General features: G+C 72.0%; 188 protein-coding genes, 2 tRNA genes, 1 other RNA gene and 3 pseudogenes (2 of these 194 running past the window's edge). 123 read left to right on the plus strand and 71 right to left on the minus strand.

Features of this window, described 5'->3' with window-relative positions:
* From KIT14_15950 to KIT14_15965, 4 genes are all read right to left on the minus strand, one after another.
* Positions 1-17, minus strand: the beginning of a protein-coding gene (locus KIT14_15950) for a cytochrome P450 (GenBank protein ID MCW5892018.1). Its footprint begins 1,198 nt before the window's first position; only the first 17 of its 1,215 coding nucleotides appear in the window; it begins with the start codon at positions 15-17; its stop codon lies off the left edge, out of view.
* Positions 18-93: 76 nt separating this feature from the next.
* Complete coding sequence (locus KIT14_15955; GenBank protein MCW5892019.1) at positions 94-483, minus strand: hypothetical protein; 390 nt, start codon at positions 481-483, stop codon at positions 94-96.
* Between the two features lie 82 nt (positions 484-565).
* On the minus strand, positions 566-1,744 hold the full coding sequence (locus KIT14_15960) for an endo-1,4-beta-xylanase (protein MCW5892020.1): 1,179 nt from the start codon (positions 1,742-1,744) through the stop codon (positions 566-568).
* A gap of 328 nt (positions 1,745-2,072) precedes the next feature.
* The gene (locus KIT14_15965; GenBank protein ID MCW5892021.1) at positions 2,073-2,354 is read right to left on the minus strand and encodes a hypothetical protein; all 282 of its coding nucleotides are present in this window, start codon (positions 2,352-2,354) and stop codon (positions 2,073-2,075) included.
* A 226-nt stretch (positions 2,355-2,580) separates the two neighbouring features.
* Here KIT14_15965 and KIT14_15970 point away from each other — a divergent pair, with 226 nt between their 5' ends.
* On the plus strand, positions 2,581-3,936 hold the full coding sequence (locus KIT14_15970; GenBank protein MCW5892022.1) for an outer membrane protein transport protein: 1,356 nt from the start codon (positions 2,581-2,583) through the stop codon (positions 3,934-3,936).
* A gap of 976 nt (positions 3,937-4,912) precedes the next feature.
* Here the strand turns inward: KIT14_15970 and KIT14_15975 are convergent.
* From KIT14_15975 to KIT14_15985, 3 genes and pseudogenes are all read right to left on the minus strand, one after another.
* Positions 4,913-7,738 (minus strand): annotated as a pseudogene (locus KIT14_15975) (hypothetical protein).
* A 522-nt stretch (positions 7,739-8,260) separates the two neighbouring features.
* The gene (locus tag KIT14_15980) at positions 8,261-9,697 is read right to left on the minus strand and encodes a coniferyl aldehyde dehydrogenase (protein ID MCW5892023.1); all 1,437 of its coding nucleotides are present in this window, start codon (positions 9,695-9,697) and stop codon (positions 8,261-8,263) included.
* 164 nt (positions 9,698-9,861) lie between these two features.
* On the minus strand, positions 9,862-11,034 hold the full coding sequence (locus KIT14_15985; protein ID MCW5892024.1) for a membrane dipeptidase: 1,173 nt from the start codon (positions 11,032-11,034) through the stop codon (positions 9,862-9,864).
* Positions 11,035-11,165: 131 nt separating this feature from the next.
* Here KIT14_15985 and KIT14_15990 point away from each other — a divergent pair, with 131 nt between their 5' ends.
* Positions 11,166-12,227, plus strand: a complete 1,062-nt coding sequence (locus KIT14_15990; GenBank protein ID MCW5892025.1) for a fatty acid desaturase — start codon at positions 11,166-11,168, stop codon at positions 12,225-12,227.
* Positions 12,228-12,249: 22 nt separating this feature from the next.
* Here the strand turns inward: KIT14_15990 and KIT14_15995 are convergent, their stop codons facing one another.
* Entirely contained in the window at positions 12,250-12,636 is a 387-nt protein-coding gene (locus KIT14_15995; protein MCW5892026.1) for a VOC family protein, read from the minus strand.
* 131 nt (positions 12,637-12,767) lie between these two features.
* Here KIT14_15995 and KIT14_16000 point away from each other — a divergent pair, with 131 nt between their 5' ends.
* Positions 12,768-13,376, plus strand: coding sequence for a hypothetical protein (locus KIT14_16000; GenBank protein MCW5892027.1), 609 nt, complete (start codon positions 12,768-12,770; stop codon positions 13,374-13,376).
* Between the two features lie 31 nt (positions 13,377-13,407).
* On the opposite strand, the gene KIT14_16005 is transcribed toward KIT14_16000, so the two are convergent.
* From KIT14_16005 to KIT14_16035, 7 genes are all read right to left on the minus strand, one after another.
* Positions 13,408-14,697 carry an aromatic ring-hydroxylating dioxygenase subunit alpha gene (locus KIT14_16005; GenBank protein ID MCW5892028.1) on the minus strand — a complete coding sequence of 430 codons (1,290 nt, stop codon included), beginning with the start codon at positions 14,695-14,697 and terminating at the stop codon, positions 13,408-13,410.
* A gap of 116 nt (positions 14,698-14,813) precedes the next feature.
* On the minus strand, positions 14,814-17,825 hold the full coding sequence (locus tag KIT14_16010) for a hypothetical protein (protein MCW5892029.1): 3,012 nt from the start codon (positions 17,823-17,825) through the stop codon (positions 14,814-14,816).
* A 188-nt stretch (positions 17,826-18,013) separates the two neighbouring features.
* Entirely contained in the window at positions 18,014-19,318 is a 1,305-nt protein-coding gene (locus tag KIT14_16015) for a hypothetical protein (protein MCW5892030.1), read from the minus strand.
* 140 nt (positions 19,319-19,458) lie between these two features.
* Positions 19,459-20,688, minus strand: coding sequence for a hypothetical protein (locus KIT14_16020; protein MCW5892031.1), 1,230 nt, complete (start codon positions 20,686-20,688; stop codon positions 19,459-19,461).
* Positions 20,689-20,854: 166 nt separating this feature from the next.
* Positions 20,855-23,251 carry a tetratricopeptide repeat protein gene (locus KIT14_16025; GenBank protein MCW5892032.1) on the minus strand — a complete coding sequence of 799 codons (2,397 nt, stop codon included), beginning with the start codon at positions 23,249-23,251 and terminating at the stop codon, positions 20,855-20,857.
* A gap of 10 nt (positions 23,252-23,261) precedes the next feature.
* On the minus strand, positions 23,262-24,440 hold the full coding sequence (locus KIT14_16030; GenBank protein ID MCW5892033.1) for a hypothetical protein: 1,179 nt from the start codon (positions 24,438-24,440) through the stop codon (positions 23,262-23,264).
* A 57-nt stretch (positions 24,441-24,497) separates the two neighbouring features.
* Positions 24,498-25,622: a right-handed parallel beta-helix repeat-containing protein gene (locus tag KIT14_16035; GenBank protein MCW5892034.1), complete on the minus strand. Its 1,125-nt coding sequence runs from the start codon at positions 25,620-25,622 to the stop codon at positions 24,498-24,500.
* Between the two features lie 425 nt (positions 25,623-26,047).
* Here KIT14_16035 and KIT14_16040 point away from each other — a divergent pair, with 425 nt between their 5' ends.
* The 3 genes from KIT14_16040 (at position 26,048) to KIT14_16050 (ending at position 29,425) form a co-directional block, all read left to right on the plus strand.
* Complete coding sequence (locus KIT14_16040; protein ID MCW5892035.1) at positions 26,048-26,371, plus strand: hypothetical protein; 324 nt, start codon at positions 26,048-26,050, stop codon at positions 26,369-26,371.
* A gap of 264 nt (positions 26,372-26,635) precedes the next feature.
* A complete protein-coding gene (gene katG / locus KIT14_16045; protein MCW5892036.1) occupies positions 26,636-28,819 on the plus strand; it encodes a catalase/peroxidase HPI in 2,184 nt (727 codons plus the stop codon).
* 429 nt (positions 28,820-29,248) lie between these two features.
* Positions 29,249-29,425, plus strand: a complete 177-nt coding sequence (locus KIT14_16050) for a hypothetical protein (GenBank protein ID MCW5892037.1) — start codon at positions 29,249-29,251, stop codon at positions 29,423-29,425.
* Between the two features lie 23 nt (positions 29,426-29,448).
* Here KIT14_16050 and KIT14_16055 read toward each other — a convergent pair whose 3' ends face one another.
* Positions 29,449-30,954, minus strand: coding sequence for a sulfatase (locus tag KIT14_16055; GenBank protein ID MCW5892038.1), 1,506 nt, complete (start codon positions 30,952-30,954; stop codon positions 29,449-29,451).
* Positions 30,955-31,042: 88 nt separating this feature from the next.
* Here KIT14_16055 and KIT14_16060 point away from each other — a divergent pair, with 88 nt between their 5' ends.
* The 4 genes from KIT14_16060 (at position 31,043) to KIT14_16075 (ending at position 38,999) form a co-directional block, all read left to right on the plus strand.
* Positions 31,043-32,788, plus strand: coding sequence for an arylsulfatase (locus KIT14_16060; GenBank protein ID MCW5892039.1), 1,746 nt, complete (start codon positions 31,043-31,045; stop codon positions 32,786-32,788).
* A 177-nt stretch (positions 32,789-32,965) separates the two neighbouring features.
* Positions 32,966-34,447: a sigma-54-dependent Fis family transcriptional regulator gene (locus tag KIT14_16065; GenBank protein MCW5892040.1), complete on the plus strand. Its 1,482-nt coding sequence runs from the start codon at positions 32,966-32,968 to the stop codon at positions 34,445-34,447.
* A gap of 13 nt (positions 34,448-34,460) precedes the next feature.
* Entirely contained in the window at positions 34,461-35,459 is a 999-nt protein-coding gene (locus tag KIT14_16070) for a S8 family serine peptidase (GenBank protein MCW5892041.1), read from the plus strand.
* Between the two features lie 21 nt (positions 35,460-35,480).
* Positions 35,481-38,999 carry a protein kinase gene (locus KIT14_16075; protein MCW5892042.1) on the plus strand — a complete coding sequence of 1,173 codons (3,519 nt, stop codon included), beginning with the start codon at positions 35,481-35,483 and terminating at the stop codon, positions 38,997-38,999.
* Here the strand turns inward: KIT14_16075 and KIT14_16080 are convergent.
* The 3 genes from KIT14_16080 to KIT14_16090 are packed head-to-tail and all read right to left on the minus strand — an operon-like array spanning position 38,983 to position 41,640.
* On the minus strand, positions 38,983-39,978 hold the full coding sequence (locus KIT14_16080; protein MCW5892043.1) for a hypothetical protein: 996 nt from the start codon (positions 39,976-39,978) through the stop codon (positions 38,983-38,985). The two genes, KIT14_16075 and KIT14_16080, sit on opposite strands and share 17 nt — an antisense overlap.
* Positions 39,979-39,985: 7 nt before the next feature.
* Positions 39,986-40,501: a hypothetical protein gene (locus KIT14_16085; protein ID MCW5892044.1), complete on the minus strand. Its 516-nt coding sequence runs from the start codon at positions 40,499-40,501 to the stop codon at positions 39,986-39,988.
* Between the two features lie 20 nt (positions 40,502-40,521).
* Complete coding sequence (locus KIT14_16090; protein ID MCW5892045.1) at positions 40,522-41,640, minus strand: FAD-dependent monooxygenase; 1,119 nt, start codon at positions 41,638-41,640, stop codon at positions 40,522-40,524.
* A gap of 200 nt (positions 41,641-41,840) precedes the next feature.
* Here KIT14_16090 and KIT14_16095 point away from each other — a divergent pair, with 200 nt between their 5' ends.
* Positions 41,841-43,970 (plus strand): sulfatase-like hydrolase/transferase, encoded by a 2,130-nt coding sequence (locus KIT14_16095; GenBank protein MCW5892046.1) that lies wholly within the window; start codon positions 41,841-41,843, stop codon positions 43,968-43,970.
* 3 nt (positions 43,971-43,973) lie between these two features.
* On the opposite strand, the gene KIT14_16100 is transcribed toward KIT14_16095, so the two are convergent.
* The gene (locus KIT14_16100) at positions 43,974-44,876 is read right to left on the minus strand and encodes a DUF2236 domain-containing protein (protein ID MCW5892047.1); all 903 of its coding nucleotides are present in this window, start codon (positions 44,874-44,876) and stop codon (positions 43,974-43,976) included.
* Positions 44,877-45,502: 626 nt separating this feature from the next.
* Between KIT14_16100 and KIT14_16105 the strand changes: the two genes are divergently transcribed.
* The 4 genes from KIT14_16105 (at position 45,503) to KIT14_16120 (ending at position 48,466) form a co-directional block, all read left to right on the plus strand.
* Positions 45,503-46,222: a transposase gene (locus tag KIT14_16105; GenBank protein MCW5892048.1), complete on the plus strand. Its 720-nt coding sequence runs from the start codon at positions 45,503-45,505 to the stop codon at positions 46,220-46,222.
* Between the two features lie 182 nt (positions 46,223-46,404).
* On the plus strand, positions 46,405-46,569 hold the full coding sequence (locus KIT14_16110) for a hypothetical protein (GenBank protein MCW5892049.1): 165 nt from the start codon (positions 46,405-46,407) through the stop codon (positions 46,567-46,569).
* A 284-nt stretch (positions 46,570-46,853) separates the two neighbouring features.
* Positions 46,854-48,092 carry an AAA family ATPase gene (locus KIT14_16115; protein ID MCW5892050.1) on the plus strand — a complete coding sequence of 413 codons (1,239 nt, stop codon included), beginning with the start codon at positions 46,854-46,856 and terminating at the stop codon, positions 48,090-48,092.
* 137 nt (positions 48,093-48,229) lie between these two features.
* On the plus strand, positions 48,230-48,466 hold the full coding sequence (locus KIT14_16120) for a helix-turn-helix domain-containing protein (protein MCW5892051.1): 237 nt from the start codon (positions 48,230-48,232) through the stop codon (positions 48,464-48,466).
* A gap of 1,758 nt (positions 48,467-50,224) precedes the next feature.
* Here the strand turns inward: KIT14_16120 and KIT14_16125 are convergent.
* Genes KIT14_16125 through KIT14_16135 form a run of 3 tightly spaced genes read right to left on the minus strand, consistent with a single transcriptional unit; the run spans position 50,225 to position 54,275 of the window.
* Positions 50,225-50,950, minus strand: coding sequence for a DUF3883 domain-containing protein (locus KIT14_16125; protein ID MCW5892052.1), 726 nt, complete (start codon positions 50,948-50,950; stop codon positions 50,225-50,227).
* Between the two features lie 40 nt (positions 50,951-50,990).
* On the minus strand, positions 50,991-52,871 hold the full coding sequence (locus KIT14_16130; GenBank protein MCW5892053.1) for a DEAD/DEAH box helicase: 1,881 nt from the start codon (positions 52,869-52,871) through the stop codon (positions 50,991-50,993).
* 6 nt (positions 52,872-52,877) lie between these two features.
* Positions 52,878-54,275 (minus strand): hypothetical protein, encoded by a 1,398-nt coding sequence (locus tag KIT14_16135; protein MCW5892054.1) that lies wholly within the window; start codon positions 54,273-54,275, stop codon positions 52,878-52,880.
* Positions 54,276-54,868: 593 nt separating this feature from the next.
* On the opposite strand from KIT14_16135, the gene KIT14_16140 reads away from it, so the two are divergent.
* The gene (locus KIT14_16140) at positions 54,869-56,137 is read left to right on the plus strand and encodes an IS256 family transposase (protein MCW5892055.1); all 1,269 of its coding nucleotides are present in this window, start codon (positions 54,869-54,871) and stop codon (positions 56,135-56,137) included.
* Positions 56,138-56,785: 648 nt separating this feature from the next.
* Here KIT14_16140 and KIT14_16145 read toward each other — a convergent pair.
* Positions 56,786-57,028, minus strand: a complete 243-nt coding sequence (locus tag KIT14_16145; protein MCW5892056.1) for a hypothetical protein — start codon at positions 57,026-57,028, stop codon at positions 56,786-56,788.
* Entirely contained in the window at positions 56,997-57,290 is a 294-nt protein-coding gene (locus KIT14_16150) for an AbrB/MazE/SpoVT family DNA-binding domain-containing protein (GenBank protein ID MCW5892057.1), read from the minus strand. The genes KIT14_16145 and KIT14_16150 overlap by 32 nt, the downstream gene beginning before the upstream one ends.
* 60 nt (positions 57,291-57,350) lie before the next feature.
* On the opposite strand from KIT14_16150, the gene KIT14_16155 reads away from it, so the two are divergent.
* The gene (locus KIT14_16155) at positions 57,351-58,016 is read left to right on the plus strand and encodes a hypothetical protein (protein ID MCW5892058.1); all 666 of its coding nucleotides are present in this window, start codon (positions 57,351-57,353) and stop codon (positions 58,014-58,016) included.
* 348 nt (positions 58,017-58,364) lie between these two features.
* Entirely contained in the window at positions 58,365-58,520 is a 156-nt protein-coding gene (locus KIT14_16160) for a hypothetical protein (GenBank protein MCW5892059.1), read from the plus strand.
* 44 nt (positions 58,521-58,564) lie between these two features.
* Here the strand turns inward: KIT14_16160 and KIT14_16165 are convergent, their stop codons facing one another.
* Positions 58,565-58,723 carry a hypothetical protein gene (locus KIT14_16165; protein ID MCW5892060.1) on the minus strand — a complete coding sequence of 53 codons (159 nt, stop codon included), beginning with the start codon at positions 58,721-58,723 and terminating at the stop codon, positions 58,565-58,567.
* Positions 58,724-58,917: 194 nt separating this feature from the next.
* Here KIT14_16165 and KIT14_16170 point away from each other — a divergent pair, with 194 nt between their 5' ends.
* The 6 genes from KIT14_16170 to KIT14_16195 all read left to right on the plus strand — a co-directional run bounded on the left by KIT14_16170 (position 58,918) and on the right by KIT14_16195 (position 69,152).
* Entirely contained in the window at positions 58,918-61,809 is a 2,892-nt protein-coding gene (locus KIT14_16170) for an AAA family ATPase (protein ID MCW5892061.1), read from the plus strand.
* A gap of 155 nt (positions 61,810-61,964) precedes the next feature.
* A complete protein-coding gene (locus tag KIT14_16175; protein MCW5892062.1) occupies positions 61,965-64,814 on the plus strand; it encodes a DUF1566 domain-containing protein in 2,850 nt (949 codons plus the stop codon).
* 44 nt (positions 64,815-64,858) lie between these two features.
* On the plus strand, positions 64,859-65,668 hold the full coding sequence (locus KIT14_16180) for a hypothetical protein (GenBank protein ID MCW5892063.1): 810 nt from the start codon (positions 64,859-64,861) through the stop codon (positions 65,666-65,668).
* 216 nt (positions 65,669-65,884) lie between these two features.
* Positions 65,885-66,142: a hypothetical protein gene (locus KIT14_16185; GenBank protein MCW5892064.1), complete on the plus strand. Its 258-nt coding sequence runs from the start codon at positions 65,885-65,887 to the stop codon at positions 66,140-66,142.
* 349 nt (positions 66,143-66,491) lie between these two features.
* Positions 66,492-68,423 carry an alpha/beta hydrolase gene (locus KIT14_16190; GenBank protein MCW5892065.1) on the plus strand — a complete coding sequence of 644 codons (1,932 nt, stop codon included), beginning with the start codon at positions 66,492-66,494 and terminating at the stop codon, positions 68,421-68,423.
* Between the two features lie 369 nt (positions 68,424-68,792).
* Complete coding sequence (locus KIT14_16195; protein ID MCW5892066.1) at positions 68,793-69,152, plus strand: DUF1428 domain-containing protein; 360 nt, start codon at positions 68,793-68,795, stop codon at positions 69,150-69,152.
* Positions 69,153-69,164: 12 nt separating this feature from the next.
* Here KIT14_16195 and KIT14_16200 read toward each other — a convergent pair whose 3' ends face one another.
* The 5 genes and pseudogenes from KIT14_16200 to KIT14_16220 all read right to left on the minus strand — a co-directional run bounded on the left by KIT14_16200 (position 69,165) and on the right by KIT14_16220 (position 72,209).
* Complete coding sequence (locus KIT14_16200; GenBank protein MCW5892067.1) at positions 69,165-69,386, minus strand: hypothetical protein; 222 nt, start codon at positions 69,384-69,386, stop codon at positions 69,165-69,167.
* A 224-nt stretch (positions 69,387-69,610) separates the two neighbouring features.
* A pseudogene (locus tag KIT14_16205) lies at positions 69,611-70,446 on the minus strand (enoyl-CoA hydratase/isomerase family protein).
* Positions 70,447-70,455: 9 nt separating this feature from the next.
* Complete coding sequence (locus KIT14_16210) at positions 70,456-71,250, minus strand: SDR family oxidoreductase (GenBank protein MCW5892068.1); 795 nt, start codon at positions 71,248-71,250, stop codon at positions 70,456-70,458.
* Positions 71,250-71,630 (minus strand): hypothetical protein, encoded by a 381-nt coding sequence (locus KIT14_16215; protein ID MCW5892069.1) that lies wholly within the window; start codon positions 71,628-71,630, stop codon positions 71,250-71,252. Before KIT14_16215 ends, KIT14_16210 begins: the two co-directional genes overlap by 1 nt.
* Before the next feature lie 45 nt (positions 71,631-71,675).
* Positions 71,676-72,209 carry a dienelactone hydrolase family protein gene (locus tag KIT14_16220; protein MCW5892070.1) on the minus strand — a complete coding sequence of 178 codons (534 nt, stop codon included), beginning with the start codon at positions 72,207-72,209 and terminating at the stop codon, positions 71,676-71,678.
* Between the two features lie 898 nt (positions 72,210-73,107).
* Here KIT14_16220 and KIT14_16225 point away from each other — a divergent pair.
* The 3 genes from KIT14_16225 to KIT14_16235 all read left to right on the plus strand — a co-directional run bounded on the left by KIT14_16225 (position 73,108) and on the right by KIT14_16235 (position 75,099).
* On the plus strand, positions 73,108-73,686 hold the full coding sequence (locus KIT14_16225; protein ID MCW5892071.1) for a TetR/AcrR family transcriptional regulator: 579 nt from the start codon (positions 73,108-73,110) through the stop codon (positions 73,684-73,686).
* 446 nt (positions 73,687-74,132) lie between these two features.
* Positions 74,133-74,603, plus strand: coding sequence for a hypothetical protein (locus KIT14_16230; GenBank protein MCW5892072.1), 471 nt, complete (start codon positions 74,133-74,135; stop codon positions 74,601-74,603).
* Between the two features lie 94 nt (positions 74,604-74,697).
* Positions 74,698-75,099 carry an SgcJ/EcaC family oxidoreductase gene (locus tag KIT14_16235; protein MCW5892073.1) on the plus strand — a complete coding sequence of 134 codons (402 nt, stop codon included), beginning with the start codon at positions 74,698-74,700 and terminating at the stop codon, positions 75,097-75,099.
* A gap of 266 nt (positions 75,100-75,365) precedes the next feature.
* On the opposite strand, the gene KIT14_16240 is transcribed toward KIT14_16235, so the two are convergent.
* Entirely contained in the window at positions 75,366-76,856 is a 1,491-nt protein-coding gene (locus KIT14_16240; protein MCW5892074.1) for a metallophosphoesterase family protein, read from the minus strand.
* Between the two features lie 690 nt (positions 76,857-77,546).
* On the opposite strand from KIT14_16240, the gene KIT14_16245 reads away from it, so the two are divergent.
* The gene (locus KIT14_16245) at positions 77,547-77,906 is read left to right on the plus strand and encodes a hypothetical protein (GenBank protein MCW5892075.1); all 360 of its coding nucleotides are present in this window, start codon (positions 77,547-77,549) and stop codon (positions 77,904-77,906) included.
* Positions 77,907-77,982: 76 nt separating this feature from the next.
* Here KIT14_16245 and KIT14_16250 read toward each other — a convergent pair whose 3' ends face one another.
* The 4 genes from KIT14_16250 to KIT14_16265 all read right to left on the minus strand — a co-directional run bounded on the left by KIT14_16250 (position 77,983) and on the right by KIT14_16265 (position 84,940).
* On the minus strand, positions 77,983-81,132 hold the full coding sequence (locus KIT14_16250; GenBank protein ID MCW5892076.1) for a multidrug efflux RND transporter permease subunit: 3,150 nt from the start codon (positions 81,130-81,132) through the stop codon (positions 77,983-77,985).
* Positions 81,129-82,289 (minus strand): efflux RND transporter periplasmic adaptor subunit, encoded by a 1,161-nt coding sequence (locus KIT14_16255; protein ID MCW5892077.1) that lies wholly within the window; start codon positions 82,287-82,289, stop codon positions 81,129-81,131. The genes KIT14_16250 and KIT14_16255 overlap by 4 nt, the downstream gene beginning before the upstream one ends.
* Positions 82,274-83,851, minus strand: a complete 1,578-nt coding sequence (locus tag KIT14_16260; protein MCW5892078.1) for an efflux transporter outer membrane subunit — start codon at positions 83,849-83,851, stop codon at positions 82,274-82,276. Before KIT14_16260 ends, KIT14_16255 begins: the two co-directional genes overlap by 16 nt.
* Before the next feature lie 78 nt (positions 83,852-83,929).
* On the minus strand, positions 83,930-84,940 hold the full coding sequence (locus tag KIT14_16265) for a sulfotransferase (protein ID MCW5892079.1): 1,011 nt from the start codon (positions 84,938-84,940) through the stop codon (positions 83,930-83,932).
* Here KIT14_16265 and KIT14_16270 point away from each other — a divergent pair.
* The 8 genes from KIT14_16270 to KIT14_16305 all read left to right on the plus strand — a co-directional run bounded on the left by KIT14_16270 (position 84,939) and on the right by KIT14_16305 (position 91,216).
* Positions 84,939-85,532, plus strand: coding sequence for a hypothetical protein (locus KIT14_16270; protein MCW5892080.1), 594 nt, complete (start codon positions 84,939-84,941; stop codon positions 85,530-85,532). The genes KIT14_16265 and KIT14_16270 overlap by 2 nt on opposite strands.
* Positions 85,533-85,537: 5 nt before the next feature.
* Positions 85,538-86,053 (plus strand): right-handed parallel beta-helix repeat-containing protein, encoded by a 516-nt coding sequence (locus KIT14_16275; GenBank protein ID MCW5892081.1) that lies wholly within the window; start codon positions 85,538-85,540, stop codon positions 86,051-86,053.
* Positions 86,017-86,781, plus strand: coding sequence for a hypothetical protein (locus tag KIT14_16280; GenBank protein ID MCW5892082.1), 765 nt, complete (start codon positions 86,017-86,019; stop codon positions 86,779-86,781). The genes KIT14_16275 and KIT14_16280 overlap by 37 nt, the downstream gene beginning before the upstream one ends.
* Entirely contained in the window at positions 86,778-87,731 is a 954-nt protein-coding gene (locus tag KIT14_16285) for an SDR family NAD(P)-dependent oxidoreductase (GenBank protein MCW5892083.1), read from the plus strand. The genes KIT14_16280 and KIT14_16285 overlap by 4 nt, the downstream gene beginning before the upstream one ends.
* Positions 87,732-87,736: 5 nt before the next feature.
* Complete coding sequence (locus tag KIT14_16290; protein ID MCW5892084.1) at positions 87,737-88,252, plus strand: VOC family protein; 516 nt, start codon at positions 87,737-87,739, stop codon at positions 88,250-88,252.
* Between the two features lie 93 nt (positions 88,253-88,345).
* Entirely contained in the window at positions 88,346-89,056 is a 711-nt protein-coding gene (locus KIT14_16295) for a prolipoprotein diacylglyceryl transferase (protein MCW5892085.1), read from the plus strand.
* A 251-nt stretch (positions 89,057-89,307) separates the two neighbouring features.
* Positions 89,308-90,666 carry a HAMP domain-containing histidine kinase gene (locus KIT14_16300; protein ID MCW5892086.1) on the plus strand — a complete coding sequence of 453 codons (1,359 nt, stop codon included), beginning with the start codon at positions 89,308-89,310 and terminating at the stop codon, positions 90,664-90,666.
* The gene (locus KIT14_16305; protein ID MCW5892087.1) at positions 90,656-91,216 is read left to right on the plus strand and encodes a response regulator; all 561 of its coding nucleotides are present in this window, start codon (positions 90,656-90,658) and stop codon (positions 91,214-91,216) included. The genes KIT14_16300 and KIT14_16305 overlap by 11 nt, the downstream gene beginning before the upstream one ends.
* Before the next feature lie 7 nt (positions 91,217-91,223).
* Here the strand turns inward: KIT14_16305 and KIT14_16310 are convergent, their stop codons facing one another.
* The gene (locus tag KIT14_16310) at positions 91,224-92,324 is read right to left on the minus strand and encodes a hypothetical protein (protein MCW5892088.1); all 1,101 of its coding nucleotides are present in this window, start codon (positions 92,322-92,324) and stop codon (positions 91,224-91,226) included.
* A 44-nt stretch (positions 92,325-92,368) separates the two neighbouring features.
* On the opposite strand from KIT14_16310, the gene KIT14_16315 reads away from it, so the two are divergent.
* From KIT14_16315 to KIT14_16345, 7 genes are all read left to right on the plus strand, one after another.
* A complete protein-coding gene (locus KIT14_16315; GenBank protein ID MCW5892089.1) occupies positions 92,369-93,580 on the plus strand; it encodes a hypothetical protein in 1,212 nt (403 codons plus the stop codon).
* A gap of 6 nt (positions 93,581-93,586) precedes the next feature.
* Positions 93,587-94,561: a hypothetical protein gene (locus tag KIT14_16320; GenBank protein ID MCW5892090.1), complete on the plus strand. Its 975-nt coding sequence runs from the start codon at positions 93,587-93,589 to the stop codon at positions 94,559-94,561.
* 48 nt (positions 94,562-94,609) lie between these two features.
* Complete coding sequence (locus KIT14_16325) at positions 94,610-95,170, plus strand: hypothetical protein (protein MCW5892091.1); 561 nt, start codon at positions 94,610-94,612, stop codon at positions 95,168-95,170.
* A gap of 100 nt (positions 95,171-95,270) precedes the next feature.
* Positions 95,271-95,921: a TetR/AcrR family transcriptional regulator gene (locus KIT14_16330; GenBank protein ID MCW5892092.1), complete on the plus strand. Its 651-nt coding sequence runs from the start codon at positions 95,271-95,273 to the stop codon at positions 95,919-95,921.
* Positions 95,918-99,427 (plus strand): hypothetical protein, encoded by a 3,510-nt coding sequence (locus KIT14_16335; protein MCW5892093.1) that lies wholly within the window; start codon positions 95,918-95,920, stop codon positions 99,425-99,427. The genes KIT14_16330 and KIT14_16335 overlap by 4 nt, the downstream gene beginning before the upstream one ends.
* Positions 99,427-100,476, plus strand: coding sequence for a hypothetical protein (locus KIT14_16340; GenBank protein ID MCW5892094.1), 1,050 nt, complete (start codon positions 99,427-99,429; stop codon positions 100,474-100,476). The genes KIT14_16335 and KIT14_16340 overlap by 1 nt, the downstream gene beginning before the upstream one ends.
* 136 nt (positions 100,477-100,612) lie before the next feature.
* Positions 100,613-100,685: transfer RNA gene (locus tag KIT14_16345), tRNA-Phe, on the plus strand.
* A gap of 73 nt (positions 100,686-100,758) precedes the next feature.
* Here the strand turns inward: KIT14_16345 and KIT14_16350 are convergent.
* The gene (locus KIT14_16350; protein MCW5892095.1) at positions 100,759-101,526 is read right to left on the minus strand and encodes a glucose 1-dehydrogenase; all 768 of its coding nucleotides are present in this window, start codon (positions 101,524-101,526) and stop codon (positions 100,759-100,761) included.
* Between the two features lie 166 nt (positions 101,527-101,692).
* Here KIT14_16350 and KIT14_16355 point away from each other — a divergent pair, with 166 nt between their 5' ends.
* The 3 genes from KIT14_16355 to KIT14_16365 all read left to right on the plus strand — a co-directional run bounded on the left by KIT14_16355 (position 101,693) and on the right by KIT14_16365 (position 104,109).
* The gene (locus KIT14_16355; protein MCW5892096.1) at positions 101,693-102,058 is read left to right on the plus strand and encodes a helix-turn-helix domain-containing protein; all 366 of its coding nucleotides are present in this window, start codon (positions 101,693-101,695) and stop codon (positions 102,056-102,058) included.
* A 166-nt stretch (positions 102,059-102,224) separates the two neighbouring features.
* On the plus strand, positions 102,225-103,721 hold the full coding sequence (locus tag KIT14_16360; GenBank protein MCW5892097.1) for a hypothetical protein: 1,497 nt from the start codon (positions 102,225-102,227) through the stop codon (positions 103,719-103,721).
* 247 nt (positions 103,722-103,968) lie between these two features.
* The gene (locus KIT14_16365) at positions 103,969-104,109 is read left to right on the plus strand and encodes a hypothetical protein (GenBank protein ID MCW5892098.1); all 141 of its coding nucleotides are present in this window, start codon (positions 103,969-103,971) and stop codon (positions 104,107-104,109) included.
* A 19-nt stretch (positions 104,110-104,128) separates the two neighbouring features.
* Here KIT14_16365 and gshB read toward each other — a convergent pair whose 3' ends face one another.
* The 3 genes from gshB to KIT14_16380 are packed head-to-tail and all read right to left on the minus strand — an operon-like array spanning position 104,129 to position 106,760.
* Positions 104,129-105,097 (minus strand): glutathione synthase, encoded by a 969-nt coding sequence (gene gshB / locus KIT14_16370; protein ID MCW5892099.1) that lies wholly within the window; start codon positions 105,095-105,097, stop codon positions 104,129-104,131.
* Between the two features lie 47 nt (positions 105,098-105,144).
* Positions 105,145-105,849, minus strand: a complete 705-nt coding sequence (locus KIT14_16375) for a 16S rRNA (uracil(1498)-N(3))-methyltransferase (protein ID MCW5892100.1) — start codon at positions 105,847-105,849, stop codon at positions 105,145-105,147.
* Positions 105,849-106,760: a 50S ribosomal protein L11 methyltransferase gene (locus tag KIT14_16380; GenBank protein MCW5892101.1), complete on the minus strand. Its 912-nt coding sequence runs from the start codon at positions 106,758-106,760 to the stop codon at positions 105,849-105,851. The genes KIT14_16375 and KIT14_16380 overlap by 1 nt, the downstream gene beginning before the upstream one ends.
* 103 nt (positions 106,761-106,863) lie before the next feature.
* On the opposite strand from KIT14_16380, the gene KIT14_16385 reads away from it, so the two are divergent.
* The 23 genes and pseudogenes from KIT14_16385 to ftsZ all read left to right on the plus strand — a co-directional run bounded on the left by KIT14_16385 (position 106,864) and on the right by ftsZ (position 130,729).
* Positions 106,864-107,577: a glycerophosphodiester phosphodiesterase gene (locus tag KIT14_16385; GenBank protein ID MCW5892102.1), complete on the plus strand. Its 714-nt coding sequence runs from the start codon at positions 106,864-106,866 to the stop codon at positions 107,575-107,577.
* A 102-nt stretch (positions 107,578-107,679) separates the two neighbouring features.
* The gene (rpsU, locus tag KIT14_16390) at positions 107,680-107,880 is read left to right on the plus strand and encodes a 30S ribosomal protein S21 (GenBank protein MCW5892103.1); all 201 of its coding nucleotides are present in this window, start codon (positions 107,680-107,682) and stop codon (positions 107,878-107,880) included.
* Positions 107,881-107,925: 45 nt separating this feature from the next.
* Positions 107,926-108,426: a CvpA family protein gene (locus KIT14_16395; protein ID MCW5892104.1), complete on the plus strand. Its 501-nt coding sequence runs from the start codon at positions 107,926-107,928 to the stop codon at positions 108,424-108,426.
* Between the two features lie 7 nt (positions 108,427-108,433).
* Positions 108,434-111,814 carry a DNA primase gene (gene dnaG / locus KIT14_16400; GenBank protein ID MCW5892105.1) on the plus strand — a complete coding sequence of 1,127 codons (3,381 nt, stop codon included), beginning with the start codon at positions 108,434-108,436 and terminating at the stop codon, positions 111,812-111,814.
* 54 nt (positions 111,815-111,868) lie between these two features.
* A tRNA-Ile gene (locus KIT14_16405) sits at positions 111,869-111,945 on the plus strand.
* 42 nt (positions 111,946-111,987) lie between these two features.
* Complete coding sequence (locus tag KIT14_16410; protein MCW5892106.1) at positions 111,988-112,722, plus strand: hypothetical protein; 735 nt, start codon at positions 111,988-111,990, stop codon at positions 112,720-112,722.
* Between the two features lie 19 nt (positions 112,723-112,741).
* An RNA gene (gene rnpB / locus KIT14_16415) (RNase P RNA component class A) lies at positions 112,742-113,125 on the plus strand.
* A gap of 209 nt (positions 113,126-113,334) precedes the next feature.
* Complete coding sequence (gene mraZ, locus KIT14_16420) at positions 113,335-113,787, plus strand: division/cell wall cluster transcriptional repressor MraZ (GenBank protein MCW5892107.1); 453 nt, start codon at positions 113,335-113,337, stop codon at positions 113,785-113,787.
* A 106-nt stretch (positions 113,788-113,893) separates the two neighbouring features.
* A complete protein-coding gene (gene rsmH / locus KIT14_16425; protein MCW5892108.1) occupies positions 113,894-114,868 on the plus strand; it encodes a 16S rRNA (cytosine(1402)-N(4))-methyltransferase RsmH in 975 nt (324 codons plus the stop codon).
* Positions 114,865-115,239 (plus strand): cell division protein FtsL, encoded by a 375-nt coding sequence (locus KIT14_16430; GenBank protein MCW5892109.1) that lies wholly within the window; start codon positions 114,865-114,867, stop codon positions 115,237-115,239. Before rsmH ends, KIT14_16430 begins: the two co-directional genes overlap by 4 nt.
* The gene (locus KIT14_16435; GenBank protein MCW5892110.1) at positions 115,236-117,260 is read left to right on the plus strand and encodes a penicillin-binding protein; all 2,025 of its coding nucleotides are present in this window, start codon (positions 115,236-115,238) and stop codon (positions 117,258-117,260) included. The genes KIT14_16430 and KIT14_16435 overlap by 4 nt, the downstream gene beginning before the upstream one ends.
* Positions 117,260-118,768, plus strand: coding sequence for a UDP-N-acetylmuramoyl-L-alanyl-D-glutamate--2,6-diaminopimelate ligase (locus KIT14_16440; GenBank protein ID MCW5892111.1), 1,509 nt, complete (start codon positions 117,260-117,262; stop codon positions 118,766-118,768). Before KIT14_16435 ends, KIT14_16440 begins: the two co-directional genes overlap by 1 nt.
* Before the next feature lie 40 nt (positions 118,769-118,808).
* On the plus strand, positions 118,809-120,197 hold the full coding sequence (locus KIT14_16445) for a UDP-N-acetylmuramoyl-tripeptide--D-alanyl-D-alanine ligase (GenBank protein MCW5892112.1): 1,389 nt from the start codon (positions 118,809-118,811) through the stop codon (positions 120,195-120,197).
* Complete coding sequence (mraY, locus tag KIT14_16450; GenBank protein MCW5892113.1) at positions 120,197-121,273, plus strand: phospho-N-acetylmuramoyl-pentapeptide-transferase; 1,077 nt, start codon at positions 120,197-120,199, stop codon at positions 121,271-121,273. The genes KIT14_16445 and mraY overlap by 1 nt, the downstream gene beginning before the upstream one ends.
* A 2-nt stretch (positions 121,274-121,275) precedes the next feature.
* Positions 121,276-122,610, plus strand: a complete 1,335-nt coding sequence (gene murD, locus KIT14_16455; protein MCW5892114.1) for a UDP-N-acetylmuramoyl-L-alanine--D-glutamate ligase — start codon at positions 121,276-121,278, stop codon at positions 122,608-122,610.
* Positions 122,607-123,830 (plus strand): putative lipid II flippase FtsW, encoded by a 1,224-nt coding sequence (gene ftsW / locus KIT14_16460; GenBank protein MCW5892115.1) that lies wholly within the window; start codon positions 122,607-122,609, stop codon positions 123,828-123,830. The genes murD and ftsW overlap by 4 nt, the downstream gene beginning before the upstream one ends.
* Positions 123,716-124,000 (plus strand): annotated as a pseudogene (locus tag KIT14_16465) (glycosyltransferase). Before ftsW ends, KIT14_16465 begins: the two are co-directional and overlap by 115 nt.
* An 11-nt stretch (positions 124,001-124,011) precedes the next feature.
* On the plus strand, positions 124,012-124,926 hold the full coding sequence (locus KIT14_16470) for a UDP-N-acetylglucosamine--N-acetylmuramyl-(pentapeptide) pyrophosphoryl-undecaprenol N-acetylglucosamine transferase (protein MCW5892116.1): 915 nt from the start codon (positions 124,012-124,014) through the stop codon (positions 124,924-124,926).
* A gap of 93 nt (positions 124,927-125,019) precedes the next feature.
* A complete protein-coding gene (locus tag KIT14_16475) occupies positions 125,020-126,420 on the plus strand; it encodes a UDP-N-acetylmuramate--L-alanine ligase (GenBank protein ID MCW5892117.1) in 1,401 nt (466 codons plus the stop codon).
* Between the two features lie 2 nt (positions 126,421-126,422).
* The gene (murB, locus tag KIT14_16480) at positions 126,423-127,325 is read left to right on the plus strand and encodes a UDP-N-acetylmuramate dehydrogenase (GenBank protein ID MCW5892118.1); all 903 of its coding nucleotides are present in this window, start codon (positions 126,423-126,425) and stop codon (positions 127,323-127,325) included.
* On the plus strand, positions 127,322-128,194 hold the full coding sequence (locus KIT14_16485) for an FtsQ-type POTRA domain-containing protein (GenBank protein ID MCW5892119.1): 873 nt from the start codon (positions 127,322-127,324) through the stop codon (positions 128,192-128,194). Before murB ends, KIT14_16485 begins: the two co-directional genes overlap by 4 nt.
* Before the next feature lies 1 nt (position 128,195).
* The gene (gene ftsA / locus KIT14_16490) at positions 128,196-129,428 is read left to right on the plus strand and encodes a cell division protein FtsA (protein MCW5892120.1); all 1,233 of its coding nucleotides are present in this window, start codon (positions 128,196-128,198) and stop codon (positions 129,426-129,428) included.
* Between the two features lie 44 nt (positions 129,429-129,472).
* Positions 129,473-130,729, plus strand: coding sequence for a cell division protein FtsZ (gene ftsZ, locus KIT14_16495; GenBank protein ID MCW5892121.1), 1,257 nt, complete (start codon positions 129,473-129,475; stop codon positions 130,727-130,729).
* On the opposite strand, the gene KIT14_16500 is transcribed toward ftsZ, so the two are convergent.
* The gene (locus tag KIT14_16500; GenBank protein ID MCW5892122.1) at positions 130,730-131,329 is read right to left on the minus strand and encodes a Uma2 family endonuclease; all 600 of its coding nucleotides are present in this window, start codon (positions 131,327-131,329) and stop codon (positions 130,730-130,732) included.
* 140 nt (positions 131,330-131,469) lie between these two features.
* Here KIT14_16500 and KIT14_16505 point away from each other — a divergent pair, with 140 nt between their 5' ends.
* From KIT14_16505 to KIT14_16520, 4 genes are read left to right on the plus strand one after another with little or no spacing between them, the layout of a single operon-like run.
* Positions 131,470-133,197 carry a radical SAM protein gene (locus tag KIT14_16505; protein MCW5892123.1) on the plus strand — a complete coding sequence of 576 codons (1,728 nt, stop codon included), beginning with the start codon at positions 131,470-131,472 and terminating at the stop codon, positions 133,195-133,197.
* 59 nt (positions 133,198-133,256) lie between these two features.
* Entirely contained in the window at positions 133,257-134,240 is a 984-nt protein-coding gene (locus tag KIT14_16510; protein ID MCW5892124.1) for a fatty acid desaturase, read from the plus strand.
* A 49-nt stretch (positions 134,241-134,289) separates the two neighbouring features.
* The gene (locus tag KIT14_16515; GenBank protein ID MCW5892125.1) at positions 134,290-135,168 is read left to right on the plus strand and encodes a class I SAM-dependent methyltransferase; all 879 of its coding nucleotides are present in this window, start codon (positions 134,290-134,292) and stop codon (positions 135,166-135,168) included.
* Between the two features lie 12 nt (positions 135,169-135,180).
* The gene (locus KIT14_16520; GenBank protein ID MCW5892126.1) at positions 135,181-135,645 is read left to right on the plus strand and encodes a holo-ACP synthase; all 465 of its coding nucleotides are present in this window, start codon (positions 135,181-135,183) and stop codon (positions 135,643-135,645) included.
* Here the strand turns inward: KIT14_16520 and KIT14_16525 are convergent.
* A complete protein-coding gene (locus tag KIT14_16525) occupies positions 135,563-135,811 on the minus strand; it encodes a hypothetical protein (GenBank protein ID MCW5892127.1) in 249 nt (82 codons plus the stop codon). The genes KIT14_16520 and KIT14_16525 overlap by 83 nt on opposite strands.
* Positions 135,812-135,847: 36 nt before the next feature.
* Here KIT14_16525 and KIT14_16530 point away from each other — a divergent pair, with 36 nt between their 5' ends.
* The gene (locus tag KIT14_16530) at positions 135,848-136,165 is read left to right on the plus strand and encodes a hypothetical protein (protein MCW5892128.1); all 318 of its coding nucleotides are present in this window, start codon (positions 135,848-135,850) and stop codon (positions 136,163-136,165) included.
* 7 nt (positions 136,166-136,172) lie between these two features.
* On the opposite strand, the gene KIT14_16535 is transcribed toward KIT14_16530, so the two are convergent.
* Entirely contained in the window at positions 136,173-138,227 is a 2,055-nt protein-coding gene (locus KIT14_16535; GenBank protein MCW5892129.1) for an AAA family ATPase, read from the minus strand.
* A 92-nt stretch (positions 138,228-138,319) separates the two neighbouring features.
* Here KIT14_16535 and KIT14_16540 point away from each other — a divergent pair, with 92 nt between their 5' ends.
* On the plus strand, positions 138,320-139,201 hold the full coding sequence (locus KIT14_16540; GenBank protein MCW5892130.1) for a MoxR family ATPase: 882 nt from the start codon (positions 138,320-138,322) through the stop codon (positions 139,199-139,201).
* A gap of 17 nt (positions 139,202-139,218) precedes the next feature.
* The gene (locus KIT14_16545) at positions 139,219-140,409 is read left to right on the plus strand and encodes a VWA domain-containing protein (GenBank protein ID MCW5892131.1); all 1,191 of its coding nucleotides are present in this window, start codon (positions 139,219-139,221) and stop codon (positions 140,407-140,409) included.
* A gap of 13 nt (positions 140,410-140,422) precedes the next feature.
* Here KIT14_16545 and KIT14_16550 read toward each other — a convergent pair whose 3' ends face one another.
* A complete protein-coding gene (locus KIT14_16550) occupies positions 140,423-141,640 on the minus strand; it encodes a DUF362 domain-containing protein (GenBank protein MCW5892132.1) in 1,218 nt (405 codons plus the stop codon).
* Between the two features lie 224 nt (positions 141,641-141,864).
* Between KIT14_16550 and KIT14_16555 the strand changes: the two genes are divergently transcribed.
* On the plus strand, positions 141,865-146,703 hold the full coding sequence (locus tag KIT14_16555; protein MCW5892133.1) for an Ig-like domain-containing protein: 4,839 nt from the start codon (positions 141,865-141,867) through the stop codon (positions 146,701-146,703).
* Positions 146,704-147,302: 599 nt separating this feature from the next.
* Positions 147,303-148,631 carry an outer membrane beta-barrel protein gene (locus tag KIT14_16560; GenBank protein ID MCW5892134.1) on the plus strand — a complete coding sequence of 443 codons (1,329 nt, stop codon included), beginning with the start codon at positions 147,303-147,305 and terminating at the stop codon, positions 148,629-148,631.
* 580 nt (positions 148,632-149,211) lie between these two features.
* Here KIT14_16560 and KIT14_16565 read toward each other — a convergent pair.
* The 7 genes from KIT14_16565 to KIT14_16595 all read right to left on the minus strand — a co-directional run bounded on the left by KIT14_16565 (position 149,212) and on the right by KIT14_16595 (position 159,410).
* On the minus strand, positions 149,212-150,000 hold the full coding sequence (locus tag KIT14_16565; protein MCW5892135.1) for a glycosyltransferase family 2 protein: 789 nt from the start codon (positions 149,998-150,000) through the stop codon (positions 149,212-149,214).
* A complete protein-coding gene (locus tag KIT14_16570; GenBank protein MCW5892136.1) occupies positions 149,997-151,619 on the minus strand; it encodes a glycosyltransferase family 39 protein in 1,623 nt (540 codons plus the stop codon). Before KIT14_16570 ends, KIT14_16565 begins: the two co-directional genes overlap by 4 nt.
* A gap of 67 nt (positions 151,620-151,686) precedes the next feature.
* The gene (locus tag KIT14_16575) at positions 151,687-154,779 is read right to left on the minus strand and encodes an efflux RND transporter permease subunit (protein MCW5892137.1); all 3,093 of its coding nucleotides are present in this window, start codon (positions 154,777-154,779) and stop codon (positions 151,687-151,689) included.
* 10 nt (positions 154,780-154,789) lie between these two features.
* Positions 154,790-155,821, minus strand: coding sequence for a membrane fusion protein MtrC (locus KIT14_16580; protein ID MCW5892138.1), 1,032 nt, complete (start codon positions 155,819-155,821; stop codon positions 154,790-154,792).
* On the minus strand, positions 155,808-157,094 hold the full coding sequence (locus KIT14_16585) for a TolC family protein (protein MCW5892139.1): 1,287 nt from the start codon (positions 157,092-157,094) through the stop codon (positions 155,808-155,810). The genes KIT14_16580 and KIT14_16585 overlap by 14 nt, the downstream gene beginning before the upstream one ends.
* 277 nt (positions 157,095-157,371) lie before the next feature.
* On the minus strand, positions 157,372-158,736 hold the full coding sequence (locus KIT14_16590) for a hypothetical protein (protein MCW5892140.1): 1,365 nt from the start codon (positions 158,734-158,736) through the stop codon (positions 157,372-157,374).
* Complete coding sequence (locus KIT14_16595) at positions 158,730-159,410, minus strand: response regulator transcription factor (protein ID MCW5892141.1); 681 nt, start codon at positions 159,408-159,410, stop codon at positions 158,730-158,732. The genes KIT14_16590 and KIT14_16595 overlap by 7 nt, the downstream gene beginning before the upstream one ends.
* Positions 159,411-159,508: 98 nt before the next feature.
* Here KIT14_16595 and KIT14_16600 point away from each other — a divergent pair, with 98 nt between their 5' ends.
* Together KIT14_16600 and KIT14_16605 are read left to right on the plus strand one after the other, a co-directional pair.
* Positions 159,509-161,185, plus strand: a complete 1,677-nt coding sequence (locus KIT14_16600; GenBank protein MCW5892142.1) for a glycosyltransferase family 39 protein — start codon at positions 159,509-159,511, stop codon at positions 161,183-161,185.
* Positions 161,186-161,658: 473 nt separating this feature from the next.
* On the plus strand, positions 161,659-162,123 hold the full coding sequence (locus KIT14_16605; protein MCW5892143.1) for an SRPBCC family protein: 465 nt from the start codon (positions 161,659-161,661) through the stop codon (positions 162,121-162,123).
* 35 nt (positions 162,124-162,158) lie between these two features.
* On the opposite strand, the gene KIT14_16610 is transcribed toward KIT14_16605, so the two are convergent.
* Together KIT14_16610 and KIT14_16615 are read right to left on the minus strand one after the other, a co-directional pair.
* Complete coding sequence (locus KIT14_16610; GenBank protein MCW5892144.1) at positions 162,159-162,497, minus strand: cupin domain-containing protein; 339 nt, start codon at positions 162,495-162,497, stop codon at positions 162,159-162,161.
* Between the two features lie 88 nt (positions 162,498-162,585).
* Positions 162,586-164,781 (minus strand): hypothetical protein, encoded by a 2,196-nt coding sequence (locus KIT14_16615; GenBank protein MCW5892145.1) that lies wholly within the window; start codon positions 164,779-164,781, stop codon positions 162,586-162,588.
* Positions 164,782-164,910: 129 nt separating this feature from the next.
* On the opposite strand from KIT14_16615, the gene KIT14_16620 reads away from it, so the two are divergent.
* Complete coding sequence (locus KIT14_16620) at positions 164,911-167,013, plus strand: PQQ-binding-like beta-propeller repeat protein (GenBank protein ID MCW5892146.1); 2,103 nt, start codon at positions 164,911-164,913, stop codon at positions 167,011-167,013.
* Positions 167,014-167,073: 60 nt separating this feature from the next.
* Here KIT14_16620 and KIT14_16625 read toward each other — a convergent pair whose 3' ends face one another.
* Positions 167,074-168,492, minus strand: a complete 1,419-nt coding sequence (locus KIT14_16625) for a cellulase family glycosylhydrolase (GenBank protein MCW5892147.1) — start codon at positions 168,490-168,492, stop codon at positions 167,074-167,076.
* A gap of 211 nt (positions 168,493-168,703) precedes the next feature.
* Positions 168,704-169,432 carry a DUF4410 domain-containing protein gene (locus KIT14_16630; protein ID MCW5892148.1) on the minus strand — a complete coding sequence of 243 codons (729 nt, stop codon included), beginning with the start codon at positions 169,430-169,432 and terminating at the stop codon, positions 168,704-168,706.
* An 82-nt stretch (positions 169,433-169,514) separates the two neighbouring features.
* Here KIT14_16630 and aspS point away from each other — a divergent pair, with 82 nt between their 5' ends.
* The 3 genes from aspS to KIT14_16645 are packed head-to-tail and all read left to right on the plus strand — an operon-like array spanning position 169,515 to position 172,942.
* Positions 169,515-171,305, plus strand: coding sequence for an aspartate--tRNA ligase (gene aspS, locus KIT14_16635; protein MCW5892149.1), 1,791 nt, complete (start codon positions 169,515-169,517; stop codon positions 171,303-171,305).
* Between the two features lie 21 nt (positions 171,306-171,326).
* A complete protein-coding gene (locus KIT14_16640; GenBank protein ID MCW5892150.1) occupies positions 171,327-171,962 on the plus strand; it encodes a nitroreductase family protein in 636 nt (211 codons plus the stop codon).
* A complete protein-coding gene (locus tag KIT14_16645; GenBank protein ID MCW5892151.1) occupies positions 171,959-172,942 on the plus strand; it encodes a YqcC family protein in 984 nt (327 codons plus the stop codon). Before KIT14_16640 ends, KIT14_16645 begins: the two co-directional genes overlap by 4 nt.
* Here the strand turns inward: KIT14_16645 and KIT14_16650 are convergent.
* Both KIT14_16650 and KIT14_16655 read right to left on the minus strand, forming a co-directional pair.
* A complete protein-coding gene (locus tag KIT14_16650) occupies positions 172,939-174,333 on the minus strand; it encodes an MFS transporter (GenBank protein ID MCW5892152.1) in 1,395 nt (464 codons plus the stop codon). The genes KIT14_16645 and KIT14_16650 overlap by 4 nt on opposite strands.
* Positions 174,312-176,867, minus strand: coding sequence for a hypothetical protein (locus KIT14_16655; GenBank protein ID MCW5892153.1), 2,556 nt, complete (start codon positions 176,865-176,867; stop codon positions 174,312-174,314). Before KIT14_16655 ends, KIT14_16650 begins: the two co-directional genes overlap by 22 nt.
* A 143-nt stretch (positions 176,868-177,010) precedes the next feature.
* Here KIT14_16655 and KIT14_16660 point away from each other — a divergent pair, with 143 nt between their 5' ends.
* Genes KIT14_16660 through KIT14_16670 form a run of 3 tightly spaced genes read left to right on the plus strand, consistent with a single transcriptional unit; the run spans position 177,011 to position 180,950 of the window.
* Complete coding sequence (locus KIT14_16660; GenBank protein ID MCW5892154.1) at positions 177,011-178,495, plus strand: hypothetical protein; 1,485 nt, start codon at positions 177,011-177,013, stop codon at positions 178,493-178,495.
* Positions 178,492-179,715 (plus strand): DegT/DnrJ/EryC1/StrS family aminotransferase, encoded by a 1,224-nt coding sequence (locus KIT14_16665; GenBank protein MCW5892155.1) that lies wholly within the window; start codon positions 178,492-178,494, stop codon positions 179,713-179,715. The genes KIT14_16660 and KIT14_16665 overlap by 4 nt, the downstream gene beginning before the upstream one ends.
* Entirely contained in the window at positions 179,712-180,950 is a 1,239-nt protein-coding gene (locus tag KIT14_16670) for a glycosyltransferase (protein MCW5892156.1), read from the plus strand. The genes KIT14_16665 and KIT14_16670 overlap by 4 nt, the downstream gene beginning before the upstream one ends.
* 159 nt (positions 180,951-181,109) lie before the next feature.
* Here KIT14_16670 and KIT14_16675 read toward each other — a convergent pair whose 3' ends face one another.
* Positions 181,110-183,338, minus strand: a complete 2,229-nt coding sequence (locus KIT14_16675) for an MMPL family transporter (GenBank protein MCW5892157.1) — start codon at positions 183,336-183,338, stop codon at positions 181,110-181,112.
* Positions 183,339-183,675: 337 nt separating this feature from the next.
* Here KIT14_16675 and KIT14_16680 point away from each other — a divergent pair, with 337 nt between their 5' ends.
* Entirely contained in the window at positions 183,676-184,194 is a 519-nt protein-coding gene (locus KIT14_16680; protein ID MCW5892158.1) for a hypothetical protein, read from the plus strand.
* A 56-nt stretch (positions 184,195-184,250) separates the two neighbouring features.
* Here KIT14_16680 and KIT14_16685 read toward each other — a convergent pair whose 3' ends face one another.
* The 3 genes from KIT14_16685 to KIT14_16695 form a co-directional block, all read right to left on the minus strand.
* The gene (locus KIT14_16685; GenBank protein MCW5892159.1) at positions 184,251-185,297 is read right to left on the minus strand and encodes an NAD-dependent epimerase/dehydratase family protein; all 1,047 of its coding nucleotides are present in this window, start codon (positions 185,295-185,297) and stop codon (positions 184,251-184,253) included.
* A 13-nt stretch (positions 185,298-185,310) separates the two neighbouring features.
* The gene (locus KIT14_16690) at positions 185,311-186,297 is read right to left on the minus strand and encodes an aldo/keto reductase (protein ID MCW5892160.1); all 987 of its coding nucleotides are present in this window, start codon (positions 186,295-186,297) and stop codon (positions 185,311-185,313) included.
* Between the two features lie 213 nt (positions 186,298-186,510).
* Positions 186,511-187,650, minus strand: coding sequence for a class I SAM-dependent RNA methyltransferase (locus KIT14_16695; GenBank protein ID MCW5892161.1), 1,140 nt, complete (start codon positions 187,648-187,650; stop codon positions 186,511-186,513).
* Positions 187,651-187,737: 87 nt separating this feature from the next.
* On the opposite strand from KIT14_16695, the gene KIT14_16700 reads away from it, so the two are divergent.
* Genes KIT14_16700 through KIT14_16710 form a run of 3 tightly spaced genes read left to right on the plus strand, consistent with a single transcriptional unit; the run spans position 187,738 to position 191,057 of the window.
* Complete coding sequence (locus KIT14_16700; protein ID MCW5892162.1) at positions 187,738-188,724, plus strand: hypothetical protein; 987 nt, start codon at positions 187,738-187,740, stop codon at positions 188,722-188,724.
* A gap of 3 nt (positions 188,725-188,727) precedes the next feature.
* Positions 188,728-190,218: a glycerol kinase GlpK gene (gene glpK / locus KIT14_16705; GenBank protein MCW5892163.1), complete on the plus strand. Its 1,491-nt coding sequence runs from the start codon at positions 188,728-188,730 to the stop codon at positions 190,216-190,218.
* Positions 190,215-191,057, plus strand: coding sequence for a lysophospholipase (locus KIT14_16710; protein ID MCW5892164.1), 843 nt, complete (start codon positions 190,215-190,217; stop codon positions 191,055-191,057). The genes glpK and KIT14_16710 overlap by 4 nt, the downstream gene beginning before the upstream one ends.
* Before the next feature lie 220 nt (positions 191,058-191,277).
* Here KIT14_16710 and KIT14_16715 read toward each other — a convergent pair whose 3' ends face one another.
* The 3 genes from KIT14_16715 to KIT14_16725 form a co-directional block, all read right to left on the minus strand.
* Complete coding sequence (locus KIT14_16715) at positions 191,278-193,083, minus strand: hypothetical protein (protein MCW5892165.1); 1,806 nt, start codon at positions 193,081-193,083, stop codon at positions 191,278-191,280.
* A 165-nt stretch (positions 193,084-193,248) separates the two neighbouring features.
* Entirely contained in the window at positions 193,249-193,632 is a 384-nt protein-coding gene (locus KIT14_16720) for a hypothetical protein (GenBank protein MCW5892166.1), read from the minus strand.
* Positions 193,632-194,162, minus strand: a complete 531-nt coding sequence (locus KIT14_16725) for a cysteine dioxygenase family protein (GenBank protein MCW5892167.1) — start codon at positions 194,160-194,162, stop codon at positions 193,632-193,634. Before KIT14_16725 ends, KIT14_16720 begins: the two co-directional genes overlap by 1 nt.
* 327 nt (positions 194,163-194,489) lie before the next feature.
* Here KIT14_16725 and rpmE point away from each other — a divergent pair, with 327 nt between their 5' ends.
* The 11 genes from rpmE (at position 194,490) to KIT14_16780 (ending at position 203,438) form a co-directional block, all read left to right on the plus strand.
* On the plus strand, positions 194,490-194,723 hold the full coding sequence (gene rpmE, locus KIT14_16730; GenBank protein MCW5892168.1) for a 50S ribosomal protein L31: 234 nt from the start codon (positions 194,490-194,492) through the stop codon (positions 194,721-194,723).
* 64 nt (positions 194,724-194,787) lie between these two features.
* Positions 194,788-195,852 carry a peptide chain release factor 1 gene (gene prfA, locus KIT14_16735; protein ID MCW5892169.1) on the plus strand — a complete coding sequence of 355 codons (1,065 nt, stop codon included), beginning with the start codon at positions 194,788-194,790 and terminating at the stop codon, positions 195,850-195,852.
* Between the two features lie 64 nt (positions 195,853-195,916).
* On the plus strand, positions 195,917-196,741 hold the full coding sequence (prmC, locus tag KIT14_16740) for a peptide chain release factor N(5)-glutamine methyltransferase (protein ID MCW5892170.1): 825 nt from the start codon (positions 195,917-195,919) through the stop codon (positions 196,739-196,741).
* A complete protein-coding gene (gene murA / locus KIT14_16745) occupies positions 196,726-197,997 on the plus strand; it encodes a UDP-N-acetylglucosamine 1-carboxyvinyltransferase (protein ID MCW5892171.1) in 1,272 nt (423 codons plus the stop codon). Before prmC ends, murA begins: the two co-directional genes overlap by 16 nt.
* Positions 197,994-199,313 carry a histidinol dehydrogenase gene (gene hisD, locus KIT14_16750; GenBank protein MCW5892172.1) on the plus strand — a complete coding sequence of 440 codons (1,320 nt, stop codon included), beginning with the start codon at positions 197,994-197,996 and terminating at the stop codon, positions 199,311-199,313. Before murA ends, hisD begins: the two co-directional genes overlap by 4 nt.
* Positions 199,313-199,942, plus strand: a complete 630-nt coding sequence (gene hisB, locus KIT14_16755) for an imidazoleglycerol-phosphate dehydratase HisB (protein MCW5892173.1) — start codon at positions 199,313-199,315, stop codon at positions 199,940-199,942. The genes hisD and hisB overlap by 1 nt, the downstream gene beginning before the upstream one ends.
* Positions 199,939-200,568: an imidazole glycerol phosphate synthase subunit HisH gene (hisH, locus tag KIT14_16760; protein MCW5892174.1), complete on the plus strand. Its 630-nt coding sequence runs from the start codon at positions 199,939-199,941 to the stop codon at positions 200,566-200,568. The genes hisB and hisH overlap by 4 nt, the downstream gene beginning before the upstream one ends.
* On the plus strand, positions 200,565-201,296 hold the full coding sequence (gene hisA, locus KIT14_16765) for a 1-(5-phosphoribosyl)-5-[(5-phosphoribosylamino)methylideneamino]imidazole-4-carboxamide isomerase (protein MCW5892175.1): 732 nt from the start codon (positions 200,565-200,567) through the stop codon (positions 201,294-201,296). The genes hisH and hisA overlap by 4 nt, the downstream gene beginning before the upstream one ends.
* On the plus strand, positions 201,296-202,075 hold the full coding sequence (hisF, locus tag KIT14_16770; protein ID MCW5892176.1) for an imidazole glycerol phosphate synthase subunit HisF: 780 nt from the start codon (positions 201,296-201,298) through the stop codon (positions 202,073-202,075). Before hisA ends, hisF begins: the two co-directional genes overlap by 1 nt.
* The gene (locus tag KIT14_16775; GenBank protein ID MCW5892177.1) at positions 202,072-202,770 is read left to right on the plus strand and encodes a hypothetical protein; all 699 of its coding nucleotides are present in this window, start codon (positions 202,072-202,074) and stop codon (positions 202,768-202,770) included. The genes hisF and KIT14_16775 overlap by 4 nt, the downstream gene beginning before the upstream one ends.
* Before the next feature lie 38 nt (positions 202,771-202,808).
* Positions 202,809-203,438 (plus strand): hypothetical protein, encoded by a 630-nt coding sequence (locus KIT14_16780; GenBank protein ID MCW5892178.1) that lies wholly within the window; start codon positions 202,809-202,811, stop codon positions 203,436-203,438.
* Positions 203,439-203,453: 15 nt separating this feature from the next.
* Here the strand turns inward: KIT14_16780 and trxB are convergent, their stop codons facing one another.
* The gene (gene trxB / locus KIT14_16785) at positions 203,454-204,416 is read right to left on the minus strand and encodes a thioredoxin-disulfide reductase (GenBank protein ID MCW5892179.1); all 963 of its coding nucleotides are present in this window, start codon (positions 204,414-204,416) and stop codon (positions 203,454-203,456) included.
* Positions 204,417-204,538: 122 nt separating this feature from the next.
* Between trxB and moaC the strand changes: the two genes are divergently transcribed.
* Together moaC and KIT14_16795 are read left to right on the plus strand one after the other, a co-directional pair.
* Entirely contained in the window at positions 204,539-205,030 is a 492-nt protein-coding gene (gene moaC / locus KIT14_16790; GenBank protein ID MCW5892180.1) for a cyclic pyranopterin monophosphate synthase MoaC, read from the plus strand.
* Positions 205,030-206,208 (plus strand): class I SAM-dependent rRNA methyltransferase, encoded by a 1,179-nt coding sequence (locus KIT14_16795; protein ID MCW5892181.1) that lies wholly within the window; start codon positions 205,030-205,032, stop codon positions 206,206-206,208. The genes moaC and KIT14_16795 overlap by 1 nt, the downstream gene beginning before the upstream one ends.
* 32 nt (positions 206,209-206,240) lie before the next feature.
* Here KIT14_16795 and KIT14_16800 read toward each other — a convergent pair whose 3' ends face one another.
* A complete protein-coding gene (locus tag KIT14_16800; GenBank protein MCW5892182.1) occupies positions 206,241-207,110 on the minus strand; it encodes a TIGR03620 family F420-dependent LLM class oxidoreductase in 870 nt (289 codons plus the stop codon).
* 103 nt (positions 207,111-207,213) lie between these two features.
* Between KIT14_16800 and radC the strand changes: the two genes are divergently transcribed.
* Positions 207,214-207,867, plus strand: a complete 654-nt coding sequence (gene radC / locus KIT14_16805) for a DNA repair protein RadC (protein MCW5892183.1) — start codon at positions 207,214-207,216, stop codon at positions 207,865-207,867.
* Between the two features lie 34 nt (positions 207,868-207,901).
* Here the strand turns inward: radC and KIT14_16810 are convergent, their stop codons facing one another.
* Positions 207,902-208,324, minus strand: a complete 423-nt coding sequence (locus tag KIT14_16810) for a single-stranded DNA-binding protein (protein MCW5892184.1) — start codon at positions 208,322-208,324, stop codon at positions 207,902-207,904.
* 186 nt (positions 208,325-208,510) lie between these two features.
* Between KIT14_16810 and KIT14_16815 the strand changes: the two genes are divergently transcribed.
* The 9 genes from KIT14_16815 to KIT14_16855 all read left to right on the plus strand — a co-directional run bounded on the left by KIT14_16815 (position 208,511) and on the right by KIT14_16855 (position 218,897).
* Complete coding sequence (locus KIT14_16815; protein MCW5892185.1) at positions 208,511-210,163, plus strand: ribonuclease J; 1,653 nt, start codon at positions 208,511-208,513, stop codon at positions 210,161-210,163.
* A 36-nt stretch (positions 210,164-210,199) separates the two neighbouring features.
* On the plus strand, positions 210,200-211,000 hold the full coding sequence (locus KIT14_16820; GenBank protein ID MCW5892186.1) for an undecaprenyl-diphosphate phosphatase: 801 nt from the start codon (positions 210,200-210,202) through the stop codon (positions 210,998-211,000).
* Positions 211,000-213,372 carry a DNA translocase FtsK 4TM domain-containing protein gene (locus tag KIT14_16825; GenBank protein ID MCW5892187.1) on the plus strand — a complete coding sequence of 791 codons (2,373 nt, stop codon included), beginning with the start codon at positions 211,000-211,002 and terminating at the stop codon, positions 213,370-213,372. The genes KIT14_16820 and KIT14_16825 overlap by 1 nt, the downstream gene beginning before the upstream one ends.
* Before the next feature lie 68 nt (positions 213,373-213,440).
* Positions 213,441-214,664, plus strand: a complete 1,224-nt coding sequence (locus KIT14_16830) for an MFS transporter (protein MCW5892188.1) — start codon at positions 213,441-213,443, stop codon at positions 214,662-214,664.
* 756 nt (positions 214,665-215,420) lie between these two features.
* Positions 215,421-215,888: a hypothetical protein gene (locus tag KIT14_16835; protein ID MCW5892189.1), complete on the plus strand. Its 468-nt coding sequence runs from the start codon at positions 215,421-215,423 to the stop codon at positions 215,886-215,888.
* A gap of 40 nt (positions 215,889-215,928) precedes the next feature.
* The gene (lolA, locus tag KIT14_16840) at positions 215,929-216,576 is read left to right on the plus strand and encodes an outer membrane lipoprotein chaperone LolA (GenBank protein ID MCW5892190.1); all 648 of its coding nucleotides are present in this window, start codon (positions 215,929-215,931) and stop codon (positions 216,574-216,576) included.
* A 12-nt stretch (positions 216,577-216,588) separates the two neighbouring features.
* The gene (locus KIT14_16845) at positions 216,589-217,074 is read left to right on the plus strand and encodes a YajQ family cyclic di-GMP-binding protein (GenBank protein MCW5892191.1); all 486 of its coding nucleotides are present in this window, start codon (positions 216,589-216,591) and stop codon (positions 217,072-217,074) included.
* Positions 217,075-217,077: 3 nt separating this feature from the next.
* Positions 217,078-218,442, plus strand: coding sequence for a 30S ribosomal protein S12 methylthiotransferase RimO (gene rimO, locus KIT14_16850; protein ID MCW5892192.1), 1,365 nt, complete (start codon positions 217,078-217,080; stop codon positions 218,440-218,442).
* A 23-nt stretch (positions 218,443-218,465) separates the two neighbouring features.
* Positions 218,466-218,897, plus strand: coding sequence for a TraR/DksA family transcriptional regulator (locus tag KIT14_16855; protein ID MCW5892193.1), 432 nt, complete (start codon positions 218,466-218,468; stop codon positions 218,895-218,897).
* A 41-nt stretch (positions 218,898-218,938) separates the two neighbouring features.
* Here the strand turns inward: KIT14_16855 and KIT14_16860 are convergent, their stop codons facing one another.
* Positions 218,939-219,457 carry a YIP1 family protein gene (locus KIT14_16860; protein ID MCW5892194.1) on the minus strand — a complete coding sequence of 173 codons (519 nt, stop codon included), beginning with the start codon at positions 219,455-219,457 and terminating at the stop codon, positions 218,939-218,941.
* Between the two features lie 116 nt (positions 219,458-219,573).
* Here KIT14_16860 and KIT14_16865 point away from each other — a divergent pair, with 116 nt between their 5' ends.
* The 6 genes from KIT14_16865 (at position 219,574) to KIT14_16890 (ending at position 224,123) form a co-directional block, all read left to right on the plus strand.
* Positions 219,574-220,302 carry a 7-carboxy-7-deazaguanine synthase QueE gene (locus KIT14_16865; GenBank protein MCW5892195.1) on the plus strand — a complete coding sequence of 243 codons (729 nt, stop codon included), beginning with the start codon at positions 219,574-219,576 and terminating at the stop codon, positions 220,300-220,302.
* Positions 220,245-220,979, plus strand: a complete 735-nt coding sequence (nth, locus tag KIT14_16870) for an endonuclease III (protein MCW5892196.1) — start codon at positions 220,245-220,247, stop codon at positions 220,977-220,979. The genes KIT14_16865 and nth overlap by 58 nt, the downstream gene beginning before the upstream one ends.
* Before the next feature lie 136 nt (positions 220,980-221,115).
* Complete coding sequence (locus tag KIT14_16875; protein MCW5892197.1) at positions 221,116-222,159, plus strand: homoserine kinase; 1,044 nt, start codon at positions 221,116-221,118, stop codon at positions 222,157-222,159.
* Positions 222,160-222,189: 30 nt separating this feature from the next.
* Positions 222,190-223,065 (plus strand): methylenetetrahydrofolate reductase, encoded by an 876-nt coding sequence (locus tag KIT14_16880; GenBank protein MCW5892198.1) that lies wholly within the window; start codon positions 222,190-222,192, stop codon positions 223,063-223,065.
* Between the two features lie 44 nt (positions 223,066-223,109).
* Complete coding sequence (folE, locus tag KIT14_16885) at positions 223,110-223,673, plus strand: GTP cyclohydrolase I FolE (protein ID MCW5892199.1); 564 nt, start codon at positions 223,110-223,112, stop codon at positions 223,671-223,673.
* A gap of 6 nt (positions 223,674-223,679) precedes the next feature.
* Positions 223,680-224,123, plus strand: coding sequence for a hypothetical protein (locus KIT14_16890; protein ID MCW5892200.1), 444 nt, complete (start codon positions 223,680-223,682; stop codon positions 224,121-224,123).
* A 1-nt stretch (position 224,124) separates the two neighbouring features.
* Here KIT14_16890 and KIT14_16895 read toward each other — a convergent pair whose 3' ends face one another.
* The gene (locus tag KIT14_16895) at positions 224,125-225,906 is read right to left on the minus strand and encodes a TolC family protein (GenBank protein MCW5892201.1); all 1,782 of its coding nucleotides are present in this window, start codon (positions 225,904-225,906) and stop codon (positions 224,125-224,127) included.
* A 132-nt stretch (positions 225,907-226,038) separates the two neighbouring features.
* Between KIT14_16895 and KIT14_16900 the strand changes: the two genes are divergently transcribed.
* The 3 genes from KIT14_16900 to KIT14_16910 all read left to right on the plus strand — a co-directional run bounded on the left by KIT14_16900 (position 226,039) and on the right by KIT14_16910 (position 230,228).
* Positions 226,039-226,965, plus strand: a complete 927-nt coding sequence (locus tag KIT14_16900; protein ID MCW5892202.1) for a hypothetical protein — start codon at positions 226,039-226,041, stop codon at positions 226,963-226,965.
* A 369-nt stretch (positions 226,966-227,334) separates the two neighbouring features.
* Complete coding sequence (gene serA / locus KIT14_16905; protein MCW5892203.1) at positions 227,335-228,939, plus strand: phosphoglycerate dehydrogenase; 1,605 nt, start codon at positions 227,335-227,337, stop codon at positions 228,937-228,939.
* A complete protein-coding gene (locus tag KIT14_16910; GenBank protein ID MCW5892204.1) occupies positions 228,939-230,228 on the plus strand; it encodes an adenylosuccinate synthase in 1,290 nt (429 codons plus the stop codon). Before serA ends, KIT14_16910 begins: the two co-directional genes overlap by 1 nt.
* Before the next feature lie 15 nt (positions 230,229-230,243).
* Here KIT14_16910 and ggt read toward each other — a convergent pair whose 3' ends face one another.
* A protein-coding gene (ggt, locus tag KIT14_16915) for a gamma-glutamyltransferase (GenBank protein ID MCW5892205.1) crosses the window boundary here: on the minus strand, positions 230,244-230,686 show its end. It continues 1,261 nt past the right edge of the window; only the last 443 of its 1,704 coding nucleotides appear in the window; the start codon falls outside the window, past its right edge; the stop codon is at positions 230,244-230,246.

The raw sequence follows: 230,686 nt of genomic DNA on the forward strand, positions 1-230,686 counted from the left end.
GCCGTGGGGTTCCGCATGGGGCCCGTCTCACCACGGCCGTCCGGCCCTCACAAGCATGGGCCCGGCCGTTCTCGGCCGGCCGGGCCCGTGCATTCAGGCGGCGTTGCGGCCGTCGGCCTGCGGCTCGGGGGCCGGTGCCGGGGTCGTCTTCTCGATACGCGGCGCCAGACGCCGCGCGCGGCTGCGCAGCCAGTCGCCGTCGATGCCCAGCTGGTTCGTGACCCAGCGGAACGAGAACGGCGACTCCGCGTCCGAGGCGATCCAGGCGCGCGCCTCGTCACGCTCGGCGTCGCGGCTGCGGCCGGAGGCGTCGAGCAGGGCGCGCTCGAGCACCGCCAGCACCAGGCGGCGGCACGGGTCGTCCGGCGGGGCGGCGCCTGCCATCTGGCTCGGGAGAAGCAGGTCGGGCTGGAAAACCGTGCCGGTGGGGTCGGTGGGGAGGGACCGATCGATCTCCTTCGTGGGCTCGTCGTGGTGTTGCACGCGGGCGAGGTAATCATTCCGGCGCGCTATGGCCAGCCCGCGTCTGCGCAGAAGGCGCTCGCAGCGGCCTCCGGCACGCCGATCAGGGTGCCGGCAGCGCCGCGACCACGGCCGTTCCCGGGCCCTTCTCCACGCGGAAGCGCATGTGCACCGGCTGCCCCTGCACCTCCCAGGAGGCGACGTAGTCGCCGAGCGTCGCACGCAGCTCGACCACGCCGGTGGCGTCGGCGGTGAGGCTCGCGCGCGTGCGCCAGCGGTCGTTCAGCAGCGACGCCACCGCGGCGCCGTGGCGGGTGAGGGAGCCGTCGTCGTCCCACAGCCCGTGGTGGAGGTGATTGCGGGCGTTCACCGCGTTCCACAGGCCCCAGAACACGATCTGGTCCACCGCCGGATGGCCCCACCAGACGCGCATCAGCGCCTCGGCCTGCGCCGCGCGCAGCTCGGGCGCGTCGGGGGCGACGAAGTTCACCTCGGTCATGTGGATCGGTAGGCCCGTCTCGGCGAGCGTCTCGAGCGCCGCCGCGTAGTCGTCGATGCGCGTGCGCCGTGAGAGGTCGGCGGTCCCGCCGGCGTAGACGATGCCCGGGACGAAATGGGCCTGTTGGCCGATGGCATGGATCGGCACGCCGGCCGCGCGCAGGGTGCGCACGCGATCGCGCACGTCGGCGGCGCTCGGACCCGGAAGGCCGGTGAAGACCTCGGTGATCCACTCGTTGAAGACGAGCTGGCAGCCGGGGTCGATGGCGTGCACCCAGGCGTAGATCTCGGGCAGGATCTCGACGCCGAGCCGGTCCATCAGGAACGGCGTGAACAGATTCAGGGTCTCGTTGGTGACGTCCCAGACGTCGATGCGGCCGCGGTAGCGGGAGACGGTCGCCTCGACGTACGCCTTCAGGTAGCCGCGCAGCTCCGCGCGCTGTGCGAGCGTCAGGGTCGGGTTCGGGAAGCGCTCGCGGATCCACACCGGCACGCCGGAGCCGCTCGAGAACGGCGGGACGTTGCCCCAGAAGAGCGTATGCCCCTTCACGGGGAACGCCTGTCCCGCGGCCCAGGTGATCTCGGAGTCGGCGAGCTCGAACGCGAAGCGATCCGGCGTCGGCTGCGCCGTCCGCCACTTCATGCCGGTCTCCATGACGACGAAGTTCGCGTGCTTCTGGGCGAGGTCGGTGTAGAACGCGAGCTCGCCGGGCGCGTTCACGAACTCGCGCAGGTCGATGGGGAAGCCGAAGGCGAAGCCGTGACGCGTCTGCGTGACGGTCACGGTCGCGCCCGGTGCGCCGACCCACAGCCGCAGCGGGCGCGAGCGCAGCGTCGCGGCGCGCGCGTCCGCGGCGGCGACGACGGCCTGCTCGGCGCCGTCGAGCAGCAGCGCGAGATCGGCCGGCTCGCCGGCCGGCAGGTCGGGCAGGGTCGCCGTCCCCGTCTCGGCGTGCGCGACGGCGTAGCCGCACGACGCTTCGCCGGCGGCGCGGGCGCGCTCGCAGCCGAGGGAGCAGTGGAGGTCCCTGCGGTCGCAGCGGGCGCGGCATCCCTGGTACGCGGCGCGGGCGGCGCTGCGGCAGCCGCGAGTCGTTGCCGCACAGCTGGCGTCAGCCGCGGCGCAGGCGACGGCGCAGGCGTCGACGGCGCGGCAGTCGGCCTTTCGCGGTCGTGCGCGCCGCGCGGCATGCCGCGCGACAGGTCGCGATCACGGGACGCTCCCCGAGCCGCGTGCAGTTGCCGTCGCAGGCGCGCGCCGCCCAGGCCGCGGCGGCGCCGCAGGCGCTGCGCACGGCGCGGCAGGTGGGGCCGGCCGCCGACGCCGACGAGGACGGCGCGGCGACGAGCAGGGCGACGACGAGGGTGAGGACGGACATCTGCGGCAGGTTCACGCGGCACAGCGAACCACGCGCGCCTCCGGGCGCGCAACGAAAGACCGCCGTCGCCGGCGACGGCCGTGGCGGCGCGGTGCCGTTCGGGGGAGCCTTCGGGCGTCGATCGGGGCGTCGCTCGCTCGCCGTGAGGGGGGAGCGCCGTCGAGGCGTTCGGCCGCGACCCCCCTCGACAGGACCCACGATCGGCGCATGGTGGCCCCACCGACGCTCGCGGGAGGGGCTCATGCGGACCGTTCGGGGACTTCGCGCCATCACCGCCGTGGTGGTGTGTCTCGTGCCGGGACTGGCCAGGGCGAGCGGCTTCGCGCTGACGGAGCACGGGGGGCGCGGGCTCGGCAGCGCCTGGGCCGGCGAGGCGGCCGTCGCCGAGGACGCCCGCACCATCTACTTCAACCCGGCGGGCATGACGCTGCTGCGCGGCACGAACCTCGTCGGCGGCATGGCGGGCATCCGTACCTGGGGCACGTTCGACGACGAGGGCTCGCATCTGAACCCGATCGCCGGCGGCGGCCGGCTGCGCGGCAGCGACGGCGGCAACGGCGGCGCGCTCGGTGCCGTGCCGTCGTTATACGTCTCGCACCAGCTGCTCGACCGCCTCTGGATCGGGCTCGGCGTCGACGCCCCGTTCGGGCTCCGCACCGCCTGGGAGCCCGAGTGGGTCGGCCGCTACAACGCCGTCGTCTCGGACCTCAAATCCGTCAACGTCAACCCGAGCCTCGCCGTGCGCGTGCTGGATCGGCTCTCCCTGGGCGCCGGCCTCAACGTGCAGTACGCGCACGCGAAGCTCACCAACTTCCTCGACCTGGGGACGCTCTGCATCGAGCAGGGGCTGACGCCGGAGCTGTGCACCGCCGCCGGGGTGCCGCCGCAGGGGGCGGACGCGTTCGTGAAGATCGTCGGCAGCAGCTGGGGCGTGGGCTGGAATCTGGGTGCCATGTGGGAGCCGCGCAGCGGCACCCGCGTCGGCCTCACCTATCGGTCCCGCGTCCAGCACGTGCTCGAGGGCGACGCCGACTTCAGCGTGCCGCCGCAGGCGCGCGCGCTGGTGCGGCCGACCGGGCAGCTGCGCGACACCACCGGCAAGGCGCCGGTCGAGTTCCCGGACTCGGCCTCGCTGGCGGCGTTCCAGCAGATCACGAAGCGGCTCGCGGTCATGGGTGACGTCACCTGGACGCACTGGGACCGCTTCCAGACGCTCTACGTGAACTTCGCCAACCCGAAGCAGACCGACTTCAGCGCGCCCGAGCACTGGCGCGACAGCTTCCGCGTCGCGCTCGGCATGCGCTACGACGCCACCGAGCGCTGGAGCCTGCGCGCCGGCTTCGCGTGGGACGAGACGGTGATCTCGAGCCCGCGCTTCCGCGACCCGCGCATCCCGGACAACGACCGCTACTGGCTCGCCTTCGGCGCCGGCTACCAGGTGACGCCGGCGTTCCGCCTCGACGCCGGATACGCCCACATCTTCATCCCCGACGCCTCGACCCGGAACCGCGATGCGGTGACGGGCAACGTGCTGAAGGGCGAGTTCTCGGCGATGGCCGATCTCGTCGCCTTCCAGGCGACGCTGACCTTCGACTGACGGGCGGCCCGGAAGCCGCCCGCTGGTCGAAGGGACGTCCGCTCAGGATTCCTTTAGGGCTTCCTCACGGCCTCTTGGCGTTGAACTCGGTGGCCGAGTTGCGGCGCACGTTGGGCAGCACGGCCTCGAAGCAGCCGCCGTCGTTGCGGATCACCTGCACGGTGGCCTGGCTGCCGCCCGCCAGCGCGGCGGCGATGCCGGTCGGCATCGCGGTCTGACCCTTCGCCGCCTTGTTGGCGGCCTTCAGGGTGATGCTGCCCTTGCCGGGCGTGCCGCCCTTCAGGATGAGGTTGCCGACGCCGTGGGCGGCGGCCGCCCGATCCTTGTAGCGATAGCCGGTCGTGCCGTTGGCCCCCCAGCAGGGCTTCGTGCCGCAGAGCGCGCCCGGACGATCGACCGTCAGGTTCGCGACCAGCGCGCCGGACTGATCGTGGATGCAGAGGGCGTACTCGGTCGGCCCGCTCACGGGGTTGCCGAAGCTGGCCGCCGTGAGGTTCGGGAAGAGCCGCTGGAGCACCAGCTTCACCTTCTCGTTGCCGGCGACCTTTTCGTTGACCGCCAGCGACGCGCCGCTGCCCGACGCGCAGCCCGCCCGCGGCGTCGCCGTGCAGGTGACGGGGCCGGGGAGGGTGGTGGTCGTCGTGCTGGTCGAGGTGGTCGTCGTGGTGCTGGTGGTGGTGCTGCTCGTGGACGTGGTGGACGTCGACGTGGTCGTCGTCGTGCTGGACGTCGTCGTGGTAGTGGACGTCGACGTGGTGGTGCTGGTCGTGGTCGGCACCGTCGTGGTGGTGGACGTCGTGGTCGTGGTCGTGGTCGGCACCGTGGTGGTGGTGGTCGTCGTCGTCGTGGTCGTCGTGGTCGTCGTGGTCGTGGTGGCGAGCGTCGTCGTGGTCGTCGGCTCGTCGGTGTCGCAGGCGTCGCCGATGCCGTCGCCGTCGCCGTCGGCCTGATCGGGGTTGTAGACGGCGGGGCAGTTGTCGTCGCCGTCGAGCACGGTGTCGCGGTCGCGGTCGATGCCGACGCGCACGCCCGAGCCGGGCGGGACGGCGGTGTAGGTCAGCTCCTGCCCGGGCACGGCGGCGAGCGCCCGCAGCGCGGCGTCGCTCAGCACGGGATCGGCCGCCTTGTCGCTGCGGAACGTCCCGCCGGCCTGGCGGACCCAGCCGCGCGGCTCGCCCGCGAGCGTGCCCTTCACGACGAGGTCGCTCTCGGTGACGGCACCGCCGAGGATCTTCGAGGTGAACGGCGCCGCCGCCCGCTGCACGAGGAGGTTGATGCGCGGGTTCGCCACCGCCGCGTTCGTCGACGACAGCGTGATCTGCTGCCCGACGATCGGGGCGAGGTCGGTGTCGAAGGCGAGGACGAACTGCTCCATCTGCCGGCGTTTCGTGTCGCCGTTGTTCGCGCCGTCGAAGCCGACGCCGTTGGCGTTGTTGAACACGGTCGCCTGGAAGAAGCGGAAGACGGTGTCGATGCTGCCGTCGTGCAGGAAGCCGAAGCCGCGGACCTGCTCGCCCTGGAAGCCGTTGTTGCCGGCGTTGAGGAACGGGATCGCCGGCAGGCCGAACATGCCGACCTTCTGGTAGAGGTTGCGCAGGTGCGCGATCTTCACGATCTGCGTTTCGTTCTCGAAGCTCGCGTCGCCGTTGGTGCCGAAGAAGCCCTGGCTCGCATCGAGCGTGTGGCAGCCGTTGCAGTTGAAGCCGAGGTTCGGGATCGGGAAGCCGTCGGAGAACCGGCTGCCGTTGTAGAAGTCACGGCCGGCCTGCTGGTCGGCGTTGAGCGCGTTGTTGAGCGCCCGGATCGGGTTCGGCGGCAGCGTGATGCGCAGCGCGAAGTCCGTGAACGCCTGCATCTCCGCGACGGTGACGTCCTCCTCGCGGCCGAGCAGGCCCGAGAAGGCGACGATGAAGTTGTCGAACGACAGGGCCTCGTCGGTGCCGATGCCGAACTCGCCGTTGGCGCGATCGCCGCGCCAGTGCATCGGGCCGCTGTTCACGAGCCCGCGCAGCGTCTGCGTCGTCATCGGGCCCTTCATCGGGTGGAACTGGTTGACGTTCGCGCCGCCGTTCACCTCGGAGCCTGCGCCGATGCTGAGCTTGATGGTCATCGGGTTGCTGGTGACGACGTCGTCGGGGTTGCCGAGGTCCCACGCCAGGTCGTCCATGTCGCCGAAGATGTGGCAGCTGGCGCACGACGCTTCGCCGTTCGCCGACGTATGGAACGCGTCGTAGAGGAACGGCCGGCCGAGCACGACCTCGAGCGGCTCGGGATTGTGCAGCGGCAGCCGCGACTCCTCGACACCGGTGCCGAGGTGGATCACCGACACCGTGTTGTCGAAGCGCGTGAGGACGTAGAGCTTGCCGTTCGTCTCGTCGAGTGCGAGGCCGGCGGGGCCGCCGCCGCTCACGGCGAGGTAGCTCGCGCTCGTCGTCGTGGGGTCGAACGTGTCGGCCGCGAGGGCAGCGGTGGAGAACACGCCGATCTTCTGGGAGCCGAAGGCGGCCACGTAGAGTGTCGTGCCCGTGCTGTCGATCACGAGGTCGACGGGCGTGGAGAGGCTGTGGTTCTTGGCCGTCGCGTCGAAGCCGACGTCGTGTGCGAGCAGGTCGTAGTCGAGGTGCTTGTTCAGGTGGCGCGGCTTGATGTTGACGCCGGAGACGTTGGTCGTGTTCGGCGCGTCGATCACCGTGATGCGCGACTCGGCGAGGTGGCCCTGTACGGTCGAGCCGCCGACGATGCCCGGGCCTTCGAAGCGCACCTCGTTGATCGCCTCCGTGTTGCTGACGAAGAGCGCGCCGGTGGCGGGGTTGACGGCCATGTTGAAGAGCGTCGTGCCGACCGACGCGTGCGTCGCAACCTGCGCGAGGCTCGTCGCGTTGATGGCGAAGACGTCGCGGTCGGGCAGGGTGAAGCGGACGCCGTTGTTCCAGTTACGGCCGAGCTCGTCCTCGAAGCGCGCCGTCGCCTTGTTCCACTTGACGATGAGGCCGACCTCGGGCGCCGCGACGCCCTGCACGTTGTTCGTCGGGCCGGGGTTGCCGCCCGGCATCTGCCCGCCGGCGAGGCCGCCGGGCACGGTGACGCCGTCACCGGCGCAGGGGCCGGCGCCTGCGAAGCCGTTGCAGACGCGGCCCTCGCTGACCGTCGTCGTCTGGTTGCCGGAGTGGAAGCCGGCGGCGTAGACGGTGCTGCCGTCGGCGCTCACGGCCAGCGCGCGCGGCGTGTCGGTGAAGAGGTTGACGATGCGCAGCGGCGTGCCGCCCATGGTGGCGCCGAGGCTGGTCGCGTCGAAGACCCACACGTCGGCACGGCCGACGCCGGCCGTCGTCAGCTGCGGATCGCCCGCGCCGGGCACGGCCGCGATCGAGGCGTCGGTGCGCTGCTGGCCGCGGTGCGCGGTGGTGATGAAGGCGCGGGTGCGGCCCGGGCCGGCGAAGACGATGTCGCGCGGCTCGTCGCCGACGAGCAGGGTGCGCACGACGCGCGCGGGGCTCGAGGACAGGTCGACGATCGAGACGCTGTCCGAGAGGTGGTTCACCACCCAGACCTCGGTGTTGGTCCGCGCGGCGACGGCGACCGGCTCGAGCCCGACCGGGATCGCGGCGAGGTGCGTCAGGCCGGCCGGGCTCACGCCGAAGACCTCGAGCCGGTTGTCCGGCGTGTTCACCGCGAGCAGCGTGCTGCCGTCCGGCGTCAACGCCAGCGGCCGCACGGGTCCCGATTCGAAGGTCACGAACGACGTCTGCGCCGCCGCGGGCACCGCCGCGAGCGCCACCACCGCGACGAAGACCGCCCCCATGCCACCATGCGCCAGCCGGCGCGTTCCTCGAACGATCATCGCATGGACCCCCCTCTATGGATCGCGGTGGTCGCTCTACCCGGATGCAACGGCGGGCGTCCAGCGTTTTCCACGTCGCCGCTCGCCGTGCGGCGCGGGTACGGTCCCCGCACGCGGACCCGCCGCGCCGTCGTCTCGCCGTGTTGCTGCTGTGCGCCGTGCGGGGCGGAGCCGCGGAACGCTGCGCGAGCCCCGTCCATGCGGCCGGCCTCGGCGTCGACGGGTGGCAGCAGACTATCTGTGATCCTCTGCTCCCAGAACGCTGTATGTTGCCATTCCCCAACGACTTCTTCGCGGCGAAGGACCCGCCCGCCGGCGCCCCGGAGGGCGGATCGCGGCGACGGTCGCAGCCCGCCCGAAGAAGGTCGCCGGCACCCCGATCGGCGCCGTCGCGCCGAGCCGCGACGACGGCTTCGGCCCCGGGGGCGGCCCTCCTGCCGTGGATGCCCGGCGTCGACCTCGTCCTCGGCGCGCGCCGGGCGCTCAGCGCTTGAATCTGATGAGGAGGCCGAGGAGCTGCCGCGTCCGTGCCGAGTAGGGCGGGTAGAACATATGCAGCAGCGAGAGGCGCGGGTTCTTGAAGACGGGGCGCAGCTTCGAGAACTCGAGGAAGCCCTCGTGTGCGTGGTAGTGGCCCATGCCGCTGGCGCCGATGCCGCCGAACGGCATGTCGTGCTGGGCCACGTGCAGCATGCAGTTGTTCACCGTGACGCCGCCCGAGATGGTCGAGTAGACGAGCCGGTCCTGCACGGCCTGGTCGTTCGTGAAGACGTAGAAGCCGAGCGGGCGGTCACGGCCGTTCACGTAGGCGATGACCTCGTCGAGGCTCTGGTAGGTCTTCACCGGGAGGAGCGGCCCGAAGATCTCCTCCTGCATGATGGTCATCTCGTCGCTGACGCCGAGGACCATGTGCGGCGGGATCTTCCGCAGCTGGTCGTTGAACGTCATGCCGGGCACCAGCGAGACGACCTCGGCGCCCTTCGCGGCCGCGTCGTCGAGCGTCGCGCGCAGGCGGCGGTACGACTTCTCGTCGATGACCGACGTGTAGCTCTGCTGGTTCGTGTCCGGATAGCGCTGCGGCACGATGCGCTTCGCGGCGGCGACGAAGGCGTCGCGCTTGCTCTCGGGCACGAAGAGGTAGTCGGGCGCGAGGCAGGTCTGCCCGGCGTTCAGGTACTTCGCGTAGAGGATGCGCGACGCGGCCTCCTCCACGTCGAAGTCGTCGCAGACGATCGTCGGCGACTTGCCGCCCAGCTCGAGCGTCACCGGGGTGAGCGTCTCCGCCGCCGAGCGCATGACCGTGCGGCCGGCGTCGGCCGAGCCGGTGAAGATGATGTGGTCGTAGGGCAGGGTGGAGAAGTCCTGCGCGCGCACGCCGGGCAGGATCGCGAGCGTCTCCTCGGGGAAGACGGCGCGCACCCTGTCGGCGAGCAGGCGGCAGAGGTGCTGCGAGTTGCTCGCCATCTTCACCATCGCGCGGTTGCCCGCGGCGAGGATGCTGGTGAGGGGCCCGATGGTGAGGAAGAGCGGGTAGTTCCAGGGGGAGACGACGCCGACGACGCCCTTCGGCATCGGGATGACCGTGTTCGACCCGGTCGCAAAGAGGACGGAGACGTGGCGGCGCTGGGGGCGCATCCACTTCTTCAGCTTCTTGCGCGTGTCGCGGATGCCGTCGACGCTGGTGAACAGCTCGGCCATCAGCGACTCCTCGACCGAGCGGTGCCCGAAGTCGGCGTTGATGGCCTCGGCGATCGCGGTCGCGTTGTCGACGAGTATGCGCTCGAGCTTGCGCAGGTTCTCGTCGCGCTCCTCGCGCGAGGGATACGGATGCTTCAGGTACGCCTGCCGTTGGAGGGCGAAGACCCGCTGGGCCTCGTTCTCGGCGACGTCGATGCGGCGGAGCTGCGCGGTCTGGGCCATGAGCTGTCCCCCTGGGATGGTGTCGGGGGGATACTCACCGGAGCGGGGGCGTCGAGGCAACCCCTGCGGCCGCGGCCGCGCGCCCGCCGGCGAAGGGGCCGAATCGACCCCCACGCGGATCGGGCCGCGAGCGATCTCGCCGGGTCGTGGCCGGCGGTGCGGGCTCAGCGCGGCGGCAGGTTGCGGGCGAGGAAGGCGAGCACGCTCTCGCCCATGATGCGGGCGACGGCAGGCTCGTCGAAGCCTTCGGCGAGCAGGGCGTCGATGACGTGGGCGAGGCCGGTGGTGTCGAACGGGGTCGCGACGGAGCCGTCGAAGTCGGAGCCGAGGCCGACGTGGTCCACGCCCGCGACGTCGACCGCGTGGCGGATCGCCCGAGCGACGGCGCGCGCGCCGCGGCCGCAGATCGCCGTCTCCCAGTAGCCGATGCCGACGAGGCCGCCGGTCGCGGCGATCGCTCGCAGCTGATCGTCGGAGAGGTTGCGGTTGTTGTCGCAGGTGGCGCGGATCCCCGTGTGGGACACGACGACGGGCCGGCCGAGGGCCAGCACGTCGTCGATCGTGTGCGCCGAGGCGTGCGCGAGGTCGACGATCATGCTGCGCGCGTGCATCGCCGCGATCACCTCGCGCCCGAGGGGGGTGAGCCCGCCCTTGGTCGCGCCGTGCGCGGAGCCGCCCACCTCCGTATCGAAGAAGTGCGCCGGCGCCATCATGCGGACGCCCGCCGCGAACAGCATGTCGACGCTGGCGAGGTCGTGCTCGACGACGTGCGCGCCCTCGATGCCGAGGACCGCACCCGTGCGCGACGGGTCGGTCGTGCGCGCGGCGAGCAGCGCCTCCAGGTCGGCGGCCGAGCGCAGGACCGTGAGCGCGCCGCCCGAGCGCGCCGCGACGTCGTCCAGCAGCCGGGCCTGGTGCAGCGCCCGCGCGCGGTAGCTGCCCCAGGTGGCGCGCGGCCAGCCCTGGAACAGGGCGAAGAGCGTGATCGCGTCGGCGGCGCCGTCCTCGTTGCGCTCGATGTCGAGGACGAGGGGCGCGCGCGTGACGATGCCGAAGCCCTGGACGGCGACGTTCCCGGCCTGGAGCCGCGGCAGGTCGACGTGGCCGCGGCCGTGGCGGACGGTGAGGTCACGGCCCCACAGGAGCGCGTCGGCATGGAGGTCGGCGAGCCGCAGCCGTCCGGCGAGGGCCACCGCCGCCGGGCTCGGCGCGCCGGGCTCGTCCGTGACGATGGCGTTCTTCCAGCGGTCGACGAGCGGCGGCAGCCCGGCGACGAGACCGAGCCCCACGACGGCCAGGAGGGCGGCCAGGCCGCCCAGCACCCGCGTCGCCTTCATCGAGCGGGAACCCGGGTTCCCGTGTCGGTTCCCTGGGAACGTGCGTTCCGGCGGCGTGCCGTCGCGAGCGCGCAGGCATCGGCCGGCGGCGGGGGCACGGCGCTTGCTGTGTCGTCGGCAGCGAGGTCACCATGGACGTCACCATCGAGACCGGACCGGCTCCCACCCCAGCCCCTGCCCGGCGCGCCGACGCCGCCCCGTTTCGGCGTCCCCGCCTTCCCGCCCAGCTGGTCGCGCCGAGCTTCCCGCTCGCGCTGGCGGTGGTCGGGACGTCGGTCGGCGTCTTCGTCGCCGGCGGCGTGCTCGCCACCTGGGCGTCCGGCGCCGCGCTTCCGCTCGCCCTGCGCGTCGTGCTGGTGGCGGCGGGGGTCCTCGTCGCCGCGCACGGGGCGCACCTCTGCGGCTTCGTCGGCCACGAGGGCATCCATCTCAACCTGCATCCGAACCGCTGGGTGAGCGTCGTGCTCGGGACGTTCGTCTCGGCGATGACGTCGTTCAGCGCGATCGGCTACGGCATCGCGCACTGGAACCACCACCGCTTCACGAACCAGGGCTCCGATCCGGACGCGCAGCTCTACGCACCGCTGCGCACGTTCTGGAGCCGCTTTCTGCGGGCGCGGGTGAACGGCAACCGCTCGCATCAGCGGAACATGATCCGCATGGCGCTCGGGAAGCCGCTCGCGCTCGGATACAAGCTTCCGTTCAGCGCCCGCGCGCAGCGCCGGCTCGCGTGGATGAACGTCGCGATGCTGGCGCTCTGGCTCGCGACGTACGCCGCGATCGCCGTCGTCGCGCCGCGCTTCGTGATCTTCGGCGTCGTCCTCCCCATCCTCGTCCTCGTCCCGATGTCGGGCCTTCGCGGCTACCTCGAGCACGCGGGCACGCGCGTCGGCCCGTTCCGCGATACCCGCAGCTACGCGGCGCCCTTCTACACTGCTCTCTTCCTCGGCAACAACTTCCATCTGGAGCATCACCTATATCCGGGCGTGCCCTGCTACCGGCTGCCGGCGGTCCATCGCTTCCTGCGCGCGGAGGGCTGGTTCGCCCACTGGCAGTCGCCGATCGAGACGACGGTCTGGGGCGCGCTCCGCCACACGACCGCCGCCTCGCAGTACCCCGACGCCAAGGCGCCCGACTCCGCCGACGACCCGTTCCTCGCCACGGCGCGCGAGCGCGTGTCGGCCGCGGCCTGACGCGCGCCCGTCCGGCGGCGATTCAGGTCTTCTGGTAGAGCTGGATCAGGTTGCCGCAGGTGTCGGCGAAGACCGCCACCACCACCGGCCCCATCGGCGTGGGCTCCATCGTGAACGCCACGCCCTTCGCCTTCAGGCGGTCCACCTCGGCGGCGATGTCGTCGGTGGCGAAGGCCGTGGCCGGGATGCCCTGCGCCAGCAGCGCTTCCTGATAGGCCCTGGTCGCGGGGTTGACGTTCGGCTCGAGCACGAGCTCGACGTCGCCATGCCCTTGCGGCGAGACGACGCTGATCCAACGGAACGCGCCGGCGGGAATGTCCCGGGCTTTCCGGAAGCCGAGCCCGTCCGTGTAGAAGCGGAGCACCTTCTCCTGATCGTCGACGTGGAGGGCGCAGAGCTCGATCCTCATGGAGAGCACGCTACCCCATGGCGCCGGCGGCCGCTGCTCGTGCCGTTCCGTGCGAGGGGCGCGCCGGGACCGCTCGTCATGTGCGCCCCGCTTGCGCCCGTGTTACGAGCGAGGCGTTGGGGAGGAGGGGCATGCGGATGCGGGCAGGGACATGGGTGGTGCTGACGGTCGCGTTCTCGATGGCGTTCGGGATGCGCGCGAGCCAGGGCGCGGTGCTCTGCAAGAAGAAATCCGGGGTGGTCGTGGTTCGCGACGATGCCTGCCGGAAGAAGGAGACGGCCGTCGCGCTCGCCGAGCTCGGCGCGCTCGGCCCGAAGGGTGACCCGGGAGAGCCCGGTCCGCGCGGTCCGAGCACGGGCTACGTGACCAAGCTCCAGACCTTCGTCGACATTCCCGATTCCAGCGCGGTCACGCTGCTGTCCCTCGACGTGCCCGAGGGGAGCTACGTCGTGACGGCGCGCCTGCACGGCGTCACGATCACCGACCCGGACGGGCCGCCGGCGAACTCCTATCGCTACGACTGCTACCTCACCGCCGGAGACACGACGCTGGACGATCTCTGGCCGCGGGTCGGCACCCAGGCGCAGATCGAGTCGTACCTCACCTACGTCGGTGCATTCACCGGTGCAGGCCCGATCGTGCTCGCGTGCTCGGCGGGCAACGGGCACCCGCTGCGCGCGATCAGCGGCATCATGACCGCGGTCGCGGTGGACGCCGTCGAGATCCAGCTGCCGCAGTGACGAGCCGCGGCGGCGCACGGCGCGCGGGCGCTCACGCCCGGGACAGGTAGCGCTCGAGCACGGCGTGGAAGTTCACCACCGCGGCTTCCTGCACCGGGTTCAGGATGCCGCCGCGGAACCCCCGCGACTTCATGCCGCGGCTCACCGCCTCGAGGTTGGCGAAGTCCTCCTCGAGGAACTCGCACTGGCCGCGGAGCGCCTCGAAGCCGTGGAACAGCTCCTGCTGCACGACGGGCTCCCGACCGGCAGCGAAGCGACCGAGGGACCAGATGTCGACGACGCTGCGGTCGGGGTCGTCACCGTGCGGTCGCATGCGGTACCAGAGCGCGCCGTCGAAGGTCGGCAGCACGATGCTGTTCGGGAAGATGTGCCAATCGAGCCCGGCCGCCGCCCACGCCTCCAGCGTCAGCGTCTCGGGCCAGGCGATGCCGCGCGCCTCCATCTCCTCGCGGTGGAAGTCGAAGAGCTTCGTCATCACCACGTCGACCGGCGTGTCGTCGGGCAGCACCCGCAGCCGCGCGAACGCCGCCATGCCCGGCGCCAGCGTCATCGCGCCGATGGTGCGGCCGAGGTGGGTGAAGTTGGCCCACATGTTCTCCTGGAGCGACGTCGGCGTCACCCAGCGGCCGTCCTCGGCCTTGTACTCCGTGAACGGCCCGGGCTCGCCGTACAGCATGGCGTGGTCGCCGAGGGCCAGACCGGGCACGCGGGCGCTGCGGTAGTTGATGCCCGACACGTGCGTGGCGCCGCTGTGGTAGGCCTCGATGAAGGCGCCGACGAGGATCTTCCAGTTGGCCGGCGCGAGGATCGTCTTCCACCAGAGTGGCCGCATGGCGGCGGGCGCGAACGGGTCGAGGAAGCGCGGGACCTCGCCGAGGAAGTCCGCGAGCGGCACGGCGTCGGGGTCCTGGTTGATCCAGATCCATCCGCCCCAGCGTGCGAGCGCGACCCGCGGGAGGCCGAGCTGCGCCGTGTCGAACGCGGCGCAGCCGCGCCAGTCCTCCTCGAAGTGCACGTGAGTGAGCCCGCCCGAGCGATCGTACTGCCAGCCGTGGAAGCGGCAGCGGAACGCCTTGCCGACGTGCCCGCGCGGCTCGTCGACGAGCCGGCGACCGCGATGCTGGCAGACGTTGTACATCGCCGCGAGGTCGTCCGCGCCCGGGCCCGTGCGCACGACGAGGATCGAGTCGTCGAGGATGTCGTAGACGACGAAGTCGCCCGGCGCGGCGAGCTCGGCCTCGCGGCAGGCCATCTGCCAGACCCGCGGCCACAGCCGCTCCCGCTCGAGGTGGCCGGCGGCGCGCGCGGAATCGTGGACCATGCGTCCCCCTCCTCCCGCGAGCCCGCTCCGGGAGTCAATCGCGGCGGCGGAGACGGCGACGGCCAGGTCGGCGAACGGCTTTCTCGACATCCTTCCGATCGGACGTGTGCTGCCGCTCAGCGCAGCCCCTCGACCCGCGCCGCGGCTTCGGCATAGCGCTGCGACAGCGCCGCACGACAGGCGTCGGACACCTTGCGCGTCACGGCGCGTTTGCCGAGCGCCTTCGACGCGGTCCGGAGCGCCTTGCCCGCCCGCGTGAGCAGCTTGGGACGCTTGCGCGCGTTGGCCATGCCCTTGCCCTTCAGCAGGCGGCACGCCTTCGCCGTCGCTTTCACGAGCGGCCGCGGCAGCTTCGGCGCGTCGCACGCGGCGGGACGCGGGCGGTCGCAGGTGCAAGTGGCGGCGGCGTGCCCGTCGACGGGGCGGTTGCGGCACATCCCTTCGACGCACGCGCGCGGCACGCAGGGGTCGTCGCTCGGGCACTCGGCGTCGCCGGCGCACGCGGTCGGACGCTCGCACGCGACGCCGATGCCGCTCGCCGCCAGGAGCGTCGGGCAGCCCGCGTCCAGGTCGACGTCGACGCCGGTCGTGCGGCCGGCCGTGATCGGGACGTCGAGCCAGCCGCCCCACACGACGCCGTCGGTGCCGAGCACGGCGACGTCCATCGTGCCGCTCTCGATGGCGGGGAGCTCGAGACGGAACTGCCGTCCGGGCGGTACGTCGAGGTACCAGCCGCGGCCACCGTCGGTCTCGCGGACGGGGGTGAAGGCCGTCGAGAACTCGCCTGCGAAGTCGTTCACGTAGCTCGCCGGATCGGGGCTCGTGAAGCCGAAGCGGCGGCCGTCCGGCTGGGTGACGAGGAACTGCACCGGCGAGCCGACCAGCACCGTCGCGTGGTCGGTGTCGCCGGCGGGGATGGACTGTTGCGCGGATCCGCTGAAGCCGTGGCGCTGGCACCAGCCCACGCGCTTCGGCGGCGTTTGCAGCCCCGGGATGCGCAGGCAGGCGTCGAAGCGTGCCGCGATCGGCAGCGACGCGTTCTCCTCGAAGTACGGATAGCGGCCGCCCGCGGCCGGGTAGTAGGGCGGGACGAAGTTGCCGGCGCCGCACTGGACGACGCATGCGCCGGGATTGAGCGGATCCTGGCGGACGTCCGGCACGACGTTGCCGCCGCTGCGGTCGAGGAAGGTCGCCCACTCCTCCCACGAGTAGTAGGCGATCGTCTGCGGCAGCCACGGGTCGAGGATGATCGCGCGCGCGTGGTCGAAGCGGAGCCCGTGCGGATAGAAGCCGACGAAGTGATGGTCGGTGTCGACCGTCTGGAGCGGCGAGTAGTCGAGACCGTTCAGGAGCCAGCCGTCGTCGGAGTGGCGGATGTCGTTCAGAAAGGTGAGCGCGCGCGCCTGGTACGTGTTGCAGAGGACCGACCCGGCGCCGGTGTTGCCGGGCTGGAAGAGCGCCGACAGCGCCGCGCCGGGAAGGCTCGTGATCGGGTCGACCGGCGGCAGGAAGGCGTCGCGCCAGCCGGAGCGCGCGCCGTCGGGGAAGTAGTCCGTCGCCGCGCGGTAGCGGTCGAGAATGGTCTTGCGGTTGTCCTCGACCGGAATCGTCCGCTTCTCGACGACGCTCTGCCACCGGGCGGTCACCTCGAAACCGGTGGCGTTGGGCTCGCCGTCGGCGACGTTGCGGTAGAGCTCCTCCACGTGCAGGTAGACCGTCGCCTCGCCGCTGGGGCCGGTGCTCACCGTCATCTCCTCGGGTCCGCTCTCGTCGTCCGGGGCGAGGGAGAGGCCCAGGTGGGACGTGTGCACCCCGGCGCCCACGCTCTCGACCGAGATGGTGACGGTCGCGTTCGGCAGCAGCTGGGCCCCGTCGTCCTCGTCCGACACCGAGACCACGATCGGCACGGCGGTGCGGCCGTAGGCCGTGACCAGCGCGGGATCCCGGCGGAACTCGTGCTCCTCCTCGCCGCGATGGTCGGGAATCGTCATGCGCGCGGCCGCGAAGCGGAGCTTCAGCTGCGACGGCGGCGGGCCGATGCGCCATCCCGTCGGGTAGGGCCAGGCCGGGGGAAGGCCCACGCCCGCGATCGTGGAGCCGTCGCGCGACATCGCGGTGGCGGCCATGAGGTTCCACCCTTTCAGGTCGACGCCGACCTCCAGCTCCATCATGTCCTGGAGGTCGCGAACCCCGCCGTCCGCGGTCCAGACGACGGCACGGCGTGCGAGCATGCCGTCGAGGTAGCCGCCGACGATCACCTGGCCGTCGCCAGAAACGCTGGTGGCGGTGGCCGTGCCTGCGGTCCCGCCGAACGGGACCGGGAGCTCGACCAGCCCGCCTGCCGCGGTCCAACGCCACGCCGTGAAGAAGAAGACGTCGTCGCCGAGGATGCTGAAGCCGACGATCGCCGAGCCGTCGGTGGAGATGTCGGTCGGGAACATGTCGGCGCCGGCCGGCAGGGTGCCGATGTCCTGCATCGATCCCTGCCAGCGCGCAGTACGGAAGTGCAGGTGATCCTCCGTCGGGTCGGGGGAGGGCAGGTAGTTGATGATCGCCGCCACCGAGCCGTCGGAGGAGATGGCGCGGATCTCGCTGCCCTGGTCGCCGGGCAGGAAGCCGAGGCGCTGGGCGCCGGCGCTGGTGACACGGACGGCTTCGCCGTAGGTGAAGCAGACCCCCGGTGCGCAGGGGGGCGTGTAGAGCGCGGTCGTGAACGCGACCTGCCCGTCGCCCGACACCATCGTCGGCGGGCTGTAGCCGTCCGACGGGTTCAGCGCCAGATTCACCGGCGCGCCGTCGACCAGCAGTACGGGATCGTCCGACGCGTCGAGGCAGGTGCCCGCGAGCGTCCGCCCGTCGTTGCTGACGGTGTAGGGGACGCACGGCAGCTTCGTCATGAGGCCGTCGTCGCTCCAGCGGAAGCCGAAGCTCTCCCGCATCTCGCTCGGGTCGGTCTCCAGCTGGTTGGACACGTAGCCGACGACCACGCGGCCGTCGGCCGAGACGTCGGTCGGGAAGCTGCCGATGCCGCCGTCGAGCGGCAGGTGACCGAGCGGGGTGAAGATCCTGGCAGCCGCCGCGGGCGTCGCCAAGAGGAGCAGGAGCAGAAGGACCAGGCAGGCGGGCATGGCTCCGTGGTCACGAACGGAGCCCGGTCGGAGGACGGGCATCGAGCGACCCTAACACGAGTCGTCGTACCTGCCCGCGGGAAAACGTCCCCGTCGGCCCGCAGCGCCGCTCGGGCCGGCGCGCGGCGTGCGGTGCGGGCTCCCGCCGACACCTCGCTGGAGACGCCGCCGGCGCGAGGGCGCGTTTGCTACCCGGTCAGCCAGCGCAGCCAACCTGGCCCCTGCCAGGCCACGGGACGCCAGATCCATCCGGATTCCACCACGGCGCGCTGCAGCGGCAGGCGCATCTCGTCGAGGTCGAAGGTCCAGGCCTTCGACAGCGCGCCGGTGGGGAGCCCTCGCTCGTCGAGCTGCGCGCCCAGCACGCGCTCCCGCTCGACCCGAAAGAACGTCACGCCGCGGGCGGCGTGCCAGGCGGCGTGGGCGCCGCCGCGGCCCGCCGACCAGTCCCAGGCGCTCCAGTACTCGCGCACGCGGACCACGTGCGCGGCCTCGTCGAGCGCGAGCACGAATCGGTGCGTGCGGCGCACGCCGCGGGCGCGTGCGAGGTCGATCCAGCGCGCGTCCGCCCAGCACCACGTGGCCTGGACTTCGCCGTCGCCCGGCCCCGGCGTGACGCCGAAGGGGACGTCGGCGCGGCCGAGCGCCAGCAGGCGCTGCGAGAGCGCCGCCGCCGGCTGCGGCGCGGCGGTCGTGGGGCGCGCCTCGGTCGCCCAGGTGAGGCCCTTGAAGAACCAGAGGACGACGAGGAGGACGTTCAGCCCCGCGCCGGCGAGGATCCAGCGCAGCGGCGGCGGGGCCGGCGCACCGGGCGCGGGCGCAGCGGGGCCGATGCGCACCGCCGAGATGGAGGCGAGGCGGCGGTCGAGCGTCGCGTCGTCGGCCGCGGTCCAGGCGAAGAGCGTGCGGCCGGCGACGGCGACGCGGGCGCGGTCGCCGACGGGGCGCGTCCGCGTCGCCACGTCGACGCGGATGCGGGGGATGCCCATGGTCATGAGCCAGACGTCGCGGGCCTGGCGGGCGGCGTCGGGGGTCGCGAGGCGCGCCACCAGCATCGTCTCGCCGGTCACGTAGGACGCGTGCTGCGCGATCTCCGCGGCGTCGAGGAAGCGGCCGAGGAGGAGACGCGAGTCGCGCACGAGGTGGCGGTCGACGTCGGGGCCGAAGACGCGCTCGGGGGTGCGGAAGCTGGTGCCGTCGTGGGCGAGATCGGCCTCGACCACCGTCGCGGCGAGCGGCGTGTCGTCGCGCGGCAGGTCGCCCGCGGGCGTCCAGGTCGGGAGATCCGCGACCCAGCCCGCTGCGACGGCGCCGTGCCACGCCGCCTGCGGGCCGACGATGAGCGCGAAGAAGACCGCGAACCAGATCACCGGGCGCGGCGACAGGCCGCGTCGCTGCATCATGACCGTGACCAGCCCGAGGACGACGGTCGCGATCAGCAGGAGGAGCCCCATCGCGAGGAGGGCCGGGTGGGATTCGGCGAGATCGCGCACGGCGCTGGTTCGTCTGCCAGCTGGGCTCCGGGGCGTCCAGCGGAGGGTGTGCCGCTCCGTCCGTGGCCCCGAAGCGGCGACGGCCGCCGCATCCCCACAGGACGCGGCGGCCGCCGTGGCCGGATCGCGGCGTCAGGTGGTCACGGCCCGACGGCGCTGAAGAGGAAGCCGTCGGCCTTCTTCACCTTGGTGAGGGTCATGCCGACGCAGATACCGTCGCTGGCGACGACCTGCGCCGTCGCACTGGTCTGGCTCTGCATCGCCAGCGCGACGCCCGTCGGCATCGCCCCGGTGTTCTTGCCGCCGACGATCACCTTGCCCTTCAGGGCCGCGCCGCCGCTGAGCGACATCTTGAGGATGCCGTCGGCCGCCGACGCCTTGTCGTTGTACTTGTAGCCCTTGTTCGAGACCGTCGCCCAGCAGGGCTTGCCGTTGCTGCACGTGCCGCCCGCACGGGCGACGGTGTACTGGCCGCGGAGCTGGTTGGCGGCGTCGTACACGCAGACGTTGTACTTCGTGCTGCCGCTCACCGGGTTGCCGAACTGGCTCGGCGCCACCGCCGCCTGCAGCTTCGTGAAGACGACCTTGAGCTTCTCCTTGCCGGCGCTCTTCTCGTTCACGAGCAGGACGCCCTTGCTCGGGGTGACGCAGCCCCCGGTCGGTGCGGGCGCGCACTCGAACGACGGGAGCGTGGTGGTGGTCGTCGTCGTGGGCGCCGCGCAGTTGGGGTCGTTCGGGAAGTCGCGCAGCCCGTTGCCGTCGTTGTCGAGGCCGAGCAGGTCGGCGTCGAACGGCATGTCCTCCTCGGCGCTCGAGCACGGGTCGCGCAGGACCGAGAACTCGGCCGCGTAGTAGGGCGGCGGGAAGCTCTCCGGGTAGAGCGCGGGGAAGGGATCGGGCGAGCCGAGCGCGCCCTGCGCGTGGCAGCCGCTGGTGCCGCACTGGGTGAGACCGGCGTTCACGTGCACCTGGCGCAGGCCGTACGACGTCGCCTTCGGCAGACCGCTGTTCGGCGAGGTCTCGCCGTAGAGCTGGCCGTGGCAGCCCGAGCAGCCGAAGCCGCCGCTCGTGAGCGGGCCGATTGGACCGCTGGTGTAGGTCAGTACGGGCGTCGTGCCGCCCCCGTTCGGGTGGCAGACGTTGCAGCGGGCCAGCTGCTCGGCCGGGGTGCCGAGCAGCGAGCGGTGTTGCGCGTGCAGCGCGCCGTTGCCGCCGAGGAAGGCGGGGTGGCAGGTGACGCATCCCTGCGTCTGATCGCCGAAGCGGTCGTACCACTGGTACGCCTGGACGTCGGTGGCGCCGATCGTGAGCGCGATCGCGACGACGGCGCCGCCGACCAGCGCGATGGCTCTCTGCGGAACTCGGATCACCTACAGCCCCCTTCTGTGCGCTTCTTCGCTGTCGCCGTGGAGGCCGTCTGCGACGGCCACCACGGCTCACGACCGGCGGACTCTCCCGCCCGGGCGCAAGCGCGCGGAGTGTCCCGGAAGGGGTCGATCACTGTCAAGACATAATCCCGCGCGAGCTGTATGCGCTTCACCCACCAGCCGCGAGGGCGCGGCCCTTCTGGAACTGCCGGTTGGCCTCGTCCATGCGACCCAGCTTCTTCAGCACGACGCCGAGCGCGTTGTGGGCGCCGGCGGTGGGACGCTGCGCGAGCGACGTCTCGTAGGCCCTGGCGGCTTCCTCGAGCTGTCCCTGGCGGGACAGAGACTCGCCGAGGTTGTTCCACGCAGGGGTGAACTTCTCGTCGATCGCGATCGCCTCGCGGAACTCCGTGATCGCCTCGGCGTCGTGGCCCTGGCGGGCCAGGACGTAGCCGAGCCCGTTGTGGGTCTCGGCGGTGCCCCGTCCGGGCAGGGCCTTGCGATAGTGCGCCTCCGCCTCGTCGAGCGCGCCGCTCTGGACCGCGGTGACGGCCATGTTGAAGTGCGCCGAGGGACAGTCGGGGTCGAGGGCCAGCGCCTTGGCGTACTCGGCCTGGGCCTCGTCCCCCTTGCCCTGGCGCGCGAGGACGAAGCCGAGGTCGCTGTGGATCTCCGCCTTGGGCTCGATCGCGAGCGACGTGCGGAAGTGCGCCGCCGCCTCGTCCAGGCGGCCGAGCTCGACCAGGGCGAGCGCGACGTTGTTGTGGGCCTTCGCCTGCTTCGGGTCGAGCTCGATGGCGCGCAGGTACTCGGGCACCGCTTCGGCCGGGCGGCCGTCCTGGAAGAGCGTCCATCCGAGCGAGTTGTGCAGCTCGGCGTTGTCGGGCGCGATCGCGAGACCGCGCCGGAACGCGCGCTCTGCGCCCTTGTGGTCGCCGGTGCGCTCGTTCGCCATGCCCGCGCGCAGGAACGAGTAGGCGTCGAGGAACTGCTCCTTGATCTCGGCGATGGCGTCGCCCGGCCGACGCACGAACTCGGGGATGTTGGCGGCGCGATCGGACGAGGTGAAGCGCTCGAGCAGGACGGGCGGGCTGTCGTTCCCGTCGTCGTCGATGTGGGTGAGGAAGAGCTGCGTGTAGGGCCCGTTCACCTTCGACGAGAACACCAGCCAGCGGCCGTTCGACGACCAGCTGTGCCACGAGTTCATGCGCGGCGTGTTGTGGCGGAGGCGGCGCGCCTCGCCGCCCCTGGCCGGCATGATCCACAGCTCGCTGTCGAGCTGCAGCAGCATGTAGCTGTTGGCTTTGCAGAAGACGATCCACTTTCCGTCGGGCGAGTACTTCGGGAAGTAGTTGCTCTTGCCGTCGCCGGACGCGCCGGGGATCGGCTCGGCCGTGCCGCCGTTCCCGTCGTTGAAGGGGATGCGGTACAGGTCGTAGCGGAACGGCTTCTTGTCGACGGTGAACTCGGGGACGTCCTTCTCGTCGAGCAGCGCGTTGTTCTGCTGGATCAGCGCGTCGGCGGCGTAGGCGGTCGTACGGGCGAAGACGATCTCCTTCCCGTCGGGGCTCCACACCGGGTTGCTCTGCACGTACCGGGGATCGTCGGCGCCGGGCAGCTCCCTGAACGTCTTCGTCTCGCGGTCATAGACGACGAGGATGCCTTTGATGGGGAAGAAGAGCTGCGACATCATCAGGTCGGGCAGCGCGACGAAGACCGAGCGGTCCTTCACCGTGCTGACGACGAAGCGCCCCGTCGGCGAGACGCGCGACAGGAGGCCGAACGTCAGCTCGCCGTCCTCCCGCTTGAAGTCGGCCCAGGTGATGATCTTGGCGTCGTCCAGCACCATGTGCTTGGCGACGTCCATGATGGCGTACGCGCCCTTGTCGTTGCCGTAGTCGACGTCGAGGCCGAGCGTGCTGCCGTTGTCGGCGAAGGAGTGGCAGTTGCCGCAGACCGGCAGGTTCTGGAGCACGATCGGCGGGCCTTCCTCCAGATCGACGGTGCCGTAGCGCCAGCGGATGCGGGACGGGTCCTGCACCGCCTCGAGGAACGGCAGCGGCACCTCGCGGTAGAAGAGCGCGTCGTTCACCGGGTCCTTCGAGGTGCGGATGCGGATGCGCGCCGACGAGAGGATCGTGCCCGGCCGCGCCTGGCTGACGCCCGCGACCACGACCTCGGCGTCGCGCTCGCGGCTCGCCGCCTTGATCCGCCGCCAGTCGTCCTCGGAGGGCCGGAAGCGACGGCCCTCGGCCGCGGCGCGCAGCAGCTCGGCGCCGGCGTCGTCGCGGACGACGACCCACCAGCGGTCGACGTGCTCCGTCGCGTCCTGCCAGACGAGCGTCGGGGCCACGATCTCGGGCGGGAAGAGCGTGCCGTCCTGCGGATAGCCGATCTGGAGCTTGCCGGTGCCGGTGGCGTCGCCGGCCGGCACGGCGGCGACGGCGGCATCGGTGCCGGGCTCGCGCTCGCAGCCGGTGAGGAGCGGTACTACGAGGAGCAGCACGAGGCCGAGCCCGAGCGGCGCCAGCGCGACGCGCAGGGCCCGATGGTGAAGGGGCGACATCGGGCGGATGCTACGCCGTCGGCGACGCGACCGGAAGAACGCAGACGGCCTCGGTCTCGCAGAGCAGCTCCGGCCGGCAGAGCGGGCCCTCGACGACGGAGCAGGGGAAACCCCGAAAACCGCGGCGGGCGAACACCGCGCGCACCGCGTCGGCGTCGGCGGGACGTTTCACGTACGTGATGGCCGACATGACGTCTGCGAACCCCGCGCCCTGACCCGCGAGCAGGGTCGCGATGTTGTGCAGCATGCGCTCGGCCTGCGCGCCGACGTCGCCGTGGTGCACGCTGCGGCCGGCCTCGTCGATGCTGGCCGTGCCCGAGACGTGGACCGTGACCTGGTTCGCGTCGACCAGACGCAGGCCGCGCGAGAAGTCGGCGCCGTAGCTCCAGGCCTCGTTGAGCGTCGGCGTGGAGACGACCGACGCCTCGACCGGACGCATGGCCGTCAGCCGCAGCGAGACGTGGTGCCCGTCCGGGAACGGGATGCCCTGGATGCCGGTGCTGGCGGGACGGCGCACGACCCCGCGGTCGTGGAAGAACTCGCGGCGCGCGCGGTTGAGGGCGTCGTAGTCGCGGTCGATGTCGCGCAGGTGGATCCAGGTCCGCACGACGTCGCGGACGTCGAGCCCGTGTTGCCGCAGGAGCTGCTCCGCGGTGCGGAACGCGTCCTGCGTCTGTGCATACGCATCGGCCCCGCGGCCGTAGACGTTCGTCGAGTGCAGCCAGGTGCGGTCGCCCAGGTGCACGAGGCGGGCGCCGGTACGGACGCAGCCGTCGCAGCCGCAGGGTACCGGCGCGGACACGTCGAGCACGGACCAGGCGTCGCGCCGGTGCGGCACGACGGCGGTCGCGAGGAGGTGGAAGGGCAGGCCGTCGCCGGCCGGCGCCTGTCCGATGAAGCTCGGACGCGGGGCGACGTCCGCCTGCTCCAGCTCCGCGAGCACGCGGCGACGCGCCTCGAGCAGGACGGGCAGCTCGCGGCCGACGTCCCGGACGAGGATCGTCTCGGTGGTGAGGTCGCGGAAGGACGCCCCGTGGGCGGCGAGCTGACGAGCCAGCTCTCGCCAGGGTGCCTCGACCCCGGGGGCCGCCGCGGTGGACGGCCCCCCGGGGAGGCAGAGAACGGTCAGGTCGTCGGCCAGCGGGCCGACGAACCGCCGGACGGTGGCCGGAGCGGCGCTCGAGGTCATCACGTGGGCGTCACGCGATGCCGCGAGCTGCCGATCCGACCGCCGCCCGGGCGGTCTTCAGCACGCAGGCGGAAGAGGGAAGAGCCCAGGATTCCCGATGGTGTTGGCCTTGACGCAGTTGCCGGTGCCGCCGAGGAGCAGGGTGTCGCTGCCCGGAAGCGGATAGGACGGCGACGGGCTGGCGCCGTTGTTGGTGACCACGTTGGCGATGAAGGTGTTGTTGTCCGGCGCCGTGTCGGTCACCACCGGCGGGTTGGTCGTGCAGTCGACGCCGAAGCACCAGTCGATCATGCCGATGCCGACCGAGTTGTTGTTCTGGACGGTGTTCTTCTTCACCGTCACGCGGTCGACGCCGAGCATCAGCACGCCGACGCCCGCGGGCAGCTGCGCCGACATCGAGCCCGGCGGGGCGGTGTTCGGGGCGTTGTTCGAGTAGATGCGGTTCCCGATCAGCAGCCAGTCGCCGTACTGCGTGTACGGCGGGATGGCCGGCAGGCCGGCCGCCGAGGGGTGGTAGAGGCCCACGCCGACGGTGTTGTCGCGCACGACGTTCTTCACCATCTTCACCTTCTTCGAGATGGTGACCTCGAGACCCGTCGGGCTGTCGTACAGCTCGTTCTGGATCACGCGGACGTTCTCGGAGGCCTCGACCCACAGCGCGGCGTCCTCGGAGCCGTAGGCGACGTTCTTCTTCACCAGGCCGTTGGCCGAGAGCGTCGGCCAGATGCCGTTCTCGAGGTTGTTGATCGAGGTGTTCTTCTCGATCTTGTAGCCGTTCACGTAGCGCAGCCAGATGCCGTTCTTGGGAAAGCCCTCGACCGTGAAGCCGCGGATCTTGACGCCCTTCACGTCGGGATCGACGCCCGGGTTCTGCGGCTCGACCATGATGCCGTGGCGGTTCCCGGGACCGGGCAGGAGGCGCACCGGTGCGCCCGGCTTGCCCTTCGCGAAGAGCTTGAGGCTCTTCGTGATCCGGACCGCGGAGGTGCCACCGTGCGTCTCGGTGTAGTCACCGGGCATGACGATCACGGTGTCGTTCGGGTTGGCCGCGTCGACCGCCGCCTGGATGGACTCGCCGGGGTTGACGACGTGCGCGGCGGCGAGAGCCGCGACGGGCGCGCAGAGCGTGGCGGCGCCGAGCGTGAGAGCGCCCACGGTGGCGCGCGATCTGGACCAATTCATCGAGGATCTCCCCCTTTTTGCCTGGAAGGCGTTGCAGCTGCCGGGCGAGACGTACCCGCCGCGACGGAACCGAGTCAAGACAAGAACGCGCCTCGAGCGCAGGAAATGCCTCGTGCAGGCGGCAGCGCCTGCGGTGGGAGGTGACGATGCGCGACGGCCTGCCGGCGAGGCGCATCGTCACCGCGCATGCGCCGTGGCGTCGGCGTGGCCCGCGGCGGCTCGATCGGTGGTGGCGCCGGCGTCGTCGGGCGGTCGGCGCCGACCGCTGCGCTCACGGTACCGGCGCCGCGGGGTGCGAATCCGAGTGCGCCCCCTCGGCGCCGGGGTGGTCGTCGTCGCCGATCCCTGCCGGCCCGCGGCACGCTCGCGGTCGCTTGCGGCGCCTCCGATGACAGGCCGCCGCAGCTTCGACTATACCCGGGGACATGATCGACACCGTCTCCCGCATGGCGAAGACCCTCGGTGGCTGCGGCGTGGAAGGCGTGGGGCACGACGCGCGCTTTCTGGTGGAGGGGTCGGACGGCAGCCGACTTCGCGTCTCCCTCGAGGCCGTCCAGCAGCGGTTCATCAGCGAGCTGGTGGACGCCTCCGGCACCACGCGCGTCACGCTCGACGTCGGTCCCGTGTCGCTCGTCACCGAGGATGCCAAGCGCGCTCCCGGGCGCCTGACGCTGCACTTCGGCGGCACCGTGATCCTCATCGACAGCCAGCCGACGCTCAACATCCAGGTGATCGCGAAACCCGACTGAGCGGGCGGACGTCCGCGTTTCGTGCCGGCGGCTTCGGCGGGGCACGCGTCGCGTGCCGAATGACGGGCGCGCGGACGAGATGTCGGCGGGGGCTGGCGCGGCGGATCATGCCGCGACGACGAGGATGCGGCGCCGGCACGTCGCTTGCGACACGGGCCGGCGGGCGTGCCCTCGGTCGTGCGGCCCGCTTGTCGCGACGACGGCACGCACGTAGCCTTCGCGCCACCGAGCCACCCGTCAACCAACCAAGAGGAGTCACGGACCATGACGAGCGACGCGAAGTGCCCGTTCCGCGACGTCCGCCGGGCGATGTCCAACCTCGAGTGGTGGCCGAACCAGCTGCGGCTGGACCTCCTCCATCAGCACTCCGCGCTCTCGGATCCGATGGACGCGGACTTCGACTACGCCGCGGAGTTCGCGACCCTCGACCTCGCCGCCGTGAAGCAGGACTTGCGCGCGCTCATGACCGACTCGCAGGACTGGTGGCCGGCGGACTTCGGGCACTACGGGCCGTTCTTCATCCGCATGGCGTGGCACAGCGCCGGCACCTATCGCACCGGCGACGGCCGCGGCGGCGCGGGCCACGGCAACCAGCGCTTCGCGCCCATCAACAGCTGGCCGGACAACGGCAACCTCGACAAGGCGCGCCGCCTGCTCTGGCCGATCAAGCAGAAGTACGGCCGCAAGCTCTCGTGGGCGGACCTCATCATCCTGACGGGCAACGTCGCCCTCGAGTCGATGGGCTTCCGGACGCTCGGATTCGCGGGCGGCCGCGAGGACATCTGGGAGCCGGAGCAGGACGTCGACTGGGGCGCGGAGAAGACCTGGCTGGGCGACGACACGCGCTACTCGGGCGAGCGCGAGCTCGCGGGCCCGCTCGCGGCCGTCCAGATGGGGCTCATCTACGTGAACCCGGAGGGCCCGGACGGCAACCCGGATCCGCTCGCGGCGGCGAAGGACATCCGCGAGACCTTCGCGCGCATGGCGATGGACGACGAGGAGACGGTCGCGCTGATCGCCGGCGGCCACACCTTCGGCAAGACCCACGGCGCCGGCGACGCGGCGCTGGTCGGTCCCGTGCCGGAGGCGGCGCCGATCGAGGAGCAGGGCCTCGGCTGGAAGAGCCGCTTCGGCTCCGGCAAGGCCGGCGACGCGATCACGAGCGGCCTCGAGGTCACCTGGACCACCACGCCCACCCAATGGGGCAACGGCTTCTTCGCGAACCTCTTCGGCTACGAGTGGGAGCTGACGAAGAGCCCGGCCGGTGCGCACCAGTGGACGGCGAAGAACGGTGCCGGCGCCGGCACCATCCCCGACGCCCACGATGCGTCGAAGCGGCACGCGCCGACGATGCTGACGACGGATCTCTCGCTGCGCATGGACCCGGTCTACGCGACGATCTCGCGCCGCTTCCACGAGCACCCCGACGAGCTCGCCGCCGCCTTCGCGCGCGCGTGGTTCAAGCTCACGCACCGCGACCTCGGCCCGCGCTCCCGCTACCGCGGCCCGGAGGTCCCGACGGAGGAGTTCCTCTGGCAGGACCCGATCCCGGCGCTCGACCACCCGCTGGTCGACGCGCACGACGTCGCGGCGCTGAAGGCGAAGGTGCTGGCGTCGGGGCTCTCGGTTGCGCAGCTGATCTCGACCGCGTGGGCGGCGGCGTCGACCTTCCGCGGCTCCGACAAGCGCGGCGGCGCGAACGGCGGCCGCATCCGCCTGGCGCCGCAGAAGGACTGGGAGGCGAACCAGCCCGCCGCGCTCGCCGCGGTGCTCGCGACCCTGGAGCGCCTCCGGGCGGAGTTCGACGGCGCGCAGCAGGGCGGCAAGCGGGTGTCGCTCGCCGATCTCGTCGTGCTGGCCGGCGGCGCCGGCGTCGAGCAGGCGGCGCAGCGCGCCGGGCACGCGGTGACGGTCCCGTTCACGCCGGGGCGCATGGACGCCGCCCAGGAGCGCACCGACGTGCACGCGATGGCGGTGCTCGAGCCGGTCGCGGACGGCTTCCGCAACTTCCGCAAGAACCTCCGCTTCGCCGTCCCGGCCGAGGAACTGCTCCTCGACCGCGCGCAGCTGCTGACGCTGACCGCACCCGAGATGACGGTGCTCGTCGGCGGCCTGCGCGTGCTCGGCGCCAACGCCGGCGGCTCGAAGCACGGCGTCTTCACCGACCGGCCGGGCACGCTGAGCAACGACTTCTTCGTCAACCTGCTCGACATGCGCACGGCATGGACGCCGGCGCCGGACGACGGCGAGGTGTTCGAAGGGCGCGATCGCACGACGGGGGCCGTGCGCTGGACCGGCACCCGCGTCGACCTCGTCTTCGGCTCCAACGCGCAGCTGCGGGCCATTGCCGAGGTCTACGCGAGCGCGGACGGACAGCAGAAGCTGGTGCGCGACTTCGTGGCGGCGTGGGCGAAGGTGATGGACCTCGATCGCTTCGACGTGCGGTGAGGCGGAAAAGCTGGTGCGCCCGGTGGCGCGGCGCCATGGGCGCGCGCCACAGGTCGACCGTCTGGACGAGTTCGAGCACCGCGAGCTGCACCGCGTAAACGCGCTTCTGCTTGCGAGCCGTGCCCGCCTACGCATTGCGTGGCGGCTTTTGCCCGACGTGCTGACATCCTATGCGGTCCAGCGCGGCACTCCCGCCAGCCTTCACCGTGCCGCGCGTAGGGCGAACATTGAGCCGTCCGTTCGAGAAGTCCTCGAAAAGAGACAGGGTGTCCAATCATCGGGACGGCGGGCCATCACGGCCTCGAGGGCGACCGTCCAGGTGCGGGAAGTTCGCGGTGGCGCAAGCTGGCTTTCTTCTTGCTTGTCCCCGCGCGACATCCATGCGAGGCCGTCCCTCGATGTGCGGGTGCGGCGTCCCAGATGAGAGGCATGTTCATCATGGCGAACCCGAAGGTGCCGCGTCACGATCCGGCCGGCGACGACCAACCGCGTAACGCACGCATGCGAGCGAGCGCTGCGACTGGTGTGAGCCGCGCGTCAGGTACCGGCAGCTTCGTCTACCGCACCGATGGCCGGGGGCGGGCCGCCGACCAGCACCTCGTGTGACCGCGGGCGTCGCCGCGGCGCCGTCAGCCGCGGCGCCGTCGCCGCCAGCGGCGGATGCCGAGCACGAGCCCGCCGAGCACCAGCGCCACCGCACCGAGCGCGATCGCCGCGATCAGGCCGACGCCGCGTACGAGCCGCTCCCAGCCGGTATGATCGGCGGGCGCGGCCGACGTCCGCACGGGCACTGCGGGATCGAGCCCCGCTTCGAAGGCGGCGATCTCGCCGGCGAGGCGTGCGACGACGTCGGGATGGCGGGCCGAGACGTCGTCCTGCTCGCCGGGATCGGCGTCGAGGTCGAAGAGCATCTGCGGATGCGAGTACAGCTCGGTCCTCGCCAGCGGCTCGAGCATCGCCGGATACCAGCCCGACTGCGCCAGCTTCAGCTTCCAGCGGCCGTCGCGCACGGCGCCGACCGCAGGCCGCTGGTCGCGGAACGGCATGCGCAGGCTGAAGTAGTAGAACGGCCCCGACGCGGGCTCGCCGCGTCCTTCGAGGAGGCCGACGAGGCTGCGCCCGTCGATGGTGCGATCGTCGGGAATCGGCGCGCCCGCGAGCTGCGCGAACGTCGGCAGCCAGTCCATCATGTCGGCGACGGTCGAGACCGTCCGCCCCGGCGGGATGCCGTCCGGCCAGCGCGCGATGGCCGGGACGCGATGCCCGCCCTCGAACGTGCTCGTCTTGCCGCCGCGCAGCCCGCCGGCGCTGCCGCCCCAGTCGCCCATCGCCAGCCAGGGGCCGTTGTCGGAGGTGAAGACGACGAGCGTGCTGCGGTCGACCCCGAGGGCGACGAGCTTCGCCATCAGCTCGCCGACGGACGCGTCGAGCTCCTCCACGACGTCGCCGTAGGTGCCGCCGCGCGAGCGCCCGCGGAACGGCTCCGAGGGATACAGGGGGATGTGCGGCGCGTTGTGGGCGACGTAGAGGAAGAAGGGGACGCCTTCGCGCACCGCCGACTCGAGGAACGCCAGCGCGCGATCGGTGTAGCGGCGCAGCAGGCGGCTCTGGTCGACGTCCTCGGGCAGCCGACGGCGGCCGTCCCAGACGAAGAAGTTCTGCTGGTCGTTGCTGTGGGGGACGCCGAAGAACTCCGTGAAGCCGTGGTTCCAGGGCATGAACGCGTCGCTGTTGCCGAGGTGCCACTTGCCGACCATCGCGGTGCGATAGCCGGCGTCGCGCAGCAGCTCCGGGATGGTGATCTCGTCCTGCGGCAGCCCCTCGGGCGTATCGTGGAAGAGGACGGCGTTGACGCCGGAGCGCGCCGGATAGCGCCCGGTCATGAGCGCCGCCCGCGACGGCGAGCAGGTGTTGCCGACGGCGTAGAAGCTCGTGAAGCGCACGCCCTCGCGCGCGAGTCGATCGAGGTTGGGGGTGGCGATGTCGCGCGCGCCGTAGGAGGCGAGGTCGCCGTAGCCGAGGTCGTCCGCGAGGATGAAGACGAGGTTCGGCCGCGGCGCCGCAGCCGGCGTCTGCGCTGCGGCGGTGGTCGCGAGCGCGACGCAGAGCGCGATGGTCGTGGTCGCGGCACGCATGCCTGCGGGGGCCTATGGCACTTCGCCGGCGCCGGACGCCAGCGGAGTCGGTGACATCGCGAGACCGCTCTGCTTGGATGCCGCCGGCATGCGCATTCCCGCCCTGGCGGCGCTCCTGCTGCTCCTCCTTCCCGGCGGCGCCCTCGCCGAGCCCGCGGCCGCGCCGGCGCGTCCGAACGTGCTCGTGGTGCTGGTCGACGATCTCGCGTTCACCGATCTCGCCGCCTACGGCGGCGAAGCCCGCACGCCGACCATCGATGCGCTCGCGGCCCGCGGCGCGCGCTTCGCGAGCCACCACACCTCGCCGCTGTGCTCGCCGTCGCGCGCGATGCTGCTGACCGGCATCGACAACCACCGCACCGGGCTCGCCACCATCGAGGAGGTGCTGCCGCCCGAGCACCGCGGCAAGCCGGGATACACGCTGCACCTCGAGCCCGGCGTGCAGACCCTGGCGACGCGGCTGCGGGCCGCCGGCTATCGCACCTACATGACCGGCAAGTGGCACCTCGGCCACGGACCGGGCGACCTGCCGAACGACCACGGCTTCGACCGCTCGCTGGCGCTCGACGCCTCCGGCGCCGACAACTGGGCGCCGAAGCCCTACATGCCGTACTACACGTCGGCGCCGTGGTTCGAGGACGGCAAGCCCGCCGACATGCCGGCGGAGTTCTACTCCTCCGAGCTGCTCGTCGACCGCATGATCGACTACCTCGAGGCCGACGAGGGCACGCCGGAGCCGTTCTTCGCCTACCTCGCGTTCCAGGCGGTGCACATCCCGGTGCAGGCGCCGGCCGAGTACACCGAGCGCTACGCGGGACGCTTCGACGCCGGCTGGGAGACGCTGCGGCGCGAGCGCTGGCAGCGGGCGCGCGATCTGGGCCTCGTACCGGCCGCCACGCCGCTCGCGCCGGCGCCGGCCTCGTTGCGTGCGTGGAGCGCGCTCAGCGACGACGAGCGCACCATCTACGCCAGGAGCACGGCCGTGTACGCGGGCATGATCGAGGCGATGGATCATCACCTCGGCCGGCTGCTCGATTGGCTGGCGTCGCGCGGACGGCTCGAGAGCACGGTCGTCGTCGTCACCTCGGACAACGGCCCCGAGCCGAGCGATCCGGTCCATACGGCCGGGATGAGCCTGTGGATGGCGACGCACGGCTACACCTGGGACGTCGCGACGCTGGGCGAGCGCGGCAGCCTCGCGTTCATCGGCCCGGAGTGGGCCGCCGCGGTGTCGTCACCGGGGAGCCTGTTCAAGTTCTACACCACCGAGGGCGGCATCCGGGTGCCGCTCGTCGTCGCCGGCCCGGGCGTCGCGTCCGGCACGCGCGTCGGCACGCCGACTTTCGTGACCGACGTCGCGCCGACGGTGGTCGCGATGACCGGCGCGTCGGCCGACGGCGGCGTCGCCATGACCGGTCGCAGCCTCGTGCCCGTCCTGCGCGGCGAGGCCGAGCGCACGTACCCGATCGACGTGCCGGTGGGCATCGAGGTCTCGGGTAACGCCGCGCTCTTCAAGGGCGATCTCAAGCTGGTGCGCAACGCGCCGCCGTACGGCGACGGTGCGTGGCACGTGTACGACGTGGCGCGCGACCCGGGAGAGACCGCGGACCTCGCGCCGGCGCGCCCCGAGCTGCTCGCGGAGCTGCGGCGCGACTACGACGAGTACGCCCGCACCATGGGCGTGCTGCCGATGCCCGTGGGCTACGATGTCCACCACCAGATCGTGGTGAACTCCCTTGCGCGGCAGCTCGCGCACTTCGCCCTGCCGCTCGCCGCGACGGTGCTGGTGCTGGGCGCGGTGGTGGTCGCGCTGATGCGGCGTCGGCGCGGCTAGGGCGGCGGGCGCCGCGACGCCCGTCCGCGCCCATGCCCGCGCCGCCGTGCTCGCGGTCACCCGGCGGCATGCGCCGCCGCCATCAAGCATGAATCCAATCGGGATGCCTTGGCATGCGCATGAACGAAGCTGTGGACGCCGTACCTTGGGATCGAGTACACCTCCGGAGGCGACCCGATGCTTGCCGCAGACCAACGCGACGTCTACCGCGCACTGCTGGAGCTGTCGTTCCATGACGACGTCGAGCCGCTGCTGCGCCACGCGCTCGGGCTCATCGCCGACGCCGCGCGCGCGCGCCAGGGCTATCTCGAGATCCGCGACGACGACGACACCGTGTGGTGGATCGCCCACGGGCTCCAGGGCGACGAGGTCGAGGGCGTGCGGGCCATCGTCTCGCGCGGGGTCATCGCGGAGGCCATCGCGACGGGTCGGACGATCCTGACGCCGTCGGCGCTCCTCGATCCACGTTTCAGCGACCGGGAGAGCGTCAAGCGGGGACCCATCGAGGCCGTTTTGTGTGCGCCGATCGCCATGGATCCGCCGCGTGGGGTTCTCTACCTCCAGGGATGGTCACCGCCGGACGAGATCGCCCCGGTGGAGCGCGAGTTCGTCGAGACGTGCTGCCGGTATCTCGGACAGCTGGTCGATCGCCTGCTCACCCATCGCGGCCGCCGCCGCGACGCCGACGCCACCCGCACGGTGCGCAGCAGGCTCGATCTGTCGGGTGTCGTGGGCCGCAGCGACGCGCTCGCCAAGGTGCTCGGGCAGGCGGCGCTGATCGCGCCCCTCGACGTCAGCGTCCTGCTCACCGGCGATTCGGGCACCGGCAAGAGCCTCGTCGCCAAGCTGATCCACGACAACAGCCCCCGGGCGATGCACCCCTTCGTCGAGATCAACTGCGCGGCGCTGCCCGAGTCGCTCATCGAGAGCGAGCTCTTCGGCGCGGTCGCCGGCGCCCATTCGACGGCGACCCGTCGTATGGACGGACGGGTGGCCGCGGCGGCGCGCGGCACGCTGCTGCTCGATGAGGTCGCCGAGCTGCCGCTCGGCGCGCAGGCCAAGCTCCTGCAGCTGCTGCAGTCGAAACGCTACTACCCGCTGGGCTCGGCGCGCGCCGAGACCGCCGACGTGCGGATCATCGCCGCCACCAACGTCGACCTGGAGCGCGCCGTGGCCGAGCGGCGCTTCCGCGAAGACCTCTACTACCGGCTGCACGTGCTGCCGATCCGGCTGCCGGCGCTCGCGGAACGGCGCAGCGACATCCCGGACATGGTCGTGGCCTTCACCCGCGACGCGTGTCAGCGCTACGGCCTGCCGGTGCTGGAGCCGTCGCCGGCGGCCCTTCGCGCCGCGGAAGCCGCCTCGTGGCCCGGGAACGTGCGTCAGCTCGCGCACGCCGTCGACGCGGCGGCCATTCGCGCCGCGGGCGAGGGCGCGACGCGTCTGGAGGTGCGTCACCTCTTCTCCGGGGACGTGGCCCCTCCCGAGGAGGAAGCGGTGCTCACTTTCCACGAGCTCACCCGGCGCTTCCAGGCGGACCTGCTCCGCGACACGCTGTCGCGCTGCGATTGGAACGTCACCGAAGCAGCGCGGCGGCTCGATCTGGCGCGCGCACACGTCTACAGCCTGATCAAGGCGTTCGGGCTGAGACGCACGTGAGGGCTGCCGGAGCGTGGATCACGGGTTCGTGACCTTCGGGCGCGGTGCCGGAGAGGACGCCGGCAGCGCCGGCGCCCTCCGCGACGAGCACCCGACGCCCGATCCGCTGGTCGCGAAGCAGTGGGGGCTGAAGCGCATCGGCGCTCCGCGCGCGTGGACGCGCGCTTCGCAATCGGAGGTGCCGATCGCGATCATCGACACCGGGATCATGGAGCATCCCGCCATCGTCGCGAGCCTCGGCCCGGAGCGCTACAACGCGCTGACGCGCGAGAACGAGGCCGATGCGGACGGGAAGGCGCATGGCACGAAGATCGCCTCGATCATGGCCGCGGCGTGGGACGGCAAGGGGATCATGGGGGTCATGAACGGCGCCCGCCTCCTGCCGGTGCGTGCGTTCACGATCGAGAACGCGCGCGACGAGTTCGCCTGCCCGCGGCCCCACGAGCCGTGCTCGCGGGTGCTGGAGCTGGTGGACGCGATCCGATGGGCGGTCGAGCACGGCGCGCGGGTCATCAACGCCAGCTGGGGGCAGCGGGGGGCGAACTCCCGGGTCCTTCGTGACGCCATTGCGGCCGCGCAGGACCGAGCGCTCTTCGTCGTCGCCGCCGGGCACGGGAGGATCGATCTCGACGACGACGAGGCCAGGCCGTTCTACCCGGCGGCCTGGGGCAACGAGCTGCCGAACGTGCTCACCGTCATGCAGACGAACGAGGCCGACGAGCCGGAGGGGCCCTACGGGAAGACGCGGGTCCACCTCGCCGCCCCCGGCATCCAGATATGGACGACCGACGGCAGCGCGGGCTACGACGTGGTCTCGGGAACCTCGTTCGCGACCGCGTTCGTGTCCGCTGCGGCCGCGCTCACCTGGTCGAGACCGGCGTTCTCGAGCCACACCCCCGAGCAGCTGCGTGCGTTGCTGGTCGACCGGGCGGCGCGCTTCCCGCGCCCGAGTCTGGCCGGGAAGTGCCGGGCGGGTGCCGTGCTCGACATCGGATTCCTCGCCGAGACCTGATCGAGCGGAGCGAGGCGCACCATGGACGCCGAGCGATTCGTGCTGCGCGAGGAGCTCGGCCGCGGTGCCATGGGCGTGGTGCACCGCGCCCTCGATCGCGAGACCGGTATCGACCTCGCGCTGAAGCGCCTCCACGGCAGTGGTCCGGCGCAGGCGTCGGCGCTGCGGCAGGAGTTCCGCTCGCTCGCCGACGTGCAGCACGAGAACCTGGTCGAGCTGTACGAGCTGTTCGCCGCGGCGGGCGAGTCGTTCTTCACCATGGAGCTCGTCCCGGGCTCCGGCCTGGTGCCGCACCTGCGCGGCGGACGCGACGTCGTGTCGGCCCTCCTGCAGCTCGTCGACGGGCTCGCCGCCATCCACGCGGCCGGCAAGCTGCACCGGGACGTGAAGCCGTCGAACGTCCTCGTGACCGCCGAGGGGCGCGTCGTGCTGCTCGACTTCGGGCTCGCCACCGCCGTCGGCGGCAGCGGGCAGGGCGAGCTGCGCGGCACGCCACGCTACATGGCCCCCGAGCTGCTGTGGGGGCGGGCGGCGACGCCGGCGGCCGACTGGTACGCGCTCGGCGCCGTGCTGCACGAAGCCTTCGACGGCGATCCGCCGTTCGGCGGCGAGCCGGCGGGGATGCTGGAGGCCAAGATGCGCGGCCTGGCGCCGCCGGTGCTTCCGATGTGTCCGCGCGAGATGGCGGAGCCGCTCCGCGCGCTCGTCCGAGGCATGCTCGATCCGGAGCCGGAGCGCCGGCCCGACGCCCACGCCGTGCGCCGGTTGCTCGAGGCGCTCCGGCAGCGACGCCGCCTGACGCCCGTCCCGGCGGCGCCGACCACGCACGCCGACCATGCGATCGCCTTCGAGGGCCGCGACCAGGAGCTGGGTCGGCTCGCGAGGTGCCTCGCCAGCGCGCGCGAACGGCTGGTGGTGGCGGTCGTACGGGGCGTGTCGGGGATCGGGAAGACGGAGCTGCTCCGCCGCTTCGTGGTCGACGCGCGCGTCGCGGGGGCGCTGGTGCTCACCGGGCGGTGTCATCCCCAGGAGACCGTTCCGTACCGTGGATTCGACGATCTCGTCGACGGCTTCGGCCGCCTGCTGGTCGCGGAGGGACTCGGAGCGCCGGCGGCGTTGACGCCGGCCCAGGCCGGTCCGCTGCTGCACGTGTTTCCGGTCCTGGGCCAGGTGGACGCCCTCGCCCGGGCCGCGGCCGCGCAGCCCCCGGTCGCCGACGTCCAGGAGCTGCGCCGTCAGGCCTTCGCGGCGCTGCGCGTTCTCATGCGCCGCTTCGCCGGCGCGCGCCCGCTCGTGCTGTGGATCGACGACGTGCAGTGGTCCGATGCCGACGGTGCGGCCCTGCTGCGCGAGCTGGTCGCGGCGCGCGAGCCGATGCTGGTCGTCCTCAGCTCGCGTACCGAGGTCCCGGAGCCGCCGGCGCTGCTGGAGGCCTGCGACGGCCCCGAGCTCGTCGACGTGCACCCCCTCGACCCGCTCGCGGCGCGACGGTTGGTGCGCCGCGTGGTGCCCACCGCTACGGACGAGGCAGTGGAGGCGCTGGCCGCCGAGGCGGGCGGGGTGCCGTTCCTCATCATGCAGCTCGCCGGGCTTCCCGACGACGACGGTCGTCCGGTGCGCGTGGCCGATGCGGTCCGGCGGCGGGTCGACGCGCTCCCGGAGCCGGCACGCCGGCTGCTCGCCACCATCGCGATCGCGTCGAGCCCGCTCGACCGCACGGTCGCCCTCGAGGCGTCCGGCCTCGGCGAGGCGGGACGTCCCGTCGTCGCGGCGCTCCATCGCCGGCGTCTGCTGCGCCTCGGCGGCGTGCGGCGTGCGATCGTCGAGACCTATCACGATCGCATCCGCGAGACGGTGGCCGGCGGCCTAGAACCAGCGACGCGTGCGCGTCATCACCGCGCGCTCGCGGTCGCCTGCGAGGCCCGCGACGGCTTCGAGCCCGCCTGGCTGGCCGAGCAGTGGCTCGGCGCGGGCGACGCCGACCGCGCCAGCGTCTGGGCCACGGTCGCGGGCGATCGCGCGGGCGAGGCGCTCGCGTTCGCCGAGGCGGCCCGGCTGTACCGCGCGGCGCGCACCTGGGCGCGCATGACCGAGGGCCGGGCCGTTGCGCTGCTGGTGAAAGAGGGGACGGCGCTGGTGAACGCCGGACGGTGCGCCGAGGCGGCCCCGTGCTTCCTCGCCGCGGCCGATCGCTCGAGCCGCGCGGAGGCGGTCGAGCTGCGGCGGCGCGCCGCCGAGCAGTTCCTCGGGGCGGGCGAGCTGGACCGCGCCAACGAGATCCTGCGCCCGCTGTTCCGCGAGATCGGGCTGGTGTTTCCCCGCTCGCCCACCGACGCCCTGGCCCGCAGCGTCGGGTGGCTCGCGCACCATTGGGTGCGGAGCGCGACGCGATCGCGCGCGGTCCGGGCCGCGACCGCGCGCGACCGGGTGCGCATCGACGCGTGCTATTCGGGCTCACGCAGCCTCGCGAGCATCGAGCCGCCCTTCGGCATCTACCTCGCGCTGCGCGGCCTGGCGCTGGCGCGCGAGGTGGACGATCGGGCGCGCGAGGGACGGATGCTGGTGCTCGTCGGCGCGGCGCTGAGATCGCTCGACGGCGCCGTGGGGCGGTGGGGGCGCCGCTTCATGGAAGAGGCCGAGGTGCTCGCCGGGGCGACGGGCGATCCCTATCTGAACGGCATCGTCGCCTCGGCGATGGCGCAGGCGCACCTCGTCACCGGGCAGTGGCGTGACGCGGTCGACTGCGCCGATCGGGGCGTGCGCCTGCTCACCGAGCGCTGTCGCGGCGTGAGCGCCGAATGCGCCGTGGGGCGCATGGCCGCGTTGCGCGCCTGCGAGGAGCTCGGCGCCATCGCCGAGCTGCGCGCCCGCGCGGCGGCGATGCTGGCGGCGGCGCGCGACGCCGGCGATCGCTATGCGGAGGTGACCGCGGCGCTGAACGTGGCCTTCGGACGGCTCGCAGACGGCGATCCGAGCGGTGCGCGCCGGGCGACCCGGGAGGCGCTCGGGCGGTGGACGCAGCGGGCCTTCAATCTGCACCATCTGTACGCGGCCCGCATCGAGGCGATGTGCGACCTCTACGACGGCGACGCCCGTGCGGCGGCGGGGCGGCTCGCGGCGATCGCGCGGCCGTTGCGACGCTCCGGGCTCACACGGGTGCCGCTGCCGCGCGTCGACGCCGCCGTCCTGGGCGCCAGGATCGCGTTGGCCGCGGGGACGGAGGGTGTCGCGCGCACGGGCGCCAGACGGCTCGCGCGCGAAGGCCGTGCGGACGCCACCGCGCATGCGATCGCGATCGGCGCCGCGCTGGCGCAGCGGCGTGGCGAGTCGGGTCGTGCGGCAGAGGCGTATCGGCGCGCCGCGGCCGCGTACCGGAGCGCCGGGATGGAGGTGTATGCGTCCTGTGCCGACCGGCGCCGGGGCGAGGCCCTCGGGGACGCCGCGGCGGTGCGTGCGGCCGACGATCGCCTGCGCACCCTCGGCATCGCGGATCCCGTCCGCTGGGCGTCGGTCTACGTCCCCGTCACCCCATCAGGTTGAGGTGCGGCGCGGCCGACAGGTACGCCTTGGCTTCGATCAGCCGCTGCGGATCGAAGACCAGCTTCACCAGCACGTAGCGCTCGAGCCGCCCGCCGCGGCGCGCGTCCTGCGGATGTCTCGCGGGCCACGCGGCGAGCACGGCGCGCTTCGCCGGCGCGCAGAGCCCGCGCCGCTCGAGCATGGACAGCAGCGGCGTCCAGGCGGGGTCGTCGAGCGGGGCGGTGGGACGAAAGAGCTCGACGCCGACGCGTGGGCCCACTGCGGGGAGGAAATCCAGGTTGAGCGAGACCCGATCCGACTCCGGCCACGCCTCGCCGAGCGCCTGCTCGATCACGGCGGCGTCGCCCGGCCAGCCGAGACGGCGCAGGAAGCCCGGCACGCTCTCGCCCGGCACGGCGAACACCGCCCGCGCGCCGCTGCTGCCGCGGTGGGGCATGGCGGCGAGATGGGCGAGGCGACCGCCGTCCGGGAGCATGCCGACGGCGGCGCGGATGCTCGGGACGACGTCGCGTCCGCCGGGGCCGACGAGCGCCGTGAGACCCGCCTTCACCAGATCGCCGAGACGCGCGTGCGATCGCGGGCCCGCGCCCGGGGCGAGCCCGGCGTCGAGCGCGAAGGTGACGAACGGCGGCCCCGGCCATCGTCCGTCCCGGCGCTGATCGAACTCGAGCCACGCCTGGCCGACGTGCGCATGCAGGACGGACGCCGGATCGGCCCACGCGGTGAAGAAGTCGGCGAGACCGCCGTCCACCGCCGACAGGCCCGTCCAGCTCTCGCGGCACGCGGCGCTCGCGGAGACGAGGAAGGCGACGTCGAGCCGATCGTCGCCCGCGGTGAGGCGGACCTCGAAGCCCAGGGCGTCGGCCTGGCGATGCGCCCACGCCGGCTCGACCTCCGGAACCGCCCACGGCGACCCGCCGGGGAGCGCGACCAGCGCTCCCCGCGCGAGTCGCACCAGGGCCTCGAGGCTCCAGGGCACCAGTCGCTCACGGGCAGACGACGTCGACCTCGGCGTAGATGCTCTGGCCGCGGTCGATGCGCATCGTGTACGTGCCGGGACGCAGCGAGACGTCGATGGTGAGGCGCTGCCAGACGTCCTCGTCGCAGCGTCGCGTGAAGCTCGTCTTCGGGATGGGCACGCCGTCGAACGTGATCGTGGCGTCGGCGACGAAGCCGATGCCGACGACGCGGATGATGCGATCGTTGCCGCTCGAGAAGACGTTGTGCTTGTGGATGCGGACCTCTCCGGACGGGTACTGCAGGACCTCGCCCGCGCCCGCTTCGAAGCGGATCGCCTCGATCTCCTTGCTGATCGCGGCGAGGAGCTGGAGGCGATCGATGGTGCCGTCGCGGACTTCGCGCAGGATCGCCTGCTGCTGCGAGCTGAGGGCGTGCTCGATGTAGGCCTCGTCCTCGTCCTCCATCACCCAGCAGCGCAGCTTCTCGTCGCGCAGAAAGTCGGAGATGAAGTGGATCAAGCGGTTCGGCTTCTGGGTCGCCATCGATCTCTCCCTGACGCTCGTTACACGAACCCGTCCTGCGGGATGGTGAGCGCGTGTCCGTCCCGCAGACGCTCGTAGAAGTGGGGGCCGATCATCCAGTTGCGCCGGAGGCGTTCGCCGACCGGGCTGCCGGCGATGCGGCGCGCATGGTCCGCGAAGGCGAAGTCGCCGCTGGCGACGGCCCTGGCGGCCGCATGGCCGGCCATGAACCCGGTCGCCACGGCGACCGAGATGCCCTCGCCCATGAGGGGGTCGATGCCCACGGCGTCGCCGGCGAGCAGCACGCGCGGCGCGCTCTGCTCGCTGGCCGGGTGATAGAGCGGCACGGCCGCGCCCTCCGCGTGCCGCCGTGCGAACGCGAGGCCGCGGGTCGCGAGCCGCTCCTCCAGCTGCGTGCCGGGCGCGCGGCCCGGCGTCCAGCGGATGCCGCCGACGCCGCAGTTGATCGACCGCACGCCGTCGCGGATGCACGGGAAGTCCCAGGCATAGCCGTGGAGCCCGGCCGGGACGGCGCGGAAGTCGAAGACGGCAGTGGCGCCCTGCGCGCCGCTCGCGGCGCGTGCGTCGGGTGCCGTCGTCTCCAGCGCGACGAAGGTCGCGCCGGCGTGCGGGGAGACGAAGGTCCGGCGGACGCGGCTCCGGGCGCCGTCGGCGCCGACGATCACGTCGGCACGGTAGGTGGCGCGATCGGTGTCGATGCGGATGCCGTCGCGCTCGCGTGCGAGGCGGCGGACCTCCTCGCCCTCGTGCACGGTGACGCCCAGCGAGCGGGCCACGGCGAGGAGCGCGGCGTCGAAGTCCCGGCGGCGAACGATGCGGAAGGCGCTCGCACGACGGTAGTCGGACTCGCCGGCCGGATGCAGGAAGCGCAGCTCGTCGATCCACACCGAGGGGACGTCGACGCGGACGTCCACCATGTCGAGCAGGTCCTCGGTGATCCGGGCGATGCCGCCGCCGCAGGGCTTGTCGCGGGGGAAGTCGGCGCGATCGAGGATCAGCGTGCGCGGCGCGAGCTCGGGCGCGACCTGCGCCAGGCGGATGGCCGCGGAGGCCCCGGCGGGTCCTCCGCCGACGATCACGATCCGCCAGCGGTCGGGGCCGGCAGCGGAGCGGTCGCGTCGCGTCTCGTCGTCGTTCACGTCGGCGCGTTCGGAGCAACGTTCGTGCCGCCGGGATTGCCGCGCCGGACGTCGGGTGCGGCCGAGTCGGTGTTCACTCTGTCTGCTCGGCGTCTGGCGCACTGGACGATCGGGCGCCGGCGCTCCGCGAGCGCTCGGTCGCGGCGGGTCACTCGCGGCCGCACCTTCAGGAATCGTCCCGACCGGCCGATACCCACGCGATGCCCCGCGCCAGCTCTGCGTCCGGCCGGCTCGTCGCCGGTGTCGGTCGTCTCACCGCCGCCGCCGTTTGCCTCGCCCTGACGGTCCCCGGGCTCGCCGCGGCGGCGCGCAAGAAGCCGAACATCCTCTTCGTCATCATGGACGACGTCGGCATCGATCAGATGCGGACGTTCGGCTACGCGCAGGACAACCAGCCGCGGCTGCCCAACATCGACGCGATCGCCGAGGGCGGGGTACGCTTCCGCAACGCCTGGGCGATGCCGGAATGCTCGCCGAGCCGGGTGTCGATGTTCACCGGGCGCTATCCGCTGCGCACCGGCGTCATGACCGCCTTCCTCGACACCGATCTCGCCAACTCGCAGATGTCGCCGTACGAGACCACGCTGCCGAAGGTGCTCGCCAGGGCCGGCTACCGGAGCGCGCTCATCGGCAAGTACCACATGGCCGGCCCGTACAATTACCCGTCCGGCAACCTGGCGCCGCGCGACGCCGGCTTCGACTACTTCTACGGCAACCTCGAGGGTGCGCCGCGGCCCATCGACACCACCGCCGGCGGCGTCGCCGCCGAGGGCACGTACACCTGCGGCTACGTGAACGATGCCGGCTTCGGTGCGTGCCGCTTCGCCGACGGCACCTGCAGCGACCTCGGGTCCCCGCTCGACCTGCCGAGCACCCACCCGGGTCGCACGTGTCTCGAGCAGGGCGGCATCCTCGTCCCCGCCACGACCTGTGCCGGGGGCGGCGGCCCGACGCCCGACTTCGACGCCTACAACGGCTACTACGTCGCCCCGCTCGTCGTCATCGAGAACGGCGTCCTCCAGGACGTCCCCACCACCGACCCGCGCGCGCGCGCCTACCTCACCGTCGACCAGACGGACGCGGCGATCGCCTGGATCACGCAGGCGCGTGCGTCCGGCAAGCCGTGGATGGCGACGGTCAGCTACTCCGCCGCGCACCTCCCCGTGCAGCAGGTGCCGGCGTCGATCGTCCCCGAGCAGCCGCCGGGCACGGGCGCGCTCGACTGCACCACGGTGCCGGCGGCGCGCATCCTCCAGAACCACATGACCGAGGGCCTCGACGCCGAGGTGGGCCGCCTGCTGACGACGCTCGGCCTCGCCACGCGCAACCCCGACGGCAGCCTCGCCTACGATCCGGCGTCGAGCGACACGATGATCGTCGTCGTCGGCGACAACGGCACCTACGGGCTCAGCGTGAAGGCGCCGTTCGATCCGTCGCGCGCCAAGGGCTACGCCTACCAGACCGGCGTGTGGGTGCCGCTCGTCGCCTCGGGCCCGCTCGTCCACGCGAAGAAGGTGGGGAGCGAGCTCGGCGACATGGTGAACACCGTCGACCTCTACCGTCTCTTCGCCGAGATCGCCGGCGTCGACGTCGACAAGGTGGTGCCGAAGTCGCACACCGTCGATGCGCGGCCGATGCTGCCGTACCTCAAGAAGGGGAAGCACAACGAGATCCGCAAGACGAACTTCACGCAGATCGGCCAGAACATCCGCGCCGCGGGCACCGTGCTGTGGCCGTGCGTGATCCCGTCCGTGAACGTCTGCGTGCAGCTCTTCACGACCGCGGGCCTCTGCGAGTCCGAGGGCGGGACCTGGTACGGGCCGGACGGGGCCGCCGGCGCGGACGGGATCGCCACCTGCTGCGACGTCAACGCGCAGCTGAGCCAGGACTACGCGCTCTTCCCGATCGCGCAGTGGGCGCTGCGCGACGACCAGTACAAGGTCGTGCTCACCGAGGAGACGAACTGCGCCACGAGCATGATCGATCTCTCCTACGGCTTCTACGCGATCGACGACGCCGCTCCGGTGCCGGCGCTCGACCGCGCCGCCGCGAACCTGCTGGCGCAGGGTCTCACCGCCGCCCAGCAGAAGGCGTACGACACGCTCTCGCAGAAGCTCGACGCGATGCTCGCGTCGGAGCCGCCCTGTTCGGGCGACGGCAACCTCGACCGCCGCGTCGACCAGAAGGACCTGAACGACTGGACGACGTTCCTGGGCGTCGGCTCGAGCGTCTACGACCTCGACTTCGACGGCCAGACCGACGACGCCGACACGCTGCTGATCCGCGCCAACTTCGGCGCCAGGTGCAAGGTGAAGAAGGGTCCGAGGTAGACGCTACGCCGCCGCGACCGCGAGCTGTCGCGCGCGCCGGATCGCCATCGTCTTGCACGGCAGCTCGGGATACGCCCAGCGCACGACCGTCGCCTTCAGCCAGTCGCTCGGCGCGAACAGCAGGCGGTGGGTGACGTCGGGGTAGTACGTCCCCGTCATGCGCCGCGCCCACTCGGGCATGAGCCCCATGGAGGCGCGGATGCCCATCCAGCGGTCGAACCGCTCCTTCATCCCCAGGTTCTGCTCGCCGACGCGCCCGGCGAGGAAGCCGACGAACTCCACCGTCTGGTCGTTCATCGCCAGGTGCGGGCGCATGCGCTCGACGTAGTCGTCGAGCTCGGCGACCGACTCGGGTACCCAGTCCGCTCCGGCGAGGCGCCCGATCGGCGCCTGCTCGCGCAGGTAGCGGTCCTTCTCCTCGACGGAGAGCGGCCGGTTGTAGGTCTCGTAGGCGCGCATCACCGCCCAGGGGATGCAGGTGTGCACCCAGCCGATCAGCTCGGGATCGAGCGCCTGATACGGCACCCCGTCGGCGCGCGTGCCCCCGATGCGCCGGTGCACGTTCTTGACGGCCTCGATCACGCGCGTCGCCGCCGGCGTGGTGCCGAAGGTCGTGCGCAGGACGTATCCGAGCGTGTTCCGCGCCCGCCGCAGCGGCTCGGTGCGATAGCTCGACTGCGTGAACACGCCCGCCATCACCGAGGGATGCAGCACCTCCATGATGATGGCCGCGGTCCCGCCGACGACGAGGCTCGCGAGGTCGCCGTTGATCTCCCACGACATGCCGTCCGGCCCGCCGGCGAGGCCGGGATCGCCCGCCTCCCCGTCGTAGAGGGCCGGCTCGTCGTGCCGGCCGCCGCCGTCCTCGATCTGGGCGACGATGCTCGCCTTCAGCTGCTCCAGCATGGGGCGACTGTAGCGTTGCGGCGGGGCGGGGTGCCAGCGTCGGCGTGATACAGGGCGCGGCGGGCGGGTGAGCGGTCACGGGAGTGCCGCGAGGGTTCGCGTGGAGTCGGTCTGCCGAGCCGCGCGGCGTCCTGCGGCGGATCTGCCGGGCGCCAGCGACCGGGGTGCCACGCGGGGGCCGCACGTCACCCGAGGCCTGCTGCTCCGCGGCCAGCCAGGTGCGCGGCGCGACGACGGGGCTCGCCTCGACCGCCGCGGCGATCGCCCGGGCCCACCCCGCAAACCACCGCGCCGACGAGCACGGATCGGCCCCGGTCCCGCGGTGCCCGTGCTTGCGGAAGTTCTGCGGCACGTACACAAGCGCGTTGCGCACCTCGCGCGGCGTGGGCAGCAGCCGACGAGGTTCGAGCTCGGCCCGCGAGGGCCTGTGCGCCGCCGTCGGTCGGCGGCAGCGCGACACCCGCGAGGTCCTCGATCGCCAGCGGCGGGGCGCGTCGTGGCGGCGTGCCGCGCAGGATTCGGCAACGAGGCAACATGGTGCTGCGGCTCGGTGCTGCACGGGAGCGCCGCCGGTCGCACGCGCCATTGGTTTCGACGTGGCCGCGCATTCGCTCCGAGCGAGCGCCATGGGCGGCGTGTACGTCCCGCGCTCCCCGACGACGAGCGTGCTCCATGGCGTCGTGCGGGCGCACTGGAGCGCGTTCGCCGCCGAGGTCCGCGACCGGACGGAGGGCACCGGGCTGCCCGGGTTCGTCGTGCAGGGGTTCCGGAGGTTCCTCCGCTGCGGGGTGCTCTCGGTACCGCATCGGCTGCGCTACCGGCTCGCCTACGATCATCGCCTGTGCCGGACGGTGCTGGGCGTGTTCGTGCGGGCGCTGCGCGCGGCCTATCGTCGCCAGGCGAAGCGCGCGGGCTTGTCGGGCGGCGAGACGGGGACCGTCACGAGCATCCAGCGCTTCGGGGAGTCGCTCGCACTGGCGGGGTTGATGCGCGCGGCCGTGCTCGGACGCGCCGCGCTCGGGCACCGCGCCGGCCGCGGGCCGCAGCGCCTCGGCGCCGACCCGGACGCGCCGTGGGTGGATCGGCACGTACCCCTGCCCGCGCACGTCGAGGGTTTCGACCTTCATGCCGCCGTCCGGGTCGCCGCCGCCGATCGCCCCCGCCTGTGGCAGCTCTGTCACTATCTCTGCCGGCCGCCGCTCGGACAGGAGCGGCTCCAGCGGCTCCGCGACGGCCGGGTGGCGCTCGCGCTGCAACGGCCTGGGCCGACGGCACGACGCATCTCGTGTTCACGCCGCCGGAGCTGCTCGCGCGGCTCGTGCCGCTGGTCCCGCGGCCGCGGGTGAATCTACTCCTCTATCACGGCGTCCTGGCACCGAGCGCGCCGTGGCGCGCCGCGGTCGTGCCCGCGGGCGACGCGCGGGAGCACCCTCCGACGGCCCTGGCGGGCAGCGCCGGGACCACAGCGCCCAGCCCGCCGCCGGCGAGCCGCGCACGCCGCCCCCGCTACCGATCCTGGGCGGAGCTGATGCGGCGAGCGTTCGAAGCCGACGTGCTCGCCTGCCCGCAGTGCGGCGGGCGCATGGTCGTGCTCGCGACGATCGACGATCCCGCCGTGATCGCCCGCATCCTGACCCACCTCGGGCAGCCGCTGGATCCGGGCGACCCCGTCCCGGAGCGCGCCCCGCCATAGCGCGGCGGTCACGTCGCGCCAGGGCCCGAGCCACCCCCCATTCGTCGGCGGCCGTCGATCGAGGGATGCAGGCGTTCGTCTCGAGAGAGCCGGTAGGGGGCGCGCGCCTAGGTCCGTGCCGAGCGTCGATCGGGCGTTGTCTGCCCCGCGCACGCTGGGGGGAGGGGAGGACCACGGCCGCACGTCTGATAACGAGGCGCTCGGTCAACTTCCGAGGCTTATCGTGCCTATCGTCCATCACGGAGCTGGGCGTCGAGGACGAAGCTCTTGCCGAGCGTGTTCGGATGCTTCTCGACGAAGCGGCCAGCGTCCAAAACGCGGTGAGGGCCGCAACCGCTGATGGAGGTGAGCTACCGGCACGTGGACTCACTTCAAATGCGGTGGACGATGTGAAGGCAGCGGCGGCAGCACTTCAACGACGCGCCGCGGAGCTTGATGCTGATCACGCCGCTATGGACCCGAGCGAATCGCAAGAGCTAAGCGAGTTGGAGGCGCGCGCTACGCTAAGAGAGAATCTTCAGCTCGTTCTCGATGAAGTCGAACGGCAGAAGCGGTTGGCGGCATATAAGCAGTGCCTCGATGACACAGGGACGAACGCGATCACGCGAAAGGGCACGGATCTGACGAAGCGCCTCGTGACAGATCGCTTGAAGCAATCCTTCAAGGGAGAGCTCGAGCAGCTAGAGTTTACGCACCTCGCGGTGGAACTCCGGGAGGCTGGCGGCGCACGAGGGGCGCTGTTCCATAAGCTCGTGTTCACGAACGCTCCCGGTGTTCCCGTGACGAATGTGCTGAGCGAGGGAGAATCTCGAACGTTGTCGCTCGCGGCATTCCTGACCGAACTCAGCACCGGAGCGGGGATGTCCGGGATCATCTTCGACGATCCAGTCTCATCGCTCGATCACGTCTGGAGGGAACGTATCGCGAAGCGGCTGGTCAAGGAGGCAAAGAGACGCCAGGTGATCGTGTTCACGCACGACGTCCTGTTCCTGCGGCGCCTTCTCGATGCGTGCCCGCAAGAGGACGTCGAGTGCCAGCACCAGTACGTCCGACGGATCGATCAGTCCGGCTTCTCTTCACCGGAGCTGCCGTGGATCGCCATGAACGTCAAAGAGCGGATCGGAAGGCTTCGGAATCAGTGGCAGGCGGCCGACAAACTGTTTCGCACCGGAGACATCGACGGCTACGAAAGCAAAGCGCGAGAACTGTATGCGCTGTTGCGGGAGGCGTGGGAGCAGGGTGTCAGCGAAGTGCTTCTGAACGACGTCGTGGAGCGATGCCGCCAGAGCGTCGAGACGCAAAAAGTGCGCTTCCTCCACGACATCACCGAGGGCGACTGTAAGGCAGTCGATGAGGGAATGAGCGCGTGTTCCACATGGATGCGCGGGCACGACCATCCTCCTGCCGACGGCACGCCCTTCCCGAAGCCCACGGACCTACAGCAGAGAATCCAGGACCTGGACGAATGGGTCCAACGCATCCGCAAGCGACGCTCTAAGTGGCTGACTTCTAGCGTGATTTAATCGCGCGACGCCGCGAGGAGCTGGTCGCCGTTCCGGCGCACGACAGATCCCAAGACTGACCCCTTCTCCAGAGGGGTCTCTCATCTGTCCGAACCCACTTGGTGTGTGATGTACTCTGATGTACTGAGCTTGCACCAGTGGACCCGACGAGAAACCATCCGCCCGGCCGCGCGTGGACCGTCCGGCAGGTAGCCGAATACCTCAACGTCAACGAACGCACGGTCTACCGGATGGCCGAGCGAGGTGACCTACCGGCATTCAAGGTTGGCGATGCCTGGCGCTTCCGGCGCCAGGACATCGACGCATGGATCGAGCGGCAGCAAAAGGCTCGCGGCGTCTCGACCGCGTTGTGCAAACGGAAGCGGGGCAAGTGATACCCATCATGTCTGCAAGCTCGCATGGGATCGCCGAGTCGCCCGGGACCAACCCCAGCGAAGTCGAGGAGGTGCTCGCCAACCTAGTCACGTGGCTGGATGAAGCACGAGTCTCCTGTCTCGGTCAGCAGGTCGTGCCCGGTACGGTTACAGCCGAGCGCAGGAGGTTAGCGGCGTTGGGTGGCGTCGTCCGAAGTATCGCGCGACCGCATGCAGCAGGAGTCGTCCTGCCGCGGGGTGTTCGTGAGTGGATCGCTCGTGGGCCAACGCCGCCTCGCGACCTGGAAGAGCAAATCTCTCTGTCGCTCCGCTCTCATGGAGCTGCATTCCTCGCTCGAGTGTACGAGCGCATCGTCGAGAACGCCCATCGTCGAAGGCTCGGCACCTTCTTCACGCCACAACCGACGGTCGATTGGCTGATCGCCGAGTACAACCGGGCGATTCAGGAGACACCGACAGCCGTCGTCGACGTAGGAGCCGGCGTTGGTGTGTTCACCGCTGCGGCGCTGCAACAGTGGCCGGCTAGTAGTGTCTATGCCGTCGACGTGAACCCAGTGACGCTTGGCTTGCTCGCAGCCCTCTGCGAAGCGATGGTTCCCGCGGCACGGGGGCTCCATTTAGTCCTTGACGACTACACGCGGTGGGAGGGCTACGCGGCGCTGCCGGAACCGTGCGTGACTATCGGTAACCCGCCGTATACCCGCCTGCAATTGCTCCCAACGGTGTCCCGTGCACGGCTCAGAGCCAGCGTCCCAGATTGTGGCAAGCGGGCAGGCCTCTCCACTTGGATAGTCGCTAGCGCGTTCGCGCGACTACGCGCGGCAGATGGGCTACTCTTTGTGCTGCCATGGAACTGGTTGGAGGCGGACTACGCGGCCGGCCTGCGAGGGCGCCTTTGGACTGCCACCCATCGTCTCGTAGAGCTGACTCGTCTAAACAGTGATCTCTTTGGCGATGCCCGCGTGGACGCTGTCGCCCTACTTGTAGGACCTCAGCGGACTGACCCCCAGCCTTTCATTCTTCGCGCCGATCCCGATGCGGGTCCCGTCATCACAATGGGCAGGTCGGGGCCTCCCGTGTTCGTCTTTGACGGTGCACCCAATGCTGCTGCCCGTCGAGCGACATCGAAGTGGCGTACGCGCATAGGTAACACTTCGATGAAACCCCTAAGCGCGTTTGGCACTGTACGGCGGGGCACTGCAACGGGCGCGAACGGGTACTTCACACTCACGGACACGAATCTGCGAGCATGGCGGCTCCCGCAGACCAGTATTCACTGCCTTGTTCGACGCCTGCGCGACTTTCCACGCGACACGATCGACGAGTCTGATATCGAAGCTCTGGGTGAGCATGCACGGCGTTGGTTGTTCCTGGTGCGTGAGTCGCAGGCGTTGCGGGGGCACGCCGTGTCGGCGTATGTCACGCACGGCGTTGAGGTCGGCATTCCCGACCGGCAGCTATGCCGCCAACGAACCCCGTGGTTCGACCTGCACTGTGACCTAACGGTTCCCGACTTGATCGTCGGCGCAATGACCAGTGGCCGGTTTCGGTTCGTAGAGAATAGAGCGCGAGCGGCGATCACGAACAACCTGTTTGGATTCACCTGGGCGCCGATCGCCACGCTCGAAGAGCGGCGGCGCGTATTAAAGTGGCTACGCAGCGACGATGGTCAGCGCGAGCTACGCTCTGCGTGTCGCATGCAGGCTGGCGGGCTTCGAAAGTTGGAGCCGCGTGCCCTCGCCGCAGTACGTGTGCCAGTTACTCGATGATCGCCGGCGGCAAGCCGCCCCGGAGCGCCGTCTTTGGTAGCACTACGATCGCTTCAGACCAACGTCCGTTGCCGTCGTTCGGGAGGTATGGGCGCAACGTGTCCGCGGTACACCAGCCGCCGATCTGGATATCCGCAAGCTCGGCATTCCTTGCGGCACACGCAACTAGCGACCAGTTAGGTTCATCGCTTCCAACCGCGTACTCGTTGCGGGTCAAGTGGAAATGGAAGGCCGCGGGAAGGTGCCCGAGTTGTGTCTTTACTTCGAGGAGTCTTGGCGAGCCGGCAATACTCGGGGCGCGAACATCATATCCAAAACGATCCGATATGAGACTCACCCGCTCGACATCCTTTGCGAGATCGGGTGCACCTCGGACACACAGATCGTTTCGGCATGCCGCGACGACGGTTTCCTCGCCTGCGGCCCCCAGCGCCTTTATGAACTCACCAACGCCTCGGTCTAGTGCTGAAGTGCCGTCGCAGACGCCGCCGGCAAACCCGGCGAAGATGTGCAATAGGTCGTGGTCATCAAGATCGTGGGGAGACAATTCGGGGCACGCAACGGGACGGAGTATCGTCGACGTGCGCGTGAGCAGCCCCATTCGCACGAGAAGATGCTCGCCATCCGTCAATTCGGAAGCCGAGTGCTCACCGGCCGTTGAGAGATTTCGATAGGAATTGCGAACTTGGTCGATCCTGCAGGCGCGGCCGTTCAAGACGCGTAGGACGACCGCCGCAGCCCGAAGACGGTGCAAGCTAGGGGACGCGTTCGTCACTCCGGCCCTCTCGCAGATGGGCTAGTATCTCCTCGAGATCGTCCGTTTCGTCGACGGGGTCCCCATAGTCTTCGTCGTCAGGGAGCGACAAGGCCACAAGATGCGGGTCATCGAGGAGCCCCGCTAAGCGCTGAGTCTTGTCAGCGACGCGGCGGTCTACCGCCTCATCGATCGTGCCTTTTCCGAGGAGCAGAGTGATCTTCGTTCGGGTGCCTGGTGGTAGTCCAAGTCGATGGATACGGTCCAACGATTGAAGGTACTGCCCGGCATTGAACGTGCGGTCGATGTAGATCGCATCATGGCAGACCTCGTGGAGTGATACCCCTTCAGACATGGCAGCGGGATTCGCAAGAAGGACCTTACAACGATCGTCGATGCGAAACCGCTCGAGCTCGTCCTCGCGATTGCGCGTGCTACGGAAATCACTCTCTCTGGTTGGGATCTCGCCATAGATAAGAGCGGGCTCCAAGGCTGCCACCTGTTGCTCCAGATCGAGCAGGTTCCCAGGAAAGTTTGACCACACGAGCGTCTTTTTTCCTTCAGCTGCGTTGGCCCGGAGGAGTGCGCAAGCCTGAGCGATCTTCGGCGGTACTTCATGCTCAGCGTAGGTGTCCACAAGCTTGGCCAGCCGACTCCCAGGTGGAATAGCGAGGGGCGGGTAACGATACGGCCGAGCTTGTCTCGAGAACTCCGATAGCAGTCGAGGGCTGCTGGCGGCTTGAAGAAGGTACATCAGGACCTCGCCCATCTTTCGGAAAGTGTCCTGGTCTCTTCGATCGAGTTCGAACATGCCAGCATAGCGATTGCGGAGAGCCGCGTAGATTTCACGCTGAAGGGGGCCTGGCGTGACGACGATGGGATTGAACTCGAGGGGCGGGAGCTGGAGCTCAACCTTTTTTGTACGAACAAACAGTGGGCTGACGGCCGTGTTTAAATCAGACATCGCTGAGAGCGGCGGATCCGTCCGAAGCGCGTCACTCGGCAGACGCCGCGATGCTGCCCCGCTTGGCCAAAGCATATCGAACAATGCAATGACATCCTTCGGGTGATTCGGCGCAGGCGTACCAGTCAGCACGTCGCGACGCTGCGCGAGTGGTGCCAAGGTAAGCAGCGCGCGGCCCCATTCGCCAATTGTCCCGCGCTTTGCGCGGTGCGCTTCATCAACGACGAGGTGAACCCGGTGGAACGCCATCCAGTCGCAGAGGGTGTCAAGAGCGCCTGGGAGTCGCTGATAGTTCGTTAAGACGACGTCTGTCCGAGGCATTGGGCCGCCTCGCCACCGCGCGACGGTAAGCGCGTGTTGAAACACTCGACCGACCTCATTCTCCCAGGCGTCGAACGCCGATATTGGGCAGACGACGAGCATGCGATCAACGCGAGTACGACTCCGCTCTATCGCGTGAAGTACGTACGCTACAGTGGTCTTCCCGGCACCAGGAACCGAGAAGTTAGCGCCATGCCGAAGAAAGAGGAGACGGCCAAGATCGCGCTTCTGGAAATCGCGGAGCTCCCGAGTAAGGCGCAATTCACCGATGGCGTCCCCCTTAGCGGGCACGGGTAGGGTAGCATCGGGATTGCTGATCGCGGCGGCGAGCGCTCCATCGTCATTCGCCGTTTGACGCAGCAGCGCGACGGTGGGTCCGTCTGGCCGCAGGTCGACCTGATGTCGGAGTAGAAGGGCTCGGAGAGAGCGGCGTTCACGCAGCAATTTCCCGGGCCGGACGATGAGCGGCGCACCAGCGCGAGGGAGGTCATCTGCGATTCGGGTCGCGATTTCGTCCCATGTCGAGTCTGCGACGTCTTCCCGAGTGACCTCGATTCGCGGCGGTGACCCTGCCATCGACAGCCGGATGGACGGCATCAGGAATCACGCCTCGTCAATCAAGCGAGCGGCAACCCGAGTCGCGAGTGCGCGTACTTCCGTCGCCAACTCCGCTGTGCTTTTGCGACGCGCGGCGAATGAGGGATCTTCGAGGGCGTCGACGAGAGCGTCGTCACATTCTTGAAGCGCGTCACGCGCGTCAATCAACGCCTCGTAGGGGCGTTCAACCGCCGACTTCGATTGGGCTTCGCGCTTCCTATTGCCCAGAGCCTCCCTGACCGCACTGGCGACGACTTCCTGGAACTCACTGACAGTGATCTCTTCTCCCTCCGTGGTCCTGAGGATGCCGTCAGGGCCGGAATTGTGCGCGTCGACGACCGCTTGGAAGAGGGCGGCAACTCGCGGCGAATCAGCATTGCCGGGTTCAGAGTTCTCAGGTCCCAGGAGGTCGAGACCACTCGGGTCCTTGACGGGTCGAGTGGCAGGGAGAGCCCCTTCGCGCTGGTCGACGATAGCGCGAACGCGAGGATCGCGATTCAACTGCATCACAACGTGATCCTCAACCCACGTTTCCTTCGCATGCCGCAACTTATGGACCGAGTCGAAACCTGAGAAGTAAGCGATCATCCACCGCCGCAGGTGCGCCTCAGCACGACGACTGTCCTGAGCGTCCAACTCCTCAGTCTCCTTCAGGAGCTCGAGCCAAGCTTCCAGGTTGTCCCGACGCCGATCAAAGGCGGTGAGACGCAGGGGTGGCTGCGCAAGGTTGCGCATGGTCTCCATGAGGAGCAGCACGGAGAGGCGCCTCTTCACCTGTTCCTCGCCGGACCCCTTTGCCGATTTTCGGAGGCCGCGACTCCGCGCGATCTCGGCCTCGGTGAAGCCTTCGTCCCGCAACTTGCGGATCATAAGCAATTCGTTGACGAAGCGGTATTCGTCCTTGAGGGGCTTCTGTTGCTGAAGCACGAGCTCCAGCTCCAGCTCTTCTCGATTGCTATAGTCTATCGGGAGAACAGCGACTCTGAGCATTGGCGTGCGCTGAAGCTTTCCCGCGTCGCGGAGTTCACGGAGAAGGATACAGCGTGTGTTGCCGTTGATCAGGACACCCTTCCGCGTAATCATCCCAACTTCGTGTTGGCCTTCCGTCTGCAAGCTATCGCGAAGATCGCCGACATTTCTGTGAACGTCCAAGACCAGCTTCGCGACGATCGCTTGTGCCGCAGGCGAGTCAGGCTCGTCACGCACGGTACGCACATCGGGATGCTCCTCGAGCTGCGCGGCGATTCGGAAGCTTCGGTAGTTTAGAGTCGGTAGGTCGAGCGGAACTTCGACTACAGGCAGCGGCTTGTCACGCAGCGGCTCGCGCTGCGTCTCGCCGTGTTTCTGCTCGTCACGTTGTTTGAGTGCGAGCTCAATCTGTCGCGTCCGCGTCGACTCTGTCACCGTGCGCCCTCCTATGGGAATGACCGTTCGCTGGATTCCGCTGCAAGGCTTGATCAGCCCAGTCCCAGCCACGGATCCCCAAACAACGCGATCGTGCCACAAGATTGTCCGTTCTTGAACTCGTTGGGGGGCTTTGCCAGCCGTTTGTCCATGTCCCGCCCATGATACGTCGCACCCAGGGCGTCACCGTACCTGGCAGGAGGAGCATCACCGCTTGGCCTAGTACTCCTTGGAGGGACGTCCTCGATCGACACGTTCAGGTTAGGTGCCATCCTTCCGTCGCCTACAGATCAAGCCCTCGCTTCAGAGCCCGCTTCCGGACGTCGTCATACTTGGCGATCTCACTGTAGTAGCTCAGATCACCCAACTGTCGCTTCTCGCAGATCACGATCTCCTCGTACGGCATGCGAGATGGACCCGTGAACCTGCAATACAGGTGAGGCACGTCGTAGTACTCGTCGCCATCCCAATCGACGCTCACGATGTGGGGATGTCCCGGATCCTGTTGAGCTGACCCGCTGAAAAAAAGCGGCGGCTCCTTTCGCCGTCCGATAAGGGACGGGGTCACCACAACCGTACGAAAGGAAGCCGCCATGCCGAGAAGTCGCACAGGAACGCGCGCGGGGGAAGCCTCGCGCGCCGTCGCGGTCCAGGTGCCGCTGCCGCTGCTCGCCGTCCTCGCCGATGCGAAGACGGCCTTCTTCGGGCTCTGCCTCACCGCCGGCCAGCAGGTGTTCGAGGCGATGATGGAGCACGACCGCGAGCTGCTCTGCGGGCCGAAGCACGTGCCGAACCCCGCGCGCCAGGCGTACCGCGGGGGCAGCGTGCCGAGTGAAGTCGTCCTGGGCGGGCGCCGCATCGTGCTGCCGCGTCTGCGCGCCCGCAGCGTGGCGGGGGAGGAGCTCACGTTGCCGAGCTTCGCCTACGCCAGCGCCCGCGACCCGCTCGATGCCCACACGCTCGAGACGATCGCCGTCGGCGTCGCGACGCGGAAGTATCGCCGCACGCTCGACCCGCTGCCCGCGGGCGTCCCGGCGCGGGCGGTGTCGAAGAGTGCCGTCTCCCGCCGCTTTGTCGCCCTCACGCGCGCTCGGGTCGCGACCTGGCTCGCCGCGCCGCTCGACGGCCTCGACATTCGCGTCGTGCTCATCGACGGCCTGCACTTCCGCGAGCACGTGATCCTCTTGGCGGTGGGTCTGGACGCGCACGGGGCCAAGCACACCTTGGCCCTGCGCGAAGGCACGACGGAGAACGCCACGGTCTGCAAGGCGCTGCTGGCCGACCTCCGCGAGCGCGGGCTCGACCTCGATCGGCCCACGCTGTTCGTGATCGACGGCGGGACCGGGCTGCGTAAAGCGCTCCGCGAGTCCATGGGCGCCCTCGCCGTCGTCCAGCGCTGCCAAGTGCACAAGCTTCGCAACGTCCTTGAGCATCTGCCCGAGGCGCTCCGGCCGCGCATCCGCCGCGCCATGACCGAGGCGTACGGGCTGCCCGATGCGGCGCTGGCCAAGCGGCGGCTCACCCAGCTCGCCGACGGGCTCGAGCGCACCCACCCGGGCGCCGCCGCGTCGCTGCGCGAAGGGCTCGACGAGACGCTCACGCTTCCACGCCTCGGCGTCACCGGCGCGCTCTACCGCACGCTGCGCAGCACGAATGCCATCGAGAACCTCAACGGCCTCGTCGGGCGCTTCATCCGCAACGTCCGACGGTGGCGCGACGGGCGCATGCTCGTGCGCTGGATCGCCACCGCCCTCGACGACGCGAAGCGGAGCTTCCGGCGCGTCCGGGGTCACGCCAAACTCGACGCGCTCATCCGCGCTCTCGATGCCGGCGCAGTCGACACCAGGAAGGAGGTCGCGTAGAGGCCCGTCCCCGGAGCCGCCGCTCGGGCGCGTTCAACACGGAGCGGGACATCCCCCACGATGTTGTCATAGGGGATAAGCCCGACGCTGTAGCCCGTAAGATCAGATTCCTCGTGGTTCTTATAGTCCGCCACGCGCCACGAACTGTCGGATGCGTCGAACTTGAGGCCAACTCCGCGGAGACCAACCTTCAATCCTCGATGATACGGCTCGAGAATCTGGACCTTAAACCAGGAGGAAATACCCTTCGTGCTGTCGTCGACGTTCGGGTACTCATCGAGCCTTCGGACGTCTCTGACGATCGCGGCAGGGTACCCGGAGGAGGGAGATCCCAAACGTGCAAGGCCCTCTGCGACGTCAAGTTTCCGTCGCTGCCTCTCTTCAACGATCTTGACCCGCTCTTGGAGGCCTGGGCGCAGATGTCGGAAGACATCCTTCGCGAGGCTGTAGAGAAACGACAGCGAGAACCATTCGAGGCTCAGGGGCGCCTCGTGAGATCTGGTGCCTCATCCCGAAGAAGGCGAGCGCCATGAATGCGAATCGCCAGGTCGATGAACCTACTTCGATGCCGCAGCGTAGTGAGACGCCGAAGTAGTGCCACCGTCTCGCGGGGCAGAGCGATCCTCAAACGTATCGTCGGGGGAGACGTCATGGATGCGCGATGATAGTGAGGAGCGTGTATGTGTCGCCGTCGATCTGAAAGTAGAAGCGCCAGTCGCGGTTCACGCGTGCCTGCCAGATATCCCGCGCCTCGTCGTACTTCTTCGCGCGGAGCGAAGGATGCCGAAGGTCGCGAAGGAGGAACCGGAGCTGCTTCTCGAAGTCCTTCTGGACCCGAAGCGGAGCGTTCCTCAGGTCGCTATCGAAGCGGTCGGTTCTTCGTGCGTTCACGTCCGCGTCCGAGTGCGTCGCGGACGAGGGCTCGCGCCGACTTGTAGGGCTTCGACACCCGGCCTGCCTTCACATCCGCCAACGCCTCATCGAGCCGCTTGTCGAGTTCAACCTTTCGGTCCACGAGCTGCTTCGGACGCAGCAAGACGCCCTCCTTCGTGGGGGTTGCTTCGAGAAAGTCGCCGATCTTGAAGCCGACCGCTTCGCGGGCGGCTTGGGGGATCGTGACCTGAAACTTCGGTTTGATTCGTGTGAGTGCCATAGTCGTACAGTCGTACTGTAGCACTGATCGGGAAAGCGTCAAGCAGACGTAGGAGAAGAGATGGCGTACACGCCTCTGCGAATCAGCCCCACGACTCCTCGTGTCGTCGAGTCGTTCGTTCGTCGCCATGTGGACATGCAGTTCCACGACGTGCACTGCATGCTCCGTTTGCCGCTTCGTGAGGCCGGACTCGACGCCGGATGCAACTTCAGCACGGCTGTGTGCCTCCTTACGCTCATCTCGGGACTATCGACGACGATGTTTCGGCGAACAGGACGGTCGGGCGAGCGCTTCCTCGCGATTCTCGAGGAGTGCTACCCATGGGAACTGGAAGCCGGTGACGGCCCTGGCGCCGAGGAGGGAGCCCGCATCCTCTACTATGTCTTCCGGAACCCGCTGGCCCACGCGTTGGGTGTTTCGACGGAGCACGTAGGCAGCGGGGCGGCGAGACGAGCGATGCGGCAGCGGATCGGAGATGGTCCTTACGTCGTAATCGGGAGAGGCGGTGAGCTGAGCGAAGAAGACGTTGAACAACTCGAAACGTCGGATGTCCGACCACTCTTCGCCCGTTGGACGGTCCTCGTAGAGGACGGGTATCGGACTCTCTGGGTGGAGGGTCTCTACTGGGGCACGCGGAAGCTAGTCGAACGCCTTACTGCGGCGCCAGAGATCATGGCCGAAGCGGAGGCATTTCTTACGCGCGAGCGTGGATCAGTCCCATCGTAGGGTCGCGGAGCGCTCACCACTTCGTCTCGTACTCCTGGAGGACGTCCTCCGGGGACATGTTAAGGTAGACCTGCGTGGTCGTGAGGTGGTCGTGGCCGCGCACGCTGGGGGGAGGGGAGGGACCACGGCCGCACGTCTGATAACGAGGCGCTCGGTCAACTTCCGAGGCTTATCGTGCCTATCGTCTCTTCATCGGCGGCGCGCCGGAGCACGCGTTTCGCCGCGTACTGCGGCCCCGCGGGAGGCTGGATGCCATTCGGGGAGACGCCCGAGACGCTTCGCGGCCCCATCGCGAATTTGCGCGCGCAGGCGGCTTCGACCGGGTTGGCGCCGCCCCAGGTCGCAGCCGTGACGTCGCTGCCGACGAGCGACGCGGCGGCGGCGCGGACCCTGGTCGCCGCGTACGCCGACGTCGGCGTCGACCGTGTAATCCACGGCGCACGCTATGCGGACTTCGATGGGTTCCGGCGCGGGCTCGAGGCGGTCGCCGCGGCGGCGCGGTGACCCGTGCATGATGTGTCTCTAGCGACCACGACGGATCGTGGGGTTCAGCGGCCCGCCGCCTCGATCTCTGCCAGCGTCTGCCGCATGAAGCGCAGCAGCTCGTCGGCTGAGTCGAAGCGGGCCACCTGCCCGGTGGTCACGTGTTCCACCCGGCCGTGCGCTTGGTCGGCCGACTCGCCGGCTGCGCAGATCAGGTGGACCACGAAGGCCACGTCACGTGATGGCATGACCGTCCGCGAGCTGCTTCCCGAACCGTCGACTTGCATGCTGCCTGGATACGGCGGCGCCGGCTCGAAGTCCCAACGGAACTCCAACGAAGCTCCAATCATCGTCGGGCAGCCGCGGCCGCGTTCGGGTCGACTCGAGCGACGGAATTGACGCATATTGCGGCGGGCCGATGTCCTCCGCGCCAGCCCCGCCTCCACGCCTCGATCGGATCAACCAATGCCTCTGGCTGGGCGACCGGCGCGCCGACCTGTCGGCCAACGCGTTCCGGTTGCTCGATTACCTGATCGAGCGACCGGGCCAGCTCGTGAGCAAGGACGCATTGCTCGACGCAGTGTGGCCGGATGCGCACGTCGTCGACGCGGTCCTGAGCGTGACGATCAGCCATCTCCGCGAGGCGCTCGGCGACGATCCCCGCCAACCGCGCTTCATCGAAACGCTCCACCGTCGTGGCTATCGATGGATCGGTGCCTTCGCGCCGGAGACACCGGGCCGACCGTCTGCGGATGCCGCCGGTCCGGCACTCGTCGGTCGCGATGCCGCGCTTGCGCAGCTCGACGCCGCTGCCGCGCGCGCCGCCGCGGGACGCCGGCAAACCGTCTTCGTCACCGGCGAGCCCGGCATCGGGAAGACGACGCTGGTCGACCACTTCCTCGCCTCGGTCGCCGCGCAGCGCAGCGTCGTCGCGCGCGGCCAGTGCATCGACGGGTACGGCAGGAGTGAGGCTTACCTGCCGCTCCTCGAAGCGCTCCAGCAGGTGGTCTACTCGTGCGACGACGCGATCGAGATCCTTCGCAGCCGGGCACCGACCTGGCTGCTGCAGCTTCCCGGTCTGCTCTCGCCCGCCGATCACGACGAGCTGCGGCGGTCGCTCGCGTCGTCCACCGGCGCACGCATGGTGCGCGAGCTCCAGCAGGTGCTCGAGGCCCTGTCGGCCGACCGCACGCTCGTCCTCGTTCTCGAGGATCTGCATTGGGGCGACGCGGCGACCGTGTCGGTGCTCGGCGGTCTCGCCATGCGACGTGAGCCGGCCCGGCTGCTCGTCATTGCAACGTATCGTCCGGTCGATGCGGTCGCGGAGCTCCACCCGATCGTGCAGCTCGAGCACGAGCTGGCGGCGCGGCGGCAGTGCATCGAGATCGCGCTCGACGGACTCGAGGTCGACGCGGTGGCCTCCTACCTGGCGGCACGCTTCGCGGACGCCGCGTTTCCCTCCGACCTGGCTCGCCGCCTGCATGCCCAGACCGCGGGCAATCCGTTGTTCCTGTTGAACGCCGTCGAGGACCTCGAGCAGCGCGAGTGGTTGGTCCGGGTCGACGGCGCGTGGTGCTGCCACGTCGATGCGGAGCGGCTCGACCACGCCGTCCCGGAGAGCACGCGCGCGATGATCGACGCGCGGCTGGGGCGCCTGCCGGCGGCCCTGCTGGCGATGCTCGAGGCCGCGAGCGTCATTGGTCCGAGCTTCGCGAGCCAAACCGTCGCGGCGGCGCTCGACCGCGATGCCGGCGACGTGGAGCTCGACTGCACCGCGCTGGCGCGCGCCGGACGCTTCGTGAAGGAGATCGAGCCGGCGCACTGGCCCGACGGCAGCAGCGGCGCGCAGTATGCGTTTCGCCACACGCTCTACCAGCAGGTGCTGTACGGACGTGTCACGGCCGCGCGCCGCCAGAGCCTGGAACGCGCCGTCGCCGGACGCCTCGAGCGCGGCTTCGGCGACGCCCCCGAGGTGGCCGGGCTGCTGGCCACCCACTGGGAACGCGGCGGCGACGTGGAACGCGCCGTCGCCCATCAGGCGAGAGCCGCCGGGATCGCGCGCTCGCGCTACGACTTCGAGCAAGCCGCCGCGCAGTATCGTCACGCGCTCGATCTGCTGCGCCGCCTGCCGGCGAGCGCGGAGCGCGACGCGCGCGAGATCGTCCTGCAATCGGAACTCGTGACGACGGTGTTCTCGACGACCGGCCCCGGCGCGGCCGAGATCGAGGATATCGCCGGCCGCATCGACACGCTCAGCAGCGCGGCGGAGACGACGCCGGCGCTGCTGAACGCCCTCTTCGGTCTGATCGCGCTCTGCATCACGCGCGGCGACCTCGGCCGTGCCGAAGCGCTCGGCCAAGGAGTGCTGCATCGCGCGGCGGAGGTGGACTGGGGCGCGTTCCAGGCGGCCGTGGCGCGCGGCCTACTCGGCTTCACGCAGCACCGCCGCGGGTGCCTGACGGCGGCCACTCCGAACCTGACGGCCGGCGCGGCGCTGCCACTGATCGGCGCCGTCGGGATGCTGGAGCCCTCGATCGGATTCGAAAGCGACCTCGGGTTCACGCACTTCCTGATGGGTGAGCTGCGACGCGGCCTCGAGACCATGCATCACGCCGACGCGCGCGCCGGGGCCACCGGTCATCCCCCGACGATCGTCTATTCGTCGTCGAACATGATTCGCATCGGCCAGATGATTGGCGACCGCGCGCTGGTCGATCGAGCGGCCGTAACGATGGGAGAGATCGCCGATCGCCTCGCGCAACCACGCTTCGCGGCCTACCGGCTCATCTGCATCGGCTGGCTCGGCATGGACGCCGGCGACCCGGAAGGACTCGCGACGTTCCGGGAGGGCGTGCGGATCATGGCGGCCGACAGCCACCTGGTCTACGCGCCGTTCTCGACCTGTCAGGCCGCCGCCGGGTTCGTGCGGCTCGGCCGGCTCGACGACGCGCGCGCCACGCTGGCGGAGGCGTTCCGGCTCCTCGAGGCGACGGAAGCGCGCTGGTGCGAGCCGGACCTGCACCGCGTGCAGGCCGCGCTCTCGCTCGCATCGTCTCCGCGCGGCAAGGGGTGGGCGCGGGCGACGCGCGAGGCCGAGCGATCCCTGCGCCGCGCGATCGACGTGGCGCAGGCGCAGGGCGCCCGCTGGTGGGAGCTGCGCGCGTGGTTCGATCTCGCGAAGCTCGGGCCGGATGCGGGCGACGCGACCGCGATCGATGCCCTGCGCCGGCTGCACACGGCGATCGATGAGGGCAGCGCGATCCCCGTTCTGGACGACGTCCGAGCGTTTCTTGCGGCGAGACCCGCGTAGCGCACGGCTCGCAGGCTTCCCACGGTCGGCCTTCCGTCCCGGAAATTGGAACTCGATTGGAGTTCCATTGGGACTCGGAGGTGGGGTTCCGCCAGGATCGATCCTGGCGGCGATCGCTACCGGTGGCTGCCGACTGCCGACCGAGGAGAACGACGATGATGAGAATCCATACCGCCGGCCTGGTCTTGACGGTGGCGCTCGGTGCGACCCTGGCGTTCGGGCAGGCGAGCCCGGGTCTCAGCACCTGCCAGAAGGCGATGGCCAAGGAGAGCGCCACCTACGTCCGCGCGGTAGGACAGACGGTCGACAAGTGCCTCGGCAAGATGTCAGCGGCCGTCGTGAAGGGCGGCGTCACGACCGCCGCGGCCGCGAGCGCCACGGCCAGATTCTGCGCCGCGGCGTTCGCGCGCCTCGCCGACACGGGTGGGGCCAAGGAGCTCGGCACCCGCTTCGACACCAAGGTCGGGCTGAAGTGCGATGCCGCCGGCGCTGCCCCGACGCTCGGCACCGCCAACCTGGGCGAGTATTGCAAGACCTTCGGCGGCGACGGCACGATCGACGATTTCGCCGAGTGGCGGACGTGCATCCGTGCCGGGGCGGATGCCGAAGCCCGCGAGGCGATCGCGACGCGCTGGCCGCGGGCGCTCGAGTACTTCGCGGCGCTCATCGCGGCGATCGACGCGCAGCCTGCGGGCAGTAGATCCGCCGCGGGGCGCGAGGCGCTCATCGCCCTCGACGCCTGGATCGAAGGTCCCGTCGACGACGACAAACCCGATCCGGCGGCGGCCGAGACGGGCTTGCTCGCTACCGGGGCGACGCAATGCCAGCCGGTTTCCTACCACTCGGGCCGAGCCATGGGGCCGTGTAGGCTGGAGCCGAAAGACCAGGACGGCTTTGCCCAGGCCGGCTTCGACGCTCGCTACACCGACAATGGCGACGGCACGATCACGGACCAGGTGACCGGGCTCACATGGGAGAAGCTCGGCGACGACGGATCGATCCATCGGAGCGACGGCGTCTATGGGTTCGCCGAGGCGATCAACCTGAAGATCGCCGCGCTGAACGCCGGCGGGGGCTTCGCGGGCCATATCGACTGGCGCCTCCCCAATCGGCGCGAGCTGGAAAGCCTGGTCGATTCGAGCGCCCTCGATCCCGCCGTCCGCCCCGTGTTCGACGACGCCTGCTCTCCAGGCTGCTCGGCTCTCGAGTGCAGCTGCACGCAGCCGGCGCCGTACTGGACGTCGACCGCCTACCAGGCCGACCCGTCGAACGCGTGGATCGTCGACTTCTACCAAGGGCGTGTCTTCGCGATCGGCTTCAGCGCGCAGGCACGCGTACGCGCGGTACGCGGCGGCGTACACGTAGCCGCGGCCGGCGCGGTCACGGCCGCAGCCGACGGCAAGGCCCCCGCCAGTCTGGCCACGTGCCAGAAGGCGGTCGCCGCGGAGAGCGCCAAGTACGTGCGCGTGGTGACCGACACCGTCGGTACGTGTCTCGACCGGATGTCGGGCGAGGTCGTCGGCCGCGGCGCAACGCCGGCGGCTGCGGCACGCGGCGCCGGCTCGACCTGCGTCGGGGCCTTCGCGAAGCTCGCCGGCACGACATCGCCCGAGCACGCGCTCGCCGCGCGCTTCGACGCCAAGGTGGCCGCGAAATGCGACCCGGCGCTGGATGCCGACACCTGGACGATCGGCGCCCGGACACTCGCCGCCGGGAACCTGAGCGCCTACTGCGCACAGCGCGGCGGCGACGGCGAGATCTCCTCGTTTCCGGAGTGGCAGCACTGCGTGCGGACGGCCGCCGATGCCCAGGCGCGCGAGGCGATCGCGCTCCGCTGGCCGCGAGCGCTCGAGTACTTCGCCGCGCTCGCGACGGAGCTCGCGGCCGCACCGGCGAGCGGCACCACGAGCGACGCGCTCGCGGCGCTTCGCGCGCTCGACAGCGCGCTTGAGGGTACCACCGACGACGACCGGCCGGAGCCACCGCCCCCGCCGCCGGCGGGCCTATTGGCGACCGGGCAGACGCAGTGCGTACAGGCCGACCTGAGCAGCCTGGGGCCGTGCCCGGGCGGGCTCGCGGGCCAGGACGGCGCGGTCCGCGCGGGCATCGCGCCGAGCTACACCGACAACGGCGACGGCACGATCACCGACCACGTCACCGGCCTCATGTGGGAGAAGCTCAGCGACGACGACTCGATCCACGATCGCGACCACCCGTACTTTCTCGCGGGCGCTCACTTCAACAAGGTCGCCCGGCTGAACCGACACGGCTTCGCAGGCTACAGCGACTGGCGGGTGCCGAACCGGCGCGAGCTCGAGAGCCTGGTCGACGCCGGACGCGTGGCGCCCGCGATCGATCCCATCTTCGCGCACGGCTGCTCTCCGGGATGCTCGGTGCTCGAGTGCAGCTGCATGGCGGACGCGGGCTACTACTCGTCGACCTACGCGCGATTCCCGGGCGGGCAGGGCGCGCAGGTCCGCGTCGACTTCCACGACGGGGCCGTCGCCTTCTCCGGCGACCGCGTGCGCGCCGTTCGTGGCGGCAACGCCCCGGTGAAGACGTTCGTGGATCAGGCGCCCGAGGCGATGGACGTCGACACGAAGCACCCGTGGAAGCAGGAGTGCATCCCGATCACCCTCTTCGGCCGGGACGACGACTCCTCCATGCTTTTCGTCGAGCTCCTGACGCCACCTCAGAACGGCTTTCTCGTGTCCGACATCGTCCCCGGCGTGTCACTGCCGCTGCCCGGCAACGGACAGATCCCCGCGGCGATGCCCGACGGCGGCCATCCCGACGTGTTCTGGGGTCCGTACGACCACGCGCAACGCTCGATCTACGGCACCTACATCGAGCCGTCGGGCGAGATGCTCTGGGCGCACACGGTCTGCTACGTGACGTTCTCCTGGACGTTCCTCGGTACGGATTCGTTCACGTACCGGGTCCGCGACAACGAGGGGACGGCCAGCAACGTCGCGATCGGGACGCTCACGGTCTTCGAGGACTGACGAGATGGTTTCGGCAGCCGGGCGGCGGTTGCGCAAGTGACAGCGTGATTCTGCCCACGCCTGCTCCAGCTCCGCGCACGCTGGGGGGAGGGGAGGACCACGGCCGCACGTCTGATAACGGGACGCTCGGTCAACTTCCCAGGCTTATCGTGCCTATCGTCTCCCACGATCTGCTCGTTGTACGCCCTGAGGACGGTCGCGGGTTCCGGATCGATACGCACGGCCAGCGGATTCGCCAGGGCTTCAGCGCGCGGTTCGCGCAGGCACGCGTGGAGAAGTCCGCCAAGGATCTCATGCGTGAATGGGAGCGTGAGAGGATCGCCCGCGCCATGAACAGCGACGAAGACCCCGTCGGACCCGGGGAGGCGAAGTGGTTCGTCGGCACGATGGGCGCCCCCGGCGACGAGCGCGTCATCAGCGTCGCGCGCGAGGAGTGGTTCTCGGAAGGCCGGAATCCGACCGCCGACAGCATCGAGGTCGCCCTGACGGCCAAGTACGGTACGCCGACGCGGCGCGAGGAACGCGACGGGAAGCGCACGTTGACGTGGGCGTACGACCCGTTGGGCCGTCGCGTGACCGAAACCTCACCGCTCTTCACACGCTGCAGGATGAATGCGGACCCCGACAGCGGCTACCAGCTATCGCCGGACTGCGGCGGCGTCGCCGCCGCCGTCGTCACGCCGCGGCCCGACGACCCCGGTCTCAGCCGCTTTCTTCAGGTCGCCGTCGCCCACCAGGCCGGAGGCTACGAGTCGATCGCCACGACGGAGCGCCGGCTCGAGGAGCTCGCGGCGGAGCGACGTGCCAAGCAGGTCGAGCAGGCCACGAAGGACGCCGATGCGCCGGCATTGTGACCGCCGCCTGGGCGTCTCCCTCGCGGCGATGCTCTTCGTGGGGGGCTCGTCGCCGCGTGCGGTGACGAGCCCCCCGCACCCACCACGGCCTCAGCAACCTTCAATCCGGCGGCCGCGGCGCCGCCCGCGGCGACCCCGACTCCACGAGCCGCTGCCCCGTCCGTTCGAACCTTCGCGGACCGGACCGGCGAGCTCGTGAGTCCGGACGCCACCGCGATGGTGCTGCTGCAGTACGATCTCGCCGGCATCCCGGTGCCGTTCGAGCGTCTCGTGGAGGAGGACGCTCGGGTGCGCAACGCAGGGCCCTCGGACAAGGCGCGTCGCAGCGAGGTGCGCGCTGCGCTCGAGGCAGGCGCAGCGGTGGTCCAGGGCGTGGGACGCCTCCGGCTCTCCATCCGCAATGCCGACTTGAGCGAATACGATCCCACCTACGAAGAGTTCGTCGTCGGCGCGCTGTCCCGAGTTCCATCGTGACCTTCGAGGGTCTCGGCCACAAAGTCGGGCTGTCGTTCAGCAACGGCAAGCGGGCACAGCTCTGGCGAGTCCCGACCGCCGCAGCACAGGGCGCCCGAGACAAGATCTCGGCACGCTCCCTCGTCTCCGTCGATGCGCTCGTCCAGGTGACGGGCGTACAGCCGGCGCCGCGAGCGTCGACCTCCCGGGGTTGTCCTTCCTATCGACCTTCCCCGCGGGCCGGAGCGCGATCGGCAGCGTTTCCGGCCCGTGGATGCCCACGGGCGGCTCTCCCGCACGTCGGGTCCGCGAATCGACCACTCGGCGCGGTTTGCTGCGGCCGCGGGCATGCAGGCGCTATCGATCTTCCATGCGCGGCATGCTCGTCTGGGCGACGCTGCTCCTGGCCGTACCGGGGTGGGCCACGACCAACCAGCCCGGCGAGCTCGAGGTCGTCGGCGGCGTCTCGTTCACGCACCGGTTCGCCGTCACCGCGGCCACGTCGTGGCACTACGTCGAAGGCGGCAATCCGGACGGAGAGGTCGTGGTCTTCTTCGCTGGACTCCCCGAGAGCTGGTTCTCGTTTCATCATCAAATGGTGGACCTCGCGCCGAGCCATCGCGTGATCAGCATCGATCTCTTCGGTCAGACCGTACGCCCGGCCAGTGGGTCGTTCGATCGCGTCGCCATCGCGCGTGACCTCATAGGCCTCCTGGACGCCATCGGGGTCGAACGCACGAACTGGGTTTCGCACGACTGGGGCACCGTGATCTCCGACGCGCTGGTGGGGCTCCACTCGGACCGCATCCTGCGCTACGCGCGGCTCGAGGCGCCGTTGCACATCACCGACCCAACGCTCACGCCGCAGGCGACGTTCTTCCAGAATCTCGGCTTCACGCAGCGCTTCTTCGCCAATCCCCAGAACGTGGTGAACACGCTCTACGGCGACGCCGGTCTCGCCCCCACGGTGACCGCGCGGCTCGTCGAGGAGCTCTCGCACACGGACCAGGTGGCGCTCGTCGCGCACCGGCTGTTCCTCGACAACTTCCCCGGCGTGACGCCGGAAGCCGGCGCCGCCTTCAAGGCCGAGAACGTCGCCTACGCGGGCGCGACCGACATACCCGTCCTCCTGGTCCAGGCGGACGAGGACCCCCGGCAGCCGCTCTACTTCTTCGACGGATCGTCCGGAGCCCCGACCGCGGCGAGCCTCTACGACAGCGCCCCGTTCGTCGAGCTGGAGATCATCGAAGACTCGGGGCACTTCAGCGAGCTCGAGCAGCCGGCGCAGGTGAGTGCGGCGCTCCGGACGCTGCTGCAGCAGCCCGCGGCGACGACCGGTCCGAAGCGCTGGATCCTCTCGGCTTACCAAAGCCTCGACGAGAACGATCCCGTCGACGACCCTCACTTGCCGCTCGCGTGTCCCGACGTCGTCCCCGGCGTGCCGTACGGGGGCATCCCGGTCGTCTTCGCGGAGGAGCTCGTCGGGGGCCATGGGGGCCAGCCGAACGCCGTCGATCCTGCCGCGTTCGCCGTGACGCTGCGGACGGTGCGCGGAACGACGTCCGCACCGGTCGTGTGCGCGCTGCTGGCGCCCGCGAGCGGCGGCTCGGAGAACCGCACCGTCACCCTCATCGGCGAGTTCGGCCCGGGCGTCTCCCCGCGTGGCAAGGTGCGGAGCCTGACGGTCGAGGTGGTCGGCGACCTGTTCACCGAGACCGGCATCAATTTGAATCCGCTCGCGCTCGGGACGCCGGTCGCATTCCAGGTGACGGCACCCTTCGCGGCCGGGCCGCCGCTCGTCTATGCCGAGCTCGCCCGACTGCCGGATCCGACGCAGGAGCACACCTGCCCGGCCGGCACGGATTGGGTCGTCCGCCTCGTCTTTGCCGGCGGGGTGACACAGGTGGCCGGGCGTGGACCGGCGTGCTCGGGCGGGAAAGGCCGGAGTGCGAAGTGCTACCTCGACTCGTTCGGCTGCCGGCTGTCCAATGCGGGCGCGCAGGACTACGTTCGACACGGTGCACCGCCGGGGCTGCGGGCGTGTACTTGCGAGGGCAGGCCCCGCGATGGCTGCGGGGTCATCCGGCTGCGCGATCAGAGCGGCGGTCGCCTGCAACCGTTTGCGATCGGGGATCTATTCGACGGCGACAACGACCTGGAGCTCTGCCTCCGGGACGCGGACATGCCGACCGGGTTCGCCATCCCGCGCATGGTGCGACCCCAGCCCGGCCGCTTCTCCGACCCGCACCGCGACCGCAATCGCCGTCAGCGGTGGCTGCGAATCGTCGGCGCCGGCGGCTAGCCTACCGCGAACGGATCGTCGACCCGGGGCCTGCGATCTGGCATGCGACCGGATCCCCCACGAGACCGACCAGGGCCCCCGTCGCTTTGCCCGACACGACGGCGTGGCAGACGTCGGTGAAGAAATCGCCATGCGGGCCGTTCCACGCGCCGGAACGGCCAGAGGTGCCCGGCGAGGAGGATCGCGATTCGCCGCGGAGCCTTGCGAGACGACGAGGCCATGGGCGCGCCGAGGAGCGGCTCGAGCCCGAGCGCGGCGGGGAGCGCGCCACCGACGACGATGGGGAAACACCAGCCATCCGGCGCGCGACACGCGGCGAGGGGCATGGCACCTTGTGCCCGCACCACTACCGATCACGGAGGATCGTTCATGCCCAAGTACGTCGACGGTTTCATCGTCCCCGTCCCGAAGAAGAACATCGACGTCTACCGGCGTCTCGCCCGCAAGGCCGGCAAGATATGGAAGGAGTACGGCGCGCTCGAGTATCGCGAGTGCGTCGCCGACGACGTGAAACCCGGCAAGTGGACCTCGTTTCCGCAGAGCGTGAAGCTGAAGAAGGACGAGGTCGTGTGGTTCTCGTGGATCGTCTACGAGTCCAGGAAGCAGCGCGACGAGATCAACGCCGCCGTCATGAAGGACCCGCGCCTCGAAGCGATGACCAAAGACGCGGTCCCGTTCGACGGCAAGCGCATGATCCTCGGCGGCTTCAAGATCGCCGTGGACCTGTGATCCTCACCGCACTCAGCCGAGCGCGCGCTCGAAAAGCGCCACCGTCGTGGCGCGCAGCAAGTCGCCGGCCCCCTTCGGCGCCTGCCCCGCGAAGGCGTGTGCGTGCGTGCCTTCGCGGATGATGCCGAGCATGTAGCAGGCGAGCACCGCGTACCAGTCGACGTGCGAGAGATCACGCGTCGTCTGGGCGCGGTAGCGCGCGACGACCTCGCGGGCACGCGGGAAGCCGTCCACCCATGCCGCCCGACGCGCCGCCGTCCGCAGGCCACGTCGTGAGCAGCCAGCCGAGATCGAGCAGCGGATCGCCGCGGACGGGGACCGCGGCTCAGCCCGCGTACGAGCGGTAGCACGTCGGCGGCATCGCGGGGGGCGGCTCCATGCCTTGCGCACGAAGCGGACACGCGCACGGGATCGCGAGCGCCACCGCGGCGCTGCAACGTCGCATCGTCACCGCGTGCCTACTCGACGTCGCCGAGGAGGCCGACATGATGCCCGAGCCGCCGCTCCACGTCGCCGGGCTCGTGGAAGCCCCGCTCGAAGAGCGTCCGGATGCGCGCCTGCGCGGCGGGACGCCCGAGCGCCGCGAGGAACGTGTCCCACTCCGGCGCGATCTCCGCGTCGGCCGGCAGGCTGTTCGCGTCCACGAGCCGCTTGGTCTCGGCGAGCGCGTCCTTGTCGAACGACGCGATCCGCCCGGCGAGCCGGTCGACGAAGGCGTCCAGCTCGGCGTCGGGCAGCGCGCGGTTCACGTAGCCGTAGAGCTGCGCGACGTCGGAGGTGATGTCGTCGGCGCCGAGCAGGACCTCGAGCGCGCGGCCACGGCCGATGAGCCGCGGCAGCCGCGCCATCGGCCCGCCGCCGGGCACGAGCCCGGCACCGACCTCCCACTGCGAGAGGATGCCGTGCTCGCGGCTCGCGAACCGCATGTCGCACGCGAGCGCCAGCTCGCTGCCGACCCCCGTCGCGCGCCCGCGGATGCAGGCGATCGAGACGACGCGCGCGCGACTGATCCACACGAAGAAGTCGGGCAGCTGCTGGAGGCCGGTGGTCCCGGCGGCAGCGTCGTCGACGCCTCGAGCGGCGCGACGAAGTCGTAGTGCGTGACGAACGAGCCCTCGACCGCGCTGTCGAAGACGACGACCTTCACCGCGTGGTCCTGCTCGAGCGCGGCCACGACCTCGCCGAGCTGCGGCAGCATGTCCGGGCCGAAGATGTTGAGCGGCGGGTGGTCGAACGTCACCCGCCAGTAGGCGGGCGACCGGCGCGTCAGCTTGATCTTCTGCGTCGTCACGATGCGCTCCCGTCAGCGCTTGTGCGCCTGTGCGTCGGCGATCTGCCGAGCGATCTTGCCGCCGCCGACCAGGCGCTGGATCGACGCCACGAGCGGCGGGCTGATGCCGGCGAGGAGCGCGCCGAGGGACTGCTCGAAGGCGGCGACGGTGATCTCGGCCGGATCGTCGCGGATGGCGCGCAGGACGGCGTCGGCGACCTGCTCGGGCGTGCGCGTCCCCGCGCCGCGCGGCAGCGTGACCTTCGTGTCGGCGAACATCCCGGCGTCGCTGATGAAGCCGGGGAAGATCGTCGTCACGCCGACGCCCGTGCCGTGCAGGTCCTCGCGCAGCCCGAGCGAGAAGCCGCGCAGCCCGAACTTCGTCGCCGAGTACATGCTCGTCCCGGGCCCCGCCACCTTCCCCGAGATCGACGAGATGAAGACGATCTGGCCGCGGCCGCGCTCGAGCATCCCGGGCGCCGCGTGGCGCGCCATGACGATCGGCGCGCGCAGGTTCACGTCGAGCGCGCGGTCGATCTGGTCGTCGTCGAAGCTCGTGAGCGGCCCGCTCGACGGCAGCGCGGCGTTGGCCACCAGCACGTCGATGGGTCCCGCCTCGTCCATGCAGCGCACCACATCGGCAGGCTGTGCGAGGTCGGCGACCACGACGTGCGCACCGATGGCGTCGGCGAGCGGCCGCAGGGCGTCGGCGCGCCGGCCCGTGACCACGATCGTGGCGCCCGCGGCGTGCAGCGCGCGCGCGATCGCGGTACCGATCCCGCCGTTCGCCCCGGTGACGAGCGCGCGGGTCTCCTTCCCGATCTGCATCATTGACCGACCTCCTTCGCGAGTTGGGCTTCGACGGCCGTCTTCATCGCGTCCTTCCCGCTCTCGTACGTCGACCACTGGTCGCTCGTGAGCAGTGCCTTCAGCTCGCCGTCCTTCGCGTCTTGGAGCGCGCGGATCTCCGACGCCTTCTTCATCGCCCACTCCGAGCCCTTCAGCACGGGCTCCGCCTTCTCGGCGTAGCGCAGATTCAGCGCCGCCACCTGCGTGGTCTGGTCCGGCGTCAGCACGAGTGCGGTCTTCAAGTAGGCCGTCTGCGCGGCGGCGCGCTGCGCGGGCGTGGTCTTCGCGAGCACGTCGAGCTGCGCGGCGGCGGGCGCGACCGCGACGAGGAGCGCGAGGCAGGCGAGAAGGCGACGCATGCCGCGTTTTCGCACGGCCCCCGACCCCAGGCGAGGCGGGGCGCTCTATTTCGCGTGCGTGCGGAGGAACTCGAGCGTGAGCGGCCACGCCCGCTCGGTCGCGCGTAGGTTGGCCCCTTCCTGCCCGCTCTGCTGGCGCAGGAAGCCGTGCCCCGCACCCTCGAACACGTGCGGGGCGTAGCGCGCACCGAGGGCTTCGCTCGCGGGCTCGATCGTCGCGTTCACGCGCGCGTCCTCACTGCCGTAGAGGCCGAGGATGGACGCCGTGCCGCCCGACGGCGTCTCCGGCGCCGTCCCGTAGTAGATGAAGCCGTCGGCGGCGAGCTGATCGGCGACGGCGCGGAGCCAGTCGGTGAGGCCGAAGATCTCGTGGACGACGATCACCACCGGCGCCTTGTCCTTGCGCTCGGGGTAGACGACCCACGTCTTCACCGGCGTGCCCGCGACGTCGACCGACACGAGCTCGCCGTGGCGCGGCGACGTCGCGAGCCGCTGCTTCGCGGTCTCCTCCGACGGCGGCAGCGTCGGTGCGGCGGCGCGGGCGACGGTGGTGGCGGGTGGCCAGGGAACAACCGACATCGCCTGTGTCGAAGGTCGTCCTCTCCGCCGTGCCGCAGGCGCGGTCGTTCGTCTGCGCGAGCGAGATGTTGGCGTTGTCGTCGAAGGTGAGGATGGCGAAGGCGTTCAGCAGGCTTCCCTGCTGGAGCAGCACGACCTGATCGAGGCCGGGGTCGAGCCAGTCGAACCGACCGGTGGTGACCTGGATCAGCTTCCCCTCCTGCCCCAGGTCGAAGCTGTCGGCCTGCGTGGGCGCGAGCGTCGCGCTCACCGTGTAGCTGACGAGCGTTCCGACGTTCACCGCCAGCAGGATTTCCGTCGTATCCGGGGTATTGTCGTAGTTGCCCGTGGTGAGCGACGCGCCGGTGATCGTCTGGGTGAGGCCGGTCGTGTAGGTGGTCGCTTGGTTGATCACCTGCGTCGTGCCGTCGACGGTGTAGAACTGCAGCACGAACGCGGTCGTGTTGTTGGGCAGGGTCGTATAGAGCGCGGCGACCAGCTCGTAGGCGCTGGTCGCCGGTGCTGGGACACGCTCCACCCGCGGCGACCGCCTTCGCCTCCAGCCTCGGCCACTTGGCGTCGTACTTCGTCAGGCACTTCTGGAGCGCGGTCGCGCGCGCCGCCACATCGGCCGTCAGGGCGAACTTCGCCTCCGCCTTCTGCCGGCAGGAGGCGTACTTCGCAGCCTCGTCGGGTGACGTGGCAACGGTGACGCTGCCGGCCATCCACTGGAGCGCGCTCGGCAAGAACACGCTCGTGGGCGGCCAGGCACCTTCAAGGGCGCGCGCAGCTCGCCCGCGCCGGCGGAGTGTCCGGGGATGCCGGACGGCGGTTCGCCGAGCGGCGCGTTCCTGAGCGCACGCTGAGTCGGCTGGCCATGCGTTGCTAATGCGACAAAATATGCGTTAAGGAAACCCCCATGCCCGAGAAAGTTCGTCGCCCGGGCGGGCGAACCGCCGACGTCAGCGGCCGTGTCGCCGATGCGACCCTCGCCCTCCTCGCGCAGGGCGGCTTCCACGCGTGCACGTTCCAGGCGGTCGCCGCCGCAGCGGGCGTGAACCGCTCCACGCTCTACCGCCGCTGGCCCACGGAGGCGGCGATGGTGCTCGATGCGATCGCAGCGATCGTCGACGCCGAGATCGTCGTTGCCGACACCGGCTCGCTCGCGGGCGATCTCCGAGCCGCGCTCCGCCGGCTCGCCGCCTTCCTCGACTCGCCGGTAGGGCGCGCGTCGATCAGTGCGGCGCTGCATCTCGAGGCCGACGCCGCGACGCTCGCCCAGCGCCGGCGGCTCTGGGCACGTCGCTGGACGGCGATCGCACCCGTCTTCGCCCGTGCGCGGGCACGCGGCGAGCTGGCCGCCGGCGTCGACGAGGCAGCGCTGCTCGCCGCCGGCGCGGGCGCGCTCTACTTCCGCGTCATCGTCTCGGCGGAGCCGCTCGACGCGAGGTGGATCCGAACCGTCGCCGGGTTGGTCGCGCGCGCGGCGGGCGGGTGATGGACCCTGCCTGACGGGACGATCCACGGCTTCGTGCGATGGCAACGGGGCGCATGGCCGCTCGACTGCCCACCATCGGCGAGGCGCTGGTACCCGTCGTCGCGCGCACCCACCCGAGCACCAGCCGCTCCTCGTGGCGATGGCCGAGCGCCTCGCGGCGGCGCGCTATCGCGAGTGGGCCGCGGCCGACGCGAATCACGCCGCCGTGCTGCGGGCGTGCGCCGATCGGGAGGAGGACATCGCCGCCCGCCGGATCGCGCCCGCCAGGCGGCAGCGGTGGCCGAGGCGCTCCGCGGGGGCCCCCGCTACGACATCGAGTATCGCGGCATTCGTCCGGACGGCGAGCTGCGCTTCCTCCACGGCCACGTCCTCTGGTCGACGGCGACGATCACGGCCGACGGCGGCGTCGCGCCCTGCAAACGGCACCTTCTAATCCCGACGACGACATGGGCCGGATCGATCCCGCGGCGCCCGCGGAGAGCCTCCTCGCCGTCTGGAACGGCCCACGCTATCGCGCTGCGCGCCGCTTCTTCCAGGCGCGCACCGGCACACCGGCGGAACGCACGCAGGTCTGCTTCGACTGTCCGAACACACGGGGGTGGGAGGACTGGCAGCGCCACCGCACGGCCGGCGGCACCGCCGGCTCCTACCGCAGCCCGTTCTCGACGAACGACGTCTGGAGCTACTTCTGGCAGCGCACGCCCGGCGCCCGACGTGCGCACGGGCGACCGGACGGCGCGGGCAGCCGTCCGCGCTTCCTGAGCGCGGCGAGACAGCCGTCCGTTCCCGCACCGTGTAGCCGCCAGTCGAGTGGGCTGGTCGGTATCCGGCGAGGTCGGTCCGTTGCCATCGTCTCCCCCGGAGCGGTAGCCGACACCCGCGCCGATGATCGAGTGCAGCGCCTCGGTATGCTCTAGGCTGGCTGCGTACACCTCGATCGCGTAGCCGGCTCGACAGATCTCTCGACGAGCTCGCCTTCTGCACATCGTCTCTACCGACGGAGGCCACCCGATGAACGCCGACGAGCGCGATATCCGCGACCTGCACTCCACCTGGATCGCCGCGGTCAACGCGGGCGATCTCGCCCCATTGCTCGGCCTGATGACCGGCGACGTCGTGTTGCTGAATCCGGGGGAGGAGCCGCTCGGCCGGGAGGGGTTCTCCGCCAACTTCTCGGCCGCTCACAGACAGGTGCTGATCCGTTGCACCAGCGAGCTGGAAGACGTCGCGATCGTTGGCGCGGTCGCGTACGCGTGGAGCCGGGACGCATTGTCCGTGACGCCGCGCACCGGCGGAGAAGCGACGCGTCTCGCCGGCCATCGCCTGACGATCTATAGAAAGCAGGCCGACGGCCGCTGGCTCCTCGCCCGCGATGCCCACACCTTGGCTCCAGTCACGGAGCCGAGATCGTAGCGGCGCGCTTCGGCCGACGCCGTCGTGCCGCGCCGGCGCGGCACGTGCCGCCCCCCGAGTCATCCCGCACCTGGGGAGCATTGACAGTCCCCGGCGCGGCGCCTAGCCGTGAGGCATCGGCGCGAGCAATGAACGGGACTCGCCCTGGCCACGGTATCGCATCGATCGCTGCGCATGCGCGCAGCCCGCCCGGCGGTCGGCGCGCGCAGTGACCGCCGCGGAATCCCGACGACTCGGGTGCGCGCGGCGTCTCGGCACCCCGCGGCTCAACGCATCTTCGCGCCCGGCACCGGCGTCAGCCCGGACAGGTCCCGCGCCACGACCGTGTTGCGATCCGACACGCTCGCCCCGAGCGAGAACTGCGGCCACAAGCCGAGGATCTCCTGCCGGCTGCGCTCGCTCCACCGTCGCGCGAGGCGGCTGCGCGTCTTGTGGAAGTTCATGGCAAAGCCGCCGGTGTAGAGCCGCAGCAGCGAGAAGCCTCCCGGGTACTCCTTGCACGCCGCCACCTCCTGCATGGTGACGTTCGGCGCCGCGGCGCTGATCGTGCGCTTGTTGCGATGCGTGTGGCCGGCATGGTGCAGGAAGAGTCCGGGCGTGCCGGCGTAGTCGGAGAGGAGCGTGGCCACCTGCGCCGGCTCGAGCGTGTTGCTCGCCGAGGTGGGGAACGGCGACTGCTCCACGATGAGCGGGTGGTGGCCGAAGACGATCGTCGGCTGGTCGCGCGCCCGTCCGAGCTCGTCGCGGAACCAGGCGAGCTGTTCGCCCGAGAGCGCGCCCGCGTCGTTGCCCCGGCCGGGCTTGTCGTAGGTGTCGAGCCCGAGGATGCGGAGCCCCTGGAGCTCGCGGGCGAAGTACCCGGGCTCGCCGGCGGGGAAGAACCGGTCCTGGAAGCAGTCGTGACCCTGCCACCGGCCGATGCGGCAGGCCGCATACTCCTCGCCGTCGTGCGCGCGGTCGTGGTTGCCGCGCGTGACGAACCAGTGGCGGCGGTAGCGGCCGAAGCGCCGGAGAAGCTTGCCGGCACGGCTGAGATCGACCGGGGCGGCCTCGGCGGTGATGTCGCCCGCCGCGAGCAGGAACGACGCGCCGAGACGGGTGGCGTCGTGGACCAGGGCCCGGAGCATGACCTCGGGATAGGGCGGCAGCCCTGGCTCCTGCTGGATGCCGGTGATCGGCGTGCCGCCGACGAGCCCCGCGGTCGTCTCGCCGACGTGCAGGTCGTTGCAGAGCGCGACGGAGAAGAGGAAGCGCCCGGGCGGCGGCTGCGGCGCGGTGAAGGCGTACGGGCCGCCCGTCGTGAGTCCGTAGCCGGACGTGCCGACCGCGTTGCCGGCGATCAGCGTGAAGGGCGTCGGCGTCGCGGGGAGATCGTTGGAGCGCGCCTGATAGTAGTAGGTCTCGCCCGGCTCGAGCCCACGGAGCTCGACGTAGTGGTACGGCGTGTCGCGCCAGCGATCGACGGCGATGCGCGTCAGCCGCTGCGGATCGGTGCCCCAGTAGACGACCCCGTCGGCCGGCGCGGGCTCCATGCGCCCGAGCCCGTCGTCGGTGCCGGTGTAGCCGGTGTACCAGGTGATGATCGCCCGCTGCTCGGTGAGGGTGACGAGCTCGAGGTTGACCGCCGAGATGGGCCCGCGCCGGCTGCGCGCGGCGGCGACGCCGTTGTCGAAGAGGCGGCGCGTGAAGAGCGGCGACGCGGCCGCGACGGCGGTCCAGCGCAGGAAGTGGCGGCGGGTGAAGTCACAGCCCGGCATCGCGGTGACCTCCGGGGCGCCGATCGGGCGTCGTGGCGTGGGCGGCGTGTGGGGCTACGGCGTGCATGGGCCGCATGGAGTGCCCCGGCCATCCCCAAGGGGTCAATGCGCCCGCGCGCGATTCGGTGATTCTTCACGCCGGTGTCGCGGAGGCGTCGCCTGGCGGCCCACGCGACGCTCACCCGAGGGCGTCGACACGGGGTGGGGGCGCGAGTCCATCCGCGTGCTCGACGCGGGGACGGTCGGCCGGAGCGTCACGCTCGACCTCGGAGACCGGCGGATCGGTCAACGCCTTCGAGCGCATCGGTCGCCCCAGAAGCTCGAGTGCTGCCGGCGGTCGTCTCAGCCCGACTCGTCTCGGCGAGGCTTCCGCGATGGGGCGTCGGCGCGCGCGCGGGTGATCGTCCGCACGGCGATCCCTGTGCGCTTCTCGCACCAGCCGTGCCGCGTCGTCCCTGCGGTTACCTGTGACGCCCGACGCGAGGTCTTTCGCAGCCGCAGACCTGTCGAGCGGTGCAGGCAAAAGGCGGTGCCAGCCACACATCAAGCTTGGCCGCAGGCTCGCTCTCGTGGTAGCGGCATGGCCGGCCGGAAACGGCCTGGGTCGATCGGCGGTCCCTCTCCGGTCCTCTCCGGGCCGCCCGGGCGGCCCGTCCCACGTCAGCCACCAGGAAGGAACGAAAGAGTCCCATGCGCATCCTCCCCACCCTCGTCCTCTCGCTCGCGCTCGGCACCACCGCCCACGCCGCGGCTCTCCTCGGCTCGGGCCCCATGGGTATGGTCAACGGCACCACCGACTCGTGCCTCGTCGCCAACATCAACCCCAAGGACCTCGCCGAGGTGACCGTCTCCATCATGAAGAGCGGCTCGTCCTTCCCCGAGGTCAGTACGACCTGCGCCCCGCTGGCGCCGAACACCCACTGCGGATTCCAGAGCAACGCCGTCGGCGGCGGCGTGCGGTTCTGCACCGTCACCGTGAAGGGGAGCCCGAAGGCGATCCGCGGCGAGTTCTGCGACGTGACGGCCGGGCGCTGCACGTCGATCCGCTGAGGTTCGAAGCCCCGCGGTCGACGATGTGGAGTCGCGAACCGCTGCAAGCGGCGGCGTGCTGCTGCGCGCCGCGCGCCTACGCGGCGGGCGCCGGATCGCCTCCGGCCGCGCGCGCCGCCTTGCGCGCCGCCCAGCGCTCGCTGGCGTTCTGGCAGACGACGTAGAACACCGGCACGAACACCACCGACAGCAGCGTCGACGTGATCATGCCGCCGAACACGGCCGTGCCGAGCGCCCGGCGGCTGGCTGCGCCCGCCCCCGACGCGATCACCAGCGGATAGACGCCGAGGATGAACGCGAACGACGTCATCAGGATGGGGCGGAAGCGCAGACGCGCCGCCTCGATCGTCGCCTCGACCACCGACAGCCCCTTGGCGCGGTGCTCGCGCGCGAACTCGACGATGAGGATGGCGTTCTTGCTCGCCAGCGCGATCAGGAGGACGACGCCGATCTGCGTGTAGACGTTGTTGTCCATGCCGCGCAGCGCAACCGCGATGACCGTGCCGAGGAGCGCGAGCGGCACGACCAGCACGACCGCGGCGGGGCTGGTCCAGCTCTCGTACTGGGCCGCCAGCACGAGGAAGACGAGCAGGACGGCGAGGGCGAAGATCATCGTCGCCTCGCCGCCGACGCGCTTCTCCTGGAACGAGATGCCCGTCCACTCGATGCCCATCTCCCTGGGCAGCTTCGCGGCAGCCATCTCCTCCATCAGCTCGAGCGCCTGGCCCGAGCTGTAGCCCGGCGCCGCCTCGCCGGTGATCGCCGCCGAAGGGTAGAGGTTGTAGCGGGTGAGGATCTGCGGGCCGACCGTGTCGCGCACGTCGACCAGCGTGCCGAGCGGCAGCATCTGGCCGGTGTCGTTGCGGACCTCGAGACGACGGATGTCCCCGGCGTGCAGGCGGTACTGCGGCGCCGCCTGCACGCGCACCTGATAGGTGCGGTCGTAGAGGTTGAAGTCGTTGACGTACGCCGAGCCGAGATAGGTCTGGAGCGTGTTGAACACCGACGTCAGCGGTACGCCGATCGACTTGGCCTTCACGCGGTCGACGTCGGCGAAGATCTGCGGCACGGCGGCGCGGAAGGTCGAGTTGAGCGCCGCCAGGCTGGTCTGCGTATGCCCGTCGCGGACCATCTCGTCGGTCATCTGCTGCAGCGCCATGAGGCCGACGCCGCCGCGATCCTCGAGCTGGAGCTGGAAGCCGCCCGCCGTGCCGAGGCCGCGGATCGAAGGCGGCGGGAACACGAACGTGATGCCGTCCTCGATCTTGGCGAACTCGTGGCGCAGGTGGCCCACGATCGCGTCCTGGCTCAGCGCGGGGTCGGTCCGCTCCTCCCAGGGGGCGAAGACGATGTAGATGGCGGCCGCGTTGGACGCCGTGGCGTTGTCGAGGATCGAGCGGCCGCCGACGATGTTCCAGTTCACGACGCCCTTCGTGTTGGCGAGGATGTCGTTCATCTTGCGCGTCGCGGCGTGCGTGCGCGCCTGGGAGGCGGCGTCGGGGAGCTGGATGCCCGAGATGACGTAGCCCTGGTCTTCGACCGGCAGGAACCCGGTCGGCAGCCCGCGGAAGCCCCACAGCGTGACGCCGAGCAGGACGAGAAACGCGAGCATCACCAGCCGCGTGTGCGCGACGAGGTACTCGACGAGCCGCACGTAGCGATCCTCGACGCGCGCGTAGACGCGGTTGAAGGCGCGGAAAAACGCGTTCTTCTTCTTGCCGGCGGTCGGGCGCAGGTAGACGGCGCACTGCGCGGGTTTCAGCGTGAGGGCGTTGACGGCGCTGATGATCGCGGTGATTGCGATCGTCATGGCGAACTGCCGGTAGAGCTGCCCGGTGATGCCGCCGAGGAACGTCGCGGGCAGGAACACTGCCATCAGCACGAAGGTGATGCCCATGACCGGGCCGGTCACCTCGTCCATGGCGCGGATGGTGGCCTCGCGCGGCGACACGCCGTCGGCCTCGATGTGGTGCGACGCGTTCTCGACGATGACGATGGCGTCGTCGACGACGATGCCGATGGCGAGGACCAGCCCGAACAGCGTCAGCAGGTTCACCGTGAAGCCGAAGGCGGCGAGGCCGGCGAACGCGCCGATGATGGTGACCGGGACGGTCGTCGCCGGCACCAGCACCGCGCGCCAGTCCTGGAGGAAGATGAGGATGACGATCAGGACGAGGATGCCGGCCTCGACCAGCGTCCGGTACACCTCGTGGATCGCCTGCGAGACGAAGAGCGTGGTGTCGAACGGGATGTCGTAGACGAGGCCGTCGGGGAAGCTCTTCTGCATGTCGGCCATCGCGGCGCGGATGCGCGTGGCGACGTCGAGCGCGTTGGCGCCCGGGAGCTGGAAGATGGCGATGCCGGCGGCGGGCTTGCCGTTCTTCTCGAAGAACGTGTCGTACGTCTGGCCGCCCAGCTCGACCCGGGCGATGTCGCGCAGGCGCGTGATGCGGTCGCCGTCCGTCTTCACGATGATGTCCTCGAACTGCTTCGTGCTCTCGAGGCGGCCGAGGACGTTGACGACGAACTGGAAGGTCTGCGTGTCCGGGGCGGGCGGCGCGCCGACCTGGCCGGCAGGCACCTGGACGTTCTGCTCCTGGATGGCGGCGATGACGTCGCCGGTGGTGAGCGTGCGCGACTTCAGCTGCTGCGGGTCGAGCCAGACGCGCATGCTGTACTGCGCCGCGCCGAAGACGTTGACCGCGCCGACGCCGGGCACGCGCGAGAGCACGTCGCGCACGCGCAGCGTCGCGAAGTTCGACAGGAAGAGCGCGTCGTAGCGGTCGTCGGGCGAGGTCAGCACGACGAACTGGATGATGTTCGTCGACTGCTTCTGCGTGACGATGCCCTGGCGCTGCACGTCGTCGGGCAGCAGCGGCTCGGCGATGGCGACGCGGTTCTGGACCAGCACCTGGGCGATGTCGAGGTCGACGCCGACGTCGAACGTGACCGTCAGATTGTACGAGCCGTCGCTGGCGCTGACCGAGGACATGTAGAGCATGCCCTCGACGCCGTTCACCTGCTGCTCGATCGGCGCGGCGACCGTGTCGGCGACGACCTGGGCGTTGGCGCCGGGATACGTCGTCGACACCTGCACCGTGGGCGGCGTGATCTCCGGGTACTGCTCGATCGGCAGCGTGCGCAGCGTCACGAGGCCGAAGATGATCGTCACGATCGCGATGACGTTCGCGAAGATCGGACGGTCGATGAAGAAGCGGGAGATCATCGTGTGGCTTGGGTCGGGTCGACCGGCGGCGGCGCCTCGATGGCGACCAGCTTCGGCTTCACCGGCGCGCCGGCGCGGGCGCGCTGGAGGCCGTTCACGACCACGCGGTCGGTGGGCTCGATGCCCTCCTCGATGATGCGCAGCTGGCCGACGAGCGTGCCGGTGCGGACGCGCTTGAACTGCACGATGTCCTCGCCGTCGACCGTGAGGAGGAAGGGGCCGCCCAGATCGGCGCCGAGCGCGGCGTCGGGCACGAGCAGGGCGTGGGCCCGGGTCCGCGGCAGGCGGACGCGCACGAAGAGGCCGGGGACGATCTGCCGGTTCGGGTTCGGGAAGACGGCGCGCAGCTCGAACGTGCCGGTGCTCGGATCGACGCGGTTCGAGCTGTAGTCGAGCGTGCCCTGGTGCGGGAAGCCGTCGTCGGTGAGGAGGCCGAGGTAGGCCGGGTTGCGCGTGCCTTCGGGAACGGCGGTGAGGCCGCGGCGCTCGAGGTCGCGGTACTCGAGGAGGTCGCGCTCGCTCACCTCGAAGTAGGCGTAGATCGGGTCCTGCGTCACGATGGTCGCGAGGGCGGTGGCCTCGCCGGCGCCGACGAGGTTGGCGACGTCGACGTAGTTGCGGTCGATGAGCCCGCCGATGGGCGCGTGGACGTGGGTGTAGTCGAGGTTCAGCTGCGCGGCGGCGAGCGTCGCCTTGGCCTGGGCGGCGTTGGCGACGGCGAGGTCGCGCGCCTGCGTCTTCTGGACGAGGTCGGTCCGGCTGCCGGCGTTGCGCTCGAAGATATTCTGGGTGATGTCGAGCTGCTCCTGCGCCGCCTTCGCCTGCGCCTCCATGCCGGCGAGGACGGCGCGCGCTTCGGCGACCCGCGCCTCGTAGAGCTGGGGCTCGATGACGAAGAGGAGGTCGCCCTTCTTCACCTCGGTGCCGGGCGTGAAGTTGATGCTGTCGAGGAAGCCGGCGACGCGCGCGCGCAGCTCGACCGAGGCGATCGCGACCGTGTGGCCGGTGAACTCGGACCACGTCGTCACCTCCTGGGCGACGGGCAGGCCGACCTCGACCTCCGGCGGGGGCGGGGGCGCGTACTGGTTGCCGCCGCCGCACGCCGCCGCGAGCAGCAGCACGAGCGCGACGAGCCCGCGCGCTACCACTGCGGCCACCACCACCGGAAGTCGGACCAGGGGCGGTCGGGCTCGAGGTCGCGCTCCGCCTGGTCGACGTCCGCCTCCTGCTCCGCGGGGTCGAGCATGCTCCCGTACCACGTGCGTGCGCGCATGGCGTCCTTCGTCTCCTCCGGGATCAGCGGGCGGCCTTCACGCTGCTGCCAGCCGCCGCCCAGCGCCTTGTACAGATTGACCACCGCGAGCGTCAGGGTGCCGCGCTGGTTGGCCAGGCGATCGTCGGACGTCAGTTTCGCCTGCTGCGTGTCGAGGACGCGCGTGTAGTCCGTGGCGCCCTCGCGATACTGGATGATCGACAGCTCGACGGCGCGGTTCGCCGCCGTGACGCTGCGCTCGAGGATCGCCACCGCGGCGGCGCCGCGCACGTAGCCGATGAGCGCGTCCTCGACCTCCTGCTGCGCGCGCAGCACCGTGTCCTCGTACACCGCGACCAGCGCCTGGAACGCCGCGTCCTGGGCGCGGACGTTGTTGATCAGGCGGCCGTAGTTGAAGATCGGCCACTCGAACGTCGGGCCGCCCACGGCCGCGAACGAGCGGCCGGCGAACAGCTCGGCCGCCTGCTCGGCGCTGAGGCCGACGCTGCCGCTCAGCGAGAGGCGTGGGAACAGGTCGGCCTTGGCGACGCCGATGTTCGCGCTCGCGGCGGCGAGCTGGCGCTCGGCTCGGCGGATGTCCGGCCGGCGCTGGAGCAGCTCGCTCGGGATGCCGACCGCGATCGTCGGCGGCACGCTCGGGATCGGGCCGGGCTCGAGGATGTCGGCGAGCTCGCCGGGCGGAAGGCCGACGAGCGCGCAGAGCGCATCCTCGGCCTGGCGGCGGAGCACCTGGAACTGCGGGATCGTGGCCTCGGTGTCGCGCAGGAGGTTCGTCGCCTGCTGGACGTCGAGCTCCGAGGTGCCGCCGGCCTCGAAGCGGATGCGCGCGATGTCGAGCGCGTCCTGCTGCACGGCCACGTTGGCGCGCGCGATGGCGAGGCGGTCGTCGGCGAGGCGCAGCTGCACGTAGGTGGCGGCGACGTCGCCGAGGAGGCTCACGAGGGCGTCGTCGTAGTCGGCGAGGGTCGCGAGCAGCTCGGCGTCGGCGGCCTCGATGCCGCGGCGGAACCGGCCCCACAGGTCCACCTCCCAGGCCGCGTCGAAGCCGAGGTTCCAGACGTCGATGTTGTTGTCGATGCCGGGCGTGCTGCCGAACCCGAAGGCGTTGCGGCTGAGGACCTGGCGTTGATAGCCGCCGTTCAGCTCCTGCGTCTGTGGATAGAGGCCGCCGATGGCGATGCCGCGCTGGGCCTGCGACTGGACCACGCGGAGCGCGGCGGCGCGCAACGAGCGGTTGTTGGCGACGGCGCGGACGATCAGGTCGTTCAGGATCGGGTCCTGGAAGACCTCCCACCACAGCTCCGCCCGCGTGGGATCGTGGCGAACGGCGGGGCCGTCGTCGATCCAGTCGTCGGCCACCGGGGCCGTCGGGCGGAGGTAGTCCGGTCCGACCATGCAGCCCGAGACTCCCATCGTCGCGAGCGCCATGGCGACGGCCGTGAGCACCGTTCCGCGTGCTCTTCGCTGCCCGCCTCGCATGCGCCGAGGCCGGACATATGGGACGGTCAGGGTGAAGGGAAGGGGCTACTCGCGGAGGACGACGTCGAGGGCGAACCGCAGTCGCTTCAGCTGCCGGCCGAGCGCGTTGTGGTGGATGTTCCGCCGCAGCGCCACCAGCACCTTGCGCTCCATGCGGTAGCGGAGCGGCGCCTTGGCGCGCACCGGCGCCGGCGAGCCGGCGGCAGCGGCCAGCTGCGCGACGATCTTCTCGCGCGCATAGCCGAGCGTCTCGAGATCGACCGGATCGAGCTGCTCGAGCACCTGCGAGACCAGCGCCAGCGTCTGCGGGTTGGAGGCGATCTCGGCCGCCCACTTCGATACCGAGGACGTCACTGGACGCGAGTGCTGCTGCACGCCGACGGGGTCGCCGAGGCCTTTGAACGCCTCGCCGCTCTCGCCGTAGCTGATCGCCTTCTCCTCGAACGGCACGCCCAGGTAGTCGCAGACGCGGCGGAAGTGGGTCTCGGGGTCCTTCACCAGCTCCTCGTACTTCACCCACACGAGCGGCACGGGCTGGTCGCGTACGAAGGCGGCGAGCGCCGGCACGTAGCGCTGGAGGATCGGGTTGTGCGCGAGCGCGGCGTGATAGTCGCCGTCGAAGAACGACTCGACGTACGAGGACAGAACCGCGAGCGGGTGGCGCGTCAGGACGACGTACTTCGCGTGCGGGTAGAGCTTCGCGAGGAAGGGCAGGACGAGGCCGTAGGCCGGTGTCTTGTCGAGGAAGAAGCGCTTACCGGCCGGCGCCGTCTCCATCATCTGTGCATACAGCGAGTCGGTGTAGGCCCGTAGGGCGTCGAGGTAGCCCTGCTCGCCGCGGGGGATCTCGTCGACGATCTCCTTGATGGCCTGCTCGGCGTTGAAGGGATCGTACGGCGCCTTCTGCACGTTGCCGTAGAAGCCGAGGTGCGCGATCGGCGTGATGAGGTGGGGCTCGGCCCGCCCGTAGATCAGCGAATGGGCCGAGAGCATGCGCGCGAGCAGCGTCGTCCCCGAACGGGGGGCGCCGATCAGGAAGATGAGCCGGTCCTGCATGGCAGGTGCCAATGTGCCGGGGGGGCGGCTGGGTGTCCACCAGCAGGGCGCGGGGGCTGCCGTCATTGCGATTCGACTTGCACGCATGGCGTCGATCTGTGGATGCATGGCCATGTATTGGCCCACCCCACTCGGGTTCTTCGTGGTGGTGATGTTGCTCGTTGTCCGTCCGGCCGGCGCGCGCGAGATCGTCGTCGGCGATCCGAGTGACGCCCTGGGCGAGGCCGTCGACGCCTGCCGCGAGGGGGCCTCGACGCGCTGTACCCTGCGGGCGGTGGTCACGGTCGCCAACGAGGATCCCGACGTCGTGGTGCTCCGTGTGGTCGGCGCGAGGTTGGAGCGGACCGGCGCGGCCGAGGATGGCAACGAGGTCGGCGATCTCGACGTCGCCCACGACCTCACGATCCGTGCAGGCCTCCCCGGCGCGACCATCGACGGCGGCGACCGGATGCGGCTCCTGGAGGTGTTGTCGGGAACGCTACGCATCGAGAACGTCGTACTGCGCAACGGTCTCACGGAGACCCAGGCGGGGAGCCCGTGCAGCGGTGAGGGGGCGCGGTCTGTACGCGTGCGGGGACCCGCCTCGAGCTGATCGGCGTGCTCGTCGAGTCCAACGCGGCAGCCACCTCCAGCAGCGGCGGCATCGGCCTCGACGGCGGTGCGCTGCTGCTGGTCGACGGCACGGTCGAGGCCAACGTCGCCGCGGGGTCGGTCGGCGGTGGTATCGGCACGAGCCGGGAGGCGACGGTCCAGCTGGAACGCAGCGCGGTCGTCGGCAACGAGGCCGCGGTCGACGGCGGCGGCATCTTCGTCACCGGCCGAGGGATCGTCGCGCGGAACACGACGATCAGCGGCAACGAGGCGACCGCGGGACGCGGAGGCGGCATCGCTCTCGACGGGCCCCGCCGGCGCGTCTCAACAACGTCACCATCACCCGCAACAAGGCCCCGGCCGGCACGGGCGGCGGGCTCTTCGCCGCCGCGACGGCCACCGGCGTCGCCGTCGGCAACACGCTGCTCGTCGACAACCAGCCCGACGATTGTGCAGGCACGCTCACGGCATTCGCGCCCAACCTGGTGCAGACGCGCGGCACATGCACCGTCCTCGGCGTGAAGGCCGCCGACGGCGGCACGAAGCTCGCCGATCTCGCCGGCCGGCCGCCGGCGCATCCGCTGGTCGACGATCCGGCCGTGCCGGCGAACAAGAGGCCGGCGATCGGCCGCGGCGACCCCGCCTCCTGCGAGGTGCTGGATCAGCGCAAAGGCACCCGGGTGCACGAGGCCAGCGGCGACACCGCGTGCGATCTGGGCGCGCTCGAGTTCCTGCTCGACGGCGACGGCGTGCCGGACCGCGACGATTCGTGCCCGGAGGTGAAGAACCTCGGTCGCGACGACGACCCGCTCGACCCGACCGATCCCGAGAGCCCGACCGTGGGCGACGGCATCGACGACGCCTGCGACCCGATCCGCGGGTCCGCGCCATCGGCGGTTCGTTCGGCGACGACGACGACGGCGACGGCTTCGTCAATTGGCGCGATCGCTGTGCGGACACCCTCGATTCCCGGGAAGTGCCCGAGTGCGTGGTGGTGGAACGCGTGGTCGATGCCAAGGCTGCTCTCCGCAGCAGTCCTGCGACTGCCACTTCCTCGTGAAGCCGACGGCGGACGATCCCGACGGGCTGCCGCGGAAGGGCCGCCGGCACTGGCGCCGCTGCGTGCGCAAGGCGCTGCACCAGGCGCCATGCCGTTGACGCCTACGATCGAGCGTTCGCTTGACCGTCGAAACGAGCCCGTGTTAGCCGCCGGACCTTCACACTCGAACGTTCTCGGAGGGTCCGGATGAGCAAGCTTCTCGAAGGCAAGGTCGCGGTCGTTACGGGTGCGGGACGCGGCATCGGCCGCGGCATCGCGCTGGCGCTGGCGCGCGAAGGCGCGAAGGTGGTCGTGAACGACATCGGCTGCGGCACCGACGGCCGTGGCACCGACGCCGATCCGGCGGCCGTCGTCTGCAAGGAGATCGCGGAGCTCGGCAGCGAGGCGGCCCCGAACTACGACAGCGTCGCCGAGTACGAGAGCGCCGGGAACATCGTCAAGACGGCGCTCGACAAGTGGGGCCGCTGCGACATCCTCGTCAACAACGCCGGCATCCTGCGCGACAAGCAGCTCGTCAACATGAGCTGGGAGGACTTCGACGACGTCCTCAAGGTGCACCTCTACGGCGGCTTCAACTGCTGCCGGCACGCGCTGCCGGTGATGCGTGAGCAGAAGTACGGGCGCATCATCAACATCGTCTCCAGCGCCGGCCTGCGCGGCAACTTCGGCCAGGCGAACTACGGCGCCGCCAAGGCCGGTCTCATGGGGCTCACGTTCGTGATCGCGGTCGAGCACATGAAGGGCAACGCCGAGGGCAAGTACTCGATCACCGCCAACGCGATGGCGCCCGCGGGCATGACCCGCATGGTCGGCCAGATCCCCGGCATGGAGGGCCGTCCGGTCCCGCCGGAGATGAACCCCGATCTCAACGGGCCGATCGTCGCGTACCTCGGGTCGGAACAGGCGAAGCACGTGAACGGCCAGGTCTTCGGCCGCCGCGGCTTCGCCTACACGCTCTTCCAGACGCCGAAGCCGCTCGCCGCCATGTTCAAGGAAGGCGGTTGGGAGGCCGGCGAGATCGCGAAGAACTTCGACGCCGCGTTCTTCGACCACCTGAACGTGCCCGGCATCCCGATGTCGCCCGCGATGAAGGAGGCGGCCGCCAAGGCCGCCGCCGCGAAGGCGGAGAAGAAGGGATAGGGGCCGTGGCGGCGCGCGGGTTCTCCCACGTCGGGCTCTCCACCCTCGACCTGGACGCCACGCGCGCCTTCTACGAGGGGGTCCTCGGATTCCGCGCCGTCCGCTGCGATACGATGGAGTTCGAGGAGGGCGGCCGCATCCGGCACGTCTTCTTCGACCTCGGCGACGGCCAGCTGATCGCCTTCATGGAGCCCGGGGGCATCCCCGGGTTCCCCGAGTACGACCCGGGCATCAACCGCGGTCTCGGCGTGCCGGAGGCGTTCTACCACTTCGCGTTCGAGGTCGAGTCCGAGGCCGCGCTGCTCGCCAGGCGCGCCCACCTGCTGTCGAAGGGCGTCAAGGTCACGCCCGTCGTCGACCACGAGTGGATGCAGTCGATCTACTTCAAGGACCCGAACGGCCTCATGCTCGAGTACGCATGGACGTCGCGCGCGCTGACGGCCGACGACGCGGTGATGCAGGTCCGCGAGCGCCTGTCGCTGCGGCAGCGCTCCCCGGTCACCGACTTCCGCGACAGGTAACGCGCCGTTGCGGCGCCGCGTTGCGCCGCCCGCGTCGGCGCGTGATGCGGCGGCCACGGCGCGACGGCGCGCGGCTTGCTGCGGCGGGCAGGCATGTGGCCTGCGCTGCACGTTCACGTCGGGGGTGCGCACGTCGTCCTCTCCACCCATCCGCTCGCCGTCTGCGTCGCGGTGCTGGCGGGGAGCGTCCTCGCCGCGCGGCGCGCTGCCCGGCCGGGGCTCGTTCTCGCGCTGACGCCGCTCGTGGTCGTGGCCGGGCTCGGCGGCTCGCGCGCGCTCTTCTGGCTCCTGCGCGGCGGCAGCGCGGACCCGCTCGGCGGCGGGCTCGCGTCGATGGGCGGCCTCGCCGCGGGACTCGCGACGATCGTCGCGGCGGCGCGCGCGACGCACGCCGCGCCGGCGGCGCTGCTCGACGCCTTCGCGCCCGCCGCCGTGCTGGCGCTCGGTATCGGCCGGCTCGGCTGCTTCCTCGCAGGTTGCTGCTACGGCGCGCCGAGCGACGCCCCGTGGGCGCTGGTGTTTCCCGGCGTCGACGCGCAGCCGCGCCATCCATTGCAGCTCTACTCGGCGTTCGCCGACTTCGCGCTCGTGGCCGTCGCGCTGCGCACCTCCGGTCCGCCCGGCCGGGTGGCGGCCCGCTGCGCGCTCGGGCTCGGCGTCGTACGCGCCGCGCTCGAGCTGCTGCGCGACGCCGGCACGACGAACCCGCTCGCGCACGGCTGGGTGACGCTGCCGCAGGTGGGCGCGCTCGTGCTCGTCGCAGGGGCGGCGTGGGCGCTGCGGCGTCGCGACGCCGCGTCATGACGCGCGGCGGGGGATGGCTTCGGGGCCGTCGGCGGCGGCAGCTGCGGCAGCCCGCAGCGCGTCGTCTTCGCCGGCAGCCGGGCGATCATCGCGAGCGGCATCCGTGCGGGCGGCGACTCGGCACCGCAGGCCACCGGCGTCGCGGGGTGCGACCATGTGCCGCATTGTTCCGCTGCCCGCGCGCGACTACCCCCGCGGGGCATGCATCGGGCGCCCTTGCAGGTCCGCCGCGCGCGTGGCCAGAACCGGGCGTGTCCCGCGTCGCTCCGAGTCCGGACGCCGTGAGCCCGCGTGCGCCGTTGCCGGCGCGGGCCGAGGTCAGCCCGCCGTGGCTGGCGCGGCTGCGCTGGGGCACCGTCGGGGGCCAGGTCCTGACGGTGCTCGTCGGGCGGCTGGCGATGGGCGCCGAGCTGTCGATGCGCGGGGTGCTGACGCTCCTCGCGGTCACGGTGGCGACGAACCTCGCGCTGGTCCATGCGGTGCGCAACGGACGTCCGGTGGGGCCTGCCGTCTGCGGCGCGCTGCTGGTGCTCGACACGCTCGTGCTGACGGCGCTGCTCCAGCTGACGGGCGGGCCCTACAACCCGTTCAGCGTCCTCTATCTGGTGCAGATCACGCTCGCGGCGGTCGTGCTGGGGGCACGCTGGACGACCGGTCTCGCCGTGCTCTCGGTCGCCTCCTATGCCGCGCTGTTCCTCATCTCCACCCCGGACGTGCACGCGATGCACGGGCATGGCGGCGCGTTCTCGGTGCATCTCCAGGGGATGCTGGTCGCCTTCATCGTCGCGGCGGCGCTGATCGCGACCTTCGTCGTGCGGCTGTCGGCGGCGATCGAGGCGCGCGATCACGAGATCGCCGCCATGCGCGAGCAAGCGGTGCGCACCGAGCGGCTCGCGGCGCTGACGACGCTGGCCGCCGGCGCGGCGCACGAGCTGGGGACGCCGCTCGGCACCATCGCCATCGTCGCCACCGAGCTGCAGCGCGCGCTCGAGCGTGTGCCCGACGTCGACGGCGCGATGCTGCGCGAGGACGCGCGGCTGATCCGTGCCGAGGTCGAGCGCTGCCGTGCCATCCTCGATCAGCTCGCCACGGACGCGGGCGAGGTCACGGGCGAGGCGCCGGTGCGCGTGTCGGTGGACGAGCTGGTGCGCGACGTCCTCGGGCAGCTGCCCGCCGCCGCCACGGGGCGCGTGTCCGTCGACGGCCTGCCGCTGGCGCGCGCCGCCTCCGTCCCGCGGCGGGCGCTCGTCGGCGCCATCACCTCGCTCCTGCGCAACGCGCTCGACGCCACCGCAGCGGGCGGCGACGTACGTCTCGAGGTCGGTCTCGCCTCCGGCGACGGGCCGGCCGCCCGCGACGATCGCCTGCGCGTCGTCGTGCGCGACGGCGGCGTCGGCATGCCGCCCGACGTGCTCGCGCGCGCGAGCGAGCCGTTCTTCACCACCAAGCCGGCCGGGCGTGGCATGGGGCTCGGTCTCTTCCTCGCGCGCACGCTCGTCGAGGGGCTCGGCGGCCGGCTCGCGCTCGACTCGATGCCTGGCCGTGGCACGACGGCGACGCTCGACCTCCCGCTCGCCGGCGCGACGGCCGGAGGATCCCATGGCGCCTGACCTCGCCCGCTCGATCCTGGTCGTCGACGACGACCGCGTCTACCGCGAGCGCCTGGTGCGCGCGTTCCGCGATCGCGGCTGGGACGTACGCGCCGCCGAGGACGCGGGCGGCGCGGTGGCGGCGATCGAGGCCGACCCGCCCGAGTTCGCCGTCGTCGACATGCGCCTGCCCGACGGCACGGGGCTGGAGCTCGTGCGCAAGCTGCGCAGCGTCGACGCGGCCACCAACGTCGTCGTGCTGACCGGGTACGGGAGCATCGCGACCGCGCTCGACGCGCTCCGCCTCGGCGCGACGCACTACCTCACGAAGCCCGCCGACGTGGACGACATCCTCGCCGCGTTCGCCCGCGCCGGATCCTCCCCGGGCGACGCGCCGATCTCCGCGCCGGCCGAGGACTGGGAGGTGCCGTCGCTCGCCCGCGTCGAATGGGAGCACATCAACCGCGTGCTCGCCGACTCGGGCGGCAACATCTCCGAGGCCGCGCGTCGCCTCGGCCTGCATCGCCGCTCCCTCCAGCGCAAGCTCGGTAAGTACCCGACGCGGCGCTGACGCCGGCTCAGAAGCGCCAGGTGAGGCCGCCGCGGAGGCGGAACGACGGCACGATCTGCACCGCCGTGACGTGCTGGACCACGGGCAGGTCGAGGGCCAGATCCGCGCCGAGCGACGTGCCCCAGGTGAAGGCTACGCCCGGTCCGACGAAGAGCGCGGTGAGGGCGGTATCGTCGAGCGTGCGACCCTGCTGCGTGTCCTTGCCCTTGGTCTCGCCGGTGAGCAGCACCTGGAGGCCGAGCGTGTACTCGTGCTCGAGCAGCGCGTACCAGCCGGGTCCGCCCGTCCAGGTGAGGTCGTCGGCGTAGCGATAGTCGAAGGCGCCCTCGGTGCGGATCGCATACTGCACGCCGGCGGTGGCGAAGACGCGGCCGTGGTCCCAATAGCCGAGCGCGCCGACGATGCCGTCGAACGAGCCCGAGCCGAGCGCGAGGTCGTGGCCGTGGACGCCGCTCGGGATCGCCCCGGGCTCGTGGTGCGACGGACCGACGTCGTGGTGCGTCTCGCCGCGCAGCGCCCGCGCGGCCGGCAGTGCGCTGGCCGGCTCGCCTCGCTCCTCCGCGAGCAGGTCCGGGTCGCCGGTCGGGAGCTTGATCCCGCCCAGCACGGAGAAGCGCAGCACGCTCGCGTCGGTGACGCGGCTGTACGCGAGGACGTTGCCTATGAGGGTCATGTCGCCGAGGCCGGTCGCGTCGCCGTGCACGATGCGGTCGCCGTCCTCGACGCGGCGATAGACGCGGGAGATGAAGGGCAGGGCGAGCTGCACGCCGACGCGGTCGGTGATCTGCCAGCCGAGCAGGAACTGGGTGATCGAGCTGTGGATGTACTCGCCCGCCCCGGTGGACAGCGCGTCGCCGTCGTCGAGCAGGCGGTCGAAGCGCGAGTACTGCTCGGCGACGCCGAGCCGCAGGCCGGTGCGGCCCTCGGCCACCTCGGTGGCGATGTAGACCGCGCAGATGTCGCAGGCCCCGGCAGGGCGGATGCGGCCGACGAGCGTGGCGAGGGCGAGGATCCCGCCGGCGACGATCCGTCGCAGCCGCTCGGGCTGCCGCGCGCGCCGCTCGGTCGAACGCTTCGCCCGATGGAGCCGGGGCAGCGAGGCCGACACCTCGACAGCATTTCGTGCACGTGCTTCGCTGTCGATGCGTCCGAATGCCGCACCGTGCCCGCCTGCTCCTGGCCGCCTCCGTCGCAGCCCTGCTCGCTTTCGCACCGGCGCCCGCCGGCGCGAAGCGCGCTCCCAAGCAGCTGAAGGTGTCGCTGCCGGCGGTGCGCGTGCCGGCGAACGCCAACGTGGAGGAGTGCTGGTTCGTGCGCCTCCCCGTCACGCAGGTCTTCGACGTGGGCGAGTGGTCGATCCGGGTGAAGGGCAGCCGCGGCACCGGCTACGTGCAGCACTTCCTCGTCTATCAGTACCAGGGCCAGCACCTGTCCGAGTTTGCGACGCAGGCGAAGCGGCTGGTCTCGAGCCGGGCGTGCCTCGATCTCGGCCCGGTCGACCGCGACGATCGCCAGCTGATCGCCGCCGGCTCGGCGCCCAACGTCCGCGGCATGTATCCGCCCGGCGTCGCGCTCGCGCTGGCGCCCACGCCGGCGGCGCCCGACGGCATCGGCATCCTGCTCAGCGCCAACCTCGTGAACCAGGGGGCGCGGCCGAAGAAGATGTCGGCGAAGGTGATCTTCAAGCGCGCGAAGCCGGGTACCGTACGCGCACGTCTGCGGCCGATCCTCGACCGCAGCGCCGAGGCCGGCCTGCGCGTGCCGCCGGTGGCGCAGGCCGCCACCGAGGATCTCGTCGACGCGCGCTGGCGTCCCGCGGCCGACGCGTGCGTGCTCGAGGTCACCGCGAACTTCCATCGCCGCGGCCTCTTCATGGGCGTCGACCACGTCGACGCCGAGGGCTCGGTGCTGGCGGTCGACGGCGGCACGCCGAACCCGTACGTCGAGGGCCGGACGCATCTGTTCGGCACGTTCGACTACACCGATCCCGGCACGCGGCGCTTCGCGCGCGGCTTGCTCGTACGTGCCGGCGAAGGGCTGCGTTTCGGGTGCTGGCACGAGAACGGCCTCACGACGCCGGTCCGACTCGGCTGCGAAGAGGCCCTGGGCGCGGCGCCGGGCACGATCGCGGGCGGCCCGGCGAAGCCGTGCATCGCCTTCGGGCCCAGCCCGGCCGAGTGCCCGGCCGCCGACCCGGCGTGGCCGGGACGCACGTTCACCGGCGCCTGCGTCGCGGCGAACGTCGTCGCCGGCCCCACGGCCGACGACGAGCGCTGCGCGCTCGTCGGCTTCTACTGGGACGCCGTGCCGGGTGTCGCGCCGGAAGCCGCGTGCGACGCGAGCGCGCTCCCGCCCCTGGAGTGAAGTGACATGACCGCGACGCGATCGGCTGCGTTCCTCACCTGTCTGCTGCTCACGCTGGGCCGCGCCGCCGCGCACGACGTGCCGGTGGCGCCGAACGACTGCACCTTCGAGCCGATCGAGATCGCGACGCCGCTCGGCGTCGCCACGGTCGCGGTGCCGGGCGCCGGCGCCGCGGTGCGGATCGTCTACTCGGCGGCGACCCGGACGGCGCAGTTCCAGGCGGCCACGGTGCCCCCGCGCGCGTTCGCCGTCGGCGGCGTCGACGGCGCGCTCGGCCTGCCGGCGGTCTTCGCGACGACGCTGAGCGACCGGGGCGATCTCGTGTTCCCGCCGGTGCCGCTCACGCTGCGCGTCGATGGTGTCGACACCGTGGTGCCGGTGCCGCTGACGACCGGCCTCGTCGCCGGCGCCGAGGCGCTCGTCGCCGGCGCGCCGGTGAACGCGGGCGGCAGCGGCGGCGTCACGCTCGTCGGCGTCGTGCCGGCCGGCGTCCTGCCGGCGCCGCTCGACGTCGGTCCGACGACGCTCCGCCTCCAGTGCGCCCTCGTGGCTTCGGCGCCCGACCTCGATCAGTTCGCGGCGACGCCGACGCCGGCGAAGCTGAAGGGAAACGTCACGAGCGCGGGCGGCAGGATGCAGCTCGTCGTGCGCGGCTCCGCCGAGGTCGCGGCCGATCCCGCAGCGGGTCCGGCGGCGGTTCTGCTCACCGCGGGCGGCGCGCCGTTCGCGAGCCTGCAGGTCCCCGGCGGTCTCGTGGCGAGCGGGAAGGAGCTCGTCGGAACGACGAGCGACGGCGCGCGCATCCGCGTCCGTGCCCGCGGCCGGCTGCCGAAGTGGACGGTGAAGCTCGAGCTCGCGACCGCGACCGTGCCGGCGGCGAGCGGCCCGGTGTCGGTGGAGGCGACGCTCCAGCTCGGTACGCTGCTCGTGCGCCAGCAGCGACCCTTCAAGGCGAAGAACGGACGCCTGCGCGCGCGCTGACGAATGCGCCATTGCCGAGATCGGGGAGCGATGCCTAGAGTGCCGTCGATGTCGCGTCCGATGACGGCCCTCGTGGCCTTCTTCGCCCTCGCCGGCAGCGCCGCCGCCCAGCTGCCGCCCGTCTACCACGGCCTCCTGACGATCCGTCCCGCCCAGGGGCGCATCGATCCCGTCAGCGGTCAGAGCTCGATCACGGTGAAGCGTTGGGACTTCCTCGCGTCGCCCGACTCGAACGGCATGAATCCCGCGACCGAGCCGGTGCAGATCGCGATGGGCGAGCTCGACCGCTTCACGATCCCCGTGGGCGCGATCAAGGTGGCGAAGAACGGGCGCGTGTTCACGTTCCGCGACAAGTCGATCAAGCGCGGCATCCGCTCGCTGCGGCTCCAGCAGACGAAGAGCGGCATCTGGCGCGTGCGCTTCCAGGCCGTCGGCATCGAGCTCTCGCGCCTGACGCTCGAGTATCCGTTCTGCCATCCGCTCGCGCTCATCGTCGGCGACGACGACGGCTTCTCCGGCATCGAGCTCGATCGCCCCGGCGGCTTCTCCGGCAAGCGGGTGCGCGTGGTCGGCTTCTGCACCGACCTCTCCGAGTGGCCCTGGCTGTAGCGTAGCCAGACCCGCGGCGCGCCGCGTCGGGGGAAATTCCTTGACGACGCGGACTTCGGAAGACTACACCGCGGCTCGTACCGATCGGTACACATCCGCCATGCAGGTCGCGCAGACGTCGCCGAAGCCCGCCAACGCCGACGAGGTCCGGCGGCGCATCCTCGATGCCGCCGAAGAGGTGTTCGCGGCGCGCGGCTACGGCGCCGCGACGACGCGCGAGATCGCGGAGCGCGCCGGCATCGGCAAGCGGATGCTGTTCTACTGGTTCACCAACAAGGACGCCGTCTATCGCGCCGTCCTGGAGCGCGTGGTGACCGGCATGGTCGGCATCCACGAGCAGTTCCGTCTCGACCCCGGCCCCATCGGGCTCGGCGAGTCGATGGAAGGCATCACCCACTTCGCCGCCGCGAACCTGAACGCGCTGAAGATCCTCACTCGCGAGATCATGGACGGCGGCGCGCACGTGAAGGACCTCGTTCAGGAGCACCTCGGGCCGCTGTTCGCGCGCGGCGGCGAGGAGGTGCAGCGCAACATGGACGAGCAGGTGTTCCGCAGCGGCGATCCGCTCCAGGTGCTCGTGAGCGTCGCCGGCCTCACGCTGTACTACTTCCAGATGCTGCCGCTCCTGGAGTTGCTCCGGGGGCAGGACCCACTCGAGCCCAGGGCGATCGCCGAACGCGCGGCAGCCGCCCGGGACCACCTGATGCACGGCTTGCTGGGCCCGAAGGCCCAGGGGAGGGGAACGCCGTGAGCACCGTTCGGAAGCTCGTCAAGCTCGTCCCGATGCTGGTCCTGATCGTCGCCGCCGGCGGCGCCGACGCGGCGCCGACGCGCTCGAGTCCCGTCGCCGTCGGTCCGGACGGGACCGTGTTCGTCGTCAACCCGGATCAGAACAGCGTCGCCCGCATCGTCTACGATCCGTCCGCGGTCGGTACGCTGACGCACGAGAGCAGCGTCGGGGCGTATCCGCGCACGCTCGCCGTCGCCGGCTCCTGGGTCTACACCGCCGACCAGAACGGCGACGGCGTCTCGCGGCGCGATCAGGCCGACCTCGGCAACCTCCAGCAGGTTGCGCTCGGCCAGGGCTGCAACCCCTTCGGCATCGCGCCGACGCCGGGCGGCGATCAGCTGCTCGTCACCTGTCAGGGCAGCAGCGAGGTCGTCTTCCTGTCGCCCGATCTCGCCGTGCTCGCGCGCGTCGAGCTCGAGTGGCCGGGGGCGCGCGCCATCGCCGTGTCCGACGACGGCCGCGCCTTCGTGGCCCACTACCTCACCGAGGAGCCGGGCCACGATGCGCACGTCTCGGTTCTCGACGTCGGCCAGCGTGTGGTGTCGACGGTCTGGAACATCCCGCCCGACCTCGCGACCTGCGAGACGCAGAACTCGGGGCAGGGCGTGCTGAACCTGCTCAACACGATCGCCATCGTCCCCGCCGGGCTCCAGGGAGGGCAGGTGTGGGTCGGCGGCACGCAGGAGAACACGATCTCCAAGGGCCTTTTCAAGCGCTACACGCCGTTCCTCGAGCAGGCCGGCCACGACATGTTCCCGGGTGTCGACTACCTCCCGCGGCCGATGGCCGAGTCGTCCGCCGGCAAGAAGAAGGGCAAGAAGGGCGGCAAGCCGACGCTGCCCGCGTTCCCGAGCAGCGCCGCCGCCCGCAACAAGTACAAGGCGTCGTTCCACGACATCACGCGCTTCGGCATCGTGAAGCTCGACGGCGTGACCGGCGCCGTCGTTGGCAAGATCGACGTCGACGAGGCGAATCACGCCACCGACCTCGAGTTCTCCGCGGACGGCGACGTGGCCTACGTGGTCGACCAGATGTTCCACAGCTACCACGTGTTCAACACGGCGCGCGGGCAGGGCGGGGATCCGACGACGCTCTTCGCCGGCGTCGCCGCGAACGGCCCCGGCGGCGCGGACCCGGCCGCGAACTGCATCCCCGACGCGCTGAACCAGATCCGCAACGAGCGCCCGTACCGCATGGCGCCGCAGGCGCAGATCACGCCGATCGACGGCTACGATCCGGTGAAGATCGGCGACTACTCGAAGGTCGAGACCGGCGTCGACTTCGACGCCGCGACCTACATGTCGACGGTGCCGCCGATCGAGAAGATGCGGCTCGTCCCCGACGCGATCGGCACTGCGCCGATCGGCGTCCGGCTCTCGGCCGACGGCTCGCGGGCCTACGTCGCGAACTACCTGGCGCGCAACATCGTCGTCGCGGCGACGGCGCAGCCGACGGGCGGCGACGGCAAGCCGGCGCAGCTGCGCTGTGCGGCCCAGATCGAGCTCACCTGCGGTACGAACAACGACTGTCCGGCGGGCGCCGGCGTCTGCAATCACCCGGGCGGCCCGTCCTGCAGCACGGACGCCGACTGCGGCGACAGCGGTCCCTGCATCCGCAGCCAGGACTGCGTCCCGCTGATCCTGGGCGACCCCGTCGGTACGCTCGCCGGCGGGTTGGAGAGCGACGCCCTCCATCCGGCCATCCTCGACGGCAAGATCCTGTTCAACACCGCCGGCCGCGACTCCAGCACGCCGAACAACATCGGGCTCGGCGCGGCGGCGCCCCTCTTCAATGACCCGGCGAAGACGGGACGCCTCCCCGGCAGCGTCGTCAGTACGGCGCACGACGCCTCCTACGTCACCTGCTCGACCTGTCACGCCGACTACGGCGGGCAGGACGGCCGTTCCTGGGACTTCTCGCAGTTCGGCGCCTCGCTGCGGAACTCGATGGACCTGCGTGGTCGCTCGGCGTTCGCCCCGGGCACGTGCAGCAACGACGCGAGCCAGCAGTGCTTCTTCGACGCCGCCTGCGGCGCCGGGAACTTCTGCCGCGCGCAGCCGCAGATGATCCCGCCGAACGTCGCCCCGGCCGACCGCGAGCGTTGGTTCAACCCGATGCTCACCGTGCACTGGAACGGCGACCGCGACGAGGTCGAGGACTTCGAGTTCACCTATCGCTCGCTGCTCGGGGCCGGCGACTGCGACGGCTTCGAGGACGTCGGCACCGGCGACGTCGCCACCGGCTGCATGGGCGCGCTCATCCAGCGCAACAGCTTGACGACGACCGATCCGGTCGACGTCAACCCGGACCTCGGGGCGCCGAACCGCAACCTGCGCGGCATCGTCGATCCGTCGAAGATCGTCGGCATCCGCCTTTCGCACATGGCCGACTTCGTCTACTCGCTGACCGAGTTCCCGCGGAACCCGAACCAGCCCGACGAGGCCGCCGAGCGCGGCCGTCGCATCTTCAACGACCCGCAGACGCGCTGCGCGCAGTGCCACGCGTCGAACCAGGGCGTCGGCCGCGAGTTCTTCACCGACAAGAAGCCGAGCACCAGCTTCGATCCGACCCAGCCCGGTCGCGCCGACCGCAACAACCCGTTCCTGCGCCACGACGTCGGCACCGCGAACCTCTTCGACAAGGCCGACCCGCACGCGGTGGCGATGCATACGCAGAGCTTCCACAACGAGCGTACGCAGCAGCCGGGCCCACGCGACGTGCTCGGCGAGTACGTCACGCCGGTGTTGAACGACCTCTGGAACACGGCGCCGTACCTGCACGACGGCAGCGCGCATACGCTGCTCGACGTCGTTCGCCCGTGCGACACGACGCTGGACGCCTGCCTCGCCGCCGGCCGCGGTCGCAACCTCGACGAGAAGCACGGCGGCACGGCTTTCCTGACGCCGCAGCAGATGAACGACCTCACCCGGTTCCAGGAAACGCTCAGCGTCGACACCATCGTCGGGCAGGGCGATCGCGCGGTGCACGCGGGACGACTGCGGATGTCCCGCCTGCAGGTCGCGACCAGCAAGAAGGGGGCAACGACGGTCGCGATCACGGGGCAGCTGACCGACGTGCCGGGGGCACTCGACCCGGCCGCCGGTCTGCTGCTGTCCTTCGCCATGCCGGGCGGCAAGCGCATGACCATCGTCGAGCGCCCGATGGCGATGAAGGCCAAGGGCGGCAGCTTCGTCGGCGAAGCGGCCGACGGCAGCAGGCTGAAGCTCAGGATGAAGTCGGCGGGCGGCGGCTGGCGTTTCACGCTCTCGGGCAAGAAGCTCGACCTCGCCGCGCTCGACTTCGGTACGCCCGACGGCACCGTCCGCCGGCGCGACCTCACGGTCGCGTTCGAGATCGCGTCGGGAAGCGGCACCGTCCCGGCGACGTTCGCGCAGGGACGCGTCCTCGAGGGCAAGAAGCGAAAGCTCGCGCTCGCCAAGCCGGGCAAGAACGGGAGGAAGGGCTGATGAACGCACGTCACGGCACCGTCGCCACGCTCGCCCTGGCTCTCGCCGCCGGCGGCGTCCACGCAGGCACCTGCACGATCGAAGGCGCGGGCCTGCGCAGCATCAATCACATCGGCTCGGTGGGCGATCTGCTCTCCCCCGTGCCGTCCGCGAACGGCTACGACATCGAGGTCGACGTCGACGAAGCCGCGGGCACGTTCATCGTGCGACGCGAGGCGATGCCGCCGTTCGAGTTCGGCTCGCCGGGCGGCAACGTCGCGCTCCGGCTCGCCGGTCCCGTCGTCGCGGGGCGGATCGACGCCAAGGGCCACGTGCGTCTCGGGCCCTGGAGCCTCGAAGCCGACTTCGCGGGCATCCCGCTGCCGCAGAGCCCCGTGTTCTCGACGGGGATCAAGTCGAACCAGCAGTTCGACAAGGAGTTCCCGAGCGTCGGCGCCGCGCTCGACTTCACGACGGGGATCCTGACGCTCGACGGCAATGCCAAGATCGCGAGCGCGCCGATCATCTCGGAGCCGGTGGCGACCAACTACAAGATCACCTGCCGGCTGGCCCCGATCCCGAACGCCGCCGCGCTCCCGGCCGGCGCCTCGCTCGTGAAGCCGCGCGGCACCGCGAAGGTGAAGGGCGCCCCGGAGGGCGATTCGCTGGTCCTCACCGCGAAGCTCGTGCCGCCGGCCGAGGGTCTGGATATCGCGGGCCGGGACGTCGTCGTGCAGATCGGCGATACGCCCGAGACCGCGCTGCTCTTCAGCGTCGCCCACGCCGACGTGCTCGGCGCGAAAGGAAAGAAGCGTCTCGTGAAGGACGCCGGCGGCGCGTCGCTGCGTGTGCTGAAGGGGCGCAAGGGCACGGACGAAACGCCCGTTCCCACGAGCGGGTCGCTGGTCGTGACCCCGGGCAAGAAGAGCATCGCCCTGAAGCTCACGCTGAAGGGCCTCGACCTCGCGGCGCTGTCGGGCACCCAGCAGGTGACCGTCGGCATCGGCGACGTTTCGGCGAGCGCCCCGGTCACCGTCGCGGGCAGCGGCAAGAAGCGCAAGCTCAAGTAGCGACCGCGGGCTCGCGCGGCGCCGCGCGAGCCCGCCCCGGTCCCGGCGCCGCGCACCGGCGAGCCGTCTCCTGAACCCGCCTGCGGCGCTGGTTTGACGCTCGCGGACGAAGCGGCTAACACTCGCCCTCCGCTGCGGCCAGGTAGCTCAGTTGGTAGAGCACACGACTGAAAATCGTGGTGTCGGCGGTTCAACCCCGCCCCTGGCCATTCCGCGCTGACCTCGTGTCAGCCCGTCGCCGCTGGCCGGGGCCGTGCTCGGCCCCCGGCCCGGCGGTGCGGCTCACAGCGTCGCCACCGTGTGTCCGCCGTCCACGACGACGAGGCTGCCGGTCATGAAGCGCGACGCGTCCGACGCGAGCAGGAGCAACGCGCCGTCGAGGTCGGCGGGCCGTCCCACACGCCGCTGCGGGATGCGGTCGACGAGGCGCCTGCCGGCCGGCGTCGACCAGAAGTCGCGGTTCATCTCGGTCTCGATGTAGCCGGGCGCGATCGCGTTCACGCGGACGTCGTGCCGGGCCCATTCCATGGCGAGCACGCGGGTCAGGTGGATGAGCCCGGCCTTGGCCGCGGCGTAGGCGGGCAGGTGGCCGACCGGGCGCAGGCCCGTGATCGACGCCACGTTGACGATGCTGCCGCCGCGCCCGGCGGCGACCAGCGTCCGCGCGACGGCCTGTGCGACGAGCCAGGCGCCGCGGAGGTCGGTGTTCATGACCCGGTCCCAATCAGCCTCCGCGACATCGAGCGCCGGCGTCGTGATCGCCAGCCCGGCGTTGTTCACGAGGACGTCGATCGGGCCCATCTCGTCCGTCGCCGCGGCGACGGCCGCGCGCACGCTGGCGCCGTCCTCGACGTCCAGCGGCACCGCCAGCGCGCGGCCGCCGGCCGCGGTGATGGTCCCGACCAGCGCCGCCAGGCGCTCGCGACGCCGTGCCGCCACCGCGACGCTGGCGCCGTGCGCCGCGAGCGTGCGGGCGAAGTGAAGACCGAGGCCGGAGGACGCGCCGGTGACGAGCGCGACCCGCCCGGAGAGGTCGAAGGGATGCGGCATGCGCGCCGCATACACGATGCGCCCGACCCGGTGCACCTGGCGAAAAACGCGCCGGATGAATTGCGCCCGACCGGATGCGCTGCTAAGGCCAGCCCCGGCGGGCGGGGCCCGTCGGCGACGGCGCGGGCCGCGCGGAGCGGGGCCGCGCCGTGCGGGGAGGTGAGGCATGGGACGCGGTCGCGACGAGCATCCGATGGACACGCCGCCGGCACCGAGGCCGGCGCGGCGTCATGAGTCTCCGATTCCGCTCGATCCGGTGAGCGTGCTCGCCGGCATCGCGCCGGGGGTCGAGCTGACGGTCGATCCCCTGCCCGCCGGTGTGGCGGGTGCGCTGGAGGATACGAGGGTCACGGTGTCGGTCGAAGAGGTCGGCCGCCTGCTGCGCTGCGGCGAGGGCACCGTGCGGCGCCTGATCCGCACCGCCGTGCTGCGCCCCGTGCGCGTCGATGGTGCGATCCACGTGCGGCGCAGCGACGTCGACACCTACCTGAAGCACGCGGCATCGCGGGTGCGCGGAAAGCCCGGCGAGTGACTGCTCAGCATTGAAGGTCCTCGCTGTCCGACAGCGACACACGGCGCGCGCACGCGCCGTCCGACTTCTTGACAACTTTCGGACCTCACCCGAATAGGAAGAGACCACGACTCGCCAGCGCCGCAGTGGCCGCAGGCGCAGTGCCCAGAGGGGAAAAGGAGTGCCCATGAGACTACTCGTTGCTAGCTCGCTCGCCGTGCTGGCGCTGGCGGCGGCTGCACCTCGAACGGTGCAGGCGCAGTGTGCCGACGTCACGGCGATCCGCACCGTCGTCGAGGCGACCTGTGCCTCGCAGTGCGCCGGTACGAAGAAGAAGCCGTTCAACAAGTGCCTGAACAAGTCCCTGAAGGATCAGGGCCTGAACGGCAAGTGTAAGAAGCAGATCAAAAAGATATACAACGCCTCCCTCTGCGGCCAGAAGGACACGGCGGTCGTCTGCTGTCAGCAGAAGGGCAGGAAGATCGGCACCATCAAGAAGAAGCCGACGCAGTGCAAGACCAACAAGGGTGCGTCGCTCTGTACCGGCGCCGTGCGCGGTAGCGTCGCGGGCGCGTTCTTCGACAGCGTGACGGACGTCTGCAGCGCCGCGGGCGCCTGCAACCCGACGCCGACGACGACCACGACGACCACGACGACGACCACGACCACGACGATCCCCCTCGGGTCCTGCAACCTCAACGTTCCGTCTCTCCAGTTCACGACCGGGACGCCGACGGGCACCTGCGGTCAGTTCCTCGATGGGTCCGACGACAAGCTCGGCGATCTCAACTGCGGCGGCCTGAACATCGGCGGCGGCAGCGGCACCGTGCTGGAAGGCCCCACCCCGGATGGCGCTGCGAACCGCTTCCTCGCCGACTGTCAGGGCGACGTCTGTACGCTCACCGCGACCGAGCTCGCGTCGGAGTGCTGGGACTGCTCGGCCGAGGGCTGCAACTTCGGCACCCCGCTCCCGATCGTGAACTCCGGCCTGTCGACGTGCGTGCTCAACACGTTCAAGACGCCGGTGAGCGGCACCATCGACCTCTCCACCGGTGTCACCACCGACCTCTCGATCAACCTCAACTCGCAGGTCTTCCTGACCGGCCTCCAGCGCTACCAGCCGGACGGCGGTCCCTGCCCGGTGTGCTCGGTGGCCATCGGTGGTCCGGCCATCTCCGGCACGCCGGAGAGCCCTGCGACGGGCGTGTGTGACGGCGGCCCGAACGCCGGCGAGCCGTGCCGTACGACCAACTCGCAGGGCCTGTCGTCGAACTGCCTGCCCGGTGGCGCGACCGAGGAGGAGCCCTGCAACCCCGATCCGCCGGTCGGTAACGGCAACTGCGCCGACGGCTCGGCGAACCTGGGTGCTATTCCCGTCAACCTGACGCCGCTGTCGACGGGCGTTCTGTCGCAGACGGCGGATGGTGACGGGAAGTTCTGCAACGGTCAGGCGAACGCCGGCTGCTTCGGTCGCAACGACGCCCCGGTCGGTAGCCTGTGCCGCAAGATCGAGACGGAGGGCGCCGCCGCGGGCCCCATCGCCCCGAACACCCCCGTCGCCGTCACCATGGCCAGCATCTTCTGCATCCCGGCGACGTCGAACGGCATCATCAACCTCTCGGCCGACCTACCGGGACCTGGGCAGATCAGCTTGCCGGGTACGTTCGAGCTGATCGTCCCGTAAACCCGTAACCCCGACGCCGCACGGCGTCCGAACCACGACGCCCCCGGGCCTGCATGGGTCCGGGGGCGTCGTGCGTTTCGGGCTTGGCGATCGCGGCCGCACGGCACCCGCCAACGCACATTCCCGTGCGCCGCGCGCCGGGCTTCGTTCAGGCCTGAACGGCGTGCCGACAGAAAATGCCCGTCGTTGCTGGAGTCCGGATGCGGCATGCATCTCGCTCTATGCCCCTCCTCAGGAGGGCATGGACATGGACGTCAAGACGAGCCGCAACGAGAAGAACGGAGCGCCGCGCCGGCGCGTGATCGCCGTGGGCAAGAAGCAGGGTGGACGCTGGCAGGTGCGGATGAGCCTGTGGCGCTACCTCGCCGCGACCGCGATCTCGCAGTGAGCGCCGCGATCGCGGCGCGCTAGCCGCGATCGAGTCCCGCGGCGCGGGTGTCGATCCAGTCGAGCACCCGCGCCTCCAGCGAGACGCCGTCGAGACGGTCGATCTCCTGGATGCCGGTGGGACTCGTGACGTTCACCTCGGTCACGAGCCCGCCGATGATGTCGAGCCCGACGAACCAGAGGCCGTCGGCTTTCAGGCGCGGCGCCATGCGCGCGCAGATCTCGCGGTCGCGCGCATCGACCGGGGAGCGCTCGACGCGGCCGCCGACGTGGATGTTGCCGCGGTGCTCGTCCTCGCGCGGTACGCGCAGGACGGCGCCGAGCGGCTCGCCGTCGAGGACGATGAGCCGCTTGTCGCCCTGACGCGCGGCCGGCAGGTAGCGCTGCGCCATCACCAGGCGCTGGCCTTCGAGCGTCGACAGCTCGAGCAGCGCGTTCAGGTTGCGGTCGGCGCGATGGACGTGCAGCACGCCGGCGCCGCCGCAGCCGTCGAGCGGCTTCACGATCATCTCGCCGCCCATCGCCTCGCAGAACGCCTTCAGGCGCTCGTGGCTGCCGGTGACGATGCTCTCGGGGATCAGGTCGGGGAAGTTGAGCGCGTAGAGCTTCTCGTTCGCCTCGCGCAGCCCGCGCGGCGCGTTCATCACCAGCGTGCGCCGCTCGTCGACGAGCCCGAGCAGATGGGTCGTGAAGAAGAACGCCATGTCGAAGGGCGGGTCCTTGCGCATGAGGACGACGTCGAACGCGGTGAGCGGCTCGATCGAGGTCTCGCCGAGGCGATATGGGACCGGGGCGCGCTCGACGTGGAGGCGGCGCACCATCGCGTGCGGCACGCCGCGCTCGACGAACAGATCCTGCGGCTCGCAGTGCCATTGCCCGTGCCCGCGGCGCTGCCCCTCGAGCTGGAAGACGAAGGTCGTGTCCTTGTCGGGGTGGATCTTCGCCATCGGGTCCATGACGTAGAGCAGCCGGCGCGGTGCGCTTCCCATGGGCGCGAACGTAGCCTGTGCGCCCGGGTGGAGCCACGACCGGCGGATCAGCCGTCGCCGTAGCGCGCCTGGAGCAGGGCGGCCGCCGTGATCGCCGCCGTCTCGGCGCGCAGGATGCGCGGGCCGAGCGTCATCGTCGTGAACCCGTACGTCCGCGCCAGCGCCACCTCGTCCGCGGTGAAGCCGCCCTCGGGCCCGGTGACGGCGACGATCGCCGCGGCCGCCGCCGGCAGGTCGCGCAGCCGGACGCCGTGCTCGTCCTCCCAGGGGAGGAGGCGGAGGCCCGCCCACGGCGTCGCGAGCACCGCGGCCAGCGGCTGCGGCTCGTCGACGACGGGGACGTGCGGGCGGCCGGACTGCTCGGCGGCCGCCCGTGCGACGCGGCGCAGGCGCGCGGCGTCGATCCGGTCGCGCACCGTACGCGCCGTATGGACGGGCGCGATCCGTCGTACGCCGAGCTCGGTCGCCTTCTCGACCACGAGCGCCATGCGGTCGCCCTTCACGAGCGCCGGCGCCAGCACGAGATCGAGCGGCGACTCGCGGGCCGGTCGTGCCGTGCCGAGCACGCGCGCCACCGCGCTCCGTGTGTCCACCTGCTCGAGGCGCACGCGATGCTCGGCGCCCGCCCCGTCGAGCACGGTGCACTCGTCGCCCGGGCCGAGGCGCAGGACGCGCAGGTGGCGCAGGGCGGCGCCGTCGAGCGCCAGACAGCCGTCGGTCGGCGTCGCGCCGGGCACGAGCAGGCGCGCCATCAGGCGGGCCGCTCGAGGCGCAACGTCCGCCACGGGTCGTCGGCGCGTACGTGGCGCAGCGTGAACCCGGGATAGGCCGCGGCGACGCGGTCGACCTGCTCGGCGAGGATGCCCGAGACGACGAGCCGCCCGCACGGCGCCGTTACGGCCGCGAGCACCGGCGCCTCGCCGACCAGCACGTCGGCGAGGAGGTTCGCGACCACGAGGTCGAAACGCCCGCGCAGCGCCGCCGGCCGCCCGCCGAAGAGGCGGACGCGGGCGGCGTGGTTCCGGACGAGCGTGGCGCGCGCCAGCGTGAGCACGCCCGCGTCGTCGTCGAGCGCGACGACGCGCGGCACGCCGAGCCGCGCGAGCGCCGCTGCCAGGATGCCGGAGCCGGTGCCGACGTCGAGCGCCGACGCGACGCCGCCCGCGGCGACGGCGTCCTCGATCTCCTCGAGGCAGGTGCGGGTCGTCGCATGCTGGCCGGTGCCGAACGCCATGCCCGGCTCGACGACGAGGACCTCGCGGCCCGGCGCGTCGGGCACGTCCCAGGGCGGCGCGACGAGCAGGCGCGCGCCGATGGCGAGCGGACGGTGATGGGCGCGGAAGACGGCGTCCCAGTCGACCGCGGGCACCGGCGCCAGGCGCACCGTGCCGCCGCTCCAGGCGGGATCGAGCGTCGCGAGGGAGTCGAGATAGGTGCGCACCACCGCGGCCAGCCGGGCCGCGCCGCTCTCCGGCACGTGGGCCTCGAGGCGCGCGCAGCCGGGCGTCGCCGGCGGCGCGTCGACGCCGCTTTCGCCGGTCATGACGCCGGGCGCGCCCTCGTCGAGGAGCAGGCTGGCGACGGCGTCGGCGGCGGGCTCGGCACACTCGACGATCACCGCCATCCACGCGGGCTCGGCACGCGCGTCGTCCGGACGTGTCACGCGCGCGACCTTGGGCGCCGGACCTCCGGCTGTCAACGGCGCAGCGAGCCGCGCCTGCGGGGACGCGGTTGACCGCAGAGCAGGGGGCTCCTAGGAGGGCGCCATGTCGCTCGAGATCATCGCCCACCGCGGCGCGAGCGGCACCCGACCCGAGAACACCCTGCCCGCCTTCCTGCGGGCCGTGGAGCTCGACGCGCACATGATCGAGCTGGACGTGCAGCTGTCCGCGGACGGTGCGGTGATCGTCCTCCACGACGACACGCTCGATCGCACGACGAGCGGCCTCGGCCCCGCCTGCGCGCGGACCGCGGAGGTCATCGCGGGGCTCGATGCCGGCGCCTGGTTCGCGCCGGCCTTCGCGGGGACGCGCGTGCCGACGCTGGCGCAGGTGCTGGCGGCGGTGCCGATCCCGCTCAACGTCGAGCTGAAGCCGGGGTCCGACGACGGCCTCGAGGCCCGCACGCTCGCCGTCGTGCGCGAGGCCGGGGCCCTGGGCCGCGTCGTCTTCTCCTCGTTCGACGGCGCCCGGCTCGGGCGGCTGCGCGCGCTGGCGCCGGACGCCGAGCTCGCCGTGCTGTGGTCACGGACGGACGTCTCGGGCGCGATTGCCCGGGCACGGGGCGTTGGTGCGAGAGCATTGCACATCCGCAATGGGTCACGGGCGCCCATCGGGGTGACAGCAGGGCGCGCAGCGGGCCTCGCCGTGCGCGTCTGGACCGTGAACGATCCGAGGGATCTTCCGCCTTTGGCGCGCGCCGGCGTCGCCGGAATCTTCACGGACTTCCCGGAGCGCTTCTTGCACCAGGGCCAGACCTGACCGCGTCGGAGCCGCTGCGACGAGACGGGACCCGAGCTTGACTGCCACCACCGTTTCCGCGAACGTTGCCCCCTTTCGTCCGGGAGGGGGTGAACACAAAACATGGCAGGGGTTCGGGTCAAGGATAACGAGCCCATCGACAGCGCCATCCGCCGGTTCAAGAAGCAGTGTGAGAAAGCTGGCATTCTCGCAGAGCTCCGCAAGCGCGAGCACTACGAGAAGCCCAGCGTCCGGCGCAAGAAAAAGGCCATGGCCGCGCGCAAGCGCGCCATCCGCCGTACGGCGCGCAACCAGGTGGCCTGAAGGCACCTCCCAACCCGACGCGGCACCCGAGTGGGTCCGGGGACGATGAGCATCCTCGATATCGTCCTGATCGGTCTGCTCGTGGTGGCCGCCGTCCGGGGCTTCTTCCGCGGCCTCCTGCGCGAGGTCTTCGGGCTCGGCGGTCTGGTCGGCGGCCTCTACCTGGCGGGCCGCCACGCCGAAGAGCTCGCGCCGCAGGTGGCCGCGGCCCTCGACATCTCGGTCATCCTCGCGAAGCTCGTCGCCGGAACCGGCATCGTGCTGGTCGCCTGGATCGTCGGCGGGCTGCTCGGCCGCATCGCCGATCGGCTGGCGCGCGCCGTGCTTCTCGGGCCGCTCAACCGCGTGGCCGGCATCGCCGCCGGCGTCGCCAAGGGCGCCGCGGCCCTGGGTTTGGCGCTGGTCTTCGTGCAGCGCGCCGCGCCCGAGAGCGAGGTGAAGGTCGAGATCGACCGCTCGCCGGTGGCGCGACCGCTCGTGGAGCTGGCCGAGCATCTGATCGAGGCCGGCCGGCCGTACGCCGAGGAGGCCGCGCAGGCGGCCTGACCATCCCATGGCCCGTATCGACGACGCCGCGATCCGCGACATCCGTGACCGCGCCAGCCTCTTCGAGGTGGTGTCGGACGTCGTCGCGCTGCGCCGGCGCGGGCGGAGCGCGCTCGGCTTGTGTCCGTTCCACGGCGAGAAGACGCCGTCGTTCACGGTCAGCGAGGAGCGCGGCTTCTATCACTGCTTCGGCTGCGGCGAGCACGGCGACGTCTTCGCGTTCGTCATGAAGACCCAGGCGCTCGCCTTCCCCGAAGCCGTGCGCTGGGTGGCGCAGCGCTTCGGCCTGCCGGTGCCGGAGACGGTCGCCGGGAACCTCCGGCGAACCGAGCCGCTGGCCGCCGCCACCGCGGCGGCGGAGGCGTTCTTCCGCAATACGCTGCGCGGCCCGCAGGGCGCCCGCGCCCGCGCCTATCTCGACGAGCGCGGCGTCGGCGCCGGGTCGATCGAGCGCTTCGGCCTCGGCTGGGCGCCGGGCGGCGACGCGCTGGCGCGCCACCTGCGCACGCAGGACGTCCACATGGACGACGCGGTCACCGCGGGCCTCGTCCTGCGGCGCGACAACGGCAGCTTCCTCGATCGCTTCCGCGAGCGCGTCATGTTCCCGATCCAGGACCTCACCGGCAAGGTGGTCGCCTTCGGCGGCCGCATCATGCCGGGCGCGACCGGGCCGGGCGGCGATCCGCCGCCGAAGTACCTGAACAGCCCCGAGTCGCCGCTCTTCCACAAGGGCCGCACGCTCTACGGCCTCGGCCTCGCGCGCGACGCCGTCCGCCAGAAGGGACGGGTCGTCGTCGTCGAGGGCTATCTCGACGTGATCGCACTGGCCCAGGCCGGCATCGGCGAGGTCGTGGCACCGCTCGGCACCGCGCTCACCGTCGAGCAGCTGCGCGTCGTGCGGCGCTTCAGCGAGCAGATCGTCGCCTGCTTCGACGGCGACGCCGCCGGCCGCCGCGCCGCCGCGCGCAGCTTTCCGGTCTTCGTCGAGGCCGGGCTGTGGGGTCGCGGCGTCTTCCTGCCCGCCGGCGACGATCCCGACACCTTCGTGCGCCGCGAGGGAGCCGCGGCGTTGAGCGCGCTCCTCGACGGGGCGGTGCCGCTCGTCGACGCGTATCTCGACGAGCTCGCCGGACCGCGGCGCGACGCCGTCGCGCGCCGCGCCGAGGCCGCCCGCGAGGTCGCCCGCGTCCTGCGCAGCGTGGAGAACCCGCTCGAGCGCGACGTGCTCGCGCGTCTCGCCGCCGACCGGCTCGGCGTCGGCGAGAATCGCTGCGCGCCGAGGCGCGGGCCGCGAAGCCGCCGGCGGAGCACCGACCGCCCGTCCGCCCCGCCGCCGCCGCGGCGCGTCCGGCGGGCGCGGGCGGGCGTCGCCGATCGCCGCCGTCGCCGAGCTCGAGCTGGTCGAGCTGCTCGTGCTCGATCCGTCGCTCGCGACGGCCGTGCGCGAGAGCGGCATCGTCGCCGAGTTCGAGAACGCCGCCCTGCGCGAGATCGCCGAGCGCCTGCTCGCCACCACCGACACCCCGGACCAATCCGCGGTGATCGACGAGCTGCCGGCTGCCCTGCGCGACCGCATCGCCCGCAAGCTGCTCGCCGACGAGCAGGAGATCGACCGCGAGCTCGCGCTGCGCGACTACGTCCACGTCATCCGCGAGCGCCGCCGGCGCCGACAGACCGGCCACCTCCTCGAAGAGCTCCGCGCCGCCGACGCGCAGGGACGCGTCCTGCCCGAGGCGACGCACGCCATGCAGCAGCACCTGACGGAGAAGACCCGCACGTGAGGACCCCCGCCGTGAGAATGCCCACCCAGGCCCACCACGAAGAACTCCCCCCCGACGCCCTCCTCCTGCCCACCGAAGCCGTTCCCGATCCCAGCGACGATCCGCTCGAGCCGGTCGACGACGCCGACGCCGAGGACGGCGAGCTCGTCGTCGCCGACGGTGCCGACGAGGACGAGGCCGCCGAGGAGCCCGAGATCGATCCGCTCGGCCTGATCGGCGCCGATCCGGTCCGCCTGTACCTGCGCCAGATGGGGCAGACCGCCCTGCTGACGCGCGAGGGCGAGGTCGAGATCGCCAAGCGCATCGAGGAGGGCGAGCAGGCGGCCACGCGCTGCTCGCTCGGCAGCCCGCTCGGGCTGCGTCACCTCGCGACGCTCGGCGAGGGGCTGCGTGCCGGAACCCTGCGCCTGCGCGACGTCACCGGCGCCGAGGTCGACGAGGACGGCGCGCCCGCGCCGGAAGACGCGCGCCAGCGCCGCCGCGTGCTGATGCAGTTCGCCCGCGTGCGCCGGCTGGTCGACGAGCGCGATACGCTCGCGAAACGGGTGCGCGGCACGAAGGGCGTCGGCAAGTTCGCCGAGCGGCTGGCGAGCGTCGAGAAGCGGCTCGCGTCGGCGCTGCTCGGCCTCGGCCTGTCGCGGCGGCAGATCGAGCAGGTCGAAGGCGAGCTCGACCGCCGCCACGCGCGCATCGAGCAGCTGCGGGGCCGCGTCCGCGAGATCGAGCACCAGCGGCCCCGCGGTCGCGAGGCGGCCGCCGAGGCCGTCGAGGAGACGCGCGCGGCCCGCCGCGAGGTGCGCGCGCTCGAGGCCGAGGTCGGCTTCACGGCGGCGCAGCTCGCCAAGCTCGTGCGCGAGACGCGCGCCGCCCGCCACCGCGCGCACGTGGCGAAGCAGGAGCTGATCGAAGCCAACCTGCGCCTCGTGGTCTCGATCGCGAAGCGCTACCTCCACCGCGGCCTCCAGTTCCTGGACGTCATCCAGGAGGGCAACATGGGGCTCATGCGCGCGGTCGAGAAGTTCGAGTATCAGCGCGGCTACAAGTTCTCGACCTACGCGACCTGGTGGATCCGCCAGGCCATCACGCGCGCGATCGCCGACCAGGCGCGGACCATCCGCATCCCGGTCCACATGGTCGAGACGATCAACAAGCTGCTGCGCATCCAGCGCGGGCTCGTGCAGGAGCTCGGTCGCGAGCCCACCCCCGAGGAGATCGGGGTGCGCATGGAGATGTCGGCCGAGAAGGTGCGCCGCGTGCTGCGCGTGACGCGCGAGCCGATCTCGCTCGAGACCCCCGTCGGCGAGGAGGAGGACAGCCACCTCGGCGACTTCATCGAGGACCACGACGCGGTCCCGCCGGTCGAGGCGTGCGTCGCCTCGGGCCTGCGCGATCACACCCGCAAGGTGCTCGGCACGCTGAGCCCCCGCGAGGAGCAGGTGCTGCGGATGCGCTTCGGGATCGGCGAGCGCTCGGATCACACCCTCGAGGAGGTCGGGTCGCGCTTCGCCGTGACGCGGGAGCGCATCCGACAGATCGAATCCAAGGCGCTGCGCAAGCTGCGGCACCCGACGCGCGCCAAGGTGTTGCGCAGCTTCTACGACGTCTGACCCCGCTCGCCCTTGCAGAGCACCGTCCGGGGTGGTTCACTGCGTCGCGCACGCGGGCCCATAGCTCAGGTGGTAAGAGCGGCCGGCTCATAACCGGCTGGTCGTGTGTTCGAGTCACACTGGGCCCACCATTCCGGCGACGGACCGCGGCGCGATCGAGGAGGCCGACGACATTGCCCTCACAAAGCGAGGCGCTCGCAAAGCTCGCCGAACTACAGCGGGTCGATCAGGGACTGAAGGAGAATACGGAGGCGGTCGCCGCGGGTGAGCGTCGCGTCGCCGAGCTCGAGGAGACGCTCCAGCGCCAGGAAGCCGCGACGGCTGCCGCGCGCAGCGCCCTCGCCGACCTGAACACGCGTCAGAAGGGGCTCGAAGAGCGGCTTGCCAGCGCCGAGACCCGCATGAAGGACAAGCGGATGCGCATCACCCGCATTCGCAACGACAAGGAGCTCGGGCTCGCCAAGCGCGAGGTCGAGCTGCTGAAGGAAGAGACGAGCCAGGTCGAGACCGAGCTCGTCGGCGTCCTCGAGCAGGTCGACGCCGCCCAGAAGCAGCTCGAGGCGGCCGAAGCCGCGCTGGCGGAGATCACGACCGCGCGCGACACCGAGGCGGGCGAGCTGCGCGAGACCGTCGCGCGGCTGAGCTCCGACATCGAGCGCGACAAGGCCCGGCGCGACGAGCTGGTCGGCGGCGTCGACGGCGATCTGCGCCGCAAGTACGAGCTGATCTTCTCGCGGCGGGGCGGCGTCGCGGTGGTGGCCGTGCGCGGCGGGACCTGCCTCGGCTGCCACATGCACGTGCCGCCGCAGCTCTTCATCCAGATCCAGCGCAACGAGCAGGTGATCGCGTGCCCGAATTGCCAGCGCATCCTGTTCTGGCAACCTGAACAAGACGCGGCGAACAGCTGAGCGTCGCGCGCCGTGCGCCGGAGGAGGTCGAGCAGCCGCTCGCCTCACGGCGGGAGGAAAGTCCGGACTCCACAGGGCAGGGTGGCCGCTAACGGCGGCCCCGGGCGACCGGGGGAAAGTGCAACAGAAAGCAGACCGCCCCGGGCCGCGAGGCCCGGAGCAAGGGTGAAACGGCGAGGTAAGAGCTCGCCAGATCCGCCGGTGACGGCGGATGCTCGGTAAACCCCACCCGGAGCAAGACCGTGTAGGAGGGAGCCCGGCGGCGACGTCGGGCACGGGTGGCCCGCCCGCTCCCTCGGGTCGGTCGCACGAACCCGCGGGCAACCGCGGGACCAGAGGAATGGCTGCTGGGTCCGCTTATTGGGCGGATCGACAGAATCCGGCTTACAGACCTCCTCCGGCGGACGGCGCGCGCCGCAGGGCCATGCGGCGCAACGCTTTCCGCTTCGCATGCGCACGAAAGCCGCAGCCCGCGCGGCTTTGCGCCCCGGCTACAACAATAGGTTGACAGCGGGGGCGGCGGGGGAGTAATGAGCCCGCCGTCGGGTGGGGAATCGTGGTGGTAGATGGGGAGCCGGTGGGCGTGAGTGGTGAAGATTCCCGTCGGATGTCATGTTCCGCGGCCATTTCGAGCATGCAGTCGATCAGAAGGGGCGGGTCGCCGTTCCCGCTCCCTTCCGCGAGGCGCTCTCCGCGCTCCCGGACGAGCGTCTCGTGGTCACGAAGTTCATGTTGGGTGGGAAGCGGTGTCTCGACGCCTACCCGCTCGCGTCCTGGCGGACGCTCGAAGAGAAGGTTCTCGCAAAGGAGCGTTTCGACCCCAAGATGATGGCCTTCCGGAACGTCTACATCTCCGGCGCGGCCGAGGTCGCGTGCGACGGTCAGGGCCGCATCCTGCTGCCGCCGACGCTGCGGCAGTACGCGGGCATCGCGGAGGCGGCCACCATCGTCGGCGACGTCGACAAGTTCCGCATCTGGGATCGGCAGAGCTGGCACGGACTCTTCGAGGAGCAGGAGCGGCTCGTCTTCGACGACCCGCACTTCCTCGCCGATCTGGACATCTGAGCAGAGCAACCACGTAATCGCGCGCGCCGCAGGGGTGCGGCGGAGGAGGAGGGGCGGTACGGTGACGGCGGACAGCGCTGCGGTACGACGTGGCGACGAGCCGCCGATGACGATCGACGAGACGGACGCCGGGCCGGGGGGCACAGCCCATGTATCGGTGCTGGAGGGGCAGGTGGTGGGGGGGCTGCGCCCCCGGCCGGGCGCCCGTCTCGTGGATGCGACGCTGGGAGCGGGCGGACATGCCGCCGCGCTCCTCGCCGCGGCGCCGGGCAGCGAGCTGCTCGGTCTCGATCGCGACCCCGACGCCCTCGAGCGAGCCCGGACGCGGCTCGCGCCGTTCGGCGCCCGCGTCCGCCTCCGCCACGGCTCCTTCGCCGACCTGGCCGTGCATCTCGCCGCGGTCGGCTGGGACGCCGTCGACGGCATCCTGCTCGACCTCGGCGTCAGCTCGATGCAGCTCGACGATCCCGCCCGCGGCTTCAGCTTCCGCGGCGCCGGCCCCCTCGACATGCGCATGGATCCGACGACGGGCGCGACCGCGGCCGACGTCGTCAACGCGTGGGACGAGGCCGCGCTGGCCGACGTCGTCGCCCGCTTCGGCGAGGAGCCGCGAGCCCGCGCCGTCGCCCGCGCCATCGTGCGCGCGCGACCCATCCGCGACACGGCGCACCTCGCCGAGGTGGTCGCGCGCGTCGTTGGCCAGAGGCGCCCCGGCCATCATCCGGCGACGCGAACGTTCCAGGGCATCCGCATCGCCGTGAACGGCGAGCTCGACGCGCTCGAGCGGGTGCTCGCCGCGGCGGTCGGGCTCCTGCGTCCAGGCGGCCGCCTCGCCGTGCTCGCCTACCACTCGCTGGAGGATCGTCTCGTGAAGGACGCGTTCCGTCGCTGGTCGACGGCCTGCACGTGCCCGCCGGGCCTGCCGCGCTGCGTGTGCGGCGGTCGCGCGACGGTGCGCCTCGTCGGCGCGCGGCCGATCCGGCCCGACGCGGCGGAGATCGCACGCAACCCGCGCGCCCGCAGCGCCCGGCTGCGCCTTGCCGAGCGCCTCGCGGGCGATCCCGGGGAGACCGCCCCGTGAGCGCGAGCGCCGCCCGCTCCACCGCCGGCGCGCCGCGCGTGCTCGCGGTGCGCCGGCCGCTCGTGCGTCCGGTCGGCGATCCGCGCCGCCTGCTGCGCATCATGCGCAGCCGGCTCGTGCGCCGCATGCTGCTGCTCGGCGGCGTGCTGATCGCGCTCTGCATGACGCAGGTCTGGCTCCAGCTCCAGGTCGTGCGCATCGGCTACGAGCTCCAGGCCGCGCGCCAGATGGCGCAGCGCCTCGACCAGGAGCACCGCGAGCTCCAGGCCGAGCTGGCGATGCTGCGCGACCCGGCGAAGCTGTCCGAGGTGGCGCGCACCCGGCTCGGTCTCGTCGATCCGCAGCGTGGTCAGGTGGTGCCGCTGCCATGAGCGGCGGCGCACTCAGCCGCGGGCGCCTGATCGCGGTCGGCGGCGTCTTCGCGCTCTTTCTCGGGCTGCTGCTCGCGCGCGCCGTCGACCTGACAGTGGTGCGCGGGCCCGAGTTCGCGCGCCGCGCCGCCCGCCAGCACACGAAGCGCATGGCGCTCGTTCCCCATCGCGGCGAGATCGTCGACCGCAACGGCGACATGCTCGCCCTGTCGCTCAACGTGCCGTCGATCTACGTCCGTCCGCGCGAGCTCGGGGCCGAAGGGCGCGCGCGGTTGCCGGAGGTGGCGCACGCGCTCGGGCTGTCGCCGAAATGGGCCTTGGAGCAGATCGACAAGGGCCAGCCGTTCGTCTGGCTGAAGCGCCAGGCGCTGCCGCGCGAGCTCGAGGCGGTGCGCGCGCTCGGCGTCCCCGGCGTCGACTACTTCGACGAGGCCCGGCGCGTGTATCCGCACGGTGCGCTCGCGGCGCACGTCCTCGGCTTCGTCGGCACCGACGCGCAGGGCCTCGGCGGCCTCGAGCGCCGCTTCGATCGCGAGATCCGCGGCGAGGTGCAGACCATCGACGTCGCGCGCGACGCCCACGGGCGCGCCTTCCTGCGCACCGACGGCGCGCAGGCGCAGGCCGGGCCGCCGCGCGGCAGCCGCGTCGAGCTGACGATCGACGCGACCATCCAGGCGGCCGTCGAGCGCGAGCTCGCGGCCGGCGTCGCCAACGCGAAGGCGGCGGCCGGCATCGCCATCGTCCTCGACCCGTGGACCGGCGAGGTGATGGCGCTGGCGAACGTGCCGACGTTCAACCCGAACGATCGCGCCCAGTGGGGCGACCACCGCAACAAGGACCGTCTCCGCAACCGGGCGGTGACGGATCCGTTCGAGCCCGGCTCGACGTTCAAGGCGTTCCTCGCCGCCGCGGCGCTCGACCTCGGCGCGGTGACCCCGAGCGAGCGCTTCTTCGCCGAGAACGGCGCCTACAAGGTCGGCAAGTGGACCATCAACGACGCCCACCCGCACGGCTGGCTGTCGTTCTCCGAGGTGATCCAGGTTTCGAGCAACATCGGCTGCACGAAGGTCGGCCTGCGCCTCGGCAGCGAGCGCTACCACGACTATCTCCGCCGCTTCGGCTTCGGCGAGCCGACGGGCATCGAGCTGCCGTCGGAGAGCGGCGGCATCATGCGGCCGCTGTCGCGGTGGACGCGCATCGACCTCACGGTGCAGAGCTTCGGGCAGGGCATCTCGGTGACGCCGCTGCAGATGGCGGCCGCATACGGTGCGATCGCGAACGGCGGCACCCTCATGCGGGCGCACCTCGTGCGCCGCATCGTCGCTCCGGACGGCCGCGTGACCTACGAGAACGGCCCGCGCCCCGTGCGCCGGGTGCTGGGTGAGGACGCGGCGCACACGACGACCGAGCTGCTCCGCCGCGTGGTCGAGGAGAAGGGCGGCACCGGCGGGCGCGCCAGGCTCGAGGACTTCTCGGTTGCAGGGAAGACGGGGACGGCGCAGAAGGTGTCGCCAGGCTCCCGTGGCTACAGCTCGAAACGCATCGGTTCCTTCGTCGGCTTCGTGCCGGCCGACCACCCGCGGGCGGTGATCGTGGTGTCGATCGACGAGCCGACGACGGCGACCTACGGGGGCGTCGTCGCCGCCCCCGTCTTCAAGGCCATCGCGCTCCAGACGCTGAAGGTGCTGGGCGTCAGCGCGCCCGCGCATCCCGAGCCGGCGCCGGCACCGGCGCCGCCCGCGGGCCGGCCGTCGCGCCCGAGCCGTGTCGTGCAGGTCGCCGACGTCGCTCCGGTGCCGTCCGCCGCCGAGCTGCTCGACGCCGGCGAGCCGCGCACGCCGAGCTTCCTCGGCCTCTCCCTGCGCGAGGCCCTCACCCGTGCCCACGCCCAAGGCTGGGCCGTCGAGATCCGCGGCAGCGGCTGGGTCGCCGGACAGCAGCCGCCGCCGGGCGCTCCGCTCGCGGACGATCGGCGCCTGGCCCTCGAGCTCCGTCCCGATCGTCCCCTCGCGCAGCCGTGATGCGGCTCGCGGCCCTGGTGGAGGGCCTCGGCCCGCTCGAGTTGGTGCGTGGTGGCGAGGTCGTGGTGCACGGCGTCGCCGTCGACTCGCGGCGCGTGCGACCCGGCGACGTCTTCGTCGCCCTCGCCGGGCGCACCACCGACGGCCGCCGCCACGTCGCCGACGCGATCGCGCGCGGCGCCATCGCCGTCGTCGCCGACGGCACCGTCGACGCCCCGGGCGCCGCGCTCGTGCGCACACCCGAGCCGCGTCGCCTGATGGCGCTCGTCGCCGCTCGGCTCGCCGGCGATCCGAGCGCGGCGCTGACGCTGGTCGGCGTCACCGGCACCAACGGCAAGACCACGACCACGTGGCTCCTCGAGGGCATCTGGAAGGCGGCCGGTCTCCGCACCGGCGTCATCGGCACGATCGCCTACCGCTTCGGCGAGGTCTCGCGCGAGGCGCCGTTCACGACGCCGGAGGCCTGCGACCTCCAGGCGCTGCTCGCGGAGATGCGCGCGGCGGGCGTCACCCACGTCGCGATGGAGGCCTCGTCGCACGCGCTGGCCCAGGATCGCGTCCTCGGGCTGCGCTTCGACGCGGCGGCGTTCACGAACCTCACGCGCGACCACATGGACTTCCACCGCGACGACGAGGAGTACTTCGCCGCCAAGGCGCGGCTCTTCCTGGAGCACCTGCCCGCGGGCGGCAAGCGGAACGCGGTGGCGGTGGTGAACGTCGACCACGACCCCGGCCGCCGCCTGGTCGCGCGCGTCCGCGGACGCTGCGTGCCCGTGGGGCAGGTCGACGACGCCCTCGTGCGCCTGTCCGACGTGACGAGCACGCTCGCCGGCACGCGCGGCCGGCTGACGTTCGGCAGCGAGACGCTCGCCTTCGCGAGCCCGCTCGTCGGCGCGCCGCACGCCGAGAACATCGGCCTCGCGGCGGCGACGGCCTGGGCGCTCGGCCTCGGGCCCGCGGAGATCGTGGCCGGCATCGCGACCACGGCCGCTCCGCCCGGACGGGTCGAGCGGCTCCCGGGACCCGGCTTCACGGTCGTCGTCGACTACGCGCACACGCCCGACGCGCTCGAGCGTCTGCTCGCCGCGCTGCGGCCGCTCACGCCCGGACGCCTGCTCACCGTCTTCGGCTGCGGCGGCGATCGCGACCGCGGCAAGCGGCCGCTGATGGGCGCCGCGGCGGGGCGCTGGAGCGACCTCGTCGTGCTCACCTCGGACAACCCGCGCACCGAGGAACCGGCGGCGATCCTCGCCGAGATCGAGCCCGGCGTACGCGAGGGCGGGCTCGCGCCGCTGCCCCGGCTCGACGCCGGTGGGCGCGGCTACGTCGTCGAGGCGGATCGGCCGGCGGCGATCGCGCTCGCGCTGCGCGCCGCGCGGCCCGGCGATCTCGTCGTCGTCGCCGGCAAGGGGCACGAGGACTACCAGATCGTCGGCACCGAGAAGCGCCACCTCGATGACCGCGAGGAGGTGCGTCGCGTGCTCGGCGCCGCCGGGGGCGCGGCGTGAGGCCGGCCCGATGAGCGCCTCCACCGAGCGCCTGGCGGCCGTGCTGCCGCTGACCCTCGCCGAGGTCCTCGCCGCCACCGGGGGGGAGCTGACGCGCCTCGGGGTACGCACGGTCTTCACCGGCGTCGCCACCGACACGCGCGTGCTCGAGCCGGGCGAGCTCTTCGTCGCCATCCGGGGCGACACGCACGACGGCCATACCCACCTCGCCGAGGCGGCGCGGCGCGGGGCGGGCGCGGTGATCGTCGAGCGGGCGCACGCCGACGCCGACCTGCCGTGCGGCGTGGTCGCCGTGCGCGAGAGCCTCGCCGCCCTGGGCGATCTCGCCGCCCACCATCGTCGCCGGCTGCGCGCCCGGGTGCTGGCCGTGGCCGGGAGCAACGGCAAGACGACCACCAAGGAGATGCTGGCCGCGATCCTGCGTCACGCGTTCGGCCCCGATGCGGTCGTCCACACGCGCGGCTCGCAGAACAACCTCGTCGGCCTGCCGCTGACGCTGCTGCGCGCGCGCGACGAGCGCGTCGTCGTGCTCGAGCTCGGCATGAACGGGCCGGGCGAGGTGTGGCGGCTGGCCGAGATCGCCGTGCCCGACGCGGGCGTGATCACCTGCGTCGCCGCCGAGCACCTGGAGGGCGTCGGCTCGCTGCACGGCGCCGCCGAGGCCGAGGCCGAGCTGTTCCGGCGCCTGCGGCCGTCCGCCACCGCCGTCGTCAACGCCGACGATCCGCTCGTCGAGCGTGCCGCCGCAGCGGCGCCGGGCCCGACGTTGCGCTTCGGCCGGCGCGGCGAGGTCCACGCCGAGGACACGATCGATCACGGCCTCGACGGCACGAGCTTCCGCCTCGTGACGCCGCACGGCGCCGCCGACGTGCGCCTGCGCGTGCCCGGCCGGCACAACGTCTCCAACGCGCTCGCCGCCGCCGCGATGGCGCACCTCGCGGGTGTCGAGCCCGTCGCCGTCGCCGAGGCGCTGGCAGCCTTCGAGCCGCCCAGCATGCGCATGCAGGTGGTGCGGCTGGCGTCGGGCGTGACCGTCATCAACGACGCCTACAACGCCAACCCGGGCTCGATGGCCGCCGCCCTCGAGACGCTGGCACGCAGCCGCGCGACGCGCCGTCTCGCCGCGCTCGGCGAGATGCTCGAGCTGGGGGACGCGGCCGAGGCGGCGCACGCGGCGCTCGGCGAGGCGGCGGCCGCGGCCGACGTCGACGGTCTCTGGCTCATCGGCACGCATGCCGCGCTGGTGCGGGCGGGTGCCGAGGCGGCCGGCCTGCCGCCGGAGCGCATCACCGTCGCCGCCACGCACGAGGAGCTGGCCGAGCGCCTGCGCACGGCGTGCGCGCCCGGCGACCTCCTCCTTCTCAAGGGCTCGCGAGGCGCCGCGCTCGAGCGCGTCCTCGCCCATCTCGCCGCGGAGACCGCCCGGTGATGCTCTACGTCCTGCTCTTCGACCTGCACACACGCTGGCCGCCGCTGAACGTGTTCAAGTACATCACGTTCCGCACGCTGCTGGCGGCGCTGACGGCGCTGACGCTGTCGCTGCTGCTCGGGCCCGTGCTCATCCGCCGCCTCCAGGCGATGCAGATCGGCCAGTCGATCCGCGACGACGGCCCCGCGGCCCACGCCACCAAGGCCGGGACGCCGACCATGGGCGGCACGCTGATCCTCTTCACGCTCGTGCTCTCGACGCTGCTGCTCGCCGATCCGTCGGCGCACTACGTGTGGGTGGCGGTGCTGGTGACGCTCGGCCACGGCCTGATCGGCTTCTTCGACGACTTCGCCAAGGTCCGCAAGCGCAACTCCGCCGGCCTCTCGGGTCGCGTGCGGCTCGCCTGCGAGCTCGTGATCGGCGCCGCCGCGGCGGCCGTGATCTACGCCTGGTCGGAGCAGGGCGGGCAGATCACGATGCCGTTCTTCAAGGACGTCCGTCCCGATCTCGGGCTCTGGTACATCCCGTTCGGCGCCCTCGTGATCGCCGGCGCCGCCAACGCGGTGAACCTCACCGACGGCCTCGACGGGCTCGCCATCGGCCCCGTCATGGTCGCGGGCACCACGTACATGATCTTCGCCTACGTGGCCGGCAACGCGCGCATCGCCGAGTACCTCCAGATCCCGTACGTCGCCGGCGCCGGCGAGCTGGCCGTCTTCTGCGGCGCGCTCGCGGCCGCCGGCATGGGCTTCCTGTGGTACAACGCCTATCCGGCGCAGATGTTCATGGGCGACGTCGGCTCGCTGGCGCTCGGCGCCGCGCTCGGCGTCGTGGCCCTCATCACCCGCCAGGAGATCGTGCTGCTGCTGGTCGGCGGCGTGTTCGTGATCGAGACGCTGTCGGTGATCGGCCAGGTCGCCTCGTTCAAGCTGCGGCGCAAGCGCATCTTCCGCATGGCGCCGATCCACCACCACTTCGAGCTCCTCGGCTGGCCCGAGCCGCAGATCATCGTCCGTGCCTGGATCGTCGCGATCATCTGCGCGCTGCTCGCCCTGTCGACGCTGAAGCTGCGCTGACCATGCCCTCGCTGCCGCGCCGCGCCCTCGTCGTGGGCTTCCGTCGCACCGGCCAGGCGGTGGCGCGGGTGCTGCGCGACCACGGCGTCGCCGTGCGCGTCGCCGACGCCCGGGACGCGACGGCGCTGGGCGTCGAGCCGGCGGCGTGGCCCGACGTGGAGCTGCGGCTCGGCACCGACGTCGCCGACGCGCTCGGCGACGCCGAGCTGGTCGTGCCGAGCCCGGGCGTGCCGCGCGGTGCGCCGGTGCTCGCGGCTGCATGCGCAGCCGGCGTGCCGGTGTGGAGCGAGATCGAGCTGGCCGCCCGGCTGCTCGCGTGCCCGATCGTCGGCATCACCGGCACGAACGGCAAGAGCACGACGACGACGCTCGTCGGCGCCGCGCTGGCCGCCGACCGCCCGACCTTCACCGGCGGCAACCTCGGCACGCCGCTCGCCCTCGCGGTCGCCGCCGCGCCCGCGATCGCGGTGGCGGAGATCTCGACCTTCCAGCTGGAGTGGACCGAGCGCTTCCGCCCCGCGGTGGGCGCGCTGCTCAACGTCACGCCCGACCACCTCGATCGGCACGCCGACTTCGCCGAGTACCGCGACCTGAAGGCCCGGCTGTTCGTCGCGCAGACGGCCGGCGACCACGCGGTGCTGAACCGCGACGATCCCGAGACCTGGGCGCTGCGCGAGCGGCTCGCCGCGCGCGTGACGTCGTTCGGGTGGAGCGCGGTGGCGGCCGGCGCCTTCGTCGACGGCGACGCCGTCGTCTGGCGCGTCCCGGGCGCGGCGGAGGAGCGCTACGGCCTCGGCCGCACGCGGCTGCGCGGCCGGCACAACGTCGAGAACGTCTGCGCTGCGGTCGCCATCGCCCGCCTCGCCGGCGCGCCGCCCGCCGGCGTGCAGGCCGCGATCGACGGCATCGAGCCGCTGCCGCACCGCCTGGCGTTGGTCGCCGAGCGGGGTGGGGTGGCGTGGTGGGACGATTCCAAGGCCACCAACGTCGGCGCGGCGGTGAAGAGCCTCGAGTCGTTCGACGGGCCCGTGCTGCTCCTCGCGGGCGGCGTCGACAAGGGCGGCGACTATGCGCCGCTGGCCGCCGCCGCGCGCCGCTCCGTGCGCCAGGCGCTCGTCTTCGGCGCGGCGCGCGAGCGCATCGCCGCCGCGCTCGGGGCCGCCTCGGTGCCCGTGCGGATGGTCGCGTCGCTGCCCGTCGCGGTGGAGGCGGCGGCCGCCGCCGCGCGTCCCGGCGACAGCGTGCTGCTGGCGCCGGCGTGCGCCAGCTTCGACATGTTCGCGGACTATGCGGCGCGGGGCCGGGCGTTCCGCGCCGCCGTGGAGGCCCTGCCATGACGAATCCCTCGCGCGCTCCGCAGCTCGCCCACGCCGCCGCCGGGACCGGCACCGCCCATGCCCTCGGCACCGGCCTCGAGGCCGCGCCGCTCTTCCGCGGCCCGCTCGAGAACCAACGGCCGCGCATCGTGATGACGATGGCGGGCGATCCCTGGCTGCTGCTCGCCGTCGCCGGCCTCGTCGGCATCGGCCTCGTCATGGTGTTCAACGTCAGCTGGTTTCCGGGCGACGACGACTTCCGCGACCCGCTGCACTTCTTCAAGAAGCACTTCGTCTCGATCCTGCTCGGCACGACGCTCGGCTTCGTCGCGTCGCGCGTCCGCTCCGACGCCTACCGGCGCCTGGCCTATCCGCTCCTCGGCGTGGCGCTCGTCGGGCTCGTCCTCGTGCTGATCCCGGGCATCGGCGTCGAGCGCAGCGGCGCGCGGCGCTGGCTGCCGCTCGGGCCGCTCGCGTTCCAGCCGTCGGAGCTGGCGAAGCTCGCGCTGGTGATCTACCTGGCGGCGTCGCTCGCCCGGAAGGGGCCGCGCATCCGTGAGCTGGGCTTCGGCGTCCTGCCCCACTGCATGGTGGTCGGGCTCGTCGCCGGGCTGTGTCTGCTCGAGCCGGACTTCGGGACCGCGGCGCTGTCGACGGGCATCCTCGTCGCCATGCTGTGGGCGGCGGGCGCGCGTCTCATGCACCTCGGGCTCTTCGCGGCGGCGGCGCTGCCCGGGCTCGCCTTCCTCGTCATCATGGAGCCGTACCGCATGCGGCGGCTCGCCTCGTTCCTCGACTATACGAAGGACCCCCAGGGGATGGGCTACCAGCTCCTCCAGTCGCTCATCGCCTTCGCCTCGGGCGAGCTCACGGGGGCGGGGCTCGGCATGGGGCAGCAGAAGATGCACTTCCTGCCCGCCGCCCACACCGACTTCATCTTCGCGGTGATCGGCGAGGAGCTGGGGCTGCTCGGCGCCTTCACGGTCATGGCGCTCTTCACCGTGCTGCTCGTGCGCGGGCTGCGCATCGCGATGCGCCACCCCGACGCGTTCGCAGGTCTGCTCGCGTTCGGGCTGACGGTGCATCTCGTCCTCCAGGGCATGCTCAACATCGGCGTCGCCCTCGGCTGCCTGCCGACCAAGGGCCTGACGCTGCCGTTCGTCTCCTACGGCGGCTCGGCGATGATGCTCGCGCTGCTCGAGGCGGGCGTGCTGGTCGGCCTCGCCCGCGAGGCGGGGTGAGCCCGCAGGCCCAGGCGCGGCCCGACGTGGTGGTGGCCGGCGGCGGTACGGGCGGCCACGTCTTCCCGGGGCTGGCGCTGGCGCGGGCGCTCGCCGGCCGCGGTCTGCGCGTGCACTTCGTCGGCACCGCCGCGGGCCTGGAGGCGCGCGCCGTGCCCGCCGCGGGCTTCCGCTCGCGCTGGTGCCGGGGCGCGCGGTGCGCGGCGGCGGCGCCGGCGGCGCCGTCCGCGGCGCGGCGGCGCTCGGGGCCGGTATCGCCACCGCGCTCGGGCTGGTCGGCCGGCTGCGCCCGCGGCTCGTGGTCGGCGTCGGCGGCTACGCCTCGGCGGCGATGGTCGTCGCCGCCTGGCTGCGGCGGGTGCCGGTCGTGCTCCAGGAGCAGAACGCGATTCCCGGTGCGACGAACCGCAGCCTCGCCCGCCTGGCGCGGGTCGTGTGCGTCGGCTTCGCGGAGGCGTCGCGGTATCTGCCGGCGGGGCGGGCGGTCCACACCGGCAACCCGTTGCGGCCCGAGGTGCTCGCGGCGCCGCCCGCGCCGCCGGCCCCGGGGACGGGCCTCCTCGTCTTCGGCGGCAGCCAGGGTGCCCAGCGCATCAACGCCGCGACGCTGGCCGCCATGGAGCGCCTCGGGCCGGCGGCCGCCGGGCTGCGCATCGTGCACCAGACCGGCGCGGCCGAGCGCGAGCAGGTGGCGGCGGGCTACGCGCGGCTCGGCCTCGCGGCGCGGGTCGAGGCCTTCATCCAGGACATGGGTGCAGCCTATCGCGCCGCCGACCTCGTGGTCGCACGCGCCGGCGCCATGAGCTGCTCGGAGATCGCCGCGATGGGCCTGCCGGCGATCCTCGTGCCGTACCCCTTCGCCGTCGACGACCACCAGCGCGCCAACGCCGAGGTCCTGGTGCACGCCGGCGCCGCGCGCATGATCCTCGACCGCGAGCTCGACGGCGCGACGCTCGGCGCCGCGCTCGCCGCGCTCGCCGGCGACGCCGACGTGCGCCGCGCGATGGCGGCCCGCGCGCGTGCGGTCGCACGCCCCGAGGCCGCGGAAGCTGCGGCCGACGTGTGTTGCCGCGTCATGCGCCCTGCATCCCCTTGAAGATGGCGATGGCGCTCTGTAAACCTCCGCCTCGTGGCCGGGCAGGTCGGGTGGGCGGGGTGGCCGCTGCGGGCGCTCCACGGAGTGACGGCGATGAACGGGCCGAGACGTCGGGTACACTTCGTCGGGATCGGCGGTATCGGCATGAGCGGCATCGCCGAGGTCCTGCTGACGCTCGGCTACGCGGTCTCCGGCTCCGACCTCGCCGAGAGCGAGACCACCCGCCGCCTCGAGCGGCTCGGCGCGCGCATCCATCTCGGCCCGCACGCGGCGGAGCACGTCGACGAGGACGTCGACGTCCTCGTCATCTCGTCGGCGGTGAAGTTCGCCAACCCCGAGGTCGTCCGCGCGCGCGAGCTGAAGGTGCCGGTGATCCCGCGCGCCGAGATGCTGGGCGAGCTGATGCGGATGAAGAACGGCATCGCGATCGCCGGCACCCACGGCAAGACGACCACCACGTCGCTCGTCGGAGCCGTGCTGCGCGAGGCCGGACGCGACCCGACGATCGTCGTCGGCGGCAAGCTGCTCGGGCTCGGGACGAACGCCCGCCTCGGGCAGGGCGAGTTCCTCGTCGCCGAGGCCGACGAGAGCGACGGCTCGTTCCTTCTCCTCTCACCCGTGGTCGCCGTGGTCACCAACATCGACCCCGAGCACCTCGACCACTTCGGCGACATGGACCGGGTCCGCGCCGCGTACCTCGAGTTCGTGAACCGCGTGCCGTTCTACGGCCTCGCCGTGTTGTGCATCGACAACGTCAACGTTCGTGGCATGCTGCCGCACGTGCGTAAGCGCTTCGTCACCTACGGCGAGTCGCCCGACGCCGACTGGCAGGCGCGCGACCTGCGCGTCGTCGGCCTCGAGACGCACTTCGACGTCTGGCGCGGCGGCGAGCGCCTCGGCCCGGTGCGCCTGCGCATGCCCGGCCGGCACTACGCGCTCAACGCCGTCGCCGCGCTCGCGGTGGCGCACGACCTCGGCATCCCCTGGCGCATCGCCGCGCACGCGCTCGAGGAGTTCGGCGGCGTCCATCGCCGCTTCGAGGTGCGGGGCGAGGAGCGCGGCATCCTCGTCATCGACGACTACGGCCATCACCCCGAGGAGATCCGGGTGACCCTGCGCGCGGCGCGTGAGGGCTTCGACCGCCGCCTGGTCGTCGTCTTCCAGCCGCACCGCTACTCGCGCACGCGCGACCTCTTCGACGACTTCCTGACCCCGTTCGACGACGCCGACCTGCTGCTCCTGACGGAGGTCTACGCCGCCGGGGAGGAGCGCATCGAGGGCGTCGGCGGCGAGGCGCTCTACCAGGCGCTCAAGAAGCGCGGCCACCTCGACGTCCGCTGGGTGCCGGCGCGCGAGCGGCTGGCCGACACCCTGGCCACGGTGCTGCGCGAGGGCGACCTCGTGCTCGTGCTCGGCGCCGGCGACGTCTACCGCACCGCCGACGAGCTGCTCGCGCTCCTGCGCAGCGGCGTGCCGATCTCGCAGATCCACTGACCATGATGGCGCCGTCCAACGATCTGGCCCGCGTGCTCGACGGCAAGGTGCGGCGGCACGAGTCGCTCGCCCGCCACACGTCGTACCGCATCGGCGGACCGGCCGACTGGTTCGCGCAGCCGGAGACCACGGCGGAGCTGGGGGCGCTGCTCGTCGCCGCGCGCGCGGCCGGCGTCGGCGTGACGCTGCTCGGCGGCGGCTCGAACATGCTGGTCGGCGACGGCGGCGTGCGCGGCCTCGTGGTCAAGCTCGGGCGCGGCTTCCGGCGCGCGACCTGGCGCCCGGACGGCGTGCGCGCCGGCGCCGCGGTACAGCTCGGACGCCTCGCGCGCGACAGCGCGACCCGGGGCCTCGCTGGTCTCGAGCACGCCGAGGGCATCCCCGGCACGGTCGGCGGCGCGCTGTTCATGAACGCGGGCGCCTACGGCGGCGACGTCGCGACGGTCGTGCGTGCGATCGAAGGCATCGGCCCCGACGGCGTGTCGCGCGAGCTGCCGGCGGTGGACGTCCCGTTCCGCTACCGGCGGGCGGATCTCCCCGAGGGCTTCGTGGTGACGGCGGTCGACTTCGCGCTGCGCCCGGACGACGCGGCGGCGGTGCGGGTGCGCATGGAGGCGGTGCGGGCGCGGCGGGTCGCGAGCCAGCCCCACGGCGAGCCCAACTCGGGCTCGGTCTTCAAGAACCCGCACGGTGATCACGCCGGGCGGCTGATCGAGGCGGCCGGGCTGAAGGGGTGGCGCGTCGGCGGGGCGCGCATCTCCGAGCGGCACGCGAACTTCATCGTGAACGGTGGCGGCGCGCAGGCGTCCGACGTGCAGACCTTGATGGCGATCGCCCAGCGGGCGGTGTGGGAGCGGAGTGGGGTATGGCTGGAGCCCGAGGTTCGGCTCGTCGGTCGTTGGTGAGCGGGCGCCTGCTGCGACGCCTCCTCCGGCGACGGGGCAACCGGCATCGGCCCGGCCGGCACGAGCGCGGCGGCGCCGCAGCGCTGCCGCCGACGGTGACGCGCGTGCTGCGCACCGTCGTGCCGCTCGCGCTGCTCGCGGCCGTGACCCCGGCGGCGCTCGAGGCCGCGCGCGCGCACTCGTACTTCGCCGTGCACGAGGTCGCGCTCCAGCACCGCGGCCGCCTCGCGCCCGAGGCGCTGCGCGAGGCCGTCGCGATCGCCCCCGGCACCAGCATCTGGGACGTCGACCGCGAAGCCATCGTGGCGCGCGTGCAGGCGCTGCCGTGGGTGCGCACGGTGCGCGTGCGGCGGCAGCTGCCCGACCGCGTCGTGGTGCGCGTGCGCGAGCACCGTCCCGCGGCGATCGTCGCGCTCGACGGCGACGCGGTCGAGCTGTTCTACGTCGCGGCCAACGGGCGCATCTTCGCGGCCGTCGGCGGCACCGACGGCCGCGATCTGCCCTACGTCACCGGCATTCGCCGTGACGACCTCGACGGTCGCCGCGGCTTCGGGCCGCGCGCGGTGCACCGCGCGCTCGGGCTCCTGCGGCTCGTGGCGCGCGACGCGACCGGGCTCGGGCCGGTGTCGGAGGTGCACGTCGACGCGGCGACGGGGCTGACGCTGCATCCCATGCAGCCGGCGGTGCCGATCGTGCTCGGCTGGGGCGGGTACGGAGAGAAGATCGCGCGGGTGCAGCGCGTCCTGCCGCTGTGGCAGGGGCGCTTCGCGGAGCTGCGCGAGGTCACGTGCGAGTTCGAGGACGAGGTGATCGTCCGCCTCCGGGAGCCGCGCAAGCCGGCGGCGCCCGCGCGGACGACGGGGGCCTAGGATGGGGAAGCGCAATCCGCTCGTGGTGGGGCTCGACGTCGGCACCTACAAGGTGGGCGTCGTCGTGGCCGAGGTGCAGGAGACGGGGGTCGAGATCGTCGGCATCGGCACCCACGCGTCCACGGGGCTCAAGAAGGGCACCGTCGTGAACATCGACGCCACCGTCGACGCCATCCGCAAGGCCGTCGACGAGGCCGAGCTGATGGCCGGCTGCGAGATCCGCACGGTCGTGGCGGGCTCGGCTGGCAGCCACATCAAGGGGTTCAACAGCCACGGCGTCGTGGCCGTGAAGAACCGCGAGGTGGCGTCCGGCGACGTCGAGCGCGTGCTCGAGGCGGCGCGCGCGCTGCCGCTGCCGATGGACCGCGAGGTCCTGCACGTGCTGCCGCAGGAGTTCGTGGTCGACGACCAGGACGACATCAAGATGCCGGTCGGCATGGCCGGCGTCCGGCTCGAGGCCCGGGTGCACATCGTCACCGGGACGATCAGCTCGGGGCAGAACCTGGTGAAGTGCTGCAATCGCGCCGGGCTGCACGTCGAGGACGTGCTCGCGAGCCCGCTCGCGGCCGGCGGCGCGGTGCTCACCCCCGAGGAGCGCGAGCTCGGCGTCGCGCTGATCGACGTGGGGGCGGGGACGACGTCGACCGTCGTCTGGCACGGCGGCGCCATCCACCACACGGCGGTGCTGCCGGTGGGCGGCGGGCACGTGACCAGCGATCTCGCCGCCGCGCTGCGGACGCCGTTCGCCGACGCCGAGCGCCTGAAGAAGCTGAGCGGCGCGGCCGACGCGCTCGGCGCGTCGCCCGATCTCAGCGTCGAGGTCGCGGGGCTCGGCGGGCGCCCGGCGCACAAGCTCTCGCAACGCCAGCTCGCGGAGTTCATCGAGCCACGCGCCGAAGAGATCCTCGCGCTCGTGCGCAGCGAGATCGAGCGTGCGGGTTGCGCAGGTCTGCTCACGTCGGGCGTCGTGCTCACGGGCGGCGGTGCGGTGCTCGCGGGCATGACCGATCTCGCGGAGCGCGTCTTCCGCACGCCGACGCGACTCGGAACGCCGCTACATCTGCATGGTTTGGTTGACGTCGTCGCGAGCCCGATGTATGCGACCGCCGTCGGCCTCGTACTGCACGGACTCGAACGACACGCGCGAGTCGGCAGCGGCGATGACGATTCGATGCTCGCGCCACTCAAGCGCGCGCGACATCGAGTGACGAGCTGGTTACGGGAATTCTTCTAGAGGTCTAGAAGGCGGCGTGGGGCGGACGCCGGGAGGTCGTGGTGATGGACGAGCTGCTGGAGCCCTCGTTGGGGGCCCGGATCAAGGTGGTAGGGGTCGGGGGTGGTGGCGGCAACGCGATCAACACGATGATCGCGGCGGGGTTGCCCGGGGTCGACTTCATCGCGGCCAACACCGATGCGCAGGCGCTGCGCGCCAACCTGGCCCCGGTCAAGATTCAGCTCGGTGAGAAGCTGACGCGCGGCCTCGGCGCCGGCGGCAACCCGGAGATCGGCAAGCGTGCGGCGCTCGAAGACGTCGAGCGCATGGCCGAGTACCTCCAGGGCGCCGACATGATCTTCGTCACCGCCGGCATGGGCGGCGGCACGGGGACGGGCGCCGCGCCGGTCGTCGCCAAGGTCGCGAAGGAAATCGGCTGCCTCACCGTCGGCGTGGTGACGAAGCCCTTCACCTTCGAGGGCAAGCGGCGCGGCAAGCAGGCGGAAGAGGGGCTGCGCGAGCTCAAGAACAGCGTCGACACGCTGATCGCGATCCCGAACCAGCGCCTGCTGAACGTCGCCGGACGCAACTCGTCGATCCTCGAGACCTTCAAGAAGGCCGACGACGTGTTGCTCCAGGCGGTGCGCGGCATCGCCGACCTGATCACGGTCCACGGCCTCATCAACCTCGACTTCGCCGACGTCCGCGCGATCATGTCCGAGATGGGCATGGCGATGATGGGCGCCGCGCTCGCCGCTGGCGAGAACCGTGCCATCGAGGCCGCGCAGCGCGCGATCTCGAGCCCGCTGCTCGAAGACGTCCGCATCGAGGGCGCCCGCGGCGTGCTCATCAACATCACCGGCGGCCCCGACCTCACGCTGCACGAGGTCAACGAGGCCGCCTCGCTCATCCAGGAAGAGGCCGACGACGACGCCAACATCATCTTCGGCGCCGTCATCGACGAGTCGATGGGCGACGAGGTGCGCATCACCGTCATCGCCACCGGCTTCGGCGAGCCCGCCGGCGCGACGCGCCCCGTGCCGGTCGCGCGTCCCCGCGTGCCGGTCGAGCCGGCGTCGGACATGCGCGGCATGTCGACCACGCCGGACGGCCGTCCGATCGTGCGCCACGGTCTTCGCGAGCCCGAGGACGAGCTCGAGGTGCCGACCTGGCAGCGCCGCCAGCAGGCCGCGCCGCCCCCGCCGCCTCCGCCGCCCGCGATCGAGCGCCCGGCGGCCACCCGGCGCCCGCTCGCGAACGGCGCGGACACGGACGACGTCGACTACGACGTCCCCAGCTTCCTCCGCCGCGGCGCGGACTGATCAGACGTCGTCGTCGGCCGGTCTGCCGGGCAGCAGGTCGGCGACGGCGATGGCCACGTCGGGGAGCGCGACGAGCGACAGGGTCTCGTCTTCTGCCGCGACACGGATGTCGCGGTAGAGCCCTGCGGCCGCGTCGGGCCGGCGGTAGACCTCGACGCGCCCGTGCCGCAGGTTGACGATCCAGTACTCGGGGACCTCGTTGCGCGCGTAGAGTGCGGCCTTGGTGAGGCGGTCGGTCGCGAGCGAGGTGTCGGCGACCTCGACGACGAGCAGCGCCGCATTCGGGTGGCGCTTCCAGTAGTCGTCGGAGCTGCCCGTGACGACCGCGACGTCGGGCTCGGGCGCCGAGCGGAGGCTTGCCACGTAGGTGGATTGCCCGCGCACGATCGCCCGTCCTCCGACGGCGAGGATCAGTCGTTGCATGAGGATGGAGACCGCATTCGCGTGCGGCGGGTTCGCCGGCGGCATGGGGACGATCACCCCCTCGAGCAGCTCCACGCGATCGTCCGGTCCGAGCACACCGTCCTCGACGAGACGGAAGTACTCCTCGACCGTGTATGGCCCGGGTCGGCTCGGCAGGCTGGGGGCGGGCGTCGACATGCGGCGACCGTAGTCCCGCCACCCGGCGGCGACAATCCCTGGATGCGGACGTCCCGGCGCACCCGGTTCCGGCACGACGCCGGAGCGCAGCCGCGTGGTTGAGGCACCGCGGGGCCGGGGTTAAGGTCCCGCCCCTGGCGATGCCGCGTCCCACCGTGCCCGACCGTGCCGTGCGTCTCGCCGCCGAGCGCCGGCGCTTCGCTCCAGGCCCGCGCGGACCGCTCTCGATCTGCCTCGCCTATCCGAACGTCTATCCGGTGGCGATGGCGAACCTGGGCTTCCAGGCGGTCCACCGCATCCTGAACGACGACCCGCGGGTCACGGTCGACCGCGCCTTCCTGCCCGACGGCCCGCGCGCGCAGTGGCCGCGGCCGCTGCGCTCGTTCGAGGACGCGCGCCCGGTCGCCGACTTCGACCTGATCGCGCTCTCGGTCTCGTTCGAGACCGACTACCTCCACGTCCTCGACCTGCTCGAGCTCGCCGGCCTCGCCAAGCGTCGCCGCGACCGCGGCGAGCAGGCGCCCCTGGTCCTCGCGGGCGGCCCGGCGACGTTCCTGAACCCCGAGCCGCTGGCCGAGTTCGTCGATCTGTTCCTCGTCGGCGAGGCGGAGGAGATGCTGCCGGAGTTCCTCGCGCTGGCCGCCGGCGGCCCGCGCACGCGCGCCGCGCTCCTCGCCCGCACCGAAACCGTCGACGGCGCCTATCGTCCGGACCGCTTCACGCCCCGCTGGGACGAGGCCGGCCGCCTGGTCGCCTTCGACTACGACGGGCCGGCGAAGCCGCGCGTCACGCGACGCTACCTCGCGCGCCTCGACCCGGTCACGACCGGCACCGAGATCCTCACCGACGAGGCGGTCTTCGGCGACATGGTCGTGGTCGAGGCGAGCCGCGGCTGCGAGTGGGGCTGCCGCTTCTGCGCCGCCGGCTACATGTACCGCCCCGTGCGCTATCGCAGCCCGGACGCGCTGCGGCCGCAGATCGCGCGCGGGCTCGCCGAGCGCCGCACGATCGGGCTGGTCGGCGCCGAGATGGCGACGCAGCCGGGCATCGCCGCCATGTGCCAGGAGATCGCGGCCGCCGGCGGGCGCGCGTCGCCCTCGTCGCTGAAGGCCGACCTCATCACCCCGAAGCTGGCCGCCGCGCTCGGGGCGGGCGGCGCGCGCTCGGTGACCGTCGCGCCCGAGGCGGGCTCGGAGCGCCTGCGCCGGGTCATCAACAAGAACCTCACCGAGGCCGAGATCCTGCGCGCCGCCGAGTGGCTCGTCGGCGGCGGCGTCGAGGCGCTGAAGCTCTACGTCATGGTCGGGCTGCCGACGGAGACCGACGCCGACGTCGACGCCATCGCCGACCTCGCGCAGCGCCTGCGGGCGCGGCTGATGGCCGGCGGCAAGCCGAAGGTCGGCCGCATCCTCGTCTCCATCAACCCGTTCGTGCCGAAACCGTGGACGCCGTTCCAGTGGGAGCCGATGGCCGCCCTCGGCGCGCTGAAGCGCACGCTCGCCCGCGTGCGTCGCCGCCTGTCCGCGATTCCCGCGCTCCAGGTCGAGACCGAGAGCCCGCGCGAGGGATACCTCCAGACGCTGCTCTCGCGCGGCGACCGCCGCGTCGCCGACGTCCTCGAGCGGCTCCAGGCGGCGCCCGACGACTGGTGGGCGACGTTGCGCGGGCTGCGCGGCGGCCGCGATGGCACCGTCGACCCGGACCGCTTCGTGCACCGGCCCTACGACGCCGACGAGCTGCTGCCGTGGGACTTCATCGACCACGGCGTCGACAAGCGCTACCTCCTCGCCGAGCGGCGCAAGGCCCATGCGGAGGTCCAGTCGCCGCCGTGCGATACCCACACCTGCCACAGCTGCGGCGCCTGCTGAGCCGCGCGACCATCCAGTTCGGGTTGCCGCCTCGAGAGGGCGGGTGGTAGCGTCCCCGGGTGGCCGCCTCGGAGGCACCACGCGGGCGTACCACTCCGGAGCTGGACGGCGTCGATCGCAACGCGCTCGTGGCGTCCGACGGCGTGTCGTTCCGCGATTTCCGCCGTCGCCTGACGCCGCGTTGGGGCGTGCTGTGGGGCGAGATCGCACTCGGCTTCGTCGGGCTGGCGGCCGCCGCGGCGCTGCCTTGCCTCACCCGCGACGCCGGGCTCGCAGGCGCCGCGGCGGGCACGCTCGCGGGCGGGCTCGGGATCGGCGTCGCGCTCGCCTATCTCGGCAACTTCTTCCACGAGGCGGCGCACTGGAACCTGGCGCCGTCGCGGGCGTGGAACGATCGCCTCGCGAACCTCCTCATCGGCCCGCTGATCCTCCAGGAGATCGAGCACTACCGCCGCGTCCATTTCACGCACCACCGCCACCTGGGGATGCCGGAGGATCAGGAGTACACCTACGTCCGTCCGCTCGACTGGTGGTTCGTGGCCTCCGGGCTCACCGGCCTCGCGGTGCTCGAGACGCTGTCGCGGCCGGCACCGCAGAGCGGCGGCCGGCGGCTGTCGGGGCGCGCGCTCGTGATGGCCCTGGTCGCGCACGGCAGCGTGCTCGGCGTCGCCGCGCTGGCGGGGCAATGGACGCTGGTGCTGGCGTGGCTCGGCGGCGCGGGGGCCGTGCTGCCCTTCGTCGCCGCGCTGCGCACGCTGCTCGAGCATCGCGACCTCGCGGCGCGGCCCGAGGTCGACTACCGCCGCGTGCCGCACGGCCCGGTGAACCGGCTCTTCGGCGACGGGGTGCTCGCGCGCACCCTCGGCAGCGCCGGCTTCAACCGGCACCTGCTGCACCACTGGGAGCCGCAGGTGCCGTGTACGCGGCTCGCCGACCTCGAGCGCTTCCTGCTGTCGACGCCGGCCGCGGACGACGTACGGCGCCATCGCACCACGTACGCCGCCACCTTCCGGGCGCTGCTCGTCCGTGTCCGCGACGTCTGACGCGCCTCGCTGCCTCGCCTGCGGCGCCGCCGGGGCGACGCCGTGGGCCGTGGCGCACGACGTCGAGTACGCGACCACGTCCGACGCGTTCCGCTATCTGCGCTGCCCCGCCTGCGCCGCGCTCTTCATCGACCCCGTGCCGCGCACGCGCCTCGCCGAGATATACCCGCCCACGTACTACACCGCCGCCGGCCCGGCGACGTCGCCCGTCGCGCGGGTGAAGGAGCACCTGGACGCCCGTCGCGTCCGGCGCCTGCTCGCCGGCATCCCCGGGGAGACACTCGCGGTGCTCGACGTCGGCGGCGGGCACGGCGGGCAGCTCGACCTCGTCCGCCGCGTCGATCCGCGCGTGCACCGCACGCAGCTCGTCGATCTCGCCCCCGGCGACGCGGACGCGCTCTACGCGCGCGGGCACGGCGTCTTCGCCGGTCGCATCGAGGACTTCACGACGCCCGAGCGCTTCGACCTGATCCTCCTCCTGAACCTCGTCGAGCACGTCGAGGACCCGGTGGGCGTGCTGGCGCACGTGCGCACGCTGCTCGCGCCCGGCGGCGTCGTCCTCGTCTCGACCCCCAACACCGACAGCCTCGACGCGCGCCTCTTCCGGCACCGCTCCTGGGCCGGCTACCACTGCCCGCGGCACTGGGTGCTGTTCACCGAGGCGTCGTTCCGGCGCGCGGCGCACGCCGCGGGCCTCGCGGTGGAGAGCTGCACGTACACGCAGGGCGCGCCGTTCTGGGCCGCGAGCGCGGTCGCGTGGCTCGCGGCCCGCGGCGTCGGCCGCATCACGACGACGACGCCCGCGGTCGCGCACCCGCTCTTCATGCCGCTGGCCGCGCTCTTCGCCGCCGTCGACTTCGCGCGCCGGCCGTTCGCGCGGACGTCGCAGATGGAGCTGCGGCTGGCGCGCGATCCGGCCTTCGACTAGACGGCGCCCAGGATGATCGCCGGCCTGGGCATCGACGTCTGCGACGTGGCGCGCATCCGCCGCGCGCTCGAGGCGCCGAGCGGCGCGCGCTTCCGCGCCCGCGTCTTCACGCCCGGCGAGCAGGCCTACTGCGAGGCCCGCAAGCGCGCCCGCTTCGAGAGCTACGCCGCCCGCTTCGCCGCCAAGGAAGCGGCGATGAAGGCGCTCGGCACCGGCTGGGGGGAGGGCGTCGTGTGGCACGACGTCGAGGTCGTGCGCGAGGGCGACGGGCCGCCGGCGCTGCGGCTGCACGGGGCCGCCGCGGCGCTGGCGCGCAGCCGGCGGCTCGGGCGCTGGCACGTGTCGCTGAGCCACACGGCCGAGGTGGCCGTCGCGTCGGTCATCGTGGAGACGGCTACGCGTCGGGCCGGGGGGCGGCGCGCGACGGCAGGAGCAGCAGCACCGCCACGGCCCACACGCCGCCGACGAGGCCGATGAGGAACCAGGACCGGGGCGGGCGGCCGTTGTTGACGGCGATGACCCGGCAGATGAAGGCGTCGCAGAGGTGGAGGATCACCATGGTCCCGAGCAGCGTCGGCAGGGGCAGAGGCCGGGCGACGAAGGCGAGTCCGCTCCACCAGCCGAGCAGCGTCTCGAGGCTCATGTTGCTTTCCGTCCGAACCGGGCGCCCGTATACTCGGTGCCGATCATGCTGAGCTCCAAGAAGCTCTCCGGCCTCGCCGAAGACCTGCTGTCGAACCCGCTCTTCGCGCAGGCCTTCGCGAGCGCGCTGCAGAAGGGCCTCGAGACCAAGGGCGCGTTCGACCGCAACGTCGCCAACGTGCTCTGGCTGCTGAACCTTCCGTCGCGCGCCGACCTGGGGAAGCTCATGACCAAGCTCGACGTGCTCCAGGGCCGCCTCGCCAACCTCGAGGTGAAGGTCGACAAGCTCGTCACCGCCGAGAAGCGACGGCGGCGTGCGTCGCGCAGGTCCGGCTCGGGCGACGCGTCGGCCTGAGCGCGTCTCATCGGCCCGCGCCCTGGGCGCTGGGCGCGGCGGGCGGATCGCCCGGCAGGAGCTCACGCGAGACCGCGACCAGCTCGTCGAGCGAGCCCGGCGCCTGCGCCAGCAGCGGCACGCGCGCCACGAGCGGCGCATCGGCCGTGCGCAGGAGCGGCGCCACGGTCGCGGTCTCGCGATCGGCGAGCGTGCGCAGCTCCTCGGCGACGCGCCGCAGGCGGCGCGCCAGCTCGGGGGAGACGCTCGCCGGCGGCTCGCTCGCCACCGCGTCCAGCCCCGGCGGCAGCGCGCGGTTCAGCACCACGCCGTGGACGCGCAGCCCGACGCCGCCGAGCGCCTGCGCGAGCGCGGCGGTCTCGTCGACGAGCCGCGGCTCCGGTGCGGTGACGAGCACGAGCGAGGTGTCGGCGCTGCGCAGGAGCGCGTCGGTGGCGGCGACGCGGGCGCGCAGCGCGTCGGTGAGGCCCTCGATGGCACGGATGAACTCGCCGATCTCGGACACGAGGCCGAGCCCGGTGAAGCGCTCGAGGCCGCGTAGCACGCCGGTCAGGAGGAGCTGCGCCAGCTTGGAGCCGGCCGACGGCAGGATGCTGGTCGGGTCCTTCAGGATGCCGAAGGCGCGCGAGTCGAGCAGGGCGACGAGACGCCGAGGAGCGTCGAGGAAGTCGACGGCGTGGCGCGAGGGCGGCGTGTCGACGACGAGCAGGTCGTAGTCGCGCTCGGTCGCGAGCCGGTACACGGCCTCGGCGGCCATGTACTCGGTCGTGCCGGCGAGCGTGCCCGAGAGGTTCTGGTAGAGGCGGTTCCGGAGGATGCGCTCGGCCTGCTCGCGGCTCGTCGTGAGGCCGCGCACCAGCTCGTCGAAGGTGCCCTTCACGTCGAGCAGCATGGCGTCGAGCGACCCGGCGGCGTCTGGCAGCGGGACGCGATGGGGCGCGCCGATCGCCTCGCCGAGCCCGAGCGCGTCCTTGAGCCGCTGCGCCGGGTCGACGGTGAGCACGACCGTACGCCGGCCGCGGCGGGCCGCGGCGACGGCGAGCGCGGCTGCGGTGGTCGTCTTGCCGACGCCGCCGCTGCCGACGCAGAGGAGGATGCGGCGCTCGGCCAGCAGCGTCTCGAGCGACGGCGTCGTCATGCCGCCAACCCGGCCGCGCCGGCGAGCGCGGCGGCGAGGGTGTCGATGCCGCCCGGCGCCTCGGGCCCGGCGGCGAGCAGCGGCAGGCGGACCGGGGCGCCGAGGGCGCGGCGCAGCGCGCATCTGCTGCGACGCGGCCCGCCGGCGCGCGAGCTGGAAGCGGGCCGCGTCGAGTCCAGGGATGCCGACGCCGCCGGCGTCGAGGCGTGCGAGCGCCGCCGCGTCGCCGGGCGCGAAGCGGCGCGGCGGCAGCGCGTTCACGATCGGCGGCGCGACCGGCAGCCCGAGCCCCGCGACGGCGCGGTGCAGCTCGATCGTCTCGCGCACGGCCAGCTCCTCGGGCGTCGTCACCACGCCGACCAGCGTCGTGTCCGGATCGGCGAGGCGGCGCTCCATGTCGTCGAGCAGCGAGCCGATCGGGCCGAGCCGCGCGAACGCACCGAGCGCGCGCGGCGCCGACAGCAGCGGCAGCGAATGGCCCGACGCGGGCGCGTCGACGACGACCACGTCGTATTGCCGGCGGCCCAGCCGCCGCGCGTCGAGGAAGCCGACCAGCCGATGCAGCACGACCAGCTCGGGCAGACCCGGCGCCGCCGCCGCCAGCACCTGGAACGACGTGCTCTCGAGAAGCCGCTTCGCGAGCAGCCGCAGGCGCAGCACGCCGAGGATGAAGTCGCCGAGCGCCTCCTCGGGCTCGACGACGACGGCCTGCACGCCGCGCCCGGCCGCCACCGGCTCCGGCCCGAGCGCCGGTGCCCCGAGCAACGCTCCCAGCCGGCCGCGGCCGATCTCGACGGCGAGCACGCGGCGCCCCGCACCGGCCAGCGCACGTGCCAGGGCAGCGGTGACCGCGCTCTTGCCGACGCCTCCCTTCCCGGTCACGACGACGAGCCGCTGTGCGGTGAGCGGAAGGTAAGCGGCCACTGGGGCGGGGTCTTAGCCGTGCGGGCCGGGCCGGTTCAACCGCTCGTTCGGCCTTGCAGCGGGACGAGCGGGCGGATACCCCTCACCCCCCGATGAGCACCAACGGCGACTTCAAACGCTTCACCGGCACCGCGGGCTACATCGCGTCGGGCCCCCTGGTCGACGCGGTCAACTGTGCGATCGCGCTCGAGCGACCGCTGCTCATCAAGGGCGAGCCCGGCACCGGCAAGACGGTGCTCGCGCGCCACGTCTCCGAGGGCCTCGGCATGCCGATGCTCCAGTGGCACATCAAGTCGACGAGCAAGGCGCACGAGGGCCTGTACGTCTACGACACCGTCCAGCGCCTGAACGACAGCCGCTTCGGCTCCGGCGACGTCGCGAACATCGGCCACTACATCAAGCTCGGCCCGCTCGGCCGCGCCTTCGCCGCCGACGAGCGTGTCGTGCTGCTCATCGACGAGGTCGACAAGGCCGACCTCGAGTTCCCGAACGACCTGCTGCGCGAGCTCGACGAGATGCGCTTCACCATCGTCGAGACCGGCGAGGAGGTCGTCGCGAAGCAGCGCCCCGTGGTGCTGATCACGTCGAACAACGAGAAGGAGCTGCCCGACGCGTTCCTGCGCCGGTGCGTGTTCCACTTCATCGACTTCCCCGACGTCGCCACGATGCGCAAGATCGTCGCCGTGCACCACCCGCACCTCGAGGCGAAGCTGCTCGACCAGGTGCTGATCAAGTTCTACTGGCTGCGCGAGCAGTCGGAGCTGCGGAAGAAGCCGTCGACGTCGGAGCTCGTCGACTGGATCAGCGTGCTCCTGCGCAGCGGCCTCACGCATGCGCAGCTGGAGGCGCACCTGCCGTTCCTCGGCGCGCTCCTCAAGAAGGAGCAGGACGTCGACGCGCTCCAGCGCTTCGACGAGCGCGGCGGCCGCTACCCGGCGAAGTGGGCCGACCTCGGCCCGCGCTACAACCAGTAGGCCGCCAGGGAGCGACGGTGTTCCTCGATCTCTTCTACGGGCTCAGGGACGAGGGGGTGCCGGTCGGCATCCAGGAGTGGCAGGCGTTCCTCACGGCGCTGGAGAAGAACCTGCACGGCTCGAGCCTGCTGCGCTTCTACCACCTAGGCCGCGCCTGCCTGGTGAAGAGCGAGACCTTCTTCGACGCCTACGACCGCACCTTCGCGCGCGTCTTTCGGGGCGTCGAGGGCGAGCTCGGCGACGAGGTCACCTCCAAGGTGATGGACTGGCTGCGCGATCCGAAGAACTTCCCGGATCTGTCGCCCGCGCAGCTCGCCGAGCTGATGAAGCTCGACAGCGACGAGCTCATGCGCAAGTTCCTCGAGACCCTCGCCGAGCAGACCGAGCGCCACGACGGCGGCGACAAGTGGGTCGGCACGGGCGGCAAGTCGCCCTACGGCCACGGCGGCCAGCACCCGACGGGCATCCGCGTCGGCGGCCCGGGGAAGAGCCGCTCGGCGATGAAGGTCGCCGAGGAGCGCAAGTTCAAGGACTACCGCACCGACGTCACGCTCGACATCCGCGCCACCAAGGTCGCGCTGCGCCGCCTGCGCCAGCTCACCCGCCTCGGCCAGCAGACCGAGCTCGATCTCGACGAGACCATCGACGAGACCTGCCGGAACGCCGGCGAGATCGAGCTGGTCTTCCGCGCGCCGCGCAAGAACGACGTCCGCCTGCTGCTGCTGCTCGACGTCGGCGGCACGATGGACCCGCACTTCGAGCCGGTCAGCTCGCTCCTCACCGCGTTGCACGAGGAGCGCGGGCTGCGCGACTTCCAGCCCTACTACTTCCACAACACGATCTACGATCAGCTCTACACCAAGGCGCGCATGCTGCGCATGGACGAGATCCCGACGGCCGACGTGCTGCGCAAGCTCGACTCGCGCTGGAAGGTCGTCATCGTCGGCGACGCCGCCATGCACCCCGCCGAGCTGATGGAGCCGAACGGCAACATCGATCCGCGCCGCATGGCGCAGACGGCGAGCATCGTCTGGCTCCAGCGCATCGCCCACCACTTCGAGCGCGTGGTGTGGATCAACCCCGAAGCGCCGACCGAGTGGGACTACACGCAGACGACGCGCGTGGTGAAGAAGCTCTTCCCGATGTTCCACCTGTCCGTCGACGGCATCGCCGCGGCGGTGCAGGCGCTGGTCGGCGCGCGGCACTGACGCGCGCCGCGCGTCACGCCGGCAGGCGCACGGCGGCGGCGAGGCCGGCGTGCACGGCGTCCGGCAGCGGCGCGCCGTCGACGGCGAGCCCGACCCGCGGCACGCCGCCCGCCATCGCATACGCCCGCCGCAGGACGCGGTCGTCCCACACGGTGGCGAGGTCGTAGCGCGGCAGCGACTGCGTCCGCCACGCGGCGCCCATGCCGCCGAGCCAGTAGGTCACGACCCGGTTCGCCACGTCGACGAAGGTCTGCGAGCCGTTCGGATCGTCGAGGAAGCCGTGGCGCGCGCCCTCGGGCGTCGCGCGGCGGCTCTCGAGCAGCCAGGCGAGCGACACCATGTCGTGCGCCACCACGGAGGGGCCGGCGATGACGAGCCCGGTCTCGGGCGCGAGCACGTAGCCGTCGTCGGGACCGAAGGTGGTGAGGACCTGCGTCGCGCTGGTCAGGACGAGACGCTGCTTCTCGCGCAGGGACGGCACCCAGTTGGCTTCGGCCGTCTTCGCCGAGAACGTCGCGGCGTCGCGGTGGTACTCGAGGCGCGAGTCGTGACGCCACCAGCCGACGGCGGCCTTCAGGCCGAGCGTGCTGCCGGCGAGGACGTGGCGCCCGCAGCGCGGCATGAGGACCACGTGGTCGACCTCGCGCAGGATGCGCGGCATCAGCACCGGCCCGACCCAGTCGGCGGCGCCGGCGGGCGTCTCGGGATCGAACGCGTCCCAGCCCGCCTCCTCGAAGGCGCGCAGCTCGCCGCCGGCCTCGGCGATCGCCCGTGCGAGGCCGGCGTCCTGCATGAGGGTGCGCGTGCTGCCGCTGCGGCGGTCCTTCGAGAAGCGCACGGCCTGCACGCCCGACATGTCGCCGACGAGGACGCGCCCCGCGCCGCGCTCGCGCAGCAGCTCGATCATGGCGCGCAGCGCGACGGGGTCGGTGGTGGCGGGGTAGGCGTTGCCGGAGTTGCACACCGGCTTCACCATCACCGTGTCGCCGCGGCCGAGCCACGCGAAGTCGGTGGCGGCGAGGGCGGCGCGGCGAACCGCGGCGGCGACCACCTCGGGGGCGGCGCCGCGGGGGACGCCGACGACGGTCACCGTCTCGTCCGCGCCGTAGGCGAGCGGCGGCCGTGGGGCAGGCTCGGCCGCGGCGCGCCCCCCGCGTGGCGCGAGCAGCGCGCCGGCGAGACCACCGGCGGCGGCACCGAAGCGGCGACGGCTGACGGGGGCGGGGCTCACGGGCGCCGAGTCTAGGCCGGGCGCTGGCCGGGCGCCACCGTGCTGGCGCATCCGCGCACACGGCGCCCCGACTCGACCTCGGAGCGGCACCGATCGGGTCGCCGGTCGCGCCTACGCTATTTTGCTTCTTGACGCGGACCCGCGCGCAGTCCGAACATCCGTCGGCCACGCCGTTCCCGCGCGCCCTCGCACGGGCCAGCTGGGCGTGCGCGCGAGGATCAGCGATGCGGAATCGGCGGGCTCGGTTGGCGGTGACGGTCACGGTGCTCCTGACGGCGGCGACGGCGATCGCGCTGCCGCGGCCGCCGGGACGCTCCGCGCCCGTACCCGGACACGTGCTCGACGCCCTCGCCGGTGCCGAGCGCCTCGCGCCGCCGCCGGGTGCCGACAAGGCCCCGATGACGCTGACGCTCACCCTGCGCCGCGACGACGAGGCCGGCTTCGCCCGCTTCGCCCAGGCCGTGCGCGACCCGGCGTCGCCCGAGCACGGCCGCTTCCGGACGCCGGCGCAGCTCGCGGACCGCTTCGGCCCGTCACGCGCCACCTACGACCGGCTCGCCGGCTGGCTCGCGGCGCAGGGCCTCATCGTCGTCGAGCCCTCGGCGAGCCGCCTGACGCTCGGCGTACGCGGCACGCGCGCCGACGTCGCGCGTGCGTTCGGCGTGGCCATCGGCGACTGGCGGGTCGGCGACCGCGTCTTCTCCGCCAACGCCGGCGAGCCGCGGCTGCCGGCCGATCTCGCGCCGCACGTGCAGGGCATCGCCGGGCTGTCCGACCTCGCCCGCGTGCAGCCGGCGATCAAGGCGCTACGCACCGGGTTCTACGTCTCGCTGTGCGCGCTGCTGATGGCGCCGGTGCCGCCGCCGCCGGGCTACAAGGTCTGCAACCCCGTCTTCGTCGACGCGTACAACCAATGCCTCGCCGCCGCGCGCTCGGCGGGCGCCAGCGGCGCGCCGTTCGACTTCGACTTCTTCGCGCAGCCGTACGTCACTTATGCCGACATCCGCCTGATCGGCGAGCCGTGCCCGCCGTCGCCGCCGGGCCCGACGAGCTTGGCCGCCGCGACCCAGGCCATGCCGCGCCCGCGGGCCGCGGGCGGCGCCGGGCAGAAGGTCGCGATCGTCGGCTTCGACTCCTTCGTGCGCAGCGACGTCGCCGACTACCTGGCGCTCACCCGCATCCCGGCCGGCAACATCGATCGGCTGAGCAGCGTGCCCGTGAACGGCGGCGCGCCGCTCGGATCCGACCAGGACGAGGTCCTGCTCGACGTGACCACGGTGATGATGATCGCGCCCGAGGCGGAGGTCGTCGTCTACCACGCGCCGTTCACCGGCGCGGGCAGCTTCCAGCGGCTGTTCACCGCCGCCCTCGACGGCGGTGCGACCATCGTCAGCAACAGCTGGGCATACTGCGAGAACGAGACCACGCGCGCCGACGTGGAGAGCCTCGACGCCATCCTGCAGACGGCCGGCGCGGCGGGCGTGAGCGTCTTCACGGCCGCCGGCGACACCGGCAGCACCTGCCTCAACGGCAGCCCGAACACCGTCGCCGTGCCGGCGGGCTCGCCGAACCTGACCGCGGTCGGCGGCACGACCACCGCGAGCGGCGACGGCAAGCCGTACGCGGGCGAGCAGTGGTGGAACGGCGTCGCGGGCGTGCCGCCGACGGGGCAGGGCGGCTTCGGCACCAGCCGCTTCTTCGCGCGCCCGAGCTACCAGGACGGCTTCACCACCGCCGCGAACCGCTCCGTGCCCGACATCGCCCTCAACGCCGATCCGAACCAGGGCGTCATGATCTGCCGCGCCAGCGGCGGCGGCTGCCCGACCGGCGCGATCTACGGCGGCACGAGCTACTCGGCACCGCTCATGGCCGCGTACACGGCGCTCGTGAACCAGTCGATCGGGCGCAATCTCGGCTTCGCCAACGCGGCCTTCTACCCGCTCGCGGCGACGCCGGCGTTCCGCGGTCCGGCCGCCCTCGGCAGCGACTTCGCCCACGTCGGGCTCGGCTCGCCGAACGTCGACCGGCTGGTCGTCGAGCTCGCGGGCGCGACCATCGGCGTGCCCGACGCGCAGGCGTCGATCGTGACGCCGTCGCTCGAGACCGAGGCCGTGACCTCGCGCCGCGTGCCGCTGGAAGTGCCGGCCGACGGCGCCGCGAAGGCGTTCGTGGTCGTGAGCCTGCTCGACGCCGCCCGCCACGCGGTCGCGGGCAAGACGGTGACGCTCGCCGCGAGCCCGTCCGGCAACGTCGTGGTCACGCCGGCGTCGGCCGTGACCGACGACCTCGGCACCGTGTCGTTCGCGGTGACGAACCTCGTCGCCGAGGAGGTGACGTTCACCGCCACCGACACCACCGACGGCGTCGTGCTCGCGAACACGCCGTCGATTCCGTTCGTGGTGCCGCCGGCCGCGGCGGCGTCGATCGCGGCGTTCCCCACCACGGTGACGGCCAACGGCATCGCCACCACGACCATCACCGTGACCCTGAAGGACGCGCTGAACCGCCCGACGCCGGGCAAGGAGGTCACGCTCGCCCAGGGCAACGGCCACTCGCTGATCGATGGGCCGAGCCCGAGCATCACGGACGCGGACGGCGTGATCCAGTTCACGGCGCGGAACCTCGTCAACGAGACGGTGACGTACACCGCCGTCGACGTGAGCGACGGCGACCTGCCGGTGCCGGGTACGGCGGTCGTCGTGTTCAGCGGCGGCTCGGGCTCGGCATGCGGGCAGGGAACCGTGCCGCCCGTCGGCATCGGGGGAACCGTGGTGACGCCGTGGGCCACCGGGTTCCTGGCGCAGAACTTCACCTACAGCGGCGTCAACTGGGGCGGCTGCCCGGGCGCCTCCCTTCCGGCCTTCCAGGCGGAGACGAACGCCTCCTACGTGCTCGGATTCCCGGTGGGCCAGGTCTACCGCTTCGGCCTCGGCGGCGGTGCGGTGTCGAGCGGCAACCTGCTCGACACGATCGGCCCCACGCTCGGCTGGCCGGTGTTCGGGCTCGACGGCAAGCTGTACGCGGTGCGCGGGGCCACCGGTACGGGCGGCTCGGGTGTGGTCATCGAGCTCGATCCGACGACGGGCGCGGAGCTGCGCACGATCGCGTCGAGCCTCCTCTGCCCCGGTGGTCTCGCGGTCGACCCGCTGAGCGGCGACCTCTTCTTCACCGGCACCTGCTTCGGCGGCTTCGAGACCAACGCGCTGCTCCGCATCGTGAACCCCGCGTCCGTGACGCCGTCCACGGTCACCTACGCGACGCTGCCGTTCACGGCGAACGGGCAGGTGTCGTTCGCCCCGAACGGCACCATCTACGTGGTCAGCGGCTACAGCGCGAATCCCGACAACGCGCCCGTCGTGCGCGTCAGCGCCACGAACGTGGCGGGGCCGCCGAGCGTCACGACGGTGGCGGGCGTCACGTCGTCGTTCCCCGTGAACGTCGGTGAGACGACGCCCGAGGGCGACGCGAAGTCGCTGCTCATCAACCGCCAGGGCGAGCTGCGCCTCGTCGACGTCACCACGGACCCGCCGACGGTGACGCCGCTCGCCGAGCGCGTCGGCATCGGCACGATCGGCCCCGACGGCTGCTTCTACGGTACCAACGAGGGCAACGTATTCCGCGTCACCAACGCCGACGGCGGCTGCGCGTTCACGCCCAGCAACCCGGTCCCGTCGCTGACGCTGACCCCGGCCACGACCTCGCCCGATCCCGCGCAGGGCGACACGCGCACCTTCACCGCGACCTTCCACAACGTCGACACCGCCCCGGGCACCCCGGTCTTCTTCGAGGTGCGCGGCGCCAACCCGCGCGTGCAGATGGTGCGCACGAACGCCGAGGGCAAGGCGGCGCTCACCTACGCCGCCATGCGGCCGGGGCGGGACGTGCTGATCGCGACCGGCGCGGCCGGCGGTGCGGAGCTGCGCTCGAACCGCGCCAGCGTCACCTGGGCCGCGGGCAGACACACGACGTTCCTGACGCTGAACCCGAGCCCGACGCTCGGTCAGGTCGACGTCCCCGTCGCGCTGGCGGCGTCGCTGACCGACGTCTCGAACGACCCGCCCACGCCGGTCGCCGGGGCGACCGTGGAGCTCGGTGCGGCGGGCGCGAGCTGCACGGCGACGACCGACGCCGCCGGCCTCGCCGGCTGCACCGTCGTCCCCACCGCGGTGGGCTCGTCCGTGGTGACGGCGGAGTTCGCCGGCACCGAGACGCTGCTGCCGTCGAGCGACCGCGTCGGCTTCGCCGTGCCGGCGGCGGCGCGGACGCCGCTCGGCAGCTTCCTCCTCTACAAGGCGACGACCACGAAGGGCACGGCGAAGACGCCGAAGTTCGGCCCGATCACGCTGGCCGACGCCTTCGGCACGAGCGCCTACGACGTGAACGCGCCGACCCATCTCGCCACCCCCGCGAGCGTGAACGGCCAGTCGGCCGGCGACGCCACGCACTACGTCGGCTGGAGCGTGAAGCGGGCGAAGAAGGCGCCGAAGGTGGGAAAGCAGAGCCTCCAGGTCGTCTCCGCCTGCACCAACGCCAGCGTCACCGCGAAGAAGCCGGTGACGCTGGCGCTGCCGTCGGCCGAGAGCCCGACCGCGCCGGTCACCGTGCCGGCCTCGGCCACCCAGGATCACCTCCTCTGCTGGCAGGCGAAGGCGCCGAAGAGCGCGACGCCGAAGGGCGCGCAGGCCGAGGTCGCCGACGCCTTCGGCAGCACGCTGTGGGACCTCGGCAAGGTGGCGCTGGTCTGCAACCCGGTCGACAAGAGCGGCAGCCCGGAGATACTGAAGGGCAAGGAGAAGGGCACGCCGTTCCCGATCACGCCGGCGACGATCCAGCATCCCGCCGAGCACCTCGTCTGCTACGACGCCAAGCCGGCGAAGAAGCGCATTACGCAGAGCGGCTGCGGTCCAGCGACGCCGGGCGACAAGGGCACGAAGATCAAGCCGGCGCAGTCGAAGGTGCCGGCGCAGCGCGGCCTCCACGTCGCCAACCAGTTCGCGAGCGGGCAGCTCGACACGAAGAAGATCCCCATCCTCGTCTGTCTGCCGGCAGCCGTGTCGCCCTAGGCATGATGGTCGGATGTCGACGGCGAGTCCTTGCTTGCAGATCGGGTAGCAGACGGATGCTGCAGTTGGGGTATGCCGATGGGGAGGCTCACGCCTTGCGCGCAAGGTGCCAATTGCCTCGGTATCGTGGAGGGGTGAGCGCATTTGCGATCAGACCATCGGCCTGGCTCCGTTCGTAATTGATGGGCGAGAGGCAGCCGAGGGCGGAGTGGCGCCGGTGCCGGTTGTGCCGGCCCTCGATGAGTTCGAAGACGGCGAGGCGGGCTCCTGCGCGGCCAGCTCGGGCGTGCACCCGCGACGTGCCGTACGTCCCGCGCGAGTGCGTGTGGATCGCCCGGATGTGCGCGAGCAGCTCGGCATCGACCTGCGCGCATCGTAGAGCCGGTCGCTGCGTCCACGCAGAGAAGTCGCTGGGGGAGGCACCCTGGCCGTGCCTCGCGCGTGCGTGCACTCGTCGCGTTCATCGGGGAGTCAGAGTGTGGACGGTAGTTCGATACACGAAAATCGGACACCGCCCGGGTGGGGTGCTCGGGTCGCGAAGACGACGGACCGATGCGGAGTGTCGCATGCGAAGATGTAGATTGGGGCGAGGGACGGCCGTGCTCGCGCTGTCGTGCGTCGTGGTCGCGGCTGGCGTCGCGCTTGGCGCAGACGACACCAACGCGGTCGCGGCCCCTTATCGCAGCGCAGGGCGCTTCTATCTCTCCTTTGACGCCGGCCATGCGTTCGTCCTTGACGACCATCTCGTTGGAGACGTCCACCTCGACCAGCCGAACGGATTCGACCTCGTCCTCGGCGGCAGCGGCGGCATCGACCTGAGCGAGCACTGGGGCATCGAGCTGCAGGGGCACGGCGTCGAGAGCGACGTCCGCTCGACATCGCTGGGAAAGCTCGAGGAGTACAGCAACATCACCATCGTGCCGGCAGCACGCTTTCGCTGGCCGCTCGGCGGTGGCCGAGTCGTGCCCTACGTAACGGCCGGTGTGGGCTACGCGATCAACGACGACAACGACCAGCACAAGCCGCTCGTGAAGGTAAAGGCCGACGACTCGACCGTGGTGGGGTCGCTCGCGGGAGGCGTCGACTACTTTCTGAGCCCCAGCGTCGCGGTCGGGGTCTCGTTGCATGGATTCATCTTTCCCGACCAGGACGTTCGGGTGACGGTCCGTGACGATCGCAATCGCATCGTCAGCGACCAGCGCGGCTCCTTCAACCAGAGCTCCATCGCACTGCTCGGTCACGTGCGCGTCTATCCGGGCTCGCCGGCTTCAGTGGATGGAGGCGGAGCGTGGCTGCTCGCCGACCATGGACCGTTCGACACCGACGAGCGTCGCTGGTTTGCGTATCTCCTCGGTGGTCACACCGCGATGTTCGACCATCGCTTCGGTGGCGGCGTCACGCTGAGCGACCCCGGCGACTTCAACGCGACGCTCGGCGCCGGCGTCGGTGTGAACCTCGATCGCCACTGGGGCGTCGGCATCGAGTTCTTCGACGTCGCGCCCAACGTGCACGCCGACCCGTATGGCAAGTTCACGGAGATCGACAACTTGACGTTCCTGATCAAGGGCCGGTTTCGCTGGCCTTTCCTGAACGGACGGCTCGTCCCGTATGCTACGGCGGGCCTCGGCGCCGGCACGTTCGACCTCAACGACAGCCGAAGCGTCGTCGACATCCCGACGCAGCAGGGGACCGCCGTCACCGCGAAGTCGCCAACGGTGAGCGTGCAAGCGACCCAGGTGGCCGCAGAGGCTGGCGTTGGGCTCGAATACTTCTTGAACCACTGGATTAGCGTCGGTCTTGCGGTACCGGTCTACATTTACCCAGACATCGCTACGACGGTGCAGCGGGGACGCCGTCCGGTCGAGAAGGGCCACGCGAACTTCTCGGGCGTCGCGCCCGAGCTGCAGCTGAAGGCTTACTTCAACTGACGCCAGGGTCGCTGCGGTTCGGCCAGCGCACGCAAGCGCCCTCTTCATGTGGCTGGGCGCCGCGGGTAGCTCACCGTGGGGCCCGGCGAGCCGACGAGGCGATTGCATGACTCCTCCGCGTTTCACCGGGGAGTCACGGTGCGGGCGATACGGACTCGCGCCACGAGGGACCTCTCTTCCGGGTGCGCTCGCCCGGGTGCGCTCGCCTAGATGGCCGGGCATGTACGGCCGTGTCCGCAGCACTCGTCCTCGTAGTCCTGGCCGGGGGGTGCAGCGAGCCGTTGCCGCCTCGTGGCTGATCGTGAAGGAGGTAACGGGCACCACTGCCGTGCTGAGCGGTGCGGGACTCATGCCTGCCACACTACGTTCGAGTCCGCGTCACGAGAGCCGGGATAGATATGAAGGCGATCGACTTGGACGGTCACCTCGTGCATCGAGTACGACTTCGCCGCGGCATCGTCGTCCCATGTCGCTCGCAGTGGCCTCCCGCTCTCGAATCCTCCACAATATCCGAGACGCCCAATGTCGAGCGATCGATTGCTGGGTGAGCAATCGGCGTCCGGGTCCTCGATTCCTCGAGTCAACGAGCATCGGCTTCGTTGAGCACGCTTGCGGGGCCGCCGTCGTTGCATGGGTGTACATCGCGCCGCTCCAGAACGAGCCGGGCCAGGTACCAGCGCACGCCGAGCATGTCGATCAACGGCCGCCACAGGAACGCACGAACGCCGTAGCTCGATTGTCCTCCCAGACGCGGGCGATGCCCCACCGGGCACTCGCCAACGCGGAATCCCGCGGCGAGCGCGAACGCCGGAATGAAGGAGTAGAGGGTGCGGATCGGCGGCAGCGTCGCCACGACCGTTCGTCGCATGACTTTCAAGGCGCAACCCGAGTCCCGGACGTGATCATGGAGGACGCGCGACCGAACGGCGTTCGCGAGCCGCGACATGAACCGTCGCACGACGTTGTCCTGGCGCGAGACGCGGATGCCGCAGACGAGATCGAGGTCGTCGTGAGCGAGCATGTTCACGAGGAAGGGAATGTCCTCAGGGCGGTTCTGGCCGTCACCATCGAGGATGACCACGAGATCTCCTCTCGCGTGGCGCAGCCCGGCATACAGCGCGGCGGCTTGGCCCCGATTGCGTTCAAACCGCACGCACCGGAATGCCCGGTCCTGGTCCACGAGCGTGTCTATGAGGGCGCCACTCCCGTCCGTGCTGCCATCGTCGACCAGAATGCACTCAAACCCGCCGTCGAGCGTGCTCATCACGTCACGAACCTCGGCGGTGACCGCCGGTAGTGCGATTACCTCGTTGAAGACAGGCACGACGACCGAGAACCGCGGCGTCTTCCGATGCTCGGTGGCGGTCACCGAGTCGCCCACAGCGCGCTCCGCTGGTCCGTCGCCATGACGACCAGTGGAAGGTTCCAACGCGGTGTCTGCGTGACCCTTCCGGCACCGGTGAGCACGTAGAACGAGGGTGTCGCGCGGATCAGCTGGCGTGCGTGGGCCGGCGTGACGAGTCTGCCGTCGGCCAGAAAGCGCTCGGGTCGCGACGACACGTAGTTGCTCGTGAGCTCACGGCCGTCGAAGGTCGCCAACAGCATCGTCCTCCTGTGGTAGAAGGCCAGGCTCGGCCGGAAATGCCGCAATCCGACGACCGTGGCATTCGGAGGCAGGGCGCTCGCGAGCCTTCGTGCCGAGCGACTCTCCGCAAATGGCATGAGCGGATCCAGCGCGAGCAAGTACAGGGCGGGCGCGAACACGGCGGCCAGCGCGAGTGCCGGGCGCCGTCGTCCCGCGGCGAGCACGGCCGCACCCCACACGATGCAGACGCCGCAGGTGATCAAGAACAGCGGTTGGACCAGCGTCGGCGGTGCCTCCTTCGGGAAATCCGCGAGCGCCGTGGCGTCCTGCTGCCCTACGAGGGAAAGCAGCGCAACGAACAGCGCGATGACGGCGGCCCCCCGCAGGGCCGACAGCGCGCGTTCCGGCGCGAGCGTGATGCCCGCTCCGACGAGCAGTGCGAGCGGGACGAGCGCCGGGAGCACGTAACCCGCGCGCTTCGACGCACTGATCGAGAAGAACACGAGGATTGCCACGGCGGCCCGTGCCGCGAAGTGGATCGCGCTACGCTGGCAGGGTGTCGTTCCGCCGTCCCGCATCAGCATGGGGGCGGTCCACAGCAGGACCGAGGCCCACACGCCCATGCCGACCACGGCCACCGCGGTCGGATAGTAGACGGGTTCGCCGCGGTGAAACCGAGCCGTCGATGTGAAGCGCAGCAGCGTCTCGTCGACGACAGCGTAGCGGAGAAAATCGGGCTCTGCGTGAACCACCCACAGGAGCCAAGGCAGCACCACGGTCAACGTGAGCGCGGACGCCGCGAGCACGACGATCCGTCGCGACCGCTGCACCGGCGGAGGAAGTGCCCCACGGCCACACCACCAGGCGAGCAGCGGCAGCACGACTCCCACGGGGCCCTTCGTCAACACCGCGAGCCCCATCGAGAGTCCTGCGAGCGGCAGCCATACTGCCGCTGCCCCCCCGAGGCGGGTACGCACGAGACTGACGAGTGCCGCGGTGACGAAGGCCGTGAACGGCATGTCGAAAATGGTCAGCCGCGCATAGACTAGGGCGAGGGGAGCAGTGGCCAAGGCCACGCCGGCCCAGCAGGCCGCGAGGCGGCCGAGCAACATGCGCGTCAGAGCGACCGTCAGCAGCACGAGCGCCACCCCGGCCAAGGCAGCAGGAAGCCGTGCCGAAATCTCGTTGGTGCCGAAGGCCCGGAATGCTCCCGCGATGATCCAAAACAGCATCGGCGGCTTGTCGAGAAACGGGAGCCCGTTGAGCCGCGGCACCATCCACGACCCGAACCCGAGCATCTCGCGCGCCACCTCCGCGTTGCGCCCCTCGTCCGGATCGAGCAGCGGCCAGCGTCCCAACCCCCAGAACATGGGAACGCACGCCAGGATGGGCAGCGCGACCACCCACGCCGCGCGCACGCTGGAGGAGCGGACCGACGACTGTGCGGCTTCCACCTGGGTAAAACCGCTATCAGTCGAGGTCTGACGCTTCCGTGAAGGCAGCGTGTGCCCGCCGGCCGAAGTGCGCGTAGAGGGCCGGCATCAGCAGGAGGTTCAGCGTCGTCGACGTCCCGAGGCCGCCGAGGATGACGGTCGCCATCGGGAACTCGATCTCCCGACCCGGTCCGTTTCCCCCGACGATCAGTGGAAGCAGCCCGACCCCCGCGCACAACGCGGTCATCAGGATGGGCGCCAGGCGTTCAACGGCGCCGCGCACGACGAGCTCCCGACCGAACGGCATGCCCTCCACCGTCTCGAGATGGCGATAGTGGCTGAGGAGCATGATGGCGTTGCGGGCCGCGATGCCGGTGACGGTGACGAAGCCGACCAGTGATCCCAGCGAGAGCACACCTCCGCCCAGGACGACGCCGACCATGCCGCCAACGGCCGCAAAGGGAAGCGTCGACAGGACCAACCCCGTGAGGCGCCATGACTGAAACTCCATATGCAAAAGGCCGACGATCGCGAGCAACGCCATCCCAGCGAGCAGCAACATCCGGCGTTGTGATTCCTGTCGCGCGGCGAGCTCGCCCAAGACCTCCGGGTGATAGCCGGGCGGAAAGGTCACGGATCGCACGGCCTCGTCGACCTCGCGCGTGACGCTTCCGAGATCGCGCCCGGCGACGTTGCACGTGACGTCCAGCCGGCGCGAGCCGCCATCGTGTCTGATCTCGTTGGGCGTCGGCTCGACGGCGATCTCGGCAACGTCGCGTAACGGAACCTGCGTCCCGTCGGGGGCATCGACGAGGACGTCGCCGAGTCCCCACGGATCGCTGCGCAGCGCAGGGGTGCCCAGCAGGACCACCGGCAGCGCACGCTGGTGGTCGTAGATCTCTCCGACCGCCAGTCCCTGGACGAGCGCGGTGACCGTGTGGCGCACCTGACCGGGCGTCACGCCGAATATCGAAGCGGCGTCGGGACGCCAACGGACCGCTACGTGCGGGACGAGAACGCTGGGCTCGGTACGTAGGGCGGTCACCCCCGGCACACGCTCCAGTACGGTCGCCACCTCCCGCGACTTTGCGCGCAGCACGTCCATGTCGGGACCGAAGGTGCGTACGACGATGGTAGCGCCGGCGCCCGTCAGCACCTCCGCGATGCGCTCGCGGAGGTACGTCAGGACGTCACGATGTAGGCCCGGATATCCATCGATCACCGCCCGGATGCGCTCCACCGTGGTCGCGTAGTGCGCGGTCGGCTCGATGCTCGTCCATAGCTCCGCGAAGTTCTGCCCGACGACCTCGTCGGCAGCTTCGGCACGTCCGAGATGTGCACCGAAGTTGCGCACGCCCGGGATGGCGCGAAGCTCCGCACTGACCCGCTCGGTCACCCGTCGCATGGCCTCTAGCGATGTCCCCGGTTTCCCGACCCAGTGCATGAGAAAGTCGGTCTCCTGGAACGAGGGAAGAAACTCTTCGCCGAGAAAGGGAACCACCAGGAGGCTCAGGGCGACCGCGACCGCGCTACATGCGATCGCCACGCGGGGGTGCGCCACTAGAGACGGAAGAAGACGCCGATAGACCCGCTCGAAGGCGCGTGCCAATGGCGATCGCGGGCGCTTCGCCATTGGAGGAAGGAGAAGCAGTGAAAGTGCGGGCGTGACAGTTAGCGCGACGACCATGGAAGCAAGGATCGCGAGGACGTAGGAGGCCGCGAGCGGGCGAAAGAAGGCGCCCGCGACGCCCGGCAGGAAGAAGGCGGGTATGAGCACGGCCATCACGATGGCGCTCGCGAGCACCACGGCGCTGCGGACTTCGAGCGATGCCGCCCAGACGATGTCGAGCGCCGCCCTCGCCTCATCGTGCCCCACGGCCGACTCGTGCAGACGGCGTGCGACGTTCTCGACGTCGACGATGGCGTCGTCGACGACGACGCCGACGGCGATTGCCATCCCAGCCAGCGCCATCGTGTCGATCGTTCCGCCGAACGCGGTGAGCGCCAGCCCGGCAGCGAGAAGCGACAGCGGGATGGATACGGCGCTGATCAGTGCCGCGCGCCACTCGGCGAAGAACATCAGCAGGACCGCTGCGACGAGCAGGCAGCCGAGCACCAGCGCGCTCCGCAGGCCATCCAGGGCACGCATCACGAACGTGGCCGGTCGAAAGATCGTCGCGTCGACGTCGACGCCAGCGAGTGCCGGAGCCAGATCGGTGAGCGCGGCGTCCACGGCGCGCGTGACGTCGAGCGTGTTGCCCCACGGCTCCTTCTCCACGATGAGCAGCAATCCCGGACCGTCGTCGACGACCGCGTCGCCGATCGGCGTTGGAGAGCCGAGGCGGACCTCCGCTACGTCGCCGAGCCGAACCGGCGCTGAGCCGCGCATCGTGACGATGCTCTGGGCGAGATCGCTGGCCGAGGTCACGGCTGCCACGTGTCGCACTGGCAGGCGTTGGTTCGGCAAGTCGAAAAATCCGCCTCCGCCGACCGCCGTAGCGTCGCCGGCGGCACGCGCCACGGCATCCATCGTCACGCCGGCGATCTGGAGTCGTGTCGGATCGACGAGCACCTGATATTGGCGATCGCGCGCACCCCAGATGGCGACGTTGGCTACGCCGCGCATCGCCATCAGCCGCGGCCGGATCGTCCAGCGCGCGAGTTCCGTCAGATCCATGATCGAGAGGGTGCGCGAGCGGATGCCGATCGCCATGGCACGGCTCACCGATGAGACGGCGGGCATCATGACCGGCGCGCGAGCGGCCGCGGGAAGCGGCGCGGCAGCGAGCGCGAGCCGCTCCTGCACCAGCTGTCGCGCGCGCAGCAGATCCGTTCCCATCTCGAACAGGAGCTCGACAGACGACAGGCCCGAGACCGATTTCGAACGGATCGTCGTCGCCCAGGCGAGCCCCGAAAGCCCCTGCTCGAGCGGCGCCGTGATGAGCGCTTCCACCTCTTCGGTCGACAGACCGGGAGCCTCCGTCTGGATCTCGACTCGGGGAGGTGCGAACTCCGGAAAGACGTCGAACGGTGCGCGACGCAGGTGGGCGACGCCGATGAGCGTCGCCGCCACCACACTTCCGACCACGATCCACCGGTGGCGCAGTGACACGCCGACCAGCCAGGCCATCATCGAGGCATCACCGGTCGTCGCCGAGCTCGTGGCCGAACAGCTCGGTCGCTCCGTCGGTCACGACGCGCGCACCGGCGGAGGGGCCGCGCGCCAATCGCGCCCCCGCCCCATCTATCGACCTCACGTCGACGCGCGTGCGGGTGAAGCGACGCGGAGCGGTTTCCACGTAGATCCACGTACTGCCGTGCACGTCGTAGAGGATTGCCCCAGCGGGCACGACGACGCCGTCTTCGCTGTCGCGCAACGGGATCGCGACGCGAACCCGTTGCCCAGGACGCCACCCCTCCCCTACGTCGTCGAGCTTGTAGAAGACGTCGACGACCCCCACCGCAGTGTTGGTAGACAATGGGACAGCGACCGGATGGGCCTCGCGGGGAGGATCGTCGGTGTCCGTTCCGAGTGCGGAGACGGCGGCGATGGCTGCGTGATTGATCCGCTGGAGATCACCGGTGTAGAGCGCGACGCGTACCCACAGCGTCTTCTTCTGGACCGCATCGAACACGGATGTCCCCAGCAACGCCCGTTTCTCGCGCGCCGTGCGCAGACCTGCCTCGGCCAAGTGCACCTGCGCACGCGCTTCATCGAGGGCACGCCGGGTACCGGCACGGCTTTCGAGCAGGCGCTCGGCGCGCACCAGCGATGCGCGCGCGGTGTCGAGCTGTACGTTTGCCACGGCGATCTGCCCGTCTGCATCGATCTGCGTCTCGGCGACCTTGACCAGCTCGGCCGGTGTCGTCATCGGCATGAGCGCGAAGATCGAACGGTTGCTGCGATCATCGGGCCGCGCGAGCGGCAGCAGCAGATCGCCAGCGAGCGTAAGGAGCCGCCCGACCCGCGCGGTCTCGACGGACACCGTCACGATCCCGAGGCGGTGCTCGGCCTCCCCACTCACCTCGACCGATGGGAGACCGTCTTTGACTACGACCTGCGCCGGCGCGCTTTCTCGCGACGCTGCACTCCTTCCACAGGCGACGGCGATGAGCGCAGCCGCGATCGGCGACAGCGCGGGGCGTGGGCGGCGACCGCTATCGCCGCGCATGGCCCGCACCATCCTCGGGAATTCGTGCCCCGACGCTTCGCTCCATATCCGCCCACGCGCGCCGCACGTCGGCGGCGAGCTCGGCCTCGCGGGCCCGCGCCGCGACCAGCTGACGCACGTTCTCCTGAACCATGAGCGGCGAGAGCTCGCCGATCTCATAGGCGGCTTCCGAGCCCCGCACGAGCTCCTCGAGGAAAGGCACGAGCTCCGTGCTCCAGCGATGCCATGCTTCGATGGCCTGACGGCATCGTACGGATGACGAACGCACCTCACGCAGCACACGCTGGCGCGCGCCGACGTATCCCCAGGCCGCGCGCTGAACCTCGGCGTCCGCCCGGAGCCGCGCTGCCTGATTCTGGTTGAAGAGCGGCAGTAGCAGCTGGGCGCCAGGGCCCATTTCGAACCCTTGCTTGCCGCTGCCGTTCGCATCGGCGATCCCAGAGATCGCAAAGATCTCCGCGACTGCTAACCCAGCACGTTCCCCCGCCGCTTCCACTGCGATCTCCGCCGCCCGAATATCCGGCCGTGCCGCGAGCGCCCGTTGCTCCAGCCACTCGGGGGGTGGGTCGCTCGTCGGCGTTGGGATCGGAGCGACGTCGAGATGCTCGGCGACACCCGTGAGCCCGAGTAGGTACAAGAGTTGCTGTTCGGCGAGGGCGACGTCCCAGCGCAGGCGTGCCGCTTCGTCTCGGGCACGGGCAGCCTCTGCGGTCTGCGTCGCGACATCGAGCGCGCTGCTCTCGCCCGCGCGCTCGCGGGCGGTGGTTAGTTCCGTGACACGGTCGCGCACCTGTACGGCCTCCGTGGAGGTTCGGATCCGGTCGCGCGCGAGCGCGACATCGCTTACCGCCACCCGAACGTCTCGGATCAGGTCTAGCCCGGTTTGCAAAAGTTCGTTGGCGGCACGCTCCGCGTCGAGCGCGGCGATCCGGACCCGACGCGGCCGCAGCCATAGCGCCTCGAGTGGAAACGTGGCGGCGAACTCGAGCTGCTTCGGCCCGAGCGGGAACAACACCGCGAGCGTCGGATTCGACAGTAGTCCAGCCTGCGCGAGCTCGGCTCGCGAGAGCCCGAGCTTCGCGAGGCTCTCTTGAAACGGCGCGTCGTTCCACAGCGCAATGGCGACGGTGTCGTCGGTGTTCAGCGGACCGTGGATGTCGATGCCGGGCGGCACACGCGTGGTCACATCCGCATCGGGACGGACGCCGTGCTCACCGCGCCGGCCTAGCCCTTCCGACAGCGCGGCGCGTTCCGTGAACGCGCTGTGCGGCACACATCCAGACGAGACCGCCGATGCCCCGACAGCAACGGCGATCAACCAGCGCCGCCGACCGTCGCTGTGGCGAGTCCGTACGGTGCGCTCAGGGATGCATTTCACGACACCAGCGGTAGCTCGCTCCTCGTGACGAGAAGGTGAACTACTGCGCCGCACCAGATGCCGTCGTCTCGAAGTCCCTTCGCCAATGAGCCCGCGAGATGTTGCCCGCCTCGGCGCGTTTCAGCGCGACTCGGCGTTCGCGGCGGTAGCCATCCGCGCGAGCGGAAGTGGGTCAGCCTCCGGCTCGGGCTCGCGCCACGACCGGCAGCGCCAGCACGGCGCGGGTGCCGCGCCCCTCCTGGCTGTCTATGTCGAGCTGGCCTCGATGCCGCTCGGCGATCTCGCGTGACAGCGCCAGACCAAGGCCGGTGCCTGGCGACGACGTGCCCCGGCCCCGTGCGAAGCGCTCGAAAACGCGCGGTCGGTCTTCGTCGGCGATTCCGGGGCCCTCGTCGTCGACGACCACCCGCACCCAGCCGTTGTCGCTCACGACATCGACATGTACGGCACTCCTCGCTGGCGTGTGGCGGAAGGCGTTGTCGACGAGGTTCACGATCACTCGCCGCAGGAACGAGGGGACACCCGTCACCCACACCTCGGCGCCGACGTCCCAGCGAAACGGTCGCTGCTGCTCTGCGGCGATCACCTCCATCTCACGCAACACCTCGCCCACGAGGATATCGAGGCGAACGGGTTCCCGGCCGGCATCCAGAACGCCGGCCTCGACCGCGCTCAGCGCCAGCAGATCCTCGGAGAGCCTGCCAAGACGCTCAGCTTGCTCGAGTCCATCGAGGAGCCCCTCGCGCCAGGCCGCCGGCTGTTGGCGCCCGAGTGCGACCTCCAGCGTGGCGCGCAGCGCCGCCACCGGCGTACGAAGCTCATGCGCAGCGTCGGCGGTGAAACGACGAAGGTGGTTGACCGCCGCGTCGAGGCGACCTAGCAGGCGGTTTAGGACGACCACGAGCCCGTCGACCTCCAGCGTGTCGCGGCGCACGAGCCGGCGCGCGAGCGTGCTGGCCTCGATGGCCTCGATCTCCTCGGCAAGACGGCGTAGCTCACGGGTGGCGCGCGTCGTCACGCCCCACATGAGAGACACGAGGGCGACGAAGACCGCTGCGGCGCCGGCCACGATGCGGCGGCGTATCGCGCGCAGCGCCGCAATCGGGCGTCCGGCATCCACGCCGAGGACGAGCGTGCCCTGCGCGGTATCGCGCCGGACAAGTCGCATGCCGCGCAACTGCCCGCGCACTCGGAGGGCGCGCGTGACCGACTGGCGACGTGGGAGCGTGGTCCGCAAGAGACGGGGAACAGGGCCGGCTTCGGCGCGAACGGTGCCGTTCTCGTCGAGCATGAGTACGAACTTCCCCGGGCCTAAGTCACGCTCGCGAGCGATCTGGGCCACTGCGGTCGCGCGATCAATGCCGTGGGGCAGTGTCGCGAGCAGGTCTGCTTCCTCGAGGAGCGCGGCGTCGATCGCCGCCCAGGTGGAGATGCGCATCTGCCGGTTGAGCAGCACCGCTGCGGTCACGATCACCAGCGCCGCGACGAGGGCGAAGGCAAGGGTCAAACGCAGCCGAAGGCTGCGCGGCCTCAGCATGGCGGTTCGGCGGCGAGAACGAAGCCGGCGCCGCGCACGGTGTGCAAGAGCGGCGCTGCGCCATCGATGTCGAGCTTGCGACGCACTCGGCATATGTAGACATCGACGAGGTTGGACAACCCATCATAGTTGCGGTCCCAGCAGTCATCGAGGAGTTGGCTACGTGTGACGAGCTCACCCGCATGGCGCGCGAGGTATTCGAGTATCGCGAACTCCTTCGCCGTCAAGGAGATCGCGCGCCCCGCACGGCGCACATTGAAACGCGCAGGATCGACCTCGAGATCGCCGACGCGCAGTACCGGCGGCAGGGTGGCTGTGCCGCGCCGTAGGAGCGCGCGCACCCGCGCCACGACCTCGGCAAAGGCGAACGGCTTCGCCAAGTAGTCGTCCGCTCCGGCGTCTAGCCCGCCCACGCGGTCAGAGAGCCTGCCTCGCGCAGTGAGCACGAGGATGGGGAGCGCGCTGCCCCGCTGACGTAGGTCGCGCAGAAAGAGCAAGCCATCGCCATCCGGAAGCCCGAGGTCAAGGATGACGCAGTCGTAGGCGTGCTCGCGACATAGCTCGTCCGCCTCTTCCGCCCGTCCGGCCAGATCGACCGCATAGCCGCGGGCAACAAGCCCATCGCGCAGCGCGCGAGCAATTGCACGGTCGTCCTCGACCACCAGCAGTCGCATCGCGCCGGAGGATAAGCCGCTCCATTGTGCCGCGCGAACGCCCTGAAGGTGTCCGGTCCGCACCCGATTCATCCTGGCGTCAGACGACGACGAGAAGAATGAAGCAGTTCATGTCGCCCCGCCAGGTCGCCTTTGCGAGCGCGCTCGCGGCTGCGCTCGCGTTTGCCGTCGTGGCTACCGCACTCCCATTCTATACTCGCGCCGAGCCGCGCGAGGCCAATGCCGCTCGCGCGATGGTGGCGGGGCGTGGCCTCGTGGTGCCGGAGCGCGATGGCGACCGACCGTCGAAGAAGCCACCCCTCTACCACTGGCTAGCGGCCGCTGCGCTCGCCATCGGCGTCGAGCCACCAGAGCTCGCGGTACGCCTCCCAAGCGTGTTGCTCGCTGCGACGGCCGTCGGCGTCACTGCGGGGATCGGGGCTGCGCTCCACGGACCGTTGGCCGGGGCGCTCGCCGGGCTCGTTCTCGGGAGCAGCTTCGAATGGTTTCGCGCTGCGACGCAGGCGCGCGTCGATATGACGCTCACCGTCTTCCTATCGCTCGCCGCGATCGGGCTTTGGCTGGGCACTCGACGGAACCGCCCTGCGTGGTGCCGGCTCGGCGCACTCGCTGCGGGAGCGGCTACGCTGGCGAAGGGGCCAGTCGGTATCATTTTGCCGCTTGGCATCGTCGTCTTGGATGCATTCGTGCACGGCGAGCACCGGCGTCTTCGACGCCTCGTCGATCCGGTGGCTGCTGCCATGCTGCTTCTTCCGCCCCTGGCGTGGTATGTCGCCGCGGCGTTGCACAGCGGCGCCGGCGTGCTCCACACCCAGCTCGTCGACGAGAACGTCGCGCGTTTCCTCGGCATCGGAAATGTCGGGCACCGCCACGGGCTGCTCTACTATCCTCCTCTTCTTGCGGGCGGCCTACTTCCCTGGACCCTCGCCGTGATGGCTGGTGTGTGGGCGGCGATCCGGCGGCCGGGGCGGGTGGAGCGATTCTGCCTCGTCTGGGCCGCCGTCGTGCTCGCATTTTTCTCGGTAGCGGCCGGTAAACGGTCCGTGTATCTGCTCCCCGCGTTCCCGCCGATGGCGCTCCTTGGCGGCTTGGCGCTCGCGCGCTGGTGTCGGGCCCCAGTTTCGGAACGTGTGCGCTCGGGCGGTGCGGCGGCGGCCGTCTCACTTGTGTTTGCCGCCGTCGCCCTCGCGCTGCCGCCGGTGCAGGCGACACTCGTCGCGTGGGCACCGCACGTGGTGAGCAGCGATCGAGAAATGGTGGCGCCAGCGTTCGCAGTGCTAGCGCAGGCAGGCTCACTGGTAGTCGGAGTCGCGGCGGGGATCGGTGGTGCGCTCCTCGTCGCCGTGCGGGCGCGAACGGCCACTGCTCGCGGAAGCGCGCTCGTCGTTTTTGGCATCCTCCTGCCGCTTGCCATCACGCTCCTGGGCACACTTCCGCTCGCGCGCCTACTTGCGCCGCGAGAGTTCGCCGAGGCAGTCCGCCGCCGCGTCGGTCCAGATGCCGCTATGTGCGCGCTTGGCCCGGTGCCCACGAGCCTGCTCTGGTATCTAGACCGGCCGTTGCCGCCCTGCCGTCTGCAATGCGACCGGCCCGAAGGCATGGCGTGGGTGTTGCGCACGATGTCGTTCGATGCGCGCCACCGCGAGCCCTGTCTGACGCTCACGCTGCGTCACGATGGAACCGGGCTTGGCGACAGCATTCGCCTGGACCGAGTGATCGCGCGGACGGTTGGTGAAGCGGGTGGGTTGCGCGTCGTGGAAAAGGAAGCACCTTAAGCACTACCTCGAAGGCGCGCTGGTCTTACGACCAGGGCTCAGGATTGTCTCGTGCAGTCGGCGTTGCCTGCCAGACCGGTGATGGGTGTCGCGGATCGCTCGAGGAGCTAGTCCCGAGTCGGAAGTCCGTCAACAAATCTTGGGCGGTCTCACGCCGGCCGGCTGCGTTGCTCCTCCTCAGACATAGCGACGGCGATGCCTCGTCGTCGCGCGCTGCCGGGTGGCGCGCGATCCCGCCTGAGATGTGGCAACGGACTTCCGACTCGGGACACGTTAAGCGAAGAAGCGGGATCGATGTCGACGTTAGCGGCCCCGGCTTGATGAGCCGTTGTAACTTGCAGAATCGCGGGCGGGACGGCGCGTGCGCCGCCCGCGCGCGCGTCGTTTCGGCGGTGGCACGGAACCTGCGATCGCCTAGCACCGATTTCGCGGACGGCGCCCTCGGGCGCCGCACGCAGAAGGAGGTGCGATCCATGGCATCGCAGATCGAGAAGTCGATCGAGGTCGACGTCCCCGTGCGCACGGCCTACGATCAGTGGACCCAGTTCGAGCAGTTTCCGAACTTCATGGAGGGCGTCACGGAGGTGCGTCAGATCGACGACCGCCGGCTCTTCTGGCGCGCCGACGTCGGCGGCAGGGAGAAGACCTGGGAGGCCGTCATCGACGAGCAGATCCCCGACGCGCGCATCGCCTGGCACGCGACCACCGGTGCCCGCAACGCCGGCGTGGTGACCTTCCACCGCCTCGACGACCGGCGCTGCAAGGTGATGCTCCAGATGGAGTACGACCCCGAGGGCTTCACCGAGAACGTCGGCGACTTTCTCGGCGTCGCCAGCGCCCGCATCAGCGGCGACCTCGGGCGCTTCAAGGAGTTCATCGAGGATCGCGGCACGCAAACGGGCGCCTGGCGCGGCTCCATCGGCCGCCCGCTGCATTGAGCCGCGGCGCCGGGGTGGCCCGCGCCGCCCCGGCGTCAGGCCGCGACCAGCGTGAGCAGCACCACGCTGCGCTCCTCCGCCGTGACCGCATGCGGCACGCCGCTCTCGATGGCGACGATGGTGCCGGGGCCGAGCGTGCCCTGGCCGTCCCGGGCCTCGAAGCGGACACGCCCGGCGAGGATCTGCACCGTCGCCGGCCCGGCTTCGGCGGCGTCGTCGAGCGCCGCGCCGGCGTTCAGGAGGACCAGGACGACCCGCAGCGGGCCGTCCTTCACGAGCGTGATGCCGTTGCGGGTGCCGCTCTCCGCCTCGGGCTCGTCGCGCAGGCGGCGGGCCTCCGTGTCGAGCGCGAAGCACAGGAGCGGGCCGGACATCGTATGCGTGGGGCGTGTCATGGCTCCGTCGTAACGAGGGGCCGGGGGTCGGGCGAGCCCCCTCGACGGCAGCGCCGTCACGACACCGTCACGATCCGGTGCGCAGCGCGCCGATCGCGGCGCGGAGGCGGCCCGTCGCCGCGGTCACGGCCTCGGCGCAGGCCGCTTCGATGCGCTTCGCGGGCGGCGCTCCCGCCGCGGTCGTGGCGCGCGATCCGAGCTGGCGCAGCGCCTTGTCGGCTTTCGCGAGCGGACGGCGGAGCTTGCGCGCGGCCGCGCCCTTGTCGGCGAGGCGCCGTGCAGCGGCGAGGCCCTTGCCTGCGGCGCGCAGCCTCGCGGCGATCTGCTTGCGGAACGACTTCGGCGCGGTGGCGCACGCCGGCGGGGCGGCGAGCGCGCCGAGTGCGCAGCGCACGTCGTCCCAGCTCTGCACCGTGCCGGCGCAGACGGCGGCGCGGCAGGCGTCGCCGCTCGTGCAGGCGTCGGCGTCGTCGCAGGCGCCGCCCTCGGCGACGCCGCAGCACGGCCCGTCGGCGGGCGTGCAGCGCGGTGCGAGGTCGGCGGCGACCTCGGCGAGCAGGGCCGGGGCGCTGCGGCCCTGCGACTCCCACAGCGCGTAGACGGTGGGACCGGTGTCGTCGGGCGTGCCGTCGCGCAGGAACTCGGCGTACTCGCGCGTCGTCGTCTGGAAGCGCAGCCGTACGAGGACACGCGTCGCGCCCTCGGGGATCGCGTAGGTGGTGTCGTCCCAGTGCTGGCCGTCGGCGTAGGCCTGCCCGACGGGTGCGGCACCGATGGCCTCGAAGGCGGCGTTCGTGAAGCCGCGGGGTGGGATGCGGTTGTCGAACGCGACGACGTTGTTGAGCGCCAGGTGGAACGGCGTACCGGCGGCGAGCCCGGTCGCGGCACCGACGGCCGCGTCGATGGTGTGCACGGCCTCCCAGATCCTGGTCGTCGCGGCGTGGTCGAGGATGGCCGTGCCCTCGTCGTAGGCGCCGTCGGCGGCGACCAGCGTGTCGCCGGCATAGAAGCGCACCTCGAGCCACATGCGACGCCCCTCGGGGTAGCCGGTGGGCAGCTTGTGGCCCGTCTGGTTGACGACGCGGACGGCGAGCGCGGCGCCGGTCTGCGTCAGCTCGACGTCGGCCGCCTTCGCCAGCATCTCGGCGGTGCGCGCCTCGGCGGCGGCGACGCTCGCCGCGGTGAGGCCGCTCGCCGCGCCGTACTGCTCGAGGATCGCGCCCAGCACCCAGGTGTTGGCGCCGGGGAAGACGTGCTGCGCGAGGTCGCTACGCCCGCTGCCGCCCGAGCAGCCGGCGGCGTTCACCGTCGGCATGTGGCAGTCCTGGCAGGTCGCGACGGGGACGACGTTCGGCAGCGTCGCGGTGCGCAGACCGCCGAAGCGGCCGTCGGGGAAGACCACGCCCGTGGTCGCGAAGGCGCTCGCGCGCCACTCGCTGAACGTGCGCTGCTCGGGGAACATGTCGTGCGGGTTCTGCGTCGGGTGCGGCGCCCCGAGTGGATTGAGGGCGTAGGTGTCGTCCGGCTGGCGGCTGTACGTCGGCGTGCTGACGTCGTGGCAGGGCGCGCAGACGTCGGCACGCCGGTGGTACGGCGAGAAGACGACCTGATGCGGCACGAAGGGGATCTCGTAGGGCCCGCGGCGGCGGTCCTCGGGATCGATCACGAAGCGGCCCTGGCCGGCGCCGACGTCGCACGGACCGGCGGCGCCGCAGGCGGCGTCGCTGCTGCACGCGACCTGCGGCTGCGCGCGGCAGGTGCCGGTCGGGCGCACGCCGACGAGGTCGAGGGCGGCGTGGATCGCGGCGTCGGGCGCCGGCGAGTCGGCGCGCGCGATCGGGTCGGTCAGACGGTGGCAGACGTGGCAGGTGACGCCGTCGAGGTCGCCCGGCGCGAGAGCGTCGAAGTCGGCGTCGGCCGAGCGGCCGGCGAGCCAGCCGATGGGTGCATGGCAGCGAATGCAGGTCTCGACGGCCTGGCCGGCGTCGACGCCGGCGATGGCGGCGGCGGCGCGCGTCACCGGGTCGCGGGCCGCCTGCGCCATCATGGTGGCGACCCAGCCGTCCCACGGCTCGACGTCGCCCGATTCGTCGTACTGGCCGTGGCAGCCGCGGCATACGGACGACGTCAGCAGCCCCAGCCCGGCCGCGGGCTGCGTGCCCGGCTGGACGAAGTCGGCCGGCGTGGTCTCGACGCGCGGCTGCGCACCTGCCGGGGCGAACGGGAGGCCGAGCGTCATCAGGACGACGAGGGCGACGAGCATCGCGGCGCACTGCTACCACGTCCGCGCCCGAGCGTGCTCCTCGCGTCGTACGCCGGTGGGCGCCAACGGTCGTTCCGTTGCACCGAACGGCATTGACCCTCCGAATCGCCCGCTGGTAAGGCGCCGAGCGTGCGACCCACGCCCGCGTCGTTGACGCGCCTTGCCGTCCCGTTGCTCGCGCTCGTCCTCGTGTCGGCGCACGCGGCGGAGATCTCGCCACAGACCGTCGGCTCGCTCGGCGTGCGCTGGACCCGCGCGCTCGGGCCGGTGACCGGACCGCTCGTGGTCGAGGGCGACACGCTCTACGCGGCGGGCTGGAGCGGCGGTCGCTTCTACGCGCTCGATCTCGTCACCGGCGCCAACAAGTGGTCGGCGACGGTGCCCGGGCTGCTGTTCGGCGGAACCCTCGTCCTGCCGGACACCGTGTGCGCCGGTGCCGGGACGTTCGTCACCTGCGTCGACAAGGCCACGGGCGCCGAGCGCTGGACGCGCAACGTCGGCAATCCCGACTTCCCCGACGCCATCTGGTCGGCGCCCAACGCGGCCAACGGCCGCCTGTTCGTCAGCATCGCCTCGATCTCCGACGACCCGTGTACGCGCGGCCGGCTCATCGCGCTCGACCTCGCGACCGGCGATCTGCTGTGGACCCACCAGACGGTGCCGGACAAGATCTGCACCACCGACACCGGCACCGAGTGCGACGACGACGGCGACTGCCCGTCGGGCGGCAGCTGCGTCATCGGGCGCGGCGCGGGCGTCACCGCGACGGTCGCCGTCGATCCGACGGGCGCCTTCGTCTACATGAACACCGTCGGCTGCTTCTCGTTCCCGTCGATCGGCGACTCGGAGACGATGTTCAAGCTGAACGCGGCGACCGGCGAGACCATCTGGAAGAACCGGGTCACGCCGCCGGAGCAGTTCGGCTACTGCGCCAACGACGGCTCGGTCGACTGCAACCTCGACGCCGACTGCGCCGGCGTCGGCGGCACCTGCACGAACCCGAAGGCCGGCTACCACGACTTCGGCTTCCTCAACGGTCCGCATCGTCTCGTGCTGCCCGGCGCCACGCTCATCCTCTCGGCGGCGAAGAGCGGCACGCTCTACGCGTTCGACGAGCAGACGGGCACGATCGTATGGGAGAACGCCGTCCAGCCGACGCCCATCTCGCCCGGCACCGCCGGCTTCGGCCTGTTCAACGGCGCCCTCGCCGTGTCGGGCGACCGCGTCTACGCCGCGCTGAACTCGCTCATCCCGTCGCGCGTGTGCGCCAACGACCATCGCGTCGGCTGCACCTCGGACGCGCAGTGCCCCGGCGGCATCTGCCTGCCGGCGCCCGAGCACCTCCAGGCCTTCGACGCCAGCAACGCCGGCGCCACGCTGTGGACGCACGAGATCGGCTCGAGCTGGTCGTCGGCCTCGGTCGCGAACGGCGTCGTCTTCGCGGGTACGAACACGAAGGCCGCCGACGACTCGTCGGAGTTCTTCGCGGTCGACGCGGCGAGCGGCACGCGCCTCGCCACCTATCGCGTGCCGGCACCGTCCATCGGCCGCGCGACCGTCGCGGGCGACACCGTCTTCGTGCCCTACGGGACGCTCAGCACGCCGGGCACCGGCGGCGTGGTGGCGCTGTCGCTGTGCGGCAACGGCGTCCTCGACGCCGGCGAGGCCTGCGACTTCGCGGCAGCGGACGCCGCCGACTGCTGCACGCTCGCGTGCACGCCGGCCGCCGCCGGCACCGCCTGCGGCACCGACGACGGCAACGTCTGCACCGACGCCGCCTGCGACGGCGCCGGCCTCTGCGTCACGACGAGCAACACCGCGTTCTGCGACGACGGCGACGCCTGCACCAGCGGCGACGTGTGCGCCGCCGGCGCCTGTGCCGGCGCCGTCGGCACGCGCGCCGACCTCGACTGCGCGCTCGCCGGCCTCACCGCCGCCAGCTGCGACGGCGCGCCGCTGCCGAAGGGCCTGGCGAAGGCGCTCGCCAAGCGCACGCGCGGCGCGACCAAGCAGCTGAACAAGGCTACGGCGCTCGCGGCCAAGGGCGCCGCGAGCGCCAAGATCGAGAAGCGCCGCCAGGCGGCCGCGCGTCAGCTCGACGGCGTCGCTGCGCTGACGGCCAAGGCCGTGCGCGCGCGGAACGCGAAGAAGCGCATCGCCGAGTCCTGCAAGGCGACGCTCGACGCGATCGCCGCGCGCAGCCGCGCCGCGATCGCGGGCTTCGGCTTCTAGTGTTCCGAGTCCGAGATTTGGTGACGAACTTCGGACTCGGGACACTAGGGTCTCGGGATCCTAGGGTCGCCGTGCGGCGCCGCCGCCGTGCGCCGCCGGGATCGCCGGCGGCGCCAGCGGGCGGATCGTCACGGTGTGCACGGCACGCGTGCGGTCGCGCCGGATCCACACCTGCTGCCGGCCGGCGCGCACGATCGCCACGTCGCCCGGCGACGTCTCGACGGTGAAGCCGTTCGGGAAGTGGCGCTCGGGCACGAAGATCACCGTCGGGTCGGCGACGCGCCGGCTCGTGTCCTCGGCGAAGGAGTAGACGAACGCGCCGCTCGCGCTGCGGTCCCATGCGATCGACAGCGGGATGCCCGCCGTCTCCATCGGGTAGGGCCGCACGAGCGCGTCGACCACCCCCGGCTTCTCCTCGCCGCGCGCGGTGACGACGGAGAACCCGTTGCCGCTCGGGAAGTAGGCCCACCCCGCACCGCCGACGAGGCGCTCGTCCTGCTCGTCGAGCGTGTGGTGCCAGAAGAGCGTCGTCTGCGCGGGAAAGCGGTCGACCACGCCGCCGTACTCGCCCGGCCACAGGACGGCTCCCTGCACGGACGCCTCGCGCGCCGCCAGCGCGTAGTCCGCGTCGATCTTGGCGCGGTCGCCGTCGTAGGCGAGGTCCTCGAGGCCGCCGGTCACCGTGTAGAGGTGCGGCGCATAGAGGAGGTCGTCGTCGCCGACGGGCTCCGGCTTCGCGGGTATGCCGAGGTTCCGCGTCACCGGCGGCTCCAGCACGATCATCTGTCGCGCCTTCACCGCACGCACCCGCCGGACGGCCTCGCGGTAGAAGGGGTAGAGCGTGTCGTGCTCGAACGTCTGCGTCGCGTACACGTCGAGCGGCTCGTTCAGGAAGTTGAAGCCGACGACGGTCCGCGAGCGCCGATAGTGCTTCGCGACCCGCTCCCACACCCGCAGGAGGTGCTCGACGAGCGGCACCCCGTCGGGCGCGAGCGCCCCGGCCCAGAAGTCGTGCTGCGCCTCCCAGCCGCCGAGAAAGTCGCGGCCGTATCCCTTCCCCTCGCAGCTCCACGCCGGCACGCCGTTCCCCCCGACGCACGGCGACCACTGGAACTGATGCAGCTCGAGCACCACCCGCATCCCGTTCCGCCGCGCCCAGGCGACGATCGGATCGACGTTCCGCCGCAGGTGATCCCGATCGAACACCCCCGGCGCCGGCTCGAGGTAATGCCACGCGACGGGCAGGCGGACGACGTTCACCCCCCACGCCGCCATCTGCACGAAGTCCTCTTGCGCCGGCCCGTTCTGCCGCCCGACGAAGTTGCCGAACTCGAGCCCGGAGTAGTTGAGCCCCCGCAAGAGGACGACGCGGCCGCGGGCGTCGCGGATCCAGTGGTCGTCGGTGTGGAGCCAGCCGGTGGAGGCGAGGGCCGGCGCGGCGAGGAGAAGCGTGAGCGCGAGGGCGGCGAGGCGGCGCATGGGCGCGTGATCCCACCGCGGGGAGCGGGGTGTCAACGGAGATGCCCGGGGATGTCGCAAGCCGTGCCGGCGGCGTCCCTCGCGACGCGGCCGCGAGGCCATCGGTCGTCCCGGTGGGCCCCATCGCCTCCCCCCACGGTGCACGATCGGCGCGCGCCACCGAGCCGTGGAAGCGCGCCGCGACGAGCGGCGCCTCGCGGCTCGCGGCCCCTCACCCTCCCGACGCGCGCGCGCGGGTCGCGATCTCCTGCGCGATCGCGCCGCCCAGGCGCTGCAGGTCCTTCGCCGTCGCGTTTCGTCCCAGCACGAACTTCGCGGCGATCACGTACGGGTTCATGGTGACGGCGCCGCCGGGCATGTGGCCGCTGTCGGCGGCGGTGCTCATGCGGATCGCCGGGATGCGGCGGGGGCCGTCGATGGCGTCGACCGAGACGTCGACCTTGGCCGTCGCGGCGCCGGCGCCGAAGCCGACGGCGGCGCGCTCGGCGCGGTTGCCGGGGTCGACGGAGACGACGTCGCCGGTGACGAGCCAGCCGTGCTCGGGCGGCGGCGCGCCGGGGGCGAGGCGGTAGACGGGGATGCCGAGGTTGGCCTCGTCGAGGCCGCTCGTGATCGCGGCCTCGAGCGTGTCGCTGACGCCCTCGGGCGTCGGCTGGTCGGCGGCGGCGCGGCGTTGCAGCGGGCCCTCGCCGCCGAGGAGGCGGGGGCGGTCGGACAGCAGCTGCTCGCCCTCGCCGATGACGCCGCCGGGGGCCTCGATGGCGGCGGGGTCGGTGACGAAGCTGCCGACGTAGATGGCGCGGGGGGCGGGTACGTCGGCGTCGCGTCCGACCGGCTCGGTCGTCACCGTCGCCTGGCCGGTCATGTAGTTGCCGCCGCCGCCGCGGGCGGCGCAGGCGGCGACGAGGACGACGAGGGCGAGTAGGGGGAGCGTTCTCATCGGTGGGAGCGCCTATCATGCGAGGCACGGGGCGGCCATGCGCGGGTTGCGCGCGCTCGTCCGGCGCGATAGCCGACGCCGGATGTCCCAGACCCACTATCGCAGCCATACCTGCGGCCAGCTCCGCGAGTCCGACGCGGGCACGACCGTTCGGCTCGCGGGCTGGGTGCACCGCAAGCGCGACCACGGCCAGCTGCTCTTCCTCGATCTGCGCGACCACTTCGGCGTCACGCAGTGCGTGATCGACGTCACCAGCCCGCTCTTCAAAGACGCCGAGGCGCTGCGCTCCGAGGCCGTCGTGCAGGTGGCGGGCGAGGTGCGGCGTCGCTCGGCGGAGACGGTCAATCCCGAGCTCGCGACCGGCACGATCGAGATCGCGATCCGCGAGCTGACGGTGCTCTCGACGGCCGAGACGCTGCCGTTCCCGGTGAACGCCGACGCCGACACGCCCGAGGATCTGCGCCTGCGCTACCGCTTCCTCGACCTGCGGCGCGAGGGCATCCACCGGAACATCATCCTGCGCGCGCAGGTGATCGCGTCGATCCGCCGCCGCCTGACCGACGCCGGCTTCACCGAGTTCCAGACGCCGATCCTCACCTCGAGCTCGCCCGAGGGCGCGCGCGACTACCTCGTCCCCTCGCGGCTCTATCCGGGCAGCTTCTACGCGCTCCCGCAGGCGCCGCAGCAGTTCAAGCAGCTGCTCATGGTCGCGGGCTTCGACCGCTACTTCCAGATCGCGCCGTGCTTCCGCGACGAGGACAGCCGTGCCGACCGCTCGCCGGGCGAGTTCTACCAGCTCGACCTCGAGATGAGCTTCGTCACCCAGGACGACGTCTTCGCCGCCGTCGAGCCGGTCCTGCACGGCGTGTTCGAGGAGTTCGGGGGCGGTCGCACCGTGTCGCCGGCGCCGTTCGTGCGCATCCCCTACGACGAGGCGATGCTGCGCTACGGTTCGGACAAGCCCGACCTGCGCAACCCGATCCGCATCGCCGACCTCACCGACGTCTTCCGCACGAGCGGCTTCAAGGCGTTCGCGGGTGCGATCGCGCAGGGCGCGGTCGTGCGCGGCATCCCGGCGCCCGGCGCGGCGAAGTGGTCGCGCAGCCAGTACGACAAGCTGAACGACTGGGGGAAGGAGCTGGGTCTCCCCGGCCTCGGCTACATCGTCTTCGCCGAAGGGCAGGCGCGCGGGCCGATCGCGAAGTTCCTCGCCGACGGCGAGCTCGCGGCGCTGCGCGAGGCGGCGGGTCTCGCCGACGGCGACGCCGTCTTCTTCGTCTGCCAGGAGCGCGCGGGCGCCGAGAAGGCCGCCGGCCAGGTTCGCACGCGGCTCGGCAACGAGCTCGAGCTGATCGAGAAGGACGCCTTCCGCTTCTGCTGGATCGTCGACTTCCCGATGTACGAGTGGAACGACGACCTGAAGAAGATCGACTTCAGCCACAACCCGTTCTCGATGCCGCAGGGCGAGCTGCAGGCGCTGGAGACGCAGGACCCGCTGACCATCAAGGCGTGGCAGTACGACATCGTCTGCAACGGCGTCGAGCTGTCGTCGGGCGCGATCCGGAACCACCGCCCGGACATCATGATGAAGGCGTTCGCGATCGCCGGCTACGGGCCGGAGGAGGTCGAGGCGCGCTTCGGCGGGCTCCTCAACGCGTTCCGCTACGGCGCGCCGCCGCACGGCGGCACAGCGCCGGGCATCGACCGCATCGTCATGCTGCTCGCCGACGAGCCGAACATCCGCGAGGTCATCGCCTTCCCGCTGAACCAGAAGGCGCAGGACCTGCTCATGCAGGCGCCGGCGCCGGTGCCGCCCGAGCGTCTGAAGGAGCTGCACCTCAAGATCGACGTACCGCCGCCGCGCAAGGCGTGAGCGCGGCGGCCGAGGAGCCGCATGGACTTTCGCGAGGTGGTGTCGAGCACGCCGGCGTGCCGCTTCTACCGGCCGGACCCGGTCCCCGACGACGTGCTGCGCCGCGTGCTCGACGCCGGCCGCCATGCGCCCACCGGCGGCAACCGCCAGGGCGTGCGCTGGATCGCGGTGCGCGATGCGCACAAGCGCCGGCAGCTCGCCGCGCTCTACCTGCCGCTCTGGGAGCAGTACGCCGGGCGCGCCACGACCAGGCCGGGCGCGCCGCTCCCCACGCTGCTCGCCAACGCCGACCACTTCGCGCGCCACCTCGCCGACGTGCCCGTGCTGCTCGTCGTCTGCGCGCTGCTCGGCGACCTGCTCGCGACCGACCGGCATCTCGGGCGTCTCTCGATCGTCGGCGGCGCGTCGGTCTATCCGAGCGTGCAGAACGTCTTGCTGGGGGCGCGCAACGAGGGCCTCGGCACGGCGCTGACGACGCTCCTCTGCGCCGTCGAGCCCGAGGTGAAGGCGCTGCTCGGCATCCCGGAGGAGGGCGTCGCGACCGCGGCGCTGGTCGCGCTCGGCTGGCCGTCGCAGCCGTTCCCGAAGCGCGTCGCGCGCCGCCCGCTCGCCGCCTCCTGCTTCGCCGACGCCTGGGGCACGCCGCTCTTCCCGTGACCGCCGACCGGATCACCGCCGCGGCGGACGACGTCGAGCGGACCATGCGCCGGCTCGGCGCGTGGACGGAGCCGCCGCCGCTGCGCCCCTTCGCGGCGCCCTTCGGCATGGACGCGATGCCGTTCGAGCACTGGATCCAGCTCGTGCTGGTACCGCGCCTGCGCGAGATCGCGCGGACCGGCGCGCCGCTGCCGCCGTCCAGCAACCTCGCCGGGCACGCGGTGCGGGAGTTCGACGGGCGCGACGACATGGGCCCGCTCGTCGACGTCCTGCGCCGGGTGGACGGGCTGCCGGGATCGGCGCGCGCGGGCGCGGCGGCTCCGGGGCCGGCCGCCGCGCCCGCGCAGGGAATGGCCCTGTTCATGCGCGCCCGGGCGGCGGGGGGGCTCGCGGCCGTGGTCGGCGTGCTGATCGCGATCGCGGCGAGCGACTGGGCGTCGACCGCGCTGCGCGGCTGGTTCCTGCCGACGGTGACGGCGTCGTTCGAGGGGACCATCCCGCCGAGCGACGCCCACGTCCCGCTGCGTGCCACGTTCTCCGCCGGCGTCCGCGACGACGGCCGCCTGGTGCCGGGCGACGGCCTTCTCTCCCTCCACCGCCGCGGCATCCCCGTGCCCGGCGACTTCGCGCACGTCGCCGAGCCGCTGCCGTTCGCCGCCGCGGCGCCGCCCGCTGCGGAGACGATCCGCGCCTGGCTCGTGCGCGTCGGCGTCGATCCGGAGGCGCAGGGCCTCGGGCCGGCGGCGCAGGAGATGGTCGTGATCCTCGCGGTCGCCGCCGCCGAGCCGACGCGCGCGGGCCTGGACGAGGTGGCGTCGCGGCTGCCGCTGGGGACGCCGGAGCCGCAGCTCTTCGACCTCGAGACGCGCACGCCCGGCTGGGTCGATACCGCCGCCGGCATCGGCGCGGTGGTGCTCGTGTGCGTGCCGATCCTGCTGCTCGTGGTGCGCCGCGTCCGGCGGCGGCAGCGGGGACACTAGGCCGGCGGCGCGACCGCGGCCGACAGCGGCGCCAGCGCCGGCGCGCGGCGCAGCAGCACGAGCACCGGGAGCAGCACCGACGCCGCCAGCTCGACCCAGAACAGCTCGAGGAACGCCAGCTCCGTCGCGAAGGCGCCGGGATGCCCGCCCGCGAGCAGCTGCTCGGTGCGTACCTGGAGGAAGGCGTCGAGCGCCGCGACGCCGAGCGCGTAGCCGAGCTGCTGGCCGAGCACGAAGAGCCCCGCCGCCGCGGGCACCTGCGACGGCGACAGCGAGCGGAACGCCAGCGTCGCCAGCACCGCGGACACCACCCCGAAGCCGACGCTGCTCACGGCTGCGGGCCAGATCGCGCCGAGCGGCGAGAGCCCCGGCGCGTAGTGCGTGAAGCCGTACTTGCCGACCAGCAGCAGCCCGAGCCCGGCGGCGAACACCGCGAGCGGCCGCGTGACGCCGAGCATCCGCCCGGCGGCGGCGAGCCCGAGCAGCAGCGCCGCGCCCGCGCACGCGCCGCGCATGCCGAGGAACCCACTGTCGAAGCCGACGACGCTGCCGAGCATCGCCGTCTGGAAGAAGGCGGTCGAGAACGCGCCGATGCCGAAGCAGAGGACGACCATGGTCGCGAGGTCGTGGTTCGCGAGCGGCGCGAGGTCGACGATCGGCCGCGGCGTCCGGCGGGCGTGGCGCAGGAAGGCGCCGAGTCCGACGGCGGCGGCGAGCGGCAGGAGGAAGAGGGCCGGCGCGTGGTGCCAGTCGACGTCGTCGCCGATGGTGAGGAAGAGGTTCAGCGCGAGGATGCCGCCGCCGAAGGCCGCGAGCCCGAACCAGTCGACGGGGACGGCGCGCGACGGCTCGGCGGGCACGGCGCGCGCGACCAGCGGCAGCGCCACCAGCGCGAGGGCCGGGGCGAGCGCGAAGATCGCCGGCCAGCCGACGTGCAGGCAGAGCCAGCCGCCCGCCAGCGCCCCGAGCAGCGTTCCCGCGGCGCTGCCGCCGCCCCACAGCGCCATGCCGACGGCGCGATGCCGCTCGGGGAAGCGCGCGACGACGAGCGCCTGCGTCGCGGGAAGGAGCGGCGCGACGCACAGCCCCTGCACGAACGCGAGCCCGAGCAGCGGTCCGAGGCTCGGCGTCGCGGCGGCGGCGGCCGACGCGACGCACGTCCCCGCGATGCCGCCGAGCATGACCCGGCGCGCGCCGAAGCGCTCCAGCAGGAACGGCGTCAGCGGCGTCGCGCACACGGTGGCGACGAGGAACGCGTCGACCAGCCAGAGCACGCGCGCCGGGCTGGTGCCGAGCGCGGCGCCGAGCGCGGGCAGCGCGATGCCGAGCGACGCGAGACCGACGCCGGCCAGCGCGTTCACGAGGACGATCAGGACGCCGGCGCGGCCCACCGGTTCCACCGCTGCCGGCCGCGGCCATGCCGCAGGCGCTCGTCGCGCGCGACCGGCAGCGTCCAGCCCGAGATCGCCTGGCCGGCGAGGTCGAGCCGGCTGGCGATGTAGTAGAGGCGCTGCGTCTCCGGTCCCTGCGCGGTCTGGAAGCGGTCGCGCAGCCAGTAGGGCGGGATCGACTGGTAGTGCAGCGTGACGCGTACCCGCGCCGCCTTGCGCACCGTGCGCAACGGGACGCGGTAGACGAGGTCGTCGCTGCCGCTGCCGTCGAAGTACGACGGATCGGCGACGCCGACGGGCCGCGTCTCCTCCGCGAACGGCTTGGTCGTCGACCAGCCCAGGGGCTCGAGGCGGTTGTCCTTCACGTCCTCGCTGAGCGCGAGGAAGCTGGTCGTCAGGTTGCCCGCCGAGTCGCGGTGCCGCTCCTCGTAGATCTGCACCTGCGTCTGGTCGTCGATCACGTCCCGGTGCGGCTGCCAGACCGTGGTGCTGAACTCGGTCTCGAGCGGCGAGCCGTCCGGGGCCAGGATCACGCCGAGCGGCGAGGTGCGGCCCGAGGCCCAGAGCACGCGGCCGCGGCGGTCCTCGACCACCAGCTCGAGGAAGGCGCGCCGGAAGCCGACGCCGGACGGGAAGCGGTGCCCGGCGAGGTTCGTCACCCGCACGGCGACCTCGAGCGCCGCCGGCGTGCGGCCGCGGCGGCGCACGCGGCGCAGGTCGGTCACCTCGACGGTCGCCGTCTGCTCGCGCGCCACGCGCTCGGACGCGGCCTGTGCGACGAGAAGGCTCAGGGCCGCGTTCTGCGCGCTCGAGATGTTGCCGTCGACCGGCACGATGCCCAGCAGATCGGGGAACTGCTGGAACATCTCCATGACGAAGAGGTTGATGCCGACCAGCGTGTGGCGCGCGTAGGGCTGGCGGATCGGCAGGGTCACGTCCGCCGCCGGCGCGGCGTGCTCGAAGTACGGGTAGCGCTCGTCCTGGATGTTGGCGATGCGGAACGCGAGCGGCTTCGCCGGGTCGTCGAAATGATCCGGCATGTGGCAGCTCTGGCAGCTGCGGAACGTGCCGGGCTCGGAGAAGGCGCTGTTCACCCACTCGAAGTACGTCGTCTGCTCGTGCGCGCGCGGCGCGTTCGCCATCTCGCCGGGCGTGTACGGACGGCCGACGTCGAGGATCGGCGTGTAGACCGTGTGGCAGGTACCGCAGAGCGCCGAGTCCTCGAGGTGCGCTCCGTGCACCGGCGTCGCGCCGACGGCCTGCTCCATCGCGTACGGGCGCGGGTCGTCGTAGGGCCCGTAGAGCTCGTCCGCGGGCCCGAGCGGGAAGCGGCCGGTGAACGTCGCCGGCGTGCCGAGACCGTCGGCGGCGATGTGGTGGCAGACGGTGCAGGTGACGCCGTCGCGGCCGAGCGCGGCGTAGCGCGCCTTCGGGCCCTCGGTGGCGTAGAGGTCGGCCAGCGACAGGCGCTCGCTGCCGCCGCTGTCGATCTCGAGCGCGCGCTTGCCGGCGGCGCCGTGGCAGGTGAGGCAGAAGTCGTCGATCGCGTCGCCCAGCTCGGGGCGCAGCGCGCGCTCCGACTCGAGCTGGGCGCGGAACACGGGATCGCGGCCGGCGAGCCCCATGAGCGACGCGCTCCACTCGCCGAGCGGCGAGAGGTTCAGGTTCTGCTCCTGCACGCGCAGCATCATGTTCGGGTAGAGGCCGTGCAGGAGCGAGTCGGCGTCGTGGCAGCCGCCGCACACGTCGCTGGTGACGAAGTGCTCGGGCGTACCCGGGCGCGGGACGACGTGGTCGAAGGTCGCCGAGGGCAGGGGCAGTGCGCTCGCGGGCGGCGCCATCTCGGCGTAGCGCGCGACGAAGACGGGGTCGGGCGCGGCGAGCGGCTGCGGCAGGTCGGCGGGCACGTACGGCGGTACGTGCGGGCCTGGTGCGCTCGGCACGTCGGGCGCGCCGGTGTCGATGTCGCCGTAGGTGACGATGGGGCCGGTCAGGTTGGCGAGGCTGGCGAACAGGAAATGCGGGTTGTTGGCGGCCGCGTGGCAGCCGATGCAGTAGGGAAGGAAGGTCTCGCCGCTGTCCCAGCTCGGGTCGTGCGCGTCGACGTAGGCCCAGAACCAGCCGTCGCGGGACGCGTCGCCGGCGCGCAGCATGATCGTCCAGCCGCCGAGCGCGGTCGGGTCGGTCGCGCCCGGACCCGCATACTGCTCCTTCACGACCAGCGTGCCGTCGGGGAAGACGTGCTCCGGCGGGCGGCCGTCGGCGAGCCAGGCCAGCACCGCGGGCGGATAGTGCACGCGCACGTCGCCGTGGACCGAGAAGTAGTTGCCGTCGACGATCGGCCCGGTGGCGCGGATGCGGAGGTCGGGGGCCCAGCCGGCCAGCTGCTCGTAGCAGCGGCCGACGAGGAACGGCCGGATCGACGCGATCGACGGGCCGAGCGGCGCCTCGCAGTCCCACGCTTGGGCGCCTGCGCCGCCCGCCATCCCGAGCACCAGCCCGAGCCCTCCGATCCACCGCCGTGTGTGTCGCATCCCCGGGACGCAGCATCGGCGCATCGGCGCGCGAACTTGAGTCGCTCGCCGCCGGTGCCGGCGCGGCGCGGGATTTGGTGGGCGCCCGACGGCGGTGCTAAGGGGAGGCCGCGCGTGTCGGTCGCCATCCCTCCCGCCCGTCGATGATCCGCATCGTGCTCCACGAGCCGGTCGTGACGGCGCACGCGGCGGTCTTCCGGTGGGAGGTCGAGCCCGAGTCGCCGCTGTACCGTGCGCAGGAGTTCCACCTGCGCTTCCCCCCGACGCTGCCGCTCGGCGCCGTGCCGGTCGCGCTCTGGCGCACGGTCGCGCTCCTCTGTCTCCACAGCCACTGGACGCTGCTGCGGCCGTGCCGCGTCGAGCTGCCGTGGGCGCTCGCGCACGGCGAGCGCGAGTTCTGGCTGCGCCTGTGCGACGCCGCCGTGGCCACGCTGGAGGCGTCGCGCGGCGGTCGCGACGTCGCGCGTGCGATCGAGCTGTGGGACGACGGCCCGCGCGCCGCCCCACAGCCGCCGCCGCCCGACGACGGGGGCAGCGTGACCGCGTTCAGCGGCGGCAAGGACAGCCTCCTCCAGCTCGGGCTGCTGGCCGAGCTGGGCCAGCGGCCGATCGCGGTGATGACGACGTCGCCCATGCCGCCGATGCACGACCACGTGACGCCGCGCCGGCGCGCGCTCACGGCCGAGGTGGTGCGCCGGCGGCAGCTCGAGCTGGTCGAGGTCCACTCCGACCTCCGCGCCGCCTGGCACAACGACTTCGCCCGCCTGCGCGGGCACACGATCGCGGTCAACGAGATCAGCGACACGTTCCTCTACCTGGCGTCGGCGCTCGTCGTGGCCTTCGTGCGCGGCGCGCCGCGCGTCTTCCTCGCCTCCGAGGCGGAGCTGCAGGAGACGGTCGTGCGCGACGGCTTCGTCGTGCAGCATCCGCACTTCATGTACTCGGCGGTGACGCAGTGCGCGCTCGACGCGCTCTTGTCGCGCCACGGGCTGCGCTACGGCTCGACGAACTACCCGCTGCGCAGCGGTCAGGTGCAGCGTCTGCTGTGGACGCGCTACCACGACCTGCGCGACCTCCAGTACTCGTGCTGGCGCGTCGGTCCGGACGACGCCGCGTGCAGCGCGTGCGCGCAGTGCCTGCGCGTCGCGCTCACGGCGCTGTCGGCGGGCGGCGATCCGGCCGTCATGGGCATCGACCTCCTGCGCCTGCTGCCGGCGCTGCGCGACTGGGCGCCGGCCGAGCCGAGCGGCGACGACCTGCCGGACGACCGGGTGAAGGCGTCGCTGCACGGACACGTCGTGCGCGAGCTGCGCGCGGTGTCGCCGCTGCTGGTCGCGCGTCGCCTCGCCGCCGGCGCGCCGGGGCGCCTGCTCGACCGGCGCGTGGTCGCGGCGCTGCGCAGCTATGCGGCGCTGCGCCGCCGCGTGCTGGCGCGCGGGGCGGCGCTGCCGGCGCCCGGCTATCGTCGCGCCTACCTGGCGCTCGTCGACGAGCGGCTGCGCGACGGGCTCGCGGCCATCTTCGACGGCGTCTTCGAATCCGCCGACGCGGCGGACGACGCCGCCGCGCTCGCCCGCACGCGGCACCTCGCCGCCTGGATCACGGCTCCCCTCATGGAGGCGACATGATCGCACCGCAGGACCTCACCCCCGACGAGCTGGAGACGATCCGCCATCTCGTCCCCGATCCCGAGCCGGTGCTCGGCGAGCCCGCCGGTAGCGCGGACGAGCCGGCGCCCGCCGCGCCGCTGCGGGTGTGCGAGACGCTGCTCGACGGCAACGAGCGCCGCTACGTCCTCGAGTGCTTCGACACCAACATGATCTCGTCGGCGGGGCCGTTCGTCCGCCGCTTCGAGGAGGCGTTCGCCGAGGCGGTGGGATGCCGCCACGGCGTCGCCTGCTCGAGCGGCACGGCGGCGCTGCACCTCGCGCTCGGCGCCGCCGGCGTCGGCCCCGGCGACGAGGTGCTGATGCCGGCGTTCACCATGATCGCCACCGCCAACGCCGCGGCGCTGCTCGGCGCCGTCCCGGTCCTCGTCGACGCCGAGCCCGACACCTGGAACCTCGACGCCACCCGGCTCGCCGCCAAGGTGACGCCGCGCACGCGCGCCATCGTGCCCGTCCACATCTACGGCCATCCGTGCGACATGGACGCCGTCCACGCCGTCGCCCGGCGCTATCGCCTCGTCGTCGTCGAGGACGCCGCCGAGGCGCACGGCGCGATGTATCGCCGCCGCCCGGCGGGCAGCCTCGGCGACGTCGCCGCGTTCTCGTTCTACGGCAACAAGGTGCTGACGACGGGCGAGGGCGGCATGCTGACGACCAACGACGCCGCGGTCGCCGCGCGTGCCCGCGAGCTGCGCGCGCTCTGCTTCTCCACCGAGCGTCACTTCTGGCACCGCTCCGTCGGCTTCAACTACCGCATGACGAACCTCCAGGCCGCCGTCGGCCTCGCGCAGACGGAGCGCCTCGCCGATCTCGTCGCCCGCCGCCGGTCGAACCGCGACCGCTACCTGGCGGCGCTGGCCGACGTGCCGGGGCTCGGGCTGCCCGTCGAGCGGCCCGAGGTGCGCAACGTCTTCTGGATGTTCGGGATCACGGTCGACGCCGCGCGCTTCGGCTGCACGCGCGACGAGCTGCGCCGGCGGCTCGCCGCGCGCGGCATCGAGACGCGGACCTTCTTCGTGCCGCTGCACGTGCAGCCCGCCTACTTCCGCGCCCATCGCGGCGAGTCGTATCCGGTGGCCGAGCGCCTCGGACGGACGGGGCTCTATCTGCCGTCGGGGCCGTCGCTCTCGGACGCCGACGTCGCCTACGTCGCGCGCGAGATCCGCCGCGCGCGCAGATGAGGCCGCTGCTCGTCTTCGTCGCCGGCAAGGATCCGCTCGAGGAGCCGGGCGGCGGCCACTCGGTCTACGTGCGGGCCTGCGCGCGCGCCGCCGTGCGCGCCGGCTACGCCCCGCAGATCCTGTGCGTGGGCGCGACGGCGCGCGTGCGCGAGACCGACTTCGGCACGATCCGCCGCCTGCGCTCGCCGTTCCGGCCGCTGCGTCAGCTGATGATCCCCGGTCACGCGCCGATCCTCGCCCGCGGCCTGGTCACGCTGGCGGCGGCACGGCCGGGGCCGGTGCTGGCGCACGGCTTCGGCGTGTGGGGCGCGGCGGCGGTCGACGGCTGCGCGCGCCTGCGCCGGCGGGGGCGCACGGCGGTGGCGGTGATCGGCTCGTATACGACCTACCGCGTCGAGTCGGACTCGCTGGTGCGCGGCCTGCGCGACGCGCCCGTCCGCGTCGCGCTGGGCTATCGCGCCCAGGCGGCCTGGGCGCGGGCGGTGGTGCATCGCTACGAGCGCGCGGCGTACCGCGGCGCGGCCCGCGTGTTCGTGAACTACGAGTCGGTGCGCCGTCTCGTCCTCGCCGAGCACGGCCCCACGGTACGCGTCGAGCGCGTCGCGTACGGGCCGGAGTCGGCCTTCCTGCCGCCGCCGGAGCCCGGCGCCGTGCCGGCCGAGATCGCGGTCCTGCGTCCCGCCGGCGCGCCGCTCGTCGTCAGCGTCGCGCGCAGCCACTCGCGCAAGGGCGTCGACGTGCTCGTCGATGCGCTCGCCCTCGCCCGCGACCGCGGCACGCCGCTGCGCGCATGTCTCATCGGCGAGGGCCCGCTGCTCGCGGACAACCGCCGGCGGGCGCGCGCCCTCGGCCTCGACGGCGCGGTGGTGCTGGCCGGACGGGTGGCGGAGGTCGAGCCCTACCTGCGGCGGGCCGACGTCTTCGCGCTCGCGTCGCGCGAGGAGCAGAGCGGGGCGCTGGCGCTGCTCGAGGCGCTGAGGGCGGGCCTGCCGATCGCAGCGTCGGCGGTCGACGGCATTCCGGAGGACGTGCGCGACGGCGAGAGCGCGCTGCTCGTGCCGCCCGGCGACGCCCCGGCGCTGGCGTCGGCGCTGGTCCGGCTCGCCGCCGATGCGGCCCTGCGCCGCCGTCTCGCCGCCGGCGCCGCGGCGGTGTATGCGACGCGCTTCGCCGCCGAGCCCTTCGCCGCCTCGCTCGGCGCGGCGTACGCGGCGCTCGGCTTCCCGCCTTCCTAACGTCCCGAGTCCGAAGCTCGTCACCGAAGCTCGGGCCGTCTCACGCCGCCCGGCTGCATTGCGCCTCCTCACCATGGCGACGGCCATGCCTCGTCGTCGCGCCGCGCCGGGCGGTGCGATCCCATCCGAGCTTCGGCAACGAGCTTCGGACGCGGGACACTAGCGTCGCGCGCGCCAGTGCTCCCAGACGGTCACCAGCGCCGGCAGCAGGAGCAGGTTCGCGAGCAGCGACAGGGTCATGGCGGCGGCGCCGAGCAGGCCGAGCGTCGCCACCGGGACGAAGCTGGCGGCGAGCAGCACGGCGAAGCCGGCCGCCAGCACGACGTCCGAGACGATCATCGGCGCGCCGACGGCGTCGAGCGTGGCCTCGCGCGTGGCGGGACCGAGCGTGCCGCGCAGGCGCCGGTAGCGGTCGAGGTACTGGACGGTGTCGTCGACGGCGTTGCCGAGCGCGGCGGCGCCGGTCGTGACCGTGGCGGCGTTGAGCGGGATCCCGAGCCAGCCGAGGAGGCCGTAGATCAGGACGATCGGCAGCAGGTTCGGCAGGAGGGCGAGGAGCCCGAGCCAGGGCGAGCGCAGTGCGACGGCGAGCAGCACGGTCATCGCGAGCGACGCGAGCAGCAGCTCGCGCACCAGCCCGGCCGTGAACTCGTAGGCGGTGGCGACGCGCAGCAGCCCGGTGCCGGTGAGCCGTGCCTCGAGCGGCGCCGGCACCAGCCGGCGCAGATGCTCCTCGACGCGGGCCACGAAGGCCTCGACCTCCATCGTGCCGGCGTGGGCCATGCGCAGGAGGACGTGGTGGCGGCCGCTCTCCTGGTGCACCCACGGCGCCAGCGTCGCCGGGTCGCCGAAGTCGTACAGCAGCGCGTACTGCGCGATCAGATCGGCGCGGCCCGGCAGCGGCGCGCCGGGGCCTTCGAACGCCGTCGCGGTGAGCCGCAGGAGATCGGCTGCGCTGGTGACCGTCTGCACGCGCGGGTCGGCGCGCAGGGCCTCGACGACCGCGTCCTCGGCCCGCAGCAGCGCGGGATCCCACGGGCCCTCCGGGCTGCGGAAGACCAGGCTGAACGGCAGGACGCCGCCGAGCTGGCCGTCGATGAGATGCGTCGAGCGGGCGACGGGCGACTCGTCCGGGAACCAGTCCCAGGGGCTCTGGTCGACGTACACCCAGCGCAGGCCGACGGCGCCGAGCCCGACGACGAGCGCAGTGGTCGCGAGGACGGCTGCGGCGTGGCGGTCGGTCAGGCGATGGACGGCCGCGAGGAGCGGCCGCATGCTGGCGTGCGAGCGTTCTCCGGGCGCGCGCCGCGCGACCAGCGTCAGCACGGCGGGCACGACGGTGAGCGAGAGGGCCGCGGCGATGCCGCTCGCGGTCACGGCGAGGAGGCCGAGGTCGCGGAGCACGTCGATGTGGCTCCCGCACATCGGCAGGAAGCCGAGCGCGGTGGCCGCGCCGCACCACATCACCGTCGTCCCCACCTCGCGCAGGGCCGCTTCGACGCCGGCGCTGCCGCGCATGCCGAGGTCCTGCTGGCGCCCGAACTCCGAGAGGACGCGCACGCAGTAGCTCGTGCCGACCGCGAGCACGAGCGGCACGAGCGTCGAGGTGACGACCGAGATCGACACCCCGGCCGCGCCGGCGATGCCGAGCGTCCACGCCAGCGAGAGCACGACGGTGACGAGCGGCAGCACCACGGCGGCGACGCCGCGATAGGTGAGGCCGAGGAACGCCGCCATGGTGAGGAAGGCGAGCGAGCCGAGCACGCGGAGGTCGCGCCGCGTGAGGGCGTCGATCTCGACCTGGCCGTACGGCGCGCCGCCGAGGAGCACCTCGCTGCCGGGCGCAAGGTCGGGCGTCAGATCGGCGATCAGCTGCTCGACGGCGGCGACGAGGCGGCCCTTGAAGCGCGGGTCTTCCGGTCGCGGCCGCACGAACGCCAGGACCGCGGCGACACGGCGGTCGGGCGTGAGCAGTGTCTGCGCGACGATGGGGTGCGCGAGCACCGCCGGCAGCGGCGCGCCGTCGCTGGGCGTGCCGTCGCTCGCGAACAGCCGCTCGACGACGACGTCGTCGCCCGACGGCCACGGCCAGCGCAGCGTCGCGAGGCTGGCCACGCGCTCGACGCCGGGGGCCTTCGCGAGCGCGGTGTCGAGCCGCAGGAGGTCGCGGACGGCGGCCGGCGTCGTCACGTCGGGTGCGCGCAGCAGGACGAAGAGGATCTCGTCGCCGCCGAACGCGGCGCGCACGTCGAGCAGGAAGTCGGCGTCGGGCGAGTCCTGCACGAGCAGGCGCTCGCTCGAGTTGTCGAAGCCGAGGCGTCGCAGGCCGATCCCGGCCACCCCGGTGAGCAGCGCCGCGACGAGCAGCACGAGCCACGGGTGGGACACGATCGCCCGGGCGCTCCGGTCCACGCGCCTCCGTCAGGACCGCCGTCGGCGCCGCGGCGGGGGGATGGACGGCGCGCGCGCCGCCGGCGTCGCCTCCGAGCGATCGGTCTCAGTCGCCACCGCGAGGCGGCTTACGGCGCGTACGCCGACGCTGTCAAGGAACGGCGAGGGCGAACGCCGCGGGCGGTCGCGCGCCCCGATCGGGTGTAACGCTTGCAACGGGGTTGAAACCGGCGGGTTGCGGAGTGCGCGGCGGCGGCGCCGGCAGACGCGACATTTCTCCGTGGCATCCGGGTTGCTCCGTCGTCGTCCCAGGATTCCCCACAGGAGGTGACGAATGGGCATTCGAACTGCGGACACCGGGCGCGGGCGGCTGATGGCGGCCCTCGCCTTCGGCGCGGCGCTGCCGGCGCTCGCGGCCGCACAGACCACGACCACCACGTCGACGACGCTCGCCACGAGCACGACGTCGACGAGCTCCACGTCCACGACCAGCACGACGCTGCCGGGTGCATGCGCCCCCGAGGTGTCGTTCGATTCGCTCGAATGCCGCGTCGACGCGCTCCGCGTGCGGCTGGCCGGGGCCGACGATCTCGGCCGCACCAAGCCGACGCTGAGGAAGCAGGCCGATAAGCTGGAGCGCCTGCTCGGTGAAGCCGAGGCGGCGAGCACGGCCGGCAACGCGCGCCAGGCGCGTACGAAGCTCAAGAAGGCGGGCCGCGTGCTCGTGTCGATGGGCTTCCGCGTCCGCTCGAACAGCGGCCGCAAGAACATCTCCGACGCCACGCGCTCGGAGCTGACGGCCACCGTCGCGACGTTCAAGAACGATCTCAAGACGCTGCGCGGGACGCTGTGAGAAGCACCGCGGGGCGGCCGGCCCTCCGCCGGCCGCCCCGCCGCGAAGCGCCGGCGTCAGTAGGCGCCGGCGAGCGACGGATGCGGCGTCAGCGCCGCCCGGCGTGCCGGCGGAACGAAGCCGCGATCGAGCGCCCAGGCCACCGTGCGCCGGACCACGTCGCGGACGGGACGGTAGGTGAAGCCGAGCTCCTGCTGCGCCTTCGCGGAGCTCACGAAGCCGAAGGTGCCGGCGAACTCGTCGACCTGGGCACGATCGAGCAGCGGCCGGGTGCCGCTGGCCCGGCCCCACAGCTCCATGCCGGTGGCGAGCACCCGCAGCAGCGGCGCAGGCATGCGCAGGCGCGGCGCCGGTACGCCCGAGAGCTCGGCCGCGAGGTCGAGGAGCTGCTTCACCGTGACGTTGTCGCCCGAGAGGATGTAGCGCTCGCGATCACGTCCGCGCTCCATGCCGAGGAGCGCGCCGCGCGCGACGTCCTCGACGTCGACCGTCCCGAAGCCGCTTTCGAACCACACCGGCAGGCCCTGGTTCAGGAAGTCGACCACCTGGCGCGTCGACTCGCTCGGCTTCCAGAAGCGCGGGCCGAGGATGAAGCCCGGATTCACCGCCGTGACGGGCATGCCCGTGCGCTCCGCGATTTCGAACGCCTCGCGCTCGGCGGCGATCTTGCCGCGGAAGTAGGGCGTGTGCGGCGTCGTGTTGTGGTCGAGCTCGGTGCGCACGCGGTCGGGCGTCGCTTCGAAGCCGATGGTGCCGCTGGTGCTGACGTACAGCACCTTCTCGACCCCGGCGCGGGCCGCCGCCAGGAGCACGTGGCGGGTGCCGTCGACGCTGGCGCGCACGATGTCGCGCTCGGGGTCGGGCGACCACATGAGGAAGCCGGCGGCGGTGTGGTAGACGCGCCCGGCGCCGTCCATCGCGCGGGCGACCGCGTCGGGGTCGCGGATGTCGCCGCGCACGATCTCGACCTCGAGGTCCGCAACCGGGGCCGGGTCGGCGGTGTCGCGCATCATCGCGCGCACCGGCTCGCCGCGCGCGCGGAGCAGGCGGCAGACGTTGTTGCCGACGTGGCCGTTGGCACCGGTGACGAGGGTGGGCTTCATGGCGGCCTTCGGCTCAGCGATCGAGGATCGACATCATGACCGGGTTGTAGCGCTCGCCCGACACGGCGCCGACCGGCAGTTGGGCCTCGACGAAGGCGCGGTCGTCGTCGCTCAGCGTCAGCGCGGCGGCCGCGAGGTTCTCGCGCAGGTAGGAACGGCGCTTGGTGCCGGGGATCGGCACGACGTCGGCGCCCTGGTCCAGGACCCAGGCGATCGCGAGCTGCGACGGCGTACAGCTCTTGCGCGCCGCCAGCTCCTGCAGCGCGGCGACGAGGCGCAGGTTGGCGTCGAAGTTGTCGCCCTGGAAGCGCGGATGGCCCTGGCGGCTGTCGCCGGGCGCGTAGGCCTCGGCGCGCTGCGCCTGCCCGGTGAGGAAGCCGCGGCCGAGCGGGCTGTAGGCGACGAAGCCGACGCCGAGCTCCCGGCAGGTCGGCAGGACCTCGGCCTCGACGTCGCGCTGCCACAGCGAGTACTCGGTCTGCAGCGCGCTGATCGGATGGACGGCGTGCGCGCGGCGCAGCGTGCGCGGGCTGGCCTCGGAGAGGCCGAGGAAGCGCACCTTGCCCGCGCGCACCAGCTCGGCCATGGCGCCGACGGTCTCCTCGATCGGCACCGCGGGATCGACACGGTGCTGGTAGAGGAGGTCTACGTGGTCGGTGCCGAGCCGCCGGAGCGACGCCTCGCAGGCCTCGCGGCCGCGCGCGGGGCTGCTGTCGAGCCCGGTGACGTTGCCCTCGGCCGACAGCGCGAAGCCGAACTTCGTCGCCAGCACCACACGGTCGCGCCGGCCCGCGAGCGCGCGGCCGAGCAGCTCCTCGTTCTTCCACGGGCCGTACACCTCGGCCGTGTCGAGGAAGGTGCAGCCGCGCTCGATCGCCTCGTGCAGGGTGGCGGTCGACTCGGCGTCGTCGGGAACGCCGTAGGCCCAGCTCATGCCCATGCAGCCGAGCCCGATGGCGGAGACGATGAGACCCTCGGTTCCCAGACGACGCTCTTCCATGCTCGTCGCCTATGCCGATGTCGCCGCCGAGGCCAGGGGGTCACCGCGGTGGACAAGCGGCGGGCGCCCGCATAGACGAGCCCGGATGACCCGCACCAAGAAGCCGAAACGCCCGCGCAAGTCCGCCCGCTACCGTGCCGCCAAGAAGGTGAAGGCGCGCAAGAAGCAGGCCCGCAAGTCCGGGCATGCCCGCGTGAAGGGCGGCCGCTGATCTCAGGCGTCGGGCTCGAAGCGGGCCACGGTCTCGACGTGCTCGGTCCACGGGAAGAGCGCGAAGGGCCTCAGGGCCCGTAGCCGCATCCGGCCCCGCGTGCGCAGCGCCGCGGTCTCGCGCACGAAGGCATCGAGCCCGCAGCTGACGACGAGCAGCCGCGCCGGGCGCGCGGCGCAGAGCGCGTCCAGGGTCACCGCGTCGAGTCCCTTGCGGGGCGGATCGACGATCACGGTGTCGGCCTCCGAGATGCTGGCGGTGTGCTCGGCGGCGGGGCCGGGCAGCAGCGTCGCTCGGAGCGGGTCGCCCGCCGCCGCGAGGCCGAGGCGCAGCCCGTCGAGCGAGCCGGACGCGACCTCGTTGAACGCGATGGCGGCGACGCGCGGCACGAGCCCGAGGCCGATCGCACCGCAGCCGGCGTAGAGCTCGAGCACGCGCGCGCCGTCGGGCACCCAGGCGTGTACCTGCGCGACGACGTGGTCGGCGAGCGGCAGGTTCGTCTGTCCGAACGCGCCCGGCGGGAAGAACACGCGCGCGCCGCCGATGGTCTCCACGATCGCCTCGGGTCCCTGCCAGCGGTGCCAGTGCGGGCCGAGGATGGTGTTCGTGCGCGCGGGGTTGCCGTTCCACCACAGGCTGTGGAGGCGGTCGCCCAGGCGGGCGGCGAGCGCGTCCGCGAGCGGCGCGAGCGACGCCGGGGTGATGTCGTTGCCGACGAGCACGACCTGCGCCGTCGTGGTCGGGCGCGCGACGACGACCTGCACGTAGCGCAGGAGCCCGCGGTGGGGCGCGTCCGCGTAGGGCGCGGTGGCGGTGGCGCGGACGGCGTCGCGCACGGCGGCGGCGACGGCGTTCACGAGCGGGTGGTGCACGAGGCAGCGCGGCACGTCGACGATGCGGTGGCTGCCCTCCTGGAACAGGCCCACCTTCGGCGAGCTCGCGCGCCCGCGCACCGCCAGCCGTGCGCGATGGCGATGGCCGCGCGGATCGCCGTCGACCACGACCGGCGCCGGCAGGCCCGCGTCGGCGGCGAGCGCACGCAGCGTCGCCACGGCGCTCGCGGCGACGCCGGGCGCGCCCAGCCGCGGGCAGCCGGGGCAGGGCGGACGGTGCGGGCAGACGATGCTCGGCCCGCGCGACATGCCGGGCAGTGTGCCGACGCGTCGCGCGCGTGGTCAACCGTCGCGTCGCGTTGACATCGAGGGGGTCGTCCCCTACCTAGCGAGGCCATGCCCGATGCGGAGCGTCCGCCCGGCGAAGCGCCGTCGCGTGTGATCCCGCTCCGCTCCGGCCGCCGCGGAGGGCGCTTCGCTCCGCTGCCCTCCGCCGCCGACGTCGGACGCCGGCTGGCGGCGCTGGAGAAGCAGGTCGAGGAGGCGCTGGTCGACGCCGGTCGTGCGTCGGGCGCGGCCGAGGTCATCCAGACGGCGCTCGACGAGGCGCTCGCCGCATACTCGCAGGTGCGCCGCTGGGTGATGGGCGAGTCGAGCGACAACCCGCTCGGCGAGCTGTCGCGCCAGCTCTTCTACCATTGGTGGTGGCGCGTCGACGTGGTCGGGCTCGAGCGTCTGCCGCGGCGCGGGCGCGTGCTGGTGCTCGCGAACCGCTCGGGCGCGATGCTGCCCTACGAGGCGTTCATGGTGGCCGAGGCGGCCTCGGGCAGCGGCGTGGCGGTCGGTCGCACGGCGCACCCGCTGGTCGACGAGAGCCTGCTCGCGCTGCCCGTCGTCGGCGGCATGCTCAAGGGGCTCGGCGCCGAGCCGAACGACCCCGAGACGCTGCGTGCGCACCTCGAGGCCGACCATGCCGTGGTCGCCTTTCCCGAAGGCCCCGACGCGGTCGCCAAGCCCTGGGGACGGCGCTACCGGCTCGCGAGCTTCGCGCGCGGGCCGCTCTTCCGCACCGCGATCGAGACCGGCACGCCGATCGTGCCGGTGGCGGTGATCGGCTCGGAAGAGGTGCATCCGGTGCTCGCGCGCCTGGAGACGCTCGGCCGCGCGCTCGGCCTGCCCGCCGTGCCGATCACGCCGACGCTCGTGCCGCTGCCGACGAAGTGGACGCTGCTGGTCGGTGACCCGCTCGACCCGACCGAGCGCTACACCGCCGCCGACGCGCGCAACGCGAAGGCCGTGCGGACCCTGCGCGATCGCCTGCGCGAGCGGCTCCAGGGCCTGGTCTCCGACGGCGTGCGCCGCCGCCGCGGCTACTTCCTCTGAGCCATGCCGTTCGTCGTCGCGATCGACCAGGGCACCACCGGCTCGACCGTCCTGGTGCTCGACCGTGCGGGGCGCGTCGCCGGGCGCGCCTACCGCGAGTTCACGCAGTACTTCCCGAAGCCGGGCTGGGTCGAGCACGACGCCGAGGAGATCTGGCGCGTGACCCTCGCCGTGCTGCGCCAGGCGTGCCGGCGCGCGGGCGCGTCGGCGAAGGACGTCGCCGCCATCGGCATCACCAACCAGCGCGAGACCGTCGTCGTGTGGGACCGGCGCACCGGCCGTCCCATCCACCGCGCCATCGTCTGGCAGGACCGCCGCACCGCCGACTACTGCGAGTCGCTGCGCACCGCCGGCGCCGGCGATCTCGTCCGCCGCAAGACGGGTCTCGTCGTCGACCCGTACTTCAGCGGCACGAAGGTGCGCTGGCTGCTGCAGAACGTTCGCGGCGCCGACGAGCGCGCGGCCCGCGGCGACCTCTGCTTCGGCACGATCGACAGCTGGCTGGTGTGGAAGCTGACGGGCGGCGCCGCGCACGTCACCGAGCCGACCAACGCCAGCCGCACGCTCCTCTACGACATCCACGCGCTCGCCTGGGACGCGGATCTCTGTCGCCTGCTCGAGGTGCCCGAAGCCATGCTGCCGGCGGTGCGGCCGTCGAGCGGCGTGTTCGGCGAGACCACGAAGGACGTGCTCGGCGCGCCCATCCCGCTCGCGGGCATCGCCGGCGACCAGCAGGCGGCGCTGTTCGGCCAGGGCTGCGTCGAGCCCGGCATGGCGAAGAACACCTACGGCACCGGCTGCTTCATGCTGCTGCACACCGGCGCGCGGCCGGTGGCGTCGCAGAACGGGCTCCTCACCACCGTCGCCTGCGACGCGCAGGGCGGGGCGGCCTACGCGCTCGAGGGCGCGGTGTTCGTCGCCGGCGCGGCGGTGCAGTGGCTGCGCGACGGCCTCGAGCTCGTGAAGAAGGCGGCGGACACCGAGGCGATCGCGAAGAGCGTCGGCTCGACGCTCGGCGTGTACGTCGTGCCCGCGTTCGTCGGCCTCGGGGCGCCGTACTGGGACGCGGACGCGCGCGGCGCGGTGCTGGGACTCACCCGCGGCGTCACCGCCGCGCACCTCGTGCGCGCGACGCTGGAGTCGCTCGCCTACCAGACGTACGACGTCGTCACCGCGATGACCGCCGACGCCGGCGGCGCGCTCGCGGCGCTGCGCGTCGACGGCGGCGCCACCGCGAACGACTTCCTCATGCAGTTCCAGGCCGACGTGCTGGGCACGACGGTGGAGCGTCCGGTGCTGATCGAGACCACCGCGATGGGTGCGGCGGCGCTCGCCGGCCTCGCCACCGGCTTCTGGAAGTCGCCCGGCGAGCTCGCGAAGGCGCGCCGGATCGACAAGCGCTTCCGCCCGCGCATGAAGGACGCGGCGCGCGCCGGCCTCCTGCGCGGCTGGCGCGACGCCGTCACGCGCGTGCGCAGCCGCCCCGCCGGGTGACCCCCTCGCAGGGCAGCTTCGCCGGGCACGGCGGCATCGCGATCCACTGGCGTCGCGCCGCTCCCCACGGACCGCCCCGCGCCGTGGTGCTCGTCTCGCACGGCTACGCCGAGCACGTCGGCCGCTACGATCACGTGGTCGCGCACCTCGTCGCCCGGGGCTTCGCCGTCGCCGGCGTCGACCATCGCGGCCACGGCCGTTCCGCCGGCCCGCGCGGCCATTGCCGCGATCTCGACGAGATGGTCGCCGACCTGCGCACCCTGGCGTCGCACGCGGAGCAGTGGTGGCCCGGCACGCCGCGCGTGCTGCTCGGGCACAGCATGGGCGGCCTCATCGGGCTCCGCTACCTGCTCGCGTATCCCGAGACGGTGCGCGCGGGCGTCCTCTCGGCCCCGGCGCTGCGCGTGCCCGACGCCGCGCCGCGCGCGCTGCTGGCGCTGGTGCGCGGCCTCGGCCGAGTCGTACCGCGCCTGCCGCTGCGCTCGCGGCTCGACCAGTCGGCGCTGGCCCGCGATCCGGCGGTCGGTGCGGCGTACGTCGCGGACCCGCTCGTCCATCGGCGCGCGACGGCAGGGTTCGTGCGCGCGATGTACCGGGCACAGCGCGATACGATGGCCCGCGCGGCGTCGCTGCGTCCGCCGACGCTGGTGCTGCAGGGCGCCGCGGACCGCATCGTGCTGGCGGCGGGGGCGTCGGAGCTGGCGAGTCGGCTCGGGGCGCCGCACGAGGCGGTGATGCTGCCGGGGTTCTACCACGAGCTGCTGAACGAGCCCCCGGCGGAGCGGGCGAAGGTGCTCGCGGCGATCGACGCATGGCTCGATCGCTGGCTGGCGGGGTGAGCCGGCCGCACGCGCCCGGGCGCGGCCGGAGGGATCGCACCGCGCGCCCTGCGCCATGTGCGGGGCGAACGCGCGCGGTACTTCCGGCCCGCCATGCGTCTCCGGCCGTTCCGAGCCTCGAGGCGGCGTACGCGCGTTGCGTCGTCCAGTGCGGCCATCCGCCCATCTCGCCGTGCGCCACCTGGTGTACGACCCGGCGCCGCCCGAGGCCGCCGCGGGCTCACTCGAGGGTGCAGGACGGCGGCGCGAGCGCGTCACCGTCCCAGACCGGCGCCGCGTAGAGCGCGACCTGCCCACCCGGCTCGTCGGCGTCGCGCGCAGCGGGACACGCGACCGCCGCCGTCGCCTCGCCCTCGACGAGAACGTTCGCCAGCGCCTGCCGGTACGCGCAGTCGACGCCCGTGCCGAGCACGGCGCTCGTCTCGCAGGCGCGCACCACCTGCGGCGCTGCGCCCGCCGGCAGCGTGCAGCGCAACGTTGCCGGCTGGCCCGCCGTGCAGGCGATGCTCGGCCCGGCGGTGAAGCCGCAGTCGCGCCGCGGGCCGAGCTGGCCGCGCGTGCAGGCGCCCGTCACCTGGGCGCCGACCCGCGGCAGCGTCGCCGGTACCTCGGCGTAGTTGTTCGCCTGCCAGGCCGGATCGAAGTCGCACGCGAAGCGGTCGACGGGTTTGCCGTCGGCGGTGACGAACTCGGTCGGCACGAAGGCCGGATTGCCGTGCTCGTCGAGGATGGGGCGGCCCTCGCAGAGGAACTGGTCGGGGTTGGCGTCGAACGAGAGCATGGCGGTCTGTGGGCCGGCGCTGGTGTCGACGTCGGTGACGTCGATCCACTGGCACTCGATGCCGGCGATGTAGTCGTCGCCCCAGCCGGCCGAGATGCCCTGGTAGTTGCAGTCGGCGTAGGGCGAGACGAGCGACGTGCTCTCGTTGTTGGAGTAGCGCTGCGTCGTCTGCAGGCAGAAGGCGCGCTTGTCGCCGGTCGTCCCTGCGAAGAGGAAGTCGCCGTAGTGCGAGAAGTGGTAGTGCCCGTGGCAGGCGCTGAACTCGAAGATGTTGTGCTGCTCGTTGGCCGGGTTCAGCCCCTCGAGGAAGAAGTCGACGGCGCCGATGTGCACGGCCGCGCCGCCGGTGTTGCGCACGCTGGCGGTGAACTTGAGGAGCCGCCGCCAGCCCGTGCCCTTCACGCAGCCCTCGGCGACGGCGCACGAGTCGGCGGGGATGTAGCGGTACTCGAGGCGGTGATCGAAGAGGCCCTCGCGCACGACGGCGAGGTCGCCGGTGGGCGCGGTCACCTCGCCGACGCGGTAGCGGTCGGCGACCGCCGGGTCCCAGCGCAGGCGCGTGAAGCGCAGGGCCACCGGCACGCGGCCGACGTGGCGCTTCAGCGCCTTGCGGCACGACTCCTTCGGCAGCGGCGGCGTCAGGTGGCAGGAGAGGGCGCCCGGCTTCTCGACCGTGCACTGGTCGTCGAAGAACGCGCGCGCGTTCTCCTCGTCGACGCTGTTCGGCGGAAACTCGGCCTCGTCCATGCAGGCGAAGCCGGTGCGCTGGAGCAGCAGCTCGGGATCGGCCGGCAGCTGGAACTTCTCGTGCCACGAGCCGCCCGCGCGGCGCAGCTTCGGTTCGGACAGCGCCGGCGACGCCGGATCGCTCAGCAGCACCGTTTCGAGGCGATACGGCGCGAGGACCATGTCGTGCCCCTGGAGGCGGGCGCGCTTCGGCGGCTCGGTGGTCACCGTCCAGGCCTCGGCGGGCGGCAGCGGCAGCTGCCGACGGCCGGTCCGCGCCGGGTAGTAGAAGGAGCGGTAGACGAGCCGATACGTCGTCGTCTCGAGCTGCATCCGTGCCCGCGCCTCCCAGAACGCCGGCGGCGCGGCCAGCAGCGCCGCGGCGACGCGGTCGCGCATCGCCGGCGGGATCTCGTCGAGCAGCACGCCGACCCGGGCGCGCGTCGTGATGCGCACGAGCGCGCCCGGATCGGCGGCCGCCCGCCCTGCCCAGAGCGCGACCGCGACGGCCAACACCACCCCGGCCCGGCATGCGCCGGGCCGCTCCCGCCTGTACGACGCGCCACCCATGCGGGTGGCCGTCGCAAGGTTCGTTCCGTCGTGGATCGCCGGGCGGCCGGGCCTGCGTCGCGCGCCGACGTCCCCGCTGCTGCCTCGGTGTGCAGCGCGAAGCGGGCGCGGCACTCAGCCGAGACGCCGCACCGGCCGGCCGCTCGCCGCCCAGGCGCGGAAGCCGCCGACGAGATCCGTCGCCCGCATGAGCCCGAGGTCGTGCAGCCCGGCCGCGGCGAGGCTCGAGGCGTATCCCTCGGTGCAGACGAGGACGATGTCCTGCGCCGGGCCGGTCGCCTCCGGGATGCGGTTCGGGCTCGCGGGGTCGAGACGCCACTCGAGCACGTTACGGCCGATCGCGATCGCGCCGGGGATCTCGCCCTCGCGCCGGCGCTCGTCGAGCGGGCGGAGGTCGACGACGAGGCCGCCGCGCGCCATCACGGCTTCGGCGGTGGCGACGTCGGCGCGGGCGAGGCGGGCACGGGCAGCTTCGAGGATCTCGGCGATCGTGGCCATCACGCCACCTCCAGGGCGGGCCGCTCGGGTCCGCGGGCCGGCTCGCTGTGCAGGCGAACGAGACCGGGCTCACGATGCGCGTAGAAGGTCATGGCGGTGAGGGGTGGGGAGTAGACGTGCAGGCTCGCCGCCGGCGTCGCCCGCTCGTTGTGGACGTCGTGCACGTGGCCGGGGCCGAGGGCCTGCACGCTGCCGGTCGCCCAGCGCCGGCGACGGAGCGGCTCGGCCGGCACGGCGAGGTCGCTCCACAGCTCGGTGAGCTCGCCCTCGAGGACGGCGGCGACGGCCGACGAGCCGCCGTGGTCGTGCAGCTCGAGGCCCTGCCGGCGGGTCCAGGTGATGAGCCAGGCCTCGACGTCGGCGGTGCGGTAGAGGCGGATGAACCAGCGTTGGTCGGCGTCGTAGCGCACGAGCGGCTTCCACAGGGCCGTGCGCCGGACGATGGCGTTCGCCACCGCCCGCAGGCTGGCGGCGCCGAGGCCGGCGCGCCGGGCGCCGGGGCGGTGGAGGGTCGTCGGTTCGGAGGTCATCGGAGGAATCCCTTTCGCGTGCTGCGAGGGGTGGCTCCGGGCCTCGAGACGGCACGGCCCACCAGCCTCGCGAGGGTGGTGGGCCGTCTGATGGAGCGCCGCCGCGGCTATCGGACGAGTCGTCCGAGCGCGGACGGGCAGGGGCCCGACCACCGCGACGGACGACACGGACGCGCGTGCAGCTCCACGATCACGGCGGCGACCGTACGGGCCGGTCCCCAGGCTGTCAACGCAAAAATCTCGACGCCGGGAGCGTGCCGTGCGCCTCGCGAGCGGGCCGGACCGCATTGCGCTACGCGACATGCCCTGTTAGACCCGACGTTCGCCATGAAGGAAGGCATTCATCCCAAGTACGAGGTGGCGCGGATCGTCTGCGCCTGCGGCAATGTCGTCGAGACCCGCTCAACGGTCGAGAACATCCACGTCGACATCTGCTCGGCGTGCCATCCCTTCTTCACCGGCAAGCAGAAGCTCATCGACACCGCCGGCCGCGTCGAGCGGTTCAACCGCAAGTACGGCAAGAAGAGCCCGACGTCTCCGGCCCAGCCCGCCGAGAGCTGAGCGACCTGCATCCGGGGCGGCCCGGCTCCCCGGGAGCCGGCGGCTCGGGACGGGAGGCGCCTGAATGCTCGAGCGGCTGGCGGAGCTGGAGCGGCGCTTCGAGGAGCTCGAGCGCCTCGTCGTCGACCCCGAGGTCATTCAGAACCGCCGTGAATACGCGACGTTGTCGCGTGAGCGCGCGCAGCTCGAGGAGACCGTGGTGGCCTGGCGGGAGCGCCAGCGCCTCGACCGCGAGCTGGCCGAGCACCGCGAGCTGCAGAGCGACCCGGACCCCGACGTCCGCGACCTCGCCCGCGCCGAGCTCCCCGCCCTGGAGGAGCGTCTCGTCGCCCTCGACGAGCGCCTGAAGCTCCTCCTCCTCCCCCGCGATCCCAACGACGTCCGCAACACGGTCCTCGAGATCCGGGCCGGGACGGGGGGCGACGAAGCGGCCCTGTTCGCAGCCGACCTCTTCCGCATGTACACCCGCTATGCGGAAGGGAAAGGCTGGCGCGTGGAGGTGCTCACCTCGAGCCCGACCGGGCTCGGCGGCTTCAAGGAGGTCATCGCCCTGGTGAACGGGGAGGGGGCCTGGAGCCGCCTCAAGTTCGAGGGCGGCGTGCACCGCGTCCAGCGGGTGCCGGCCACCGAGACCCAGGGCCGCATCCACACCTCGGCCGTGACCGTCGCCGTCCTCCCCGAGGCCGACGAGGTCGAGGTCGACATGCCGGAGAAGGACCTTCGCGTCGACGTCTTCCGCTCCTCGGGGCCCGGCGGCCAGAGCGTCAACACGACCGACTCGGCGGTGCGCATCACGCACCTCCCGACCGGGCTCGTGGTCTCGTGCCAGGACGAGAAGTCGCAGCACAAGAACAAGGCGAAGGCGCTCAAGATCCTCGCCGCGCGGCTGCTCGAGCGGGCGCGAGCCGAGCAGCAGTCGCAGATCGCCGCCAACCGCAAGGCGATGGTCGGCAGCGGCGACCGCTCGGAGAAGATCCGCACCTACAACTTCCCGCAGAACCGCGTGACCGACCACCGCGTGAACCTGACCCTGCACCAGCTCGACCGCGTGATGGACGGCGAGGTCGATCCGCTGATCGACGCGCTCGCGACGCGGGCGCAGGCCGAAGCGCTGGAGGCGGCGTCGTGATGTCCAGGGTTGCCGCGAACGACGCGCCCAGCGTCGCCGCCGTGCTCGCGGACGCGATCGCGCGCTGCGAGGCGGCGGGCGTGCCCGAGCCGCGCGCCGACGCCGAAGTGCTGCTCGCGCACGCGCTCGGCACGTCGCGCGCGGGGCTCGTGCTGGCGGCGCGCGGGTCGATGCCCGCCGACGCGGCGGCGCGCTTCGCGCCGCTGCTCGCGCGCCGCGGCGCGAGCCGGTCGCGTACGTTCTCGGCACGCGCGAGTTCTGGTCGTGCGACCTCGTCGTCGACCGCCGCGTGCTGATCCCGCGGCCGGAGACCGAGCTCCTCGTCGAGACCGCGCTGCGGCTCGCGCCCGACGCGCGGCGCATCCTCGACTGCGCGACGGGCAGCGGCGCCGTCGCGATCGCGGTGGCGCGGGAGCGGCGCGAGGCGCTGGTCGTCGCCAGCGACGTGTCGCCCGACGCGCTCGCCGTCGCGCGCGCGAACGTCGCGCGGCACGCGCCGGACGTGGCGCTGGTGCGCGCCGACCTGCTGTCGGCGTGGTGCGACGGCGCCTTCGATCTGGTCGTGACGAACCCGCCCTACGTCGCCGAGCCCGATCTCGCGGGCCTCATGCCCGAGGTGCGGGACTTCGAGCCGCGCCTCGCGCTGGCCGCGGGACCCGACGGGCTGGACGTGCTGCGCGTGCTGCTGGAGACGGCGGCCCGCGTGCTGCGGCCGGGCGGCTGGCTCGTGAGTGAGATCGGGATGGGGCAGGGAGACGCGCTGCGCGCGCGGACCGCGCGGCGGGCTGCATGGGAGCCGCCGGTCGTCCTGCGCGACGGCGCCGGCATCGAGCGGATCGCGGGCATACGCAGGACGACGCAAGAGGAGCGGGCATGGACGCGATCGTGATCCGGGGGGGCGCCATTCTGAACGGCGAGGTGGAGGTGAGCGGCTCGAAGAACGCCGCGTTGCCGCTGCTGTTCGCGACGCTGCTCACGCGCGAGCGCTGCGTGCTGCGCAACGTCCCCGCGCTCGCCGACATCCGCACCGCGCTCGCCGTGCTGCGCCATCTGGGCGCGCAGGTGACGGAGAGCCCGGACGGGCACGAGATCGTCGTCGAGGCGCGCGACATCGTGACCACCGAGGCGCCGTACGAGCTGGTGAAGACGATGCGCGCGTCGTTCCTCGTGCTGGGCCCGATCCTGGCGCGCTTCGGGCGCGCGCGCGTGTCGACCCCGGGCGGCTGCGCCATCGGCGCGCGGCCGGTCGATCTCCACCTCGCCGGCCTCGAGCGCATGGGCGCCCGGCTGCGCATGGTCGAGGGGTACGTCGAGGCCGAGGCCGATCGGCTCCGCGGCGCGAAGATCGTGCTCGACTTCCCCTCGGTGGGCGCGACGCAGCAGCTCATGATGGCGGCGGCGCTCGCCGCCGGCACGACGGTGCTCGAGAACGCGGCCTGCGAGCCCGAGAACGTCTGCCTCGCGCGCGCGCTCCAGGTGATGGGCGCCCGCGTCGAGGGCGCGGGCTCGTCGGTGGTGACGATCGAGGGGCGGCCGGAGCTGCTCGACGGCGCCGAGATCGGCGTCATCCCCGATCGCATCGAGGCCGGCACGTACATGGTGGCGGCGGCGATCACCGGCGGCTCGGTGCGCGTGCGCGGCGCGCGCGTCGACCACCTCGACGCCTTCGTCGAGAAGCTGCGCGAGACCGGCGTCGTGGTCGTGGAAGAGGAGGGCGCGGTGCGCGTCGAGGCCAACGGCCACCTGCGCGCCGTCGAGGTGAAGACCATGCCGTTCCCGGGCTTCCCCACCGACCTGCAGGCGCAGTTCATGGCGCTCATGACGCGCGCCGACGGCACCAGCACGTTCACCGAGACGGTCTTCGAGAACCGCATGCTGCACGCCGCCGAGCTGGCACGCATGGGGGCCAACATCCGCGTCCAGGGCAACGTCGCCAGCGTGCACGGCCCGGCGACGCTCTCCGGCGCGCCGGTCATGGCGACGGATCTCCGCGCCAGCGTCTGCCTCGTGCTGGCGGGGCTCGCGGCGCGCGGCACGACGCGCATCAGCCGCGTCTACCACCTCGATCGCGGCTACGAGCACATCGAGGCGAAGCTCGGCGCCCTCGGTGCCGACGTCCAACGCGTCCGGGAGGCGGCGGCGTGACGAGCGCCCGCGCGCTCGTCTTCGACGCGGGCACGGCCGCGGCGAAGGACCGGCTCGCGCGCCTCGAGCGCCGCGGCGAGACCGCCGGCGCCGCCGTCGAGCAGCGCGTGCAGGCGATCATCGCCGCCGTGCGCCGCCGCGGCGACGCCGCGCTCTGCGAGCTCACCCGCCGCTTCGACGGGGTGAAGCTCACGCCCGCGCGCCTGCGCGTCCCCGCCGACGACCTCGCGGCCGCGTTCCGCGACCTGCCGGCGGCGACGCGCCGCGATCTCGCGACCGCGGCGCGCCGTATTCGCGCCTTCCACGCCCGCCAGCGCGAGCGCTCGTGGACGTTCCGCGACGCCACCGGCGCGCGCCTCGGCCAGATGATCCGCCCGCTCCAGCGCGTCGGCGTCTACGTGCCCGGCGGGCGCGCCGCGTATCCGTCCACGGTGCTCATGACCGTGGTCCCGGCGCGGGTCGCGGGCGTCGACGAGGTGATCGCCGTCTCGCCCGCCGGCGCCGCCGGCTACGCGCCGATCACGCTCGCGGCCTGCCACGTGGCCGGCGTCGACGCGCTCTTCCGCGTCGGCGGCGCGCAGGCGGTGGCGGCGCTCGCCTACGGCACGAAGAGCGTGCTGCGCGTCGACAAGATCGTCGGCCCGGGCAACCTCTGGGTGGCGACGGCGAAGCGGCTCGTCTACGGCCAGGTCGACATCGACGCCATCGCCGGGCCGAGCGAGGTCGTGATCCTCGCCGACCGCGCCGCCGACGCGGAGCACGTCGCCGCCGACATGCTGGCGCAGGCCGAGCACGACCCGCAGGCCGCGGCGATCTGCATCACGCCCGACCGCCGGCTCGCGCTGCGCGTCGCCGGCGCGCTCGACCGGCAGACGGCCGCGCTGTCGCGCCGTGCGATCGTGACGCGCTCGCTCCAGCGCTACGGCGCGATCGTCGTCGTGCCGTCGATGGCGGACGGCGTCGCGCTGGCCGAGCGGCTGGCGCCGGAGCACCTCGGCCTCGCGGTGCGGCGTCCGCGCCGCCTGCTGCCGCAGCTACGCTCCGCCGGCGCGATCTTCGTCGGCGGCTTCGCGCCCGAGGCGCTCGGCGACTACGTCGCCGGCCCGAACCACGTCCTGCCGACCGGCGGCACGGCGCGGTTCGCGTCGCCGCTCGGGGTCTACGATTTCGTGAAGCGCACGAGCCTCATCGAGGCCGGGCCGCGCACGCTGCGCCGCCTCGGGCCAACCGTCGCGCGGTTGGCGCGGCTCGAAGGCCTCGACGCGCACGCCCGCTCGGTCGAGATCCGGCTCGCCGGCAACGGAGGAACCCGCTGATGGCACTCGCTGCACGTCGCGCCCCCGCGCGTGGCCGGGGTCGTACGGCCCAGGTCGCGCGCAAGACCAAGGAGACGGACATCACGCTGCGCCTGGGCCTCGACGGCGCCGGCCAGGCGAAGGTCGACACCGGCGTGCCGTTCCTGAACCACATGCTCGACCTGCTCGCGAAGCACGGGCTCTTCGACCTGACGATCGCGGCGCGCGGCGACGTCGACATCGACGACCACCACACCGTGGAGGACGTCGGGCTCGTGCTCGGCCAGGCCCTGCGCGAGGCACTCGGCGACAAGGCCGGCATCCGCCGCTTCGGCGAGGCCACGGTGCCGCTCGACGAGGCGCTCGTGCAGATCGTCGTCGACCTCTCGGGCCGCCCGTTCCTCGTCTACGACGTGAAGATCAAGCAGGCGAAGATCGGCCAGTTCGACGTCGAGCTGATCCACGACTTCCTGCTCGCGCTGGTGAACCAGGCCGGCATGAACCTCCACGTCCGCATGCTCTCGGGCCGCAACCCGCACCACATCGTCGAGGCCACGTTCAAGGGCCTCGCCCGCGCGCTCGACCTCGCCACCCAGCGCGATCCGCGCGTGCGCGGCGTGCTGTCGACGAAGGGGACGCTCGACGGGTGACGGACGCCATCGCCATCGTCGACTACGGCGTCGGCAACCTGCGCAGCGCGCAGAAGGCCCTCGAGACGCTCGGTCAGGCCGCGGTCATCACGAGCGATGCGGACGTGATCGCACGCGCGCCGGCCGTCGTGCTGCCGGGGCAGGGCGCCTTCGGCACCTGCATGCGCAACCTCGCCGAGGCGGGGCTCGTCGAGCCGGTGCGCCAGGCTGCGTCGTCGGGACGGCCGTTCCTCGGCATCTGCGTCGGCATGCAGCTCCTGTTCGAGGCGAGCGAGGAGTCGCCGGGCGTCGCGGGGCTCGGCATCTTCGGCGGCACGGTCGTGCGCTTCCCGCGCGATCCCGAGCGCAAGGTGCCGCACATGGGCTGGAACCAGCTCCGCATCCGCCGCCGCTCCCCGGCGCTGGCGCACGTGGACGACGGCGCCTGGGTGTACTTCGTGCACTCGTACCACCCGCTGCCGACCGATCCCGACGTCGTCGCCACGACCACCGAGTACGGCGTCGAGTTCGTCTCCAGCGTCGGTCAGGGCAACGTCTGGGCCGGCGTGTTCCACCCCGAGAAGAGCCAGCGCACCGGGCTGCGGCTGCTCCAGGGCTTCGTCGACCTCGTGAACGGAACGCGATGATCCTCTATCCCGCCATCGATCTCCGCGGCGGCCGCTGCGTGCGCCTCACCGAGGGCGACTTCGGCCGCGAGACCATCTACGGCGACGACCCCGTCCACATGGCGCGACGCTGGCAGGCGGCCGGCGCGCGCTGGCTCCACGTCGTCGACCTCGACGGCGCCCGCGCCGGGCGGCCGGTGCAGGCACCGCTCGTGGCGGCGATCTGCGCGGCGCTGCGCATCCCCGTGCAGGTGGGCGGCGGCGTGCGCGACGACGCCGCGGCGCTGGCCCTCCTCGACGCCGGTGCGGCGCGCGTCGTCGTCGGCACGATGGCGGCGCGCGCGCCGGGGCGTTGCGCGCGGCTCTGCCGGCGGCATCCCGGACGGATCGCCGTCGGCATCGACGCGCGCGACGGGCTCGTGCGCACGGCGGGCTGGCTCGAAGGCGAGCAGCTGGAAGCCACGGTCCTCGCCGCGCAGGCGCGCGAGCTGGGCGCCGCGGCGATCATCTACACCGACATCGGCCGTGACGGCACCGAGCGCGGGCCCGACCTCGAGGGCACGCGCGCGGTCGCGCGCGCGGCGGGCGGTGTGCCGGTGATCGCCTCGGGCGGGGTCGGCACGGTGGCGCACCTGCGCGGCGTCGCCGGGCTCGCGGCGGACGGCGTCGCCGGCGCCATCGTCGGCCGCGCGCTCTACACCGGCGCCGTCTCGCTCGCGGACGGCATCGCCGCCCTGGAGCGCGCCTGATGCTCGCCCGCCGCATCATCCCGTGCCTCGACGTCAAAGCCGGCCGGGTGGTGAAGGGCGTGCAGTTCCAGGGTCTGATCGACGCCGGCGATCCCGTCGAGATCGCGCGCCGCTACGACGCGCAGGGCGCGGACGAGCTGTGCTTCCTCGACATCACCGCGTCGCACGAGGAGCGGCCGATCATCCTCGACATCGTCGCGCGCACCGCCGACTGCGTCTTCATGCCGCTCACCGTGGGCGGCGGCGTTCGTACGGTCGCCGACGTGCGGGCGTTGCTGAACGCCGGCGCCGACAAGGCGTCGATCAACACCGCCGCGGTCGAGAACCCCGAGTTCGTACGGGAAGCGTCGGAGCGCTACGGCGCGCAGTGCGTGGTCGTCGCCATCGACGCGCGCCGCCGCGACGCCGACGATGCGGCGAAGGGCTGGGAGGTGTTCACGCACGGCGGCCGGCGGCCGACGGGGCTCGACGCCCTCGAGTGGGCGGCGCGCATGGAGCGCATGGGCGCCGGCGAGATCCTGCTCACCAGCATGGACCGCGACGGCACCAAGGCCGGCTACGACCTCGAGCTGACGCGCGCGGTCGTCGACGCGGTGTCGATCCCGGTGATCGCCTCGGGCGGCGCCGGTACGCTCGACCATCTCGTCGCGGGGCTCACCGCCGGCGGGGCGTCGGCGGCGCTCGTCGCCTCGATCTTCCACTACGGCACCCACACCGTCGCCGAGGCGAAGGAGCACTGCGCGGCGCGCGGCGTGTGGATGCGACGGGAGCCCGTGTGAGCTGGCTCACGGACACGCTCGCGCTCTACGTGCGCGTGTTCCGCAAGGGCGCGGTGCTGACCGCGGCGAACTGGCCCCTCGCCCTGCTCGTGGTCTGCTATCCGATGGGGCTGCTCTTCCTGAACGTGTGGCTCGCGCCCCTCGGGTTCGTGGGCGGCATCCTGTGGACGCTGGCGCTGTCGGCTTGCGTCTCGTCGTGGCTGCACTTCATGGAGCAGGTCGTGCAGGGCACCGGCCGCGCGCATCTCCCGGATCTGCCGCGCAGCTTCGCCACCTACCTCGGCGACGTGGTGAACGTCCTCTTCCTGATCTTCGTGCTGCGGCTGCTCCTCAACCTGGTGGTGGCGCCGGCCTCGGAGCTGGTCGCGATCGTCCTCTCGCTCGCGATGGCGGTGTTCTTCAACGCCGTGCTGGAGCTCATCTATCTCGGCCGCTACAGCGGGCCCGACCTCTTGATGGCGAGCTACCGCTTCATCGGCACGAACTGGATCGAGTGGTTCCCGGCCACGATCCTGCTCCTCGCGCTCGCATTCGGGCTCGACCGGATCCTGCCGGCAGGGCCGTTCGGCTTCTTCACGATCGCCGCCGTCGGGCTGGTGGTAGCCTACGCGTCGATCGTGCGCGGCCTGCTCTATCTCGAGCTGGCGACGTCGAGCCGCCGCGCCCGCGAGTTCAAGCGCCGCGCCTCGATGTAGGCCTCAAGTCGGAGCCCCGGTGGGCCGATGGATGGACGATGCTCCATCGCGGTCCCATGGCCCTCGCCCTGGCGGTCTCGTTGGCCGTGCCCGCCCTGCGTCCATGGGCGACGACGGCCGGCACGCAGGTGCCCGCCGCCTCGCCGGCGAAGGGCAGCGCACCCGAAGGGACGTACGACAAGTGGGCCTGGTTCGCGGACACCTACTGGATCGTCCCCGAGGCGGGCATCTACTCGATCTACCATCCGCTCGGCACCGCCGAGTTCGTGGTCGCGCGCGGGCAGACGGTCTTCCACGTCACCGACTACTTCAACGGCTACTTCACCGGCACGGTGGTCGTGAAGCTGACCGGCGCGCTGGTCCCGACCTGCCAGTACATGCTCGGCCAGGTGACGCCCCAGAAGCGAGTTTACCTGACGATGTACGACGTCGCGACCGGCGTGGTGACGAACACGCCGCTCGGCCACATGGTGAAGAAGCACGGCAGGTGGACCATGGTGAACCAGATGACCGGGCCCGCCGCCGGCGGCACCCTCAGCCACTGGGCCTACATGGTGCAGTCGAAGCCGGGCGACGCGTCCTTCACGAGCCTGCCGTTCGCCGGCGAGTCGATCCCCACGTTCCTCGCGGGCTGCCCCCCCGGGCCGACGATCCGGCTGCCCGACTAGCGCCGGCGCCGGCCGTCAGCCGGCGTGCTGGGCTTCGAGCCAGCGCTCGGCGTCGATCGCGGCCATGCAGCCGCTGCCCGCCGCCGTGACCGCCTGGCGGTAGGTCGGGTCCTGCGCGTCGCCGCAGGCGAACACGCCCTCGACGCTGGTGTAGGTCGAGCGGTCCTTGGTGAGGATGTAGCCGCGGTCGTCCATCTCGAGCTGGTTCGCGAAGAGCTTCGTGTTCGGCTCGTGGCCGATGGCGACGAAGAGCCCCTCGAGCGGCATGTCGCGCTTGGCGCCGGTCTTGGTGTCCTCGAGCCGGACCGCGGTGAGGCCGCCGGCCTGCGGATCGCCGAGCATCTCGTCGACGGCGACGTTCCACACGAACTCGATCTTCGGGTTCCGCAGCGCGCGGTCCTGCATGATCTTCGACGCGCGCAGCTCCTCGCGGCGGTGGAGGACGTTCACCTTGGTGGCGAACTTGGTGAGGAAGAGCGCCTCCTCCATCGCCGTGTCGCCGCCGCCGACGATGCCGACCTCCTTGCCCTTGTAGAAGAAGCCGTCGCAGGTGGCGCAGGCCGAGACGCCGTAGCCCATGAGCTTCTTCTCGCTCTCGAGGCCGAGCAGCTTGGCGCTGGCGCCGGTCGCGACGATGAGACTCTCGGCCTCGTGCGTGACGCCGTCGAGGGTCACGGTGAAGGGACGCTTCGAGAGGTCGACCTTGGAGACGTCGCCGTAGAGGAACGTGGTGCCGAAGCGCGCCGCCTGCTTCTTGAAGATCTCCATCATCTCCGGGCCGAGGATGCCGTCGGCGAAGCCGGGGTAGTTCTCGACGTCCGTGGTGATGGTGAGCTGCCCCCCCGGCTGCGAGCCCTCGACCACGGTGGGCGCGAGGTTGGCGCGGGCGGCATAGATGGCGGCGGTGAGGCCGGCCGGGCCCGAGCCCAGGATCAGCACCTTGTGGAGGGTGGGGGTGTGGGTCGCGGTCTCCGACATGGTCTCGGCAGTATGGGTTCTCGCACCGGCCTCGGCAACGGTTGCGCGGGAACACGGCCTCGGCTCGCGCCGCGGCCGCCGCCCTTGAGCGGGCGGGCGGGCTCCTGTAGCCGGGACGATCCATGCCGCGCCCCCCCCGTCTCTCGCACACCGACCGTCGCGGACGGGCCCGCATGGTCGACGTCTCGCCGAAGCGGGTCACCGCACGGGAGGCCGTCGCTCGGGGCGAGGTCACCATGGCCCCGGCCACGCTCCGCCAGGTGGCCGAGGGCACGTGGCCGAAGGGCGACGTCCTCGTGGTCGCCAAGCTGGCCGGGGTCATGGCCGCGAAGCGGACCGCCGACCTGATCCCGCTCTGCCACCCGCTGCCGCTCGACCACGTCGAGGTGACGCTGACCCCCGATCCGAAGCGCGCGCGCGTCGTCATCGAGAGCCGGGTGCGGGTGACGGCGCGCACGGGGGTCGAGATGGAGGCGCTGACGGCGGTCGCGGTGGCGGGGCTCGCCCTCTACGACATGTGCAAGGCGGTCGATCGCGACATGACGCTCGGCGCAGTGCGCCTCGTCAGCAAGCGCGGCGGCCGCAGCGGCGCGTACCGCCGCGCGGGGGAGTGATGGGGCTGCGTACGCTGACGCTCCGCCCGGGCCGCGAAGGTCCGGTGCGCGCCGGCCATCCCTGGATCTTCTCCGGCGCCATCGCCTCGGGGCTGGCGTCGTGCGAGCCCGGCGAGCCGGTGCGTATCGCCGCCGCGAACGGGCACTTCGTCGCGCTCGGCTACGCGAACCCGAAGACGACGATCGCGGTGCGCGTGCTGGCGCTCGAGGACGTCGCCGTCGACCGCGCCCTCGTCCTGCGGCGTCTCGACGCCGCCCTGGCGCTGCGGCGCGCGACGCTGCCGGCGGATCTCACCGCCTACCGCGTGCTGAACGGCGAGGGCGACGGGTTGCCCGGCGTGATCGTCGATCGCTACGGCGACGTCCTCGTCTGTCAGATCCTCACCGCCGGCGCCGCGCGCCTCGTGCCGCTGCTGGTCGAGGCGCTCCTCGAGCGGCTCGCGCCGCGCACCATCTACGAGCGCAGCGAGGGCGGCGTGCGCGCCGAGGAGGGCATCGCGGGCGCACGCGGCGTGCGCGCCGGCGCCGAGCCGCCGGCGCGCCTCGAGATCGACGAGCTCGGCATGCGGCTCCTCGTCGACGTCGTGCACGGCCAGAAGACGGGCTTCTTCCTCGACCAGCGCGACAACCGCGCCCGCGTGCGCGGGCTCGCCGCCGAGCGGCGCGTGCTGAACGTCTTCGGCTACACCGGCGGCTTCGCCGTCGCCGCGGCGCTCGGCGGCGCGGAGCACGTGATCAGCGTCGACACGTCGCGCCCGGCGCTGGCGCTCGGCGAGGAGGCGTTCGCCCTGAACGGGCTCGCGCCCGAGCTCGCGACCTGGGTCGAGGGCGACGCCTTCGACTGGCTGCGCGAGGGCCGCGAGCCGTTCGATCTCGTCGTGCTCGATCCGCCGCCGTTCGTGCGCCGCCGGCGCGATCTCGCCGCCGGCCTGCGCGGCTACCGCGACGTCAACCTGCAGGCGCTGCGGCGCGTGTCGCCCGACGGCTGGCTGCTCACGTGCTCGTGCTCGCAGCACCTCGACGCGCGCGGGTTCCGCGAGGTCGTCGCGCACGCCGCCGCCGCGGCCGGCCGCTCCGTCCGCGTGGTCGCGACGCTCGGCCATCCGCCCGACCACCCGACGGCGCTCGCGCACGCGGAGGGCGAATACCTGAAGGCGCTCTTGCTCCGCATCGGGTAGGGAGTCGTCTCCGCCGGCGACTCCCCTCGCCGTCAGCGCGGCGCCAGCGCCTCGAGCGCACCGCGGTCGGGCGCGTGGCCGCCGCCCACGGGCAGCGGCAGGAGGCAGACGTGATCGGCGCCCGCTTCGACGTGTGCCGCGAGCCGCTCCCGGATGCGCTCGGGCCCGCCCCAGGCGACGATGGCGTCGACCAGGCGATCGGACAGGTCGCCGGCGAAGTCCGCCTCGTCGAAGCCGAGCGACGCGAGGTGCGTGCGGTAGACCGGCAGCCCCTCGACGTAGAAGCGCATGTAGGCGCGGGCGGCGGTGCGGGCGCGGGCCGCGTCCGACTCGAGGAGGACGGCCTGCTCGACGCACACCAGGCGGTCGCCGAGCGCGGTGCGCGTGCGGCGCGTGTGCCCGGGGGTCGCGAAGTAGGTGAGGACGCCGCCCGCGTCGGTGGCGGCGAGCGCCTGCATGCGCGGCTGGAGCGCGGCCAACACGACCGGGGGCTCGGCCGGCGGCGCCGGCGCCGTCCACGGCGTCGTGCGCATCGCCTCGAGGTAGCGGCGCATCGCCGTCACGGGCTTCTCGTAGATGAACCCCCGCATCGTCGCCGAGGCGGGGTTGTTGACGCCGAGCCCGAGCACGAAGCGGCCGCCCGACGCCTCGGCGTGCGTGCGCGCCGCGGCGATGGCCTGCTGCGGCGTCCGCGTCCAGATGCTGGCGACGCCGGAGCCGACGACGAGCCGGTCGGTGGCCGCGAGCAGATGGCCCGCGTGCGCGTAGGCATCGCGCCCGAGGGCCTCGACGATCCAGAGCACGCCGTAGCCGAGTCCTTCGACCGTGCGCGCGAGCTCCACGGTGTCGCGGCCGGAGAGCTCGTCGAGGAAGGCGAAGACGCCGAAGCGGGGCAGCTGCATGGGCGCGACGCTAACGGGATCCGACGTCGAGGCAAGCCGGTTGCGCCGGCGACGTGCGCCGCGAGCGATCGTCTCTGCCGGCGGCCCCGACTACGACGCCCGCATGACGGACGGGGATCGGGTGGCGGACGCGGGCGAGCGGGTCCTCATGGCGGGCGCCGCCGCGTGCGACGAGGCGCAGCTCCTGGCCGTGTGCCTCGGCGACGGCGATCGGGCGCGCGCCGAGGCGCTCATCGCCGCGGCGGGCGATCTGCGCGGGCTCGAGCGCGGCGACGCCGCCTGGCGTGCCGTGCTCGGCCGGCGCTGGCGGCGGCCGGCGGCGCGGCTGCGCGCGGCGCTCGAGCTGGGACGCCGCTTGGCCACCGTGCCGCTGCCGCTCGACGCCCCGCTGCGCGACGCGGCCGCGGTGTGGGCGCATTTCCGCGGCCGCCTGGCACAGCTGGAGCGCGAGGTGTTCGTCGTGCTGCTCGTCGACGGGCGCAACCGCATCCAGGGCGAGGTGTGCGTCTCGGCGGGCACGCTCACCGCGGCGCTGGTCCATCCGCGCGAGGTGTTCGCGCCGGCGCTGCGGGCGCAGGCGGCGGCCCTCGTCCTGGTGCACAACCATCCGAGCGGCGATCCCACGCCGTCGGCGGAGGATCTGGCGCTCACCGAGCGCCTGCGGCGGGCGGGCGAGCTGCTCGGGGTGCGGGTGCTCGACCACGTCGTCCTCGGCCAGGGACGCTACGTCAGCCTGGCCGAGGACGCGCGGTGGTGAACCCGCGTCGGGGCGGCGGCGTTCGCCGCGGCCCTCAGAACGGGATGTCGTCGTCCTCGGGGCCTGGAGGCGGCGGCACGTCCTCGCCCGCGTGACCCATGCCGCCGCCGCGTCCCTCGCCGCGGCCGGCGCCGCCACCGAGGAACTGCACGCGCTGGGCGTTGATCTCGGTGATGTACTTCCGGTTGCCGTCCTTGTCGTCGTACTGGCGCGTCCGGATCTGGCCCTCGATGTAGACCTGGCGGCCCTTCTGGAGGTACTGGCCGCAGGTCTCGGCCTGCTTCCCCCAGACGACGATGTTGTGCCACTCGGTGCGCTCCTGGCGCTGACCGTTCGAATCCTGGAACTGCTCGCTGGTCGCGATGGGGAACTTCGCGACCGCACGGCCGCCTCCCGTGAACCGGACCTCGGGATCCTTCCCGAGATTGCCGATGAGCATCACCTTGTTGAGCGACATCGCCGCCTCCCTTCGATCGGCGGACCATAGGACCCGCCCCCGCGGCGGTCAACGCGCGGAGGCGACCGCCGTTGTCGCCGCGACGTCCGCTTCGAGCGGCATGCCCCCAACGTCGTTGACCCGTCCCCCGTGGGCCGCGTATCTACGGCGAGTTGCCGCCCTTCGGGGCCGAACGCCGGAGGCTCGATGAGCGTCATTCCACCACTGCGGGTGATCCCGCTGGGAGGGCTCGGCGAGATCGGGCTCAACTTCCTGATCCTCGAGCTGGGCGAAACCGCGATCGCGATCGATTGCGGCGTCACCTTCCCGGACGAGCAGCGCTTCGGCGTCGATCTCGCGATCCCCGATCTCTCCTACCTGCGCACGCTCGGCGAGCGCTTCAAGGCGATCTTCCTCACCCACGGGCACGAGGACCACATCGGCGCGCTGCCGTACGTGCTGCCCGAGTTCCCGGTGCCGGTGTACGGCACGCCGCTGACGCTCGGCTTCGTGCGCAGCCGCCTGCGCGAGCACGAGCTCTCGGCGACGCTCGCCACCTTCGCCGACGAGCCGATCCGGGTCGGCGACTTCGCGGTCACCCCGTTCGCGATGACGCACTCGATCCCCGACAGCGTCGGCCTCGCCATCCGCACGCCGCACGGGACGGTCGTCCACACCGGCGACTTCAAGATCGACCAGACGCCGCTCGACGGCCGCCTGCCCGACCTCGGGCGGCTGTCCGAGCTGGGGCAGGAGGGCGTGCTGCTGCTCATGTCGGACTCGACGAACGTCGAGACCGCCGGCGTGACGCCCTCGGAGCGCACCGTCGGCACGCACCTCGAGCCGATCTTCCGCGAGGCGATGGGGCGCATCGTGCTGACGACGTTCTCGTCGCACCTGCACCGCATGCAGCAGACGATCGACCTCTCGATCCGCTTCGGGCGCAAGGTGGCGCTGATCGGCCGCAGCCTCACGGCGCACGTGGCGACGGCGCGCGAGCTGGGCCTCCTCACCGTCCCCGAGGGCGTGATCGTCGACCTCGGCGTGGTGCGCGACCTGCCGCGCGAGCAGGTGACGGTGATCTCGGCCGGCAGTCAGGCCGAGGCGGCGTCGGCGCTGATGCGCATCGCGATGGACGCGCACAAGCAGTTCCATCTCGACGCCGGCGACACGGTGATCCTCTCGTCGCGCATCATCCCCGGCAACGAGCGCGCGATCGCGAACCTCGTGAACCATCTGTATCGCCGCGGCGCGATCGTCCACTACGGGCGCACGGCGCCGATCCACGTCTCGGGGCACGCGTCGCAGGAGGAGCTGAAGCTCGTGCTGAACCTCGTGCGGCCGCGACACTTCGTGCCCGTGCACGGCGAGTTCCGGCACCTCGTCCGCCACCAGCAGCTCGGACGCCAGGTCGGCGTACCGCCCGACGGCTGCCATCTGCTCGAGAACGGCGACGTCCTCGAGCTCGACGCCGCGGGCGCGCGGCGGGCGGAGCGCGTGACCGTCGGCCGCGTCTTCGTCGACGGCAAGGGCGTCGGCGAGGTCGGCGACGTCGTCCTGCGCGACCGCCGCCACCTCTCCGAGGACGGCTTCGTGCTCGCGATCCTGGCGCTGGCGCAGCACTCGGGCGACGTCATCGCCGGGCCCGACCTGATCTCCCGCGGCGTCCTCGCCGACGACGCCAGCCCGGAGGTGATGGAGGCGGCGAAGGACGCCGTGCTCGGCGCGCTCGCCGGGGTGAATCCCGAGTCGCGCACCGACACGGCCGAGGTCCAGGAGGAGGTGCGGCGCGCACTCCGGCGATATTTCAAGCGCTTGGACCGCCGCCCGGTGATTTTGCCCTTCGTGCTCGAGATGTAGTACACCGGTCGCCGCTGTGGTCGGGGAGTGGTTGGGATGATCTCGGTGGGCGAAGCGTGTCTGCTCGGCGCGGTGCAGGGGCTGACGGAGTTCCTGCCGGTGTCGAGCGACGGGCACCTGGCGCTGACGCAGCAGTTCCTGACGCCGATGCCGGCGGACCAGAAGCTGGCCATCGACGTCGCCCTGCACGCCGGCACGCTGGTCGCGCTCATCATCTACTTCTGGGCCGACCTGTGGGGCATGGCGCGCGAGCTGCTCGAGCCGCGGCGGAGCGGCTGGCTGCGCAGCTGGGTGTGGTTGGTCGGCGTCGGCACGATCCCCGCCGCGATCGTGGGTCTCACGCTGCGCGATTTCGTCGCCGACACCTATGACTCGCTGTGGGTGATCGGCGGCGGCTTCCTGGTGACGGGGACGCTCGTCTTCCTCGGCAGCTGCGTGCGCGGCGCGCTCCGCAGCGAGGAGACGCTCGATCGCAGGGACGCGATCATGATCGGCGTCTTCCAGGTCTCGGCCCTGCTGCCCGGCGTCTCGCGCTCCGGCTCGACGATCGCGGCGGCGCTCTTCCGGCGTATCCGCCCCGACGTCGCGGCGCGCTTCTCCTTCCTGCTGGGGATCCCGGCGATCGCCGGCGCCGTCGTGCTCGAGGGGCCGAAGGCGCTGGCGCTCGGGCCCGAGGCCTACACGCCGCTCGCCGCCGGCATCCTGGTCGCGCTGATCACGGGCCTCGTGGCCATCTGGCTGGTGATGCGTGCGGTGGCCAGCGGCCGACTCCACTGGTTCGCCTACTACACCTGGACGCTCGGCGTGGCCGTGCTCCTCGGTGCGGCGTTGTCCTGATGGCGGCGAAGCGTTCCGCGCAGCCGCAGCTCAGCCCCGCCCGCCATCTCGTGCGCGAGGCCGAGGCGATCACCGGCGGTGCCGTCGCGCTGTTCCTCTTCCTGAGCCTGATCTCGTACGTGCCGGAGGCGCCGCGCGACAATCTCGGCGGCGCGGTCGGGCACGCGATCGCCGACGTCGCGCTGCGCGCGCTCGGTGCGGCCGCGTATCTGTTCCCCGTCTATCTCGGCTGCGTCACGGTGGCGCTGCTGCGCCGCTCGAGCGACGACCTGGGCGGCGTGCGCATGGCCGGGGCGGGCCTGCTCGTCGGCAGCGTCGCGGCGCTGGGCGGGCTGGTCGCCGGCGGGCGTCCGAGCGTCAACGGGGGCGGGTGGCTCGGCGGCTTCCTCGGCACTGCGCTGCGCGACCTGGTCGGCCTGCCGGGCGCCGGGCTCGTGCTCGTCGTGCTGATCGTCGTCGCGCTCGTGCTCGCGACCGGCATGTCGGCGATCGAGATGGGCGAGAAGCTCTGGGGCCTCGCCAGCACGGGCGGGCGCTCGCTCGGCGAAGCGCTGGCGGGTGGCCTGGCGCGCCTGCGCGAGTACCGCGCGGCGGCGCCGCAGCCCGCGCTGGTCGAAAAGCCACGTGCGCGCCCGGCACGCCGGGGCGGCCCGATCCCGCTCACGCAGGTGGTCGAGGACGACGCCCCCCGGCGCGTGATCGCGCCGCCGCCGATCATCCGCGAGCCCGAGCCGAAGCCGGTGAAGAAGGAGAAGGCGAAGCGCGTCCAGGAGCAGGAGGAGCTGTTCGCCGCCGACACCTACCGCCTGCCGCCGCTGGCGCTGCTCGACCTGCCGCAGAAGGGCACCGCGCCGATCGACGAGACGGCGCTGCACACGAGCGCGCGCATCCTCGAGAACAAGCTCGCCGACTTCGGCGTCGCCGGCAAGGTCGTCGCGGTGCGGCCCGGCCCGGTCATCACCACCTTCGAGTTCGAGCCCGAGCCGGGCGTGCGCGTGGCGCGCATCGTCAACCTGGCCGACGACCTCACCATGGCGCTGCGCGCGGCGTCGGTGCGCATCCTGGCGCCGATCCCGGGCAAGCCCGTCGTCGGCGTCGAGGTCTCGAACCCGAAGCGCGAGACCGTCTTCATCCGCGAGGTCATGCAGGCCGAGCCCTACGCCTCGTCGGAGTCGCGGCTGACGCTGGGCCTCGGCAAGGACACCACCGGCAACGTCTACGCGCACGACCTCGCGCGCATGCCGCACCTCCTCATCGCGGGCGCCACCGGCACCGGCAAGTCGGTGTCGATGAACGCGATGATCCTCTCGATCCTCTACAAGGCGTCGCCGCGCGACTGCCGCATGATCATGATCGACCCGAAGATGCTGGAGCTCTCGGTCTACGAGCACATCCCGCATCTCCTCGTGCCGGTCGTGACCAATCCGAAGAAGTCCGCCGCCGCGCTGAACAACATGGTGCGCGAGATGGAGGACCGCTACCGCCTCCTGCACGACAAGGGCGTGCGCAACCTCGACAGCTACAACCGCCTGATCGCCCAGGAGCAGGAGGCGGCCGCCGCGCGCGCCGCCGAGGCCGAGGCGGAGGACGAGGAGGAGGAGGTCGACGACGAGGATCCGGAGCTCGAGGGCGCGGACGACGAGGAGGAAGAGGACGACGAGGAGGAGGCCGCGGCGCCGCAGGCCTCGGGCCGCGGCGAGGGCACGCTGAACCACCGCCACCTGCCGCGCATCGTCGTCATCATCGACGAGCTGGGCGATCTCATGCTGACGGTCGGCCACGAGATCGAGGAGTCGATCACCCGCCTGGCGCAGAAGGCGCGCGCCGCCGGCATCCACCTGATCCTCGCCACGCAGCGCCCGTCGGTCGACGTCATCACCGGCCTCATCAAGGCGAACTTCCCGTCGCGCATCTCGTTCAAGGTGACGTCGGGCACCAACTCGCGCACCATCCTCGACTGCGTCGGTGCCGAGCGCCTCCTCGGCGAGGGCGACATGCTCTTCATCCCGCCCGGCACCGCGCGCATGGTGCGTCTGCACGGCGCCTTCGTCTCCGACGAAGAGGTCCACAAGGTCGTCGACTACATCAAGCGCCAGGAGCAGCCGCGCTACGAGATGGAGCTGCTCGAGGGCGAGGAGGAAGAGGAGGAGGGCGGCGCGCCGGAGGAGGACTTCGACGACGCCCTCTACGACCAGGCGGTGCACCAGGTCACCGAGCACCGCCAGGCGTCGATCTCCTGGCTCCAGCGCCGCCTGCGCATCGGCTACAACCGCGCCGCCCGCATGATCGAGCGCATGGAGCGCGAAGGCGTGGTCTCGGCGCCCCTCGGGCCGAAGGGCCGCGAGGTCATCGCTCGCCGCATCGAGGACTGACGGACGGCGGGCGCGGCGCCCGCGGTTCGTCTTGCTCCACCGCGCGGCCGCGGTCATGACTGGCCGCCGTGTCGACCGCCGCCGTGCCGCCCGACGCGCCGCCGGCGGCTGCCGCGGCGCTGCCGCCCCTCTACACGCGCGACTTCTGGGTCGCCTGCGCGGTCCACTTCACCGGGGCGATGAGCCTCGCGATGTTCATCCTCGTCCCGCTGTTCATCCGCGAGGTCGGGGGCGGCGAGGCGACCATCGGCCTCGTGCTCGGCGTCGGCACCGCGGCGAGCGTCGCGCTGCGGCCGCTGGTGGGGCTCCTGCTCGACCGCGTCGGGCGGCGGCCGGTGCTGCTCGTGGGCGGGCTGCTCAACATGCTCTCGTACCTGCCGTTCCTCGGCGTCGAGCGCGTGGGCCCGTGGCTCTACCTCTGGTGCACGCTGCACGCCGTCGTGTGGGGCGCGCTGTTCGCGGCGTACTTCACCTACGCGGCGGATCTGACGCCGGCGGCGCGGCGTGCGGAGGGCATCGCGGTGTTCGGCGTCGCCGGCATGTCGGCGAACGGCCTCGGGCCGGTACTCGGCGAGACCATCATCGCCGAGTCGGGCTTCGCGACCTTCTTTCTCGTCGCCTCGGGCTTCGCCCTGCTGTCGCTCCTGCTGACGCCGCTCGTGCCGAAGCGGCCCCGCGTCCTCTCGGCCGCCGCGGCGGTGGCGCCGAGCGCGAAGGGCGCGCTCCTGCGCGCCGCACGCCACCCCGGGCTGCCGGTCGTGCTGGTGGCGACGATGCTCCTCGGCGTCGCCATCAACGCCGCGTTCTTCTTCGTCGCGCCCTACACGCGCGATCTCGGCATCGCGCGCAGCGGCGCCTTCTTCAGCGCCTATGCGGCGACGAGCGTCGTCGTCCGCCTGTTCGGCCGGCGCATCCTCGACGTGCTCGGTCCGCATCGCGTCTCGATCCCGGCGTTCGCCGTGTTCGCGCTCGGGCTCGCCGGGCTCGCGCTCCTGCCCGCACCCGGGCTCCTCGTCCTGTGCGGCGTCGCCTGCGGGGCAGGGCACGGAACGCTCTTCCCGGTGCTGAACGCGCTGGCGATCACGCGCGCGCCGGCCCACCTGCAGGGCACGGTCGTGAGCCTCCACACCGCCGCGCTCGACCTCGGCGCCGTGGTCGGAACCCCGCTGTGCGGCCTCGTCGCCGAGGTGCTCGGGTGGCGGGCGATGTTCGTGCTGATGGGCGTCGCGAGCCTCGCCGGGCTCGTGTGCATGGCGACGGATCCGCGTCGCCGGCGGGTCGCGGCGGTTTGACCCTCGCCCCGGTCGCGGGCTAGCCAGCGGCGGCCGTGTCCCTCGTCTCGCCCGCCTCTGCGCCGCCCGCGGGCATTCGTGCCAACGCGTACCTGCCCGAGGTCGAGGCGCTGCGCGGCATCGCCGTGCTCCTGGTCTATGCGTTCCACACGGACCGCTTCTTCACGATCCCCCTCGAGCTGGCCGGCACCGACACGCGCGCGGCCGTGGTCTCGCCGCTCGTCGCGTTCGTCCGCTCCGGACACACGGGTGTGTCGCTGTTCTTCGTGCTGAGCGGCTTCCTTCTCTCGCTGCCGTTTCTCGCCGAAGCTGCCGGGGGGCCGCATGTCGGCCGATGGCGCTATGCCGAGCGCCGCGCGCTGCGCATCCTCCCGCTCTACGCCTTCCTCCTCGTGGTCGCGGTCCTCGCGACCGGCAGTGGATGGTGGCGCGGCGCGGTCTACCTCGTGTTCGCCAACGGCTTTACGCCCCGACCGCCGGTGATGCCGCCCTGGACGAACGTCGTGTGGAGCCTCGCGACCGAGGCGCAGTACTACGTCCTCCTGCCGCTCCTGTCGCTCGCAATGCGCAGCCGCTTCGGGGTCGCGCTGCTCGCGCTCTACGCCGCCACGTGGGGCGCATGGGTGGCGGGGTGGCTGCCGCCGCACTCGGGGTTGGAGGCGTTCCGGCTCGCGCACTCGGTAGTCGGGCGCGGCTGGACGTTCCTCGCCGGCATCGCCGTCGCCTGGGTGTACCGCACGCACGGGCCTGCGCTGCGTGACTGGGCCGCACGCATCCCCTGGCTGCGCCGCGGCGGCAGCGACGCCCCTGCTCGGCGTCGTGGTGCTGGCCCAGGGGGTGCTCCTGCTCTGGGTGCTGCGTCAGCCGAAGGAGCTCATGTTCGTGCCGCCGCTGATGCTCTGGCACGTCCCCGAGGCCGTTGGCTGGGGGCTCGTCCTCATCATCGTGCTCCTCGCGCCGCTGCGGACGAAGGTGCTCCTCTGCAACCCGATCCTGGTGGGGATCGGCGTCCTCTCGTACTCGATCTACCTGTGGCACGTGCCGGTGCTGCACTTCGGCCTGCGGCCTGTGTCGGCATGGTGGGGCGCGTCGCCGCAGGGCTGGAACGGGGCGGGTGTCGTGGTCTTCGCGATCCTGAGCGTCGTGGTGCTGGCGGGATCGATGCTCACGTACTTCGCCATCGAGCGGCCGTTCCTGCGGCGCAAGGCGCGGCTCGGCGTCTGACGCGCTTGCGCACCCCGGCCGCGCGGGCTAGCCGTGCCGGATGCCATTCGCCGCCGTCCTCGCCGCCGTGCTCGTTCTGGTCGGGAGTGGGGGCGCGCGGGCGGACGAGCTGCGCACGGCGCTCGATCGTCTGCAGCAGCGCTACGACGCTACGAAGACGATGAAGGCCGACTTCAAGCAGGTCGTCGAGTCGCCGTCGCTTGCCGGGACGCTCGAGTCGAAGGGCACCGTCGCCTTCGAGAAGCCGAACCGCATGCGCTGGGACTACGCGGCGCCCGACCCGCAGCTGATCGTCGGCGACGGCACCACGCTGTGGGTCTACCAGCCCGACCTGAAGCAGGTCATCAAGGCGCCGCTGACGCGCGCGTTCCAGTCGAGCACCCCGGTGACGTTCCTCGCCGGCCTCGGCAGCCTCGAGCGCGACTTCGAGGCGAAGCTCGAGAAGGACGAGGGCAAGGAGTGGCTGCTGCGCCTGACGCCGCGCAAGCAGGAGCAGGGGCTCGGCACGCTCTTCCTCGCAGTGCGCAAGTCGGATGCGAGCGTCGCCGAGGCGCGCATCACCGACCCGGTCGGCACGACGACGCGCATCCTCTTCTCCGACGAGGAGCGCAACGTCGCGCTGGCGGCCGATCTCTTCCGCTTCATCCCGCCGGACGGGGTTGACGTGGTGGCGCCCCCCTCCTATTGAGCCGCGCGCCGCATGCCCTCCTTCGACGTCGTCTGCAAGCTCGACCTCCAGGAGGTCGACAACGCCGTGAACCAGACCCTGCGCGAGGTCGGGCAGCGGTTCGATTTCAAGGGGGCGAAGGTCGACGTGCGGCGCGAGGAGTCGACGATCCACGTGCACTCGGACGACGACTTCAAGGTGAAGGCCCTCGGCGACGTCCTGCGCGAGAAGCTCGCCAAGCGCGGCGTCCCGCTGAAGGGGCTCGACGCGAAGCCGATCGAGCCCGGTCCCGCCGGTACGGCCAAGCAGCGCATCGACCTCCAGCAGGGCATCGCCACCGACAAGGCGCGCGAGATCGTGAAGCTCATCAAGGAGCGCAAGCTGAAGGTCCAGGCGGCGATCCAGGGCGATCAGGTGCGCGTCACCGGCAAGAAGCGCGACGATCTCCAGACCGTCATCCAGCTGCTGCGCGAGCAGGACCTCGACATCGCGATGCAGTTCGTGAACTTCCGGGACTGAGCCATGGCCGACCCGCGTCGCGTCCACGTCCTCACCCTGGGGTGCCCGAAGAACCAGGTCGACGCCGAGCTGATGCTGGGCGTCCTTGCACGCCGCGGCCACGAGCTCGTCGCCGATCCCGACGGCGCCGACGTGCTGGTCGTGAACACCTGCGCCTTCATCGGCCCCGCGAAGGAGGAGTCGATCGACGCCATCCTCGAGGCGGCGCGTACCAAGGCCGCGCGCGAGGGACGGCGGCTCGTCGTCACCGGCTGCCTCGCGCAGCGCTACGCCGACGATCTCGTGCAGGAGATGCCCGAGGTCGACGCCTTCGTGGGTACCGGCGACCTCACGCGCATCGCCGACGCGGTGGAGCAGGGAGCGGCGGACGCACAGGTCGTCTACCGCGGGGCCCAGCACGAGCTGCCGCTGCACGGGGTCTCCCCGCGTGTGCGCACCGGGGCGTGGTGGACGTCGTACCTGAAGGTCTCCGAGGGCTGCGACCACACCTGCAGCTTCTGCATCATCCCCAAGATCCGCGGGCGGCACGAGAGCCGGCCGATGGAGGACGTCGTCGCCGAGGCCGCGTCGCTGGCCGCCGACGGCGTGCTCGAGCTGAACCTGATCGCCCAGGACCTGACCGCCTACGGCCGCGACCGCCGCGACGGCACGACGTTGGCGCGCCTGCTGCACGCACTCGCCATGCGGGTTCCGTCGGTGCGCTGGCTGCGCCTGCTCTACGCGTATCCGTCCTCGGTCACCGACGAGCTGCTCGAGGTGATGGCGCGCGAGCCTGCGATCTGCCGCTACCTCGACATGCCGCTCCAGCACATCAGCGACGACGTCCTGCGGGCGATGCGGCGGGAGCGCAGCGGGGCGGCGCTGCGGCGTCTGATCGCGCGCATCCGCGAGGCGGTGCCGGGAATCGCGCTGCGCTCGTCCTTCATCGTCGGCTTTCCGGGCGAGACCGAGCGCTGCGTCGACGAGCTGTGCGCCTTCCTCGAGGAGGCCGAGCTCGATCGGGTGGGGGTGTTCCGCTACTCGCAGGAGGAGAACACGCACGCGGCCACGCTCCCCGGTCAGGTCCCCGAGAAGCGCAAGAAGGCGCGCTGGGAGCGCGTCATGGCCACGCAGGCGGGGGTCGCAGCGCGCAAGGCACGCGCGCAGGTCGGGTGCGAAATCGACGTCCTCGTCGAGAGCGAGGGCCCGAACGGTACGGCAATCGGGCGAACGACCACGCAGGCGCCGGAGATCGACGGCGTCATTCGCGTCCGCGGGGACGCGGCTCCCGGCGATCTCGTGCGTGTGCGCATCACGGGCGCGGACACGTACGATCTGGAGGGCGAGATATGCGCCCGCGACGTTGACAGGCCTCGGGTCTCCCCATAGATTCCGGCGCCCCGAGGAGGGGGATGACGATGCGCAAGGCGTTTCTGAAGAAAGCTCGCGAGACCCTCGAAACCACGCGCACGAATCTCCTCCGGCACGTGCAGCACGATCTCCACGGCATCCGCGACGCCAGCAAGGACGAGGGAATGGACACCTACGACCTCGCCAGCGACGCGCGCGACAAGGAGATCAATCTGATCCTCGGCGACCGCGACCGCGAGAAGGTCGCGGCGATCGACGAGGCGCTCAGCCGCATCGAAGACGGTAGCTACGGCGTCTGCGAGAACTGCGAGAGCGACATCTCCGAAGCCCGCCTCGAGGCCCTGCCGTTCACGCGCCTGTGCATCAACTGCCAGGCCGAGCGGGAGCGCGAGGCCAAGATGAACCGGCGCTTCGAGGAAGACCGCAGCTTCCGTCGCCTCGGCATGGGCGACTCGGACGACAGCGACGGATGAGGCGTCGCCGCGCCGGCCCGCGGGAGCCGGCGCGCGACCCGTCAGAGCAGCCCGCGGCCGCCGAGACCGGCCGCGACGAGCACGGTCGCTGCGGCGGCGATCAGGACGCTCAGCACCGCCGGGACCGCGTCGAGCGTGTGTACACGCTCCGTGCCGCGCACCTGGAGGAAGAGCGCGTAGAGCGCGGCGAGGATCCCGAGCCGCGGCACCCAGAAGAAGACGGCCGGCGCGAAGCCGTAGGCGACGGCGCGGAACGTCGGCTCGAAGCCGCCGCGCCCGTCGAACAGATGCTGCGCGACCAGCGTCAGCAGCGTCGCGACGACGAAGCCGAGGGCGATGGTGGCGATGAACGTCCACACCGCTCCGCCGAGGCACCAGCAGATCAGGAAACGGCCCGCGGCGTTCACGGCGGCCACGGCGGCGAGGAAGGTCAGCGGCTCGGCGAGGCCGCCGGCCTGCGGCATGTCGGCGAAGAAGCCGCGCGGGTCGGTCATCACGCGTCGCCACGTGTCGGGGAAGCTGGAGCCAGGGGGCGGGATCTCGGGAGCGTCGTGCGACATCGGGCTCCGGTATAGCGACGGTCGCTCGGGGCGTCCACGACCGCACGCATCGGCGGTGGTCGCGCCCGGACGCGCATGGTACAGCCTCGCCCGCGATGCACCCTGGGACGGCCAACGTGTCCGAGCTGTTCGTCTCGTTCCAGGGCGAGGGTGTGCACGCCGGGCGCCGTCAGCTGTTCGTGCGCTTCGGCGGCTGCCCGCTCCGCTGCCGCTGGTGCGACACGCCGGCGAGCCTCAAGCCCACCAGCCATTGCCGCGTCCTCGGCGCCGACGGCGTCCACGTGCGCGCGAACCCGCTCGACGTCGAAGCGCTCGCGGGCGAGGTCGCGGCGCTGCGCGCGCTCGCCCCGCCGCTGCACGCGATCGCCGTCACCGGCGGCGAGCCGCTGGTCCAGGCCGACTTCCTCGCGGCGTGGCTCGGCCGTGGCAGGCACGGCCTGCCGGTGCTGCTCGAAACCGCGGGCATCCTGCCGGAGCGGCTCGCCCGGGTGCTGCCGCACGTCGCCATCGTGAGCCTCGACCTCAAGTGCCCGAGCAACACCGGCGAGCGTGCGCGCTGGGACGAGCACGATGCCTGCCTCCGCCTCGCGGCCGAGGCGGGGCGCGACGTCTACGTGAAGATGCCGGTCGACGAGACCACGCGGCCCGAGGAGGTGGAGATCGGCGCGCGGCTCGTGGCCGCCGTCGACCCGACCGTGCCGCTCTTCCTCACCCCGATCACCGCGCCCGACGGCCGGCTCGAGATCCGACCGGAAGGCCTCGAGCGCCTGCACGCCCTCGCCAGCCGATGCCATCCCGACGTTCGCGTCCTGCCGCAGCTGCACAAGCTCCTCGGCGTCCTGTGACGCGCTTGCCGCTCGACGTCTCGGACGAGATGCCGGCGGCGCGCGCCACCCGCGCCCGAGCCATCGCCCGCGCGCTCGCCCGGACCTATCCCGACGCCTGGTGCGAGCTCGACTACGACGGCCCGTGGCAGCTCGTGGTGGCGACCATCCTGTCGGCGCAGTGCACCGACAAGATGGTGAACCAGGTCACGCCGGGCCTGTTCCGGGCTTACCCGACCCCCGAGGCCCTGGCCGCGGCGCCGCCGGCACGGGTCGAGGAGCTGATCCACCGCGCCGGCTTCTTCCGGCAGAAGACCAAGTCGATCCAGGCCGTCGCCCGCGCCGTCGCCGGCGAGTACGGCGGCAAGGTCCCCGACGACATGGCCGCGCTCACCGCGCTGCCGGGGATCGGTCGCAAGACCGCCAACGTAGTCCTCGGAACTGCTTTCGGTCACCCGGCCATCTTCGTGGATACGCACGTGAATCGCCTTTCGAACCGGCTCGGCCTGACGGTCCGGGACGACCCCGTGAAGATCGAGCGTGATCTGCAGGCGCTGCTCCCGAAGAGGGAGTGGACGCACTTCGCCCATCGCCTGATCCACCACGGCCGCCGGGTGTGCGCCGCCCGCAAGCCGCGCTGCAGCGCCTGCTCGCTCAGCCGGTGGTGCCCCCGCATCGGGGTCACGACGTCATCCTGAGCCGCGGTCCGATTCGGCACGAAATGGAAATTTCGGGCGAACGATCGTTATTTGACCTTGACATCCACCGGGGGTGACGGTACGGTTGCGCGCCTTTTCAGAAGGAAATCCGACGGGTTAGGAGAGCCAGGGGGAGATGGCCGTCTACACCGTGATCGACCGCGGCGCGCTGAACGACCTGATCGAGGACTATGGACTGGCGAAGCTCCTCGGCTTCTCCGGCATCCCCTTCGGGTCGGTCAACAGCAACTACCTGCTCGAGACTCCGCGCGGTAAGCATCTGCTGCGGATCGACGAGGTGAAGGGCGAGCTCGACGTGAAGCGCGAGCTCGACCTCCTGATCTTCCTGCGCAAGCACAACTTCCCATGCCCGCAGCCCGTCGCCGACCGGAAGGGGCGCTGGTACCGCGAGGTCGGGGGCAAGTGCTACTCGGTGTACCGCTGGGCCGACGGCAACGTCGCGACCGTGCAGCGGCTCACGCCGACGCGCCTCGAGATCGTCGGGCGCCATCTCGCCGACCTCCACACCATCGGCAAGAGCTACAAGAAGGGCATCGACAACCGCTTCAGCTACGAGCGCATCTCCGATCTCTACGCCGAGGTGCGCGACCGCCTACCCACGTACTTCCGGAAGATCGTCCGAACCCTCGACGACGAGGTCGACTACCTCCAGCACTACCTGGAGAACAAGCTTCCGAAAGGCGTCATCCACGGCGACCTCTTTCCCGACAACCTCCTGTTCAAGGGCGACAAGCTGATCGCCATGATCGACTTCGAGGCGGCGTGTCGGGGCAAGTTCGTCTTCGACCTCGCCACCGCGGTGAACGCGCTCTGCTTCGACGGCGAGACCTACGACCTGCGCCGATTCGAGGCGCTCATCATGGGCTACGAGTCCCTGCGGCCGCTCTCCCTGGCCGAGTGGGACGCGTTCCCGAACGAGCTGCGGCTTTCGGCGCTCCGCTTCACGGTCACGCGCCTGCGCGACTTCTTCCTCCAGCCCATCGACGGCAACGGCCAGCAGCGTCTCGACAAGGACTTCCGCGAGTTCTACGAGCGGCTGCGTGTGCTGCGTCGCGAGCGCGAGGGCGGGATGGAAGGCCTCCTCATGGCCATGGCCACGGGGTACGACTACCGGAAGTACCAGCGGGTCAAGGCGCTCGAGAAGAAGGGCTCCAAGTAGTCGCCCGCGACCCCGCACGAGGGGGCTTCCGTGAAGATCGTCGACCTCTTCGGCCGCGGGCGGCCGCTCATCTCGTTCGAGTTCTACCCGCCCAAGACGCCGGAGGGCGAGGTCGCCTTGATGAAGACCATCGAGGCGCTGCGCCCCCTCGAGCCGGCCTTCGTGTCGATCACGCGCACGGGCGGCTCCGACCGGGCGGTCTCCGTCGAGCTGGCGGCGCGCGTGCGCGCGCTGGGCATCGAGGCGGCGGCGCACGTCACCGCCATCGAAGCGACGCGCGACGAGCTCGCCCGTCACTTCGAGCTCATGCTCGCGCGCGGCATCGAGAACGCCGTCACGATCCGCGGCGACGTGCCGCCCGATCCGAGCTTCCGCCGGCCCGCCGGCGGCTTCCGCTACGCGGTCGACATGGTGCGCTTCGTGCGCGAACGCGGCTGGCCGATCTGCCTCCTCGGCGGAGGGCATCCGGAAGGCCATCCCGAATGTCGCGACCTCGAGCTGAGCGTCGAGCACCTGCGCGAGAAGGTCGATGCCGGGCTCGACGTCGTCGTGACGCAGCTCTTCTACGACAACCACGACTACTTCGCCTTCGTGGAGCGGGCGCGCCGCGCCGGCATCCGCGTGCCGCTCGTGCCCGGCATCATGCCGATCACCAACGTCGCCCAGATCCGCCGCATCACGCAGCTCTCGGGCAACGCCATCCCCGCCGAGCTCGAGGCGCGCATGCGGGCGGTCCAGGACGAGCCCGAGGCGGCACGCCGGCTCGGCATCGAGTGGGCCACGCGGCAATGCACGGAGCTGCTCCGCGGCGGGGCGCCCGGCATCCACTTCTACACGCTCAACCAGTCGCCGGCGACGCGGGCCATCTTCGAGAACCTGCGCCGGGAGGGCCTGGTCGGGGCGTGATCCGCGCCTTGCCGGAACCGGCCCCATCCCGTATCGGGGCGGGCATGCCCGACCAGGCCGTCATCGAGAAGCACGTCGCAGCGCTTCTGCGCGTGCTCGATCCGGAGCCCGACCGCGAGGGGCTCGTGCGCACGCCCGAGCGCGTCGCGCGGGCGTTCGCCCACCTCACCCGGGGTTACGAGCAGGATCCGCGCGGCATCATCAACGGCGCGCTCTTCACCGAAGAGTACTCGGAGATGATCGTCGTGCGCGACATCGACTTCTACTCGCTCTGTGAGCATCACATCCTGCCGTTCTACGGCAAGGCGAACGTCGCCTACATCCCGCGCAACAAGATCGTCGGCATCAGCAAGATCGCGCGCCTGGTCGAGGTCTTCGCGCGCCGGCTCCAGGTGCAGGAGCGGCTGACGACGCAGGTCGCCAGCACCATCCAGGAGGTCCTCGACCCGCTCGGCGTGGGCGTCGTGCTCGAGGCCGAGCACCTCTGCATGCGCATGCGCGGCGTCGAGAAGCAGAACTCCAGCGTGGTGACGAGCGCGATGCTCGGCGCGTTCCAGACCGCGTCGAAGACGCGCGAGGAGTTCATGACGCTGATCGCGCGGCGCTGAGCGCCGATGGCTGCGCGCCGCCTGGCGGCCGACTGCCTGCGGCTCCTCGGCGCGTCGCCGGCCACCGTCGCGGTGACGGGCGACCACGATCGTGCGCTGATCGCCGCCCTCGGCGCGTGCGGGGCGGCCGCGCCGCCGGACGGCGCGGCCGCGGCCGTCGTGAGCTTCCGCGGTGCGCCCGCGGATCCGGCCGTACGCCAGGCGTGTCTCGCCGCCGTGCGCCGGCGGCTGCCGCCGGGGGCGCCGCTGCTCCTCGTCGACCACAACCAGCCGCGCACCCTCGGCCGGCGGCTCGTCGGCGTGGCCCAGCTCGCGGTGGTCGGCCTCGGCGCCGCGCGCGCGCGTTATCCGGCGGCGCGCGAGCTCGCGGCCCTCGGATTCGCCGTCGAGCGCCTGCGGCTCGCGTGCGGCGAGCGCGTACAGCTCGTGCTCGCGCGCGTGCCGGACTGACTCAGAAGAGCGCGAACCAGGGCGCCCGCTCGCGCGACGGCGGCGCCACCACGATGTGGTAGTGGTCGAGCAGCTTGCCCTGCGAGCGCCGCCACTGGGCGACCGAGATGGAGTAGTCGAGGTGCGCCTGCACCTCGGCGACGCGCGCCTCGGTGAGACGCTGCTGGAAGTCGAGGAGGTCCTTCGTGGTCGCCATCCCGACCTCGTACCGCTTCTGCTGGTTGCGGACGTTCTCCTCGGCGAGCTCGCGGGCGACGCGCGACGCGTCGATGCGCTGGCGCCCGGAAAGCACGTCGGCGACGGCCTGCCGCACCTCGAGCGTCACCTGCGAGAGCAGCTCGCGGTGGTTCAGCTCCGCCTGGTTGGTCTCGATGCGCGCGCGGGTGTGCTGGCTCTTGGCGGCCGCATTGTCGATCGGCACCTCGAGCTGGAGGCCGAAGCTGTAGCTGTGGAAGTCGCCGCCGCTCAGCCGCGCGTAGGCGTCGCGGCGCGGGCCGGCGTACGGCGAGAACGCCGGATCGGGCGGCGGACAGCTGTAGACGTTCGGGGCGAGGAAGGTGCAGCCGCCGGTGTCGCTGTCGCTCAGCACGGGACCGCTGCCGAACGCTCGCGCCCGCCCGACGCCGCTGAGGCCGTTGACGCCATAGCCGCCGACGAGGTCGAGGCGGGGGAGCAGGGCGTTCTGGGCGATCTTCTCCGCGAACTGTCGCGCCTCGACCCCGCGCGACGAGGCGGCGATCTCGGGCCGGTCGGCGAGCGCCGCGTCGAGCGTCTCCTCGAGATCGATCTGGACCTTCTCGGGCTCGGCGTACTCGACCGGCTCGAGCGAGCGCGGGACGAACGTGCCGTTCGGCCGATAGAAGCACAGCTGCGCGAGCTGCTGGCGCGTCACCTCGAGCAGGTTCTGCGCTCGGATGAGGTCGTCCTCGCGCGCCTTCGCATCGGCCTCGGCCTCGAGGATGGCGACGGGCGGCAGCAGTCCGACGTCGACGCGCGCCCGGTTCTCCCGCGTGGTGGTCTCGGCGAGATCGAGCGCCTGCTGGCGGACCTGCACGTTCGCGCGGGCGCCGACGACGTTCAAGTAGGCGCGGATGACGTCGCGCACGAAGTCGGCCAGCTCCGCCTGGAAGGCGTAGACGGCGGCCTCGGCGGTACGCTCCTGCACCCGGACGACGAGATAGGAGAAGTCCCAGCCGAAGTCGCGCAGCAGCGGCTGCACGAGCGAGAAGCCGAGCTGGGGCGTGTACTGGGGGCGCAGCTCGAAGAACTGGGCGTTGTTGTCGAGGCGCTCGTTCAGGAAGTCGAGCTCGAACCGCGTGCCCGTGCGGAACATCTTGCGCAGATGGGCGTTCGCGCTGCGCGTCTCGATCACCGAGGTTTCGGTCTGCGCGAGCGCGCTCGGGTTCGGCGTGATGTCCTTGCCGTAGGCGAGGTCGCCCGCGAGCACCGGGTCGAACTGCGACTGCGCTTCGAGCACCTGCGTCTGCACGCGTGCGGGCTCGAGTCGCCGGGCGGCGATGCGAGGGTTGTTCTCCAGCGCGAGTCCGATCGCCTCCTTCAGGGTGACGGTCTGCGTCTCCTCGTCGCGCGTGGCCGGCACGGGCACGTCGAGCGCGGGACTCGGATCGATGCCGGACTTCCACTGGTCCGGGATCACGGTGAGACGCCAGGGCGACGGCGGCGGCACGGCCGGCGCCTCGCCCGCACGGGCGTGGCCGAGGAGCGCGACCACGCAGAGGACGACGGACGAGAGCAGCACGCCGGACATCCGTGCAGGCGACATTCCGGCGCGGGTTAGTGGATCGACTCGGCGGAGTCAACGCGCAGGGGCGCATGCCGCGTGCCGCGTTTGACACCCACGGAACCCCAACGGACAACGATTGACGGGCCCGAGCGCGGGCGGGGAGGGCGGACGATGCGGATCATGATCGTGTTGGCGCTGCTGGCGGCGCAGCTCGCGGGGGCCGCCGTCGCGCGCGCCAAGACCATCAACGTCGAGTTCAAGTTCACGCCCTACACGGGCGACACGTCCGCCGACCACGTCGAGACGGTGCCCGGCACGGCGACGGTCTACCTGAACGGCATCGTCGTCGCGACGCAGCCGATCGTGAAGGACGAGGTGCCGGTGCTGTTCGATGCGCGCGAGGTGGGTCCGGCCGTCTGGGTCCCGGCCGCGTCGTTCGCGGAGCTGCTGCGCAAGGGCCGCAACACGATCCGCGTGGAGTTCGCGCCGAGCGCCGCCGCGCCGTACACGGCCGAGCTGCGCTGGGCCGAGGTCACGGACCAGGTCTTCGAGGACGAGCGTCCCGGCGGCGGCCGGGCCACGAACCAGGCGAACGAGGGCGTCGCGCGCAAGAAGGGCAGCGGTGCGCTGACCATGAAGCGCGAGTTCCAGGCCGATTTCGCCGTCGAGCGGCCGTGGCACGCCTACCCGCCGGTCACGTCGCTGACCGACGAGGATCGGGAGAAGATCCTGGCGGTGGCGGCCGAGCGCGCGGCGTGGTTCGCGCCGGACTTCGCGGGCATCTACCGGGCGCTCGAGGGCAACGAGCACATCCAGGTTGCGCAGCTGCGTGCCGCGCGCTGCCTCGACCAGGTCTATCGGGCCGGTCTGCGCGTCGGGCCCCCGAAGCCGGGCACCTACGACGTGGTGACGACCGGAGGCCCCGCGGTGGTCGTCCAGCCGAAGGGCGAGATGCTCTACGACGTCGATCGCGCAGCCCTCGCGAAGGTGAAGGACGAGGACGTGCAGATGTGCGCCGGGATCGCGCTCGCGACGGTGTATCAGCCCCGCCTCGTCGTCGTGCGCGCCCCGGACGGCACCTGGCAGGCGTTGCCCTGACACCCGAGCGGCGCGACGCTGCCCGCCGCGGGCGGCGCCGGCTGCGGCGTCCGGCATCGCCTTGACAGGGCGCGAAGGCGGCGGCTAAACGATCCGACGGCACGACTGGCGTTCGCGTGGAATCGACCACGAGGAAGTGCTGATCGAGCAGTGGGCCGAACGCCTGGGCCCCTGTCGCAACCCCCAAACGTTGCATGGTCCAGGTGCCGTCGTGATCAAGAAATATCGTCTCGCCCCGCGTCCTACTCCCGTCGTTCCCGTCGTGTCGGCCGCCCGGTCGCTGCCGGGTACCTTCCGCCGCACGCCGCAGCGTGGGGCCGTTCTCGGTGACGTTCCGTACGTCCCGGCGCGCGCCTGAAGGGGCCGACCATGGCGTACCGCGTGCTGGTGAGCGACTCGCTCGGCGTGGAAGGGCTCGGGCGGCTCCAGGAGCAGTCCGACCTCGAGATCATCGCGAAGCCCGGGCTCTCGCCGGCCGACCTCAAGGTGGCCGTGCGCGAGGTCGACGCGCTCGTGATCCGCAGCGGCACCAAGGTCACCGCCGAGGTGATCGCCGCCGCGGAGCAGCTGAAGGTGATCGGTCGCGCTGGCATCGGCGTCGACAACGTCGACGTCGACGCCGCCACGAAGCGCGGCATCGTGGTCATGAACACGCCCGGCGGGAACAACGTCACCACCGCCGAGCACACCATCGCGATGCTGATGGCGCTCGCGCGCAACATCCCGCAGGCCGCGGCTGCGGTGCGCGCCGGCGAGTGGCCGCGGGAGCGCTGGATCGGCACGGAGGTCTGCAACAAGGTCCTCGGCATCGTGGGCATCGGCAACATCGGTGCGATCGTCGCCGAGCGCGCCGTCGGCCTGCGCATGAAGGTGATCGCGCACGATCCGTTCGTCACGCCCGAAGCCGCCGCGCGCCTGCGGGTCGAGCTGGTCTCCTTCGACGATCTCGTGGCCCGTGCCGATTTCGTCTCGATCCACGTGCCGCTCACCGCGGAAACCCGCGGGCTCATCGGCAAGGACGTGCTGGCCCGGATGAAGAAGGGCGTGCGTGTCGTCAACTGTGCGCGGGGCGGCATCGTCGACGAGACGGCGCTCGCCGAGGCCATCGAGAGTGGCCACGTCGCGGGCGCGGCGCTCGACGTGCTCGAGAAGGAGCCGGCGAAGAAGGACCACCCGCTGCTCCAGCTCGACCGCGTGATCTGCACGCCGCACCTCGGCGCCTCCACCGCCGAGGCGCAGGTGAACGTCGCGGTCGCCATCGCACAGCAGGTGGGCGAGTTCCTCACCAAGGGAACGATCCACAACGCGGTGAACGCGCCGTCGCTGTCGCCGGAGGTGCTCCAGGTCCTGCGACCGTATCTGCGGCTCGCCGAGAAGCTCGGCGCGCTCGCGGCCCAGCTGCGGGGCGGGGTGCCCGAGGAGGTCGCCGTCCAGACCACCGGCGAGATCGCCGAGCGTGAGGGCAAGGCGCTCACCACCGCCGTCCTGCGCGGCCTCCTCGACAAGGTGATCGACCTCGACCTCAACTACAGCGTCAACTACGTGAACGCGCCGAGCATCGCGCGCGATCGCGGCATCCGCGTCGTCACGTCGCGCGTCGACACGCCGACCGACTATGCCAACGCGATGCAGGTGACCCTGAGGCACAAGGACGGCTCGCAGACGTGCGTGCAGGGCGCCGTCTTCGGCTCGGACACCGTGCGCCTCACGCGCATCGACGACTTCCGCATGGAAGCGGTTCCCGAGGGCCACATCCTGATGCTCCACAACCGCGACGTCCCCGGCGTCGTCGGCCGCGTCGGCACGCTGCTCGGCGAGAGCGACATCAACATCGCCGGTCTCGAGCTCGGGCGCGAGAAGGTCGGTGGCATGGCGCTTTCGCTCTTCCACATCGACGATCCCGTCCCCGCGGACGTCCTCGATCGGCTGCGGAGCGCGCCGAACATCGTCTCCGCGGAGCTGCTGAGGCTCTGATGTCGGCGACGGCCATCATCGGCACGCAGTGGGGTGACGAGGGCAAGGGCAAGGTCGTCGACCTGCTCGCGGCACGCGCCGACATGGTCGTACGGTTTCACGGCGGCAACAACGCCGGACACACGCTGGTCGTGGGCGGCCAGAAGACGATCCTCAACCTGATCCCGTCGGGCGTCCTGCACCACGGCAAGATCTGCGTGCTCGGCGCCGGCATGGTGCTCGACCCGCGCATCCTCGTCGGCGAGATCGACGCGCTCCGCGCGCGCGGCTACCTCACGGAAGACCGTTGGCTGCGCATCAGCGAGCAGGCCCACGTGATCATGCCGTACCATCGCGCCATCGACAAAGCGCGCGAGCGGCTGCGCGGCTCCGGCGCCATCGGTACCACCGGCCGCGGCATCGGCCCGGCGTACGAGGACAAGATGGCGCGGACGGGCATCCGCGTCGGCGATCTGTTCGACGATCACAGCTTCGAGGCGCTGCTCGCGCGCAATCTGCGCGAGAAGAACGCCTACCTCGAGGCGATGCTCGGCGAGTCGCCGCTCGACTTCGCCGCCATCCACGAGGAGTGCCGCCAGCATCGCGACCGGCTCGCGCCGTTCGTCGCCGACACCGGCGCCGAGGTGCGCGCCGCCGCCGCCCGTGGCGTGCGCGTGCTGCTCGAAGGCGCGCAGGGCATCATGCTCGACGTCGACCACGGCACGTACCCGTTCGTCACGTCGTCCAACGCCGTCCCCGGCGGCGCCGCCGCGGGCGCCGGCTTGCCGCCGAAGCTCATCGGCCGCGTCGTCGGCATCGCCAAGGCCTACACCACCCGCGTCGGCGGCGGTCCGTTCCCCACCGAGCTCACCGATGCGCTGGGCGAACGCCTGCGCGCCGACGGCGACGAGTACGGCTCGACGACGGGCCGCCCGCGCCGCTGCGGCTGGTTCGACGCCGTCGTCGTTCGCCTTGCCGGCGCCCTCTGTGGGCTCGACGCCATCGCGCTCACCAAGCTCGACGTGCTGACCGGCATCGATCCGATCCGCGTCTGCGTCGCCTACGAGATCGACGGCAAGCGCCACGACCTCCCGCCCGCGACCCAGGGCGCCTGGGAGCGCATCAAGCCGATCTACGAGGAGCTCCCCGGCTGGAAGGACGACATCGGCAGCGCCCGCTCGCTCGACGAGCTGCCGGCGGCGGCGCGGCGCTACATCGACCGCTTGTCGGCCCTGGTCGAGGCGCCGATCACCCTCGTGTCGGTGGGTGCGGCGCGCGAGCAGACGATCCGCCTCGGCGACGTGTTTTGAGGCGGGCGGGGCGGCTCAACGCGGCACGATCGCCTGCCCGCCGTCCTTGCGCGGATCCCCGGCCGCCGCGAAGCCGCCGTCCGCGAGCATCGCCACCGCCGACACCGCGCCCAGCGCGCGGAGCTCCTTGATCGGGTGCCCGTAGCGCGCCAGCGCCTCGCGGGTGGCCGCCGGGACGCCGGGCTCGACGACGATCGCCGGGGGCACGCCCTGGTCGTGGATGCGCGGCGCGGCGACGGCCGCGGGCACGTCCATGCCGAGCGCGATCGCGTTCAGCAGCACCTCGGTGGTCCCGGAGATGATGAGCGGGCCGCCCGAGCCGCCGACGACCAGCGCCGGACGGTCGCCCGCGACCACGATGGTCGGCGACATGCTCGACTGCGGGCGTTTGCCCGGGCGGACCGCGTTCGCCTCCGAGCCGAGCAGGCCGTAGACGTTCGGCACCCCGGGGGCGACCG

The sequence above is a fragment of the bacterium genome (assembly GCA_026129405.1).
Lineage (GTDB): Bacteria > Desulfobacterota > Binatia > DP-6 > DP-6 > JAHCID01.

Excerpts from the sequence above, each read along its gene's own strand:
- KIT14_15970 (MCW5892022.1), top strand. The coding sequence starts at position 2,581 with ATGCGGACCGTTCGGGGACTTCGCGCCATCACCGCCGTGGTGGTGTGT.
- KIT14_15980 (MCW5892023.1), bottom strand. The coding sequence starts at position 9,697 with ATGGCCCAGACCGCGCAGCTCCGCCGCATCGACGTCGCCGAGAACGAG.
- KIT14_15985 (MCW5892024.1), bottom strand. The coding sequence starts at position 11,034 with ATGAAGGCGACGCGGGTGCTGGGCGGCCTGGCCGCCCTCCTGGCCGTC.
- KIT14_15990 (MCW5892025.1), top strand. The coding sequence starts at position 11,166 with ATGGACGTCACCATCGAGACCGGACCGGCTCCCACCCCAGCCCCTGCC.
- KIT14_15995 (MCW5892026.1), bottom strand. The coding sequence starts at position 12,636 with ATGAGGATCGAGCTCTGCGCCCTCCACGTCGACGATCAGGAGAAGGTG.
- KIT14_16000 (MCW5892027.1), top strand. The coding sequence starts at position 12,768 with ATGCGGATGCGGGCAGGGACATGGGTGGTGCTGACGGTCGCGTTCTCG.
- KIT14_16005 (MCW5892028.1), bottom strand. The coding sequence starts at position 14,697 with ATGGTCCACGATTCCGCGCGCGCCGCCGGCCACCTCGAGCGGGAGCGG.
- KIT14_16010 (MCW5892029.1), bottom strand. The coding sequence starts at position 17,825 with ATGCCCGCCTGCCTGGTCCTTCTGCTCCTGCTCCTCTTGGCGACGCCC.
- KIT14_16025 (MCW5892032.1), bottom strand. The coding sequence starts at position 23,251 with ATGTCGCCCCTTCACCATCGGGCCCTGCGCGTCGCGCTGGCGCCGCTC.
- KIT14_16030 (MCW5892033.1), bottom strand. The coding sequence starts at position 24,440 with ATGACCTCGAGCGCCGCTCCGGCCACCGTCCGGCGGTTCGTCGGCCCG.
- KIT14_16035 (MCW5892034.1), bottom strand. The coding sequence starts at position 25,622 with ATGAATTGGTCCAGATCGCGCGCCACCGTGGGCGCTCTCACGCTCGGC.
- KIT14_16040 (MCW5892035.1), top strand. The coding sequence starts at position 26,048 with ATGATCGACACCGTCTCCCGCATGGCGAAGACCCTCGGTGGCTGCGGC.
- katG (MCW5892036.1), top strand. The coding sequence starts at position 26,636 with ATGACGAGCGACGCGAAGTGCCCGTTCCGCGACGTCCGCCGGGCGATG.
- KIT14_16050 (MCW5892037.1), top strand. The coding sequence starts at position 29,249 with ATGTTCATCATGGCGAACCCGAAGGTGCCGCGTCACGATCCGGCCGGC.
- KIT14_16055 (MCW5892038.1), bottom strand. The coding sequence starts at position 30,954 with ATGCGTGCCGCGACCACGACCATCGCGCTCTGCGTCGCGCTCGCGACC.
- KIT14_16060 (MCW5892039.1), top strand. The coding sequence starts at position 31,043 with ATGCGCATTCCCGCCCTGGCGGCGCTCCTGCTGCTCCTCCTTCCCGGC.
- KIT14_16065 (MCW5892040.1), top strand. The coding sequence starts at position 32,966 with ATGCTTGCCGCAGACCAACGCGACGTCTACCGCGCACTGCTGGAGCTG.
- KIT14_16075 (MCW5892042.1), top strand. The coding sequence starts at position 35,481 with ATGGACGCCGAGCGATTCGTGCTGCGCGAGGAGCTCGGCCGCGGTGCC.
- KIT14_16085 (MCW5892044.1), bottom strand. The coding sequence starts at position 40,501 with ATGGCGACCCAGAAGCCGAACCGCTTGATCCACTTCATCTCCGACTTT.
- KIT14_16095 (MCW5892046.1), top strand. The coding sequence starts at position 41,841 with ATGCCCCGCGCCAGCTCTGCGTCCGGCCGGCTCGTCGCCGGTGTCGGT.
- KIT14_16100 (MCW5892047.1), bottom strand. The coding sequence starts at position 44,876 with ATGCTGGAGCAGCTGAAGGCGAGCATCGTCGCCCAGATCGAGGACGGC.
- KIT14_16105 (MCW5892048.1), top strand. The coding sequence starts at position 45,503 with ATGGGCGGCGTGTACGTCCCGCGCTCCCCGACGACGAGCGTGCTCCAT.
- KIT14_16110 (MCW5892049.1), top strand. The coding sequence starts at position 46,405 with ATGCGGCGAGCGTTCGAAGCCGACGTGCTCGCCTGCCCGCAGTGCGGC.
- KIT14_16115 (MCW5892050.1), top strand. The coding sequence starts at position 46,854 with ATGCTTCTCGACGAAGCGGCCAGCGTCCAAAACGCGGTGAGGGCCGCA.
- KIT14_16130 (MCW5892053.1), bottom strand. The coding sequence starts at position 52,871 with ATGCCGTCCATCCGGCTGTCGATGGCAGGGTCACCGCCGCGAATCGAG.
- KIT14_16140 (MCW5892055.1), top strand. The coding sequence starts at position 54,869 with ATGCCGAGAAGTCGCACAGGAACGCGCGCGGGGGAAGCCTCGCGCGCC.
- KIT14_16150 (MCW5892057.1), bottom strand. The coding sequence starts at position 57,290 with ATGGCACTCACACGAATCAAACCGAAGTTTCAGGTCACGATCCCCCAA.
- KIT14_16155 (MCW5892058.1), top strand. The coding sequence starts at position 57,351 with ATGGCGTACACGCCTCTGCGAATCAGCCCCACGACTCCTCGTGTCGTC.
- KIT14_16170 (MCW5892061.1), top strand. The coding sequence starts at position 58,918 with ATGTCCTCCGCGCCAGCCCCGCCTCCACGCCTCGATCGGATCAACCAA.
- KIT14_16175 (MCW5892062.1), top strand. The coding sequence starts at position 61,965 with ATGATGAGAATCCATACCGCCGGCCTGGTCTTGACGGTGGCGCTCGGT.
- KIT14_16185 (MCW5892064.1), top strand. The coding sequence starts at position 65,885 with ATGGTGCTGCTGCAGTACGATCTCGCCGGCATCCCGGTGCCGTTCGAG.
- KIT14_16190 (MCW5892065.1), top strand. The coding sequence starts at position 66,492 with ATGCGCGGCATGCTCGTCTGGGCGACGCTGCTCCTGGCCGTACCGGGG.
- KIT14_16195 (MCW5892066.1), top strand. The coding sequence starts at position 68,793 with ATGCCCAAGTACGTCGACGGTTTCATCGTCCCCGTCCCGAAGAAGAAC.
- KIT14_16210 (MCW5892068.1), bottom strand. The coding sequence starts at position 71,250 with ATGCAGATCGGGAAGGAGACCCGCGCGCTCGTCACCGGGGCGAACGGC.
- KIT14_16215 (MCW5892069.1), bottom strand. The coding sequence starts at position 71,630 with ATGCGTCGCCTTCTCGCCTGCCTCGCGCTCCTCGTCGCGGTCGCGCCC.
- KIT14_16220 (MCW5892070.1), bottom strand. The coding sequence starts at position 72,209 with ATGTCGGTTGTTCCCTGGCCACCCGCCACCACCGTCGCCCGCGCCGCC.
- KIT14_16225 (MCW5892071.1), top strand. The coding sequence starts at position 73,108 with ATGCCCGAGAAAGTTCGTCGCCCGGGCGGGCGAACCGCCGACGTCAGC.
- KIT14_16230 (MCW5892072.1), top strand. The coding sequence starts at position 74,133 with ATGGGCCGGATCGATCCCGCGGCGCCCGCGGAGAGCCTCCTCGCCGTC.
- KIT14_16235 (MCW5892073.1), top strand. The coding sequence starts at position 74,698 with ATGAACGCCGACGAGCGCGATATCCGCGACCTGCACTCCACCTGGATC.
- KIT14_16240 (MCW5892074.1), bottom strand. The coding sequence starts at position 76,856 with ATGCCGGGCTGTGACTTCACCCGCCGCCACTTCCTGCGCTGGACCGCC.
- KIT14_16245 (MCW5892075.1), top strand. The coding sequence starts at position 77,547 with ATGCGCATCCTCCCCACCCTCGTCCTCTCGCTCGCGCTCGGCACCACC.
- KIT14_16250 (MCW5892076.1), bottom strand. The coding sequence starts at position 81,132 with ATGATCTCCCGCTTCTTCATCGACCGTCCGATCTTCGCGAACGTCATC.
- KIT14_16270 (MCW5892080.1), top strand. The coding sequence starts at position 84,939 with ATGGCAGGTGCCAATGTGCCGGGGGGGCGGCTGGGTGTCCACCAGCAG.
- KIT14_16265 (MCW5892079.1), bottom strand. The coding sequence starts at position 84,940 with ATGCAGGACCGGCTCATCTTCCTGATCGGCGCCCCCCGTTCGGGGACG.
- KIT14_16285 (MCW5892083.1), top strand. The coding sequence starts at position 86,778 with ATGAGCAAGCTTCTCGAAGGCAAGGTCGCGGTCGTTACGGGTGCGGGA.
- KIT14_16295 (MCW5892085.1), top strand. The coding sequence starts at position 88,346 with ATGTGGCCTGCGCTGCACGTTCACGTCGGGGGTGCGCACGTCGTCCTC.
- KIT14_16305 (MCW5892087.1), top strand. The coding sequence starts at position 90,656 with ATGGCGCCTGACCTCGCCCGCTCGATCCTGGTCGTCGACGACGACCGC.
- KIT14_16315 (MCW5892089.1), top strand. The coding sequence starts at position 92,369 with ATGCCGCACCGTGCCCGCCTGCTCCTGGCCGCCTCCGTCGCAGCCCTG.
- KIT14_16320 (MCW5892090.1), top strand. The coding sequence starts at position 93,587 with ATGACCGCGACGCGATCGGCTGCGTTCCTCACCTGTCTGCTGCTCACG.
- KIT14_16325 (MCW5892091.1), top strand. The coding sequence starts at position 94,610 with ATGTCGCGTCCGATGACGGCCCTCGTGGCCTTCTTCGCCCTCGCCGGC.
- KIT14_16330 (MCW5892092.1), top strand. The coding sequence starts at position 95,271 with ATGCAGGTCGCGCAGACGTCGCCGAAGCCCGCCAACGCCGACGAGGTC.
- KIT14_16340 (MCW5892094.1), top strand. The coding sequence starts at position 99,427 with ATGAACGCACGTCACGGCACCGTCGCCACGCTCGCCCTGGCTCTCGCC.
- KIT14_16350 (MCW5892095.1), bottom strand. The coding sequence starts at position 101,526 with ATGCCGCATCCCTTCGACCTCTCCGGGCGGGTCGCGCTCGTCACCGGC.
- KIT14_16355 (MCW5892096.1), top strand. The coding sequence starts at position 101,693 with ATGGGACGCGGTCGCGACGAGCATCCGATGGACACGCCGCCGGCACCG.
- KIT14_16360 (MCW5892097.1), top strand. The coding sequence starts at position 102,225 with ATGAGACTACTCGTTGCTAGCTCGCTCGCCGTGCTGGCGCTGGCGGCG.
- KIT14_16365 (MCW5892098.1), top strand. The coding sequence starts at position 103,969 with ATGGACGTCAAGACGAGCCGCAACGAGAAGAACGGAGCGCCGCGCCGG.
- gshB (MCW5892099.1), bottom strand. The coding sequence starts at position 105,097 with ATGGGAAGCGCACCGCGCCGGCTGCTCTACGTCATGGACCCGATGGCG.
- KIT14_16375 (MCW5892100.1), bottom strand. The coding sequence starts at position 105,849 with ATGGCGCGCCTGCTCGTGCCCGGCGCGACGCCGACCGACGGCTGTCTG.
- KIT14_16385 (MCW5892102.1), top strand. The coding sequence starts at position 106,864 with ATGTCGCTCGAGATCATCGCCCACCGCGGCGCGAGCGGCACCCGACCC.
- rpsU (MCW5892103.1), top strand. The coding sequence starts at position 107,680 with ATGGCAGGGGTTCGGGTCAAGGATAACGAGCCCATCGACAGCGCCATC.
- KIT14_16395 (MCW5892104.1), top strand. The coding sequence starts at position 107,926 with ATGAGCATCCTCGATATCGTCCTGATCGGTCTGCTCGTGGTGGCCGCC.
- dnaG (MCW5892105.1), top strand. The coding sequence starts at position 108,434 with ATGGCCCGTATCGACGACGCCGCGATCCGCGACATCCGTGACCGCGCC.
- mraZ (MCW5892107.1), top strand. The coding sequence starts at position 113,335 with ATGTTCCGCGGCCATTTCGAGCATGCAGTCGATCAGAAGGGGCGGGTC.
- rsmH (MCW5892108.1), top strand. The coding sequence starts at position 113,894 with ATGACGATCGACGAGACGGACGCCGGGCCGGGGGGCACAGCCCATGTA.
- KIT14_16435 (MCW5892110.1), top strand. The coding sequence starts at position 115,236 with ATGAGCGGCGGCGCACTCAGCCGCGGGCGCCTGATCGCGGTCGGCGGC.
- KIT14_16440 (MCW5892111.1), top strand. The coding sequence starts at position 117,260 with ATGCGGCTCGCGGCCCTGGTGGAGGGCCTCGGCCCGCTCGAGTTGGTG.
- mraY (MCW5892113.1), top strand. The coding sequence starts at position 120,197 with ATGCTCTACGTCCTGCTCTTCGACCTGCACACACGCTGGCCGCCGCTG.
- murD (MCW5892114.1), top strand. The coding sequence starts at position 121,276 with ATGCCCTCGCTGCCGCGCCGCGCCCTCGTCGTGGGCTTCCGTCGCACC.
- ftsW (MCW5892115.1), top strand. The coding sequence starts at position 122,607 with ATGACGAATCCCTCGCGCGCTCCGCAGCTCGCCCACGCCGCCGCCGGG.
- KIT14_16475 (MCW5892117.1), top strand. The coding sequence starts at position 125,020 with ATGAACGGGCCGAGACGTCGGGTACACTTCGTCGGGATCGGCGGTATC.
- murB (MCW5892118.1), top strand. The coding sequence starts at position 126,423 with ATGATGGCGCCGTCCAACGATCTGGCCCGCGTGCTCGACGGCAAGGTG.
- ftsA (MCW5892120.1), top strand. The coding sequence starts at position 128,196 with ATGGGGAAGCGCAATCCGCTCGTGGTGGGGCTCGACGTCGGCACCTAC.
- ftsZ (MCW5892121.1), top strand. The coding sequence starts at position 129,473 with ATGGACGAGCTGCTGGAGCCCTCGTTGGGGGCCCGGATCAAGGTGGTA.
- KIT14_16500 (MCW5892122.1), bottom strand. The coding sequence starts at position 131,329 with ATGTCGACGCCCGCCCCCAGCCTGCCGAGCCGACCCGGGCCATACACG.
- KIT14_16505 (MCW5892123.1), top strand. The coding sequence starts at position 131,470 with ATGCCGCGTCCCACCGTGCCCGACCGTGCCGTGCGTCTCGCCGCCGAG.
- KIT14_16520 (MCW5892126.1), top strand. The coding sequence starts at position 135,181 with ATGATCGCCGGCCTGGGCATCGACGTCTGCGACGTGGCGCGCATCCGC.
- KIT14_16525 (MCW5892127.1), bottom strand. The coding sequence starts at position 135,811 with ATGAGCCTCGAGACGCTGCTCGGCTGGTGGAGCGGACTCGCCTTCGTC.
- KIT14_16540 (MCW5892130.1), top strand. The coding sequence starts at position 138,320 with ATGAGCACCAACGGCGACTTCAAACGCTTCACCGGCACCGCGGGCTAC.
- KIT14_16555 (MCW5892133.1), top strand. The coding sequence starts at position 141,865 with ATGCGGAATCGGCGGGCTCGGTTGGCGGTGACGGTCACGGTGCTCCTG.
- KIT14_16575 (MCW5892137.1), bottom strand. The coding sequence starts at position 154,779 with ATGGCCTGGCTGGTCGGCGTGTCACTGCGCCACCGGTGGATCGTGGTC.
- KIT14_16580 (MCW5892138.1), bottom strand. The coding sequence starts at position 155,821 with ATGCGCGGCGATAGCGGTCGCCGCCCACGCCCCGCGCTGTCGCCGATC.
- KIT14_16590 (MCW5892140.1), bottom strand. The coding sequence starts at position 158,736 with ATGCTGAGGCCGCGCAGCCTTCGGCTGCGTTTGACCCTTGCCTTCGCC.
- KIT14_16595 (MCW5892141.1), bottom strand. The coding sequence starts at position 159,410 with ATGCGACTGCTGGTGGTCGAGGACGACCGTGCAATTGCTCGCGCGCTG.
- KIT14_16600 (MCW5892142.1), top strand. The coding sequence starts at position 159,509 with ATGAAGCAGTTCATGTCGCCCCGCCAGGTCGCCTTTGCGAGCGCGCTC.
- KIT14_16605 (MCW5892143.1), top strand. The coding sequence starts at position 161,659 with ATGGCATCGCAGATCGAGAAGTCGATCGAGGTCGACGTCCCCGTGCGC.
- KIT14_16610 (MCW5892144.1), bottom strand. The coding sequence starts at position 162,497 with ATGTCCGGCCCGCTCCTGTGCTTCGCGCTCGACACGGAGGCCCGCCGC.
- KIT14_16615 (MCW5892145.1), bottom strand. The coding sequence starts at position 164,781 with ATGCTCGTCGCCCTCGTCGTCCTGATGACGCTCGGCCTCCCGTTCGCC.
- KIT14_16625 (MCW5892147.1), bottom strand. The coding sequence starts at position 168,492 with ATGCGCCGCCTCGCCGCCCTCGCGCTCACGCTTCTCCTCGCCGCGCCG.
- KIT14_16630 (MCW5892148.1), bottom strand. The coding sequence starts at position 169,432 with ATGAGAACGCTCCCCCTACTCGCCCTCGTCGTCCTCGTCGCCGCCTGC.
- aspS (MCW5892149.1), top strand. The coding sequence starts at position 169,515 with ATGTCCCAGACCCACTATCGCAGCCATACCTGCGGCCAGCTCCGCGAG.
- KIT14_16640 (MCW5892150.1), top strand. The coding sequence starts at position 171,327 with ATGGACTTTCGCGAGGTGGTGTCGAGCACGCCGGCGTGCCGCTTCTAC.
- KIT14_16655 (MCW5892153.1), bottom strand. The coding sequence starts at position 176,867 with ATGCGACACACACGGCGGTGGATCGGAGGGCTCGGGCTGGTGCTCGGG.
- KIT14_16660 (MCW5892154.1), top strand. The coding sequence starts at position 177,011 with ATGATCCGCATCGTGCTCCACGAGCCGGTCGTGACGGCGCACGCGGCG.
- KIT14_16665 (MCW5892155.1), top strand. The coding sequence starts at position 178,492 with ATGATCGCACCGCAGGACCTCACCCCCGACGAGCTGGAGACGATCCGC.
- KIT14_16670 (MCW5892156.1), top strand. The coding sequence starts at position 179,712 with ATGAGGCCGCTGCTCGTCTTCGTCGCCGGCAAGGATCCGCTCGAGGAG.
- KIT14_16680 (MCW5892158.1), top strand. The coding sequence starts at position 183,676 with ATGGGCATTCGAACTGCGGACACCGGGCGCGGGCGGCTGATGGCGGCC.
- KIT14_16685 (MCW5892159.1), bottom strand. The coding sequence starts at position 185,297 with ATGAAGCCCACCCTCGTCACCGGTGCCAACGGCCACGTCGGCAACAAC.
- KIT14_16690 (MCW5892160.1), bottom strand. The coding sequence starts at position 186,297 with ATGGAAGAGCGTCGTCTGGGAACCGAGGGTCTCATCGTCTCCGCCATC.
- KIT14_16695 (MCW5892161.1), bottom strand. The coding sequence starts at position 187,650 with ATGTCGCGCGGGCCGAGCATCGTCTGCCCGCACCGTCCGCCCTGCCCC.
- KIT14_16700 (MCW5892162.1), top strand. The coding sequence starts at position 187,738 with ATGCCCGATGCGGAGCGTCCGCCCGGCGAAGCGCCGTCGCGTGTGATC.
- glpK (MCW5892163.1), top strand. The coding sequence starts at position 188,728 with ATGCCGTTCGTCGTCGCGATCGACCAGGGCACCACCGGCTCGACCGTC.
- KIT14_16720 (MCW5892166.1), bottom strand. The coding sequence starts at position 193,632 with ATGGCCACGATCGCCGAGATCCTCGAAGCTGCCCGTGCCCGCCTCGCC.
- KIT14_16725 (MCW5892167.1), bottom strand. The coding sequence starts at position 194,162 with ATGACCTCCGAACCGACGACCCTCCACCGCCCCGGCGCCCGGCGCGCC.
- rpmE (MCW5892168.1), top strand. The coding sequence starts at position 194,490 with ATGAAGGAAGGCATTCATCCCAAGTACGAGGTGGCGCGGATCGTCTGC.
- prfA (MCW5892169.1), top strand. The coding sequence starts at position 194,788 with ATGCTCGAGCGGCTGGCGGAGCTGGAGCGGCGCTTCGAGGAGCTCGAG.
- murA (MCW5892171.1), top strand. The coding sequence starts at position 196,726 with ATGGACGCGATCGTGATCCGGGGGGGCGCCATTCTGAACGGCGAGGTG.
- hisB (MCW5892173.1), top strand. The coding sequence starts at position 199,313 with ATGGCACTCGCTGCACGTCGCGCCCCCGCGCGTGGCCGGGGTCGTACG.
- hisA (MCW5892175.1), top strand. The coding sequence starts at position 200,565 with ATGATCCTCTATCCCGCCATCGATCTCCGCGGCGGCCGCTGCGTGCGC.
- hisF (MCW5892176.1), top strand. The coding sequence starts at position 201,296 with ATGCTCGCCCGCCGCATCATCCCGTGCCTCGACGTCAAAGCCGGCCGG.
- KIT14_16780 (MCW5892178.1), top strand. The coding sequence starts at position 202,809 with ATGCTCCATCGCGGTCCCATGGCCCTCGCCCTGGCGGTCTCGTTGGCC.
- trxB (MCW5892179.1), bottom strand. The coding sequence starts at position 204,416 with ATGTCGGAGACCGCGACCCACACCCCCACCCTCCACAAGGTGCTGATC.
- moaC (MCW5892180.1), top strand. The coding sequence starts at position 204,539 with ATGCCGCGCCCCCCCCGTCTCTCGCACACCGACCGTCGCGGACGGGCC.
- KIT14_16795 (MCW5892181.1), top strand. The coding sequence starts at position 205,030 with ATGGGGCTGCGTACGCTGACGCTCCGCCCGGGCCGCGAAGGTCCGGTG.
- KIT14_16800 (MCW5892182.1), bottom strand. The coding sequence starts at position 207,110 with ATGCAGCTGCCCCGCTTCGGCGTCTTCGCCTTCCTCGACGAGCTCTCC.
- radC (MCW5892183.1), top strand. The coding sequence starts at position 207,214 with ATGACGGACGGGGATCGGGTGGCGGACGCGGGCGAGCGGGTCCTCATG.
- KIT14_16810 (MCW5892184.1), bottom strand. The coding sequence starts at position 208,324 with ATGTCGCTCAACAAGGTGATGCTCATCGGCAATCTCGGGAAGGATCCC.
- KIT14_16815 (MCW5892185.1), top strand. The coding sequence starts at position 208,511 with ATGAGCGTCATTCCACCACTGCGGGTGATCCCGCTGGGAGGGCTCGGC.
- KIT14_16820 (MCW5892186.1), top strand. The coding sequence starts at position 210,200 with ATGATCTCGGTGGGCGAAGCGTGTCTGCTCGGCGCGGTGCAGGGGCTG.
- KIT14_16825 (MCW5892187.1), top strand. The coding sequence starts at position 211,000 with ATGGCGGCGAAGCGTTCCGCGCAGCCGCAGCTCAGCCCCGCCCGCCAT.
- lolA (MCW5892190.1), top strand. The coding sequence starts at position 215,929 with ATGCCATTCGCCGCCGTCCTCGCCGCCGTGCTCGTTCTGGTCGGGAGT.
- KIT14_16845 (MCW5892191.1), top strand. The coding sequence starts at position 216,589 with ATGCCCTCCTTCGACGTCGTCTGCAAGCTCGACCTCCAGGAGGTCGAC.
- rimO (MCW5892192.1), top strand. The coding sequence starts at position 217,078 with ATGGCCGACCCGCGTCGCGTCCACGTCCTCACCCTGGGGTGCCCGAAG.
- KIT14_16855 (MCW5892193.1), top strand. The coding sequence starts at position 218,466 with ATGACGATGCGCAAGGCGTTTCTGAAGAAAGCTCGCGAGACCCTCGAA.
- KIT14_16860 (MCW5892194.1), bottom strand. The coding sequence starts at position 219,457 with ATGTCGCACGACGCTCCCGAGATCCCGCCCCCTGGCTCCAGCTTCCCC.
- nth (MCW5892196.1), top strand. The coding sequence starts at position 220,245 with ATGCCATCCCGACGTTCGCGTCCTGCCGCAGCTGCACAAGCTCCTCGG.
- KIT14_16875 (MCW5892197.1), top strand. The coding sequence starts at position 221,116 with ATGGCCGTCTACACCGTGATCGACCGCGGCGCGCTGAACGACCTGATC.
- folE (MCW5892199.1), top strand. The coding sequence starts at position 223,110 with ATGCCCGACCAGGCCGTCATCGAGAAGCACGTCGCAGCGCTTCTGCGC.
- KIT14_16890 (MCW5892200.1), top strand. The coding sequence starts at position 223,680 with ATGGCTGCGCGCCGCCTGGCGGCCGACTGCCTGCGGCTCCTCGGCGCG.
- KIT14_16895 (MCW5892201.1), bottom strand. The coding sequence starts at position 225,906 with ATGTCGCCTGCACGGATGTCCGGCGTGCTGCTCTCGTCCGTCGTCCTC.
- KIT14_16900 (MCW5892202.1), top strand. The coding sequence starts at position 226,039 with ATGCGGATCATGATCGTGTTGGCGCTGCTGGCGGCGCAGCTCGCGGGG.
- serA (MCW5892203.1), top strand. The coding sequence starts at position 227,335 with ATGGCGTACCGCGTGCTGGTGAGCGACTCGCTCGGCGTGGAAGGGCTC.
- KIT14_16910 (MCW5892204.1), top strand. The coding sequence starts at position 228,939 with ATGTCGGCGACGGCCATCATCGGCACGCAGTGGGGTGACGAGGGCAAG.